Source organism: Gracilibacillus sp. YIM 98692 (assembly GCF_010993965.1).
In the GTDB taxonomy this organism is placed as follows: domain Bacteria; phylum Bacillota; class Bacilli; order Bacillales; family Amphibacillaceae; genus Gracilibacillus.
Map to the genome: position 1 here is coordinate 57,672 of NZ_WIXM01000001.1, position 230,686 is coordinate 288,357.

Genomic DNA, 230,686 nt, shown 5'->3' on the forward strand with positions numbered 1-230,686 from the left:
TGCAAGTTTTTCATCCCATGAACAACCTATTGCTAATGGCACCGGAAATATCGTTTTAAATCCGTGTACAATATCAGCCATCATTAGTAATGGTATTCCTAATCTATTGTTCTCTAGGTGAACCTTTTGTATATTTGTAACTTCCTTCGCACCTGATGCACCAAGAACAGAACCACTATTTTGAATCATTTCTTCAGTTATACCCATATCTTCCATCGGTCCCGTAATTTCACCTTGGGTTTCTGCACCTGCATAAAACAAAGTTGCTAGTTGAATTAATTGATCTTTCTTCTCATCTAAAGTCATATCATTTAGTAATTGTCTTAGATTCATTATTTTTCCCCCTCATAAAAACATAACCATAACAATAAAGCTATTTTATTCCTGATACATTGAAACCTTCTACTAAATATTTTTGGAAAATCATAAAAATAATAAGAATAGGCACTACCATAAATGCCGAACCTGCCATTTGTAATCCATAGTTCGTTGCATATTGATCTTGCAATAGTGACAACCCTACAGATAACGTGTATAATCTTTGGTCATTTGCTATAATTAATGGCCACAAGAAACTGTTCCATGATGCAATAAATGTCAGGATGACTTGTACTGATAAAATTGGCTTCGCTAATGGAATAATCAATTTAAAGAAAATATATATTTCTCCCGCACCATCTAGTCGTGCCGCCTCTATCAAATCATCCGGCACTGTAACCATAAATTGCCTGATTAAAAAGATCATAAAGGCAACTATTAAACCTGGAAGTACGATCCCAGTCATCGTATTTGTTAAACCCATCTCATTAATGATTAGGTAAGTCGGAATCATTGTTATTTGTCCTGGTAGCATCATCGTAACAAGTACTACCATAAACCAAATTTCTTTTCCTCTAAATTCAAACTTTCCAAAACCATATCCCGCCATTGTATTTAGTAACAAACCTACCATCGAGAAAAACACGATAATTAACGTATTTACTAAATATACATCAAAATTTAGATTCTGGAATAACTCCAAATAATTTTGAAAAGTTGGATTTTGAGGAAATAATGTTGGCGGTATTTGCAAAACTTCTCTTTCGGTCTTAAAGGAACTTAATATCATCCATATAAATGGTAAAGAAACCGAAATACCTCCAAAAACGAGTAAAAATGTTACGATAAACTTTTCTAATTTACTCTTAGGTTCCATTGAGAACACCTCACAATGTTTGGTCTTTTTTTCTAAATCTGAATTGAATGATAGTGGCTATAATGACAATGATAAACAGCACAAAAGATGCTGCTGCAGCGTATCCAAAATCGTTATATTCAAAACCTCTTTGATAAATATATAACGCCATAGAATTTGTTCCATTTAATGGACCACCATCTGTCATTACAAACGGTTCTTCGAAAAATTGAAGCCAGCCTATCACTGTTGTTACAGTTACAAAAAATGTTGCGAAACTCATGGATGGTAACGTTATCTTGAAGAACTTCTGCCAACGGTTTGCCCCATCAATATCAGCTGCCTCATAATAATCTCTTGGTATTGACTGTAATGCCGCTAAAAAGATCAACATACTCACACCATTACTTTTCCATACTGCTAGAATGATTAAGGAGAATTTTGCAACCAACGGATCTTCTAACCATGGCACAGACTGAATATTCACGAGTGATAATATATAATTAAACAAGCCATATTGTTGGTTATATAAAAATCCCCAAACCACTGCTATTGCTACTATATTAGTGACGGAAGGCATATAGTAAATCAACCTAAAAGTAGAAGATAACCATTTCCCTACCATTGATAATAATAAAGCAATCACTAATGAGCTAGAAACAGCCAATGGAACACCTATGATGACATAGAAAAAAGTATTGAATATGGACTCCAGAAATACTTCGTCCTGAAATAATTTAACAAAGTTTTCAAAACCTACGAAATTGACTTTTGACCAATCTGCTAAACCAATTAGAGTTAGATCGGTGAAACTAATTCCTAACGAGAGAAATATTGGTGCAAAAGAAAACACCATTAGTAATAACACTGCAGGACCAATAAAGAATAGTGGCATTAATTTGTATTTCCATTTAGTCATCTTTCATCACCCGCCTTAAGCAATATAGGGCGCATAATTTAGAATGCACCCTATTTTTAAGTTTTTAATCTGCTAGAATATCTGATACTTTTGCTCGATATTCCTCTAAAGTTGACTCTAAATCTGCTCCGCCTCTATACACTTCTTCCAGATACTTCAGCAATTCTTCACTTATTTCCGTATACTCCGTGATCATTGGTAATACCTCTGTTGATTGCAGCTGTTCACCAAACACACTAAACATAGGGTCATCTGCTAGAACTGGATCTTCCCATGCTTCTAAATTGGCTGGTAACTCATTTACTTCTTTGTACCATTCTAATTGGGTATCTGCATCAGCTAGGTAATTAATAAAATCTAAGGATTGTTCTACCTTTTCAGAATTATGGAACACCCCAAAGTGAGAGCCTCCGATCATAGAACGGTTTGTTTCTTGACCTGGCATGACACGAACATCCCATTTTCCTTCAATTTCAGGAGCACCTTCACTGATTGTTTTAATATCCCATGGCCCGCTGAAAAACATTGGTTTAGAACCTTCACTAAATGCTTGAACTAGTTCTTTACCTTCTTCTAATTGTGACAAACCTTCTTCATAAAAAGTTTTATACTTTGACATCGCTTCCAAAAATTTAGGATCTTCAAAATTACTTGCACCTTCATCTACGTTATAGTTCCAACCATGTTGCCAAGCAAGCATAAATGGATATTGTGGATCTTCTTGAGGCAGGTCAATGGCATACTGATCATCGCCTCGTTCTGCCAGCTTTCTAGAAGCATCGACCATATCATCCCATGTTTCTGGTCCTTCTGGATAACCTACATCGGCTAACAAATCTGTTCTATAAAATAAAACTCTTGTATCAACATGAAACGGTATCCCAATCGTTTCTCCTTCATATTTCGTTGTACCAATTGCACCTTCATAGAAATTGTCAGGATTGAAATTCTCATACTCACCTACATATTCTGATAAATCCTTAAACATTCCTGCACTTGCATATTCTGGTACACCTGTAGTCCCCACTTGTACTACATCCGGTCCTTCACCTGAAGCGATTGCCGTTAAAAACTTATCTCGTACTTCTCCCCAAGGAATAACTTGAACTTCTACAGATACATCATTTTCTTCTTCATACTTTTTCGCAAATTCTTCCATCGAGTTATTCATTGTCCAAACTTTAATAGTGTTTTCATCATCTCCACCTGCACAACCTACCACCAATAACATTACAGCAACAAACAAACTCATCAATAAAACTATTTTATTTCTCATTCTCTGCACCCCTTTTAGATTTAAATGTTGTGATGATTAAGAGTTTAGTAATGTTTTATCCACCCCCTTTAAAGAAGTAAAGCATTACAGTTTTTTAACAGAATCTCTAATAATTAAATCCGTATGCAATTCAAAAGTTGAATTCACTTTCTCGTTATTAAGCATTTGAAAAATAACGTGTGATGCTGACGCACCCATTTCATACTTAGGTTGTCGTATAGTTGTTAATTTTGGATATACATATTTGGCTTCCAAAATATCATCAAATCCAATAATGGAAATGTCATCAGGTATATCCATTCCTCTTTTTTTAAAAGCCTCCATGCCTCCGATAGCCATTTCATCATTAGCAAAAAAAACAGCAGTAGGGACCTGATCTTGTGCAGCTAATATATTTGCAGCACTTTCTCCACCTTCCCGTGTAAAATTACCAGATACCATCCATTTATTTTGAAGTTCTATGTTGTAAAATTGTAAAGCTTCTTGGTATCCAGCAAAACGCATTTGGTTGTCATAAGAGTCAGATGGACCATTCACAAAAGCGATGTCAGTATGACCATTTTGTATTAAGTATTCTGTTGCTTTGAATCCACCTTTCTTATTATCAACTTTTACATGTACTGTCGAATCCACTTCTATTTCTCTGTCTAACAATATAATGGGAAAATGATGATGAGCTACATCTTTTAACATCTCATCAGTGATATTGTGCGCCAATACAATACAGCCATCTACGCGATGTTCCGTCAAAAACTTTGCAGCTGTTGAATTTTCTCCACCTATAGCACTGCATGCGATTAAATCATATCCATGATCTGTTGCTACATCCTGCACACCTCTAATTAATTCAGAATAGAAAGGACCTGACAGATCACTCAATATCAGAGCCAACGTTTTAGTTGAGGCTCTTTTCAAGTCACTAGCAAACCCATTTTTTCGATAGTTAAGCTCTTTAGCTGCTTGTAATACTTTATCTTTCGTTTTCGGACTTACTTTTTTTACACCATTTAAAGCATACGAAGCTGTCGATACTGCAACATTAGCTTTCTTTGCGACATCTTTTATTGTTACCAATTTTCTCACCCCTGTATTTCATCGAAACGTTTCGATGAAATCGTTTTTAAAAATAGGTTTATTAAACCTATACTCTCCTAATAACACAATACTTATAATTGAAACGTTTCGACAAATTGATTATAATATAGAATGTATTCGTTTTCAACATATTTTTGTGAATTTTTATTTTACTTTTAAAGAAATACTGTAACAAAAGAGCTAATAGTCCTTCATAAAAAATTCCACGGGTATTTTCAAACATATAATAAAAACATCATTTCTCAGAAAGGAGCTGATTTTAAGATCCAACACTTTTTTATTTCATAAAAAAATCACTTATCTAAAGATAAGTGATTTTTTGCCCCTAGAGTTCATTCCTGTACTCATACCTCAATTTAGTAGGTTGTGCATTTTTCGTTAATTATATTGAAAAACATTATCATTCGAATGTTAAAAACTTGTCAAGTTATTATGGCAATTTATTCCCTGCGATACGATACAGATCATACCATTCTTCTCGGGTAAGTTCTACATCCGAAGCTTTCGCAATATCTGCTAAACGCTGGGTGTTCATGGTACCTAGTATTGGTTGCATGCGAGCTGGATGACGGAGAATCCATGCAATGGCAATGGCGGATTTTGACACACCATTTTTCTCCGAATATTTTGCTAACGTTTCATTTAATACAGGGAATTGATCATTATCAACAAAAACCCCATCAAAAAATCCGTGCTGGAATGGAGACCACGGTTGAATAGTCATGTCGTGAAGACGACTGTATTCTAATACGCCTCCATCACGAACAATGGCTGGATCATGCTCCATATTAACATTGAGACCGGCATCGATCATCGGTGTGAACATTAAGCTCAATTGTAACTGATTAGCAATTAAGTCTTGATCTACATATTTTTTCAATAATTCGATTTGAGTTGGATTGTGATTACTTACACCAAAATGACGAACTTTCCCACTTTGTTTTAATTCATCAAAAGCAGCTGCTACTTCTTCTGGTTCCACTAATGTATCTGGACGATGAAGCAACAACACATCTATGTAATCTGTTTTTAAACGTTTTAAACTTCCTTCAACGGAAGATAGAATATGTTCTTTAGAAAAATCAAAAAAACCATTTCTAATTCCACATTTGGTTTGAATTACCATTTTTTCCCGAATACTTGGATTCATATCAATGGCATCAGCAAAAATCTCTTCTGACTTTCCACCACCGTAGATATCCGCATGATCAAACATATCTATACCATGCTCAAGTGCGTTTTTAATTACAAGGTTTGCATCTTGTTTGGATAGTTGATCCATGCGCATGCACCCGAGAGACATTTCACTAACTTGTAAACCACTTTTTCCTAATTCTAGTTTTTTCACACACACTCTCTCCTTTCCCTCATCTATTATCTATCTTAGCATAGCAAGTTTATGTAAGCGATTATATTGCATTATCCCTCTGTTGATTCTTCTTTCTTTTTCCATAACATGATAATTTCAGATAATTGGCCTGATATGTATAGTAAAATAGCTATGATTAATCCAAGAAAACAGCCTAGAAATCCAAATATGATTGCTCCAGCTACCCCGCCGATTACTAAAAGCAATAATAGATTAGCATCCAATTTATAACCCCCTTTTTGATTAGTGACTCTACTTTTTCCGTGTCACTTTTAAATGTTTTTGCGCCACTATATATGTTATTCGAGTCACTTTTTTGTGGTTTCGAGCCACTTTTTTAAAGTTTTGCTCCACTTTATCCTAACCAGAAAAGGACCACACTTTTTCTAGTGTGATCCTCCCATCCATTTACGATTCATTTGGCATAGCTAAGTAAAGCGCACCTTTGACACCAGCTTCATCTGTTAAACCTGGTGATACAATATAGTTATCAATCTCTTTTTCTGTTAAATACGGAGAGCTGACATAACCATTTAGCATTTCTAGTACGTATTTACGAATAAGCGGGAATAGCTGCTTTTGTTTCATCACACCACCGCCCATCACAATACGTTCCGGTGATAGAATATAAATATAGCTTGTGAGCGCTTGTGCTAGATAGTAAGCTTCCATTTCCCAAACTTTATCATCATCTGCTAGCTCTTGTCCTTTTTTGCCCCATCGCTTTTCTATTGATGGCCCGGCAGCGATTCCTTCTAAACAGTCCCCATGATATGGGCATGTACCTTGATACTGATCATCTGGATGACGGCGCACTTTAATATGCCCCATTTCAGAGTGTGATAAGCCTTTTAAGGTTTGACCGTGAAAATAAGCTCCTGCCCCGATACCTGTTCCTACGGTAATATATAAACAAGTATCCACGTCTGTTGCATTTCCCCATTTTGCTTCAGACATCGCCGCAACGTTCACATCTGTATCAATTACGACTGGAACGCCTAATTTTTCTTTTAATGTGGCACCTAAGGGATAATCAACCCAGTCTGTTTTTGGTGTTTTTTGCAGCTGGCCGTATGTTGGACTGTTTTCATTCACATCGATTGGGCCAAAACCACCTAATCCGAGTCGCTCAATCCCTTTTCCTTCAAAGAATTCCAACACCTTTGGTACTGTGATATCTGGATGTTCAGTTGGAATGACTTCTTTTTCATAGATTTCTCCTTGATCATTGCCTACAGCCAGAACAAATTTGGTTCCGCCTGCTTCAATTCCTCCTAGTTTCATACGTATGACCTCCTAGCCCTTGTTATGCAAAGACCATGCCGAGATCTTTCCTTCTCCTTCTATAGAAAGCGATGTGTTTTCAGGTTCTGCAAATATTCTTGATGTAAAAACAAGTTCTCCGTCATTTGCAAATAGCTCCAAAGAAGAATGATCGATAAAGCAGCGAATTTGTTGGAGATCTTGCGATAATATACCCACTCGTTCTTCCAACCCACTGCCATCTAGACATGGTCTTGTGATTGTTATCGTTTTCTCATTTTTATCATAATCTATTGTAGCATAATCAAATAGATTCATGTGATATTTTTCACTTTTTATATCCTCTAAAATAAGTTCACTAGATTTTTCGATCTTTCCTTGCCATTTACCGGTTGTAGTCACTTGAAGAATTGATGTTTCTCTAAGTTTTTTTAGTTCTTTTACTGGCTTCTGATAGATTTGGTTATTTTCCCATAAAAGTTCTCTTGGCAATGTCAACTGATGAATCCATTGATACTTGGTTGTTGGATGATAGTCTTCTCCTTGGTCTGGAACCCCCATCCAGCCAAACAAAATTCTCCTTCCCTGTTCATCTAAAGTTGTTTGCGGTGCATAAAATTCAAAGCCGCGATCAAGTTCTACAAACTTCCCATATTGAAATTTCTCTTCTTTATTCCATTTGCCATGGATATAACCAGTTTGATGGACATTTCGGTAATCAATGCCAGAAGCAGAAAGGCCTTGCGGAGAAAATATTAAAACATCTTCGCCATTTAATGAGAAGAAATCTGGGCATTCCCACATGTAGCCATAACCGTTTGCCAACGTACCGCCAAACTCCCATTTTTTTAAATCAACTGAATGGAACCATACAACGCTGCCTTCATTTTGTAATTTTTGCGCGCCGATAACCATATACCATTTGTCATTTTCTTTCCATACTTTTGGATCACGGAAATGCGCGGTATAGCCTTCGGGTACTTCGATTTGTACACCTTCTTTAGTGAAATGGATGCCGTCTTCTGATACGGCTAGGCATTGATAAGCTTCCCGTTCTCCGTTTTCTTTTACATTTCCGGTATAAAAAAGATGCAGTTTGCCCTCGTGATCAATGGCACTTCCGGAATAGCAGCCATCTTTATCGAACCAATTACTTGGTGTTAAGGCGATTGGTTCGTCTTTCCAATCGACAAGGTTTTGGGATGTTACATGTCCCCAAAACTTAGCTCCATGTCCAGTTTTGAATGGCATCCACTGATAAAATAAATGATAGGTGCCGTTCCACTGAATCCAGCCGTTTGGATCGTTAATTAATCCGACCGGCGGCGCAATATGGTAGGCTGGTCTGTATGGATCGCTTTCGGCTAATGCTTGATGTTTTTGAATAGCTTCCTGTGCTTGTTGTCTTAATTGTTTATCTCTACTCATCTCGTCACCCTTTCGATTCAACCTGTATTACTTCAAGAGTTTTTTGATTATATTAGTAAATGGGATTCTTTCAAAAAGATATTTGCTAAAAAGTTGTTGCTACTCTCAGGTCATAAATCTTATTAGCAGTTTATATAAACTGCGACATAGCTTGAATGGAATCGATGCTTATTCCATCTTAGATAAGTGCAGCTGTGGGATAAGCACTTAAATACCGCTTCGGAAATATACTTCGCTTTCCGCGGGAGTCTACGTATATTTCCTACGCTGGTGAGTGATTAGATTATGATATATTTCATTTTCATGATTTTTCTCACTCAGAACGAATTTCAAACTAAGCTGCGGAAAAATGCGACACTCCTGGGGGAAGAGCACGAGCTGAACATCCCGCAAGCAGTGGGTTTCTGCCGAGGAAGCTGAAGCCGTGCCCCCGGAAAGGGAGCGTTTTTCCGCAGCGTTGGACTAGCACTCATCTTTGAAAGAATGAGAGATCGCCTCGCTGATGTGAATATTCACTATGCCGCATTTTAGTTCTACTGTTTAGAAAAGACCGGGGATGGCCGGTCTTTAGTTTTCTTCTTTGTATCCAAATAGATAGGTTAATGCAAAGGCGATACCTATTGCGACTAGGTTGACGATAACATAAAGAATTAATTGCTCATTCAAGTAAAGCAATGTTCCAGGAATTACGGTAATTGCCATTCCTGTCGCTGTTAAGTTAAATAAAGCTGCTAGGAATCCGGCAACAGCGCCTCCTATTAGCCCCATAATAAATGGTTTTCCATGACGTAAAGTGACACCAAAAATCGCTGGTTCGGTAATACCTAAAAACGCAGACAATGAGGATGGATAAGCTAATGCTTTCATCTTTTTCTGCTTAGATTTAACCCCTACAGCTAGTGCTGCGCCACCTTGTGCAGCGATAGATGCTGTAATGATTGGATTAAACGGATTAAAGCTTAAATTTTCCAGTAATTGAATCTCTAAGAAATTAAAAATATGATGTACACCTGTGATCACAATAATTTGATGGAAGAAACCAATAACCAGACCACTTAAACCAAACGGTAATTCCAATAATGCTTTCGTTCCTTCAAAAATCCAACTTTCTACAACATGTAAAATCGGACCTAATGCAAACAAAGATAAAGTAATCATGATTAAAAGAACTAAAAATGGTGTCACAATCAAGTCTAGTGCTTCGGGTACACGCTTTCTAAAGAATTTTTCAATTTTTGCACCAATTAAACCTGCAAAGAATGCCGGTAACACGGACCCTTGATATCCGATAACGGGAATAAATCCTAAAAAGTATAGTGGTTCTGCGTCGCCTCCTGCTACAGCCCAAGCATTTGGTAATGCTGGAGAGACAAGCATTAAACCGAGTACAAGTCCAATAATCGGAGTTCCGCCAAATACTCTAAAGGTAGACCAAGCAACTAATGCTGGTAAGAATACAAAGGCAGTGTCTGTTAACACTTGGGTAAATAATAGAAAATTATCAGAAATACTATCTGGTGTTAAGCCAAAAATAGCAAGTATTTGCTCTTGTGTTACAAGACCACGTAACCCCATAAATAAACCTGTTGCAACAAGTACTGGAATAATCGGAACGAACACATCCCCAAATGTACGAATTGCACGTTGGAGAGCAGATCCTTGTTTCGCTGCCTCTTCTTTCATTTCTGACTTAGATGTTCCAGAAACGCCTAATCCTGTTATTGCTTCATAAACACGGTTCACGGTACCTGTTCCAAAAATAATTTGGTACTGACCGGAATTATAAAAAGCACCTTTTACTTTGTCGATATTCTCTACGCTGTCAACGTCCACTTTCTCACGATCATGTACCATTACGCGTAACCTTGTGGCACAGTGAGCAATAGATTGGATGTTTTCATCGCCGCCGACTGCATCTACGACTTTTTTTGCTATTTCTTCATTACTAGCCACGATAACCCCTCCTGAATTTATTTGTGGTATCGATTCCACTTTCGGTATTTTTCTTCATTTAAGCGATTGCAACGAGTATAAATGAAAAATCAACTTAAATGCGTTTTCTGGAATCGATACCATATCAATTAAAAATATATAAACAATGTAAGATTTAATATGAGATCGATCTCACATTGTTTACGAGTGAATCATACACTATTTCGAATTAAAAGTCTATAGGTGTGTTCCATTTTTTTTCGTGCTTTTTTTCCATCTATAGCATCAAGTAAGCATTGTGCTGTTGTGGCACCAGCTTCTTCGTTTAGGAAATCGATCGTTGTTAAGCTTGGCTCGATATATTGTGATAATGTGGACGCACCTGTAGCTGCAACAGCGATATCTTTTGGTATTTGCATGTTTTGCTCTTTTATATACTGGATGGCGCCAACCGCCATATTATCTGTTACCACAAAAACAGAATCTGGTCGTTGATCTTTACTTTCTTCCATTATTTGTTTCATCTTTTCGTAACCCGATTCGATCGCAAAATCGCCAGTCTGAACCCACTCGTCTCGGTAGGAGATGGCGTGTTTCGCTAATGTTTCTTTGTAAGCTTTTTTTCTCGTGATCCCTACTGCTGGATCTGTCTCCGGTGCCCCAATAAAACCAATTTTCTTGTATCCTTTTTCTAACATAAATTCAATCATATGACTTGTAGCTTGAGCATCAGGATACACAACAGATGTGGTGACGGGAATTTCTTGTCCCAATACCACGACCGGAACTTGTGCTTGATCGATAGCTTGTATCAATTCTTGGTCCTTATTCGTTCCTAATAAAATAATACCGTCCACATTACGGGATTGAAGCAAACGTATAAATTCTATTTCTTTTGTTTTTTGTAAGGACGTGTCTGTTAATAAAATTTGATATTGATTGGCTTGTAGTACATCATTAATGCCGCTAACCACCCTGCTCGCTGTTTCTGTACTTATTTTAGGGAGAATGACACCAATCACACCGGTTTTTTTGGTGCGTAATGATTTGGCCGATTGGCTTGGCATATATCCAGTTTCTTCGATCACTTCCATGATCCGTTTGCGCGCATCTTCACTAACATATCCATTATCATTTAAACACCTGGATACCGTGGAGCGTGAAACGTTTGCGAGTCTTGCTATATCATTAATTGTCGTCATGCATTGGTTCTCCTTTAATGTAAAGCTATGTACGTATTATATCACGTTTGTTGTGCCTGTATTATCGAAAACAGTGAGCGTTTTATCCGTATAAGTTCTGTTCCTTTGGGAAGTATACACTAAAAAAGGAGAAATTCAAATGACATTAGATGCATTAGCAGTAATTGCTATATTGACCGCAAGTCTTATTATTTTCTTAAAGCACTGGCCCCTTCTTATTGCACAAGTATTATTAACGATAGGGATTTTCACTCTTGGTGGTCTTTTTCTCAACATGATATATATTGTGCAAATTATTTTCAGTTTATGGATTTTCGTTCGTTTGTGGAATGCTATCAACTATAACTACCTTCTAGAGTTAGAAAAAACAAGCCGTATCCCTCAGTCCTACACCGAAGGCAGCAGATCGGGAAGGAAGAGAAACTTTCTTTATTAGAAAACTTCCATGAGGGTTAGCTGTGTCCAATTCAACAAAGGATATGCAAATAATTGCATCTTAGTAAACTGGAATATACGAGAATACCGGGAGTATATTCCAGTTGCGAGTACAGGCAACTTAATTTTTAATTCCTCTATTATGATATCTTTGTTCCGTTTTCGACGGTTTCATCTGGTCGCAGTAATACTACATCATCTTCTCCTGGCATACCGCCCAATACAAGCACTTCTGATTTAAATCCAGCAATTCGCAATGGCGGAAAATTAACAACCGCTGTTACCTGCCTGCCAACTAGCTCTTCTGGCTGATAACGTTTCTTAATTTGTGCAGAAGATTGCTTGATTCCCAAATCACCAAAATCGATTTTCAATTTAATAGCAGGCTTCCTTGCTTCTTTAAAAGTTTCTGCTTCTATCACTGTGCCAATTCTTATATCTAGTTTAGTGAAATCTTCAAAAGTTGCCATTCCCTTGGCACCACCCTTTCAAACAGATTTTTCTTGGTCACCTTGTGTCATCCAGTTCTCTATCCACTCTATCGTTTGAGGATCTTTTATTATACCATCATGATTAGTGTCTTTTAAGACATGCGTCTCTGCTTTGTTATTTTCTCGGAACAACGGCTCAAAAGCATCAGGTATAAATTCTTGATCATGCTCCCCTACTAATACTAATGTTGGCTTTTTCATATTAGCGATTACCTGCTTATATTTTTCCGGATAACGGGAAACAAATAATCGATGGCTTAACGCTAATGTCTCTGACCCATGCCTTTTTTCTACTGGTTTATTACTTTCATATACAATCCAATGGTTCCATTTCCGAATACCAAAACCATTCAGAATAAATAAAGGAATAAGTCTTCCCAGGTTCGCTTTTCCATAACTTTTTTCGTTTTTCTTTGGAACAGTTGGCGCACTATGATGGATAAAAGGAGCAAGTAATAAATATCGATCAATTTCGGATGATGACGGGTGTTCAGATAATCGGAGCACGGTTCCTCCGCCAGCTGAATGGCCTGCTAACGTTATCGTTGGGTTCTTATGCTTCTTCTTAATATGTTGAATAAAATCTTCGAGATCGTCTTCATGCTGTCCGATGTAATCGACATCCCCTTTTCGTTTTGCATGATCCCCATACCCTCGTAAATCTGGTGTATAGACAGTTGCTAGGTTTCGTTCTGCTATTGGTTCAGCTAGTCCCTTTAAATATTTATGATCCTCTGAGATACCGTGTAACAAAATCATGACATGATTACTTGATGCAGCGGAATAAACTTGATAATGCAACTTTTCACCATCTCTTGCAAAAAAATAATCCAACTTAGAATCACTCCCCATTTTCTTTTTTCAAATTGATAGAATATATGACACTTCCGACTTTCATTCTCCTATCCTTTCTAACTATATATTCAGGCATTGGCGTTCACGTTCGACCGGTTCAAACTATACCCTCCACCTCTTTCTTACATATAATGCAATTAAAAAATCCATGAATTTACAATTTTTTATCAATCATAAAAGTTGCTACATAAGTCCCTTACCCTTATAATAAAGATCGCTGTGTCAACTTTTTCAGCCAAAATCTAATAGAAAAATATAAAAATCGCAAAATATTTTCTATTGTAAAAAATAAAAAAATAAGATAAAATACAATATATAGATAAATTGATCGTCAAAACATCAATATATTGTATCGGTAAACACTGAAGCATTCATAACGAAATTTTACATATTTCTAAGAAATTCAGCACCCTTTGTCGCAACCAACGCTCTCGCATCAGGGCGCTTTTATTATGTATATGGAGGTTTTCTCATGACAACAGAAGTACAATCAATGAAAAATTCAATCACACTAGCATTACAAGAAGCAGAGCAAAAATATGGCCTCGACACCAAAGATATCCAACAAAAAATAGAAGAAACGACTAAATCTTATAATGAAGCAACACAAGAAGCGTTGTTCTACTCATTAAATCGAATCTCCATGGATCAACCGAATTGGACGTTTGTCGCTGCACACTTTCACCTAACTCAATTATACCAAGAAGCAGCCAAAAATAGAAATTATGAGGATCAACAGCAATACGGCGACTTCTATCATCTAATCCAAACATTAACAGATAAAGGTATTTATAACCCTGTACTTCTTGAATCTTATACAAAAGAAGAGATAGAAGAATTACAACAAGCAATTGAACCTAAACAAGATGGTTTATTTAATTACATCGGCCTTTTCTTATTAGCTGATCGTTATTTAGCTCGTGATCATGACCGTAACATATTTGAACTGCCGCAAGAACGTTTTATGATCATTGCGATGACACTAATGCAAAACGAAGCAAAAGAAAAACGTTTAGAGCTTATTAAAGAAGCATACTGGGCGCTCAGCCATCTATATATGACTGTCGCTACTCCAACACTATCCAACGCTGGTAAAACCTATGGACAATTATCTTCTTGCTTTATTGATACAGTAGATGATTCACTTGATGGCATTTACCTAAACAACTGGGATATTGCTCGTCTAAGTAAAGATGGCGGCGGAATTGGTATTTACTATGGTAAAGTTCGTGCTCTAGGTTCTGACATTAAAAAATTCAAAGGCAATTCATCAGGTGTTGTGCCGTGGATTCGTTTAATTAACGATACAGCGGTTAGTGTCGATCAGTTAGGTCAACGCCAAGGTGCCGTAGCTATTTATCTAGATGTCTTCCATAAAGATATCATGAACGGTTTCTTAGATTTAAAAACAAACAATGGGGATGAACGACGCAAAGCACATGATATTTTCACAGGCGTTTCCTTACCAGATTTATTTATGGAACAATTAAAAAAGAAAGATGAAAATGGCAAAAGTATCGGAGAATGGCATACCTTCTGTCCACACCAAGTGAAGCAATTTATGGGATGGAAAGACGAAAATGGCAATCCATTAGGCTTAGAAGATTTCTATGATGAAAAAGATAAAAAGTACTTTACCGAAAAGTATTGGGAAGCTGTCAGCCACCCATTATTACCTAGAAAAACATATCGTGCAATGGACATCATGGCACGCATCATGATCGCGCAATTAGAAACAGGTACACCATATATGTTCTACCGTGACGAAGTGAACCGTCAAAATCCGAACAAACATAAACGTGGTACTGGTAAAACATCAATCTATTGCAGTAACTTATGTACAGAAATTGCACAAAACATGTCACCAACCACGATTCAAAACGAATACCAAGACGAGGACGGCAATATTGTGATTGTCCGCAAACCTGGTGATTTCGTTGTTTGTAACCTATCATCTATTAACTTGCCAAATGCGGTTCGTGAAAAAGTGTTAGATCGATTAATCAGCATCCAAGTCAGAATGCTTGATAATGTAATTGACTTAAATTCTATTACCGTAGGACAAGCGCAAGTGACAAACAAAAAATACCGAGCAGTTGGTTTAGGGACATTCGGCTGGCATCACTTGCTAGCATTAGAGAGCATACACTGGGAGTCCGATGAAGCAGTAGAATATGCTGATAAAATCTATGAAGATATCGCCTATTACACCATCAAAGCTTCCATGGAACTTGCCAAAGAAAAAGGAGCTTATTCCGAATTTGAAGACTCTGAATGGCAAACAGGTAAATATTTCGAACGTCGTGACTATGATTCTGACCGCTGGAACGCATTACGCGAAGAAGTGGCCGAAAACGGTATTCGCAACGGCTGGCTAATGGCAGTTGCACCAAACTCTTCTACCGCTAAAATTGGTGGTTCTACAGACGGCATTGACCCATTATATGCAGTCGAATTTGCTGAAGAAAAGAAAAACTTCAAATTTAAAGTAACTGCACCAGACTTAGATCACGTAACTTACAACTATTACCGTCGTGCTCGTCACGAATTGGATCAAGTTTGGAGCATTAAACAAAATGCCAAAAGACAACGTCACGTAGACCAGGCAGTAAGCTTTAACTTCTATGTCCGTCACGATATTAAAGCGAAAGAATTGTTAAATTTACACTTTGCTGCATGGGAAAATGGACTAAAAACAACTTACTATGTTCGCAGTACATCTCAAACAGAAATCGACGAATGTGAAGCATGCCATAGCTAATCGTTATGGCTTGCTTTCTCCATTTGAATTTGAAAAAGGAGGCCCCCCTGTCATGGCACAAACGGATCAACCATTATCGAAAATTAAATTATTAAACCCGACTTACCCGAACAAATCAACAGGGATTATTAACGGGGAATCTTCAGGACTATTAAACTGGAACGACATCGCTTATCCGCAAATGTACGACTTGTATCAAACATTGCTTGCAAACTTTTGGAAAGCACAAGAAATCAACATGCAAGATGACATTAAGCAATGGGACTATTTAACAGATACAGAAAAAGATGTCTTCCTTCGTATAAATACACAGCTAGCTTCACTAGACAGTTTACAAACACCAACGATGACACATGTGATGGACTATGTAACAGACTCTAGCTTCAAAGCCATCTTCGCTGTTATTTCACAGCAAGAAGCAGTGCACAATGAGTCTTATTCCTATATTTTAAGCTCACTTGTTCCATTACGTGAGCAAAATGAACGATTCGACCAAGCGAAAAACGATCCAATCGTTCAAAAACGAAATCAGCTTATTTTAGACAGCTATGACGAGTTCCGTGAAAATCCAACACCACAACGCTTATTTGAGCTAGCTATCAATTCGATCAACTTAGAAGGTATCTATTTCTATGCAGGGTTCGCCTTTTTCTATCACCTTGCACGCCAACAAAAAATGTTAAAAACAAGTACGATGATTAGCTATATCCAACGCGATGAAATGCAGCACGCATACTTCGTTTCCCAATTCGTCCGTATCTTGTTAACCGAAAATCCAGAACTAAACACAGAAGAAAACATTAAGTTCGTTTATGATACCATTGATCAAGCTGTTCAACTAGAAAAAGAATGGGCAGACTATATTTTAAAAGACATCGACGGCATTGATTTAGACGAATTCCACGGCTATGTCGAATACCTAGCCAACAAACGTTTCCGTCAAATCGGCCTTGATAACTATTACCCAGAACGCGAAAACCCAATGCAATGGATCCACGTCTTCAGTGACGAAATGATGAACGAAACAAAATCCGACTTCTTCGAACAGAAATCCAGAACCTATACGAAAGTATCATCATCTAACGGATTTGACGAACTATAAAAATGTGAGAGGAAATACGATAGCCAGTGCTTGTAACAGCTATCGTCACTGCCTCTAACCAAGGAGGATCGATCAAGCAATGAAAGCAGCCATTATTTATACGTCCGTGACAGGTAACACGTCTACCCTTGCTGACATTATCCATGAGCGAATGGAAAAGCGCGGTATAGACACAGATTTAATCCCAATTGATGAATTTCACGCTAACCAATTAAAAGAATATGACCTTATTGCTGTCGGCACGTACTCATGGGATAATGGCGACTTGCCGCTTGAAATGGAAGATCTTTATGAAGCATTTGAAATAGAAGATGTTAAGCATGTAACAACCGGTGTTTTTGGTACTGGCGATAGCTTCTACCCCTATTTTTGCGGTGCGGTAGATCTATTTCGTGATATGCTGTATGTGCATACGAACCTAGCCGTTACCTTAAAGGTGGAACTCATGCCACAAGATGACGACCTTGATCGCTGTGACAAATTCTGTGACAGACTAACAAGAGAACTCATTCCAGCATAAAAGGCAGAGGATACGAACTTACCGTATCCTCTGCCTTTTTTCGTTTTAAAAGAAAGTGGCCTGTTTATGAATTAGCATTTATTAGTTCGGGAGAGTGGAAGGCGGCGACTCCTGCGGGAAAAGCATGAGTCCGAAGACCCCGCAGGATGCACCTGCGTCTTCTAGTAAAGCTTCGTAGTAGGCTTCCTCGGTGCAAGGGAGCAAAGATGTTGTTTCAAGTAGTTCCCTGGCTGAGGCCATGCCAGGCGGCATAGAAAACACTACGAAAGCGATTTGTGCTTGAGTAGATGTTGCACTTGTGCCCTTGGGTGAAAGCGTCCGCCTAGAACGAACCCGAACGGTGAAAGAACAACAAACATGGGAGCTAACTTATGAACTCCATATATTCAGACAACTTCTCCATTTCTTTTTTCATCAATGGCAAATGGTTCGAAAGCCAACGAATTAAATAGCCATTTCCGTTCAATTTCGTAACACTCGACTGGTGGTCACTTTGTTGTGTGAGCAATTCCTCGACATCAGACTCTATTTCTTTATCTGTTAGGTCTGGTGATACGACCCATACACTGCCGATGTATTGGAACTGTTCCATCACACCCATCGTTTGCAGCTGTTGCTTGTCCGGTGAGAGTTTCAACGAATCATAGGCCAAACAATCTTCTTCCATCCATATATTCAGATGAGTATGACATTCAGAAAAAACGAAAGACTCTCCACGTTTTTCTCTGCCAGGATAAAGAATCTCTTCCCACCATAAGGTAGAAGATGGCTTCATCTGAACCGATACATTCGCATGGTATTTGGCATCTTCAAATGGAATCACTTCTTCGCGCTTCCATTGCAACGAACCATGTTCTCCAACCTCTATCTCCACATCCTGTCTGCTCGGATGATGGTTAAACGATGGATACACCTTCGTTGCAGACTGAGGGTGCAAGGTGACTTTCGCGTTATCCTCTACCTTTATACGAAATTCATTCCGATCTCCTGCAACGAGTCCTCCTGATGTTTCCACCAAATACACCGTTAAATCCTTGCTGCCATTTACGTATAAGCCCCTGCTTGCCCGTAATGGCGGCTGGTAATAGCAATCTGTCATCACCGTTTTACCGCGCCTTGCTGTAAATGTTAAATCAAGCTTTCCATAACTGTTTACCTTTTTAGAGGCTAGCATGTTCTTGATCTTCGCTTCCTTCTAATAACATATCGTGCTGAATCCATTGAATCACCTCAGAAACGCCATCGCCTTTTTTCACATTGGTAAATACGAATGGACGCTCTTTACGTGCTTCTTTTGCATCGACTTTCATTTTATCCAGGTCCACTTCTACATATGGTGCTAAATCAATTTTGTTGACTAATAGCAAGTCGGAACGGGTCACACCAGGTCCACCTTTTCTTGGAATATCGCCGCCTTCTGCCACATCAATCACATAAATATAGCCATCTACAAGTTCTGGACTAAACGTGGCAGATAAGTTATCACCGCCACTTTCTAATAAAATTAACTCAAGATCAGAGAATCTATTCTTTAATTCATCGATCGCCTCAAAGTTCATGGATGCATCTTCTCGAATCGCTGTATGAGGGCATCCACCTGTTTCCACCCCAATAATGCGATCCTCTGATAAAATACCTTGTTTAATTAAGAACTGTGCATCTTCTTTCGTGTAAATATCGTTTGTTATCACGGCTAAGCTATAGTCCTTTGCCATTTGCTTAGCAAGTTGTTGTACTAAAGAGGTTTTACCTGAACCTACAGGACCTCCAACTCCGACAATAACTGGTTTCATGTCTATGTCTCCTTCCATTTTTACGAAATAAATAATCGAGAATGTAAATGTTTGTGCTTCATCGACGAAAGCTCTAGCCCTAAGGCATGATTGGAAAGATCACTTAAATCCATCTCCATCACTTTTATCGCTGCTTTTTCCATCTCTGGAATCAATCGGTGAATCACTTCAATACCTGCCTTTTGCCCCAACGGGATCGCTCTGACAGCATTGTGAACTAATCCAACCGTTGACGAGTAAAGAAAAGTCAGGATCGTCGTATATAAATCAAAATCCATATCATACGTATATAACGTATAAGCAAGTGGAAAATGGCCGTGTACTTTTTTTTCTTTAAACAATTGCTTCCATTTTTCCAAAGACTCGGAATCCGTCACAGGTAACACCGCCTGTAAAAACTGCTTCCCTATCATCCGACTAGCTTCTCTTGTTTCTTCTGCGTTTTTACTTGCATCACAAATTTTTTCAAGCCTGATTAGAACACTAATATCACCCTGCTCGATTTTTTCAAACCCTTCCTTTACAAAGATCGCATCGGTATAAACAAGATTTTCATGAATATACATGGAACAAAACTGGAAAAGATCTTCTTTCGTGCGAATCACATCTTCTTGAATATAGGTTTCCATCCCAAACGAGTGGGTGTATGTGCCGATCGGGAAAGCAGAGTCATGAATGTGCATCAAATATAAAAATTTAGTGCTGATGGCCTCTGTACTTAAATGGTTCTTTAAATCTGCGTTCTGTTTGCTCATATTGGACACCTACTTCTTCGAAAAGTCGCTCTAACGTTTGATCATAACGAACAACGATTTCTGATTCTGAAATTAAGCAAGGTGTATGACGATTGCCTAATTCAAAAGCTGTTTTTCCCATTTGCACGATAGAATCTGGATAAGCGACATATACCTTTTCTTTTTTCGTGCGAATGACTACTTGTCGCTCCTCATCTTGATAGACCACATCGCCAACGGCTAACGGCTTTTTTTCATCTAGCGCAATCGCTACATCTGTCCCTTTATCTGTTGTTTTGCGAAGAATTCGCTTATTCAGTTCGTCCCAGTCTAATTCGACCCATTCTCTATTGGCATGATCTAGGTTCTCTGTTTCAATATTTCCGATCACTTTTTTGGTTAACATGGTTGTAAAACACTCCTATTAAAATAAGTAATAACGTTGTGCTAGTGCCACTTCTTCAAATGGTTCGCATGTAATTAATTCGCCATCCAATTTGACTTCATAGGTTTCTGGATTAATATCTATTTCTGGTGTTTGATCGTTATAAGGCAAATCTTCTTTTTTCACTTGGCGGCAGTTTTTCACGATACCGATCTTCTTTTGCAGACCTAATGTTTGATGCACTTTCGCTTGATGTGCTGCTTCTGAAATAAACGTGATCGCTGTTTGATATTTTGCTTTTCCTAATGAACCGAACATTGGTCGCATCATCACTGGCTGTGGAGTTGGAATCGATGCGTTCGGATCACCCATTTGCGCATAAGCGATCATACCGCCTTTTACAACGGTTTCTGGTTTGGTTCCAAAAAATTTTGGATCCCAGACAACTAAATCGGCAAGTTTTCCTGGTTCGATTGATCCAATTTCATGTCCCATCCCGTGCGTTAAGGCAGGGTTTATCGTATATTTCGCGACATATCGCTTAATACGTGTGTTATCATTAGATGCCGACTTATCTTCTTCTAAATAGCCTCGTTGTTTTTTCATTTTATCTGCCGTTTGCCATGTTCTGGTGACACTTTCTCCTACACGTCCCATTGCTTGCGAGTCAGATGAAATCATACTGATCACACCGACATCGTGTAAAATATCCTCTGCCGCTATTGTTTCAGGGCGAATACGAGAATCCGCAAATGCCACATCTTCTGGTACATTGTGATCTAAGTGATGGCAAACCATTAACATATCTAAGTGTTCATCAATTGTATTTACCGTATATGGGCGAGTTGGATTTGTAGATGATGGCAGTACATTAGAATAGGAGGCGACTTTCATAATATCTGGAGCATGTCCACCGCCAGCCCCTTCGGTATGATAAGTATGTATGACACGATCTTTCAGTGCATTTATCGTATCCTCTAAAAAGCCTGCTTCATTCAATGTATCAGTATGAATCGCTACTTGTACATCCATTTCGTCTGCTACCGATAAACATTGATCAATCGCTGCCGGAGTAGTACCCCAATCCTCATGAAGCTTTAAACCAATGGCACCTGCTTGAATCTGTTCACGCTGCGGATCAGGTGAAGACGCATTCCCTTTTCCTAAAAAGCCAATATTGATCGGATATTCTTCTGCTGCCTCTAACATTCGCTGAATATTCCACTCACCTGGTGTACATGTAGTCGCATTAGTACCTGTTGCAGGGCCTGTCCCGCCGCCCAGCATGGTCGTATAGCCAGCCGCTAGTGCTACTTCGATTTGCTGCGGGCTAATAAAATGAATATGTGCATCAATCGCACCTGCTGTGACGATTTTATTTTCACATGCAATCACTTCTGTCGAGGCACCGACTACCATATTTTCATCGACACCTTCCATCACATCAGGGTTTCCCCCTTTACCAATGCCGACAATCCTCCCGTCTTTCACCCCAATATCTGCTTTCACAATACCGGTATAATCGATAATCAATGCATTGGTTAAAATTAAATCAAGTACATGATCTTCGCGAGTTCTCGTACTGCTTTGTCCCATTCCGTCACGAAGAACTTTACCGCCACCAAAAACACTTTCATCTCCATAAGACGTGTAATCTTTTTCTACTTCTGCCCATAAATCGGTATCTGCTAAACGCACTTGATCTCCTACCGTTGGACCGTATAATGCTGCATATTGTGAACGAGAAAGTTTCATGGCTTAACCCCTTTCTACTGAAATTCTTTTTTCGTCAATTGTTCTTTAACTGATTTTGTGTCAGAAATACTACCGTTTGTTAAATTATTCAATCCGAACACATGCTGTTTGCCTGCTATTTCTACTAACTCTACTTCTTTTTCCTCACCTGGTTCAAAACGGACTGCTGTCCCTGCTGCTATATTCAGGCGCATGCCTAATGCTTGCTCGCGGTCGAATTGTAAATGTCTATTGACCTCTAAGAAATGATAGTGTGAACCGACTTGAATTGGTCGATCCCCCGTATTTGCTACCATAATCGTTTTGGTTTTTCGATTTTTATTTATCTCTACCTTTTCTTCTTTTAACCGATATTCTCCTGGTATCATCTGATCGCCCTCCTTTTCCTTAAACGATTGGTTGATGAACCGTTACTAACTTGGTGCCATCAGGGAAAGTTGCTTCTACTTGCACACTTTCAACCATCTCTGGCACACCTTCCATCACATCATCTGCGGTTAGCACTTGTTTTCCTTCTTGCATTAATTGCGCTACCGTTTTTCCTTCTCTTGCTCCTTCCAGTAAATAGCAGCTGATCAAAGCAGTCGCTTCCGGATAATTTAGCTTAAGCCCCTTATCCTTCCGCTTTTGCGCTAACTCACCTGCTAGAAAAAGCATCAGCTTTTCTTGTTCCACTGGTGAAATCTTCATTAAAATCCCTCCGTTTTATACACTTAAATAACGATAGACCGCCTCATCATCTACTTGGTCTATCGAATTTTCGTAAACGATAGATCCGTGATCGATCACGTATAAGTAATCCGCAACACTTTTAACAAAATCTAAATTTTGTTCAACCAAGATCATTGAGGTATGTGAGCTGTTTTTAATATCTACGATGACGTCTTGAATTTCTTGGACAATATTGGGCTGGATTCCCTCTGTCGGCTCATCCAACAGTAAAAAGGAAGGATTCGACACAAGTGCACGTGCAATGGCTAGCTGTTGCTGCTGACCGCCACTTAAATCTCCGCCATTTCGCTTAGCAAAGTCCTTTAAAATCGGAAAATATTCATATACTTTCTTATCTATCTTCGTTTCGTTCCCTGCTTCTAACCCAAGTAATAAATTTTCGTAAACCGACAGTTTTGGGAAAATTTCCCGCCCTTGCGGCACATACCCTATTCCTTTCTGTGCACGCTGCGACGGTCGAATCCTCGTAATATCTTCAGAATTATAGTATATATCCCCCTTCTGCGGTTGTAAAATACCAATAATCGTTTTTAACAGTGTTGTTTTGCCGACACCATTTCTCCCCATGACACATATCACTTGATCTTGCTTTACTTCTATATTCATGTCACGGATTACCATGCTTTCTTCGTATCCTGCTTCCACTCCTTGTATTGTTAACATATTACTCAACCTTTCTACCTAGATAAACTTCCCTAACAGTTGGATCATTCTGCACCTGATCCATGGTACCTTCATATAACAATTGTCCTTCATGCATGACCGAAACAATATCTGAATATTCTTTCACAAAGTCCATATCATGTTCAACGATTAATACCGCACGATCCTTTGCTATTTTTGTAATCAATGCTCCTGTTTTGTCTCTTTCTTTTTTCGACATTCCAGCAATCGGTTCATCTAATAACACTACTTCCGGCTCTTGCATTAGGACCATTGCAATTTCTAACCATTGTTTTTGACCGTGTGCTAGAGCACCTGCTTCTTGATCTCTTTCTTCTGTTAGTCCGATCAACTCTAGCATTTCTTCTAGTTTATTTTTTTCTTCATTTGTCCATTTCGCTTTGATCATCGAAAACAAATTTTTCTTTTGTTTCATGGCGATCTCTAAATTTTCCTCCACGGTTAAATTGGCAAAGATCGAAGGTGCCTGAAATTTTCTTGAAATCCCTTGATGAACAATTTGATTTTCGCTTAATTTAGATAACTCTTTTTGTCCCTGCAATAGAATTTCTCCATTTGTCGCTCTCGTTTTCCCGCAAATCACATCTAGTAAAGTCGTTTTTCCCGCTCCGTTAGGGCCGATAACAAAATGAACATTATTCGGTTGAACGGTAAAATCTAATTGATTAATCGCTTTAAATCCACTAAAATCAACTATAACTTTTTTCAACTTCAACACTGTCTCTGGCATCTTGTTTTTTCCTCCTATCTTTCCATTTGTCCAATAGCCCCGTTAGCCCTTTTGGTAAGAAGACAACAACAAGCACAAATAACAACCCTAAGAAATAAGTCCAGTATTCTGGATAAGACTCACTAAAACCTGTCTTCGCTGCATTGACAAAAACAGCACCAATCACCGGACCAATGATTGTTCCTCTTCCGCCTAGAGCCACCCAGAGCACCATTTCAATAGAAGGAATAATGCCAATCATCGTAGGAGAAATAATACCAACCTGTAATACGAAAAGCATCCCGGCAATACCTGCGATCGCAGCAGATAATGTATAAATAAATGTTTTATAGGAAGAAGGATTGTAACCTAAGAACCTCATTCTATTCTCACCATCTCGAATCCCTTCTAAAACACGTCCGAAACGTCCCTTTACAAGTTTTCGGCAGCTTATAAATACAACACCTAAAACAAGGACTGTTATTAAATAAATGGCTGTTTGAGTGGAAGCAGCATTGACAGAGAATCCAAACAATGTCTCAAAATTGGTTAATCCACTCGTACCGCCTGTTAAATTTTGACTACCAACAAAAAGGGTTACCACAACGAGTACAAGGGCTTGTGATAAGATCGTAAAATATACACCACTTATGCGATTACGGAAAGTAAGATACCCTAGGAAAAAAGCAACTACAGCGGGTATGATAATTCCTAGTGCTATGGCGATAATCGGATATTGGAATGGCAGCCAAATTAGTGGAAGCTCACTCATACCACTCCATGCCATAAAGTCCGGTAATCCACCGGCATTTGCTTCTAACTTTAAATACATAGCCATACAATAGGCACCTAAACCAAAGAAAATCCCGTGTCCTAAACTTAAAACACCCGTGTAGCCCCACAATAAATCCAAACCGATAGCTAAGATTGCAAATGCTAGAAATTTCCCTAGTAAATTCAATCTAAAATCGGATAAGAAAAAGGGAGCTAACAATAATAATAGAAAAATCACACTCAATATGATTTTTTGACTCCACAACTTTTGATAGATTGTATTTTGCATTTTCAACGCTCCTAATCTATTAATCTAGTGATCTCGAACGTGACGTCACAAGTCCTGATGGTCTCCATTGTAAAAACGCAATAATGAGTAAGAAAATTAATACTTTTCCAATCGTTGCATTTGTAAAAAATTCAAAAATCGTATTGAATATACCAATACCAAGTGCCCCTGCAACAGCACCGAATAGTGCACCAACTCCACCAACAACAACCACCATAAAGGCATCAATAATATAGCTGGTTCCTATTGTTGGACCTATTGCACCTAATAATGTCAATGCACACCCCGCAACTCCTGCAAAACCTGAACCAATGGCAAATGTCAGCATATCTACCTTTCTAGTCGAAACACCCAAACATTCTGCCATTTGGCGATTTTGCATAACTGCTCTTACTCTTCTACCGCTTGCTGTCCGATAAAAATAATAAAAAATACTAATCAAACATATGATAGATAATGCTAAAATAAACAATCTAGAATATGGAAGGGTTATGGATCCTACGGACAGTCCCCCGCTTAAAAATGATGGGCTTTTCACCCCCACATTCGGCGCTCCAAATATAGATCTTGCCAGCTGTTGCAAAACAAGTCCGACACCCCATGTCGCTAGCAAGCTATCAAGCGGGCGTTTGTACAAATGTCTAATCAAGGAAACTTCTAATAGCATGCCAATCCCTGCTGCTACTAGCATTGCTATCGGAATCGAAATAATAAAATATAAGTCAAAATATGCAGCAGGGGCATAATCCATAAAAATATTTTGGATAACATAAGTAATATAAGCACCTACCATGATTAATTCACCATGTGCCATATTGATAACATTCATTAGACCAAAAGTAATAGCAAGACCTAATGCTATTACTAATAGGATCGAACCAAGACTTAATCCGTTAAATAAGGTAATAATGATTTCATTCAATCCAAACAGTCCTTTCCTCATGAGGAAGGGAAGTAAGACATAGATCCTACTTCCTTTTACTTCCTTTATAATAAATACCAAGTAATGTACTCTTTTGTTACATATGATGTGAACTATATCATAAAAAAAGAAGGATTATTCTGCTAAAGAATCACTTAATTCTTTTGCCCAATCATATTCTTCTAAGTATGGATCAGGCTTGATTGCTTCGTCGGAATGCCATAATTCTGAAATCATGCCATCACTTTGGACTTCACCAATTCTAACTGTTTTATAAACGTGTTGATTATCCCCATCAATTTTTACAGTGCCATTTGGTGCATCAAACGTGATACCTTTAGCTGCTTCTTTCACAGCATCAACGTCAGTTGTCCCAGCTTCTTCTACTGCTTTTGCCCATAAGTAAACACCGAAATATCCTGCTTCAATTGGGTCTGCTGTTACAGAGTCTTCGCCGTATTCTGCTTTATAGTTTGCTACAAACTCTTCGTTCTCAGGTGTATCTGTTGTTTGATAATAGTTCCAGCTTGTTAAATGTCCTTCAATAACGTCTGCGCCAATCCCTTTAATTTCTTCCTCAGCAACACTAACTGATAAAACCGTAATATCTTCTGATGTAATACCTGCGTCATTTAATTGTTTGAAAAAGGCAACATTACTGTCCCCATTCAAAGTGTTAAAGATAACATCTGGATTTTCACTCTTAATTTTTGCAATAACTGTGTTGTAATCTGTATGTCCTAATGGTGTATATTCCTCGCCAACAAGTTCTGCTCCTTCTGCATCTAACTGAGCTCTAATTGCTGCGTTTGCTGTTCTAGGAAAGACATAATCAGAACCTAATAAGAAGAAAGAATCTCCTCTATTTTCTAATAACCAATTAACAGCTGGTACAATTTGTTGGTTCGGTGCAGCTCCTGTATAGAAAATATTCGGTGAATCTTCCATCCCTTCATATTGCACTGGATAGAATAATAAACCATTGTTTTCTTCTACTACTGGTAACATTGCTTTACGACTAGCAGATGTCCATCCACCGAAGATTGTGGCTACCTCATCTTGCTGTAACAATTTTTTAGCTTTTTCAGCGAATGTTGGCCAATCAGAAGCACCATCTTCCACAACTGGTTCCAATTGTTTTCCTAACACTCCACCATTCTCGTTAATTTCTTTAATTGCTAGTAATTCCGCTTGTTGAACGGATGTTTCACTAATCGCCATTGTTCCACTTAAAGAGTGCAGTACCCCAACTTTGATCGTATCACTCTCTTCTTCGGAGTTACTTGCATCTTCTCCGGAATCTTCTTCTGAGTTTTCTGCGTCATCGGCTGGTTCATCTGCGTTCGCTGCATTATCTGCTGCAGAACATGCCATAACGAATACAGCCATAAGTCCTAACATGATAAGAAATAATAACTGTTTCTGCTTTCTCATCTGATTTCCCCCATCTCTCTGTTTTTGATTACAGTGATAAGACTAGCAAACTTCTAAAGAGCATACTAACCTAATGTTAGATTTCTTAACACAGTTTTTTAATTTTTCTGACAGATACATTTTATGGATATTGTGAAGATTTTATAGTTTTTTATATTAGATTGGTATATGTTTCTTTGTTTCAGATATATTTTGTGAGTTTTATTTTACCTTTCTCTTGTGTTTGATAGAATTACAAAAAAACCAGAAAATGTCTTTTTCATTTTCTGGCTTACCTTCTACCTTTTTGTTAAATTCGCTTTGCTTGGGGTACTTTTTCTTACTTCCATTACTTCCTTTCGTCATAAATACATTCTCTAACTTAACCGTTCGGACTAATAATTTCAATTTGCAGTGGATAGACATAAGGTTGATCTGGCTCTTCTATAGCTTCGAATTCTGAGACTTGAATGCTTGGAATCTCCACACCTTGATATTCTGTAACAGCAATAGTTCCTGTTATTTTTAGCCATCTATCTTCTGAGAAAGAATCCGCATTATCAAATTCCGTCAAAAAGCCAATCATTCCAGCATCTGCTACACAATGTGTGATCAAAAATCTACCTAACACGAGCTGATGATCAGAAAAATCATCTTCCTTATACACAAATCCACTTAACGTAATTTCTTTCCCTTCATACAAGGAAACTTTGTCCATAATCTCTTGATATATAGTCGCGAATAACTCTTCCTCCAACATTAAATGTGATGTATTTTTTAATTGTTCTTTTAACTGGTCATACTCTGGTTTGGATATTTTATTACGGAAAACATTGGGGTCAATAGGATTATCATCTACTGCTCCTTTTTCTTCCACACCTGGCGGCTGATCATTTTCCTCTATATCTTCTGATATATCCTGTTTCTCTTGGATTTCTTGTAAACTTTGATTCTTTTCTCTTGAAGAACCATAATTCGTTAAGGATAGAGAAGCTCCTTTATTTTTTGCAATAGAGGCGTCTAAACTAGATAGTGGTAAAAACATACCTGTTGTTAACGGGAACATAATAATGATATAACTGACAATTTTTTTCATGGTCATCGGTTGATCACCGTGATCATGCTGATGAGCGTCATCTGCCATTTCTTTTCTCGGTTTAACCGGTGAAAAAACTCTCTGCATTTGAACAAGGAATAAAAATAAAAAAAGAGAGGCTCCAATTTGACTTAACGTTTCATATTTCGGATTAATTAATTTTAGTATTTCTCCACTAAAATGCAGCTTAAAAATATACAACGTAAAAAAAAGCAGGATAACGGCACGAAGCAACTGCTGCCAGTTTAATTGCATGTCAAACACTCCTTATCAAAGGCCTTGTAACAAGCTTAATAAAATGAATGTCGTAACCGACACAAGTACGACAAAAACAACTACAAACCGGATTTTAAATACACTAAGCATCATCAACGTATTTTTCAAATCTATCATTGGTCCATAAATGAGAAAACCTAGAATAGCTGTTTGAGGGAAAATATTAGAAAAAGATGCTCCAATAAATGCATCTGCTTCTGAACAGAGGGACAACAAGTATGCTAACCCCATCATGATAGCTAACGCAGCGGCATGTCCATTCCCAACACTAACAAGAAATTCTGTCGAAACATACACTTGAACAAAAGAAGCTAATAGAGCTCCAATAATAAGATATTTCCCCATATCAAAAAATTCGTCTACCGCATGTAAGGTCGTTTTGCCCAGTTTATCAAGAAAAGATTGTTTATATGTATGGGGGGCATGCAAACTGCATTGGTTTTCATTCATAATAGAATGTTTTAATTGGTTGGAACGAAATAAAAAACTAACTAACAAAGCGATCACTAAAGCGATAAGAAAACCAAGGAACATTCTTGATAGCGCAATTTGCAGGTCGTTACCAAATGCCATATAAGTAGAAAAAATCACAATGGGATTAATCAAAGGTCCTGTCAATAAAAAACCGACTCCTGCATAAATAGGAACACCTTTTGCAATTAATCGCCGTACGATCGGTACAATGCCGCATTCACACGCAGGAAAAAGCCCACCTACCACACAACTCATAAGGACAGCTAAATATTTATTTTTTGGTATCCAACGCTTTAATTGATCCTCTGTAATAAAGATTTGAATGAAACCAGCAATAAGTACTCCTATTAATACAAACGGCAGCGCCTCAATTAAAATACTTAAAAAAATCGTATTCATATGAAGAAAGGAATCGGATAACATAATATTTGGCATTAGACTATCACCAAAAGTTAAAACACTAATGACAAAACCGAATAGAAACAATATAAATAAATCAATAATAATAGACGGCAAACTCTTATTCATAACCCTACCCTTTCTATTAGTTTATTAAGTATAAAGTGATACTTCGTCAGTGGTTTTTTTAACCCACTGACGGTTAGCGAAACTTATCAAGGTGCTGGCCCCACTTATCGTTCTGTCATTATTCTAAGTTTTGAAGTAAGGGGTATTACGGATGACTGTTCACCATGATAAACATTTCCTATTAAGAACTACTAATCGTAATCATTACGATTGTGAGTCTATTTAATAAATATTGTCAATTATTTATTGCATTTTTTTTAGTTTTTGTTATTCTTCAAATTATTTGTTTATGGTAAAATATTAAATGCTGCTTTTAATAAGGGAAACATATGATGGACAAGTCTTGTTGCAGAAGAAGTAATTGTGTGTGTTCATCGGATAGGGTATTTTCTTTGAATGAAGATAATGATAGACATCCTTAAATAATATTTATGCTTCCCTTTGGCTAAAATGAATTGAAATAGTTTAACAATGAAAAATTGAGATTTTTGCTCAATACATGTTTGGAATGATGGGAGGAAAAGCTATATGAAACAAAATAATAAGTTTGCTAGAGCTACTGGCAATAGTAAAATAGATCAATTGCAGTTTCGCCTTGGTGCATTCGGGGCAGCAGTCCCTCTGTTATTTTTCGTCATCTGGGCAATCAGCACAAGTGTCTTGCAGTTATCTTCTGAAATAGGTCTCGTATTAGGAGCCATTTTTGGAATTACGCTGGGTTTATTCTTTTGTAAAAGCAAATGGGCAGATTATGCGCAAGGATTGTTTGACGGGCTAGCACAGCCTATCGGGGTTGTCGCAATGGTCGCTTGGTTTTACGCAGGAATGTTCGCCCAAGTTTTACAAGTCGGAGGATTAGTCGAAGGACTTGTATGGGTTGGTACCATTACTGGCTTTACAGGAGGACTTTTTGTTGGCCTTACTTTTATTTTAGCAGCTACTTTCTCAACAGCAGTTGGGACAGGTTATGGTACGACGGTTGCTTTTTGTACCTTAATGTACCCTGCAGGTGTTGCAACAGGAGCGGATCCGACGATATTGTTTGCAGCGATTTTAGCAGGTGCTGTATTCGGGGATAACCTAGCACCAGTTTCTGACACAACCATCGTTTCTGCGACAACTCAAAATGCAGACGTACCTGGTGTAGTTCGAAGTCGTTTTAAATATGCTGTTTCTGCAGCTATTCCAACCCTTATTTTATTTGTGGTGTTCGGCGGCGGTGGAGAAACATATGCACAGGCTAACATTGATTCGACAACCAACCCTTCTGGCTTGTTGATGCTGATCCCATTCATTGTGGTGTTAATCTTAGCCTTGTCAGGGCATCATATCATCACATCTCTTACATGGGGTACGATGGTTGCGATCCTTTGTATTGTAATTTTCCCTGTCGGTACATTTGGCGAAATTATTCGATTTAACCCAGATTCAGATGCGGTTGTAGAAGGGGCATTAATTAATGGGATCGTCGGTTATATGAACATGGCTATTTTAATCTTATTAATCGTAGCAGCAGCTCATTTACTTCGACTTGGCGGAACAATGCAAGCTATTACGAGTGCATTAGTGAAATGGATTAAAAACTCTGTTAGAAGAGCAGAGCTTTCCATGTGGGCGATTGTCGCATTACTAAATAGTGCGATCACGATTAATACAGCTGCAGAGATTGCCGCAGCACCTTTTGTTCGCGAAATTGGAGAAAAATATCAGATTCATAGTTATAGAAGAGCAAATATGCTAGATGCGATCACGTCAGCGTTAGGCTACATTTTCCCGTGGGGTGCACCAGTACTACTCGGATGGTCCACGATTAATATGATGCAGGACACGTATGAGTGGTTACCTGTCGTAGCCCCAACTTCTGTTTTCCCGTTTGTCTTCCAAGGCTGGTTCCTCGTTATAGTGATGCTAGTCGCAGCACTAACCGGATGGGGCTTGCGCTACCAAGGAAAAAACGGAGAAGAACTAACACAACCACCGAAATAATCATTAAAAAGAACGGAATCACGAGAAAACGTGGTTCCGTTTTTTTAATGTACTCGGTTCTATCATTTTATTTCAAAACAAATCCAATGTTCCGATTCGTTCGCATGCTTCGATTAAGCGTTCTTCTTCGTCGAGTAAGCCGATTCGAACATAGCCCTCTCCTGATGGGCCGAATCCATTTCCTGGCGCCACGACAACATGCACTTTTTCCAAGAGAAGATCAGCAAATTGTTCAGACGTATAACCTTCCGGTGTCGGCATCCATACAAAGAACGAGCCTTTGGATACTTTGCCCTCCCAGCCGATTTCTCGTGCCTTTTCGATAAAAGCATTTCTTCTCTTTTCATACGTGTCCACTAACTGTTTCGCTTCTTTCTGATCACTTAACAACGCTTTCTCTGCCGCTTTTTGAATAGCGCCGAAAATACTTACATAATAATGATCCTGGATTAAATTCAAACTCTCAATCACCGATTGATTCCCGACAGCAAACGCAATCCGCCAACCAGCCATATTGTACGTCTTGGATAAAGTATACATTTCAACCCCAATATCCTTCGCTCCTTCTGACTGCAAAAAGCTTTGTGGCTTCTCACCGTCAAAACCGATCGAACCATAAGCAAAATCATGCACCACACAGATGTTATGCTTTTTTGCCAACTCAATCGTTTCATCAAAGAATGCTTTGGTCGCTGTCGCAGCTGTTGGGTTATTGGGATAGTTTAAAAACATGAGCTTGGCTTGATCGAGTGCTCCCTCTTGCAAATCATGGTAGTTTGGCAAAAAGTCATGCTCCTGTTTTAGCGGCATGTATACAGGGTTGGCGTTTGTCAGTGCAATACCTGACATATAATCCGGATATCCCGGGTCTGGTACGAGTACGGCATCATTTGCATTTAACAAACATTGGCTAATTTCCACTAATCCTGTTTTGGCACCAAATAAAATCGCCACTTCTTTTTCTGGATCAATGTCTACGTCATATTCTCTTTTATAAAATGCGGCGACTGCTTCCTTTAAAAAGGGATATCCTGAAAAGGGCGGATACTTATGGAAGTTTGCCTCTTCACTTGCGGATTTTAACTCTTCCACAATAAATTCAGGTGTTGGCAAATCAGGGTTTCCTTGCCCTAAATTAATCACATCGTGCCCTTGATCTTTTAATTGTTTCGTTTTTTTAACGAGATTGGCAAAAAATTGATCAGGGAGTCTTTTCAGCGCATCTGAGAAGTCAAATGAATACAATGTCAATCACTCCTATTACAAGTCATATAGATCAGCAACACGACTAGTAAAGACCGGGATATTTTTTCTTATTTCCTCGACCTTATCTAATTGAATCGCAGCTTCAATCGTTGCTTCTTGTTCGCTTGGTCCGCTTGCTACTTCGTCTCCAGATGGACCGACAATATAAGATTCGCCAGCAAAATTCGTTCCATCACATGAACCAGAACTGTTCGCAGAAACGATGTAGCATTGGTTTTCAATCGCACGGGCATGGATTAAATGTTTCCAGTGCGTTCTTCTTGCGGTTGGCCACTGTGCCACAATATGTATCACTTCTGCTCCTTTTAATGCTAATGAGCGCATCAATTCAGGAAATCGCAAATCATAACAGATAATAATGCCCATTTTAATCCCATCTAGTTCAAAAATTTCTCCTTTTTCTTTACCACCTTGTAAAAATTCAGGCTCATTGAGCATTGGAACTAAATGCATCTTATCGTATTGATGGACCTTCTCTCCTTCTCTATTGAAAATAAAGCTGGAATTATAGATGCCGTCCGCCTTTTGGTTGGCAACAGATCCTCCAATAATGTTAACCTCATACTTTTTTGCTAAATGACGTAAAAAAGGGATGGTTTCTTTGCCGTCATGATCTGCAATGCCTTCAAGACGGTCTAAGGCGTAGCTGGTATTCCACATTTCTGGCAGCACGACCGTGTCTGGCTTATCGTGTGCTACTGTATGTTTGAACCAATTTTCAATTTTTTCACGGTTGGCTTGCGGGTCGGCTACTTCCACATCCATTTGATAGATTGCATATTTCACTCTGTTCACCTACTTCTTGATCATGATTGTTCCTTAACTATTGTATAGCATTTAGATAGATTTTGCATAGATAGAAGAATTTCCAATCGGGGCACCTGATTGAAAAGTAGTGTGGATTTTTTAAATAGATCGACAATGAATATTCCTTCCAGCTATGGGGAAAGTAGTAAAAGCAATTTTGAAGGAGGATAAGGGAAATGGATGAGAAGAAAAACCCGCAAAACAAAGAAAAAATGACCAACCAACAAGGTCACAAGGTGACAGATAACCAAAACACAAGAACGGTAGGAAATCGTGGACCAATGACGTTAGAAAACTATGATTTTCTTGAAAAAATCAGTCACTTTGACCGCGAAAAAATCCCAGAGCGAATTGTCCATGCTCGGGGTGCTGGTGCTCATGGGTATTTTGAGTCCTATGGAACGGTAGGTGATGAGCCTATCTCAAAGTACACTCGGGCTAAAGTTTTTACCGAAACAGGAAAGAAAACTCCTCTATTCGTTCGTTTTTCTACTGTCGTACATGGCAAGCACTCACCAGAAACATTACGAGATCCACGTGGTTTTGCGATCAAATTTTACACAGAGGATGGGAATTGGGATTTAGTCGGGAATAATTTAAAGATTTTCTTTATCCGTGATCCTTTAAAATTCCCAGACATGATTCATGCTTTCAGACCAGACCCAGTTACCAATGTACAAGATACTGAACGCATGTTTGACTTTGTCAGCTCTTCCCCTGAAGCGATGCATATGGTTACATTTGTTTTCTCTCCATGGGGCATCCCAGCCAATTATCGTCAAATGCAAGGTTCAGGTGTACATACTTATAAGTGGGTAAACGAAGAAGGCAAAGCTGTTCTTGTCAAATATCATTGGGAACCGGTGCAAGGAATCAAGAACCTAACGCAAGAAGAAGCCGATAAGATTCAAGGCATGAACTTTAACCACGCTACTCAAGATTTATATGAAGCCATTGAAAAAGGAGAGTATCCAGAATGGGAACTTTATGTCCAAATCATGGAAGATGGCGAACATCCTGAATTAGATTACGATCCGCTTGACCCAACGAAATTATGGTACAAAGAGTACTACCCTTGGCATCTTGTTGGTAAAATGGTATTAAATAAAAACCCAGAAAACTATCATGCAGAAGTCGAACAAGCTGCTTTTGGTACAGGGGTGTTAGTTGATGGATTAGATTTTTCTGATGATAAATTGTTGCAAGGACGTACTTACTCCTATTCAGATACACAACGATACCGTGTTGGCGCCAACTACTTGCAACTGCCGATCAACCGCCCTCACAAAGGTGTGGCGACAAATCAAGATGGCGGACAGATGGATTATCGTCAGGACTATGGCAAGGAGAAGAATCCTCATATTAATTATGAACCCTCAACATTAGATGGATTAGAAGAATCCGAAAATCCTGGTGTAGAGCATGAGCCATATGTAGAGGGGCATCTGCAGCGGGAAGCTATTTCACGAGAGAACAACTTCGGGCAAGCTGGTGAAACTTATCGTAGACTGAACGATTGGGAGCGCAATGAGCTAATCTCCAATTTAGTTTCCCATTTATCTAACTGCCATGAGATGATCCAGAAGAAAATGATTGATATGTGCTACCAATGTGACGACAATTACGGAAAACGGTTAGAAGAAGGATTAAAAATGGCAATGGATGGCCAAAAAGATCAAATGGAAAGAGCTGTTGAACAAGCAGAAGAAATGGGGCATCCTTCCGATCCGTATTAATAACCACTCTTCGAATCAGTAAATTGAAATGGTTGAGTTATGTTAGCACGACCGTTTTGAAATTACTTAAAATAGTCGCTAGAACAGCTATTATGTCGATTTTCAGCTGGGAAACCACCTAAAATGGTAGATAGAACGGCTCTATCTACCATTTTCAAAGATGAAGCCACTCTAAATTAACGAGAAAAAACGTAAAGAATTCAAAAAATGGCATGGGATTAAAAAAAGAGGCTGATCGATATATTTTCAATCAGCCCTCCTTCATTTAATTTTTGACAAATCCACGTTGATATTGTTTTGGCACTTCTATTTCTTTGTTAAGCTCACCTGCTGCTGTTAGTACCCAGTAAGGATCACGCAGCATGCCGCGTCCAACTGCGACGAGATCAGCATCTTGATTTCCGATAACCGCATTGGCAAGTTGCGCATCTTCTAAACGGCCAACTGCAATCACTGGTACATCTAATGCTTGTTTAAATGCACGAGCAAATGGCACCATATAGCCTTCATGGGATCCTGGGTTTCGAGATGGGTGAATCGGCCCTTCCCCACCAGCGCTAATATGGAACATATCGACTCCGGCTTCTTTATATACTTTCGCAAATTCTAAGCAATCTTCTACCTCATAGCCATCCTCAGCAAATTCTGTTGCCGAAATTCGCATCACCAATGGCATGTCTTCAGGCATTTCACACTTTGCCGCACAAATCACTTCTTCCCCAAACTTCGTTAATTCACGATATTCATCCGTTCGTTTGTTCGTTAAGCAGGATTGAAATTGATGGATTAAATAACCATGCGCGCCGTGTAACTCGATCATATCCACTCCGGCTTTAACAGCACGACGAACTGCTAAACGGAAATGTTCCACCATTTGTTTCACTTCTTCTGTTGTTAACGCTCTTGGAGTTTTATATTTATCACTAAAACGAATCGCTGATGGTGCGACAGGTGTATCGGCATCCTCTGCTTTACGGCCGGCATGAGCGATTTGGATTCCGATCTTAGACCCTTGTCGGTGGACCGTTTCTATAATTTTGGCGAACGCAGGTACTTGCTCATCAGACCATAAACCTAAGCAATTATTGGAGATCCTGCCATCTGGTTCGACATTGGTCATTTCCATAATGACAAGTCCTGCTCCTCCAACAGCACGGCTTACATAATGCGTATAGTGCCAATCATTCGGTGTCCCATCTTCCTCCGTGACAGAATACTGACACATTGGTGGCATCACCACTCTATTTTTTAACTCTAAATTTTTTATTTGGAATGGGCTAAATAAATGCTCCACCTGTCTTCCTCCTTATGTAGCGTTTTGCTTACGCCTAGCACATTAATGAAGACATTATAACAAGATTTGGACATTCAAGCACTTGATTGAACTTGCGAATCTCTCTATCTGCTTATTCATTCGAGTATGGTCTATTCACAAGATATATACCTGTCAGAATAATAGCTCCTCCTATCAACGTCGATGGAGAAAAACTTTCATTTAATAGAACAATGCCGCTTAACACACCAAATAAAGGGGCTAAAAAGAGAAAGGAGCTAACCTTTCCTGGATCATTTTTTTGCAGCAAATAAAACCAAATGGCAAATTGAACGATGGATGCCATAATGGCCAGCCATAGTAAAATAAAAGAAGAAAACGGAGACCACACCATCTCAATTTGTTCCAAAAATACACTCCCTATAAGAAGCACAATGCCTCCAGATAACATTTGATAAGCAGTCAGCACCCATACATCTAATGCAGCACTCCATTTTTTCATTAATAAAGTGGCAATGGCCCATGATACGGCAGAGAAGAAGCCTAATATTGTACCAATTTGCTCCACATTTAAACTGGCACCTAACGTAATATAAACTCCAATAAAACCAATCACCACACCTAACCACTGAAAACGATGATATTTTTTACCCACAAAAAGTGTGCCGAAAAGCACCACTAAGAGTGGGTTGGTAAATGTTAATATCGATGCTTCGCCAGCAGTGATAGTACGTAAACTGAGAAAAATACAGCCCATCACTCCTGCTGTTTGAAAAAGTCCAATTACGCAAATATGAAACCAATCTTTTTGGCGCTTAGGATGTGGTCTTTTCAAAAACCACACAATGGGTGCCATCATCACACCGGCAATCGTAAATCGTAAACCAACTAATAATAACGGAGAAAAATAGGAAATTCCTATTTTTCCTATCGCAAAAGAAGAGCCCATCAACCCTGTTGTAGTGATTAATAATAAAACAAATATCCACCTATTCAAAGAGTTCATCCCCTTGCTGTTTATGTAGCTGCGTTACTATATCATGTTGATCTATAATTAGTAAAGCAAGGGAACTTCATGGCATTGATGTGACACTTTGAGTTGTTTTCTCCATATATGATTTTGTGGCAAAACGATGTAAATTTCCTCACTTTTTGTTACGTTCTTGTAATCAAATACATTAAAGACTGCCATGACAAGCTTTAGCATGACTTATCCAATAATGGGGAATACTTGCAATCGATACTCGAAACGTGTTTGAATAGAAGAACAATATGGAATATGGAGGTAACGGAAAATGAAGAAGTTGTTAATGATGGTTTTAGCCATCGGTTTTGCCATGGTTTTAGCTGCATGTAATGGTGAAGAACAGACAGATGAAGAAACAACCCCTGAGTCAGGTGAAGAGCAACCTGAAGAAACAGAAGGGGAAGAAAATCCAGAGGCTAATGCCGAAGGAGATAACGCTGCAGCTGTAAGTGACGAAGAATTGGTAGAAGAAGATCAAGCAGTGGTTAGTGTAAACGGCGAAGAAATTTCAGGAGAGCAATACAATCGTATTTATCCGCAAATGAAAAAAATGATGCAACAATATGGACAAGATGTTGGTGACACTGATGCTGTCAAAGAACAAACCATTAGCGAACTTGTAACACAGCAACTAATTGTACAAGATGCTGAGTCAAAGGGATTAGAAGTAACGGAAGAAGAAATTAATGCAGAAGTAGAAAGTGTTAAAGAAGAATTTGGTGACCAATATACAACGGTTCTTGAATCCTCTGGTTTTACAGAAGAATCCTTTAAAAAGCAGCTGCAAACTGATTTATTAAGAGATAAATATATGCAATCAGAACTTGATGTCGAAGTAACAGATGAAGAAATTGAAGAATATTACAATCAAGTCAAGAAGCAGCAAGGCCAGCAAGAAGGAGAGCAAGCTCAAGAACTACCTGAACTTGAAGAAATTAGAGATACCATTGAAGAACAATTAGCGAAGCAAAAACAACAACAGCAACTAGGACCAAAAATAGAAGAATTACGCGAAAACGCTGAAATTGAACACCTTATTTAATGAAGTAGATTTAATGGCGTCACTTTAAAGTGGAATCGAGCCACTTCTTATAAGAATTGCGCCACTTTTAAGCATTTTCGAGTTACTTTTTATATTTACAAAAAAAGAGGCTGTCTCCTAGTGTAAATTGTAATCGACACTGTGAGACAGCTCTTTTTTTACCATATCATAATTTATATCGTGTTACAGTTGAAAGGAATTCGACGTAGCTACCACGATGAGGTAGATAGATAAGGGCAACTACGTCTCTAACTTCGCTAAAAGCTCGTTAATCGACGAGTTTTCTTTATCATATTTTATGAACTTGCTTTTTTAAGGTATAAGCTAATACTAAGGCCAAAATGCCGAGCAATATATTTTCATCCAAAATGCTTCGAATTAAAAGATATACCGCAATCACCACAAGTAAGCCCCACAACCATTTATGGATCAAATGAATCATCGTCCACTACTCCTCTAAATTGTAAGCAAAAGATGCTTTGCTAGGCTGATATTCACCTAAAGCTTGGAACAGTTTGGCTTGAATATTGACATAAGCGTTATACTCAATTCTTTCTAAGATGTCATATCCTTTTCGTAATGTTTTATCAACGACTAATATGCCGTGTTCACGCAGCAATGTCGCAACTGGTAAGGTATCCTGCCTGCTTTTTAAATACTCCGACACCGTTGCCGCAAGCTCTGAACTTGTTGCAGGTGCAAAAGGCAATGTTTTAATTTCCCCTAGTTTACGTGAAGCTTCGGTTAAATGAGGTAGTTCTAAACCGAGAGAGGCAAACACCATCGATTCCTTTGGATGTGCATGTAACACAGCACCAGCATCAGGACGTGCATCATATGCGGCAATATGCATATTGAACTCTCTTGTCACCTTCCCGTTCCCTTCTAATACTTCTCCATCTCGATTAATGACAATGATCTCTTCCGGCTTTAATCGGCAAAATTTTGCTTGCGACATAAGCGTAGGGGTCATAATATAATGCTCCTCATTGATTCGCACACTAATATTGCCGCCAGCCGCATTAGTGATAAAACGGTCAAACATCATCCTGGTTACTTCACATAAATCTTTTCGCTCTTCTGCATACAACATATTAATGGACCTCCTTTATATTCCACTTTTCTATCTCTACTTTCTCCATCCAATTCATCGTTTGCTCAATAGAAAAGTCAGAACTATTATCATGATTCGCTTTTGATGCGCTCATTGCTGTTGCTCTCTTTAACATATCCTCCACCTTTAACTCTTGCACCATCCCTGCTACAACGGCACCTACGAAAACATCGCCGCATCCCGTATCATTGACTTCTTGCACTTTGGGCGGGACAACTCGATAAATATGATTCTTATATCCTACTAAACTTCCTTTCTTACCTAGTGAAACAAATACATACGTAATCCCTTTATCTAGCAGACGCAAAATTTGCTTCTCATACTCTTTTACTCCCTGCAATTTCCTCCCAACGAGCTCTTCCATTTCATATTCATTGGGTTTAATCATAAATGGTTTCCATTGAATGGCTTCTTTTAACCAATCGCCTTTCACGTCTAAAACAACTTTCGCACCTTTCTTGGAAACCACTGCAACTAACTCTTGAAATTGTACTAAGGTAAATCCAATTGGAGGACTGCCAGCAAATACAACGATATCCTCGCTTGTCACACGATTATTTAGTTTCTCTAGCAACCTTTGATAAGTAGAGGGCTGCACTTCAAAACCGTTTTCTGTGATCATGAAACTCCCTTTGCCAGATGGATCGACCATCACGATCGTTTCTCTCGTTGATGATCCCTGTTGAGAAACAAAATGACATTGGACCCCTTTATCTTCCAGCATGTCAACTAACCGATGCCCATTTTCTTCGCCAACAAAACCGGTGGCTACATTTGGAATATTTAATTGAGACAGCACAACCGATACATGTGTTGCCTTACCGCCAATATCATACGTAACCTGCTTGATGCGATTATTTTTCTTTCTCGTTAGCGGCTCATACAGCTGTAATACCTTATCGATGGCTGTGTTTAAGGTAACGGTATAAATCAGAGGAATCCCCCCTTTTTTACTATGCAATCATTTCAATAATTTCACACCTTTTTGCATATAATGGAAAGGGGTTGAAAAACCATTTCTCCAACCCCTATTCAAATATTTGTTATGGAACAGATTGCAGCACCCCGTTACGCAGTCTGTTCTTCTTTTTCTTCTGCTTCAAACCTTCTATTTCTTGCAGACATCCCTTTATAATACCAAAAGAATAATCCAATCCAAATGATAGAACCAATAACTCCTAACATATTAAAATCCGTTGCATGGGCAAATAGATAGCGATAAGCTGGTAACTCTAAACTGCTCCATGACATTAACTGCCCTGCTGGAACTTCTAATGCACCAGTATCTTCCGCTAAATTTGTAATCGTCGGCGCAAAGAAGGTTGCCACATATAGGAAAATGGGAGTGGTCATAATACTGAGTAAAATCATTCGAACCAAATTTCCGCCTGTCACAATCAAGGCAGGTACAGCGATCGATAGATTAATAATGCCGGCAAAAGGTAAAATCTTGTTATCTGGTAAAATAACCGCTAAACCCAATATAATCGGCACTAACACAATCGTTGTCACCCAAATTTCATTACGCCCGGCAAGAAATGGCCAATCCAAGCCGATGTAAAATTCTCTTCCTGCATAACGTCTTTTCATATAATCAGAAACTGCATCCGATAATGGAGCTAGTGCTTGCATAAACAACTTCGCCACCATCGGGAATAACGTCAGCGCTGCAGCTGATTGGACACCAAGCATTAAAATATCCTGGAAGCCGTACTGTGCGAAAATACCGATTAAAATCCCTATCATAAAGCCCATTACATGGTTTTCAGCAAATACCCCAAGTCTTGCTTTTAACCAATCTGCATCGATATGCTTATCATTAATGCCAGGAATGAAATCCAGCAATTTATTTAAAGGCCATAATACTACATTAATGAAAGTCATCGCATGTGTCGTGGTCACACCAGGGATTTGCGTCAACCTTTCTATCTGTCTTTGATTCACATCAGCAAGCTTCAACTCAATAATCACTTGCAAGGAAGCAACAATAAAGGCAAGCGGCACATTGCCAGATACCCCAATCACTAAGACGGCTGTAAAAATCTTGCCCCAAACATTCCATAAATCTACGTTTAACGTATTCGTCTGCTTTAAAGCCAACATAATTAAATTAATCGCAATTTGAATCGGAAACATGAAAAAGGCGAGCGGCCACGCCCATGCTAGCGTAGACATCGGTGTCCAGCCACCATCAATCGCTGTTAATTCAATACCAGTATTGGTAACAAATTGCTGTGCAGCTGGACTGATCGCATTCATCATAAATCCAACCACCATGTTCATGCCGACAAATGCCAACCCTAGGGTTAACCCAGCCGAAAAAGCTTCTTTAAACTTCATCCGTACCAATAAACCAACTAATATCATAATTAATGGAACGAAAACAGGGGCACCCATTCCTAATATAAAATCAAACAAATTTTCAATCATTCCCATTAGAACACTCCCCTTTCCGAATTATTTTACTGCTTCTATCACTTTGTCTAACTCTTCTTCCATCCCCATTCCTGTTAAAAAGGCAATTCCATCAATCACCGGAACTGGATAGCTTTCCTTTGGCTTCGTTATCGCAATATAAGCAGACGCTCCATTGATGTACTGATGCAAAGACTTAATATCGACTGCCTCTACTTGAGCTGTAACACCTTTTTCATTTAAAAGCTTTTGCACCTTTGATGCCACCGTTTGTGATGTTGCAACACCAGATCCACAAGCTACAATAACTCGTTTCATGAACAAACCCCTCCTCGATTAATCTTATCCTTTAATAATTGATAAATCGCACTCTCCTGATCAAGCTGTAACAAGGCATCCATCGTCTCTTTATCTAAAAACAATTGAATCACATTTTGTAACAAACTCACTTGTTTCGTAGGCTCCGTTATACCTAACACAAACAGAAATTCCGCCTCCACTACCTTATCGTCTGACCCCATTGCCTGAAACACCAACGCTTCTCTAGGTTTAACAACCGCAATAAATGGCTCAACAACATGCTTAGGATCCGTATGCGGAATGGCCACTTGATATGGATTTGCATCAAGGCCTGTCGGATAGCGCCTCTCCCTTTCCTTAATTGATCGCGCAAAACCTTCCTTCACATATCCCTTCTCCCTTAACACATTCGAAAGCTGCTCAAAGAAATCTTCCTTGCTTTCATAGCACACATCACAAAAAATCAGATCTTCCTTCACATACTCATTGAATCCCTTCATTCACATTCCCTGCCTTCTATCACAAAATATCTATTTTTTATTGCAGGCCTTTTCGCCTCCTTTCCCATTTTGGCAAACGATTGGCTCAACTCATATGCCAACCCCCCCTATGTCTGCTGCACTAATAGCATCAATCAAATCTCTAATTTGATTTACCTCACACGTTTTTTTCCATTTTCTTACGTTTTCTTCACTTGCTAAGAAGTCATTCAGCTGAGCAAGTGCCTTTAAATGTTTTTGACGGTCTTCTGCTGCCAGCATTATGCAAATGTCTATCGGAAATCCTGGTGCTATTTCTACCGGGTGATCCAATCGTAACAAACTCATCGCTGTTTCCTTCACCCCATCCTCTGGGCTTGCATGAGGGATCGCAATGCCTGGTCCTAACAGCATATACGGTCCATGCTCCTCTAGTTGATTTAAAATCGCGGACACATACCGCTTTTCAATCACCTTTTCCCCTAATAAAGGCTCTGCCGCCACTTGCACCGCCTCCGCAAAATTACGCACAGAAGATCTTATCAACAACCGATTTTCGGTAAGCAACTCGTTTAAATCAGGAGACGTTGTATGGACTTTAGGCTGATGAGGCCTTTTCATCGTTGGGAAAAAGTATTGTTTTAAATCATGTAAGAGCTCCTGTTGATTATCGATAGTCGCATGTTTCTGAATCAGTTGTAATAATGCAGAAAAGTCGATGTGCTGATGATCAAATCCGTATAATTCTTGATTGACTCGCTCTTTTAAGCGTTGTTTTTCCATTTCGGATATATAGGGTTTGACGAGAAATTGCTTTTTGGTTGTTTGCAGGAACACAGTTGAAAAAATCACATCATAATGCTGTTCATACTGGTTAAAGTCTCTAACAGACATATTTTCGATAAAAGCGATATGTGGGAATAAATCTTTTAAGGTTTCTAGTAATAATTTGGATACAGACACACCATTTGGACAAATCACGATCGCTTTTAAGCTTTCCGACACTTGTTTCCCATGTTTTTGCAGCCAGGCTGTAATCAGAATGGTAATAAAACCTATTTCATCCTCTGACATTTTCGTATTTAAAACATGTTCTAATGGAGTCACGCTTTGCTTTACTAACCGATGAGTGGAGGCATGCTCCTTTTTGATTTCAGACAGCAAAGGGTTTTTCAAGGGGATGTTATATTTCATGCGATAGCTGGCTGGCTTCATATGTTGATAGATTTTTTCCATTAATTCTTGATAACCGGTGAAGGATAAACATGCTAATTTTTCGAATGTTGCTAGCATCTGATGAATGGCTTCTCTTAACCTGTCATCATTTGGTTTGATAGCTGATGATGAAAAGACACTAGATGATAGCAGCTGCAATGCGATAAATTGTTTCTCATTGGGATCATGAATGGCTAGATCCTCTGAAAATAGGTGTTCGATAGCTTGATATTCTTTGGTTTGGACAAGTTCTTCTCTATTGGGATGATAGAATCGAATATATTTGCCATACTCCATTCTTCTATAAAGCAACAAGAAGATGAATGGTAATTCGTCTAATTTCTCATCGGTAAAACGGGCGTTGAGCACCTCCTCAATCGTTTCACATTTCTCTCTGATATGGTGTACTTCTTCATTTGTAATATTGGTTAAAGAGAGCAATTGTTGAAATCCATTGGTAATGTTTAATAGTTTTGGGACTAATTCTATTAATAGTTTGCGTTTATCGAATTCCTCTCCTTTAAGAAAGTAGCCTTTTCGTCTTGTATAGGCTAGTTCTAAATGATAGGCATGTGTGATGTCGTCTAGTTTTTTTAAGTCTTTTATTACGGTGTTCCGGCTTACTTTGAGTTGATCGGAAATATGGAAGAGAGAAATGATTTCTTGTCTTGATAGTAATAGAATAAGAATAAAATAGGTTCGCTCCTCTGCTGACAGTACATATTCGCTGACTGTTGATTCCATCATTAATTCGGGGAATTTCTCTCGTACAGCTGGATCTAATGTAATCCCTAGCTGACGATCCATTTGCATTGTTGGATAATGATGATGGGATAACCAATCTTTTATTTTTTCTATGCTGTAGTTGACTTGGCTTCTCGATAACTGAAACTTTTTGCATAGATGATTCACCTTCACCCGCGGAAATAGCAGCAATTCTTTTAACAATAATGTGCTTCGTTCATCTAATTGCATGATGTCATCCTCCTTATCACATTCATATGAACAAATCTCTTTACTTTGAATACGTTTTCATCACAAAAAATACAAAAACCCACACACATCAAAATACCCAACATGACTTACGAAGTGGCCGGAAAGGGGTTATTGGGTTAGAGCATAACTGACGTTGAGGAAAAATACTCGTTTTCCCGCAGAAGTCTCGCATATTCTGCCTACTGATAGATAATCTGCTAAGGCACTAGGTAATATCAAAAAAACCACTTGGCTTATGTCCCAAGTGGTTTTTTATTAACTTATCTTTTCTTGTTTTGTTTTTTCTAAAGGGAGGATGAGAGTAACGGTTGTTCCTTTGTGTTCTTCGCTATCAATTTGTATTTCTGCTTCTTTTTGATAAAAGGATTCAAGCATTCTTCTCACATAATTCATCCCGATGCCGATACGGCCTTTATCTGATTTTTCCTCTCGATATAGCATTTTATGGATCTCTTCTTTTGGAAATCCAATCCCATTATCATGAACGGATATATGGATATAACCGAATACTTGATGTACGGTTACTGTAATAGCACCACTATCATCTAAACCATGATAAATCGCATTTTCTACAATGGGTTGTAGAATAAATTTTGGCACCTTCGTTTTTAAGGCCTTTTGAGGTACTTGGATTTCTAGATAAAACGAAAATTGGTACCGCATCTCTTGCAGATTACAATATTGCCTTAAAGAATCCAGCTCTTCTTCGATAGTGGAAACCTTCCCTCGGCGCAAATTATAGGCAAGCAATCGGTTTAATGAAGTCACGACATGATCGATTTCATCTTGCTGTTTGATCATCGCTAGCCAATGAACGGTATTTAATGTATTCATTAAAAAATGCGGATTGATTTGATACATTAACTTCTCAATTTCTAAATCTGCCCGATTTTTCTCTTTATCTTCTACTTCTGCAATTAACTCTTTTATTTGCTTTTTCATTCTTTGTAATTGTTCTAAAACATCGTCAAACTCCTTTATGTAAGTTTGGTCTGCTTTGGAATGAAAGTTATTAGACGAAATAGACACAATCTCATGATCAAATTGCCTTAGCGGTTTATACACCATCTTCCAAACAAGCAGTGCGATTAAGATACTTAACACACCGAAGACAATCGCTAGTAAAAAAATTTGCTTCATCCAGGTATTTTTCTCTTTGTTAAATTCCATCAATGGAATTAACGAAACAACACTCCAGCCATGATTATTCGTTTCCAAAAACCAATAATAGTTTTGTGTCACTCCATAATTGCTACCATCATCATTCTCATGAAAGGCACTGTTACGTGGAAAAAGGCTGCTTAACTCACTATAAGCAATTCGACCTTGATCGTCTAAAATCAAATAGAATGAATTATTCCCCTCTTCATTGCGCCTTTGCACTAAACTTTTTCCAAACGTATAATGAGATTCCAAATAGATATATATCGTTTCATCACTAGGCAAGTCAATTTCTCTTACCATAGAAATAACCATTTGACTATGTAACCGGCTGTTAGACATATGAGGCCCAAAAAAAGACGTACGATCATATTGATAGAGTGGCTGCATTTGGTTAACATCGACCCTTTTAGTTAATGAAACATTATGGAAAAGAGATTCTCCATTCTCATCAATGTAAGCAGTTAACCCAATGTTAGAATTTGTATAAGAGATATATTCCAACTCTTGTTGTACTTGTTCTTTTAAAGACGTTCTCTTCGCTACGTCCTCGGTTTCTAAATATTCACTTAAATTCAGTGCAATGGCTCGAGGATAATTAAATTGATGGGACACTTGCTCTAAAATATCTAATGTATGATTCATCGATAATTCAATCTGTCCAAGATGACTTCTCGCATTATCTCTCCACTTATTGTCGATCATAGAGTTCATCGATTCATGCGAAAGAAACACGGTAAAAATAAATGGAATAAAGGCCGCGATGGTAAATAGGTAAAAAATTCGCTTTCTTAAAGATAAGGACCGATAGAAGTTTAATAGCTTATTTTTCACAGGCATCCCTCTTTCGATTATCAGACACCTTTTATTGTAACCGTTTTCTAGTTATTTTGCACGGCCTTATATGACAATATCGTTAGCCCTTATAAGCTTTTTTCTAATGATAATTTAGGAGTTACCCCTTCATTAACGAGATACTTTGGATATTTTCCTAAATGAACAGCTGCTATATTCTCGGCGGACTTCCGTTTCAACTCTTCTTGTGACTCTTCTGAATACCAAGCAATATGTGGTGTGAAAAGGACATTGTCTAACTGAAGTAATGGATGTTGTGGATCAATTGGCTCTTTTGCTAAAACATCTAATGCCGCACCTGCTATTTGGTCGTTCTTTAAAGCATAGTACAAGGCATCCTCATTTATAATACCACCTCGGGAAGTATTTACAATTACGGTATCTTTCTGCATCAATTGGAACATCGAGTGATCGATTAAGTTTTCTGTCTCGTTTGTTAATGGAACATGTACTGAAAGAAAATTGGATGTTTCACACAACTCTTCTAAAGACAAAGAAGCTACACCTTGCGTTTGAAAAACTTGTTCTGGGATAAATGGATCATAGGCCGCCACGTCCATGCCAAAAACTTTTGCCTTCTCGGCTAGCTGCTGGGCAATGCGTCCGAATCCTACAAGTCCTAATCTTGTATTCTTTAAACGATAAATCGGGACTCCTTCATTAAAATCCCAAACTCCTTCTCTAATTCTATTATTCAGTTTCGTTACTTTGCGGTTAGCCGATAACATCATCGCAATGGCATGATCCGATACCTCATCCATACAGTAATCGGTTACATTACAGACAAGCACTTGATTTTCGGTTGCTGCTTCTAAATCGACCGTATTTACTCCTACACCGTAACGAGCGACTGCTTTAAGATTAGGTAAACGTTCGATTACTTTTCTAGTGATCGGTGCATATTGATTTAAGATCGCATCAGCATCTTTACATGCTTCAATCACTTCATCCTCTGTCTGACACTGTGCTTTTTCGAATGTAATATCATATTGTTCAAATACATCTAGTTCTGGCTTAAACGTCTTATACTCGTAATCACTTACTACTACTTTAAAAGTCATCTAGCATTCTCCTTACCAATATTTTTTATCTGTACGAGACTATCATGATGAAAAGCCACTAATAGATCTTCTAGCCAAGCTTTCTTCTGATCCACTAGCTTTTGTTCAGCTTTATACCATTGTACCATCATTTGAATCCCTTTTTCTAATGAAATAGTCGCTTCGTAATCGGGAAGTACTTTTCTTAACTTGGCATTATCGAAAAGTCCTGCATAGCATTTTTCATAATAGATATGATCAAATAAAGACGTGTTAACTTCATACAACCATGATGATGGAATATACACGATTTCTGGTTCTTTGTGAACCGCTTTGCCAAAGGCCTCATACAAATCCTTCCACGTACTGTGCTCTTCGTTTGTAATATGAAAGTCCTCTCCATATGCTTCTTTATTACCGACTAGGCCGACATAGGCTTTTGCTAGATCAGGAACAAAAGTAAAGTTCCAAGGGGTTGTGCCATCTCCGAATAGAACTAACGGTTTTCCTTGTTCGATTCGATGCACAATATTCACATTTTGCCGAAGTACTCCTACATTCATGCCGCCGACACCAAAAGTTAAGGATGGGCGAATGATGGTAATAGGCAATGATTCTTCCTTTATTTTTTGTTGTAAATAACGTTCCATTTCCGCCTTTTCATATGCATAACGAAAAGAAGGATCTTTGGTTAATGATAATTGCGCTTCTCTAGCAGGCAAAAATGGATAGGGCCTTTGATAAGCAGCAACAGAAGAAGTAAAAATGATTTGTTCTGCTTTTGAGGAAAAAGCCTCCAATGTTGTTCGTGCATCTTCTTCATGAAAACTAATCATATCAATGACAATCTCTACATCCACTTCATGCATTTGCTCCATAAATGTCTGCTTCTGTCCTTTATCCCCATAAATATGTTCTACTTTGTCTTGAAAGAGTGTCTCTTTCTTATTGCCTCTGCTAAAAACAATCACATGATGATTTGCTTCCGCTAGTTGTTTTACGACTTCCCTGCTGATAACACCTGTTCCGCCAATCACCAATACCTTCATAACGAAAACTCCCCTTACATTAATTATTATTCGATTACAGGTTGTGACAACCCTTCCCGCTCAGCAGAAATCTTTAACTGTACTTTTTCAAAAACATGATTGGTCATATACATGATGACAAAAGCCATCACACTGCCTAAAAAGAAAAACTTAAATTGTATAAAATCTAAAATGAGATAGGTTGTAAAGATTCCAACAAATAGACCAATGGTGTGGAAAGGGTGAGCAATACCTAAAATAAAGGATTGTTTAAGTGTTTCCTTCCAGCTTGTTTGGTATTGAATATAAACTGGTATAGCAAAGCAGACTACCATTAAGTAAAGAAACACTAGGCTAAAGCTAGAAAAATATAAAAGAAAATAGATAAACCCTTGCATTCCCTGTAATAAAACCAAACACGCATATAATAGATATCCAATAGCTAGTATGACGATCCCAAGCCCATTAGCCTTTATCCACTCTTTTTTAAAGGTTCTCCAGAATGTTTTAAAAATGGGTACATCCTCCTGATGGTGCAGCCATTTCCTTATAATCGTACACATTGCTACCGTTGCAGGAAAAAAACCGAATAAGAAAAGTCCTATGATGGTAAACAGTATCCATAATAGATTGATATAGGCAAAACGGACAAACCAAGAACATATTTTATGAAATACACCTGCTAAGCCGCCGATCTCCATTATTTTTCACCCCTTTAAGTTACTCTCGAAGAAAAGTGTGAAGGTTACAATTCCCATTGCAACCTTATTTCACAGCTCCACTTGTCACTCCGTTCACGACACGCTTTTCAAAAATCAAATATAAAATTAATAATGGCGTAATCGTTACTAATGTAAAGGCAAGCATCATCGGCCAATCTTGCATCCCTAGGCTTTCTTGTAACATAAACAATTGATAAGGGAGTGTACGCATTTCCGAAGAAGTAGTAAACGCTAACACAAATGGAAACTCATTCCACGCTTCTCTTAGTGAGAAAATACTAACCGTTAAGATAGCTGGTAAAGAAATTGGAATCACCACATACCAAATCATCTGCCATGGTTTTGCCCCATCAATTTGTGCCGCTTCCTCCAGCGCTTTTGGTATGACTTTAAAGAACCCAGCTAAAATCCAAGTACCTAAAGGAATAGCTGTTGCAACATAGGTGATAATTAACGCTGTATACGTATCTAGTAACTTTAAAGCAGAAATACCTGTAAACAACGGAACAATCAAACTAGCTCTTGGTATGATACGTGGTACTAGAATTAACATGAGTAAAATATGACGCATCCGGAATGCATATCTAGCAAAACCGTAACCTGCTAAAATACTAATAATAACCGCTAAGACCGTGGTGGTGACGGATAAGAAAATACTGTTTAAAAGAAATCTTAAAAAGCCATCATATTCAAACACTTTCATATAATTGGCAAAGTTAAAATCAGTTGGAATTAACTGCGGCGGTGTTTGATACACTTCTGCTGGTTTTTTAAAGGACGATGAAAATGCCCATAATAAAGGGAAAATGGTCCACACAGCTAGAATGGCTAATGGAATAAAGTGTAATCGATTATTTATAAATTTGGTAATTTTAGCCTTATTCATTCCACTTTGACTCATATTTATCACTCCGCTGATTTAAAGATTTTTAAATAAATAACACTTAATGTGACATTAAAGAATAAAATAACAACCATGACCGTACTGCCTAATGAATATTGGAATTCGGTGAATGCCACATTATACATATAAACGGCTAAGTATTCCGTTGCACGTAAAGGTCCTCCACCTGTTAGAGGCAAGATCACATCAAACATGTTAAAACTGGCAAAGCTTAGCCAAATTAAGGCAATCCCCATCATTGGTGAAATTAATGGTAATAAAATTTTAAAAAGCAAATTCAATTTACTGGCCCCATCAACTATCGCTGCTTCAAATAATTCCGAATCGATAGCTTGAATACCAGAAAGTAAGATTAACACTGTAAAAGGGACGATCCCCCAAACATTCGCTAATACTGTAACGAAAAGTGCCCAATTAGGATCTGCTAAAAACAACACTTGCTCCAAGCCAAATGTATCTAAGATCATATTGATAAGCCCGACATCACTTGCAAACATAAAACGAAACATGACTGCCGTCGCAACACCAGAAACTAAATAAGGAATTAAGGAAAGCCCTTTGAAAAAATCTCCGTATTTTGTCGTTCGATACAGACTAATAGCAAAAGCAAGCCCTAGTATAAGGCCAATAATAACGCTTAATGCAACAAATATAATCGATCGCATTAATGAATTTAGAAAGGCAGAGTTGGTAAAAAGATAAATGTAGTTTTGAAACCAAACAAATGGCCTGCCAATGGTATTTAAGTCATATTGAAAAAAAGAGAGCAAAATACCTGAAATCACCGCATAAGCCAGAACACCTGCTACAAAAAGAACTGCTGGAAAGATTAAAAGATAAGGAACGGATTTTTTTCGAAATGTTGAAGACTTTGTACTCGGTCCTGCTGTAACCTGTTGATTCACTGACACGGATATATACCTCCTTCTTATCCAAATGGACAATCAAAACCATATGTGGCTTTGATTGCCCACTTTTTCATTTAACCTAAATCGTCTAACTGAGCCTGATATGTTTCCGCAATACTAGCTGGATCTTCATCAGGATTGGTTATTGTATATTGCATTAGTTCTAAAAGCACGCTCATCACTTGTGGGTGAACTGTACTACTTGGGATCATTTCCGCTTCACCGAATGGTTCAGCTAGTTCTTCCTGCCATGGCTTCGCTTCAAAATATTCTTGTTCTGTCATCACTTCACTGTTAGTCGTCGGCTGATAACGGTGAGCAACTTCACGCACGGTTTCGGTATCGATAAGATACTGTAATACTTTTGTTACAGCTTCAGGATGCTCGATATCTTGACTAACCACCATTGGCCAAGAAGACGCATTTGGTCTCCACTTATCTTCGGCACCTGGACGATGTGGCTGCGTAGAAGCTACCCATTTTTCCCCATATTCAGATAGATCTTCTTTGATAACTGGGAAAATATTATCTCCAATCGTAGCCATAGCTGCGTTTTCCCCAATAAACGCTCCTCGCATTTCACCGGATGTCCAAGAAATCGATTCTGGGTGAATTAATTCTTCTTTTTTCAACGTTTGATAGAAATCAATTAAATAGTGCCCAGCTTCTGTATCCATTTGTGGAACACCATCTACATATTCTCCACCCATTGCTTGGAATTGAGATTGGAACCAGTTAGGCGCATTGTCCGCACCGGCAACAATTGCATAGGCATATTGACCGTCTTCTAATAACCCACTGTCACGTAAGGCAATACCTGATTCAATCACATCATCCCACGTTTCTGGGAAATCTAATCCAGCCTCTTCAAATAAGTCATTACGATAGACATGCCAACGAGGTCCCATATGAACACCTAACCCGTGAATGGCTCCATCATAACTGGTAACATCAAAGGCTTGCGGCATTAATTTATTATAGCTATCCGGATCATTTGCTTCCCATTCCTCATATTGCGAAGTCATATCATATAACGCATTTTGAGTATTGAGCGCTGGAATGTTTTCATGATAAGTCTGGAAGATGTCAGGTGCATTCCCTGCATTAAAATTACGAATAAAGTCAGAAACACTTTGCTCTAATGGGATAACATCTGTTTCGACGGTAATGTTTGGATTTTCCTCATGGAACGTTTCAAAATTATCTTCTGGAATAAAATCACCGCGGCCAAACCAAACCGTTAACGTAATATTTTCTCCATCATCTGAAGATGCCTGCTCATTATCCTCCCCACTGTCATTGGAATCATTATCCACAGATCCTTCATCAGTTGATGCATCTTCCTCGCCTCCATTAGATGAACAAGCTGCTAATGTAAGCATTCCAATTAGTAAAAAAACAAATAAAAACAATAAATTCTTTTTCATTTTGTTAGCACTCCCTTTTTAAAAATTATCTACCCATCCAACCGCCATCTACGGTTAACACATGGCCGTGAACATAGGATGCTGCATCTGATGCTAAGTAGATCGCGCTTCCTTTAAAGTCATCTGGGCTGCCCCATCTGCCAGCAGGGATTCGATCAAGAATTTGGACAGACCTTTCTTTATCATTAATAAGTGCCTCATTCATATCTGTTGCAATGTACCCAGGAGCGATGGCATTAACATTGACATTATGCTTAGCCCATTCATTGGATAGAGCTTTGGTTAACTGTGCCACACCACCTTTTGCCGAAGCGTATGCAGGAATATTAATCCCGCCTTGGAATGATATTAAAGAAGCAATATTGATAATTTTACCGCTTTCTTTTTTTACCATTTCTCTACCTGCTGCTTGTGCTAAGAACCATACTGCATTTAAATTAACGCTAATAACGTCATCCCAATCTTGTTCTGAAAATTCAACAGCTGGAGATCTTCTTTGAATGCCTCCATTATTCACCAAAATGTCAATCGCGCCAAATTCAGAAATAATACGAGGAATACATGCATGTAAATCTTCTCGTTTAGATAAATCACATAATATAATTTCACACTTTACACCTAAATCTTCTACCTCCTTTTTGACATCGTCTTGATTATGGCGTTGAATCAATGCGATGTCTGCACCAGATTCAGCTAATCCTAACGCAATAGATCTTCCAATCCCCCTTGTTGGTCCTGTTATGGCTGCAACTTTTCCACTTAAATCAAACGGGTTTTCTCGCAAATCTATAGCCTCCTTCCTTCTATAATAGACGTACATTTGATTGTTTTCCTTTAACGTCTACAAATTAAATTGTACATTATTTTAAGCGCTTACAAATATGAATGTAAGCGCTTATAGGTAGGTCATCTGTATTTGCGATTTTTTCCATTTTTGATCGAGAAACCATTTGTCTACCTAACCATAGTTATTTTGCATACCTGCGATACAATTTTCGATAAACACTCGGGTTTTTCCCGGTATGTTGTCGAAAAATTCGGCTAAAATATTTTTCATCTAAATAACCACATTCCTCCGCAATCATTAAAATAGATTGATTCGAGTTCTCCAACAGTAATTTTGCCCTTGCAATCCGTGCGTCCGTCAAATATTTATGAAAGGATTTTCCGACAATCTCTTTAAAACTTTTATTAAAATAACTTCTGCTCATATTTACCCGGCTGGCTAAATCATCAGCGGTAAGCCCTTCTTTTAAATGTTCATTCATTAAATCAACCGATTTTAATATACTACTGACAATCTCATCTCCATAGCTCGTCCCAATCGACAGAGCCACATTATCCTTAAAACTTTGCATCCACTCACATACATCGATCCAATGATGAAAATCGATTCTATGCTCTAGCTTTACAGCGTTGATAAAGGATTGTTGATTCCATTCGATGATTAAATCTGTAAACCAATCCTCTAGCTGAGGCTTTGTTAATTTTAATTGATGCAAATTTTCTTTTAACTGGATGTATACGTCTTCTTCATATATCCATTTAAACGAAAATAAGGACCGCTTCACAGTAAAAGTTTGTTGTGCAGATGGAGTAGTTTCTTTTTCTAAATCTGTCACCGTTTTATGTAGGATCTTGGAAAAGTCATAAAAGAATAGCCTTTCTTGATATTCGGAAAGTAAACGATAAATAAGTCCTTTAAATCGATCTTTTAACCCTTTTAAGTGGATCATATAAAAGTTGTTATGTTTCACATCATGTTGAATCTCAAGATATTTTTCCTCTAAATCCCAATAGTTTTCTTGTTCTTGAATAGCTATGTTTGTATCTAATGGTTCCATCCCTAAAGATAATTCCCGTAAATCATGATTCTCTAAGCACAACACGACTGCTTGATCATAGCTAAAATAGGCTTCGTCTTTTACTTCTTTACGATCTTGCCTTTTCTCCATCATTCTTTGATGTAATCTTTCTAATACTTGTGAAAAGTTTTGCTTTTCTAACTCCGTCTTTGTGATAAAATCAATGGCACCTAATCGCAGTGCTTCTTGTACATATTCAAATTCTTGATACAATGTCAAAAATGCGATGTCAACGGACGGATATTTTTCTTTCGCAAGTCCTAGGAATTCTAAGCCTGACATAATGGGCATATGGATATCTGATATCACAAGATCGACTGGATGATTCTCTAAAAATTCTAATGCTTTTTTGCCATTAGATGCCTCCCCAACCACTTCCATTTCAAAGTTGCTCCACGGCATAGCGGATATTAATCCTTTTCGAACCAATTGATCATCTTCAACTACTAAAACATTAAGCATTCCTCTCCCCCTTCATTATGAAACAAACTATTTGATTTGCTCTTTTTTCATTATACTGTTTTTCTCACTACAATTAAAACTACCATACAAATTTCGACATGGAACCCCCATCTTTTCTATGACGTAAAAAAGGACCGCTAAGGCGCTAGTTACCATCAACTGGTGGCTCTTTGATGATTTTCGGCTTTTTCGAAATATTGAGCAGAATAACGCCTCCTATTATTAACAGCAATCCAGATAGTTTGATGAAGGTGATTGCTTCTCCCCATATTAATATCCCTATTAAGGCAGTTAAGGCCGTTCCTGCACCAGCCCAAATAGCATAAGCAATACTTAATGGAAGAGGCTTTAACACAATAGCGAGAGATATAAAAGAAACGGCATATCCAGCTATTGCACCAATGGAAGGCAGCATATTCGTAAAACCTTCTGACATTTTCAACATGGCTGTCCCAACAACTTCTGCTACAATCGATAAAAATAAGATCAAATAATTTCTCACTTCTCTTCACCTCCTTTTCCATTAATGAGAACCTTCTACATTAAGAAGGATAACACCGCCAATGATAAGGATTAACCCAAGCGCTTTATTCGTTGTCAGTTTTTCTTTATATATGACAATACCAACTAATGCGGTAAGGGCTGTCCCAACACCTGACCAAATAGCGTAGGCTACTCCAAGAGGGATAGATTTTAAGGTTAATGATAATGCATAAAAAGCAACTATATAACCAATTCCAACTCCTAGGGACGGTATGACTTTTTTCAAGCCATTAGAAGCTTTTAACATGGAGGAAGCAAACACTTCACTGATAATAGCAATACCTAATAATACATAATGCATATGATTACTCCTTTTCAAAAGTTGTTTAACAATCTCGTTAAAATGGCGATATATAATGATGGTTGAAGTCGTGACATCTATGTTATCGTTTGCTAATTTAAAAATAAAGACGATACTTTTACCCCGACATTTAATTTTTGAAAACTTTCATAGATGCTGAGAGCACTCCTATCGGTAGTTTCTCCTCGATTTGCTGTGTTTCTCTGCTGATAGAGCGCTTCTATCAGCAGTTTCTTCCCGATTTGCTGTGCCTTTCTAATGTTAGAACGCTTCTATCGGCAGTTTCTTCCCGATTTACTGTGCCTTTCTGCTGTTAGAGCGCTTCTATCAGCAGTTTCTTCCCGATTTGCTGTGCCTTTCTAATGTTAGAACGCTTCTATCAGCAGTTTTCCACGAATTCACCTGTCCATTCTGCTATAGAATCCCCATCAATTAACCATTACAGATAAAGAAAACTTAGGCTTAGCCAAGCCTTATGGCGCAGTCGGTAGCCTAGTTGCCCTTATCTATCTTCCTTGCTCACCATTTATACCTGTTGATACGGTAAAAAACCACAGAGAAACTAATTCCCCGTGGTTTTATCTAACAACTTATTCTTATTCTACGCCTTCTGTCCATTCAGATACTTTATCTTGGTTTGCTTCTACCCAGTCTGCTGCTGCATCTTCTGGGTCAGCTCCTTCGTTCACTTCTAGCATTACGCCTTCCATATCTTCTGTAGTCCAGTTAAACTGGTCTAATACCTTATAAGCATTTGGAAGATCTTCTTCTAATCCTTCTCGAACCATTGTCCCGATGATTTCTTCGCCACCAAAAGTTTCTTCAGGATCTTCTAAATATTTAAGATCATATTCAGCGAATTTCCAGTGTGGCGTCCAACCAGTTACTACAATTGGTTCTTCCGCATCAATTGCTTCACCTAATGCTGTTGTCATGGCACCGCTAGAAGAAGTTTGCACTTCCCAACCTTCTAAACCGTAATCTTTAACAGATTGTTCTGCTGCTGCCACAACACCTGCACCAGAGTCGATACCTGTAATTTTTTGACCTAACTCATCTCCATATTCCGGAAGATCGCCAATAGAATCAATCTCCATATAAGACGGAACAACTAAACCGATTTTTGCACCTTCTAAGTTTTCACCAAGATCTAATAAGTTATCTTTGTGTTCATCATAAAGATCTCCATGAGTTCCTGGCAACCATGCCGCAACCATACCGTCAGCTTCTCCATTAGCTACTGCTTCCCACATGGCAGCATTACCTAAAGAAGTTAAGGTAACTTCATAACCTAAGTCCTCTAATACATTTCCTACAACGTGTGTAGATGCAATTTCGGAGTCCCAGTTTACATACACTAACTCAATTTCTTTGCCTGACCCTACTGTTGCTTCTTCATTGCCTTCTTCTGAGTTGCCACATGCAGCAAGTAAAAGAACCATTGAAAGAATACTTACAATGCCAAATACTTTCCACGTATTTTTTAACATCTAATCAACTCCCTTTTTCATATTTTTATTTATCTAAACTTCCCTACTGGAAAGCTGATAAGCCTATTCATTCTTATCTTTATTTAAATTTTGTGTAATTCTGTCAATAATGATTGCTAAAATAACAATACCTAAACCAGCAACGAACCCTTCTCCTTCTCGGGCACGTTCTAATGCAGTCAATACGTTATCCCCTAAACCAGGAGCACCGATCATCGAAGCAATAACAACCATGGATAGAGACAGCATCACCGTTTGGTTGACACCTGCCATAATCGTTTTCCTTGCCATTGGTAGTTCCACTTTAAATAATTTTTGTTTTCCTGTTGTACCAAATGCATCAGCCGCTTCTACTAATTCATCGGAAACTTGACGAATTCCTAAGTTAGTAAAACGTACTACCGGTGGTGTTGCGAATACAACTGATGAAAACACACCTGGAACCATTCCGATACCAAAGAACACAACAGCTGGAATTAAATAAACAAATGCTGGCATTGTCTGCATAAAGTCTAAGATCGGTGTCATGATGCTTTGTACCACTCTACTTTTCGACATCCAAATACCTACAGGCACCCCGATAATAACCGAGATTAAACTCGCAAAAAATACGAGCGTAAAAGTAAACATCAATTCTTCCCATAGACCTTGATTGGATACAAACCAAAGCCCAATAACAGAGAAAATAACTAGACCAAATCGTTTGCCTGAAATAAAGAAGGCTATAATTGCAACAAGTGCAATAATGACCCAAGCAGGCACAGTGCTTAGCCATTCAGCAGTACTTTCAATAAAATCTCCAAAATCATTTTTTATCGGGTCGAAAATAAATGAAAAAGTTGTCTGCATCCACTCCACCAGTGCATCGATCCAATCTGCTACTGGAATGCCGGCTACCATATTATGCATGATCCTCTGTCACCCCATTTCCACTTGCCAATGCAGCAATAACTGCACCTCTTACAATAACGCCTCTTAATTTGCCTTCTTCGACTACAGCAACGGGAACAGGCGTATCTTGAATGATTTCCATAATATCTTGTGTTGGTGCATCTGTTTCTACTGTTGGCATATCTGTACGTAAAATATGATGTAAATCTTTTTCCTCACGCTTTCGAACTTCTGCTACATCGTCTGCAGTCACATAGCCTTTCAATTGTTTCTTTCGATTGACAACATAAATGCTCGAAAGACCTTGTTCACGCATTCGCTCTAAGGCAACGCGAGGACCGTGTTTTTCAATATTTACCGTTTCAGGACGCTGCATAATGTGATGTGCGGTTAACACTTTGGATCGATCCACATCTTCCACGAATCTTTCTACATAATCATTGGCAGGGCTCATTAAAATTTCTTCAGGACTGCCAATTTGTACAATCGATCCGTCTTTCATCAGTGCAATGCGATCTCCAATTCTCAATGCCTCATCTAAATCGTGTGTGATAAAGACTATCGTTTTCTTCATTTTTTCCTGTAAATCTAGAAGTTCATCTTGCATATCTTTTCGAATTAAAGGGTCTAACGCAGAAAATGCCTCGTCCATTAACAATACTTCTGGATCGTTTGCTAGGGCGCGCGCAAGTCCAACACGTTGCTGCATACCACCAGAAAGCTGATTCGGATACTGATTCATAAAGCTTCCAAGTCCAACAAGCTCTAAGGCTTCCTTTGCTTTATTCGAACGAGTTTCCTTATCTACTCCTTGAATCTCCAGACCGAACTCTGTATTTTCTAAAACCGTTCGAAAAGGGAATAAAGCAAATTTTTGGAAAACCATACTCATTTTTTCACGACGAACTTTTCGCAATTCTTCTTTCCCGATCTTCGCTAGTTTTTGACCACTAACTTCCACTTCTCCTTCTGTTGGTTCAATCAACCGATTTAAAAGGCGAACTAATGTTGATTTACCACTTCCGGAGAGACCCATGATCACGAAGACCTCTCCCTCTTCTACTTCAAATGTCGCTCGGTTAACACCGACCGTACAACCTGTTTTTTCTAAAACTTCTTCTTTTGAATAGCCCTCATCTAATAAAGATGTAGCAGCTTTCGTTTTTTTGCCGAATATTTTCGATAAGTTATCTACTTGTATAACGGGCATTTGGAACCATCACCTCATCTTTTTTATCTATGACTTTATATCGATTTTTGTCGTCTGCTTAATCACTTATCCCACTTTAACGGTTTTTCATACAAATTACAACATGTAAATTCAATCAATTCAGTTTAATAATTTCGTTCAGTTCAAACTTTACAAATTTAACATGCCATTATGTTAAATTTGCTTGCTTTTACTGCCGATTTCGTTTGAATAGGATAATTTGATTTTTAATTTAAGTTGTGTAAAGTAGTACGTAACGACATCTGAAGGAGGGAGCTTTTGCCAAATGACCAATCAAACTCCAGATAACGAAATATTAGATGATATAAATAATAAAATTATTTCAGAATTTTCCAAAACATTAGAGATGTTTTCCTTAAATCAAACCGAATCCAAATTATTTGTCACCTTATACTTAACAGCAGAACCGATGACATTGGACGAAATGAAAGATGTGCTTGGAAAGAGCAAAACAGCAATGAGCTATGCAGTACGCACATTGCTTGATTATAATTTAGTCGAACGTGTTTGGCGGAAAGGTGTTCGGAAGGATCTCTATCAAGCAAAGCAAAATTTATATGAAAAGTTCATGAAGACATATGTGAACCGTTGGTTGGAAGCATTAGACCAGCAAATTAACAGCTTAGGAGAAATTCAGCAGGAACTTGGTGAACTTCAGAACGGTGAAAAGGAACTAGTTGATCATAAAATCCATGAAGCTATCACCTTTCACCGCTCATTAGAAGATGTGTTTCAAAGAATCAAAGAGAACGATTTTTAAATCAGGCTTTATGGCCTGATTTTTTTGATACAAAGACGTTTTTTTATTTAAGAGCATAAAAAGATCCAAATAGAAAAAACTATGTTTAAAAACTACATTAAACGGAGGTGAACCTTGACGAAACGTCTTGGATCACATGATTACAATTAAGCTTCTCACTGTCGCGTTATTAATTATACTAACTGCCTTTTTTGTTGCTTCAGAGTTTGCCGTTGTCAAAGTACGAAAAACGCGAATCGACGCACTTGCGGAAGAAGGCAACAAAAAGGCAAAGGCTGGGCAAAAAGTTTTATCTAATTTAGATGGCTATTTGTCTGCATGCCAGCTTGGGATTACCCTTACAGCTTTAGGGTTAGGTTGGTTAGGGGAACCAACGATTGAGCGGATTTTACTACCATTATTTCACACATGGCATATCCCTGAATCTGTTTCCCATATTCTATCGTTTTCCATTGCTTTTGCGACTATCACTTTTTTACATGTCGTGATAGGGGAACTGGCTCCCAAAACAGTGGCAATACAAAAGGCCAAACAGCTTACGTTATGGCTTTCACCACCCCTAATATTATTTTATAAAATTATGTATCCATTTATCTGGGCATTAAATGGATCTGCTCGTTATTTTGTAGGACTATTCGGAATAAAGCCCGCTTCCGAACATGAAGTAGCTCATAGTGAAGAAGAGCTTCGTACAATTTTAGCCGAAAGTTATCGCAGTGGTGAAATCAATCAAGCAGAATTAAACTATGTCAACAAAATCTTCAAGTTTGATAATCGCATTGCAAAGGAAATTATGATTCCGCGAACTGAAATGGCCACACTTTCTAGGGATGATTCAATAGATGAAGTATTAAGTAAGATTAAGAAGCAGGCATTTACTCGTTATCCGGTCGAGAATGGGGATAAAGACCATATCAAAGGAATCGTCAATGTGAAAGAATTGTATGCTTCTATTGCGGATTTAACACCAAGTGAACTTCGTGATATTCAATTAAAAGATTTCATTACACCCGTTACTAAGATTATTGAGACAACTCCAATTCATGATTTGCTTCTCAAAATGCAGGAAGACAGAAAGCATTTAATTATTCTTATTGATGAATATGGCGGGACCGCTGGATTGGTAACTATTGAGGATATTTTAGAAGAAATTGTGGGGGAAATTCGTGATGAGTTTGATCATAAAGAAAAAGTCCCCATTCAACAAAAAGGGGAAGGACACTATATTGTCGATGGCAAAGTGTTGTTAAGTGAAATCAATCATTTATTAGATATTGATCTAGATGCAACCGATATCGATACGATCGGTGGTTGGATGCATACACAGAATTTTGATTTAGATATGGATCGTAAAATCCTGCAAGACGATGTTGAATTTACTATATTAGAAACAGATGGGCAGGTCATTAAGACAGTTGAAATAGTGAAAAAAAATAAGGAGCAGTCCTAAAAGTCTGCTCCATTGTCCAATATGGCTTAACTTCTAAAATACTACTCTTTTTTAATCCAAAATGTCAGCACTCCATTTTCTTCTGTTTCTTGCATCAACTCGTGTCCTCCTGATTTGGTCCATGCGGTAAGATCACTTTTTGCCCCTTGGTCTGTCGCTTGCACTTCTAAAATGTCTCCACTTTCTAACTCCTGCATTGCTTTTTTTGTTTTCACAATCGGCATCGGACACGCTAATCCTTTTACGTCTAATACTTTTGCTGCATTCATCATCATTTCCTCCATTAAAATTAAATTTATTGAATAGCACAGCGGTTTGGACCGATTTCCATCTCACGCTGTTTGTCTTCTTCCGGGTTTTTCTTCCCCATATTTGTTTGTCTAATTTCATCAAAAGCGTTTGGCTGTGGTGGTAAATTTTCTGTTACTAAGGTTCGAAATGTTGCTTCATCTTCCACATTTAGACCATGATTGTCAACATATAGTTGACCTAATCTCTCTGCAACCGTTCCATCCTCATTTAATTCTTCGATTTTCATAAAGTGCGCTGGCAGTACAATGAAATCCTCAGAAAGCTCTTTATATCTTCTATATAAACTATCTCTTAAATCTGTAACCCAGTCCTCTGCTTTCCCAGCTAAGTCTGGTCTGCCAATCGAATCAATGAACAAAATATCACCTGTTAGTAAATATTGCTCATCGATGATAAAGGATGTAGAACCAATCGTATGTCCAGGGGTATATAATGCTTGAATATCAATAGTTGTTGCCCCAACCGTTAAAATCTTGCCATCTTCTAGAGGTTGATAAGGATAGGTGACTTCTGTCGCATCTTTTGGCGGAAGAAAGTATGTCGCATTTGTGTTCTCTGCAATGTTTCTCCCACCAGAAATATGATCTGCGTGTAAATGTGTATCTATTACATGGATAATCTTTGCATCTAGTTCATCTGCAAAATCGGTAAAAGTCTCGACCATTCTTGTTGGATCAATAACCGCTGCTTCTCCATCAGATATCACCATATAGGACAGGCATCCTTTCCCAATTCGAACAAATTGGTATAGCTCTCCACCATCGTTTAAATCCGCTACTTTTATTGGTTCCAAGTGTTCACTCCATGCCCTCATGCCGCCTTGCAGATAAGCGACATCCACTCCTTGTTCGGAGAGCATGTCCGCAACCATTACTGACGAAGGCTCTTTCGCACATACAACTACAATATCTTTATCTGTTGGAAGTTGATCTAAAATGTCATATACTCCATCGAGTAATTCAAAATAGGGTATATTTAAATGTCCAAAATGTTCTCCTTCTATATGCCAATCCTGAAAAGCATCTTGATTGCGGACATCTAATATAAATAACTCTTCTTTATTCATCATTTTTCGTGTTATTTCTTTCGCTGTCATCACTTTTACTGTCATCTCACATACCTCCCTACCCTTTTTGCATCTAGTACCATATCTATTTTGATTTCTGTCATGATCATTCCTCCTCTCAAATTACCTATAGGGGTATCTGAATCATGAAAAAAATTTACTCCACATGACCTTCCCAATCGAGCATACCACCTGTCATATTAATCGCATCATAGCCTTGATTCTCTAAGAAATAGACAGCCTTGGCACTTCTGCCGCCAGACCGGCAAACTACCACATATTCTTTCGATTTATCCAATTCATTCAACCGAAACTCTAACACCCCTAACGGTATATTTGTTGCTTTTGAAATTTTCCCTTCTTTAACCTCTTCAGCTTCTCGCACATCAAGCAGATTTAATTTTTCTCCCGCTTCCAAACGTTTTTCTACTTCTTTTGCTGTATAAGTTCTCATTTTTATCTCCTTTCCTCCTATATAAATAAGTTGATATTGCCTTCTTCTGCATCCCCAATATAAGCCGCTACACCTGCATAATCGATATCTTCTATTAATTCATCCTTCTTTAGTCCAAGCAAATCCATGGTCATCGTACAAGCAATCAGCTTCACATCTTGCTCTTGAGCCATTTCTGCCAATTGCGGAAATGGCATCGCTTGATGCTTTTTCATCACTTTCTTGATCATTTTCGGCCCCATTCCCGCAAAATTCATCTTCGAAAGGCCCATTTTATCAGCACCTCTCGGCATCATTTTCGCAAACATTTTCTCCAAGAACCCCTTTTGAACTGGCACTTGTTCTTCCTTTCTAAGTGCATTTAACCCCCAAAAGGTATGGAAAATCGTCACCTCATGATCATATGCAGCCGCTCCATTCGCAATAATATAAGCAGCCATCGCCTTGTCATAATCCCCACTAAACAAAACAATCGTCGTTTTCTTTTTATCTGACATATTTTCACCCCCTTCACACTAACAGTATACCGGTATGGGTATATAAAAATTTAAATAAAAAAGGATAATCCATCCTTTTTTATATTGTAAAAAGGTTAGAGGAATAACGGGAATATCTGCTTTTGTTTATTACCGTCAGTGCCTCCTCTTATCTGCTTTTCACCAGCATATTGACTGCTTCTTTCACAAGCTCTTCACTATTTTCCCCATTCTTCTCAGCTTCTCTGACACATTCAATCAGGTTGGTACTAACGAGCACACCAATCGTACGATCAATTGCGGTTCTGCTTGCCGAAAGCTGTGTTATAATATCTTTACAATCTTTATTTTCTTCCATCATGCGCAAAACGCCTCGAATTTGTCCCTCAATCCGTTTCAAACGATGTTTCGTTTGATCATCGTATTGCATAGCAACACCCCCTAGCATTTCGATAGTATCTATTTGAACATGTATGTTCTGGTGAATAACTGCCTCTATTTTATACCCCCACAGGTATATTGTCAACTCTTCTTATTTTTTATTTGTAAAAGAATGCTTTATTCGCCTTGGAATGTTTATAGACGTGCACCTATATAAATCTTCTTCATAGAATGTAGAAGAAAAAGGAGGGATGATAGATGTATGCTCCTATCCATAGTTCATCAAATCATTCATTTATAGATGATTTACAACATGCTATTAATGGGGAATATAGCGCAATCCAATGTTACAGCCAACTAGCAACATTTGCACGAAACGAAGAAGAACAGCAGCAAATTTTGGAGATCAGACAAGACGAAATCAAGCATTATCGGCAATTTGTGCAAATTTACATCCAAATGACCGGAATGGAGCCTTGCCCTCAGATCATAGAATCTTGTCCATCTGATTACTTAAAAGGACTGGAATTTTCTTTAAAAGATGAACAAGAAACAGTAGACTTTTACTTAGACATAGCTGATCGTTGCGAAAACCCTAATATAAAGGAAGTTTTCCAACGTGCAGCCGCAGACGAACAAAATCACGCCGTTTGGTTCCTCTACTTTTTTACCAAGCAGATGATGTGACAACTCCCACAGCTAAATCAGTGGGGTTCTAGGGTACTAAAGTAAAGAAGGTGTCCCATAAAGTTACTTATGAGACACCTTCTTTCTTAACGTATAGGAATGTATAAATTGTCAGCAAGGTAGTTATTACGGCGTAGCGGGCAATTTTAGGAATATAGATAAGCGTAACTAGGCTATCGCACTGCGCCTAAAGGCTTGGCTAAGCCCAAGTTTTCTTTATTTATTGTCCAACATGCTGCTGTAAAAATTCGGTCAATTTCTTTTCATATGGTTCTGGATTAATCGCATAGGCTTCTCCATGCCCAGCTTGATCAAATAGCAACATATCTGTTTCCGTTTCTGTATGATTTTTTAATTCCATTGCCATATCTGTTGGGACAAACGTATCTTCTTTCCCATGAAAATATAAAACTGGTACTCGTGCATTTTTCACTTGATTCAATGCGGATGCCTCTTTAAGAGAGTACCCCGCCCGCACCTTCGTTATAAGGTTCGTTGTTGGCAAAATGGGAAAAGATGGCATGTTATACATGCGATTCATTTGGTATTGAAACATGTCATAAACGCTAGTATAAGCACTATCTGCCACAATTGCTTTCACATTTTCTGGATGATCTTCTCCACTCGTCATTAAAACTGTTGCCGCTCCCATGGACAAGCCATGCAGCACAACCTCTGCATTCTCTCCAACCTTATCTATCACTTTATCAGTCCAATCTAAATAATCGAACCTGTCATGCCAGCCAAAGCCAATATACTCTCCTTCACTATCACCATGGCCGCGCATGTCTGCCATAAAGATGTGATAGCCTAATTCTTCATAATAATAGCGTGCATACAATCCCATATCCTTTGCTTTGCCTAGATAACCATGGGCAAAAATTACTGCTTTATTTGTCGGTTCTTCTGCTTCAAGAAAATACCCAGTAAGGTTTAGGTCATCATATGACTGCATTTCCCATGTTTCAAATTCTTGTTTGGACATCCAGTCACGCCAGCTTCCTTCTATAAAAACATCCATCGCTGAAGCAGAAACCGTTAAATCCTCATTCCCCTGTAAAAAATCTTTTTGTTCACGTTTTATCGCTAAATTATAAAAATAATTTCCTGCTATCATATCTGATATTAAAAGAAGACTCAAAACAATTGCAGCACCTATTTGTAATCGCTTTCTCCACTTCATATTATTGACCCCTTCTCTCTTTATCTCTTACTTCCATTATAACAGGAAGTTGGGGCTATGACGTTGGTAATTGTTGTATGTTGTCGAATAATAATGCCTAATTTAGAATACTTGCACTCCTCGTGTTAAAGTGGCGCGAAACTGCTTAAAAGTAACGCATTAAAAAATAGCAGACTCTCGCGAAGAGTCTGCTATCCTTACTATCATTATATTGGAAAGTGGCCCGTTTATGTATTATAGTGACCTGTTTTATGTAAAAAATGACCCGTTCATAAGAAATACTGGCCCATTTCTCCCAAATAGTGACCCGTTTATCGAAACTGCAACACACTTCCCTAATGAAGTTGCTTCGGATTATGTACTTCATCACTTTTTTGCTTTAATTCTTCAAATAAGTGACCAGTTTGTTGCTGACTAGATGCCTGCTGCTGTTGCGGAAAGGTGTATCCCAGCTGTGCCATTAATTTTTTAAATTCTCCTACCGTTAATGGTTCGGCATCTGGTTTTAACTCATAGCCTAACTGACCGTTTGCTTCCATTGTTGCAACTTTGACATCGGATATTTGTTTGACTCCTTTTTGACGCAAGTGCATTTCCAGTTTATCTGAGGTTAGGCGCATCTTCTTTAATGTATTGATATCAATTTCACCATTTTTAATTACTACTTTGGACTTCCCTGTAATCAACTTTTCTAATACATTAAACTTCATCGTAAGGTATTCTGTTACAATTAAAAAAGCAATAAAAACACCAGTTGCAATGACTGTGTTCCAAACGCTTTGATTCACCACTGGTTGAATAATGATGGACCCGACAGAGATAAGAACTACAGTTGTGGCAATGGTCATTTGTGAGACAGATTTTCTCCCAACAAATCTTAAAAATAAAAAGCCAATGAAGACCATTAGCATTGCTTTCCAAATGACATTGATATCCATGATAACCTCCTATGACATACGTAATGTACTTTTATTTTTGGAGATATCCTTCGTTTTATACATATAGATACAATTAATCTTACGTGGTAAGCTAATCATAATCATGTATCGAACATAAGGAGGCATTTCCATTGAATAACAAACTTATTTTAGCTTCTTCCTCACCGAGGCGGCAGGAGTTACTGAAGCAAGTGCGAATTTCATATACGCTTCGCAAGCAAGATTTTGATGAATCGCAAATCTCCACAGCTAATCCGGAAGACAAAGTGAGGCAATTAGCGATACACAAAGGACTAGGTGTCCCGATCCACGATAATGAGATAATCTTATCAGCAGATACCGTAGTGTCTTATAATCAGCAAATTTTTGAAAAGCCCCAAAACAAAGAAGAAGCTTATCAGATGATATCGGCTTTGAGCGGAGGTATTCATGAGGTTTTCACTGGAGTGATGCTTCGTTCCGAAAAACAAGAAAAGGTATTCGTGGAACGAACAAAGGTAGAGTTTTGGACTTTATCAGATGAAGAAATCCAGTGGTACCTCTTAACAGATGAACCCTATGATAAGGCTGGAGCTTATGGCATTCAAAATACTGGTGCTATGTTTGTCAAACAGATTATCGGAGATTACTATAATGTGGTTGGGCTGCCGATTTCGCGTGTGATAAGAGAGCTTAAACATTTTTCAGTTTTCCCACGAAATTAACAGGATTCCAACAAGCTCTAATAGAATTAGGTAATAGATCTATATCCCAAAGGAGTGGCACAATGACAAAACAGATCCCTGAAATCACTTTAAATGATGGAGTAAACATCCCTGTTATCGGCTTCGGTACCGCTAAGCTGAAAGGAAGTGCGGGTGTTCAAGCAATCACAAGCGCCATCAATCAAGGCTATCGACTGATCGATTCTGCTTATAACTATGAAAACGAAGGAACAGTAGGTGAAGCAGTTCGCCGCACCTCTGTACCGCGAGAGGATCTATTGATTACATCCAAACTTCCAGGACGCCATCACACATACGATGACGCTATCCAGACAGTTCAAGAATCCTTATATCGCGCCAACATCGATTACTATGATTTCTATTTGATACATTGGCCAAATCCGAAACAAGATCAATATGTAGAAGCTTGGCAAGCCCTTATCGATGCAAAAAAATGGGGCTTAATACGTTCAATAGGGGTTTGTAACTTCCTACCAGAGCATCTGGAACGATTAGAGAAGGAAACCGGTGTGAAGCCTAGCATGAATCAAATCGAATTACACCCCTTTTTTAATCAAGAAGAACAACGAGCATTTCATGAAGAACAGCAAATTGCCACAGAATCATGGAGCCCGCTGTACCGCGCCCGTGAAGTATTTCAAAATAAGACGATGAAGAAAATTGCGGATGCTCATGGCAAATCTGTTACACAGATTATCTTACGCTGGCATTATCAGCTTGGAGCGATTGCGATTCCGAAATCTTCTTCTCCGGAACGCCAGCTAGAAAACATCTCGATCTTTGACTTTGCTTTAACAGATGAAGAAATGAGCACCTTAGCAGCCCTTACACAGCCAGACGGCAGATTAAACGGCCAAGACCCTGCTGTTTATGAGGAATTTTAAAGCAGGAAAGCCCCGGGAATGTCAGCAGACATTTCGGGGCCCTTTCTTTTATCCATAAGTTTTGGTCTTTTATCCGTAAGTATTTTATTTATCCTAAGTTTCCTCTAAGATTCTTCTCTTCTAATTTGGTAGGTAATATGGGTAACAGTCGGAGAGGCCTTAACGTCAACTGGCTTCCAATTCGATTCAAATTCATCAATGCCTTCAAATAATCGAACACCATCTCCAAGAAAAACAGGAGCAATATGAAGCTGACATTCATCTAACAATTTTTCTTTAATCGCTTGTTGAATCACATCTGCTCCACCTGCAATTGCAACATCTAAGGTTCCTGCTTCAATTCGAGCCTTTTCAATGGCTGTTTGTAATCCATCTGTGACAAAGTGATAACTCGTTCCGCCTTCTTTTCGTTCACTCTCTCTAAAATAATGAGTCACAACAAAAACCGGCACATGAAATGGCGGGTGCTCTCCCCAAAATTTTTCCCCATGTTGAAACATACGATGTCCCATCACAACAGCGCCTGTTCGTTTCGCTTGTTCTTCAATAATTTTCGAATCCAGATTTCGATCTCCACCTTGTAAATGGTGCTGCTTGCGCCAGCTTTCTAGTTGATACACCCATTGATGCAGCATATCTCCACGGTCACCAAGCGGATTGTCCGGACTATCATTTACTCCAGCAACGAAACCATCCAATGAAACGGATATATGAGTCGTTACCATCCCTACCATTGATTTCTCCTCCTTTTTGAATTAGATCCTCTAACGACATGCGAACGACTCTCTGATAAAGAGAGACTTCCATCAGTGGGGGGTGCGGACGATTGTTCACCATGATAAACATGATAGTGCTAACTTTTTGTTATCGTTTTCATTTTTTTATAAAACTCTTTATATGTTTATTGTACTAAAGTTTTTGGTGAAATACTAGCTTGCATTTTTTTACAAATAGTTTACCTCAACGGGGTTCTATACTAAAATTATAGTTTTATTTAATCATGTCAACATCCCTCTTGCCAAAAGGACTTTTTGATTAGATTGTATCTCAATGGGAAACGCTATATTCTAAAAGTATGACATTCATGTTACAAATTTCTACAATATTTTTAAAAAATATAAGAAAGGGTTGAGTACAAATGGAACAAAAAGGAATTCGTGCAAAGATTCAACGTTTTGGCAGTTACTTGAGTGGAATGATTATGCCAAACATCGCCGCATTTATTGCATGGGGACTTATTACTGCTTTATTTATTCCAACAGGTTGGATTCCTAATGAAAGTTTAGCCTCGCTTGTTGATCCAATGATTATCTATTTACTGCCGCTGTTAATTGGTTTTACTGGTGGTAAAATGATCCATGACATTCGTGGTGGTGTTGTTGGTGCTACCGCTACAATGGGTGTTATTGTCGGTGCAGATATTCCAATGTTTTTAGGTGCCATGTTAATGGGTCCAATTGGTGGTTTTTTAACCAAAGTAATGGACAAGGCGTTTCAACATAGAATTCGTTCTGGATTTGAAATGCTTTATAACAACTTCTCTGCAGGTATTCTGGGTGCCTTATTGGCAGGGATTGCGTTAAAAATTATTGGCCCGATTGTGTATGGATTGAATCAAGTATTAGCAGCTGGTGTTGAAGCGATGATCAATGCAGGATTGCTGCCTTTAGCTAGTATTCTCATTGAACCAGCAAAAGTTTTATTCTTAAACAATGCGATTAACCATGGAATTTTAAGTCCAATAGGTGTGGAACAAGCTTCAGAAGCAGGAAAATCGATTCTATTTTTATTAGAGACAAATCCTGGACCAGGCTTTGGTATTCTATTAGCATTCATCGTTTTTGGAAAAGGTACAGCAAGAAGCTCAGCGTCTGGTGCATCGATTATTCATTTCTTAGGTGGTATTCATGAAATTTATTTCCCATATATTTTAATGAAACCAGCGCTATTATTAGCTGCGATTGGCGGTGGCATTAGCGGGGTGTTCACATTCAGTCTCTTTAATGCCGGTTTATCCGCTACACCCTCACCAGGAAGTATTTTTGCATTAATGGCCATGACAGCAAGAGGCGATCACTTTGCCGTATTATTAGGTGTCATAGTGGCTACGATCGTTTCTTTCATTATTGCATCGATCATTCTAAAATCAAGTAAGTCTGATAATGAAGATATTTCTGAAGCTACCGGTAAAATGGAAGCAATGAAAGGAAAGAAAAGCTCTGTCTCAGATAAATTAGCACAAGAGGATGAAAACGACGAAACAGAGGAAGCTACTAAGGTATCTGACGATGTCAACAAAGTCGTATTTGCATGTGATGCTGGTATGGGCTCTAGTGCGATGGGAGCTTCGTTACTAAAAGATAAATTCAAAAAAGCTGGTCTTGAAGATATAGAGGTAACAAATAAGGCGATTAATGACTTACAAGACGATGCAGATATTATCATTACACACAAAGATTTAACAGAACGAGCAAAAGCAAAAATCCCTAGTGCACAGCATATTTCCGTGGACAACTTCTTAAACAGTCCAAAATATGAAGAACTAGTAGAAGAATTAAAGAATAAGTAATTCAAAGAAGAAGGTTTCTCTACTTTAGTAGAGGAGCCTTTTTTATACCAGTTATTTAAAAAATGGCAACAACACTGTTGACGAAATACTAACAAGATTACATTGAATAGCAAACTCCGTCGTGTGTACAATAAAAGTGTGAAGGGGCTTATTTAAAATCATGTCAACAAGCTAACGGAATAGGGAGTGTGATACATGTATATTTCCGGTAGAGAACGTAAGTTGATCGAGTTGCTGTTATCACATAAAGAAGCCGTTACAATTCGTCAATTAGCACAAGAGCTTGACGTTAGTGAAAGAACGGTGCATCGAGATTTAAAAAATGCAGAAGAAATTTTACAACAATATGAACTGACTATTCACAAAAAATCTGGTGTTGGTATCTCGATTGTGGGAGATGAAGAAAGCAAAGATCGACTCATTTTGGCAACATTACAATTAGAACAGACAGATTACACCCCTGAAGAAAGACAAGCCATGATTTTGACTACTTTGCTGGAAGCAAAAGAACCAATCAAGCTCTATACACTAGCAAGTGAATTGCAAGTAACCATTGCAACCATTAGCAATGATTTAGACGCACTGCAGCCATTACTGGATAAATACGAATTGCATTTAATTCGAAAACGAGGGTATGGTGTGAAAGTAGAAGGGGAAGAAGCCAATAAACGTTCCGCGATCAGCTATCTTATTTCTCAACATGTCGATGAATCAGAAGTGATTACGCTATTGCGTAGAAACATTGAAAAACAGTCACAGGAACAAATCGATACCATTTCGAATCGATTACTTGGATTAGTCGATCAGGCGAAACTAACGATTATCGAGCAAACAGTTGATCGAGTAAGAAAAAAGCTGCCATATGAACTTGCAGATAGTGCATACGTCGGATTAGTCGTCCATTTAGCGTTAGCGATGGAACGATTACAAAAAGGAGAAAATATTCAATTTGACTCCAACTACCTGAATGAATTAAAAGATACGCCCGAATTTGCCATAGCAAATGATATCTTAAGAGAACTAGAAAAAGTGTTTCAAATGGATATCCCAAGCGACGAAACCGGGTATATAACGATGCACTTATTAGGTGCAAAACTTCGCTATGATCATGAATATTTACTAGAAGAGGCTTCCTTAGATATCGCCTTTAAAGCGCAGGAGTTAATCGATTTTGTCAGCAAACGATTAGATAAGCAATTATTCAATCCAGAGCACATTTTGAATGATTTAGTAGCTCATTTAAAGCCAACGGTTTACCGATTACAGCAAGGAATGAATATTAAAAATCCATTAGTAAAAGAAATAGAACAAGATTACCAAACCCTTTTTTCGATTATAGAAGAAGGCGTCGATCATGTTTTTTCTAATTTAACATTTCCTAAAGAAGAAACTGCCTATCTCGTTTTACACTTTGCATCAGCCTTATTGAAATCAGAAGATGATTTAGCTATAAAGGCATTAGTCGTATGTTCAAGCGGTATTGGTACTTCCAAAATGTTAGCAACCAAAATCAGTCAACAAATAACGGAAGTAGAATCCGTTGATAGCTACTCCTTGTTAGAATTAGACCAAATTCGTACAGAAGATTATGACCTTATTATTTCTACCGTACCCATAAAAAATATCGAGGAAGAATATGTTCTGGCTTCCCCTATTTTGACACATGCGGATATACAACACATTAAAAGCATTATTCGCAAACGAAAAATGAACCGCAGCATGGTACAAACAACCGATCAACCAATCAAAAAGGAAATCACTCTAAAAGAAAACGTGCTTCGTCGATTACATGGAATGCAACATTATTCTAATGAGATACTATCTATATTAGACCGTTTCTATCTTCAAACGGTTGAGGAAGAACCTTTATTAGAAAAGGTATTGCCATCTATCTGTGAGCCATTAAAGCAGCAAGGTGTTATCCAAGATTGGGAGGACGTAGTAGAAAAACTGTTAAAACGATCAAAGACTGGCGGACTCGGTATCCCCGATACGTCTTTAGCACTATTTCATACAAGAAGTGATACGATAACAAAAGCTTCCTTTACTATTTATCCGCTAAAAAACCCGATAGAAGTAGATGGAATGGATGGAAAACCAGTTACCATGAAAAATTTACTGCTTATGTTATCACCTAAGGATTTTAATGATGCTGGTCTAGAAGTTTTAAGTTATATCAGCGGGTTGTTAATTAAAGATGAAGAGAGCAAAAAGGTTTTTCAGTCACAAGATGAGGAAAGAATACACACGTATCTAACGTGCCAATTAAATGAGTTTATCACAGAAAAAATAGATCAATAATTTAAAGGAGTGCATCATCATGACAAAAGAAATTTTAACAAAGGACAATATTGTACTAGGGACAACAGTTAGCAACAAGGAAGAAGCTATTCGTTTTACAGGAAACATCTTAAAGGAAAACGGTTATGTCGAAGCAGCATATATCGACAAAATGCTAGAACGTGAGCAAGTGACTTCTACTTATATCGGAAATCATGTTGCTATCCCTCATGGAACAGAAGATGCGAAAAAATCAGTGGAAGCTACTGGAATTTCTGTCGTGATCGTTCCAGATGGGGTTGATTTTGATGGTAATACAGTAAACATTCTGATTGGCATTGCAGGTAAAGGTGATGAACATTTAGATATTTTATCCAAAATTGCATTAGTCTGTGCTGAAGAAGACAATATTCAAAAGCTTATTCATGCCGAAACAAAAGAAGATATTATCGACATCTTAGGAGGCGTAAACTAAATGTTAGCTGTTCATTTTGGAGCAGGAAATATCGGGAGAGGTTTTATTGGGGCATTGCTTCATGATGCAGGATACCACACTACTTTTATTGATGTGAATAAAGAAGTGATTGATGCGATTAACCAAGAAAAACAGTATCGCGTGATATTATCCGATCAAGCTCAGCAAGAACAAATGGTGGACCATATCTCGGGCATTGTTAGTACAGATAATCCAGATCAAGTAGTTGATGCTATTGCACAAGCAGATATTATCACTACAGCAGTCGGGCCAAATGTATTACCGATTATCTCCAAAAATATTGCTGATGGGTTATTAAATAGAATCGAGCAAACCGATACTCCCATTAATATCATTGCTTGTGAAAATATGATTGGCGGCAGTACGCTATTAAAAGAAAAAGTAATGGAGCAGCTACCAGAGGATAAAAAACAAACAGCAGATCAAATCGCTGGCTTTCCTGATTCAGCAGTCGATCGAATTGTGCCGAATCAATCGAATGAAGATTTATTAACGGTTTCCGTTGAACCTTATTATGAATGGGTAGTGGAACAACCGAACATAAAAGGAGAAGTTCCAGCTATTGAAGGTATCACATATGTTAAGGACTTAAAGCCTTATATTGAAAGAAAACTGTTTACTGTTAATACAGGGCATGCTGCAACAGCTTACGTTGGGAAAAAATATGGCTATCAAAATATTGAAGAAGCGATTCAGGATGAGAAAGTCCGCTCTGTTGTCGAAAATGCTTTAAAGGAAACGGGAGACGTCTTAATCAAGTTGTATGATTTTGATAAAGACGAGCATAATCAATATCGAAATAAGATATTAGAACGATTTACCAATCCTTACCTTTCGGATGAAGTAACAAGAGTTGGGCGAGGGCCATTGCGTAAACTTGGAACAACAGATCGACTAATCCGTCCGGCAAGTCTGTTTGTAGAATTATTTGATAACCCTCCAGAACATTTAGCAAAAGTGATCGCGGCGGCTTTAACGTACGAAAATGCGGAAGATCCAGAAGCGGTCGAGCTACATCAAATGACACAAGAAAAAGGTTATAAAGAAACCTTGAAACAAGTATCTGATTTACCGGAAGATCATCCTTTAATGGATACAGTTTTACAATACGTGTGAAATGGAAGGATTGTCTCCAAAGCGTAACTTGGAGACATTTCCTTTATGAATTACCTTCCCCTTCCTCTCTATCATTCCAAACAAAGACGACACCTGCTCTTGGTAAGATCCAGTCATGGATATCGATTTTGATCGTGTCATTCGGTAATCTGGTGATCGATTCTGTCTCATTTAAAAAAGGAATTGCTTCGACAGCCATTTTATCTTCTACATGCATAAACATGATTTCCACATCTTCTGTTGGCTCTGAGATCATCACAATAAATTTCTTCTGGCTTTTCAATTGCGGCATTTGAAAACGCAAATGTACTTTCGACAGTTCACCAGTTGGGATTTCTTCTGGAAAATCTAGCAGCAAATTAAAGCCTTCATGCCCTTCATTGTTGACCACTCGATATGGCAGAACTTGGCCATTAATTTCTATCGATAATTGTAGAATCTCCTTAACGAATTGCTCTAGTTCTGGCACAGACAAGCTCTTTAATAAATGATTATGCTCATCGTTTATCCATAAATTTTCCCGAAACAAAAATTCGGCTCGTTGATAAAGTCCGTCCAAGGTGCTTTCTTTGTAAGAAAAGCCGATGCGGACATCGTTGCTTTTCTTGTAATTGGTTAAGTCGCGCTCAAAGGACAGGTCTTGGCGGACGAAGTGATAGATGGCTGGATCGAATCGGAATGTTTTATCTCCTATCAGATAAGGCTTAAGGTTTTTTGCTTCTAAATAAGAGATATAGTATTTGAAGCGGTGCCTATATTGATAGGATCTCGTCAGATAGGATTTGATTAAGCTTTCATAGAGCATTCTTCCGACGGTTTTTCCTAAAATCGATTCGGTCGCTTTTTGGACGAACTTTTTCTTGGATTCTGTTGAAAAACGATCCATAATCCGTTCATCTAATAGCATCGTTTCGGTCATTCTTTCGGTGAGTTCAAGGTCTTTTTGTTTTTGGGTAAAGTGATCGTATAAAAAGTTAAAGAGAACCAGCGGGATCATGACACTTACTAAAGCGTTAATTACGTCAAAATATAATTGGTCCCATGAATAAATGCCTAACAATACATTAATCAGAATCACAATGAATAATAGTAATACGACTAATGAGAAAAATAATATACTAATATTTTTAAAAGATCGATGGAGTAATGATCTTTCTTCTTTTCGCAATGCTTTACTCTCCCCTGTCTGCTACCCCGTATATAGCGGTGTTTTTTTCTTTGTTTTGCGCCCACCATTGATTGCCATAATCAAAGTGCCACCATTCTTGATGATAATTGCTAAAGCCAACATCTGTTAATGCGTGATAAAGTAATCGCCGGTTTTCTAAAATGCGAGTTTCTTGTTTGGTGAACGGGCGTTGTTCTTTCAAAATTTCATAATAGGCAGTATTAGCTTTTTCTGTAAAGTCATCAAAAGCAGTTCCGAAGGGCAATAAGTTTTTTTGATCATCGATGATGGCAAGGTCAATGGCTCCTCCGGTGATATGCGGTGCTGGATGATCTGGATCAACCGATGGATGCGAAACAAAGTTGGTTGTTCTTCTCTCCCATGTTTGCTCGTTTTCGTTCGGAAATTCTCTCGTTATTTTTTGATAATACTGATCGTAAATCGCCTTTTGTACTGGATAAGGGCGATATCCATCCCATATGATAAATTGAAAACCTGTTGGTAAATGTATTGCTGCTTTTTCTAAAAGGTCGACTAGCGATTCTCTTACATAGCAGTGGTTTAGCGCACCTGGTATACCCTGTTTGTTGTATTGAGCCATTTCTGAGATCTTGTCGGATTGGATATGGTGGATATTGACAAGCTTTTCTCCATTATCGTGTATGGGGATGTATTTCTGTTTAAAATCGGGATGAACCTTTGTTGGAATCCTGTGCTCGTAGTATGTAGACATAGTAAACGCTCCCTTTTAATTGGAAGATGGTATATACTTTATCTTATCAAAAATAGAGAGGATTGTGTTATGATTTTAAGGCAAACAAAAGGAAGCATGCAATTGCCAAATACGGCAAAGTGATGCTTCCCTTTCAAATACGAATTTTAGTTATGTTGTTGGTTGGCTACTTGTTCATCCACTTCATCAACTTCATCCACGAAACCGAGGGCTTGATCTGTTGAATCATGAATTTCATGGATAAGCTTTGGGTTCTCTACTAACTTCATGCCATAAGAAGGAATCATTTCTTTAATTTTTGGTTCCCACTCTTTTATTTCTTGCGGGAAGCATCTTTCTAACACTTCTAACATGACAGAAACAGCTGTAGATGCCCCAGGAGAAGCGCCAAGCAATGCTGCTATCGAACCATCTGCAGCACTGACAACTTCCGTACCAAATTGAAGGGTTCCTCTCCCTCCGCCTTCCGTATCTTTAATCACTTGCACACGTTGACCCGCTACTACGATATCCCAATCCTCGCTTTTGGCATCCGGGATAAACTCACGTAACTCTTCCATGCGCTGTTCTTTTGATAACATCACTTGCTGAATGAGATATTTTGTCAATGGCATATTTTTAGCACCTGCCGATAACAGGGTCAAGAGATTATCCGGTTTCACGGAAGTTACCAAATCAAATATAGAACCAGTTTTTAAGAACTTAGGTGAGAAGCCAGCGTACGGTCCAAATAATAGCGATTTTTTATTGTCGATAAATCGCGTGTCAAGATGCGGAACAGACATTGGCGGAGCACCAACCTTCGCTTTTCCGTAAACCTTTGCATGATGCTTCGCTACAACTTCCGGATTATTGCACGCCATAAATAATCCGCTAACCGGGAATCCTCCCATATTTTTTCCTTCAGAGATACCGGATTTTTGCAGTAAATGCAGACTGCCTCCTCCAGCGCCGATAAATACAAATTTTGCAGTATGTGTTTCCACGATACCGCTATCAATATTTCTCACTTTTAGTTCCCATGAGCCGTCGCTAGTTTGTGTCATATCCTCCACACTATGCTTGTACTTTACATCAACGTTTTGACTATCTAAGTGGTCAAACAGTTTTCGAGTTAAAGCACCAAAGTTTACATCCGTTCCAGATTCGATTCTTGTTGCTGCTATTGGTTCATCCACTGTCCGATCTTGCATCATAAGTGGAATCCATTCTTTCAGTTTTTCCGGCTCATCGGAAAATTCCATCCCTTCAAACAATGGATTGTTTGACATCGCTTCAAAACGTTTTTTTAAAAACGATACATTTTGTTCTCCTTGTACAAAACTTATATGAGGCAATGGCTCGATAAAGTCTCTCGGATTACTGATCAAATTGCTGTTTACTAGATGAGACCAAAACTGCTTGGAAACCTGAAACTGTTCATTTACTTTTATCGCTTTCTTCATGTCTATCGACCCATCTGGTTTTTCAGATGTGTAGTTAAGCTCACACAGTGCTGCATGTCCTGTACCCGCATTATTCCATTCGTTAGAGCTTTCTTCTCCTGACTTTTCAAGCTTCTCAAAAACTGTAATTTCCCAGTCCGGTGCTAATTCTTTCAACAGTGATCCCAAAGTCGCACTCATGATGCCAGCACCGATTAAGATAACGTCTGTTTTATTATGTCTGCTGCTCATTTTTACCTTCCTTATACGATAAGATTTACAGAAAGGATGCAGGCGTTCTTGCTTAGACGTCATTGCAAGCAAGGACGCGATTTCGTCACACATCTTTTCTGGAACAATGATAATCTGATCATAGTGTACCACTATAATCAATAGATTAAAATATTTATGTACTATTATATAATAGTTATGAGCTATTTAAAAGTTGGCAACTCTCCGCCCTCTACTCCAACTTCGATAATACTCTATTGACTATACTAAAGGCTCCCTTTAATTCCTGTTTATCTTCATCGCTTAAAGTCTCAAATCTTTTTTGTACTACTTCATATAAAATCTGTTTTTTCTTCTTAGAAAACACCATTCCCTCTTCTGTCATTTGAATATAAGATACACGTCGATCTTGTTCGTCTTTGACCCGAGAAATAAGTTGTTTTTCTAATAACTTGTGAACCAATGGACTTAGATTCGATTTATTTATTCCTAACTTTTTGGATATATCCGACATTTTGATTGGACCCTCATGCTCGACGATGTGCAAAATATGAAAATGAGAAGGATGAAGATCCTCATTCTGCAGAAACGGAATATTGCCGAAGACTTTTTTAGGTAAAAGCGGCAACACCGTTAGCACCTGCTCAACTAGTTCATTTGTAAGTAAATCCTTTTCTTTCATGCAAGTCTCTCCTTAAATGCAAGTGTTGATTTTTTATAGTTATCATAACACAACTTTTTCCGAGTGGTCTTATATGTATTCTATCATTTCCGTTAAAAGTTTGAAAAAGACCTACCCTTTTTAGGGGGCACTTTTTCTCGTTTACCGGTCAGTCTTGCGCGTTTGTCCGTCACTTTCACTGCTTTATCGGTCAGTTGCTCTTGTCAGACATAGAAATACGGCACCACTCATATGAATGAAAATAGTGCAGTCGATAAACTGAACAAAAGGGGATGAAAATATGTACGGTGAATCAAGGAATTGCTCCAACCCTCACTGCTTCAATCCATATTGTCAATGTGGAGAAAATTGCAGGTGTGGCCCCTACTATCAATGTGGAGAGCATGTAGGGCAGATGCCTGCTTTTAAACAGCCAGGTATATATCCTCAGCATCAAATCATTTGCTACAATCCACCAGTTGAAGAGGTACCTTATGCGGAATATCCAAAAATTCGAACCACAGTAGTTATGGGGCCCAATTCGTATGTGTTCGGAGATGTGTATGTCGATGATGATGTAATGATTGGTTGGAATAACCTGATTCGAGCAGACTCTTCTTCTCCTTATTACATTGGTAAGAAAACGAATGTGCAGGACTTTGTCTTAATTCACTGTCATCCTGGTGAACAAATTGAAGTGGATGGGAAAAACTACGGCGTTTATATTAGTGATGAGGTCAGTATTCTTCACCACGCACAGCCACATGGGCCATTATTTGTTGGAAGAAACACCTTTATTGGAGAGAATGTTTCCATTTATGGGGCAAAAATTGGGAAGGATTGTGTGATTATGCACGGTGCCACTGTTGCAGATTATGTCACGATTCAAGACGGACGTTTTATTGCACCAGGGCAATCTGTTTGGAAGCAACAACAAGCAGATCAATTACCAGCCGTGCCATCAAAATTCAAAAATCTAAATCAAGAAATTGTAGATCATTATTACAGATTAGGAAAGTCCTATCAGCGAAATACGCAGTTATTCATTTAGTGTGTCGGGAGAAATGGCTTCCTTTATTCTCCCTTCCTCTTCTTTTTAAAAATCAATCTCTAACATTTGTTTCCATTCATTCAGCATATGCCTATGCATCTCCACTGTCTTCAAGGTAGAATCCTTTTTACCGATCTTACTGGATTGAAAAAGAATCGTACCATAAGCTAAAATAGTAAGGGCAAATGCCACTTTTTGCGTTTCTACTGCCTCTCCTTCTAAAGAAAAACTAAGGCTTATCTCCATGTATGAATGGCGAAAGCCTTAGCTTTTCTTATATTATCATCCTAAAAACTGATAGTCTAAAAAACAAATGAATAAGCTTGTTGTGCTTGCGATTCACGAATGTACTGTTTTGAGCTAATCTCCTCTTCCTTTAATCCTTCTATCATGGATAATACCTTATCAATTTTTTCTTCGACAATTTTCGCGCACTCTCCCGATGAGCTCCTATCTTCCACCTTTTGAATAAAATCAAGAGCAAAATCCTTATCCTTAAAACGTATCGTCTCTTCATTAGAGCATGCACTTAACCCAAAAATTTTGTTCTTCTATAATTCATTCATGTATAAAATTGCATCAGCTTTAACAATTAACTGCAACGGATGTGCATTGAAAAAGAGTGAAGAATTCAAATATTAAGTACCACAAACCTTCGGGGGAGTGGTACTTAGTATTTGACCTCACTCTTATCCCACGTCTAAAGACAGGTTACACCCTGCGTGGGGTTTCCCGTTCGGAAAGTCTGTAATATATCTCAAAACACCCTCCTATAACATACAGCATTTTGTCTTTTTCTTATATCCATATTTTAACAGAATCAATTTATGATACTTTAAACAGTGCGAACTTGCTTCTTGGCTATGGATGCTTGTAATTTCTTTTATTTCCCAGGAAATATGTCAGGCTTTATCCTTTTTTCGACACCAAGTCTGTTTGTTCTACAAACTGATGTATTACCTTTTAACTGGAATATTTAGTATGCAGTTATACCTTAGTGTTTTGCAAAAGGAACTCCAACCAACAGCTGTTCTAAAAATTCCATAGTTCCTTTCCCCATTTCACCGTAAATTTGATGACAAACCAAGAACCGATGACGAAAACAATAAAGCCGACAAAATCTAGTAATATAGCAATATAATAATTAGGCTGATAATAATGTAAAATAGTCCAGCCTAAAGAACAAAATCATAAAACTAACTAGGTAAGCTATAAATAATGTTATATATCTTTCCATTTTCAAATCCTTTCGTTCTCTTGATCTTAGAGGTAGCCATAAAGCGAATAATATTACACAATAGTAGTTTTTAAATTTCCAATACTGGTAATACTTGCTAAAACTAATACCATTAGTTATAATGAAACTAACGGCATTAGTTTGCAGAGGAGGTTGTTCGATTGGACTATATCCATCCAGTGAAATTTTTCAGAAGATTTTTCCCGGTTAACTGTTATTTAGTAGAGGAAAGAAATGAATTAACACTTATTGATGCTGCATTACCTTTTAGCACCAACAAAATTATGAGCACAGCTGAAAAAATTGGTAAACCTATTACACGGATTGTATTGACTCATGCCCATGCTGACCATGTTGGTGCGCTCGACCATTTAAAACATTTACTGCCTAATGCTAGCGTCTATATATCCAAACGTGATGCAAAACTTTTAAAAGGAGATCGCTCTTTATATCCAAATGAAAAAAAGACTCCCATTCGTGGTGGGATTCCTAAAAACATTCAAACAAAACCAGCCCACTTTCTTAAGGAAAATGACCAAATAGGATCCTTAATTGCTATCTCTACACCAGGACATACTCCCGGATCAATGTCATTTCTAGATTCTAGAACAAATGCGATCATAGCAGGAGATTCTTTTCAAACAAGAGGAGGAATCGCAGTCTCAGGACAATTAAAATGGACATTTCCTTTTCCAGCACTTGCTACTTGGAACAAGGATATGGCAATCGAGAGCGCTAAAAAAATAGAATCATACCAACCGACATTACTTGCTGTTGGACATGGAGAAGACTTAAAGAATCCAACTCAACATATTCGTAAAGCAATTGAAGAGGCGACTAAAAAGTAAAAATTGGAGGGGGTTTATCATGTCACCCAGATCAGGGCTTAATCAGCAAACTGTTATCAAAGCAGCGATAGAAATCGCAAATCAAGAAAATCTTCAAGCTGTCACTATAGCTAGCTTAGCTAAAAAATTAAATGTTCGTTCACCATCGCTTTATAACCATATCGATAGTTTAAATTCTGTCTTTCATCACATGGCTATTTACGGACTTGAGGAATTATATGACACAATGATTAGTAGTACACAAGATCAATTAGGAGATGAGGCTATTCATTCGCTTTCAAAAGCTTATATTTACTTTGTACGTCAACACCCTGGTTTATATGAAGCAACATTTATTGCACTAAAGCAAGGTGATTCTAACATAAAATATGCAGCAGATAAAATTGTTCGGTTTGTGTTAAAGAAATTGGAGAGTTATAACTTTACCTATCAGGAAGGAATACATATTGTCAGAGGTCTACGAAGCATCTTACATGGTTTTGCAACCATTGAACAAAAAGAAGGTTTTGGGATCGATATCCCTACCGATGAAAGCTTGACATATATATTGGATACTTTTTTGTTAGGGCTGAAAAAAGGATAAATAAGGAGTCGATGAAAATTTTCACGTCATTCATCCTATCAATGCGGTTCTTATTAGAAATCATCACCATAGCATCATTCAGTTATTATGGTTTTAAATTAGATGCTTCTCTTTTTATAAAAGGATTAGCAGGTATTGGTATCCCTTTACTAATCATGATTATATGGGGATTTTTTGGATCACCAGCTGCTCCGTTTCTTTTAAAAGGAAAAGCACATGTATTATTAGAAATAGTCATTTATAGCTTTGCTGCACTTGTACTGATCCGAACTGGTCATCCTATTCTTGGAACATCGCTTTGGGTGATTGCCATCATAAATCGAATCATGCTTAGCTTAACTTAATAGACAGTTAATAATGGTTGTGATTCATTCCGTTTCTTGTCTTGTAGTTACAATCAGCGATGAAAATAATAAGGAACCAATCTAAGTCTGATTGACTCCTTATCATAGACAACATTTTTGTTATTTCTATTTTAAGCTGCTTTTCCTTTAAACAGCATATGACCAAGAGAATATAGCTTACTGCCATTTAAAATCATATGAATAGCTATAACTAATAAAACAAGATCATAAACGTATCCATTTAGGAATCCATCTGGCAATTTCACAGTGAATATCGCCCCTAGCATAATGATGCCAAATAATACAGAAACGATACGAGTTCCAATCCCTAAAATAATGGCAATACCTCCAACAAGTTCAATAAACGCCACAACATAAGCAAGGAATCCTGGAATTCCGATGCTATCAAACCAACCAACTGTATTTTCAATTCCTCCTTGAAATTTAGCAGCCCCATTTGCTAAAAAGACAAGCCCTAATATAATACGAAGTAGTAGATTTCCCAATTCCTGATTCTTGAACATAAAATGTCCCCTCCTATAATAAGTATTTGTTGAAAATATTACGAATTCGAGATATTTACTTTAAACTATTTTATCTTGAATTCGAGGTAATTATAAACAGTTTTAGCTTAACATGTCAACAGTATTTTTTTTTAACAAAAATTATATTTCTATTTCTTTTAAAACCTTAGCTGGATTCCCTCCCACTACTACATTATCTGGTACATCTTTTGTTACGACGGCACCTGATGCAATCACAGCATTATCGCCTATCAATACTCCAGGATTAATAATCGCACTTCCTCCAATCCAGACATTATTTCCAATAGTAATCGGTTTTCCGTATTCTTTTCCTGTATTTCGTTCCGTTGGATGCAGTGGATGTGTGGCGGTATAGATCTGCACACCAGGTCCTAAAATGCAATAGTCGCCAAACCTTACTTCACATACATCTAAAATGGTACAATCGAAATTTGCAAAAAAGTTTTCCCCTACATATGTATTGCATCCATAATCAAACCGAATATTGGGCTCCATATAGATACTCTCTCCTGTTGAGCCAAGTAGCTCCTTTAGTAACTCCGTCCTCTTTTCTTATTCCGTTTCCAACGTTTGATTATATATTCTAACCTTCCGCCTTGCTTCTTCTCTGTCCTTCAACAACTTCGGATCATCAGGGTTGTACATTTCTCCAGCTAACATTCGTTGTTTTTCTGTTTTCATGACCAAATCTCCCCTTCTTGCGTTATGATTCTATCATTATAAGGCATTGCTATTATTTATTAAAAAAACAATACCCGCCTATTTTATATAAGACATTCACCCAATCAACACTAGGTGGAATACACTGGTAATAAGTGTTGTGGAGGTGATGTCCATATGAATTTATATAAAGACAGTCACAGCAATAGGCATAAACTGATTGATTGGGAGAGAACTGCACTAGAGCAATTCGAAACAAAAATGACAGATAAAAAGAAGCCATTTCCTTGTATACCTGCAACAATTGGGTTTTCCACCAATCAATTGAGATATGGCTTTGTTGGCGACCCGAGAAAGCATTCGTCAGTAATAGAAACTGCTGAGTTATTGCGAGATTTCACAAATGTTTCCAAGAAAATCGGAACATATACTTCACTGATTGTTTTTTACAAACTACCACAGGACATAAAGGATACTTTTGTGGTGGAAGACTATGAACAGTTATTTTGGCAGCATCTTAGTGAATTAACTGCTATGGATCACATAGATTGGCCAGAACATATTCCAAAAGATCCTCATCATCCTATTTGGGAATTTTGCTTTCATGGGGAAAGATACTTTATGTTTTGCGGTACACCTGCACATACCAAACGTATTAGCAGACATTTTCCTACAATGATGCTCGCCATTACTCCTAGATGGGTATTACAAGAATTCAATAAGCCAAAGAATCGTGCTAAAAAAATAAAAGATCATATAAGGAAGCGATTAAGGAAGTATGATGCTGCCGATATACATTCCGATTTAAATAGTTATGGTGCAAAGGACAATTATGAGTGGAAGCAATATTTTCTCCGCGATAATCATACCACTTTATCGAAGTGCCCTTATCATCGATTTCTTCGGTTGTTTAAGTAGTGATCGATTAGGAAACCTATATGGAAATACAGTGACTGCGACATAGGCATATGATAATATAAAATTAAATATATCCTGATTGGATGCCCATTCCGGACGATAAAGGAAAATATACCTATGCCGATTATCTTACATGGGATGAAGAAGAAAGGCTTGAGTTAAGATCGGGAAATATTTAATATGTCTCCTGCACCTTCGCGTAAGTATCAACAGATTCTAAGGGAGATAACCACATCATTTTCTGTTTTTCTACGAAATAAAGAATGTGAATTGTATTTTGCCCCTTTCGATGTACGACTACTAGTGGACAATAAGCAAGACAATCAAATAGATAATGTGGTTCAACCAGATTTAACTATAGTATATGACCAAAATAAACTTGACGACAAAGGTTGTAATGGAACGCCAGACATGATCATTGAAATCTTATCCCCATCGTTTGCCTATTTTTTTGAACGTACTACATCTAAGTCCCATCGATTGTTTAAGTTCGTGATGGGGCTGATTCTATAAATGACTCCCACAAATACCAACTTAAAAATAGTGGCAGGCATGAACTAATTGTATTAACAATGTAAAAGACTCCACTTAGGTGAATAATTTTGAAAAAATATCGAAGTGAATCGATTATTCATAATACGCCCATTTTCTCTTACCTTTTTGTGCAAAGCATTTATTTAATACTCGACGAATACGCCAATTTGACTCTACTATTTTACACCATTCACGGATTCTCGTTGTTGTCATTTTTTGATCGGGAAATAATAGCTGATGTTCTTGTATATTTCGTATAATCGCTTTTTCTAGCGGTTCTTTATAATCGCATTTTTGGCAAATACAGGATTGTTTTTCTACAAAAGTGGTAAGTGTATGACATTGGTGACAAGGAATGCCTTTTTTTATTTGTTTGAAATCATAACTTGGTAACAGCTGGTAAGGTGACTCCGAAATGTGGAGGGATTGCAATGTTTCGGTAAGGTCTTTGTGAGCAGCGCCTATCGGGGTTTGTCCAGTAAAATTCTGAAAGAAACGATTTAGTTGAGTTGGTAAAAGAAACTCTTTTTTTCTTGGTGCGTAAAAAAGGGTGAATTCAGGATTAGTAAAAATAACGGTTGATTGAATCGAATTTTGAAATCCATACTGTTGTAACAATTGCCTAAGCAAGGATTCTGTTCTTATGAGTTGTATGACAGGATTACTAATTTCCGTTTGAGGCACTCTAAAGAATCGATCACTGTCGAAATAAAATTCGCCATGATAATTTTTTACTTCAAACAAATGAAGAGTACCATCGATCACTAAAAGAAAGTCTACTTGAAAAGTTTGATTATTGGATGATAACAAAAGATCATGCAGAGCAAGGTAGTCGCCTGATAAACTGTTGATCAACTCATAAATTCTTTTTTCACCTTCAAATCCTTTTTTTAACTGAAAATATTGACGCATTTCTTTTTGGGTTAGTGCATTGCGTTTATGGAGTAATTCGTAGAGGGTTAACACTCGAGGCTTTTGTAGAGGTTTTACAAACATTCCATACAACCTTTCTATATTTTTCCTTAATTTTACACTTATTATGTCTAGTTTGTCTACTACTTTATTTTTTGATTTTATTAGGACGTTTCTATCTGCAGTTTTTATCTTTTTTTCCTTTCATACTGCTTTTAGAGCATTCTTATCTGTAGTTTTATGCTTTTTTTCCTTTCATACTGCTTTTAGAGCATTCTTATCTGTAGTTTTATGCTTTTTTTCCTTCCAATAATGCTTATAGAGCACTCCTATCTGCAGTTTTATGCTTTTTTCCTTCCCATAATGCTTTTAAAACGATTCTATCTGTAGTTTTAAGCTTATTTTTCTCCCATAATACTATTAGAACGTTCCTATCCGCAGTTTTGAGCAATATACAGTCCTAAGGCGCTTATAAAATTTTTCATCAAAAAAGCTCCGTTAGTAAATAACGGAGCACCGATGGTCGTAATAGTATGAGATGACAAGAGTATATTAGCTCCCAAATCCTGCAACCCGAAGCTTTCTTATCTAACTATTACACAATATCTTTCCTATTCATTTCTCGATACTGACTAGGGGTTACTCCTTCAAACTTCTTAAAAATTCGATTAAAATAACTATGCTTATACCCAATACCCTCTGCGATATCCTTAATTTTCGTGTCTGTTTCGATCAGCAGCTCCTTCGCTTTCCCTACTCGAATACTTGTTAGATAGTCAATAAAATTCCATCCCGTAAATTCTTTAAATACCTTGCTTAAAATGGAAGGATTTAGATTCACTTCATCTGCACAATAATCAAGGGAAATTTCCTCCATATACCTGGTATCTAACATATCTGTCACCTTTTGCACAATTAAGCGCAACCGTTGATCCTGTTTATAAGAGAGCTCTTCAATAATAGGCAATAGTACCTTATGTTCAAACCAATCCGTGATTTCTTCTGGATCTTTCAATTTATATAACTCTTCATACAACTTCGCGCCGTCTCTCACGAAGTCTTCAATTAAATTGGATTGTAATACAATGTGAAAAATACTGCCTAAAAGCTTTAAAGCCCCTTGCTTCATGACTGCTTCACTAACATTTTGTTCGGCATGACTGGAAAAGAATTCATGTAATAACTTGTTTGCTTCATCTGTATTGCGGAGTCTGATCGCATGGGTGATTTCTTTTTCTAGATCAAAAGGATATTCAAAATGACAATGATGGTTGATCAGGTGATCCATTTTCTTCATCTCGATTATTTGATTGTTTTCCTGTAAATTTCGGAAGCTAAGGGAACTTTTCGTTTCTTCAAAGATACTGTGAATAGCTTTTAACGAATCAGTAGTTCGACTGATACCGACGGACACATTCATTTGACAAATGCGGTTAATATATGCAATAAATTCTTCACTAAATGCGATGATTTTTTCATCCATTTCTTCGGTAGGCTGGTCCATTGGAAAGGCAAATAAAATTCCTAATGAGAGGTCATGAAAATTGACCACATCTGCTTCCAATTCAAATGACTGGACTAACTCTTCCGCTATATTAACAGCAAGAAACGTGACAAGTCCTTCATCTCCTTCTGAGAATCTTCCTTTCAATTTAGCAAAGCCAAACAATTGAATAAAAGTGACCATATATTTCTTTTCTTGTGGATGGGAGCCAAATTGCTGTATTCGTTCTTTTAGGTCGTCTTCTCTATACGAATATAAATATCCTTGCAACAATTGTAAGATATACCCTTCTCGTAAATAGGGCATTTGCTGCTTTAAACGATTTTCTAATTCCTTACTTTCCGTAGATAAATGTTGAAGTCTTGTCTCAATTAATTCAAATTCATTGCTGGTAGGAGTCTCCTGATTCCCATATATCTTTTGTGTCAATTTTTCAATCGGCGCATAAAGCTTCTTGGAGGCAAACAAAGAGAGTAAAATTGCAAAGATAAAAACAAATAAGCTTAAATAAATCGACATTTTAGAGATAAATACAACGGGTGCGGTGATGTTTGTCATTGGAGCGATCGATACATAATACCATTGTTCCCCGAGTCTTGAGAAATGGTCATAGGTGACGGTATATTTTATGTTGTCCCAATGGAACACAAAAGGTTCTGTACTATTTGGACGTTTCTCAACTTCCTCCATAATGGCTTTTTGAAGCGGTTTAGGTTGTGTTTGATTTTCTTCGCTGAACAGCCACTTATCATTTCCACTTAATAAAAAAACCGATCCATCTTCATATGGTGAGTTCAGAATATTAGCAAGTTGTTCTGGATGAATAAACACAATCAGAGAACCGAATGGATCAAACAAATGGTTATCGAGATTATGTACTAACACTAATGGAGCATATAAATTTTGATAGCCTGATTCAATACTAGTATGGGAATGATTCCAAAAAAGCTTTTGTTTATTCGATAAAAACTGGCTATATTTCTGTATCTGCTCTTTATCCTCCAATAAAGTGTATCCATTCTTGGTATAAACCATCGGATCTGGTCGATTTAGGAATAATTCTACTCGTCCAATTAGTGGGTTGTACCCTTCCATTGCGATAAGTGTTTTAAAAATGTCTCTAATATTCCGGTAATCTTGCACCACATTCAAGTCACTGTAATCCTTCGTATTCGCATCTGATGCCCAGTTTGCCATAAAAAGTTCTAACTCCGAGAATTGCCCCTTAATCGATTCAATCGTATTATACATATGGTTTTGATGAACAGCTTGTAATTCTTCTTCCATCTGTGATTTACTGACATAAAATAATAAGAAACTAAAAATAATTCCTGGAAAACTAGCAAGCAATAAAAAAACAACTAGATTTTTTCGATAATTGCCGTTCATATCCAGAATACGCAATATTCTCTTTTTCCACATCCCCTTCAAACCCACCACCTCTGTTCATATGTAAGCGCTTAACAAATATATTATCATATTTAAAGCTGCTTTAAAAGATAACTTTGGCCATTTTACATACATGCCTTCCCTAGCAAAAAAAAGAACACCCTCCACATAGAGGGTGCTTCATAGACATATTAAATTATCTATTCTGATAGGATTCATTAATTTCTTCTGTTAATGTTTGCATATCTGGGTCATTTTTCAAGTCCTCAACAAAATCATCCCATGCCGTGATTGGCTCACTGCCAAGAATAATTTTCGTTTTTAAGTCTTGCGCATCTTTTCTAAGCTCTGGTAAATAAGTGACGCCAATGTCGGAGTGAAGACCAACGGCAACGTTACCGACACTTGTCTTTTCTCGCTCATCTTGAATGTTTGCATACATTTCTTGTACTTCTTCAGGGAAGGTTGGTTTTACTGTACTTGCATATGGATCGGATACATACACAATTTGGTTATGATCTGCAATTCCATCCGCTAGTATTTTTTCTGTGTCTATTACAATTTCCCCATCTTCAACAGTATGATGCACTCCTTCAATCCCATGTTTATGCAACATAAACACATCTTCTTCCATCCATCGATCAATCATTCCTAAAATTTTCTTCATCTTTTCTTCCGGAACAGATTTTGGAATGACATTTGCTCCAGCAAAACCAGGACCTTTTGGATTAAAGCCATTAACATTCGTCAAAGGTAATAAGTTCTTAAACTCAAATTCTGGATTAATTTGCACTAGTGAATCATATACATCTTGCAGCGCACCGGATTTGTTTACGTTAACCCCTGCTTCTCCAGCTTTAAACATATCTCGTGCTTGACTTACTTGTAATGAAGCAAAATCTGCTGCGATCAATCCATCTTCATAAGCTTTGGCTAAATATTCAATCATATCACGTGTTCCTGGAAGAAAAGCTCGATGAACTAGCTCTCCATCTTGTAATCCCCATTCACCATTCACTCCATTAAACACGCCTTCAAAAGCTCCGAAACCACCCATATTTTCATCGTTAATATAGCCGACAAAACCAACTGTGTCATCTTCGCCATTTCCATCTGGATCATCATGGGTAAACGCTCTCATTACTTCGTATAATTCCTCAGTGGTAGTTGGTTCTTCTAATCCTACATTGTCTAACCAATCTTTACGAACAATAAAGAAACTATCTCCTTCTGATGGTCTAGGACGTGGAATGGCAAACTGTTTTCCATCCATTGTTGTTAGATCCCATGCGATGTCCGCTATGTGCTCTTTTAAGTTTGGATAATCATCAATATATGGCCCGACATCCCAAAATGCTCCCTGCTCAGCTGCTTGGCGGAATACTGGACTGAATGGATCTGGCACTAACATTAAGTCAGGTAAATCACCTGAGGCTAATACAACATTAAAACGGTCTGGATAATTATTAGCAGAAACCCATTCAATGTCTAATTCTGTATTGGTTGCTTCCTCAATTCTTTGTTCTACTTCATTGTCATCACTTGGTGGTGTTGGACTAAAGAAATGACTCATTATTCGTACATCTGTTACTTCTTCATCTTCTGTAGACGTAGATTCTGACTCATTATTTTCTGTCTCTGTATTCTCTGTAGAATCCGAATCATCATTGGATGCCGTTTCCTCCTCATCACCGCCACAAGCTGCTAACATCAACACTAATAGTAACCCCATCAAACATAATAACGTTTTTTTCATTGCCATCCTCCCTTTAATATAAAACATAAAATTAAATAATGAAGATAAATGCAAAGGTGATTGAAAAACTTACTCCTTGATCGATCCAATCATCACCCCCTTAGCAAAGTGCTTTTGTAAGAATGGATATACCATGATGATTGGTACAATCGCGATAACTACTGCCGCCATTTTTAATGTCTCACTCGGTGGCGGCTTAATCAGTGGATCTACTTCTCCTAAACTACTGCCAGATGAATCTATTAACATATTTTGCAGCAATACTTGAATCGGCCATTTACTTGCATCATTTAAATATAATAATGCATTAAAGTATTGGTTCCAATATTGCACCGCAAAAAATAGACCAAATGCAGCGATAGAAGGTAAAGATAGAGGCAAAATAATTTTGATCCATGCCATTATATCATTACAGCCATCAATGGTAGCTGCTTCTACTAAAGTATCTGGAATACTATCATAGAACCCTTTCATTAAAATCACAAACCAACCATTTGATAAGGAGACCAAAATAACTGACCATAAACTATTAATTAATCCTAATTCTTTTACTAATAAATAGTTTGGAATAATACCAGGATTAAATAATATCGTAAATAACACTAGCAGCAAAATGACTCTTCTACCTTTAAACTTTCTGCGTGATAAGGCATATGCGAAGGATGAAGTAATAATCAGACTGCAAATCGTACCAACTACAGCTAGAAAAGTACTAACCCCAATCGCTTGAATAAAGGTAGGCGCTGATAATAAATACTTGTAAGATGCTAAGGACCAATTTTCAGGCCATAAGACAAATGTTTTCTGCAAATACTCTGCAGGAGCTGTAAAGGAAACAACAAAAACATAATAAATCGGAAACATGGTCACAAGTGCTATTAACCCAAGCACAATTACGTTGGTAATATTAAATACCTTATCTCCTAAACTAAGCTTCACTTCTCCTCACTCCTTTCTTAATAGATTCCTTCTTCTCCAAATTTCTTGGCCATTCTATTGGCCATCACCACTAATACAAGTCCTACAAATGATTTAAATAACCCAACAGCGGTACTATAACTAAATTGTCCCTGCTGGATACCCACTCGATACACATAGGTATCAAATACTTCGGCAACCTCTGAAACAGCCCCGTTATACATGAGGAATACCTGTTCAAAACCTACTTCCATGACATCTCCTAATCGTAAAATCAATAGAATGATAATCACATTTCGAATCGCAGGCAATGTCACATGCCAGATTTGTCTAAAACGATTGGCACCATCTATCTTGGCAGCTTCATATAATTCTGTGTTCACACCAGCTATCGCGGCCAAGAAGATGATTGTTCCCCAACCAGCCTCTTTCCAGACCGACTGACCGGTTAATAAGAACCAGAAAATATCCGGATTTGTTAAGAAATCAAAGGCTTCAAACCCCATTGATTGAATAAAATGGTTGATAATACCACTTGACTTACCCAATAACATAAAGGTTAAGCTTGCGATAATCACCCATGATAAAAAGTGCGGCAAGTAAACGAGTGACTGCACGGTTCGTTTATAAAATTGATTTCTTAGCTCATTGAGTAAAATCGATAAAATAATAGGTAATGGAAAGAAGAACAATAAATTTAAGAAACTAATCGCTAACGTATTCCGTAAAAGCATCAAAAAATCAGAACCAGTAAACAATCTAGTAAAATGCTTTAAGCCAACCCATGGACTCTCGGTAAAACCAACAAAAGGAGAAAAATCTTTAAAAGCAATCGTAATTCCATACATTGGCACATATTTAAAGATAAAGAAATAAATAATCCCAGGTAATGCCAATAAATAAAGATATCGATCCCTCTTGATTTCCTTAAAAAATTTTATTAATTTACCAGGTTTTCTTTTTTGTTTTGTGTATACGCTTACATCTGTGCCATCTTGTTTTATTTCATTATCAATCATTTGAACAATCACACCCTTTCCTTTTCATTATCCATTACACATTTGGATTGCTGCTCCTCCTTTTTCGTCTTTGGTATATCCAACGTTATAAAAAGAAGGGGTTTCTGACAATAAAACTTTTTTGAATTCCGCGAAATCGATGTTTGCACTTTTTTTAAAAAATAGGATTTTCTTTAGTTACCTCCATCAAAACCCCTTTATAACAGCATTTTGAATCTTTCACTGTTTGTCTTGGATCTTCGAATAATACCGATAAAAAGCAGCAAACGATACAAAAGCAATTAACGCGCCCATAAAAAATGGAATTAGAAAAGCAAAAACATGGAAGCTAAGATAAAGAATTAATCCGCTAATCACTCCAATTTCTAATGTCAGTAACGGACTTCCTAATGTTATCAACATCGCATTTTTAAACGCAGGCCATAACTTTGTCTTGGCATGAACGATGATCGAAAAGAAATGCAAGGTGATCACAGCTAACAGAAAAGCAGCCAAGATAAAAAAGGCTTGAAATAGATCGCTCTGACTTGTATGGATATAAAAATAGTAATCCACCGCTAAAAGAATACTGATCAAGCTAATCGCTATCCCGCCACATACACTCAATTTATATTCTTCCTTATAGTATCTCCAGAAAGAAGCAATTAAGGCGATATCATCTCCCATCACCCACTTTCTGATAACCGCAAAAAGCGCGGTTGTAGCAGGAAAAAAGATAAACGGTGCAAGAATACCCACGATCATTCCCGTCACTACAAGATCCTGAATCGTTTCGACTAACAACAGATTGTATATAAAAAAGAGAAAAGGAATATTAAAGACAAACCAAAGCAAATTAACAGCAGAAAACCTAGTAATCCAAACCGAAATTTTATAAAAACCGCCAAATATTCCGTTAAGCTCCATGTAATCACCCCTTCATGTCAAAAAGTTAGATTAACGAACCCGCTAACGCTTGATCTCTGCTTTTGTAACCTTTCGTTGGCCGCTCTCTTTTAGTTCAGCAGGTGTAATCGTTGGTGTTTCCTTTTCCACCTCGCTAATTTTACGAATCAGGCGCTCTCTCAGTTGATTCGCTACCTCTTGATGAGACTTAAACCCAATTAAATTAGTTAACTCATAAGGGTCTGATTCTAGGTCGTAGAGAAATTCTTCTATATAATGATCCGATTTAGAATCATAAATTCTGTCTTTCGTCGGGTCAGAGACACTATATTTCCATTTTTTCGTCCGAAGCGCTCTTCCTACTTGAGATTCACTGATTTGGATAAACACTTCATCAGGCCAATCTGCTGGCTCAGACTTCATTAACGAAAGAACCGAATTTCCTGGCATATCATCTGGGACTTCTAAACCTGCCGCATCTAATAAAGTTGGAGGAAAATCAATTAAACTCACAAGCTCTTTCTTTCTTCCTCCTTGCTTGAAACCTGGTCCTGTAATAGCTGCAGGGATTCGTATTGAACTTTCATGGCAGGACCTTTTATATTCCCCATTCCTTGTTTTAAAATGACAGCCGTGATCTGAAGTAAAAAGTACAATCGTATTCTCCGATAACTGCAGACTTTTTAAGGCATCCAACACTCTTCCTAATGCCTCATCCAATCTCTTTACCATGCCATAATAACCACCTAAATGCTGATGGCTCGTTCCGCCCAATGCCGCTAAATCCGGTGGTGTGAACTGTGAAGTAAATTGTTCTTGATAGCCAACAGGGGCCGGATAATCATCTGACCGGTTTTGATGATGAGGTTCTAAAAAAGATAAGAATAGGAAAAAAGGGTTGTCCTTCTCACGATCTATGAAACGTATCGCCGCATCGGTTAAAGCATCCACCCGATATCCAGGCAGTTCAACAGGCTGCCCTTCCTTATCATAAACTGTTGTTTGATAAGGCTCTGAAGTATGCTCCAGCCCATTTGCCGCTAACCAATAATCATATCCGCCTTGCCGTTCTTTGCTGACAGGTTCCTCTGCAGCTAAATGCCACTTGCCAATATAGCCGGTTTGATACCCTCCCTCCTTAAAGTGATCCGCTAATGTTTTAAAGTCAGGATTTAACGGAACACCATTACGATAATTTCCTGTTTCCGTTGCATATCGGCCCGTTTGCATTGAAGCACGGGCCGGAGCACAAACAGGCTGACAGGTAAACGTATGATAGAGATGGGTTCCTTCTTGTGCCATTCGATCAAAATTTGGTGTTAAGGCTAACGGATTGCCATGGACACCAGTCGTATCCCATCTTTGTTGGTCGGTAAAAAACACAATCACATTTGGTTGGTCCTTTCGGTTCATTTAAAGATCTCCCCTTAATACGGATACTTGTTTTGCCGGTACTCGAACATCTTTTAATGAATGGGTTTCTTCGTCAAAATATTTTCCTTCTAATAAACCAGCCAGTGTATTGGTAATGAGCACTTGTACAACATTTTCGTGTTCCTGAAGCATAGGTGTCTGTCCCTTCCACCTATAAGGCGACCAAGCTTTTACTCCAAGCGACTGCCCATTAATGAACACTTCTGCACACTCATGAAAATCTTCCAGTTCTTGCAACTGAAGCAAAAACTCCTCTGTATCAGGCAAGCTGGATAAATTTATTTTTCGTTTAAACGATATCGATCCTGCATAATATGGAAGTCCTGGATAAGGTCCCGCTAAAGTATCTGCATGCTTAGGGGAAACGGTCACAATCGGATCCCGTTCATGATCAAATACGACACCGAAATCTCCCATGAGATATATGGAATCGACCACGCCATCCCAATCATGATACACCTTTCCTTTGATTTGTAACGTATTTTTGCCTGCCTTGATGTTAGAACAAACATCTGCCACTACGTTGTTATGGTCATAGACAAAGGCTTGTTTCCATGTATCTGGATGGATTCGTTGCCCGTTTAATAAAAGATCAAACTCTCCTGTTATCGCATGACGATCCATCACAAGGGAGCTATTAGCCGGTAACTTTTCTACATAAAAGCTGGTTTGATAATTGACATCAATAGGATAAGCTAAATTCGCTTTCATTGGTGTCCCAAACGTTTGCGTAAAGGAAACTGGCAGCGACTGTTCCTTGGCAAGGTCCTCACACTGATCCACAAATGTTTTCGCCTGCACCTTTACACTCTCTTGATTTGGATCTAGTTGCAGATCAAAGGTATTAAAGCGCAGCATGTTTTCTTGTAATGGCTTCATTTCCCACTGTTCTTGATCATCAATTACAAGTTGAAATGACTGCTCTTTCAGAGTGCTTGGCTTTGTTCCGCTTTTCGCTTTTTCTACTTGAATGACATGAGATTGATATGGCGCAAAGTGTAAGTCGATCTCCCAACCCTCTTCTTTCTGTGTTGCAGATAACGTTTCAGACTTGCCTGTTTCCAAATCTAAGGCCGTAAGCTCTAGTCCTTTATTTGCGTTTTCAAAAGTAAGCGATGCTTGATGTTGTTCACCTTCTTGATTACTAATAAAAATAATGTCAGTTCCTTCGTCAAGTGTGCGACGCTGCATCAAAAAGCATTTCGCATCGTTTTCTGTCTCTAGTGTGATGTCTTCTTTGATATGTTGATCGATGACGTTAAATAATGCTTCCGTTCTTTCCGTCACTGGTTGATTGGCTGTCGCTGGAATAAAATAGACATTGGCATGTTTGCTGGATGCTTTTGCTGACATCTCGCCTTCTCGAGCATCTTCCCAAAATGCCTTCACAGATCGATCCGTTTGAAATGTTTGTTGGATATCCGTTAATAAGAAAGCATCATCCTCCAGATCTTGATAAGGGATGAGCCCGTTCGCGATCACTACTCCCCCGTCATTGATAAACTGTTGGATTACCTTCCAAGCGTCTGCTTCGATATTCGACATAGGAGGTAAAACAAGGACCTCATAGATCATCTTGCCAATCTCGATTTTGCCATCCTGAACAGTGGCATTTTGTAACAGCTCTGGATCCAAATGGTCGTAATCTTTATGATGTAACGTTAGCTGTTTACAAATATCTGCCCAATGCTGCTTCAAAATCTCTAACCTTTGTTCTTCCTTTTCATCTGTTCCGGTATAAGCAAACTTCGTATACGGATTCCCCATATGTGCCCAAAGACTGGTGGTTGGATCCAGTACCGCGATGCGCCGAACCGGTGTCCCTTCACTCATCAAATAACTGATACGTGATGTGTAATCCCCTAGCTTTCGATAATGTTTCCAATAAGGGTTTTGCAAAAATTGAGACGGCGGTGCATCATGTTTCACCATCGCATCCAACGTATAGAAAAAGGCGTGAAAGTTGAAAAAGTTAATCCCAAATGCGGCCATTCGATCAATCATCCATTTCGCATCCTGTAACGTCATCGACCAGCCGACACTATGAAAACACTCAATTAACGCCCGATCTCTGCCAAGCTGATAACTTAACCCACTAATCATTTTCGGATTGGCTCGGAAACTGTGAAAATAACGATCCAAAATCCACTCTAAACTACGCCCCAGCTTTTCATGTGCACTATCCCCGCCAGGAACATGGCTGTAAACCTGGGCTGACATTCGAGCGGACGGCACTTCTGCTACATACTCTAATCCATTCTTTTCACACCAATCATGGACTTGTTTATGATAAGACTTTCGTGTTAAAAGATGAACTGCTTGGTAATAGTGATAGCGAACTTGAGCTGATAAACGATCATCTTGATGAATGAGCAAATGAAGATATTCGCGAATGTCATAGCCATATGTTTCTTGAATATAGGAAACAATTCGCGGTGACCATGGAAATCTGCCCAGTAAATGAATCTCATCGGTGAACATCCCTTTTACCGTCTTGCCGAAATGATGTCCTATTTTTTTAGCATATTTCTCATGAGTGGACTCAATAAAAGTAGCCATCGCTTCTTCATGACAAGGATCCACGAAAGTCCCATAATATTTAAAATCCTCGATCTCTTGTTCCAAAAAGCAATGAATTTCCCACTTTCCTTCTGGTGCCATCCATTGCAATACCCTTTTCGGTTGATAGGTAAAAAAACGTTTTTGATTATAGGCCGTAAGCCCAGTCTTTTGATAAACTGGTTCTACTTGAATACTTCCAATAGCATCTCTTACGTCAATGGCTTCTTCCCATAACAGCTGGTTAGTATCTGATGTGACCGGAACTGCCATCGCGGAGAGGACGCGTGACCACGGCATTTCCAAGCACACATTTTGGCCGCCCTCTGTCTTTTCCACTTGGTGAACTAAGGAAAATTGTTTCGCATCAGTATGTTCTAAGGTTACTTCGCCTCCTGCCATTCCGCTTGGGTATGGGTATTCGTCGTATAGCCAGACATGCATTCCGAATTTTTCTGCTGTTTCGATGGCATGATTGACTTTTTCAAACCATTGATCAGATAAATAAGGCACGGTCATACCTTGGCGGGCACATAAAAAGAATCCGGTAACCTTTTTGTTGGCCATTTCTGCGATTTGATGTTCTATTTCGATTTTATCCATTTCTCCATTCCAAAACCAAAATGGATGAATGCCATATTGAGCATCTGGATTTTGGAATTTTTTTATCTCCAACATGAAACCACCTCTTCGTCATTAACTTGTACTTCTACCTTAAGTGGAGGAGGACTTTCCAGCAATCAGACATTTTTGTTTTGGGGTAGTATTTTTTTGCATTTCTTCTACTTTCTTGACGATGCAGCTTGTCAGCGGGACATGACAAGCTTGAAGCACTTACATGCTGATCGTTTGAACTTGATTAAGTATTTGCTTCCTTTACGGGCGGAGGATCTTTCTACAAAACAACAAACCGTTCTATGAAAAAAGAACGGTTTGTTCAAATGAAAGATTAACTTTGATAATGGTTTAGTCTACTCAATCCCAGCCATAATGTTTTTTGCAGGAACAGTGATCATGATGATAGGATTCATGTGTACCATCCCAGCCATGATGTTTTTGGCAAGAACAGTGATCATGATGATGGGGGTCATGTGTACCATCCCAGCCATGATGTTTTTGGCAAGAACAGTGATCATGATGATGGGGGTCATGTGTACCATCCCAGCCATGATGGGTGAACAGCTTACCGCAATTACAATGTTCCTGATGGTGATGATGGCATTTATCACATTTTGTAAAGCAAGAAATATGGATGCAGCATGGAAAACAATGACAACGGTGTTGGTGATGATGATCGTGTTTACAGGTACATGGTTTATGTCGTTTATGTCGTTTATGTGGTTTATGTGACTTAAATTTGTGGCATTCACAGTGAACTATTAAATCCAGAAGATGGTTATCCGTAAATGATTTGCTGCACTTTTTGCACTTCTTATATTCAGACATTATCATTCACCACCTTTCCCAATTAAGATAGTATAGCTTATGCTATTTTGGTACAATGGAAAGGTACACGCATCCTGAACGGCTTGGAAATATGCTGATATAACCTGGAAAAAGCGCATCGAAAACTTAGAGATAAAAAATCCAATGCTTCTACTATGTAAAGCATTGGATTTCATCACAATCATATTTACTGTAAAATAGCATGCATCTTTTAGATAACGGCCTTTTTTAAAAAAGAGCAACACCTGAATCACCGGCATTACTCTTATTGAAGCTATCATTCTATCCATTATGGTGATACGTTATCTTGCTGGGCGTTGATGTTCACGAGTGCTCTTTTTAGTTCGTGCTGACATTCCTCTACTCGAAGTTGAGCATCAAATAATGGCTCGGTTGAAGTGCCGCTTCCATTAATCGCCTTCCCACGAGCATCTTGAATCTGTTCTTGCACCTCCCTTAACCGTTGTTGCACTTCTTGAATTTCTTGAGAATCAGCTGAATTTCTTGCTTGCCGAGCTGCTTCTTCTAATTCTTGAGAAATGGCGGATAATTGTTCGATTTCGTTACCATTTTGAATCGGCATGAAGATATTCCTCCCTAAGTTTTTTATCATACCTATCTTTTACTGAAATCCTCTAAGCTACTCATGACTCATAAAGAAAGAGATCAATGAGTGTTTTATGAATGATTTGATTTAGGCATTCTTATTTCCAGAACCCCATTCTGATAAGAAGTTTCGACATTTCTCTGAGACACGGGACTAGGTAGAGATAACGACTGCTGAAAACTACTTGCATAGCTGGAGGTTTGATGCATATTATCTTCCTTCAACTCGTTCGTTTTGTGAATAGATCCGCTAATAGTCAACATATTATTTTGAATATCAATCTGAACGTCTTCCTTTGACTCCAAACCAGGTAAATTACAAATAGCAAGTATTTCATTTTCTGTTTCGTTTATATCGATGCTCATTTGGCCGAAGTCAGACGTGGATGTTGCTACAGAACGATTAACTATTCCCTGCTGATTAGACCGATTATTTGGTACGAACGCCACAATTTTACCTCCTTCGCCTTTTTTTATATTTTGGCTTATCTACATCGCAATATACTTTCTGATAAGGAAATAAAGCTCTTCCATATTTGGTATAATAGAAATTATGGAAGGAGGCTTTTCATGGACAAGCAAGACCTTATCCAACTCATCAATGAACTATCCAGCGGGCTGTTTTCAGTAAATGTAGAAATGATCGACAATCAACTTGCTAGCTTGCAATCCTATTATAAAGATCAATTGCCGCCATTTTTATCAGCTAATCAACAAGATCATATGTCCAAAAAACTGGAAATGCTGCCTAAACAACGCGAAATTGTATATTATAAAGATTCCTTGTTTATGCACTATATGGCATTTCCTTTTGATGAGAATCAATTAGTAGTTCTTGGCCCGTACATTGTGCAAGAAATGACAGAAGATTTGTCGGAGCAAATTTTACAGGAAAACGATTTACCTATATCTTACGCTGCCGCTTTTTATACGTACTATATGGAGACACTTCCTATTTGTCCGAATACCAATATACTATTTTTTACTAAAACCATGGTTAAGCATTTGCTAAAAGCGGAAACAGACCCTTTAGTACATTATCATCACTTGGAGAATATGGATGAAAAATTCACAGAGGATAATGAACAAAAGGATTACGCCGCTTCTATCATGCCTTTACTAGAGAAAAGATATGAGTTATCTAACCAACTTTTTTTAGAAGTTAGTTTTGGCAATACCGCAAAAGCAACGCAACTTTATTTTACTCTAAAAGAACACCTGAAAGTAATTAAGCGTATTCAGAATCCATTGCGTAACCAGAAAAACTTATCATTTGTTCATAATACACATTTAAGAATTGCTGCCGAAAAAGCTAGTGTTCATCCAATTTATTTGGATTCGATTTCAAATCACTATGCGATTCAGATTGAATCATCCACCAGTGTATCCGAACTTGATCAATTAGGGGTGGAGATGATTGAAAAGTACTGTCAACTAGTCAAAAAGTATAGTTTAAAATATTTTTCACCTACTATTAGAAAAACGATCAATTATATTCATGTCCATTTAAGCGATGAACTAACGCTTGATGAATTGGCTCAGTACTCCAATGTCAGCACATCCTATTTATCACGGGTATTTAATAAAGAAGTTGGAGAGTCTATCCCTAATTATATTAATCGCATACGTGCCGATAAAGCTGCAGAAATGCTGCAATTCAGTAAACTTACTGTACAAGAAATCGGGGAATATGTAGGATTCTACGATTTGAACTATTTTACCAAAGTGTTTAAAAAATATTATCAAATGCCGCCCATACAATATCAAAAAGAGCATTCTTATCTTTAATGTGAATTTATACAAAAGAAAGAGAAGGGTTTGCTTAAAAGCAAACCCTTCTCTTTTATCTAATAAGTTATTCCATACCCGAATTGATAAGCATTTCCTGTTGTGTCGCGATAGGCGTATTTACTGTCTTTTGCATGACCTGGAATATCCCCAGGGCTTTTATCTAGTACTTCTTGATTTGCCGGGAGCGTAAACGGTAACTTTCCTGTTGGCTGGAATCTGCCACGCAGCACATCGATTAACGGCTCATATTTGATGCCAAATGTACTGATGACGGCTGCAGCTTGTGGCTCAATCTCCCCAATTAACCATGGATTCGTCATATTAATTCCTAAAATCGTCGGTACTTTCTTTTCGATTTCTTTGATTCGCTTTACATCTATCCCTGTTTCTAACCCTAATGTCACGGATAACGGCTCATCAGGGCGATCTGGAACAGGAGTTGGAACCGCATGTATGAACGCGTGTGTCGCTTCCTCAAGGTTATCGGTTAAAACAATAGAGGAGTCGTAATTTTTGATCGTTTTTTTCAATTTAGTTGTTTCTTGCTCGGCACCATCCTTTTGAAATACCTCTACATAAAGTTTGGTATCTTGAAGCTTATCGTCCTTTAATGGTAAAAGCAAATCATCATTTCGCATTAACACAACCGATTTACGATGCGCTTCATCTGCTTTTTCTTGTGAAACGGGACTTTTCGCGATTTCTTGCGCCCGTTCCTTCTCCACATAAGGATTTTCAAACAATCCTAGTTCCATCATTTCGGTAAGCAAATAAGTGACAGATTGATCCAGTTTTTCTTCACTTACTAATCCTTCTTGTACTGCTTTAATCAGTGTTGATGGATCAGCTTCATCGGAAAACATATTCACACCTGTGTCCAAGGCCTTGGCATATCTTTCTTCCGCAGATAAATGTTCCACGCCCCAAGGCATCATATTAATAATACCTGTATCCGAATTGATATATCCTTTAAATCCTAGTTCTTTTCGCAAAATATCATGTACGATCGCTTTATTATAAGCAAATCCAATCTCTTCAAATAATGCTCCGTCTCGGAGCTGAGAAACACTGTGCTCGTTGCTCGGATAAGAATAATAAGGCATCATGGAAGTCGTTCCTGCTTCAATCGCCGCTTTAAATGGCGGAATGTGATATTGATACAAACTTCCTGGAGTTGGGTATGGATTAAAACTTCCCCACGGATAATGCGGATCATGCCCCTTATGTCTGGCACCCCCGCCTGGAAAGTGTTTGGTTGTCATTGAAACACTATGCTGCCCCAATTTTTTTCCTTGAAACCCTTCAACCATTGCTTTAATCATTTTTGCAGCTAAGTGTGGATCTTCACCAAATGTCCCATTATAGCGCATCCATAATGGATCTGTTGCAATATCAGCCATATAGCCATACATTTTATGAAGACCAGCAGCTCGCCACTCTTTTGCAGCGATTTCGGCATACTCTTTCACCAATTCCTCATCGTCTGTTGCAGCTAACCCAAGTTCACCAGGCCAAATCGAAAATTGACCTGATGCTTCCATTAATCCATGATATAAATACCCAATATGATTTCGCGGATTAGATACCATCACAGCTGGAATTCCTAACCTTGAATTTTCCGCTACTTCCTGAATTTTATTAGTCCATTCTGCCAAATCAGCTGCTTTAGGATTATCTCGAACAATGAAATATCTTAGATTTAAATCTAGAATCCCTTTCGTGGTTCCCGCATTATAAAGCAAAGGGCTTGGCAGTTCATAATTATCATCACCTGGTTTAGAGAAAGGATGTGTTTTCAACACCACGTCTGTTTCATTCAACAAGCCGCTTTCATCCGTTTCTGTTGCTTCTCTATCACCAGGTATCTTGCTGGACCCGGGCATATATTGAGAAGATATCGTCATTAAACCTGCCTTTTCTTCTAGTGTCATTTTAGATAACAAATCTTGTACTCTTTCTTTAATGGGAAGTTCCCAATTTTCATATGGGTCTAATACACCGTTTCCATTTAAATCCCTGAATTGTTTCCCATTTACGGTAATAATATCTTTCACTCGAGTGTCAACGTTTTGTTTCATTTTTGTCTGCATTTTTTGTCCCCCTCTTAAAGTAATGATTGAATTCTTGGTCTGCATATGGCACAAACTCTTTTTGTATATAGCTCTATCTTTTTTTCAACTATAAAGCTTGATGTTTTTCATCAGATTCTGTTTCTTTCATATCGGCAATCGCTTTTTGAATTTCCTCCATTTTTTGACGATCTAGGTTGTAAAATTTCATGGAAATGAGTGATATCGTCCACCCTACAATCGGAACACCAAACATTAAGATTAAGGTTGCAATTAATAATGGTGTCGTTAAGGCCTCTCCTACTTGCGGAAATTCATCTTTATAACCAATCATACCGGCCATTAGCCCGACAAGTGCTGGTGCTAAGGAAGACATGATCTTATCAATAAAGGAAAATATTGTTCCAATCATACCTGGTACATATCTACCTGTTTTGTATGTTTCATAGTCGGCAACATCGGCAATCATTGGCATTACAAGCGGTGTAGTTAATTTCTCAATCCCTTGCAATACACAATAAGCCACTAAGAAAATAACTGTCGTTAATCCAATATTATCTAATGTCACGGTACTTGGATCTATCACTAAGAAAAAGATAAATAGAAATACGGCGGAAACAATGCCAATCCAAGTTGCTTTGATTAAGGCATTTTTTAAATCTGTTTTCCTTGCTAAATGCACACCTAGAACTGTAATCAGTACCGCTGGTATAATGGTAATCGCTGACATTGTTCCGCTTAGTGCATAATCTCCAATCACAATGCCAAAGAACATGACAAAGACGGCTGGCTGTCGTAAAACCATCACGGTAATCTTATCTGTTGACGCGGCAAGCACCAACATCTGCAACGGCCTGTTTCCTTTCAACACCGGCCAATAATCGCGAAATTTTGTTTTGACTGTATTTTTTGCTAAGCCGAAAAATTCTTTGCGGTCTTTTTGCCAAATAGCCACAACAGCTAAAATAGTGAATAGACCGGACAGCAGCATACCGTACATATTTAATTCGATAAACAGCGGCATCGTAAAATCGCCATGCTTTTCCATCAAATAATTCGCCACAAAAATCTGACCACCGGTAAATACCCCGATATTGTAAATAGCATCATATATCGTAAACAAAGGACGCTGCTTTGGATGATTCGTTAAAACCGTTTGCGCTGCTTTTGTACAAGCGGTTTGCAGCGTATAGCCAATAATATAAACCCCATACATAAGAGCAAAGAATAAAAATTGCATAGACTCCGGTAATAAATGCGTCACACTGTAAATAAGCAGCACCGAACTTGCCAATATCAAATTTCCCACAATCATCAGTGGTCTAAATTTTCCAAACTTTCCTTCCGTTTTATCTATGAAAAAACCAATAATAGGGTCTGTGATCGCATCAAAAACCCGACTTCCTCCAATAATCGCACTTGCTACTACGACTGCTAAACCAGCAATTCCTGTAACATAATAAGAGACAAAACCAATAATGAATAAATATAAGTTGGTTGCTGTGTTATTTAATGCAAAAAAGCCAATTTGCCACCATTTTGCTGTGTTATACTGTGTTTCTTGCTTTACTGATATGCTTGACATAAACCTTCCCCTCTCAATTCAGACTTAATTTTGAGTCTGTTCTTACAGATGATTTAAAACGCTTCCATTAACTTAATAAAAAAATATTTAAGCGGGAAGATCCGGATCTTTGATAGCGTTTTCTAATAAGAATCCCTTAGCTATCTGCCTATATTATAACAAGGTGATAGATTTGGTATTAGAAATTTTTTGTTTGAATAAGTAATATGTTGTTCTATTTTGAAAAAGAGTTAATAGAAACAAAAAAATGTCATCTGATTGTAAGCTGTACTCACAATCAGATGACGTAGGAAATACCGTTAATTCCTCCTTCTAAAATTTTATATTTTCTTTAACAGAAAATATAGAATTTTCCGCCCTTCTCCATTAGAATAAAGACTATTACGTCGAATTTAATAAAAGGATGACTTGATACATATGGGAATACTTCTTCTTTTACTAAGCACATTAATGTGGAGTTTTGTAAGCATTTTAGTGAAAGCGGCTTCTTTTTCTTTAGATAGTTATACGATTACGTTTTTAAGATTTGCTCTAGGTGTGATTTTCCTCATTTTATTTGTTTGGATAAGTAAAAGGAAAATAAATATTTCGTGGAAATCGAAATGGATATGGTTCGGGGCGCTTGGGAAAATGATAAACTACCTTTTTGAGAACTATGGCGTTTCCGTTGGATATGCCTATGAACAAATTTTAATTACGCCTTTCTTGACCATTTTCATGTTACTTTTTTCCATCTTTTTATTTAAGGAAAAAGGCACGGTCCTTTCCTGGATTGCTGTAGCACTGTGTATCTCTGGTGTTTTTGTGATCAGTTGGAATGGACTTCCATTAAGTGAATTCTTAGAGTTTGATCTATTCTTAATGTGTATTTTTGCTTTTTCTGCTTTTGGAGCTAGCTTTCACTTTGTAAGTCAGAAGATATTAATTGATAAAATGAGTGCGATTGACTTGAATTTATCGATCTTCTTATGGTGCAGCATTATTACAACTCTGCCAGTTCCCTTTCAATTTGAACAGACGGGAGAGTTTAGCGGGATTTCCATTTTGGCAATCGCTATATTAGGTCTTATTACAGGAATCAGCTTTATTATTTATGCCAAAGCATTACAGCGTGTATCCTTTTTACTTGCAGCAATCCTTGGCAATACAAGTGTTTTATTCACCCTATTTTGGTCATGGTTATTCTATGACGAACCCATTACCTTATATGTGATGAGCGGTTCTCTATTATTTTTAATCGGCATTAGCTTATTAAGTTTACCGGGGGCTAAGATAGCAGATAAAAGCAGCAATGAGACGACCGATGAAAAAGACCTCTGTCACGAGTCAGACAAATAAAAAATAGAGGTTCCTCTTTATCAGAACGCACCCAAAACCCATATTTTTTTGAACTAATCTACTTCTAATAGTAAAGAAGCGACTGCTTTGTTCAGCAATCGCCTCTTTACTTTAGGTATTTTTCACAACCGTACGCGATACATATTGTTTTCAAATGATAATTTTATGAATTCAAGAAATGTGCAATCAATCCTAACACAAATAAAATTGGAAAAATAACTGCAACTAAATAAAAAGCTGCTTTTTTAAGTTTAGAGTTATATTCTCCCTTTTGAATTTGTTGCTTCCTTAGCTTTGCACGAAAAAAACTTCTACCTTCTTTAGTGAAAATAATATAAATTAATACAAGTACAATGGAAACCTCCACAACAAAAACTGCTAGAGCAAATATAAGTCCTTCAATTTGTCCTAACCACTTCACTCTATATACACAACCTTACCTTTTTATTAATTGTAAGCATAGATTATTCAACCTCTATGTTCATGATTAAAGCAGCGATATTCTCTTTAATTTCATCCATATCCTGAATTGGATAAATGATGTATTTTTCTCTTGACCCATCATTTATATAAAATTCGATAACCCCGCTGTTATTTACGAAACCTGTATGAAAGTTGCTCTTTCTTTTGATTTTGACACTTTCGATGGTTTCAGGTAGATAAGAAAAATTCGCTTTATCAACAGATAAAAATTTCCCATCCATAATATCAATTTTTTCATCATACCACTTCTCCGTTTTATAACGAAGTTTAACAAATTTATAAGCCCACCTCTCTAGAACTATACTTAAAGCAACACCCAAAAGTCCTCTGAAATTAAAATGTACCTCAACTGATTCTTCGTCCATTAATTGCCCAGCAATTTTTGCTCCACGAAAATCAGTCTCTGTAATAAAGATTTTATAATATGTGTCAAAATGGAACTTTCTTGGTTTTATAGCATAAAAAAACGGGTAGTCCGACATCTTTACCCCCCTTATCTCCATGTTCATATTAACAAAAATCATCCACCATTTATTCAAGTAAAATGTGCCATACTTTCGTTTTTAGCATAATTAAAGTCTTTTTCCTACTTGGAACAAAGCTACTCTTAAAAAAAGAGCTGATTATTAGCTAGTTAAAATCCGCTCTTGGGTAAGTTTTGAGCAAGATGATAAGGAATAACTTTTAATATTTTCAACCATATTTTAATAAATATAATATGTAAATAAAAAAGGACAATCAGTCTCAAATAAGACTAACTATCCTATACATCATAACCTTTATTTAAATGTAAGGTTGATATTAGGCTATATTTAAACAGCCGTTATTTTCTACCCTAATCGATATCATCAATAGCTTTGCCGTCTTCATTAATCTGCTGACTGCTTCCAGTGTAGCACCAGCCTTTCGATTCTAAGAAGTCAATAAATTCATCCATAAACTCATTATGTCCGACTTCTCCGCCATTTTCTAATGGTAATACGAAACCGTCCAGCTTCACACCTTTTTCCTCACTGTTATCTTTAAACCTTCGATAATTGATGAACATTTGTTTCTTCATCACTGCACCCCCTGTAGAGTTCGTTCATTTATCCGTCAGTTTTCGGCTTTTACCCGTCAGTTGGCGAGTTTTATCCGTCAGTTTTGGGCATTTGACCGTCACTATTTTCATTTATCCGTCAGTTAACAGCATTTATCCGTCAGCAGCCCATTTAACTCAGGCTATAAACTCTCTTTCACCACTTTACTCAGCTTTCGCACGCCTTCGATCATATCTTCTTCACTCGCATAACTAAATGACAACCGGAGCCATTCGATACTTTCCTGATTCTCCAAGAAAAAATATTTTCCTGGAACATAAGAAACACCTGCATCAAGCGCCTGATCTAACATCAATGACGTATCCACACCAGACACCTTGATCCAAATAAAATAGCCACCTTCCGGCACATACCAAGAAACACCATCCGGCATCTGCTCTTTCAATGCAGATAATAATACATTTCTTCTTGCTTGATACGTATTCCGTAACATCTCCAGACGCTTTCCTAAATCATTTTTTTCCAAAAAAGTGGCCATAATCGCTTGAGTAAAAGGATGATCTAAATCTTTTTTAAACCAATATAAAGCTTGTATGGTTTCCCTTGTTGTCGCAACCCAGCCAATGCGAAGCCCTGGTGCCACCACCTTTGATAAAGAGCCGACATACAGTACACGCTCTGCACGATCCAACGCCTTTAAAGGCACAGCCTGTTCGTCAAAATATAATTCCCCATACGCATCATCTTCTAAAATAAGAAAATCGTATGTTTCTGCAAGCTCGATCACATGCTTCCGACGCGCTTCTGTCATCGTCGTCCCGGTCGGATTCTGAAACGTCGGGATCGTGTATAAAAGCTTCGGCAGCGACAATCCCTCCTGTTGTCGATCCTCTAGCATTTTTTCTAACACGTCCGTCTGCATGCCATATTCATCTACAGGTACATTTAAAAATTGACTCGTATAGTTTTGGAACACTTCTAATGCTTCCATATAAGTAGGCGATTCGATCGCAATAATCGTTTGTTCATCGATAAAAACACGCGCAATAAAATCAATCGCCTGGCACGCTCCAGCTGTCACTAGCAGTTCTTTATCCGAAACAGGCATGCCGCGTTCGGCCATCCGATCCTGCAGCATGCTCTTCAGCTGATCCATTTTGGGTGTGCCGAGATAATGCAACGGTAAGTCTTGCTCATCGTCCAGTAAATCCACTACCGCATTTTTTATCCCTTCCACCGGGACGAGGTTCGGCGCTGGAAACCCGGAACTGAGACGAATACAGTCGTCCGGCATCGCAGGCATCCATTCCCCCGGCGGATCATTTTTTAATGCATCTGTAATATTTTTAGAAAAATAGGATTCCATCTTCACTCGTATCATTCACCTTTCATCAAACCTTGAAACAAAATAGAAGCATTGGTCTATTACCAATGCTTCCCCTTATTTTAAATCATCATGCTCTATTTTCACAATTTAAAAGAAGAAAAGATGTGCGATTAACGCCGCAACCGGCAATGTCACAATCGTTCTTTGTAAAAAGATAATAAATAATTCTAAGAACGAAATCGGAATTTTTGATTTGATTAACAAAATACCAATCTCTGACATGTAAATAAGCTGAGATAAAGACATGACACCAATCACAAAACGTGTCAACTCTGACTCAATTCCACTACCAATCACAGCTGGTAAAAACATGTCCGCAAAACCAACAATCATCGCTGGCGCTGCCGCCTGTGCTTCCGGAATTTGCAATAATTGCAAGAACGGAATAAACGGATATGCTAAATAATCAAAGATAGGTGTCATTTCTGCAATCACAAGCGCGAGCGTCCCTAACGCCATTACTAATGGAATCAAGGCAAACCAAATATCTATGACATTCAGAACACCACTTTTTACAATACCGCGGAAGCTCTTCACCTGAGCTGCTTTTTCTACCGCTTTTTCGACACCCCACTTAAAGCTGGATACTCCTTCTGGTACTTCTTCGTTAATCTGTTTTCCAGCACGCTCATAGTACTGATTTTTTTTCAAGGAAAGCGGCGGAATTCTTGGACAGACAATCGCAGCGACCACACCGGCTACAATAACAGTGAAATAAAATTGCACAAACATATGGTCAATACTTAAAAATCTCGCAATAACTAAACTAAACGCAATCGATGCAATCGAAAAATTCGTCGCCACAACCGCTGCCTCACGCTTCGTATAATAACCAGACTCATACTGCTGTGTCGTTAATAGCACCCCAACAGTACCACTGCCCATCCATGATGCCAATGCATCAATCGATGAACGGCCTGGCAAGCGGAACAATGGAAACATAATCTTACGCACAATCGTCCCGATAAAATCCATCAAGCCAAACTGTAATAACAGCGGCATAAATAAACAAGCAAAGAAAAACCAAACCATTAAAACAGGAATTAAATCATAAAAAACAACCGCTCCTGTAAACTCAGACCAAATAAACTCAGGGCCTATTTCAAAAAACGTAAAGACCGCAAACACCGCTCCTATTAATCTTAAAACGATCCAAAGAGGCGGAATATTAAACAAACTATCTAAAAAAGGACTCTTCTCTGCAATAGATAGACTCGTAAACTTAACCGCTAGACTTCCAATCACAGACAATATTAAAATAATCGTCACAATCAACGGAATAGAATCAGCAAGCAGCGCCTGCAAGCCATCCGCTAAAATCCCTAAACCAATAGTCACTTTTCCATTTATCGAAATAGGGACTAAGAATAACAAAACCCCTATTAATGAAGGAAGCCAAAACTTAGCATATTGCGCTCCCGTAAACTTTTTATCTTGATCAAACTTCATGTTGTTCTCCCCAATTTCTCTAAGATGATAAATCTATTTTTCACAGCAAATAATAATATATCATCTCACTGTATAAATATGCAATAGTCTTTTTAAAAAATGTATGATTTTGTCGAAAAAAGTGCATGTTTCTTGCGAGTTAAAGATGGAGAATCATGAGTCCAACACATCATGCCGTTAGAGCGCCTTACTTCGAATCGCATATGAATAAAATCCCCCACAGCAAATACTGTGGGGATAAATAAGCGATCTATCTACCGTTTTGAGCTCCAGCTTCCTAAGCGATTGAATATAGCATGAAAGAAATTGTATACCTCATTAAAGCGCAGGTAATTCAGGGTTCTCTGCAAAATGCTTCAGCATCACAATTGGATCAGTCTGTGATTCATTGGTAATCGTAACCCCTTTTTTAGCCTTTGGCTCTGTTACAAAAAATTCATCATTGGTTAACTCATGATATCGAATCATCGATGGTGTTTCGATACTCCATTTATCCATCTTTCCATGGCCTTGCAGCATATATAGTCCATAGGCCGCTTGGTCATGTATGGTTACGGTTTGGCCAGGCTTGACGGTTAAACGTTTCGCACTGACAAGCTTGCTTTTATAACAAATCCATTCTTCTATATAACCTTTTTCTTCCATTTGATTAACAGGATCAACAGATTTAGGTTCCATAAAACGGTTCTCATAGAAATCAGGATCTATATTCTTTTCCCAATCCATTATACTCATTAAATAATCATAATCGCCAACGTACTCCTCTGGTGTGTCCTTCCATAACAGTTCTTTAGGTACAACATGCTCTCCATGTAGAACCGATTGGAACATGGCAAAAACATCAGATGCTACTTGTGGTTCATACGTACACAAGCTTCCTGGTGCATGTAATACTCCTGGTGGCACATCCCATCCTGTATCTAGCGACAGTTTATAGGCACGGGATAATTCGGTAATTTTATTATCCCCTTGTGTGAAATTTTTTAGGCATTCTTTTACTTGATCCTTATCTACCCCTTTATCAATCCCAAAAAAGGTGTAAGGGAATTCCCCTCCATGGTTATTCAACTGGGAAGGATAAAAATACATTTCAGGCTTTCCTTTTTGATTCACTCGAGCAGCAGCCTCATCATCATGATGGATATGATGCGGTAAAGGACCGAGGTTATCAAAAAGCTTCGAATAAATCGGCCACCCTCTATGTTTTTGCCAAAGCTCTTCCCCTATAGCTTCTTCTTGTAATGTATCAATCGCTTCTTTTAGCAATACTTTTTCCTCGCCATCTTCTGATACAATGTAGCTCATTCCCTCATCTTCTGGTGTACCCGGTCCATTTTTTGCAACCGTTGTGGAGGAGAACCAGCGTTCATTAATGCCTCCTCTTTCAAGTCCTAAAATATATAGGTCATCTGGATGTAACTTCATTCTTTTTCCCGGACGGCAAAATAAACGAGGAACCCATGCAGGTGCCAATCGAAAAATACCATTACCTTCCTTTAATAAATCTCTTGCCTTACTCATTTCCCCCACTCCTTTTAGTTACTGTGTATTCCACGTTAACTTGTACGTCATCCATGTCAACCAACATTACACTTATTCTGTAAAACGTTTTACTACTCTCTATAAAAAAAGATTTTTAGCATCTATTTCAAAATTCGGTAACAGGAATCTTAGATAGTCTAAAAATCTTCGTTATGTTACTATACTGATTATGTAAAACGTTTTTCTAATCGAACCATAAATAGGCAGTAGAAGAACTACCACCCCTCTAATTCCCAAAAGTCCTCTGCTTGAGCATATGTTGATCTCCTAATTCTCAATTGCGTCGGTAAGACAATATCTTCCTTTTCCACCTTTTGAACCTTGATTTGCTCATGAAGTTTTCTTACTGCTTCCCACCCCATTTGGTACTGTGGTACATCAATGGTTGTTAATGAGGGAGAAACAATAGAACTAACAAAAATATTATCAAATCCAATTACGGCCATATCCTCTGGAATTCTATAACCCTCTTCTAGTAAAGCTTTCATCGCACCAATTGCCATTTGATCATTAGCAGCAAAAATGGCTGTCATCCCTTCGTCCTTAGCAAGTAGTGATTTGGTCACACGATAACCGCTCAATGGTCTGAAATCACCTGTACTCACTAATTCTTCGGTAAATAATCCTTTTTCCTCTAAAGCTACTTTAAAGCCTTGTAATCGTTGAGGAGTTGTTGGATATGTCATAGGTCCTGCAATATGAGCAATCCTTTCATGCCCCTGATCCATTAAATGCTTTGTAGCTTTGTACGCACTTTTCTTGTTATCAATAGAAACAGAACTTATATAATGACTATCCACCTGCTTTTCAAGTGCTACTATTGGTACAAGCTTTCTATTATTATTTATAATAGACTCCAGTAATACTTTCGTTTTAGGATCAGAATTAATATCATGACAAAAATCGATGATAATGCCATCCACTAAACTATTTTGTAGCTCTTGAATATATTTGTTCTCTTTATCCAGTTCTTCATCAGTGTCATAATAAATTAAATTAAAGTTATTGGACCTTGCATTATCCTGTATTCCCTTTAATACTTGCGGAAAGAAGATACGACTTATGTTAGGTAAAACAACACCTAAAGTATTTGTTTTAGTACTCTTTAAACCACTTGCCATTGGGTTAACAGAATAATTTAATCTTTCGATAGCAGCTTCTACACGTATTTGTAATGCTTTACTTACAGGTTTTTTCCCTGTTAATACGTTAGAAACAGTAGATATTGAAACTCCTGCTTCTCTTGCTACATCTTCCATCTTCATAAGACTAACCCCTATCAAAACTGCTGTAAAACGTTTTACAGTTTCATCATAGCATATTAATTAAGCGTTTTCAATATTTTAAAAATTATATGTAAACCATCACTCTAAGGAGAAAAGAATGGTTGAAAGTATTCAATCAACCATTTCCTTCTCGTGCTATCTTAGATAACCTCGTGCGATTGCTTCTATCTAACGTTTTGGCTCCGTGTCACTATTATTTCGACTTGATTCTGCTTAAATAAATACTACCTTTACAGCGCTCCAACAGCACTAATTAACCAAACCTCATGCTTCTCATTAAATTGAAGCATTAGTTTAAAAACATAACTATTTTCTGTTACTACCATCACTGTCTTTTCGTCCATTCTTTCAACTATTTCGATTTTCTCGTTAAGCTTTTTCTGAACAAATTGCTCCACAGTGAAATGTTTATCGTTATATTTTGGTTCTTGAGCGATTTCTTCTACTTCATTCTCATCATACTCGATTCCAATATAATCATGAATCTTCTCTACTCTAGCTAATAATTCTCCCTTATTGCTAAGTAATTCACTATCCACCTTTTGTAAAGCACCTTTTGGATAAATACTTTCTTCTTCTGCTGCTTCGTTATTTTCTGAATCTACAGATGGGTATGTTTCTAATTTCTCTCCAATTATAACCTCAAATAATAAAGATGAGTGTTCTTTGGTTAGTTGAGCATAACCATCAGGTTCCCGGACAATTTCTAACTTTTCCTGATTAGGGCTAATCCAAAGTTGATAGATTTCTTCTTTCTTTGTATTATTAAATTGAAAATCAGCAGGTCTTGCCATATCTACTACTGCCTTTTCCCAGTTTATTTGGTCCAAAATATCTGTTACCTTGTTCACATCTGAAGCATGCACGATTTCTTGCATATTTTCATAGGTATTGGAATCATCAACACGTTTCTGCACTAATATTGTTTGTTCAAGCTTTCCATTAGGGCCATTGTCTCCACTTGTTTCTTCTTTCAAATCATTAGAGCAACCTACTAGAACTAGCATAAGCGCAAATATAAATGTTAGTAAAGACTTTTTATCTATCATTAAATTCACCCTTCCATTTCTCGTTATGGCTTAGTCATGAAAAACTCATTTATTGCTTTTTCACAAATTGTATAAACCAAAATAATGCTATCCAAGGTAATATATAACGAGTGATCCATTCAAATAGATGAATCATTATGTCAAAACCATCATAGTTTAAAAAATTGAGAACAATGAATATGACAACCAATCCAATAGTGCCGTATAAGGAATACTTCATAAAAAACACTCCTTTTTATTACAATCATTGTACTTACCCTGATTGTTCACTATTTTATTCCTTTATTTCGGATACTTCACCACTGAACCAATGTATATAACCGCAGCGTTTACATATTAGAGTATGAACCGATTCATTTAGCCAATCTAAGCCCATAAAAGTCAAACCTCTTGTATTTAATTGAGCTTGACCTAACCCAAATTTCGCATGCTTACAATGAATGCATGTAACCTGAATATCATTCGATTTATACTCCCTGCCATTTTTGTCTAACATTTTGTCTAATGCCATTTCTTCAGCATCTTTTTCCCCTTGCTTTCTTAAACGATCTAACTCTTCTCTGCTATAATAGATTTTAAGCCACTCCCTTACCGTTTTCCAATTCATTCATTAGTATCATTACGATAATCACTTATGAAAAGTTTCAAAAAATTTTGCAACAATTCGTGATAATAAGTCTCATATATTCGTAGCTTTTCCTGAGATTTGATCTAATACTATCATTACAACGCTTTTATTCGTAGTTTCTTATGTATTTTGATTTATCACTGTCATTAGAACGCTTCTATTCGTAATTTCTCCTGAATTTTGGGTCTATACTGCCGTTACAGCGCTCCTATTCGTAATTTCTCCTGAATTTTGGGTCTATACTGCCGTTAGAACGCTCCCATTCGTAGTTTCTCCTGAATTTTGAGTCCATACTGCCGTTAAAACGCTCCTATTCGTAGTTTCTCCTGAATTTTGGGTCTATACTGCCGTTAGAACGCTCCTCAAAGAAATCAAAAGAATAAATGCGTTCCTTCTTAATAGAAGAAACGCATCTTCATCCAAATTAAATCGTCCATTGATCATGAACAATCGCTACCAACTTCCATTCATTCGAATCCATTTTTTCAAAAACAAGGTTGAGACTAGCCCAATCCATCCCTCCGGACTCCTCTGGCGGAATATGAAATTCCACTACATCTGCATCAGGAAAAACTTCATCGATATTATTTACCATGTTTCCTCGCTGCTTCCTTTCATTGATGAGAACTTCATCTGCTTCTTCCAGATAATTTTTATCATAGATAAACTCTTCATAGTATTCACTTGGAGTAAATTCAATGACTTTGCCGCTTCCGTCATATATTCCCCAAGTATACACCTTGTTATTTTCAAAAAAGGATGCAACTTCCTCTTGTTCAAACACAACCGCGTCTTCAGTTACATGGACATACGGAGAAAACAGAACACCTTTTTCAGGATGAACATAGTTAGCTAAATTCTGAAAATCTTGTCTAGCAATAGCATCTAATACATTTTCTGCAGTACTCGTCAGTTGAGTATCCTTTTTATCTGTTTGCTCACTTACTTCCTCGTATTCGATCTCATCCACTATCCATTTCTCATCTAGGTATTTCGCATGGTAAGTGAAAATGCCATGACCTACTAATTCATTGTTTCTTTCCTGTATAATCTTCACGTGTTTGTCTGATACCGTTTCAACCGTAAATGCTTTTTCTGTATCTAACCATGTCGGACCGTCCTTCGGTATGACATAAAGACCATCTTCCTTTTCTTCAAAGTAAGTGTCCGTCATCCACTCTGCTAGATCTGCGGACATGACTGTTTGAAAATGTTGAGTAACTTCTTCTTTCGATTGAAATGACTCTATTTTATGATCTTCCGCCGATTCCTTAAATAAAGATACGACTGTTTCTTTATAGCTTTCCATTAATGCAAGCGCGTCACTTTCTGTCATTTCAGGTATTTGATTGCCCGTTGGTGTGCTTTCCTCCTCATTCTCGTTCGTTCCGGATTGTTCATTTTCTTTTGGCTCTACATTTTCACCACAAGCCGAAACTAAGAAAAGAAAAACAAGACTTAATAAGGCTAATTTCTTCATTAGAAATCCCCCTTTCTTTTATAACATTAGACGTTCCAAACATTTCTACGTTACACCCAATGAAACCATCCTGGAAAATCTTTTTTTATAGGCTCCTATTATTTATCAAATTTTTGAACAGATAAAATGTCTGCACTTTTCGCATCTATCGTTATTTCGATTCTATGTGGAGAGGAACCAAGTTTTGATACATAACGGATATGCCATTTTCCATCTTCAAATTGAACTTGTTTTTCTTCCTGATACACCCCGTTTTTCATGCTTTTATATTCCTCTTTATTTGTTTTGTGCCAGCCGTCATACCATTTTACAAAATATTCATTACTTTCTATTTTGGCAATGGATTCACCCGAATGATTTTGCATCCACTTTTGTACTTCTTTATGCTGGATGGCAAGCTGCTCGGCTTTTTCGATAGAAATCATGTCATATTCAGTACCTTCTATTGTAATCTGTGTATGGACTTCCATTGCTTCTTCCCAACTACGCTCCTTTGGGCGAAACTGAATGACTACATCATAAGCTCCTGAAGAAGCAGGGATGAAAGAAGTTTGAACACGTTCTTTCGTTAAAAATATTCCTTCTTCTGACACGGTTTCCTTTGGCATTAAGCTTTCTGTATGGATATCATCTGTGCATTCTTTCGGTTGATCGGATAACTTTTGTTTGATATGACGGCCTGTTTCCTTAGAAATGATCTGAATGTTGAAATGCGAAATACAAGTGGAACTCCCCGCATAGTACTCCATCGTTTCCTCCCCGATGTTTTGCACTTGTGCTTTTACGATGATTTCATCTTTTAAATGAAAAGCTTTCTTGTTAACTTGAATTTGAAATTGGAGATCTGCTTTCGTTTCTTCGTAAATCAGTGTATTTGATTTATTTTCAGTAGTTGTGTCTGAAGTTTTTGTCCCACAGCTAAATAGTAAAATAATTAATAGGAAAATGAAGGGGTGAAATTTCATTATGGCAATCTCCTTTTACTTTTTATACATTAGTCGCTATTTCTATCTAAAAGTTTCACAGCGAAATCAAGCAATTATGTATAAGAAAGAAAAAAAGCTCGGCTTATGATCCGAGCTTTTCTAGTGATACAAAGACTTTATTTCATTAAGGTCTCCTATGAGTTCCATGACTTCTTCCTGGCTTAGATGAAATGGCAGTTGATCATATAACGTAATAATCTGTCCATCATCTTGATGCTTATGTTTATCTAAATACTCATACAAACTGTCGATCTGGCTTTTTTTGAGTGTGGATTCCGTATAAAAGTGTTTCACTCTTTGTAAAGAAAACTCATTATTTGGCTGATCAAAATGCCCAGAAATAATCTTACCTGAAAGTTCCATATGTCCAACCCCGCTTTGATCCATATTTTTAAAAAAGTGCTTATTCACTAACTGTGCTATTAGACACTATGTATGCTTAAAGTATGTACAACATCCAATCAATTGATGCATAGAGAGAACTGATTAGGAGTTATGAAACATAATATTCTAAACTCCTTAAATGAATAAGACCTTCACATAATAATTTATTGGTATGTAAAGAATAACAAAGAAATTTTTTGGTATGATATGAAAAGCAACTTGCTAAGATAAGTTCTAAAATACAAATAAACTGTTCCTAAATTAGTTAGAGATATTCTGGGAATAAATGCAAGAGACCAAATTGCTAGATAAAATAATAATAAGTATAACTAAATTAGAAAATTTTAAATCGTTACGATTAAAAATGAATAGAACTGGCATGAAAAGGATGATAACTTTGGAAACAGAACGTGATATAAAACTTACATCAGCAGAATTATCAGGACTTTGGACAACCTATATGAATGATAGTATGGCAATACCAGTTATTGATTATTATTTAAAGCACACAACAGATGTGGAAATCAAAGGTGTTTTAGAATCTGCAAAAAGTGTATCAAAGGAGCATCTTATAGAAATCACGTCAATTTTTAATAACGAAAAATGCCCTATACCTCATGGTTTTAGTGAAGATGATGTCAATTTATCAGCACCACAATTATTTTCAGAAAGTTTCCATCTTGTATATATGTATTATATGGGGAAATCAGGTATGGAAGCATATTCAATGGCTTTATCTTTTGCTGCTCGTCACGACATACTAGAACTGTTTAAGAAATATTGGATGCAATCAGAAAAAATTATGAAACATTCACTAGAAATTTTGTTATCTAGAGGGCTTTTTACAAGACCTCCATATATGCCAATGCCTCAAGAAGTCGAATATGTAAAAAAGAAAAACTATTTAAATGGCTGGTTTGGTGGGAAACGACCACTTAATGCAGTTGAAGCTACCCATGTTTTTGGTAATATGAAAACTAATGAAATGGGTAAGACATTAATCACTGGTTTTGCCCAAGTAGCAAAATCATCACAAGTTCGTGAATTTTTTTTACGAGGGAAGAAAATATCAACAAAACATACTGGAATTTTTAGTTCTCTTCTTCAAGAAAGTGATTTGCCAGCTACGATGACGGCTGATGCCACAGTTTTACCTTCAAAGGAATCGCCATTTTCAGATAAATTAATGATGTATCATATTAATTCGATGATTTCAATTGGGATAGGAAAATATGGTCTAGCGATGTCCGTTAGTATGAGGCATGACTTAGCACTACAATATGGGAGGTTACTTGCTGAGATTGGTACTTATGCAGAAGATGGTGCAGATATTATGATTGAAAACAGTTGGATGGAGCAACCACCACAAATTCCAAACTATGATGATGTAAATTCTAAATAAACTAAGGATACTAAAAAAGAGTTCAAGTCATTATTCAAAATAAGGTGAGTTCCTTACGGTTTTAATCTTATTACAAAATCCCATTTCTTTTACTTAAATAATATTCCAATCTCTTTCTTGAAGATAAGTACCTGTTAATACAAGATAAACTCCTTCTCGTAGCTTTTTTATATTTAAAAGTATAGAAAAAAGCAAGGGTTCTATCCATGTATTGATTAGCTGTCAAAAGATGCGGACTTAAAATCATGGAAAATATAGAAAAGGAAAAATCCATTTTATAAACACATATAAAATAGGAATAAGTATGATGCTTGCTAAAGAATAAAACTTATTATCACTTTGACTGCACATCCTCTTTCTTTAGAATTCCTTTAAAAGATAGATGTGAGCAATGGAAGTACAAAATGCAGCATCAAATCTGCTGTCATGTGTGAGATTATGGCGTATTCAAGGCCTTTTTTCCAATATAAAAAGCCAAATCCAAGCCCGGCAAATCCATTTCCTAATACAATAAAGGTAACAACCCAAAACGTTAGTCCACCGTATATAGATTGAGCTAAAGGTAAATGCCCCAACGCAAAAGCAAATGCGGCAATGATAATCGATATATAGTAAATCCAAGCTGGTATTGAATCACTAGTTCGTGCAAAAATGCTGCTTAAAATCCATACTACCAGAGTCATGAGCCCAAACCTCATAATGAGTTCTTCCGATATACCACCTTGAAATACGGTAGTAATGCCTACCCACCAAGTCATATCTGTGTTTTGATTGATTTCAATGAATTGAGGTATTTTTTGTGAAAATACGGTTGATATCATGATTGAAATAACAATGGTCGAACCTATCCCCCACAGTATGGAAAACCATACATATCGTTTATCCCACTTAGTTTTTTTCGTCTTATCAAATAAGGATTGGATCCAATCCCATTTTAGTCCAACCTTCGATGCTAATAACACCCCAATAAGAGAGAAAACAATGGCCATGACAATGATATTAATACCATTCCCTAAAACATATTGAGCAGGGGTTATTGGTACCCCCATTTGATTTATGTTTTCGATGACAGGCTTTGACATTTGTAACATATAAGGAATAGAAATGAGATACGATATGATAGCGACTAATGTAAAATAGACAACATATTTCAGTTTTCTTTTCATGAAAACTTCTCCTTTCTCTTTATAGACATTTTATATTCTCTTATCTTTCATCATAATGTAAATATTTTCTTTTTTAAACAAAAAAACGTTCCTCTATTACTTAGAGAAACGCTACTTTTTGAAAGTATAGGTTAAGTATCATAGAGCATGAAGAAAACTTTCTTTCATCCTTGTGTTTTATTGGAACGGTCACCTTTTTTACGAGAAGCTTGATGTGTTTTTCTCATTCTAATCAGATACATTGATTGTCCCAATGAAAAAAGGATGAGTACTCCAATAACGACCAATGACTCTAAAAAGGTTCCATTTGCCATAATACTGATCACAATGCCAATTGCTATCGCAAAAGCAATACTAGGAATGATTAAGACGCTTTTGTGTTCAGCATAATCCATATTTTTAATATATTTGAACGCAAATAACGTGATAACGCCAAATATGATAATACAAGATAAAACAAAAATAATAGCATCCATTCTCAACGTAAAATCCTCCAACGATAATGATTAGTACTGATATATAATTTTCGCACTTTCCATAAACTAATATACCCATCAGTACCATAACATAAGATTTTTAATCCAAAAACTTCTCACTTAAGATGCTTGATAAATTTTCCTCTTATTTTTTCAAGTATGTTACAAACAATAAAAAATAAAGAATAGATAAGGAAGTGATATGAGTGGCTGAGAATAATAATTCTGAAGAGATTCATCAAATTCTAGACAGAGCAAAAGACGAAGAGAAGAATATGAAGAAAGCAAGAAGAGTAGTAGAAGATGCAAAGGGTGAAATGAATCCAGAGCGAAAGCAAGAAGATAAAGCGGAAGATAAGATCTAGAAATAAAAAGGTAAGAAGGTATGAAGCTTTCTTACCTTTTAACTGCTCAAAGCATCTAAGAAAGCAAAAGGCCCCACATGGGACCTACTAACAACATTCGCTTCTACCTAATAGTACTAAGCCTTCTCCTTCAGCTGCTTCTTGTTTATCCAATATCTTTAACAGTAGGGAATATTTATGCAATTTTCAACGCCATAGGTTTTTAAAAATCCCCTTTATCCGCTTCTCCTGCGTTCGCTTTAGACTGTTCTCGATTTTCGGCCATCTCCTCAACGGACTTCACTTTTAATCTAGCAGCACCTTGATAGTCTTTGGTAGGAATACGTTCCTCTGTTTGCAGCCTTACTTCTGCACTTGCAATGGCTTCTTGATATTGCGTTAGCCATTGTTTTTGCGCAACTAACATTTCATCTACCATTTGCCAAATTTCTTTTGGATTGCATACAGCACCAACTAATGGATCCATCATCATCGCTTGTCTTAGCAAATAATCATCGCCATGTACCGCTGCTTCTACTGCTAATCGTTGAACCGAAATACTGACATTACAAACTGCCGCAGGTCCCATCGGTAAATCTCCAACATATGGCATGTTGATCCCATTCCGATCGACATAACCAGGTGCTTCAATAATCGCGTCATCCGGCAGATTGGTGATAATGCCGTTATTTACTCGGTTAAAATGTCCTCGATAAATTTTTCCCGTTTCCAGACCTTCCAGAATATAAGAGCCATGTTCTTGACCTCTATTCTCTTCTTTATACTCAAACGCTGGCTCCTTTAACCAATTAGGAAAATCAGTTTCAAACCAATTTCTTCCTTCTGTACAAACTCTTAAGTAACCACCTGTTTCCCCATTGATCCATCTGCTGAGGTCAATCCATTCATGAATCTCTTCAGGCCGTTTACGATACCATGGCACATATTCACTTAAATGCCCATTTGATTCCGTACTGAAATACCCGAAGCGCCTCAACATATCGATACGCACTTTTTCTTCGTCTTTATAGGTTGGATGCTCTTCAAATGCTTCCAATAAATCTCCAGTTCGATCAACACCATTTGTCTTCGCTTCTACATACCAAGTTTGGTGGTTGATCCCTGCACAAATAATATCGACTTCTTCCTTTTCTTTGCCTAATACATTAGCAATTTGCTTATGACCATTTTGCACCCCATGGCATAGTCCTACTGTATTGACACGACCATATTTCTGACATGCCCAAGTCATCATCGCCATTGGATTGGCATAATTCAGCAGAAGCACATCTGGATCCGCTTCCTCGCGAATATCTTTACAAATTTCTAACATTTCCGCAATTCCGCGCTGTCCATACATAATCCCGCCAGCACTTAATGTATCACCAACACATTGATCCACACCGTATTTCAACGGAATTTCAATATCATGCTTAAAAGCCTCCAATCCGCCAATACGAACAACATTAAAGACATATTTGGCATCGACTAAAGCTGCCCTTCGATCAGTGGTTGCATGTATTGTAATATCTAAGCCATTTTCTTTGATATCCCGCTGACATAGCTGTGTGACCATGTCTAAATTTTTTTGGCTAATGTCCGTAAACGCTACTTCAATATCTTGAAATGCTGGAACCGATAAGATATCTCTTAACAATCCCCTCGTAAAACCAATACTCCCTGCACCGATAAAAGCAATTTTAAACGTAATGGCTATTCCCTCCTTGATTCTTCGTAACCTAAATATACCACCCCACACGTGTTATCGCTTTCAAAATTCTAATCCACATTGAAAATCATGTATAAAATCCTAACCTCTCACATCCTGAAAATGTTGGCGGTATTGCGAAGGAGTCAATCCCGAAATTCTTTTAAATACATTGCTAAAATATTGACTCGTATTCATGCCAACATAATTAGATATTTCCGTAACAGGGATTTCCGTTTTCGCTAATAACATTTTCGCTTTTTCCATTCTCACCTTCGTGATATATGCTTGAATCGTTATCTTCATTGATTGCTTAAATATTCGATGTAAATAACTCGGATGAAGATGGACAATCGCTGCTAATTCCTCTACTTTCAATTCATAGTCATAGTTCTCATGAATATAAGTCAGTACCTGATTAATATAATACTCATTTTCGTCCGACGACTGATTCATTTGATCTTCTCTATTTTTAGCAACTAACGTCAATAGTTGAATAAACAAATTATCAATCATCAGCTCATTCCCTGGCACTCTATGGTCCAACTCTAAGACAAGCGACCGCAAATGATAATAAACATGGTCTACATCTCGTAATACAAAATAGGTTTCCTTTGCTGAAAACATCTCCTCTAGCCGCTTATCATACTTCATTAAAGTTTGCATATTAGTAAAATGATTCGTGTCTTCCTTCCACACAAATTCAATATTTAACATTCGACTAGGAGAATCCTTATCTACTATTAATCGATGCGGCACCTGGCTATGTATAAAAATATATTGACCTTTGCGCAATTCCACCATTTTATCCTCCATTTCAATCTTACATTTTCCTCTAATCACATACATAATTTCTAACGCAAGATGTTGATGTAAAAGCATATCATGAGACTTCCACTCTTTATAATAATACTTGACTGGCTCAGGAAAAGTCTTAGACTCCATTAGAACAACACCCCCTACTTATATAATATGAAAAATCAGGTGAATAAACTAGTTATGAGGACCGTTCTTTTTTTATTTTTATCTAGAGATAAGAAAAGGTGCTTTTCGAGCCACTATTTAGCTTTTTCTCGCCACTTCCAATTCTGGCAGTATATAATATGCTCCTTTGTCCGTGCCTGCTCGCTCAAATCCTTCTCGGGAATGACGTTAAATTACGTCGCAGTTTTATGGATGTTAGGAACAAATTTTATGCTTTCTTATCTAATTATAAAAAACCGTTTCCTTTCTCTTAAAAGGAAACGGCTTTACTCCAAAATCGACATACTCTTTTATTCGTATATTCTATTATGAACATTTGACTTCCAAGAACGGTAGTCATGGACAGCAATTCCTCCAAAACCTGGATGACCTGCAAAATGATTTTCCAGTTGATTCAATTCCTGCTTCATTACGCTAGGAGGAGTATCATAAAAAGTAGTATGACTACCTTCATTTGTTTTGATAACATTCACACCAATAACAACCGATTTGTTATGGTTAGCGGCTTGTTCAATAAGAGGAGATGAAATAGATTTAATCCCATTCTTACCCTCTGCAAAATCTCGATAAGCCATAATCGTGATGGAATCTAGCTTTGAGATCATCCATTCACCAACATTCCTATCTTCCCCTGGTATTTGAACTTTGTAAATCCAAAACGGGAAATCTCCACTTATGTTCAGTTCTACATCAGATTTAACCTGTTTCGTAAGATGGTTCATATTATCCAGCCACTGGTTAATAACATCCTCCTGATCACTCTTCCACTTTGGTAATAGATAGGGCTCAATATCGACATGAATCCCCTGGAACCTCTCCTCTTCTGAAACCTGACGATTATAATTCTTGACAATGGAAACAAATTCATCTAAACTATCCTGATTTTTCGTTAAGGCCCAGTATGGATCACCGCCAAGTGCATACACTTTAATTTCTTCCTCAGCAGCTTTTTCGATAAATGATTGAACCTTTTCTTTTTCAAATTCCTCTAAGCTGACATGTAAATAAACTAAATTTACGCCTTGTTTTTTGGCAAATGAAATAAGATCCTCATCACTTTCATTCAATTCCTCAAGATCCCAGATCCATGTCACTTTCTCATAACTTTTCTGGTTGAAATAAACTCCTATTGATAGCAGGATGATCAACACAGTGATGATGGCTAAGCATCCTTTCATCGTAAAAAATAAAGAAAAGACACTCTTCTCAAACAAAGACCCTTCTTTTTTGAAAGGTCTTTGTTTCTTATCGTTATTTAACATAAGACATGACACTTTTGTCATCCGTTTTAGAGGAATCTTGCTGTTTTTGAATATTGATTGAAGTATAATTCCAAAGCCTTATATCAGGTCCGACAATGCAATTATCTCCTATTTTCGTGTTCCCTTTTAATTCAGTACGAGGTTCAATCACCGTGTTCTTGCCTATTTTAACCTCCGCTTCGATATAAGTAGAAGAAGGTTCCATAACGGTAACACCATTGCTCGTATGGTACTCGATAATCCGCTTTTGCAAAATGTCCTTTGCGTGTGCTAGTTGCTCTGGATTATTAATCCCTAATCCTTCTTCAATGTCATATACGCTCGTAGCAGATATTTTTTCACCTTGATGCTTTAAGATCTCAATGACGTCAGGTAAATAATATTCCTGTTGCTGGTTGTTAGTAGATACTTGTTCGAGCGCCCTAAATAACAACTTATTATCAAAACAAAAGATACCAGAGTTCACTTCACGTACTTCTCGCTCTTTTTCAGACGCATCTTTATGCTCTACGATCCGTAATACTTGTCCCTTCTCATCTCGAATGATGCGGCCATATCCCGAAGGATCTTCCGGAAGCATCGTTAAAATGGTAGCAGCTGCGTTCGTCGTTCTGTGATGTTCCAGACATTTTCTTAAGGTTTTTTCTGTGATTAATGGAGTATCTCCCGTAATAATCAGCGTTGATCCTTGTTGATCGGCAAGTTGTTCATGGCACATTTTTACTGCATGTGCAGTACCTAGCTGCTCCTCTTGGTATGCATATTCTAAAGATGGTCCTAAGTGTTGTTTGATCATTTCTGATTGATGACCTATAACGGTAATGATTCGATCCATCGAAATACGCTGCAATTGATCAATCACGTGCTGTACCATCGGTTTACCACAAACATCGTGAAGAACCTTTGGTAAATCTGATTTCATTCTTGTACCTTTTCCAGCGGCTAATACAACAGCAAATGTTTGATTCATTTTTTTGTCCCCCATTCTTCATCATCGATAGATGGATGATGGAGGAAGGTCTTCATTCACCCGTCTCCACCATCATTTGTTCATCGAGTTCTAGGTTTGTTCCTCACTCTAACATCAATGATTCTATTCATCTAAAGTCTTTTTTCTAAGTGAAATAGTCTATTCAACGGTGACACTTTTGGCAAGGTTTCGCGGCTTATCCACATCGTTTCCAAGAGCTAGGGATGTATAATAAGAGATTAATTGTAACGGGATAACCGTCAACAATGGAGTCAAGATAGACAAGGAATTAGGAATGTAGCAGCATTCATCTACATATTCCCATATATCCATTTTTCCTTCACCAGCAACCCCGAGTACTTGAGCACCACGTGCTTTTACTTCTTTAATATTTCCTAACATCTTCTCACTGACTTCATCCTGAGTAATAAGGGCTATGATTGGAGTTCCTTCTTCAATTAAAGCAAGGGTTCCGTGCTTCAGCTCTCCAGCTGCATAAGCTTCCGAATGAATATAGGAAATTTCTTTCAGCTTTAAAGACCCTTCCAGAGAAACTGGATAATCCAAACCTCTTCCAATAAAGAATACACTATTAGCATCCTTGATGGATTCACTATACCAACGAATGCTGTTCGAATGGGTTAGAATTTCTTCAATCTTATTTGGAATCTCAGCAATAGATTGAAGCAACTGTTCGTGATAGTCATTGGAAATAGTTTGTTTTCTATCAGCAAGGTAAATACCTAACAAATAAAAGGTCAGAACTTGTGTGGTATAAGCTTTCGTAGAAGCAACTGCAATTTCTGGTCCTGCCATTGTCAAGATTACTTCATCTGCTTCACGGGCAATCGAGCTTCCGACCACATTTGTAATAGCAAGAACATGGGCCCCTAGATGTTTACTTTGACGTAGTGCTGCCAAAGTATCAGCAGTTTCTCCTGATTGACTAACGACAATGACTAGTGTCTTCTCATTAACAATTGGGCGACGATAACGAAACTCAGAAGCTACCTCTACATCTACCGGAATTCGAGTTAATTCCTCAATAACATGCTTCCCGATTAAACCAGCGTGGTAAGCTGTTCCACAAGCTACGATGGTGATTTTATCCCATTGTTTCACTTGTTGATCGGACCACTGTAATTCGTCAAATTCTACCGATACCTTATCCTTATTGAATCTTCCTGCCATCGTTTTTTGTAATGCTGTTGGCTGTTCATGAATTTCTTTCAACATAAAATGATCATAACCATTTTTCTCCGCTTGCTCCATATCCCAGTCTGGACGGAATAGATCACGGTTTAATTCTATTCCTGTCTCGGTTTCCAGAAGTGTCACATCTTCTTTTGTTAAAATAGCCATTTCTCCATCTTCTAAAATGTAAATGTCACGTGTATGTTCAAGAACAGCTGGAATATCTGAGCTTATCAATGCTTCTCCTTCTCCTGCTCCGATAATGAGAGGACTTGCTTCTCTTACCGCATAAAGGCGGTCTGGTTCATGCTCAGAAACAACTCCCAATGCGTAAGCCCCATCCAATCGTTTCACGACCCGTTGGATGGTGGAAACCATATCTCCGTTATAAAAAAAGGAGAATAAGTGGGAAATAACCTCTGAGTCGGTTTCAGATTGAAACGTATATCCCTCTTCTATAAGCTCTCGTTTAATCTCTAAATAATTTTCGATAATGCCATTATGAACAATCGCAAATTCTTTGTTCGCATCTGTATGAGGATGAGAGTTTTCGTTGGAAGGTTCCCCGTGAGTAGCCCAACGTGTATGACCGATTCCTATACTGCCTAAAAGTGGTGTCTGATCTAGTTTTTGTTGTAATTCTTCTAGTCTTCCTTTGGACTTCTGGACTTGAACGGACTCACCGTTAAATACTGCGATTCCTACTGAATCATACCCGCGATACTCTAATTTTCTTAGTCCTGTCGTTAATACCTGTTGTGTGTCTTTTTCTCCGATATAACCAATGATTCCGCACATATTATTTCCTCTCCCTTACAATTATAGTTTTATTTACCCTATCATCATTAGTATCATGTTCCGCTGAAGTGATTCGACGTTGTTTACACGATAAAGTTGATAGATAAGCGCAACTACGCTCTGACTTCGCCATAGGCTCGTCAATCGCCGAGTTTTATTTACCCTATCATCATTAGTATCGTGTTCCGCTGAAGTGATTCGACGTTGTTTACACGATAAAGTTGATAGATAAGCGCAACTACGGCTCTGACTTCGCCATAGGCTCGTCAATCGCCGAGTTTTCTTTACCCTATCATCATTAGTATCGTGTTCCGCTGAAGTGATTCGACGTTGTTTACACGATAAAGTTGATAGATAAGCGCAACTACGGCTCTGACTTCGCCATAGGCTCGTCAATCGCCGAGTTTTCTTTACAATGCAATGGATTCTTGGTGTTTTTTATTTACTTTTGATGTTGTACCCAGCTTGTGAATGTGTGGTTGATGGTAATCCTTAAAGGCATTTCGTGTATCGACAATTGGAATATCTAGATTAGCAAGCTCATCATAATCGAAATCACTATGATTCGTCACTAACACCATGCAATCATACTGCTTCAACTCTTCTGCGCTGTATGAGATAGAATCTACGATAAAGCCATCATCATCAATGAAGCTATGAGCATGTGGATCATAATAGTCCACGTTCGCCCCGTGTTCTTTATACAATTCATACAGATATAACCCTGGAGATTCACGCAAATCGCTAATATTAGGTTTATATGCCATGCCTAAAATAAGTATCTTAGAGCTATTGATAGATTTACCGTAGATATTCAATACTTGGGATGTTTTGCCAACGACAACATCAGGCATATTATTATTAATTGATTGAGCTAAATCGATGAATTTACTATAGAAACGAAAACCTTTTGCTTTCCATGATAGATACATAGGGTCAAGTGGAATGCAGTGGCCGCCGATTCCTGGGCCAGGTTGGAACTTCATAAAACCAAAAGGCTTCGTTGCTGCCGCATCAATCACCTCCCACACATCTATGTCCATTCGCTCACACATTAAAGCCATTTCGTTCACGAATGCGATATTGATACTACGGAACGTGTTTTCTAACAGCTTGGACATCTCAGCCACTTTCGGGGAGGATACTGGTACAACATTTTCGATATAATTGCTATAAAGCAGCTTACCAACTTTATTGCAGTTTTCTGTTATTCCGCCCATTACTTTAGGTACATTATTCGTATGGAATGACTCATTACCTGGGTCTACTCTCTCTGGTGAGTAGCAAAGGAAAATATCATTTCCAGGTTCATAACCCATTCGATGGAATTCTTTTAGGATTAACTCATCGGTTGTTCCTGGATAAGTGGTACTTTCTAAGGTAACAAGCATTCCTTTCTTCATATACGGTTTAATACTTTCTATTACACTGGTAATGTATGAAGTATCTGGATCCTGATTTTCACTAAGTGGAGTTGGAACGCAAATGCTTATAGCATCTAGTTCCTTCACCATTTCATACTCATTAGTTGGAAAGAAACGGTTGGTATCTAAGCATTCTTGCAAATCTTGATCTGAAATATCATTAATGTAAGACTTCCCATTCGCTAAGGAGTGAATTTTTTCTTCATTTAAATCTATTCCACATACGGTAAATCCTGCTTTCACCATCTCAACAGCAAGTGGGAGCCCGACATATCCCATACCTATTACCCCAATGCTAGCTTTCTTCATCTCAATCTTTTGACTTAACTGTTCATAAAAACCCATATTGATATCCCTCTCTTTTCATAGAATTTAAATTGGATTATCCCATTACTTTAACGAGTCGTTTGATACGTGCTTCGAGTTCAATGAGTGAAAATGACTTCGTAATGTATTCTGCTACCCCAAATTCAAACGTTCGCTTAATATCTTGTTCCATCTGCTTATTGGTTAACACGATTATTTCGGAGTGACGATTCGATTGTTCGTCAATCTTTTTTAGTTCATTAATAAATTGGTATCCAGCTATAGCTGACAGATTAATTTCCGTAATGACGAGATCCGGCAGAAGTTTCTTATATTGATCTAGACCATCCTTTCCGTTTTTTGCAGTATGGACAATATATTCTTTACTCTCCAAGTAATTTTTCAATAGCTGGCGGACGCTAACATCTGGATCGACAATAAGGATGGAGCGAGTTTCTGCTGTCTTTTTGGTTATATTTTCAAACACTTTAATTTCTTTGGCGTCGCTATTGCTTTCTGTCATTTCCTTCATCATATTCATAAGCATTTGTTCAGCATCATTACTGTTTTCAGGAAAGCTGCCCACTAATAGGAATCCTGTCAATCGATTGTGTTGTTCTAAGAATTCTTTTACATACAATGCGTAAAAGTGAGTATAAGCTAGATTACAATCATCTAATAATAGACCTAGAATACCCAATTGTGCATCATAGTTGATTTGAAAAGCAGTATCTGGCTCTTCTTTTTCTAAATAGGCTTTTAACTTACTTAATTTTGATTGATCGAGGTCTGCATGTGCTACAATCACGCCACATGTTAACTGACTTGCTTGATAATAATGAAGAAAGTGATGAAAAGATTTTAAAATATTAGAATCTATTGGTGCTTTACTCATTTTCTAACTCCTCCTTGAAATATGGTTTTAAGCAGATTGTTTATTTTCATTACTGTCATTCCAACTAGTCCTTGTCATGGTTCCCCAAGTATTGTTCTTGCGCATAAAATCAATGTGACCAAGGAACCTCCACAAAATACCAAGCTGTCGGTAACCAAAGAACATTAGAACGGTGTATAAAACCATTTTGAAATAGTCTCTAATTCTTGGATATCGTTGGAATGCCATTTCTTCGATTAATAAAGACCCTATCCCAAGCAATGTTCCGTACAATACATTAATAAGCATAAATGTTGCTATTATTTCCCATCCTGACATATCTAACAAGCTATAACCTACCAGTGCTAGAAAACCAGTTATTCTAAAATAAGGACTTAATGTTTCAAAAATAATATTATATGGGATGGTCAGCCAACCCATGATTTTGTATCTGGGACGCATGAACATATACATCCCTTCTTCCAGCATGTTTTTTAAATTCCCTCTGCCCCATCGCTTCCGTTGACTACCGAGGATCTTGAAAGTATCAGGTGCTTGCGTCCAACAGACAGCATCCGGACAAAAGTCCACTTTATAAGGAAGTTTGTTATCTAACATATAACGATGTAGTTTGATAATAATATTCATATCCTCGCCCGGATAACCTCCGCGGTATCCTCCAACCTTAATAATATATTCTTTCTTAAATACACCGAATGCACCAGATACAATAATCAATCCATTAATGTCACTCCAGCCTATTCTCCCCCCAAGGAATGCCTTTATATATTCAACAGTTTGCATCATTGGCAACAGTTTCTTGGGCAGGTTCACTTTCTTAACCATCCCGTCAGAAATCTCACAGCCATTTGCAATTCGAACATTACCACCAATGGCTACGTATTCCTCAGGATTTTCCATGTATTTCCTAGCAATTCGAATAAGTGCATCACTCTCTAACAGAGAATCGGCATCAATGGAAGAAACAAGCGGATAATGGGATAAGTTAATTCCGGCATTTAAAGCATCCGCTTTCCCTCCATTTTCTTTATCTACTAAATACAGATTAGGAAATTCCGGATTGTAGTAAATCCCCTTCACTTTTGCTGTGGGTATGGTATCTTTTATAAAAGTAGGCTTGTAATATTTCAGTTGAAATTCGTCAATTAAAACCCCCACCGTATCGTCGCTGGAACCATCATTGACCACAATGACTTCGTGAGTTGGATAATGTAAAGCTAACAAAGAACGAACATTTTCTTTAACCGTCAATTCCTCGTTAAAAGCTGGAACAAGTATGGAAATGGGTGGTACATGTTTAGAGCCTGATAAAGGTTCATACTTGGAATAAAAGGTTTCCTTTATAATTCCAGTGATTCTCTTGAAAGAGAACATAATAATCCCAAAATAAATCGTGTTAATGGTAATAACGTAATACATAGCAAAAATTCCGTAAGCTAGTAATATCTCTCTCAAGTTTTTCTCCTCCTTTCTATGTAGCTTTGATTAAATAATCATGGCTTTTTCCAAAATACTTTTGATAGATATATACTTTTTGGTTATATTCCGTGATATCAGCTAAGTTTGAAAAACGATGAATGGATTGTTTTAATTCTTCTTCCATAAACTCGTTAGCTACTTCTCTTCCACGATCCCCATCGTTACCAGAAGCTAATTCACAGAGAATTTCAAAACCTCTAGTCCCTAGCTGCATAAGGCTTTTAGCACTAGATCGGGAAACCATCCAATTAAGATCCTGCACCCCCTCTCTTAAGTATTCAGCGTATTGTTTTAGTTCTGAATTGCCGATCCACTCAGCAAAAAGCTGACGAACCTCCCAATCAGGAAACTGCAAATAGGCTTGAACATCTCTCTTGGTAAGAGCCATTGAGGATGTAAGAAGTTTAGCAGTAAGAATTCTTATTTCCTTATCCTTCGAATGTAAAAAGGAATGAATATCTTCTGATAAATGGTAATCAACCTGATCTTGCAAACCGATTAGCCCAACTTTCACAAGTTCCAATTGGCTTTCATACAGAAAATCAACATACACGGACCTTAAATCTAAATACGATTCTTTTGATATATCTGCAATTAAGTGACTGTTTTGTTTTCCATTCTCCACAAGGTATTGAATGAGACTTTTTATTTCATTTACATCTTTAGATGTTTGTGCAATGGACCGTGCAATGATATAAATAGAAGCTTCAAACTTTTTTTGATGCAACATGGACAATAATTCAGATGTGGATTCACTATCTCTTAATATGCCTAAGTGATAAGCTGCATCTATACGAATAATCGACCATGGACTTTTCAAGCGTTTTCTGTTGTATGAAATTAATCCAATGTCTTCACACAATGTAAGAAGTTTCTGTCGGTGAATTCCCTCCAGACGATCAACCCATTGCAACAAAGTTTTTTGTAATACCTTTTTTTCAAAAATCCGCAGTGGTTTAGCAGGTGGCCTCAAACGGTCTGCATTATCTAATTGAAGCTGCAAGTAATCAAAATAGCTTCGAAATTCGGACAAACACTTTTTTTCTTTTTTCTCTAACCTTTTTTTATTCACTTTCATACTTAACGTAAGTGTTGCTAGGATGATCATAAGAACGAGTAAAATACCTATCACCCAGTAAGCAGCTTGCAAATTTATAAACAAAGTTTATCCCCCTTCCTTAATCAACACTCTTGAAAGCATCTTGCATCATGTAATAACTTTGTTTTAGCTGTTCATCATATTCGACCTCCTGCCAGTTATCCCAGGTATAAAGGGGAAAATCAGTGACAGAAATAGGTTCAGATTCATTTTCTAGTCCTTCGACAGTCTGTGAACGATGATCAACGATCCATGGGATGAAGCGAATTCCTTCTATTTCCTCTCTTGGCATTTCTGTATCTCCCCTTTCTTTAGTGCCGTAACTCACTACCTGTTTGGAGCTAGGATCTGCAAACCCTAGTAATGACCAAGGAATTCTCATTTCTATTATTTCCCCTTGAACTGCCCAATCAGCTTGGGAATCTGTAGAGGAGGAAGCTCGTTCCATCTGGCCTGCAGGCACTTCTTCAAATGGTAATTCTACAGTCGAATCAGGAAACTCAAGTTTCCGGCTAACTGCTAATTTCCATGGGTGCATGGATTCAGTCTTATCACTTTTTGGTGCATTGACATACATACGTTGATGAAAATCATAGCTTGGAGCAATTAGCACTTCACTTTCATTTTCCTTACCCAATCGAACGACCATCTCTAATCCTTCATCGAGTGTTTTATCTTGTAAGAAGTCCGGGTTTTTGATACCTCCTGAAAGTGTATGGATGCCTAGATAGAACGTATTTTCACCTGGATCAAAGTCTTTAGGTATGCGGCCAGCTACATAGATAAAACCTTCATCATTCGTTACCTTAAAATCAGCAAGCGAAGGCGATAATTTTTGGATTTCCTCTTCTTCTAACTTGTTCCAATCTTCCAAACTCCCATCTATCGTTAAATCATTATGTTTGTGGGGATACATACCCAACAGACCATAGGACATTTCCGGAGATAAATTGTTATACCAGAAAGGACGCCGGCTTGGATCTTCAAGTGCCATCGTATTCCATGTTCTCTTAAACCATTCATCCTGCCATGTGAAAACGACAGCTCCTGCATAATTTTCTTGGTAAATATGTTGAAGCATATCAGCATTATGTTTCCCTTGCTCTGATTCCGTGTGTCCCCCTTGGTTTCGATCGAGTGGTCCGATATGTGCATTTCCTCGGGATGATGGGACCCCAAATTCTGTGATCATAATTGGCATTTCTTTGTGATAATTTTTAAGTTCACGGAGATACCCTTTATATGTATCTATCTGCCCCTTATCATTTTTTACATCATCATACTTGTCGGTATATCTTAAAAAATCCGGATAGTATGGATAAGCATGAAAAGAAGCAAAATATCCCGCCTCTCCTTTCGTCCTTTGAATATTAGTAGCGTCTACACTGACGATATCCTCCATTTGTAAAGGTTCATCTGGATGTTCCAGAGGGTCTGTTGTCACCCAATTCGTAAAGGTAATCGGATGCTGCCAGCCTTGTTCTTCTTCCTTTTTAGCTAAATGATTCATTAACTCTGCCAACCAGCTTTCAAATGGCGAAGCTTCTCTTGTCGTCTTAAAAACATTCCCTTGGAAAAGGGGATCATCGAGGTGAACTTTATTTGTATTCACTACCATTTCCGGATCCCATTCTGTCCCAATATGCCAAGCAACTAAGTATGAGCTTGCATCTGCTGTGTATTCACCGCTTGCTTTTCCAGGTTCAGCAGGAAGTGTTATCTCCCCGCTAACTGCTCCTATTGCATGGGATATTTCTTCTTTAAATTGTTTTGTCACTTCAGGTGACCAAGCATCATTCTTCTCACTTAGCAAGTTGACTGGTGACCATATCCCCTGCATAAAATAGAGAGGATCATCGATATTCTTTTGGTTGTATTCCACTAAGGCCTGATAGAAGACAGGATTATGAATCGTATATATACGAATCGTATTGGCTCCCATTTCTTGAATCATGTTAAACCAACGAAGATAATCCTCTTTCTTAATTGGCTGCTGACCCGGGAAATATCCAGGTAAAGTAGCTCCTATATTGACACCTTTCACCAAAAAGGGAGACCAGCTTTCATTTTTGTAAATTTCTAATTGATCTTCTTTCGTTCTGAATTTAATTTTTGTTCCATCCGCTAATTCTTTACTTTCTGCTTCGTTTGTTGTGTTTAATAATGCATATCCCCCCAAAATGGCCATAAAAAGTAAGATAAGCAGCCCTTTACCCTTCCATTTCATCTTTTCATCTCTCCTCCTCTCATTTTTTCTTTGAGGAAAAACATTTTCTTTCTTGAAATTTTTTGTCGAAACAGTTACTTTAAAAATATGATTTGTCCTCCACGTCATTTACGTTAACATGGGGGATTCCAATGTTCATCGAAAACTATATTTCGGAAGAACGAATATTTATCTTCGGTACCACAGTATTTTTTCGTCACGAATAGACATCTAATCCGAAGTTTCGTTATCGTAATCCAATAGAAAAAGCGGTATTATGCGCTTTTTAAAGTGTTTTCGTGTTGACTTTGCGGTCTCCCGCAAAATCCCTAGGTAGACACAACTAGGGATACTTACTTTTTTACTTAAGCAGATAGAGATATCATCGAAATCTATCCATATTTAAATCTTGGGAGGTCTATAAATGAATCAAAAATTATTGTTGTTCATGCTGACATTTACCGTCTTCACATTTCTAACAGGGTTCTCTACTTCTAGTGAATTTAAGAGAGCTATGTGGGTTGAACACTTAGATATTAGCGAAAGTAGTGAAGCACTGTTAAAGAAAACAAAAGAAAATGAGTACAACGTCTTGTATGTAAAAACGGATCCAGATAAAAGTTTAGAAAGCTATTCTGATTTCATCCGAAAAGCTAATGAATTAGGAATTGAAATTCATGCTTTGGGAGGTGACCCATCCTGGGCACTTGACGAGAACCAACAACAAATTCTCGGCTTTGTTGAGGGGGTACAAGATTACAACGAAAGTGTTGCTGAAGAGGAACAATTCACTGGAATTCATTTAAAAATACAGCCACAGTATCTCCCTGAGTGGTATGAAGATCAATCATCCGTAGTGAAACAATGGAAAAGTAATCTGACTGCTGCACTAGATGCTTTACCTGAAAATACTGCGCTGGAAACAAGTAGTTCCATGCCTTTTTGGTTAGACGAAGTGCATACACCTGGTGAACCAGATATGCCATTTCATTCATGGTTGATTCGACAATTTGATCATACAACTATTCTTGCTTACCGTGATACTTTGGAAGGTCCCAATGGTATGGTGAACCTAACAAAAAATGAGTTCGAAGCTGCCGATCAATACAATAAACAAATTGTCATTGGCGTATCATTAGCGGATACAGGGCAAGACCATACCACTTTTTTCGAAGAAGGCATTGCAGATATGAACATGCATCTGAAACTGGTAGATAAGCACCTAGGTGAGTATGATTCCTATATAGGAACAGCAGTCGATGACTTTTCCAGTTGGGAGGCACAAGAAGAACAGCCTCCAACAGAGCAGGCAAAGGAAAAAAAATATCGAGGCACATACATTTGGGAAGCTGACACCCTTATCAATGAAAAAGAAAAAATCATTCAGTTTGCGAAAGAAAAAAATATTAACCTATTATATACACGCTTAGATCTTACACAGCCTTTCAGTGCTTATACTGATTTTGTAGAAGAGGCCAATCAAGCAGGTATTGAAATCCATGCGATGGGAGGACATCCATCTTGGGCCCTTAAGGAAGAAGAAGCAAGGATGCTCAAACTAGTGGATTATGTTAAAGAGTATAACAATACAGTCGATGAGAACCAGCAGTTTACAGGAATTCACCTTGATGTGGAGCCATATGTAACACCTTCCTGGGCTGAAAATGAACAGGAAGTATTATCTCAATGGATGAATAATATTGAATTATTCGTGAAAGAAACCAAACGAGAATCTAATTTAGAAGCAAGCATGGACTTAGCGATGTGGTTTGATGATACGAATACTCCTGGTCATCCTGACACCCCATTTTATCAATGGGTCATCAACCAAATGGACCATACTTCCATAATGGCGTTTCGTGATTTCGCCAAAGGCTCAGGCGGTATCATTGATATGGCTCAAAATGAAATCGATTATGCGGAAAGCATCGATAAAAATATGATCATCTCTGTAGAAATAAAAGAAAACAAGCATAATCCATATATTTCTTTTCATGAAGAAGGGGCAGCTAAGATGGAAGAACAGTTAGACATTGTGGATGAAGAGCTAAGTTCTAATACCGCATATAACGGTTATACCGTTCATGCCTACCGTTATTGGAAAAATCATTAGGGCTGTTTTCGAAAAGATTTTTTTATAAAAGATGTAAAGTGCTAGCATCCCCGCAATTTAAATAATTTAGGGGAAAAAGGAGAGGGAACATGATGGAAAAAATAATCAAAGCTTTAAAATATGCATCTACTGGATTAGTTTTTACTGGTGCACTTTATATTTCACCTCAAATTGCACAAGCAGATGGATTTTCGGATGTCGATACAAGTGATTGGGCATATGAACACATTATGAAAATGGAACAATTAAACATTATTAATGGATATCCCGACGGTACTTTTAGAGGGAATAACTCTATTCGTCGTGAGCATGTAGCAGTGATGATGGATCGTGCTTTAGACTTGCCGATTCATCAATCTTACATACCGTTTGAGGATGTATCAGACTCCAATGATTACCTTAATGCGATTAAGGCCGTTCAACAAGCTGGTATTTTTACCGGTGACAGAGGAAATTTTATGCCGAAAGCAAATTTGACAAGAGCACAAATGGCGAAGGTTATTGTAGAAGCTTTTAATCTGCCGATCAAGAAGGGGCACGCTTTTTCTGATGTAGCCGATTCTAATTGGGCAAAAGATTATATTTCTACGATTGCTTACTATGATATTTCTACAGGAAGCAAGGGCAATTATATGCCTGATAATGACGTTACACGCCGACAGTTTGCTACTCTCATCGATAGAGTTTTCAATTTGCAGTTACAAGAAGAACAGCCTCCAACAGAGCAGGCAAAGGAAAAAAAATATCGAGGCACATACATTTGGGAAGCTGAAACACTTATCAATGAAAAAGAAAAAATCATTCAGTTTGCGAAAGAAGAAAATATTAACCTATTATATACACGCTTAGATCTTACACAGCCTTTCAGTGCTTATTCTGATTTTGTGGCAGAGGCCAATCAAGCTGGTATTGAAATCCATGCGATGGGAGGACATCCATCTTGGGCCCTTAAGGAAGAAGAAGCAAGGATGCTCAAACTAGTGGATTATGTTAAAGAGTATAACAATACAGTCGATAAGAACCAGCAGTTTACGGGGATTCATCTTGATGTGGAGCCATATGTAACACCTTCCTGGGCTGAAAATGAACAGGAAGTATTATCTCAATGGATGAATAATATTGAATTATTCGTGAAAGAAACCAAACGAGAATCTAATTTAGAAGCAAGCATGGACTTAGCGATGTGGTTTGATGATACGAAGACTCCTGGGCATCCTGACACCCCATTTTATCAATGGGTCATCAACCAAATGGACCATACGTCTATAATGGCTTTTCGTGATCAAGCGAAAGGCTCAGGCGGTATCATTGATATGGCTCAAAATGAAATCGATTATGCAGAAAGCACCGATAAAAATATGATCATCTCCGTAGAAATAAAAGAAAGTAAAAATAATCCACATATTTCCTTCCACGAAGAAGGTGCAGCAGTGATGGAAGAACAATTAGACATTGTAGATGAAGAGCTTAGTTCTAATGCCGCATACAACGGTTATATAGTTCATGCCTATCGTTATTGGAAAAATCATTAGAAATTTTTCCCTCACTCGTCTCACGCATAGTGCTTAATCGACGCTGCGGAAAACTTCCCGCTTTCACCCAAGGGCAAAAGTGAGACATCATTCCAGCGAAGGCAATACACGAAGACTCCTGTGGGAAAGCGAAGACGTTGAGCCCCCACAGGGAGCGATAATCGCGAGCGAGGAGGCTCAACGCGAGCCCACGGAAAGCGTAGTCTATTGCCGGAACGACTATAGACCACCATATAAAATGTTCCATAGGTAGTCATTTATAGCAACTGTTTAGAAAAAAAACAACAAAGCATACGAAAAAAGCAGCCGAGGGGAGATAGTTTTCTCCTCTGGCTGCTTTTGTTATTTTATTTCTTCTGTAATGATACCTAGTTGTTTTGATTTCAATACAGCTTCTGCTCTTGTTTTTACTCGAAGCTTTTTAAAAATTTCTGTCAAATGGTATTCAATCGTTCGAGGGCTCTTAAAAAAGGTCTGTGCAATTTCTTTATTACTCTTCCCTTTCGCTACTTCCATTAGAATTTCTTGTTCTTTTGAATTGATCGATACTTCACTTGCTTCTTCCAAATCTTTTTTTTCCGATTCATGAACACGCACTTCCGTTTTACGTAATTGCTCAAACAAAGAAACCGGAATAATGGCTTTTCCTTCTACTCCATACCGAATAGCTTGAATGAGTTCTTCTCTTGAAGCTGTTTTACTAATAAAACCGCTCACCCCAGCTTCCACTAATGTATTAAAATAAGGACCAACTTCATGGCCTGTATAAATTAAGATAGGTGCCGTCTTCCCCATGGAACGAACCTGCTTGGTTAACTCAATCCCATTCATTCCATCCATACGTAAATCAAACAGCATAATGGTAAAGTCCTCATCTTTTAATATATCAATCGCTTTGCCTGGACTATCAGCAATCGTTACTTGCATATCTTCCTCTTTCTCAATGATTAATTTAGAACCCTCTCCTATCACTGGATGATCATCCACTAACATAATTGAAATCAATACTATTCCTCCCACTACATAACTTCAGAATAATTTTTTATTTCTAAATCTGTTTGAAGTAAAATGGCCACTTCTACGCCTGCATTTTCTGAAGAAAATACCTCCATACTGCCTTGAATACTATTGACGCGTTGCCTAATACCTACAAGTCCCATGTTTTGACCCGAACTGTATGGTGTTTTCGGCGGAAAACCTACCCCGTTATCTTTATAAGATAAAAATACAGCATGACCTTCACTTTTTACCTCTATAACAATGTGGCTTGCTTCGGAATGCTTGGAGGCATTATTTAGTAATTCTTGAACCACACGGTAAATCACCAGAGCTTGATCATCTCCAAGATTCGCCTTAAATTCTTGTGAAATAAATTCTATATCAAAACTTTCGCGAGAACGATATTGCTGAATTAAATAGGATAATGCTTCTACAATTCCTGTTTCCTTTAAAAAAGGTGGCCTTAATAACGTGCATGTTTCACGAATTTGCTCCACAACTCCTAGTAAACCTTTTTGCAATTCTATTAATGGTTCTCTTATGGATTTAGACAACTGATCGTTTTCCAATAAATCCTCCACTTTTCTATACCATACCAATTGTTCTTGTAAGGCAGAATCATGCAAGTCAGAAGATAACCTTGTCCGTTCTTTTTCCGAAAGTCTAAATAATAATCGCAACATCCAGGAAGGCATGGCCTGATCATTATCCAACGATTGTTTCATATCTTCTGTTACACCTTCAATCAATTGGAAGTTTTCATACACAATACTCGCATAATGAACAAGCATCTTTAGCCAACTCTGTTCGTCTTGGTTAAATGGTGTATAATTCGCCTTTTGCTGGACCCATAGAACATGAATAGAATCATGCTGTTCACTAATGATATAGCACAATCCACCTTCAATAGAGAATTGAGAACCAATCGATAACATAGAGTCATAATATTTGATATACATCTCGATTAATTCTTTTGGATATACTTCATCTCCAGCAGATAAGCTTGTACTTTCTTGCTCTTTGTTAAAACTTACAAGAGAGACATTTCTGATCGGAAGTACCTCTCTTACCTCTTTTATTAACCTTTTATCTAATTCCTCTCTCTTTACTATTTTAGCTATATCATAAGAGAAATGATCGAGATTAAATTGTTTCTGAAATAATCGATGCCGAACATTTAATTTCTCTTCTAAATAAAAAATGATAATAAGTGATCCATAGGTTAATATGGTAAGCCTAGCCCATTCTAAATAGGATAAATTGGTAAAGAACAACACTAACCCAATAATGATACCTGTGAGTATTAGTGAGATCAAAGCATAGTACCTCAGACGGCTATTAATAAAATCAATGTCAAAAACTTGATTCATAATAACTAAGTAAAGAAAGAACACTGGTAGAAAAATAAGACATGCAGCCGATAAAGAAGCAGGAATCAATTCAACACCAAATATGATATTAGGTAATGCAGTTAAAAAGATAAACGGGAAAAAGGATACCACAATACCAAAAATTGCATTTTGTAAAATAGGTCTTTGAACCGTTTTTCGGAACTTCATATAATGATAAATAAGGACAACAAAGCTCAGTAAAAATTCCAGAGAAAATAAGAGTAATTGTGCATTTCTAATAGAAGCATACAAATTACCAATATAAACAAAGATCGATAACATACCGAGTAAAACCACGAATACATTTACCGCATAAATCATAACCAAATACTTCTTTTTCATGAATTGGATCTGGTAATTAAAAAAATATCGATAATGAAAATGAATAAAAAAGGAAGGGACCATCATCATCGATAAACTATTAATAATACGCGCAAACGAATCTGTCCGAGCTGAAGCCCCTGCGCTCAAATAACCGAGTCCAACAGCAACAAAAAAGGCCACTAAAATGAAAACCACTTTATCCTCTCGTTTTTTCCAATAAATATAAACGGAGAACCCAATAAGCACTAAAAATACGAGCATTGGCAATAACGTATGATATAAAAGGGTATTATAATTCCGTGGTGCTTGCACCTCGTATTCCAGTTGATAACCATTACGCAGCACTGTCATTTGATCAAGGTGGCCAACCACTCCGTACTGCTTAATAAAATGAAAGGAATCAGGGGTTTTTCCATTAATTTCTGTAATGATATCGCCAGTCTGAATCTTTCTTTGGGCTGCCCAGCCTATCGAGTCTACCTTTGTGATTTCCCATTGCCCATAATTGTTTTCTTTTACATCAAGTCCTACATACGTTTCAGTCATGGTGACATAAGCCATATATAAACCGATTAGCATGATAATGGCTAAAAAAAAACAAACCACTTCTTCATGTAAATCCCCTTTCATGTTGAAATAAAAAAACCAGAGAAGCTCTGGCTTTTAATTGAATGTATGATATTTTACTGCCAGTAACAATTCTTTACATTAACACGCTGATCATTATTATCTTTAGTTAATACATCCATTACTGCTGCTTTTTCCATTTCGGAAACACCTGCTAATTCAAGCTTGCCCTCTTTTAATTTTTCGATAAGGTCGGGATTTTTTACTAATTTTTCAACTATATTCTGTAACATATGTTTTCCTCCTCATTTTTTCATAATTTTATATTTTTTCTATATATTCCCGCATGTCATGCTTCCATTCTTGTCTAACTTGCAGGTCTAACATTCTATCTAATGCTTTTCTTTGGTAAAAACGCTTTAGTACTTTGACATATGACACAACTGGAGAGTGATGAATCCATCGAAATAAGACCTCTTCTCTTTTGACCATAAACGCTTTGTCTACCTTTCCAGCATAATAATCTCGGATCCAATCCGCTTCTTGATCCCTCTCCTTCGTAAGTAACAGGATAGGAAGTGTCCATTGCTTATGCAGTAAATCATTCTTGACATCCAATCGGAGCAATCCGTCGATATCATTTGCTAATTGTGCTGCCATTCCGAAGCTTTCCGAGTAATCCTTAATAATTTCCTTTTGTGTGGAACGTTGGAGTATTGCTCCAATAAGCGTTGCACAAACCATTAGGGACCCTGACTTTTCTTTCATCATGCATAAAAATTCTTTTTCGGTAGCACAGGAACTCTGAAGATCTTGGTGTTGCCCTTTTACTGCTCGCAAAACCTGTTCATCTACATACTGAAGTGCTTCCAACTTTAAGTCGTCGTCAAAACGAGATTGTCTGAGTACAAGCTTACTTAACATTAAAAAACCCGTTGATATATTCATGGAAGTAGAAAAAGAATTCATAGACCAAGGTTTTTCCTTGTCATCTTGATCCTGTAAATCATCCAGTATATCCAAGGCCAACATTAAAAACTCTACTGCTGCTGAAGCATGAACAATGCCTTTGCATTTTTCCTCATCGTCCATATGATAATGGAACTGAGTTAACGAGGAGAAAGAAAATCCTTCTTGCCTCTTATATAATATGTAGGAAATAGCATGCTCTTGGAGGTCATTATCATCCAAATGTGTATTCACCACCTTAAGCATTAATTCTATTATTTCATCACATGGATAATCTGGAATGGGAATGAGGCGTCACCTCTCTCTTTCTATTAAATTCAGAATTAGCTTATCATAGTCTATTATCCAAAAAAAGGTTCTTTAGTAGTGTGTAAATAATCATAAAAAGTCCAATCTGCGCTTGCTTCATTTGTCCTTTTTACTAGATGAAATTGCTCTTATGCCTGCTTATATTAACCAGGCGTAATATAATTGTAACAATGAATGGAAGGAGGAACATATAAAGGGAAAGAGTGATTATGAAGTAAAATAGAGATCAGAACATGCATGAAATAACATTTTCACTCTCTTACATAATTTACCACTATTTTATTCGTTTTACAATTAGATATCAATTATTTTAAATTCTATTTACTCTTATTGATAATAAAGAGAGTTTTTATCCTCGATTAGAATGAATGAATAGATTGTGTAAAATTTTCTATATAATTTCCAATTTATGTATATAAATGAGTATTTTATCATGTTTTTAGATAACATTACAGAAGTGTTAATTTTTTGTTAAATCATTAGAACAACATAGTTTCCGCTGTCGTTGTAAGAACCTTTCTATCTACTGAAAAAGGTGTGCCTCTCCCTCTCATCGAAAATCCTCAACAAAATAACCAAACCTTTGTTTTTAATAAAGCCATTTGGTGCATCATAATATAATATAAAGGAATCGATTTCGTACCAATCACAAAGGGGGGATCTGCCATCTTTCATCTCATCCCGAAACGTTCGCCCGACTTAAAAGCAATCAAAAAAGAATTGAAAAAGAAAGCCGGCCAATCCAGCCAAAGTCCATACGAAGCTTCGCTATCCAAAGAAGAGCGGCAAATCGTACATGACATAAAGCAGGAAATCAAACAGAAAAATCTCAATAACGTGGTGCGGACTAATGCCTACATCGCATTCTATAACAAATACCCAGAAATCGAATGGGCATTTCTCGCCCATATGGTGTCCAGAAATGCAGGATGGAATATGACCGATTTAAAAGGAAGCTACTTATCAAAGCTGCTAACAGAGCAAAATCAAGAAGACTTTTTCCTCTTCTTAGAACGAGGTAATTGGCTGATTTTTCAAGATGCGTATCCGCAGCTAAGATTATATGAAGAAAGCAGGAAGAAAAAGCAAAATCTATTCCACCTCCTCCCTTTATTTGGGGTATCTTCCTTTATGGAGGTGATGTGGAATCATTTTTATGATAACCGCAACCATTATTTAATCTCGACCGCCCTGATCATCAATGAACAAACCTATATCGAAAAAAGAATGGTGCAGCATACCCAATATCAACTAGAAGTATTAAAGTCCTTAGAATTCCAACTTCAAGACTTACTAGGTCTTAATCAAATCCTTTTTCCTGTACCAAAAGAGGAAAAAGTCAAGGTTGTTGGGCAATCAGTGCATCACTTCGCTTCTTTACACGACCGAATTTTGTTAGGCAAACGATTATATCAATTGCTCTTTGACAAAGACTATTATGATCACATTTATCAGTGGGCCGTGAGACAACCACATACCGGCTCCAGACAAGATTTTTGGCCGGATATCTTTCACTCAGTCAACGAAGCAGCACCACACACTGTACCCGAGGTGGAAAAATGCCAATTGAAAGAAAACTCCCCTCGCATATACAGTCCTTTTTTAGAAGATGTGTGGGATAATACCCAACAAAAGCCAGCTGAACAAGGCGATTGGTATACCAATTCAAAAGTTGTCCGTTATTTAAAAAAGAACGAATTAAAATTAAACGCCGATATGCAAAAAGAATACTGCAACACCTTAGAAAAACTGCACTTCGCTGTTGTCGCAAAAGGAGTCTTTTCTTAAACTTTTATAAAAAAAACGAAAGAGAAAGGCCTAAAACAGTGCACCTAAAGGCCATCCATTAGAGCCTCTCCCCAAAACTAGACTTTCCTTGCCATCTTCTGCACCGGATCCCATGCCCCATTGTATGGCGGGGCATATGCAAGATCGAGGTCGGTGAGTTGCTGCATCGTCATGCGATTATAAAGCGCAGTAGCTAACACATCGATTCGCTTATCCACACTCTGCTTGCCAATCACTTGTCCTCCAAGCAGTTGGTTATTTTTTTTATGGTATACGAGCTTGATATGCAGCTTTTCACTGCCAGGATAATAACCGGCATGATCCCTTGCAGTCGTTTCCTCCACCGCATAAGGTAGCTTTAATCGTTTCGCTTCCTTTTCTGTCAAACCTGTACGCCCCAAGGTGAGATCAAAAAATTTAATGATCGAAGTACCGACAATGCCTTTAAATGTTAACGGATTTCCAGCCATGTTCGCACCTGCAATTCTGCCTTGTTTGTTAGACGTTGTGCCAAGCGGGATATGATCCTCTAACTGTTTCACGATGTGATAATGGGTAGAACAATCACCCGCAGCATAAATATTAGGAAGGGATGTTTTCATATAGGCATTTACATGGATCGCACCTTGCGGATTCATATGGATGCCCGTCCCCTCTAAAAACTTGGTACTTGGCCGCACGCCAACACTTAAAAGCACCAAATCGGTTGGATAGGTTCCTTTATCTGTCGTGACAGCTTGAACTCGCTTATCGCCTGAAAAACTTTCGACTTCTTCTCCTATTAGAACATTAATGCCATGATCTTTCGCTTCTTTCTCAATCAACTCTGCCATATCTGCATCAAATATCTTGGCAAGCTGATCTCCCCGTTGAATCAATGTCACTTTTTTACCAAGGGATTGAAAAACTTCTGCCATCTCCAACCCTACATATCCTGCCCCAACGACTGTCACATGCCGAACATCATCGGTAACATCTTGCTTAATGCTTTCCGTATCCGGCATGGTTTTCAATGTATGAATCCCGTCCAACTCGACTCCTTTCCAGTCAGGCACAATCGGATCAGCCCCAGTGGCGATCAGTAATCGGTCATACGTTATATGAAAGGGTTCTTTAGTTTCTGTATCCATGCCTCTCACCTGTTGCCTCTCCACATCCACATGCTTTACTGTGGTATGTATTCTTGCATCAATGCCATATTTTTCTCTAAACGTTTCCACGGTTCGAGCAATCACATGCTCAGTAGATGGCACCACCCCATTAATCACATAAGGTAAACCACATTGCCCATAAGAATAATCTTCTCCACGTTCTAGCACCGTAATATCCGCTGACTCATCGGTGCGGGTAATCTCCATCGCAGCACTCATCCCAGCTGCAACACCGCCGATAATCACATACTTCATCCGACATCCCTCCTTGCTCTTATTTTACCCTATATTAGAAACTTCTAACGGTAGCTTTACCTTTGATTTTGATTCGATCCTATAGTTAGAATTATTTTATAAGCAGTTTTTATGGAAATTCCGTTCCATACTGCGGTTAGGCGTCTTCTATTAGCAGTTTTATCCGAGATTTTATTCCATACTGCGATTAGGCGTCTTCTATTAGCAGTTTTATCCGAGATTTCATTCCATACTGCAGTTAGACTCCTTCTATTAGCAGTTTTATCCGGGATTTTCATTCCATACTGCGATTAAACACCTTCTATTAGCAGTTTTATCCGAGATTTCATTCCATACTGCAGTTAGACGCCTTCTATTAGCAGTTTTATCCGAGATTTCATTCCATACTGCAGTTAGACTCCTTCTGTTAGCAGTTTTATCCGAGATTTCATTCCATACTGCAGTTAGACTCCTTCTATTAGCAGTTTTACCCGAGATTTCATTCCATAATGCAGTTAGACTCCTTCTATTAGCAGTTTTATCCGGGATTTTCATTCCATACTGCGATTAAACACCTTCTATTAGCAGTTTTATCCGAGATTTCATTCCATACTGCAGTTAGACGCCTTCTATTAGCAGTTTTATCCGAGATTTCATTCCATACTGCAGTTAGACTCCTTCTATTAGCAGTTTTATCCGGGATTTTCATTCCATGCTGCAGTTAGGCGCCTTCTATTAGCAGTTTTATCCGAGATTTCATTCCATACTGCGGTTTAACGCCTTCTATTAGCAGTTTTACCCGAGATTTCATTCCATACTGCAGTTAGGCGCCTTCTATTAGCAGTTTTATCCGAGATTTTATTCCATACTGCGATTAGGCGTCTCCTATTAGCAGTTTTATCCGAGATTTCATTCCATACTGCGGTTTAACGCCTTCTATTAGCAGTTTTACCCGAGATTTCATTCCATACTGCAGTTAGGCGCCTTCTATTAGCAGTTTTATCCGAGATTTCATTCCATACTGCAGTTAGGCGCCTTCTATTAGCAGTTTTATCCGAGATTTCATTCCATACTGCAGTTAGACATCTTCTATTCGTAGATTTATCTGAAATTCCATTTCATATTATTATGAGTCTCTGCCTTCACTGCATGCAGAACAAAAAAGCATACCATCCTCATGCACGCCGTCTAAAAATCCATCTTTGCAATAAACTGCTGCCCCGCACTCCGAGCATTCTCCAACGAATTCTTTCATACATTCGCCTCCTTACAAAATGTCATCGAAAAACCTATTCCCATTTGTTGATCACCCGAAAAGTGTCTGATGTTTCTTCCATGAGATAAAGATGACAGCGCGATTCTGGCATCGGAAACGGCTGATGCAAGATTAACATCCATTGTCCCTCAAAAGTCTGAAACAACATACCATGCCCGCTGTCGCCTTTCACAAGAGGTTGAAGCTGTTCCCATGGTCCACCTAACTTATCAGAAGTAGAACGAGCAATCGATTGAACATATTTTCCCCGCTCGTAGCTTGACCACAGCATAATGAGCCTTCCGCTATTGGTACGATAAAGCTGACAACCATCCGATACATAGATCGTCCCATCATATCCATCAGGCTTTTCCCCTGTCACCCATGAAGCCTCTGAAGCACTAAACAAATGAACCGACTCACCATCTACGTCCGATAAATTATCCGTTAGCGGAACGGCTTCGATTGTACCATCCACTGTTTGAATCCATTCGTGACAAAAAACCATCCATGGCTTTTCAACCTCATCGATATACAGAGTACCATCTAGCGTCATGCGTTCCGCAGAAACCACCGGACCATCTTTCTTGATAAGCTGATAAGGGCCTGCTGGATGATCACTAACCGCAATACAAGTACCGCGCCAATGCTTTGGTAAGGGGATATCATTGATATCATCGAGCTTCTTATCTTGATGATGTAAAGTAACAAACAAAAAATATTTACCGTTATACAGGTGAACTTCTGGCGCCCAAGCACCGTGCTGCGGATGAGCCCAAGCTCCATCAGGAATGGTAAACACAACATATGGGCCCTCCCATTCGATTAAATCATTGCTTTTATATGTTATCACCCCATAACGTTCCATACCGTGAATGTTCGGAGCACCACTTGTAAACAAATAATAAACTTTTTCTTCTGGATGAGAATAGATAAAAGGATCATGCGCTGGAATATCTTTCAAACGATGACCCTTCTTAGGATTCGCCACATCCGAAGCATCATTAAAAATAGACATAAAATACCTCCTATAAAGTGAGACTTCCATCAGTGGGGGTGTCCTTTATCCCCACTGATGGTTAGCGAAACTTATCAGGGTGCTAACGGCCGTCTTCCCCCCACTTCTACTTCTTTTATTTTTCTAAAGTCTTGAAGTGGGTGCTTACGGACGATTGTTCACCGTGAAAATAGTGTTTTTTTGACATTATCCGCCCATTATTTCCCGGGACATAATTATTTCACAAAAAATCTAGGATGAAGGAAACGATAGATTTGATGACACATGCTAGAGTAAATGAAAATATCTATCACATAATACAAGTTACGGATCATGATATCGCTTTCTTAAAGAGAGTATATCCGTCTTTTATTCACTGTGTCAATTTACCTGATTAACTTATTACTCATTAAAATATGGATCGAATAATAAGTCATCCCATTCCCAAAATAGAAATATAAGAAGCCATGCAAATGTTATAAAAGAAGATTGAAAACACATGCCAGTTTATGGTACTGTATTTATGTAACCGGTTACTATTTTGTTTTACCTTCACAAATCCTTATGTCATCAAAGTAAAACACAGGCGAAATACCGTAAGATCCAAATCATAGTGAAAAGGAGAAATTCGGTAATGAATAAGAAGTTATTATGGTTATTAGCAATATCGCTTGGTTTTTTATTGATTGGCTCGATTAGCTATGCAAAAGTTAATAATTTAGCAACACCGAATAAAGAAAATGCCCAAGAGATTAATATCAATGTGGACAAAAAGCAGCAAGAAATTGATGGATTTGGCGCCTCTGGTGCTTGGTCGTTAGATCCTATTGGTGCGGAATGGTCAGAAGAAAACAAGGACAAATTGGCTGATTTACTGTTCTCACAAGACAAGGGAATTGGTTTGTCGATGTGGCGCTTTAACATTGGTGCCGGTAGTGAAGAAACCGATAAAGAGATTGTGACAGACCGCTTTAGAAGAGCTGAAAGTTTTAAATCAGGGGCAGATGAGCCCTATGATTGGTCCAAACAATCCGGTCAGCAATGGTTTCTCCAAGCAGCAAAAGAACGGGGTGTGGAAGAATTTATTGCATTTGTAAACAGTCCTCCTGTCTGGATGACAAAGAATGGACATGGACAGCCTGACCCGAATGTTGGCAGCACCAATCTAAAAGAAGAAAATGTAGATGATTTTGCTGTCTTTTTAGCTGATGTACTAGAACATTTTGAAGAAGAACAATTACCATTCCACTACATTAGTCCGATCAATGAACCAACATGGGATTGGAATTATGCTGGGCAAGAAGGAAACCGCTACAATATAGAAGATATAAAAAAGGTGATCACAGCACTACATCAAGAGATAGAAAACCGTGGACTTGAAACCGAAATTGATGCACCGGAAGCTGTAGAATATACATCACTGCTTGATGATGATATATATGCCTCGTTTACCGGAAGTGATAGCCAATATAGCAGCGGGAATGCTGGTGGAGCTTATCCTGGGAAATACCGTGAATATATAAAAGAACTTTTAGGAGATTCGGACATAAAAGAAATGGTCAGTAACAAAATTAGCGCTCACGCCTATTGGTCTGACCTTTTTACTGGAGAAGACCGTCTTATTCCTTTAAGAGAATCTGTAAGAGAGAATATGGATCGATATGATCCCAATGCAAAAATTTGGATGTCAGAATACTGTGTGTTGGGAGATCATGGTCATGGCCGAGACTTATCTATGGAAACAGCACTGGATGTTGCTCGATTGATCCACTTTGACATGGTAGAAACCCAAGCTTCTGCCTGGCAATGGTGGTTGGCTGTATCACCGTATGATTACAAAGACGGGCTAATCTATACAGATTACTCAGAGCAAGGTGATGAAGAAACGGTGATAGAATCTAAGTTACTATGGGCTTTAGGAAATTACAGCCGTTTTGTTAGACCGGGAGCATATAGAGTAGAGTTAGAAGGAGCAAATGATAAAGACGGCCTTATGGGGTCTGCCTATTATCAAGAAGAAGATGACCAACTCTCTGTAGTCCTAGTCAATGACAGTGATGAAACAAAACCCGTTCACATTAATACAGATAATTTACCTGGGAATAAAGGAGCTATCCAATTCCAACCATACGTAACTTCTGAAGAATACGATTTAGAATCTAAAAACTTATTCCCTGCTCATAAAGTCTTTCAAGTACCACCTAAATCCGTTGTCACCTTAGTCGCACAATAAAAGAAAAACGGAAAATAGAAGTAATACGGAAAACCGGCCTTTCTAAAAAGGTCGGTTTTTTTCCAAACAATAATTAATTGGTTTGTGAATTTTCAGGTAAAACTTGTTGGATTGCCTCACTCACCAGTGTCGCCGGACGGCCGAGAATTTTTTCAAAATCCTGACTTTCTATGTCTAATGTACCTTCTCGAATTCCTTTTTGAACCTGAACGACAAAAGGAACGATAGACTCTGGTAAACCAGCATCCTTCATCACTCTAGCATAAGTATCATCATCCACATGCTGCACTGGAATTTCCTTTCTAATCACTTTGCCAAGCACCGCTACAAATTCATCCTGACTCAAAGGTTTACCAGACAATTCATAAACCGTGTTCTCATGCCCATCTTCCGCTAAAACGGTTGCCGCTGCTTCCGCATAATCTTGCTGAAGCGCCCAGCCAACCTTTCCATTTCCTGCAGAAGTAACCCATGGCGCACCTGCTAAAACGCCTTGAATACTCGGAATTTCATTTTCTAAATACCAATTGTTTCGCAAAAAGGAATACGGAATCCCCGTTTTTAAGATAGCTGCTTCTGCTGCCTGATGCGGCGGAGCAAGAAAGTTTTCGCTCTCCTTTGCATTAGCAATGCTCGTATACGCCAAGAATTTTACCCCTGCACGCTCTGCCGCTTCTACCGCATTCGTATGCTGTTTCACACGAACTCCATTCTCACCATCCGTCGAAATAATAAGCAATCGATCCACTCCAGCAAAAGCATCATCCAAACTTTTTGGATCATCAAAATTCCCTTGTCGTACCTCTACCCCACGAGTACGCAACCCCTCAGCCTTCTCCGGATCACGAACACTAACAGCCAACTGATCGGCTGGTACCTTATTCAAAAGAACCTCCACAATTTTGAAACCTAACTTCCCCGTCGCACCAGTCACTAATATTTTCATCTGCACAACCTCCATTGTATATATATCTTAATTGTAACAACAATGGTTACATTATAATTCTAGATACAACGAGAAACATTGTCAATTCTTTAAACTCGTAAAAATGAAGGTGTCCTTCTAAACATAAGTAGTTCACTTAGCGTAGAGAAAAGAAAAAATCACAAAACAAATAGCATATTATTGCACTTAAATTGACACACAAAAAAGCTTGGTTAAAAATAAAAACTCTATTCTAAAAGCAAGCCTTGAATACGTTCTAGATTACCCGTCTTCTTTATCGAACCTCCTCCAATGACTAACGCTGCATTTCTTACCCTCTAATTCTTTTAACTTATCAAGTGAATTTTCTCCAAAATAAATCTCGCGTGGAATAGTAAAACGATTCATCATTTTGCCCCCTCCAGTTTTGATTGGTTTACATTAAGAAGTATAAAGTAGTATAGTTTAATAGAAGAACTTACTTGAAAGTGGTATAGTATCAAAAAAGGAACTAAAGGCGGGGTGATACCAATCGTACGTGATTTTAACCAGACGTTTAATTGTGAAAAAGAGCTAACGCTTACTGTAATTGGTGGTAAGTGGAAAATGATCATTTTGTGGTATTTAGGAAAAGAAGGAACAAAAAGATTTAGCGAATTGAAAGCACTCCTTCCAAATATCACACAAAAAATGCTAACAAATCAGTTAAGAGAATTAGAAGCCGATCAAATTATTCATCGCGAAGTGTATCCTGTCGTCCCTCCGAAGGTAGAATATTCACTTACAGAACATGGGGAAACCTTGATACCTATTCTTGAATCGATGTACGAATGGGGAAAGAACTATATAAATACTGTCGTTCATGAAAAAGCCTCCGTCGAAAAGTAAAAGTTGTATTGGGATCACTTAGAAGCTTTAGGATTCATTTCAATGTAAACCCCTTGTCAAATCAAGATTTTTTATAAAATAACCTCGTATTAAATATAAAAAAGCCTAATTTCTCGGTGTGTAGGTGAGAAATTAGGCTTTAGTTTAAAACCCCATTTATTGAAGAGTAGCACTTATAATTTGATATTATTATTCTTTGTCTTTAATCAGCTTGTCTATAACTACATGTATACAAAGAATATGTCATTTTAAATGCTAGAACAAAGCGGAATTATATCCAAACATTGATATATCAACGAAAAACAGCATACCAATAACTATACGACTTGGTATGCTATTTCACTTGTTTTCCACCAAAAGTGAACTGCTTATAACAAACAGGATACTTTTTAAAAAAATAATTGTACTTCCTATCCCCAGCCCATTCGCCAAATAAAAAAGCATGAGGAAAAAGCTTATGCTCTGCTACAGTAATCCTACCGTTAGAAGACCTTTCTTAATACCATCGTTTTCAACTGAGTTGGTGGTATATCTCGCCACTTTTTTCACTTCTTCTCTCGCATTGCCCATAGCCACACTATTTTGGACAGTAGAGAGCATCTCGATATCATTAAGACCATCTCCAAACGCATATCGGTGTTCTTCCGGAATACCTAGCTCTTGAGCGATCTTCTCAATACCTATCGCTTTGGAACCGCCTTTTGGAAGAATATCAACAGATAGAGGGTGCCACCTTACAAAATCAAAGTCCTCGAAATCCTGCTTATATTGTATTTCCTCTCCTTCTGTACAAAATAGCAGAGACTGATACAATTCACGTCCTTTGTAATAATCAGGATCATGAGTTGGGAATTGCTTAATCTTTAATGAAGCAATACTTTCCGTAATATGAGCATGTTCTGGAACATTCGCTTTCATATCTTCATGGTCCATAAAAACAACGGGATGATCTTGATGAACAGCCGTTTCCGTTAATTTTTCAAGGGATCCCATGTTCAATGGATTGGTAAATATCACCTCTCCATTTAGCACCACATACTGCCCGTTGTAGCTGACAAATGTGTCAATTTCTAATTCCTTTCGCAAATCTTCAAACATAAAAGGCGCTCGACCTGTGGCAATCGCCACGATATGTCCTTGTGCCTTTAGTTTAAAAACCGCTTCTTTCGTGGTAGGCGGTAACTTTTTGTCATGATTTAATAAAGTGCCGTCAATATCGAAGAAAATAACGCTCTGGTTTGTCAATTTAATTCCTACTTTCTATATATAATCGCCATTGCTCGCTATGATTGTACTTCATGAAACGCGTTCCATGTCAAACCAAAAGCATTTCTTTTCCCTTCAACATTTTATCCTTGATCTGAAACGCGTTCCATACATTATGCTAATTGTTGGAAGGTGTCATGGCACATTCTGATCATAATGGGCGTAACGCATAAGCGGCGTAACCATTATTTTTCAAAAGACTGTCCCATTTGTTTGATTCAGCAAACATAGGGGCAGTCTTTTTGGATTTTTAATTTCATATACAGATATGTTCTGCTATATATACCGAACGATCCCATACATAATGGGTAACAAAAGAATCCATAGGACCGTATTTAAAAGCCAACTTGAATTTGCTAAATCCACATCCAGTTTATAAAGTTGCGGCGGGATCAACGACATGAATGCAGGAGGCATAACAGCCATAATAAGAATAACGTTAATGACAATACCATTATTTAGATCATCTAATCCAAATAAGAAACCAATTGTAACAACAATAAGCGGAACCACTATAAATTTAATCGTTGATATAACAAATGATTCTTTCACATATCCTTTAACTGCTCTAAATTTCATATTATATCCCGTTGAAACCACTAGTATAAACGTTAATAAAGGAACTAAGACTTCGTTCAACGTTGAATAAAACTCTGGTCTTGACAATTTAAATACATTTAATATAATTCCTATTACAATTGCTGAGAAAGAGGCTACAATCAAGGGGTCCGTTATTAACCTCAATATAATCTCACTCCACTTTTTAACTGTATCTTTACTTTCACCTAAAAATTTTGCAATTGGAAAAAAGGTTGAATAATAAAGAAATTGTTCGAACAACATAAACATCGCAACATATGCTAAACTCTCCTCACCTAAAAATACAAAACATATAAACACACCAAAGCTGCCCCAATTCGAAAAAGCACCAGACGTAAACATTGATCCTATTTTTGGGCGAGTTAGCTTTAAAACTTTTGATGCTAGAAATGAAAACAAACCTCCTAAGACTAAAGTGAGAACTCCTAGGAGTGGTAATAAAATCAATTTTATATGATTTAAATCTACTAACCAGACAGCCCCTATAACAATAACCGGACTGAAAATAATGATTGCCAATTTTGCAGACCATTGCAAAATTCGTGCTAAAGGAACAGACTCTACAATAATGTTTTTCCTTTCTAAAGCTTTTAACTGCTTTCCAAGAGCTAATCCAACAATGATAAGTGTGATAGTAAATAAAAAATCCGTGTAAATACAAAATCCTCCCACTCTACTCATAACTACTTTTATCAAATTGCCTATTCTCATTTCATCTTTAAAATAATTCAATATTTAGCATTTTGTCTAGATATACCCATTTTAATTAACGTAAGAATAGCATTCTACTATAATTATTACCAATTTTATCATGTATTTTTAAACTAATATTACAAATCATCATTTTACACATTTTCTCCATAATTTCTATTTACAATTAGTAATATAAATAGATTAGTTTTAGGAGAGTAAAAATGATAAAATTCATATTATTTATTTCAACTTTCATTACTGTTAATACGATTTTTATTTCAAATGCTTTCGGTGAAACTAATCCTTCTCCACCAACAGTTGTAAGTGAATCTGCCATATTATTAGAAGCAAATTCAGGACAAGTTCTCTATGAGAAAAACACTAACTCACAAATGTATCCTGCAAGTTTAACAAAAATAGCTACAGCGATCTACGCGATTGAAACAGGAAATCTCAATAATACAGTTAGTATTAGTAGTAATGCCAGCGCTCGAAATGTAGAAGGTACAACAGTGTTTTTGGAAGAGGGGGAGGAAATACCTTTACACAAACTGGTTCAAGGACTATTAATTAACTCAGGTAATGATGCAGGGATAGCAATTGCAGAGCATTTGAGTGGAAGTGTAGAAAAGTTTTCTGAAGAAATAAATGCTTATCTTAAAAGCGTTATTGGTGTAAAAAATACTAACTTTACAAATCCTCACGGTCTCTATGATCCAAAGCATACTACTACTGCAGAAGATTTAGCAAAGATAACACAGTATGCTGTCAAGAACAAAACTTTCAAACAAATATACGGGACAAAAAAATTAAATTGGGATGGAAAATCATGGGATACTACACTAATCACCCATCACAAATTATTAAAAGGAGAAATTCCCTATGAAGGAATAACTGGTGGAAAAACTGGGTTTGTAAATAAAGCAGGTTATACGCTAGCAACAACAGCAGAAAGAGATAAATTAAGTTTAATAGTTATTACTCTAAAAAGCGATAGGAAAAATGAAGCATATGATGACACTATTAAGTTATTAGACTATGGCTTTAATCATTATCAAACCTCTTATATGAAAGAAGGCAAAACATTTACGATTGGCGGTAAAAAATTCATTACTCCTGAAAAATTAGCTTATACACATCCTTTAGAATCGCAATTAGAAAAACAAGTCAATTTAGATGGGAAATTGAATGTTGTGAATAAAGAAGGAACCATTATCAACTCTTATCAATTAAAGAACGTTCCTAAGAAAAATAACATAAATAAAGAAGTAGCAGAGATTAAAAATATTCGTAATAATAATAAAGATGTGGATACAAAAACAAATTTTGAAATGGATTATATTTTGTTAGCTCAAATCTATTTATTTGAAGCCTTATCATTAACTGCTTTTGGATTGATATATAGGAAAATGAGGAAATTCTACCCTTAATTAAATCATCTTTAATGTAAGATGAACAAAACTGCGATAAAGTAAAAATTTTAATCCTTAAAATGAGCTCTGAATACTACCAGTGGTGGAAAGAGAGTATCCCCCTTCCACCACTGAAAACTATACCCGGAGAATTGGTTTGAAAACTTGTATTAAACTTTTAGACAATATTGTTTGACTCCTTTGAGGCCTCTCGCACGCTGTTCCCATAGCAACATCTTGCCTTCACTCCAATCAAAATAATCCCATTCCATGTGTTTTTCTTTTTCGATGTAAATCCTTATCTATACGGAAAAAATTCTCAAAAAAAATTTTTTTAAATGTAGTACTTTTATAGATTTCTATCGTCTATAAAGAGAGACTTCCATTTCTAAGCTTGAATTGGAGTCTTTGATTGTTCACCGTGATAAATGAGAGAAACATAAGAGAGGGGGGAGAGCATATTCAAGAGGATCAACTTATACGAAGAGTTAAAGCAGGAAATAATCAGGCATTACGAATATTAATCGAACGATACAAACATCATGTTTTTAAAGTGACCTACAGTGTCATTCACGATCAAAAAGAAGCAGAAGATTTAGCGCAAGAAACATTTATTAAAATGATGGACGCTCTCCCATCCTATCAATTTCAAGGGTTTAAAACATGGATAAGCCGTATTGCCTTACATAAAGCAATAGACTTTAAACGTAAAAAACAACGTCAAAAAGAGGATTTAACCTCTTTTAATCAAGATTATCAGATTACCCAATGTGATAATGTCGAGACGGAAGTCATGAAAAAAGAAAAGATAGAAAAAGTCAGAAATGCTATTCATCGCATGCCAAAAAAATTTCATGATGTTATCAAATGCTATTACCTTGAAGAATTATCGTATAAACAGATAGCTAAAAAATTAAAAGTGGAAGAATCCACGGTGAAAATGCGTTTATTCCGCGCAAGAAAATGGATGAAAACCAATTGGAAGGAGGATGATTTTTGATGGAACATCTAAGCAAAGATATATTGAAGCTCTATATGAACCATGAGTTAGATGTAGAAGAACAAGAAAGAACAGAGTCACATCTTTATGATTGCGATGATTGCTTAAATGTCTACCTTGCATTAATAGAATCTCAAACGCTAAAGCATTCCGTTTCAGATGATTTCACAGATCAGACCGTTTCCAAAATATATTCACAAACAAAATCTCATCAAAAATCAAAGAAACCTTATTCATCCAAAAATAGAAAGCTTATCACTCATTATTTTCTTGCAGCAGGTTTAACCATTGTGCTGATGTTAACTGGCATATTTCAAACTGTTTTAGATGTGACAAATGATTATCAAGTAGAAACAAGCACTTCCATTACCGATCAGCTAATGCAAAAGACAAATACTTTATTAGATTACATGAAAGGGGATCATAAACAATGAATAAGTCACCAATATTAGCACTTTTCTTAGCCTTTTTTCCTGGATTTGGACATTTGTACTTAGGTCTGAAAATTCGAGGAGTTCTCTATCCATTTTTCTTTCTAGGTGCACTCGGATTGGCATTTGTTACAGGTGTATATGTATATGATGATTTTGTGTTTATTTTCTTCTTTTTGGCAGCCGCGTTTATTTGGATTGTGAATATGCTGGATATCGTTATCACGTTAATTAATCGATCGCATATTAAAGTTTCCAACCCGCATCATGACAGCCACATAGAAACTAAACCGCTGCAAAATGAACGTTTCTCTACGATTTTATTATCTTTCATTCCAGGAGTCGGACATTTTTACATGGGATTAACCCATCGAGGCTTAACCTTTTTAGCTGGTTTTTTCGGGATTATCACAATGATATTCTTCGTTAGTGTCATCACAAGCAGTGTCTTTTTAATATTTCTGTTAGCCTTGCCTATTATTTGGGTATACAGCTTATTTGATGCTATTCAATTGTTAAACAAAAAACAAGCAGGTGAATTATTAGAGGATAAAACGATTATGGATGATCTTGAAAAGTTTCGTGAAGATGGCAAGAAAAGCAAAATGTTAGCTACCGCCTTGTCGATCTTTCCTGGTGCTGGACATATGTATTTAAGCTTACAAAAAAGAGGACTCCAATTAATGGCAGCCTTTTTGTTGTCCATATATATCTTAGATGTGTTACACCTGTCCCTTTTCTTCTTTCTTATTCCAATTATTTGGTTCTTTAGTTTTTTTGATGCCTTACAACTCACTAATCGAATGGATGATGAAGAGGTAGAAGATGTCCCGGTGATAAAACACTTAGCCAATCACCAAAAGTGGCTTGGAATAGGCTTGTTATTGTTAGGCCTCTTTTACTTATTTGATTCTGTGTTATTTCCTGTTTTAGCAGATAATATAAGAGCTGCATTGGATATTAATTTATGGCATTACTATAATAGATATTTTCAAGTCTCTATCGTTTCTCTATTGCTAATCGGCGGAGGCCTTAAACTAATCAGCGGCTCTAAAAAAATAAAACAGGAGAATTTGGAATGAGACAATAGTGCGCAGGATTCTGTCTCAATGACGGGGGATTTCTGGGATATCGTAACTTCAAGCATTCTCTAACATTGGGACATATGAATACATCTAAAAGAAAAAGAATATATGGATGGATATTTGTTTTTAGGAGGAAAGACCTCGCCTATTCGCTTGGCATTTAATAGGGAGGTCTACTTTCTACTACTGGCATGAACCCATTATATTCTTTTGCAGGTCATTCTGAGCTTCTAATTATTTAACAGGGTTACTAAATATTCTTATCAATGGAAGATTATAATACCAAGGCTTGGGAAACAATATCATCATATTTCTGCATGGGGAAATGACCCACATGATGATCCGGAAACTCCCAAAAAATTACAAGTGGGATCAGAACCTCACCATCATTATCACGTACCAGGCGATTGACAACACCGGAAAGAGAATTGGAGTGTGTGGACTCTCGAAGATGCCTTTTCCTTTGTTGCCCATTACATACGGAGTGAGGAAGAATATCAACCTTAATCAATAGGAGTAGTGAATGGAAATCCATAGACAATAAAATAATGAATGGTAATTTATATTCTAAGGATGCTGAAAAACTCCTTAAACTCTTTGCTCACTTTAACTACAAATTCAAATGTAATTAATACCATCCTCCCATATAAAGTTTTTACATACAACAATATGTCCGTACCCTGGAAACATTAAAGAAAAACAAACAATCAATAATGGATTTTTATAATGTAAATAGTTTGATGTAAAAGAATTGGTGCTCTCTAACCATTACTCAACTGTTTTATCTTCTGATCGATTCGTTCGATTTCTGCATAGGCATCTTTCCACCAATTGCGACTCCAAATCCTTTCTATTTCCCAACCTTTTTGCTCTAAGAAACGTTGACGATACACATCTCGTTCCCTTGCTGCTGGTGCACTGTGATACATCGCACCATCACATTCAATCCCTAACACATATTTGCTCGGATCATTGGGATCGACGACTGCTAGATCAATTCGATAGCCGGACATCCCGACTTGTGTATCCACCTGGTATCCAATCTCTCTTAACTTATCATAAACCTCTTCCTCGAATACCGAATCAAAGGTCAAGCTCCCCTCTTGTCTTGTTGTATTTACCTCACCACTCAAGTCTGTGACGGTCGCTTCGATTCTTTCCTTGTTCAAGTTCGAAACAGCTTGTGCATATTCCATATAGGCCTTTAACAATTTAGGACCGATATTTTTCGAATTCGTCACATTCAATTCATTTGGTTCAATACTTGAAACAAGGTGAATCTCTTCCTTTGCACGAGTCACCGCAACATTCAAGCGGTTCTCGCCGCCCTCATGCCCAAGTGTACCAAAGCGATTATATACTTTCCCTTCCTCATTCTTTGCATAGGCTATCGAAAAAATAATGATGTCACGCTCGTCCCCTTGCACATTTTCAATATTTTTCACAAAAATACGCTCATCCAAGTCACGACTCATGACCTGATCATAGACGACACCAAATTCTGAATCCTCTTCACTTGTATGATCAATCGCATCTTCAATAGCCGTTTGCTGCTTCGCATTAAACGTCATAATCCCAATCGATTTGGAAGAATCCTCGATTAGTTTTTGTTTTAATAATTGAACGACATCTTCTGCTTCTACTGTGTTTCGTTGATTAACCCAGCGCCCGTTGGATTTATGCCATTGAATCGCAGCAGGATCCTGCAAGTGATTCACATTCGGTGCAATTTGCATTTGCCCATGATAAAAGGCATGGTTGGAAAAGTTAATCAGCTCTTCTGATTTCGAGCGATAATGCCATTCTAATAGTCTGCTTGGCAAAACACGCTTGGCAAGATTAAGCAAGCTTTGTGACTCCTCATATTCTTCCTGTTCCTCATCGATATCCGATTCCACTGCTCCTTTAAACAAGGAAGATGGCGGCAATTGCTGCTCATCCCCAGCAACGACAATCTTGTTCCCTCTGTAAATGGCCGGCATACCATTTTCCACTGTACATTGAGATGCTTCATCAAAAATGACTAAATCAAACATCTTTTCTTCTAATGGAAAAATCGCAGAAGCAATTTCAGGAGATATCAGCCATACCGGCATTACGTCAAGCAACCCATTCAAAGCAAACTCATTAACTAAGCGACGTACCGGCCAAATTTGCCGTTTCTTTCCTGTTTGATAGATAATATCTTTCACAGCCTTTGGATTGGTTTCTTTTACTTCGTGAATCATCTGCCTCATCTGATTTTGCAGCAATTCAATCGCTAACTGTTGTTTTTTCTTCAAGAACTCTTCTAGTTCTTCCGTCAATACTTGAAAATTACCTGTTCCAATTGTGGCGATTTCGGGATATTTCCTCTCAATTTCATCAATCCAATGAATATAAGCCGATTGCCTCGCCACTTCTTCCCATTCCTTCGCTAAGTTACCGGAATCAGATAAGTTCCGCTCAATCAAACGATCAATCATCATTTGAACCATTTCCGCACTATCATCATACAATCGATCCATTTCTCTTAATTCATCAAAAAACTCTTTGATGTAATCTTGCTTCTTTTGTAACGTTGACAGCGGGATATCTCCTTTGGAAACAAGATGCTTCATCTCTTTCAGAGAATCATTCGTAAAATAAGCATCCATTTTGTCCAAGTGTTGGAATAATCCTTCCGTAGCTTTCGATAAATCATATAGGATAGTGAGACTTTCTTGTAACTTTGGCCATTCTTTAGATGATAGACCTTTAAATTTTTCCCCATCTAATAATTCTTCCATAATCGTTTTCCCTGTAAAAGATGTCCACAGCCATAAACGTAATTTCTTTAACGTTTTCTTATCATCTGTATTCAAATCATCATAGATTTTGGACAGCTTTCCATCAATTTGACGGCTATAGGATGGTGTAATGTCTTCATCATCAAAATGTGCTAAATAATCTATGCTTTTTTCCGCTTCTTCAATCGCTTGGCCAAGCTGTTCAATCATTTGAATTCGGTCCTTCAATTCCATTTCACTAAAGGATTTTCGATCATAAACTGGGGTGTCCTCTCCGCCAAACGTATCGTAATACCTCCCATAGGTGCTCACTTTTCTTAAAGTATCCTCTAAATTATTTTTATCTAGTTCATTTAAAATATCATCTAAACCAATCATCCGATCTTGTTCTTTTGCTGGCTTACTGTAACCATATAAATCATAGGCTCTAAATCCATGGTTTTGCACTTCAAACAAGGCTTGCGCAATCTGATCTAATTTATTTTCCGCTTTGATAATTTGTTCAGACAACATGTCAAATTCCTGTGCTAAATCCTTATAGGAATGGTTTTGATTCAGCTGCACATTTAGCTTTTGATATAAAGAATTGCGATCATTTTTTTCATCGTGCAGTAAAGCAACATTCGAAGATAATCCTAAACTATCCAAGCGTTGATAAACCACATCAAGTGCAGCACGTTTCTGCGTCACAAGCATCACACGTTCATCATTTGCCATCGCATTGGAGATCATATTGACAATGACCTGCGATTTTCCTGTGCCAGGCGGCCCATGTACGACCATCCCTTTCTCAGAGGCGAGGGAATCGATAATTCGTTCCTGCGACGCATCCGTATCTAATACAAAAAATTTACGTTTTTCCTGTTCCAGCTTTTCCTGATAGGATTGATCCTTATGCGCAGGAAGATTATCAACAGATTGGCTGCCTGCTTGTACTTCGACATCTAAAAATTCAGAAACTACTCCTAAATCCTCTTCCCCTTGTTCCAGTAACTCGATAAATTCTTCATAATCTCGCAGAATAGCTGAATCCCCTTGAGGAAAATGACCAATCACTGCTTGATGATTTAATTGAAAGCTCCCTTTTGAAAAGGTTGGGATTTCGGATTTGGTATATGGCTCAACAGGTTCTAACTCCTCTGCCTCATTTACCGAAACGGAAATCGCATTATCTGTTAGCCACTTTGCCCAGCTTTCAAGATCAGCTGTATCCGCTTGGCTTTCCGCTTCATCAAATAAAGCATCCGGAACATATAAATTGCTTAACTTTTGCATTGCTAAAAACAATGTTCGATTCAATTGCGGTGCTTGATCAATTAAAGGCTCCACCTGCCACTCAATCCCATTCTTCTTGTTACGATGTAATCGAATTGGGTACAAAAAAAGCGGTGCACGTACATAAGTCCCGTCCGTCATCGCCCCTTCTAAAAAGGGATAACCTAAATATAAATCATAAAGACCTGTTTCTTCTTCGATCGATTTTATATTTCGATATAGCGTTGTTAGTTTTCTAGAAAGAGTGAATGATGCATCTAGATCCGCTTTTTCTTTCACTATACTTTTCGTTTTTTTATCGATAAAATCATCAAGGACTTGATCCGGATCTTTGTCTATTTTAAGTAATTCATTTAAATCAAACGTCCATTTATTATAGAGCTTTAACAATCGAATCGATCGATTGCTCCGGCTAATATTATTTAAACGATCTCGTAAGACCGTTAATTTTTCTATCATTTATATCACCTAATTTTAAAAATAAGTTTCGTTGCTATTATACAACAAAACTTATGATGGATAAAAAGTATGGGGTTCTATCAATAAGACGAATATCAATAAGAGCAAAATCCCTCATGCCGGATAAGACATGAGGGATTTGTTTGAACTATTTCTAATCTAATGTCACAGTACTAGACACTTCTACTTCCTGAACAGCTTGAGCGGCTAAGCGGTCGGCCTCTCGATTTTTCTTACGGCTGACATACTCGTAGGAGGGCACGATTCCTAATTGATCGATTTTATCTTCAATCCGATCGATCCATTTTGATAAAGATTCTTCCAGGCACGGCCATTCATCATTCAATTGATTGATCACCACTTTCGAATCCCCTTTTATCCAAACATCTAAGTGATCAATCCCTAATTGCTCTGCTGCTTCCAGTGCCAAGTGAAGAGCGGCATATTCCGATTCATTGTTATTATCTAACCCATCGATTAGTGCATTTTTTCGCAATCGAAAAGAAGAGCCATTTTGGTCATAATAGATGACACAACCAAGGCCGGATTGGTTCGTTTCTAAATCAAAACTGCCGTCAAAATATATCACCACGTTATGAGGTTCTGTCTCTAGTTCTTTCAAATATTGCGTTAACTCTTTCTTTGTCCAGCTCGTTTCATATCGATCGATAAACGTGATATGTTTGGCTCTGTTTGTCCGTTCCAAATCCTCTGCAATATTTAACGCTTTTTCTATATCCATTTCCTCGGTATTGAAAAACGCCTCATGCCCACCAGGAGTGCGATACGTTATGTCCATCTTTATCTGCACAATTCAGTCCACCTTTTGGCTTTTTCATTATTGTAACCGATTGTGGAGGTAAGATGCATGGTGAAGTTATGGACATTCTGATACTAGAATAAAAAGTGGATACCCCATTAACATCCAAAAAATCTGACTTTTTGCAACAATAATGGAACGAATGTCCGCTTCATAAATGTGCTCACTTATGTCAAAAAATACCTCATAAGCTCTTCCGCACTATGAACTTCTTTATCTGGGTAAAACGCACTGTCCTGATCCATCTCTCTTGTCCGGTGATTTATCCAAATGGCCTGCCATCCCGCTTGTTTGGCACCAATGACATCTTTTTCAAAAGAATCCCCTACATAAACGGTTTGCGCTGGATCGCATGCCAGCTTTTTTTCTATCAGATCAAAAATTTCCCTTTTAGGTTTGGCATAGCCGTAGCTTCCAGAAATAAAAATATTCTCTTCTGGGATCCACTTGTTTAGCTGTAATTGTTTGATTTTCATCGACTGATGATGTTCTTCCCCGTTTGTCAGAATCGCAAGCTGCTTGCCCTCACGTTGAAGTGCATCTAACAATTCTATCACCTCAGGAAATAGCGTGATTTTTCCCTGTTCTTCCTTATACACTTCATGAAAGGCAGCTGCTTTCTTTTCATCCATCGGAATATCATAATCTTGGCATGCTCTAATTATTCGTCCGGTTTGCCATTCAAATGCCGTGATCTCCCCTGCCTCGCTCTGATCAAACAATATCTCACTATATTTTCTGCTCGAGCGATAAATTTGATCGATTTCATCATAGGTAAACGTTCCATCTATCATTTTTCGAAATGTGTGATGAAAAGACATTGCCTGATCATACAACGTATCATCCACATCTAAAATAATCGTATTCAATCATTTCTCCTCCTTATCTACAGTTGCAAGTCTATTATAACAAATGAAGAATGGAATGGTTTTAAGTAATCCTTCGAAAGGACAGATGGCTCTGTTTCTTTAAATTGATATTTTCCACAACATAAAAAAGGCTGCCTATTTTATCTGAATAGACAACCCTTTCAGCTCGTTAAATAAGATCATACATGGATACAACACGAATATTTTCCATGTTTTCTTTTTGAAAGGCTTCTTTTTCTGTGCTTGTCCGCTTATAAAAAGGGATTATTTTTTTCATACCTGGTATTAAATGAAAATTATTTTCTGTAAAATACCCTTCTATATCTGTTTCCAGCCAAACATGACTAGCAAACTTTTGTGATTCGACAACTATACCTTGCTCACTATACTCTAAATGGATTTCGGGATTCTCAAAAGTTAGATGCTTTGGCTTGTCCAATAAATGCACGATATTATCTATTAATCTACCTTGTTCTTCTATTTCTGCATACAACACTATATCTTCGTCATGTCGATAAGCAATCAGATCTTCAAGCACCTGCTCCTTCACTTTGGTAGAAGTGTTTGCTTTCATGGTGATTTCCTTTGTTTCTGTATATAACGCCTCACCTGAAAAAGTATAGATGGAAATATGCAGGTTAACTGATTTTGACTGCAGCTGGTCTGAAACCGTATAAAAGTGAACACCCTTTTCCGTTTGATCCACTATTAATACATTTGGTTTAAACCTGTCTTTTATCACATACTGCAACGCTTTCCACCTGCCGAAATAATCCATACTCGACCAAGAAGCTACTGGCCAACAGTCATTCAATTGCCAATATAAAGTGCCCATACAATAGGGCATATTTAATCGATGTGCTTCCACTGCGGATTTAATCGCATCTGCCTGCAAAATATGACTTATACGCAGAAAAGATGAGAAGTCTTTCGGCGGATGATAATACATTTCCATATAATTTTTGATCAAGCGATTTCCAGCCCCATTTTTTTGATGATGGAGCATGATATCAGACTCTAACGCTAAGCCTTCCTCTTCAGCATAAGTTAAAACCGTCTTTTTCTCAGGGAAGGATTGAAAGCCATACTCACTCATAAAACGGCCAACTTTATCTTTATATGCTTCTACTGGTTTTTGCCCATGCCATACATCCCAATAATGAACGTCTCCTCTTTGTACCGTATCAAATGTGGCATGCTGCTCCTTCGTATAAGATAATTCCTGCATGGGTGAACTTGGCCAGTAATCTACATTAGCATCATATTTTTCTAACACGGAAGGCAAAATATGATGGAAAATGTCATCATATGCTTTCCAAATCTCTTGGCGCTGCGTATTGTTGTATCGCTGTTTCCATCCCCAGCCACCTTGCTCCTCATACTCTGACCATGCTGCATCCATTTCATTATTTCCACACCATAGCGCTATACATGCATAGTTCCTTAGTCGCTTCACATTATCTATGGCTTCTTTTTTAACACTTTCTATAAACGCTTCATCGCCAGGGTACATACTGCATGCGAACATAAAATCTTGCCACACTAGGATGCCGTATTCGTCACATAGTTTATAAAATTCGTCATACTCGTAAATACCGCCACCCCAAACACGAAGCATATTCATATTCGAATGCGCTGCGGTGGCAATCTCATGACGATATCGTTCTCGGGTAATGCTTGTTTGAAAGCTATCATTTGGGATATGGTTTGCTCCTTTCGCAAATACCGGTACCCCATTTAGTTCAAAATAGAAACTTTGCCCATACTTGTCGGAATCTCTCACTAAACGAATCGAACGTAAACCAGTTCTAACATAATGAGAAGCACGAACATCATCATTAAGTATCAAATCTATTTGAAAATGATACAAATACGGCTCCCCTAAGCCGTTACTCCACCATAACTTTGGGTTATCAATCGTTATCGGGATATGAAGATGTTGTACTCCCTTTTTCAATCGGAAATTTTGCTCTTTTCCCATAGAATGTTGATCTGAAATGTTAAAAATCACTTCTGTTTCATTTGTCGCTTCCACTTCTATTTCAGCCACAAGATCGGCTCTATTTTCCGAAACAAATGGCTGTTTTATGTGGACATCAAGTACTCTTGCCTCTGACCAAGCTTCTAAATAAACCTCTTTCCAAATACCACTCGTAACAAAGCGTGGTCCCCAATCCCATCCATAATGGTAAGGAGCTTTTCGAGCAAATACGCTTAATTTCTTTTCCCCTACTCCACCGTCCTCTGAATGGTCGTTATCTGCCGGCAGATTATAACCTAACTGATCAGGCTTGTGCAGATCATGTTGAATAGGAGAATGGAAATATACGGTTAATTGATTATCTCCCTGCTGTAAGTGTGACTTTACATCTGCTTTCCATATTCGAAACATATTATCTGCTTCTAATATTTTATTTCCATTTACATATACATCTGCATAGGTATCTAACCCTTCAAAACTAAGTTCCACCTTTTCATGTTCCAACACATCATCTCTTACCAAAAAAGTCGTTTGATATTCCCAATCTGTTTTATCTATCCATTGCATATCCAACTCGTTTTTCCCATAAAACGGATCTTCTATTGCTCCATTGTTAAGTAAATCTGTATGGACACAACCTGGTACGGTTGCCCGTTTCCAATCATTCGCTGTCGCTTCTTTAAAAAACCAATCTTTTAATGTCTGTTTGATCGGATTCCTCACTTCCAGTCCCTCATTTCATCAAATTAATCAAAATGCACCTCAGCCTTTTCTGTACTTGATTGATATACACCTGTTAATATTTTCATCATTTCGACCCCATCTTCCACCGGACAAATCGTGGTCTCCTCTCCTTTGACACATGAAATGAAATGATCCACCTCATGTTGGAACCCTTTTTCAAAATCAAAGGTTAAATCATCAATTTGCGGCGTGCTATTTAACATAATGTTATTTTTCTCTGTGAAAATTTCTAGCTGTGGCTCGATTTCCGCTCCACCTTTATCACCGTGTAAACTAACACGCATTTTTTCTTTCTTCGCATGTAGTGAAAAGCTCACATCAACCATTAAGGAAGCACCATTTTCAAAACGAATAATAGCATTTGCCAAATCTTCTACATTATTTTTTTCTGCATCATAATCAGCCGCTTTATAAAAAGACTTATATTCTATATTGGAGCGATTTCCTAACTTATGATACGTATTCCCACTAACAGACTTTACTTTGGGCTTGCCCATTAAATACCAGCATAAATCAATCACATGTACACCGATGTCGATTAAAGGACCGCCGCCAGAACGTTCCATATCTGCAAACCATCCACCTGGATTACCTAGGACACGAATACAAGAAGACTTCGCATAATAAATATCTCCAAGCTCTCCATTATCAATAAATCTCTTTAAAACCTGTGTATTTGTCCCAAATCTCCTTACATAACCTATTTGTAAAAACTGATCCGGATTATTTTCCACAGCCTCTTGAATCGCTAATGCTTCCTCTACCGTTTTACAGAGTGGCTTTTCAATCAATACATTTTTACCAGCATTCAATGCCGCAATAGCAATTTCGGCATGGGAATTGTTCCATGTACAAATACTCACTGCATCAATTTCATCATTATCTAACAAATCTTTATAGTTCGTATAATAGTGCGAAACCCCATACTCTTCTGCTTTTTGTTGCGCTCTTTCTTCATTAAAATCACTTACTGCATAAATTTCCGCATCATTATGTTGAAGATACCCTTGAATGTGCATTTCCGAAATGGAACCTAAACCGATAATACCTACCTTTACTTTCCCCATCATTTATTTCCTCCTTTTTATAATTGATCCCAAAGATTTTGAACATTATTTAACGATATCTCACTTGCCTTCTTACATTCTTCCATTCCTTCAAATTCAATTGATAGATATCCATCATAGCCGCTCTCTTTAATGACTTTTAACACTGTCTGTAAATCGATATCTCCATGTCCCGTAATAGCTCCGCGTAAATAATGACCACCTGCAGATTGAAACCATCCTTCGCCAGGATGATAAGAGGCTCCATTCCGAATATAGAAATCCTTCACATGAATCATCGAAGCATGATCTATGCACTTTTTGATCGCTACAATTGGATCCTCATCTACACATAAGAAGTTTCCGGTATCTAATGTATGTTTAAAATTAGGCCGATTCACTTTGGAAACCAAGAGATTAATCCGATCACTGGCTTGAATATAAAAGCCATGGTTTTCAATGCTTGTTACGATATCGTATTGTTTCGCATAATCAGCAATTTCCTGACATCCCTGAATAAGTCTTGGTAAATCTTCTTCAAACTGTTCAATACTCGCTTCTTCTGGGGGTTTAAAGGAAACATCATGCCGCATTCTTTTCACACCAAGTTGATAAGCAATATCTACTTCTTGTTTTACTCGTTCCATTTCCTTGGCAAAATCCTTTTCATCACTAGCTAAAAAATCTGCACCAATGGCATAATTGGAAATCTCAATATTTACTTCTTTAGCCTTTGCCACAATATCTTTAACCAATTGTTGATTATTCGTTAAAGTGTAGCCAATTGGAACAATCTCTATATGTGCTCCACCGTGATCTGCCGTCCATTGGATCACGTCTAATATCGACATTTCTCCTGAATGAATGGCATTGGCCAAACTGTAAGAGCTCATACCTAATTTCATTTCGATAACCTCCACTCACATTATGATGATAACGATGTCGGTGATTTTTTCTCATTTGATAAATAAGCAGCTTTTACTACTTCAAGCGTTTTCAATCCATCGTAACCTGATATAAAAGGAGAACGATTTTCTTGCACACACTGAATAAAATCTTGTATTAATCCCTCGTCCATATCATCTGACCAAACCTTATGTTCTAATCGATTGTCATGATCGTTATAGAACAAGGAATGCTGTTTAAACGCATCTACTTCCAATACGCCTTTTTCACCGAAAAATTCCAAAGTCACATCTCCCCAAGTTGGGAAAGTCTTTGGCCGTGACCAGCTCGGATCGATGGTAACCACCATACCAGATTCAAACTCTAGCAAGACATGTCCACAGTCTTCTACATCAATGTCATAAAATCTAGTATCAAATTCTGCATATACACTTGTCACTTCTTCATCGAACATCCACCTCAACACATCCACAAGATGGACAATATGATCTGTAGCACAGCCTCCACCGGATAATTCTCGATTGATAAACCATCCACCTGGCATTTGACCATGGTTTGTCGTATTCACTGCTAATACTTCCCCTATTTCTCCTTTGCTCATGAGTTCTTTGACTTCTTGAATGGCAGGGGCAAACCTTACCGGAAATGCTACTTGTAACAATACTTCATTTTGTTCACAAGCTTTTATCATATCAATGGCATCCTCTACTTCGGTTGCGATTGGCTTTTCACATAAAATATGTTTCTTGTAACTGGCTGATTTGATCACATGTTCTTTATGACATGCATTTTCCGAACAGACAATGACCGCATCTATATCTGATGCTAAAAAATCATCTAAGTCGTGGAAGTAGTTCGTATCATACTCTTCAGCCATTTCTAAACCTCTCTTTTCTTCCTCATCCCAAATACTAACCAATGCAGCGCTTTTGCTTTTTTGCAGTGCATGAGCATAACTAACCGCATGCATATGGGCAAAACTAATAATTCCGATCTTCAACAAGGTTGTCATCTCCTTTCGTAACAGGCATCTGTTGTTGTAGTGACTTCTCAATAGCATCTGCAAAATACAGCACATGCTCCATTTCTATGGAACGGTCCAATGTCTCTTGTTTGTTGAATAGTTTTTGATAAAGGGATTCTAATTGTCGTGTGGCCAATGATTTACCTGTTGGATTTATACTGACTCTACCTTCCTCTGCTAGATTCATCGTGATCGGAATGGTCTCGCCACTTTTATTGGATAGCATCCCTTTTGCACCTGCAAATTCCAGGTTTAATTCTTCCTTTCCAAACCCTTGTGCCATTTCTAAATGAGTAAAACTACCATCGACATGTCTAATATGAATGATTTTATATTCTAGGTTTTTGGTGTCCGTCTTCTTATCTATTTGTTTGGCATAAATCGTCTGGAAATCACCAAATGTTCGATAGATCCAATCTAATAGGTTCATCCCTTGTTCTAGCATTCTATCTTTATGATCAGATTTTAATGAAATACGATTCACACCACTTTTCCCCAATTGCTGATTGGCAATAATGGCATGAGCCTGTGAGAATTCGGGCGAAGCCATCAAAGGGGTCGTAATAAATACCTGCATCTGTTGTTCTTTTATAAAGGCTAGTACATCTTTTATTTTATGGATAATTGGTGCAATAGGTGATGCCACCACAATCGGTATACTTCCTCTTAACTTTTTTAGGATGATAGGTTTTAATTCTGTTGAAACACAAATATCGATTAGATCCACATGGTCTTCTAAAGCGAAGGGATTTGGCAGCAGATCTATCTTCTTTTCATCCATGACAATCGTACGTTCGACGATGACATCCTCTTTTGTTTCCCAAAAGGAGAGATGTTCTTGTGTTTCTGCTTCATTGCCAATTACAATGACCTTCATTCGTATTCTTCACTCCTTATCTGTTATCAGTTGATGCGTGCAGATTTCATATGGCTTTAATTTGGTTTGATAATAATCAGTACTTACTGAAGGAGAGTCTGTTGGTTTCTCAAGCAAGTTTGTTTCTTGGATTCTACTTTTTTCAGGTAAAGTGATAGCGGTAGATACTTCATTTCCCTCTGATTCATATAATCGAACTATAATACCTTTTTCATCTTCTGATTGTTTAATCGTATCAAGTATGGCACTGTCGCTATCTACTTGAATAAAAGATTGCGAACTTTGTAAGCTGCCATCATGCTGCTTAGTAAAATAGACAGCATCCGTTGTATTCACTTCCAACCCTTTTTTAACCGTTTGTCCTGTTCTCCAATCCCCTTGATGCGGGTATAAGGAATACATAAATGAATGAGTATGCCTGTCTGCATTCTGATCAGGCCATTTTGGAGATCTTAGGAGAGACAACCTCATCTTTTTCCCTTTGATATCATATCCGTATTTACTATCATTTAATAGACTTACGCCATAATTGCCTTCCGATAGATCTGCCCATCTTTGACCACATACTTCATATTGAGCTTGTTCCCAGCTCGTATTATGATGGGTTGGACGTTCAATAGAACCAAATGGTATTTCATAAGTTGCTTTGGCGGAATAAATATTAACAGGAAATGCGACTTTTAATAGTTTATTCGTTTCCTGCCAATCTACTTCTGTAACGAAATCGATCACCTTAGAATGATGATAAAAAATGATTCGCTGTGTCACATACGATTGGTTCAACTTCCATTCAAATTGTAATTCATCGGTTAATTCCCCTGTATAGTTAACCTTGGCATCAACCCATTCCATATTATTTAATTTTTGAGAGTCAAAATTCGGATCAATATCCCATGCATCCCAATCAGTAGGCAGATCATCAAATAACTCTAATTCATTAGCTATTTTACCTTCCTGTATAATTTCCTTATCCGCTTGTTTATCATAAAGTCTTCTCATAAAACCTTGTTCAGAAAACTCTACGATATAATGGGCTGTTTCCCATTTCCCATTAAACGAAGTAGTGAGTGCAAATGTCTGTTCATTAGCCTCTTTTAACCAAACTGTTTTATAACCAAATGATGGCACATTTTCAATCAATATATGCATATCGATTGTGTCTTTCTCTACTTCCACATACTCAACGGGATATGCTGTTCCCTTTTCATCTACCACTTCTTTGCCAAGTAACTCTTGATTGCCTGTCAATGTAACGAAACGGCTCCTATCCCATCCTAAACTATTAAAAACAATAATTGGTTCTCCCGGGCCTGCAGTATTCACTCGCTGTACGATATGTTCAATGGCACTTTTTTGTAATGATTCTCCGTTCGTTATCACCTCTTCATATTGTTGATCTGAAAGCTTGTAGACAGGCTCAATCGAGGTGCCTGGTACGATATCATGAAACTGATTGAACATGATGAGTTTCCATAGTTCTTTTATTTTTTGAGCAGGATAGATTGCACCAGTTATAAGATGTGCGAAAGTATTCCATATCTCTACATTTCGTAATAGGGCTTCTGCTTGACGATTATATTTTTTCGTTTTGGCATGGGTCGTATAAGTACCGCGGTGGAGTTCTAAATACAAATCCCCATACCATTTGGGCAGCTTAGGATCCTTCTGAGTCACCCGGTCAAAGAAATCATGCACTTTACTAAATTTCACATTTGGTAAACCCGGTAAAGAATCCGACCGTTTAATCGTTTCCACCATTTCTCTCGTTACTCCGCCACCACCATCACCGAAGCCATATACAAGCATTCTTTCGTCATATTCTTTCTTTTGTATATAATCTTGCCAAGTGTCTTTCACATCTTTCGGATTCGTTTGTTGTCCAAGAATGGTGTGTAAATAAGATAGGATGCTCGTACCATCAATGCCTTCCCAATAAAATAAATCATAAGGAAAACGATTGGTATCATTCCAATTCAATTTCGTCGTCATAAAATAGTCTGTATCAGCCTTTTTCAAAATCTGTGGTAATGAAGCACAGTATCCGAATGTATCTGGCAACCACTCTACCCTAGGCTCCTGATTAAACTCTTTCTGGAAATATTGCTTCCCATATAACAACTGCCTTACTAAAGACTCACCTGAAGGGATATTTAAATCTGGTTCCACCCACATACCGCCAATAATCTCAAATCGGCCTGCATCTATATGGCGTTTGACTCGTTCAAACACCTTAGGGTGATAATCTTTAAGATACTCAAATAATTGCGGCTGGCTCTGTGCATACTCAAAATCTTCGTATTCATCTAATAAGGTACAAGCTGTAGAAAATGTCCTTGATGCTTTCCGTATCGTTTCTTTTAAAGGCCATAACCAAGCAAGATCGATATGGGATTGACCTATAGCACGTATCGTTCCTTCGCGATAACCTGCAAGATCATGTAATACAGATTTTAATGTCGCTTCATGTTTCTCCGCCTTAGATGGATTGTGGAAATCTTCCTCGGTTCCAAGCTTCCATTCGTTTGCGATATCTTCTAATGATTGATATAAAATATGATACCGAGTATCTTCAGAATCAAGTAACTCTAATGTTTTACAAGCTGTTTCCACCGTATATAAGAAGCTTTGTATTGCTCTATTGACTAATAGAAGCTTACTATTAGTTAAATAAATAGGTGGCGGTGATGTTTCCGCACTCGCTACTTGGTTAAAGCCGCGCAATGAATCCTCTGGTATACCAACAGGATTAAATAATTCTATATGGATCTCTAAGGTTTTTTGATTACGCAAATGTTTTGGCAAAAAACAAAATGCTCGGTTACGGTCAAACCCTTGAATAGGTTCTCCATTGATACTGAATAATCCTTCATAATGTGACGATATGCCGCCTGGTCCTGAAGCCTGGAAAAATAAACCGACATCTTCATTGTGCCATTGAGCAGGAATTTCCATCTTATTTGATAAAATGGCGGTAATGCCTGAATCAATCAAATGATCACCAATATGAACCGTTTGGTGCTGACTTTCGGTCTGTAATGGCTGATATTGGTTCGGATCATGATAAATAAACGTTTTCATTTTCCAATTATCGATTGGCTGACTAGCAAGATATTGATTATTTCTTAGCATTCTAATTAGTCGATGTATTCTCTGCATTCCTATCCCTCTCTATTCTCCATCAATCACTAGTTTTTTTGTTTCTAATTGATTGGAAGATTCTCCAACCATCAGTAAAACATTACCTGGTTCTACTACCTGTTCCATTTGAACATTCCAAACCGATAACTCTTCGAATCCTAATTCCAAATTCACCTGTTTCGATTGACCAGCTTCCAGCCATATTTTTTTAAATGCTTTTAATTCTTTGATCCGTCGAGTGACAGATGCCTCCATGTCTTGAATATATAGTTGGACAACCGCATACCCATCATACGATCCTTTATTTAAAATATTCACAGAAATCTTAACTCTCTCTCCCTTTTCCAATGATTTAAGATTAATGGATTCAATCTCCTCCGTTGAAAAAGAGCACTCAAAAGAAGTGTAGGATAAACCATAACCAAAACGGTATATCGCATGACCTACTTCATCATAGTAATCTTGCTTTGCTCCACTATTTTTATAATTGTAATAAACAGGAAGTTGATCAGCAGAATATGGGATGGAAATGGGCAGCTTCCCACTAGGATTCACATCCCCGAAAATTACTTCAGCAATCGCTTGTCCCCCAAGTTGACCCGGGTACCACCCAATTAATATCGCATCAAGATAAGATTCAATATTCTTCAAACTGTATGGTCTCCCTTGAATCAGTACCCCTATCATCGGGATGTTGAAAGATGCTAACTCTTGTACTAACCTTTCTTGGACTCCGCCAAGCTTCAAGTTTGCCACATCTATATTTTCACCACAATCCATTTCAGCTTGGGCATCATGTTCCACTGCACCGTTATTCTGAAATTCCATCCCAAACTCTCTAGCACTAGATCCTCCTAAAGCTAGAATGATCACATCTGCCTTTTCGGCTAACGTTTTTGCCTGCTTAAAATCTGAAGTATCTTTTGACCGAATACCGCAGCCCTTCGTGTAAAAAATTTCTGTATCTTTTTCGACGATGGATGCAATACCATCTTTTATGGTTACAACGGCTTCTCTTCTTTGAGGGGGCGTATAGTCACCTAACATGTTATAAACATTGTCCGCACTCGGTCCGATAATGGCTATTCTTTTCTGTTTCTTACTTAAAGGCAATAGATGATGATTGTTTTTGATGAGAGTTATCGATTGCCTTGCCATTTCTAGATTAACCTGCTTACTTTCCAGTCGCTTATATTGAGGTTTATTCGCCCTACCAGCCGGCTTTCCAGACATGATTCCTAACCGGAATTTTAGATATAATACGCGTTTTACTGCTAAATCGACCAATGACTCGTCCACTTTCCCGTTTGTAACCGCTGCTTCTATTTTTGTATAAATATCATCCCATAAGCTTAAATCGACTCCTGCATTCAAGGCATATGCAGCAGCTAATTCTTCATCACCTGTAAGTAAAAGCAAACGATCTAAGGCAGTTCCATCAGCCATCACGATCCCTTTAAAATTCCATTCTTCTCGTAAAATATCCGTAAGTAATTTTCTATTTACATGACATGGGATGCCATCTATTTCATTGTACGCTGCCATACATGCCAATGCTCCAGCTTCAATCCCCGCCTTCATTGGCGGTAAATAAATTTCTCTTAGTTCCCGCTCTCCTATTAAAGCTGGCCCTGCATTATGGCCGCCAACAGCCGCTCCTTGTGCCGCAAAGTGTTTTAATACTGGTAAAACATGAGGAGAATCGTTAACACTTCCTTGCATGCCATGGACAACCGCTTTAGTCATTTGAGAAGCTAAATAAGGGTCTTCACTGAAACACTCTTCTGTTCTTCCCCAGCGCGGATCTCTAGCTATATCTAATGTTGAGACTAACCCTAGATGGACTCCTTTATCCATTAATTCAGAAGCTACATGAGAAGATGCTGATTGTTGTAAATCTGGATTCCAAGTTGCCCCTGCCCCTATATGAGTAGGAAAAACAGTGCTATCCAATGCTTGATGCCCATGCGGACATTCTTCTGACAATAAAGCAGGAATTCCTAGTCTGGTATGTTCTTTTAAATATTGCTTGATCATATTCGTAACTTGAAAGCAATCTTCTAAAGGTATTCCATTTTCAAAATTTATTCCAGACCATGGATCGGCGCGAAATAATCCATATAATGCACCAATCCCTCCAAATTGATCGACATGATTCTTAAAAGTGTCGGTTAACTCATATCCATCATCCGTTTTTTTGTATACTTGCCACCCATATAACTTTTGATTCAGTTGACCTACTTTTTCTTTTAAAGTCATGCTTTTGATTAAATCATTGATTTGTTTTTCCATTTGGCTATCACACGTTTTATACATAATACATCCTCCAAAACAATCATTACATTGATGAAAACCGAAAAACTTGAGCAATAGGTGTATCCTTTTCTGACGCAGCAGGAATGTCTAAAGTTATTCCATTTTGGTCTTGAAAGAAATGTAAACCATCACTTACACCGATTAAATCAATCCGATGAACGGTTTCATGGTACGGGATAACAATTTTTTCTTTTTGAAATGAGTTATCCCCTTCTTTCAATAAACGGAAGCAATATACTACATCATCTTTTTTCGTAAAAGCATAATTTTGTTGATAATAAGGGGATGTGATTCTCGTTCCATATATGCCTTCCCCGTAAATGTCTAACCACTTTCCTAATTCCTCCATTTGTTCAATCGCTTTTCTTGGCAGCCTGCCATCCGGTTGCGGCGGAACATTCAGTGCTAAATTCCCCCCTTTTGCTACAATTTCAATGAGGGTGTGAATAATTTCTCTCAATGATTTATAGTCATCTTCATACTTATACGAAAATGATGTACCAATCGTGATACAACTTTCCCATGGTACCTCCATGGCATGATCGGGAATCGTTTGTTCAGGCGTCACGTAATTCTCGTATAACCCTCCTACTGTTCGATCTGCAGTCAATAGCCAAGGCTGCTTTTGACGAGCTTTTTCAACGACTTCTCCTAAGCGAATATCTTGGTTGCGCTTACCAACCCAACCAGCATCTAACCACAAGATATCGATGCGGCCGTATTTCGTCATTAATTCCATAATCTGATTATGGGTAAATGAAATAAATTTCTCCCACACCCATGGATATTGATCAGGATCATATGAAGGACCTCTCCACATCTTCCTTTTTCTTTCCATCCCAGGTGCCCAATAATATGGGTTATGCCAATCTGCCTTTGAAAAGTAAGCAGCTATTGCTATCCCCTTTTCTCTGAAAGCATCAAACACATTTTTACAAATATCTGCATACTTATGTGTATGAAAAGGACAAGTTTTTGCCGTAATACGATAATCTGTTTCCTGCGTATCCCACATAGAAAAACCGTCATGATGCTTCGTAGTAAAAATCAAATATTTAAAGCCTGCTCTACTAGCAAGTTCCGCCCATTTGTCAGGCTGAAAACGGATCGGATTAAAGGTTCGATTCAAATCAAAATATTGTCTTTTAAATTCTTCCATGTCTTCTTCCCAATCAATATCATCACGTGACCACTCCCCATCTTCATCACTTAAAGCCCATGATTCTACGAGCCCTAACTGTGAGTATGGTCCCCAGTGCATCATTAAAGCTAACTTTTGATCTTTAAACCATTCCAATCTTTCTAATAATAGAGGATCATCTGGTTGCACCCAATTCTCTTCTGAACTGTAATTATGGACACCTTTTTCCAATTCATTACTTTCTCCCATATTGCATAACTCCTCTGTTTATCTTTTTTTAACTTTCAATTTAAAAACCGTTTTTTTCTGGCCAACTACCTTCTTGTTATCATTTACAATAAGTTGAGAAGTTAGTGAATCTAGCTTTTGTATCGTTTGTTCATTACCGTAATTGATTTGCCTTAGGATCTCAGCAACAATGAGTGGCCAAACCTCTTCTGAACCATTCAATACCTTTAAGGAAAAGGCGATTCCTTCTTTTTTTAAGACAAAGCAATAGACACCCTGTGCGCCGCCTTTGGCAAAAATATTTGGATCTTGTAATAGTATCGAACATATTGCTGAAGTGCCCGATATCATTTCTGCGTGTTCATTCATTAATTGACTAATCGTGAATAGAGTTTCTTGTAATTTTTGATCTTCAAAACTACTCGTAAAAATAAAATTCAAATATAACTGTGCTATTAAGGATAGTGGAAAGGCATATACTGGTGTGCCACATCCATCCACTGCAATATTTTTTGAGTTACTTATTGGTTGATCAGCCAAAATAGAGATGAACTTACGAATTTCTTCCTGAACTGGATGATTCAGATTATCATAATGACGTATATCTGCTTTTAAAACTTTTGCCAGGGCTATCATACCTAAATGCTTACCAGAACAGTTATGATAGATTTGCCTTTTAGGCTTGTTTTGCCTCATTAGTTCATCACGAGCATCAGGATTCAGTGGATATGTTGGCGAACATAGTAAATCATCTTCTGTAACACCTATTTTTCTCATTAATTGTATTAGTTGTTCGACATGGAAGTCTTCTCCACGATGTGAAGCCATCAATAACGCTGTTTCTTTTTTAGTTAATTGGAAGGCTTCTGGTACTCTGTGATATATGGCTGGAATAGCTTGAAATGGTTTTAATGCGGACCTTAATAATGTTAGGTGTTTCCTATTTCCAACTTGAAAAGTTTTTTGGTGATCTTTAGTAACGCCATATATATGTCCGATATGAATGTTTTCTAATATAGAATTTCTTGATTCTTCTACCAATACTTTAAAATTCATCACGTTTCTCTCCTATGACTTTATGTGATGATGATGGATATGCATCCAATCGTATAATGGACTCTCCTTCACAGCGTAACCGACTTGGCTTAACAAAAATTCGCTAAACATCGAGTTAGCCCATGAGAACCAAGGTCTTGTAAATTGTTTCGGATCATCCACATGAAATCCTTCGTGCATCAAGTTTGTATTTGCATCTGTTTTTTTAAATAATTGGGTGATTGTTTCCTTTTCACTACCATCTAGAGAAGTTAAGCCTTGAATAGCCAGTGCAATATGCCAAATATATTGATCTGGTGTATGTGGACTGCCAACTCCACTAGCAACTTTTCCGTTAAAATAATACGGGTTGTCTTCACTTAAAATAAACTTCCTCGTATTTTGATAGATTTCATCATCAAATGAACAGTAACCTAAGTAAGGGATAGATAATAAGCTAGGTACATTGGCGTCGTCCATTAAATGGTAATGACCTAACCCATCTGTTTCATACGCATATATAGAACCATACTTCGGATGATTTACTATTCCATATTGTTGGATTCCTTGATCGATTTCATTTGCTAATTCTTTTGCATGATTTTCTAATTCTTCATTTTTCCATACCGACGTAGCTATCTCAGATAATTGATGCAGAGATACGACAGCAAACATATTCGATGGGATTAAATAGCCATATTTGCAGGCATCATCACTTGGACGAAAACCGCTCCAAGTCATTCCTGTATACCCAACAGGTGCACCATATCCTTCATGAGATAAGGTATCCTGAGGCGGGCAATGATCTCGGATAAAATGATAATTTGATGCTTCCGTATGACGTTGTTCTTTTTTCCATACATCTAATATTTTCTTCATCGCATCCAAAAAAGATTGATTAAAATGATCCGTGTTACCTGTTGCCTTCCAATACAAGTAAGCAAGCTGGATCGGATAACATAGTGAATCAACCTCATATTTTCTCTCCCAAATCCAATCCGTCATCTCGGTCTGATCATCATGGTATCGCTTTCCATTAGGGGACTCGTTAAAGGCATTCGCATATGGATCGTGATTAATAAAAAATAGTTGTTTTGCAATGACACCTTTAATCATATTCGCTATTTCAGCATCTTGATCTGCTAACATTAAATAAGGACGTACCTGCGCTGCCGAATCCCGTAACCACATTGCTGGAATATCTCCTGTTATAACAAAAGTGGTTCCGTCTAATTGCGGACGAATGGTTGTTTGGTAGGTGTTGATAAAACATTGCTCAAACATCTCTTGCAGTTTAGGATCGTCTTGATAAAAGTTCTTCACTTTTTTAATGAATGTATCGATACTTGGTGGTAGCTTTTTGGTCATTTCATTCTCCCTTCTTTCTCCTCGCTTTACATCCGAGTGTCATGATTTCATAAGGTGCAGGTGGTAATTCAATCCGTTGATTAGAAGCTAGTGGACTTAGCTTCTCCTCTAACACATTACTTTGATAATAGTCTTCAAAATATTCGCTATCTATTACCTGTACTTTTCCTTTGCCATCTGACATATTAAAAAATCGCATAAAGATATCATTTGAAGCTGCAGAAACTTTTAACGAAGTCAATGCCACTTCCTGTGACACATCTAACGCCACATATTGATGATTAGCATGCATTATTCCTTCTTGCACTGGTAGCTGAATAACAGACCATGGGATTCGATATTGGTATGCTTGCTGATACACTTCGGTCGGTTGATCGTGATCAACGTGTGGGAAAATTTTAAAAGAAGCATGTTGATCTCCTTGGCATTGTGCTTCCGGTGTAGGAAAGTACCCCCAATCCCCTAATTCTCCCACCGATCTAACTAATGTAATAGCAATAGTGTTTTTCCCATCCCTTAATACTTCATATTCATTCAACCCTTTATTCGCAATCGTTAATCCTTTTTCGTTATCGTGCAAACTTACAAAGGCTTGTTGATGTTGGGAGTGATCTGGATTTGTCCACTCTTCTGATGGCTGGTTCGCTCTTTTCGCTACTTCAAATATGGAATCTGCATAATGCCACTCACTCTTAATATTGGTAGGGAAAAGTACTCGTAAACGATGGTCTTTCGCTATATTACGATAGGATACTTGAACATCTACACCTTTACTGTTTCTAGCTAAACTCACAAGTGTTTTGATTTTAAATAATACAGTTTTTTTACTACGCTTCGCCTTTCTCCCTGTAAACCAAACGAGTTCTTGTTGTTCTTTCTTTAGCAGTTCTTCTGCACTCTCTGGAATTTCGAATTCATGAATGATTTCATAGGTTGCCCGAAATGGATTGTCTTCTATTAGTGTAATAGTTGCTTGAACTTCTTCTGATGTAATAGGGAAATCTTCATTTGCTTGTTTGTACATATACTCATTGCCAATATCACCAGAATCCTCATAAACTAATACTTGTTGGAATTCCTGTTTAGTAGTTTTATTAAAGATATTTAATGATCCGTTCTCATTAATTTGAATACGTATATATTCATTTTCAAGACTATTACTGAATGCAGCTACTCTTTTCTTTTCTTGCCTTTCTTCTTCACCAATAACGAGTGCAAATGTTTGATGACTCAATCCTGCAACCTCTTTTGCCTCGAATGACAATTTAACTCTTTTCGCTAAATAGGGTTTCCTGAATCGATTCTCTGGTAAATCATAATCAAAAACTACACCTAAATCTTCTAAATCATAGTCAATCGTATTTCCCTGTGTATCTATTAAAAGACGATTATCTAAGGCAATACGCTCTAATTGCTTTCGATTCACGCCATTTGCAAAATATTCTCGCTTCACATCTAATTCAACCGTCACAACCCCAGTTCGCTTATTGGCGGTTGTATTAAAAAGGGTAAAAGGGATCGGTTCTTTTCCAAATGGCTCAAATAATGTGGTATCTATTTTATTCGCCAACTTTTCTAACACAGATTGCTTCAGGCTTTCTGCTATATGCTTACTTTTTTCAAATCGAGTGACCATTTCTCGATGCACTTCATCCACACTGCAGCCACAGATACTATCATGGGGGTGATTTTTCATTAACGTTTTCCATGCGTATTCCAATACTTCATGATCATACTTTTCCCCCAGCATATATGCAAAAGTAGCTAAGGGCTCTACTTCACTTTCTAATAATGTTTGCACTTCTTGATTCATTTGCTTTAAATAAACCCTTGATGAGGCTGTATTGACTAATGTCCCCCATCCATCCGTATGTTGGCTGCGCAATTCTCCATCGACCGTTTTCAATTTACTGTTTTCTAATTGTTCATCTAGCTGCTTAACATAATCATTAAAATTAGAATGAACAAACTCGATCTCAGGATATAATTCTTTTGCTAGTTCGATTGCTTTTGATAAATCTTTCTGTACTGGTTGATGATCACAGCCATTTAACATCAATAAATGATTGGAAGAAGCATACTTTTCCATTGCTTCTATATGGCCATCCCAGTACTTTTTCGCTGCTTCTCGTTCAGACGGGATTTCATTTCCATTACAATACCAATTTGCAAATAAAATACCGACAACTTCCGAACCATCTGGTGATCTCCAAGTCATTTCAGAATATGGCGATTCATACATATCCGCTTCACTGACTAGATTATTAAATCCAGTCGGCTTTACACCACGTCCAAATGCCGCATGCTTGATTCCAGCTTGTTTTAATATTTGTGGAGCTTGACCTATATTTCCGAATGAATCAGGAAAATATCCAATTCTAGATACATGCCCCCACTTTTGAGCGTCCTTCATTCCGTATTGCAAATTTCTTATATTCGCCTCACTGCTCGTTAAAAATTCATCTTGCAATATATACCAAGGTCCTACATAGATCCTTCCTTTATCTACTAGCCTCTTTATTTTTTCTTTCTTTTCGGGACGCACTTCTAAATAATCATCCAAAATTATTGTCTGGCCATCTAAATGGAAACTTTTATAATTCGGATCAGTATCTAATGTATCGATTAAATGATCCATAAATTCTACTAGTAGAAAGTGATGTTTCTCATAAGGCAAATACCATTCACGATCCCAGTGAGTGTGTGAAATAATATGAACTTGCTTTTTATTTTCTGATATATTCACGACAATTCCTCCACTCTAATCATCAAAATCTATTAAGAATGTTTTTATTTCATATGGTTGAATATGACATGTTATTTCATTCAAAGCATGCTTTTGCCCTATAGGTCTTTCCATTAAATCGCACTCTTGCCAAGAAGTGATTTTTAGATCACTATGTAAAGTGATTTCCCCACGTTGGCCATGAAACTCATGAAGACGAACAAGGATCGCATCTTTCTCTTCCGCTTTTTTAATCGCATCGATTTCAATATTGGAAGAAGAACTATATAAGAATGATTGTTCTGCTAATTGTTTTTGCCCTTCTACAATCCTTAATGGATGGTTGATATTGAAGGCATACTCCTGAACTTTCCCTTCTCTCCAGTCCTTTTGGTGTGGTAGTAAAGAGTACGTAAATTGATGTTGTCCTTTATCTGCTTCAGGATCAGGATATGTAGCAGATTTTAACAAGGATAACCTCATTACATTATCTTTAATGTCATAACCATATTTACTATCATTTATTAAACTGACCCCATAGTTTGCCTCCGACAAATCAGACCACCTATGACCTACACTTTCAAATCTTGCGTAATCCCAACTCGTATTCCAGTGAGTTGGTCGTTTCACATTTCCGTATTGAATATCATAGGTTGCTTCAGTTGAGCGGATATTAACAGGGAATGCTACCTTTAGTAAACGTTGTCTTTCCTGCCAATCTACTGAAGTATGAAAGTCGATTCTTGGATGATCTGCGTATAGAATCATATCTTGTTTGATTATCGATTCCCCATATTTCCATTCGAAATGTACCTTTGTATACAAATCTCCTGTATCTGTTTGTTCGACTTTTAATAGGTTATCAACATGTTCCATCTTTTCTTGATAAAAAATATCAATATCCCATGCATCAAACATTAATGGTTTATCTTCAAATATTTGCAAATCATTTCCGACTTCGCCTTTCTGTAATACTTCTCTATCTTCTCTCCGGTCCCATATGCTGATTAATTGCCCTTTATCATTCCATTGAATCTTATAAAATGGCGATTCAACACTATGTGATAGTTTCGTAAATTTCTCTCTTTTACCCATTACGGATGGTTTTGATTCGAAATAAATCGTTTTATAGCCTAATGCTGGAATATTCTTCACTTCAATATGACAACCATCATGGTCATACTGCGTTCGCAACTCTTTACCTTGGCCATCCATCCAGATTCCTTCTGTCACATGAGGAACAAGAACCTTATCATCTCTTTCCCATGAAGAGGTATTGAAGACAGTCCATGCATGATCCGATGATGTGCTTACATGTGCATTCATTGCATGATCTAATGTCTCATTTACAATCCCTTCTGCTTCTTTATATTCTTCCCTAGCATCTTCATATACTTCTTTAATCGATGATCCAGGTATAATATCATGGAATTGATTTCTTAATATCACTTTCCATCCATCTGTTAATGATTGATTTGGGTAGAAATCAAAACCTTCTTTTATACTTGCCCAGCTATTCAGCCATTCACTTTCTCGATACAATAACTCGAGCTTTCTATTCATCTGTTTCATAAATGCTTGGGATGTATAGGTACCTCTGTGAAATTCTAGATATAACTCGCCATCCCATGTATGAACATATTCATCCGTTTTTTCGATAGTTTTCTGCAATTTTTTAAAGTATTGACTTGCTGTAGTTGGCTTAACATGTGGCAGCCCTGGAATTTTATCCATTCGACGACGCATCTCTAGCATTTCTCGATTAACACCGCCACCTCCATCACCATAACCATAAGCTAACAGTAGGTCTTGGTTCACATTTTTATCTTTATAAGCTTCCCATGATTCCAATAAGATTTGTGGCTGCATAAAGCCATTGTATGTATAATAAGTAGATGCAGGCCAAGGTTCTGTTGTGGTGATAAAATGTGTGAGTATTTCGCTTCCATCAATACCTCTCCACATGAACGTATCATGAGGCATTCTATTAAATTGATTCCAACTAATTTTCGTAGTCATAAATGATGTAAATCCAGATTTTTTTAAAATCTGCGGTAATGCCCAGCTATAGCCAAATACATCTGGAAGCCATAGCACTTCATTTTCTTTACCAAATTCCTCTCTAAAAAACATTGTCCCTAAAAGCAATTGGCGAACTAATGATTCCCCTGAAGGAATGTTACAATCAGCTTCCACCCACATACCGCCTTCTACTTCCCATTTCCCTGCTCTAACTTTCTTCTTGATTTCTTCATAAATAGAAGGATAGTCTTCTTTAATATATTCATATAATTGAGGTTGACTTTGTAAAAATAGATATTCAGGGTATTGTTCCATTAATCGTAGGACAGTACTGAAAGATCTAGCAGATTTTTCACGAGTATGTTTTAAGCGCCATAGCCACGCCACATCAATATGGGTATGTCCAATACAATGGAAAAGCACATCACTATATTTATCCGAAGCTTGAAGGCTTTCAGACAGATAATGATTTGCTTCATAAATCGATTGATAAAAACTTTCCGAACCAGGATTTAACCAATTAATGTAGTTCATTGATTTATTTAACATTTGTGTTAGTTTAGATTTTTCTGGTTGTGTGTCATGAAGATGTTTAATCGTTTCAAGAATCACTTTTGCGTCAAAATAAAAATGATCCACAAGTTCATCCAAACAGGCTAAGCTTGCATGTTCAAATCGATAAAACTGATCTCTTGGCTGCCCTCCACCTTCAAGTCCAGACCATAAACGAAAATCTAACCGGATCGTATCCCCTGTTACTTCACTAGAAAAGAATACCTCTTTATGATTGGAATCGACACCTTGATATGGTTGCCGATCTACAAATAATAGGGATTCGAATCCAGAGTTATTTCCAGCTCCTGTATTACCAAAGTCAAATATACCAACCACTTTTTCTTTATCCCAATGTTCAGGCACTTTGATATCTTTAGAAAGCCAAATATACAAATCTCTGCCTTGCCATGTATCACCTATGTACATCGTTTTTTGATCACTGTATTCTATTGGAGGATATACCCCAACTTGACCTTCTTGATCTTCTTGATAAGACCATTCGTTAAGGGGAATGATTTCTCTATATCGATACTTTTCTAATTCGGTAATTCTGGCATTTAACTTATCTGTTGTTAAAAACATTTACGATCACCTCTAAATAACTCAATATGTAAGAATGGCTCGCTCTTTTCACCTAATGTACGGATGTAAAAAACGAGCCATTTCATTAATTATCCATTACAACTAGCTATCTGCCCATCGGTCATATGCAACTTGGTGAATTTGAATATATTTCTTAATATTCATGTTCTCAATGGTTTGAATATATTCATCCCAATTCGAGAGCGGTTCCACTCCAGTAATAAACTTAGCTTCCATTTGTTCAACATAGGATTCTAAATCTACTTCAATTGTATTGATTGTATCTTGCTCTTCATCTGTTAAATAGACTAAAGGAAATGCTGTTTCTGCATATGGATCTACTTTTTCTTGGGTTTCTTCTTCAATAAATAAATCAAAATCTGATCTTGGTGCATCCTCAACTAAGTCAACTAGCATAGGTGCAGTAATGCCATATGCTGGTGTTAAGGTTCCACGATAGTCTTCAGAACTATCATACTCTTCCGGAACTTCCAAGAACTCTCTTTGTCCATCTTCTCCTTCTTCCCATAAGTAACCTTCAGGACCTTGATCAAAGTAATCTCTACCTTCCTGTGAATACAAATAATCGATCCATCTCATAGAGGCTTCAGGATGTTCATTATTATGAGTGATGGCAAAAGCACCTCTACTTATTCCTGGGTTACCTGGTAACACTATTTCCGGAGATACATCACTCGTTAATGGGTGAAACATTGGATTATTCATTGCTTCATCCTCAGTCTCACCCGTTGTAAAGAAAGAGAACCAATCTGGAAATAGTCCTAAACGATTTTCTTGTCCTTTTGCTTTCTTTTGCTCATCAGCCTGTGAGAATGTTTCAGGGTCGAGCAATTCTTCCTCATATAATTTATTCATATATGTTAAGTATTCTTTATAATTATCCGTCATGGGAGCATAACGAACATCACCATTTACTTCCTCAATTCCCCATTCTTTCATACCAAATGCTGCCAAAAGCCATCTTCTTGTACTATTCATTTGAACATCGATTAATGGTATTTCATCCGCTTTACCATTGCCATTTGGATCTTCTGTTTTAAAACGAACTAATAAATCATATAACTCCTCTGTTGTTTTAGGTACCTCTTCTACCCCTAATGCATCTAACCAAGTTCCGTTATACCACATTGGACCAGCAGGCCATGCCGCAGTAGGATGTTGGTTTATAGCAGGAAGCGCATATATATGCCCATCTGTAGTGGTAATGGACTTTTTAATTTCAGGGTTTTCTTCCATTAGTGCTTTAAAATTAGGTGCATACTCATCAATTAAATCTTCAAGGGGTAATAAAATGCCTTGTTGTCCATAATCCACTTCCATACCTGGTGTTAAATTGGCAGTTCCAGCTCCAAAAATAATATCAGCAATGTCACCGCTAGCAAATGCTAAGTTCAATTTTGTTTGAAAATCACTTAATGGAGGTGTATCATATTCAAATTGGATATTTGTCTTTTCTGAGTATTCTGTCAGAGTCGGCATATCTTCCCATTCTGCCAATCCCGTCCCAGGTGCCATAAGTGACAATGTAATTTCTTCATCTACGATTGGATAACCTTCTTTATTAACTTCTACATCTGAAGATGATGTTTCATTACTTTCCTCCTCTGTATCTTCACCTGATGATTCACTGTCATTACATGCCACAAGTAACGCAAAACATATGAAGCTAATTAATAAATACCACCATTTTTCACTCATTATTTAACCCCTCTCTTTGTAATATTGTTCTCACTTTAATAATAGATTGACATACTAGATTGTTTCTATCACCCCCTTCAAATAAACTTAAATACACTATCTCTTAGCCTTTTAGTGAACCAATCATAACACCTTTAACAAAATACTTTTGTAAAAATGGATACACAATGATAACCGGTAATGATGAAACAATCATAACACCATATTTAATAATAGCTGCTAGTTGTTGGTTGCTATGAATGAGTTGCGCTGTCTCTCCAGTCATATTGGTGCTGTTAGAAGACATATCTTGTAAGACAAGTATCTCTCTTAAAACTAACTGTAATGGAAATAAATCTCGATCGGATATATAGATTAAGGCATTGAAATAACTATTCCAATGGCCTACACCATAGAATAGTGCCATTACAGCAATAATCGGTGCGGACAGAGGCAAGATAATTTTAAAAAATAATTTAAAGTTAGAAGCTCCATCAATTGTTGCCGCTTCTTCCAATCCTTTAGGAATCGTAGATTGGAAAAACACCCTAGCGATAATAATATTCCAGACTGCCGCAGCATTAGGTAAAACCATAGCCCAAATTGTATCAATTAATCCTAAATCTCTTACAACTAGATAAGTAGGGATTAAACCGCCAGTAAAAAACATCGTCAACACAAACATAGCGGTAAAAAAGCCTCTTCCATGAAAGTCTTTTCTTGATAAGGCATAGGCTGCTGGGATCGTCACTAACAAATTGATAAATGTACCTAACCCAGTATATACAACAGTCATTAAGTAGCCCTTCCATATGGAATCATTTCCGAAAATTAATCGATATCCTTCAAAAGTAATATCTTTAGGAAGAAGCCACATTTCCCCAGAATTTACATAAGTAGGATTGCTTATGGAAGCACTAATAATATAAATGAGTGGGTAAAGCACGACTAACAGTGCAATTGTTAGACAAAAGTATACAACAAACTTAAATACCTTATCCGTTTTTGTTTCATACAAAGTGGAATCCATTTTTTTAGATAACCTCCCTTACCACAAGCTTGTTTCACTTGTTTTTCTAGCAAGCTGATTAACAGCTATTAATAACATCGCATTGATAACAGCATTAAATAATCCAACTGCTGCTGCAAAACTATATTGTGCTTCTAGTAGACCTGCTTGGTAAACAAATGTAGCAATGACATTTGATGACTCTAAGTTTAATGGATTTTGTAATAGTAGAATCTTCTCAAAGCCAAGTGCCATAATATTACCTAAATTCATAATTAATAAAATAACCATAGTTGGCACTAATGTGGGAATGTTAATATATAAAATTCTTTGAAATCTTGTTGCTCCATCAACGATTGCTGCTTCATGCTGTTGAGGATCTACACCGGATAGTGCAGCAAGATAAATAATCGTTCCCCAACCTGTACTTTGCCAAACGCCAGAAAGAACATAAACGGTCTTAAACCATTTTGGATCTGTCATAAAGCTAATAGGCTCAAATCCTAGGAATTGAATCAAGTGATTGATAATACCTGTTGTAGGAGATAAAAAGGCAATAATCATACCTGAGATTACTACAACTGATATAAAATGAGGTGCATATGTAACGGTTTGTACAGTCCTTTTATATAACCCATCTTTTGCTTCATTTAATAATAAAGCCAAAATAATGGGTAACGGAAAGCCAACAATTAATTCATAAATGCTAATTCCTAATGTATTTTTTAATAGATCCCAAAAATAATAGGAATTAAAAAATCTTTCAAAATGCTTAAAACCTACCCATTCACTTCCTAAAAAACCCATAGAAGGAATGTAATCTTTAAAGGCAATTTGAATTCCATACATTGGTACATAATGAAATATAATAAAGTACAACAATGCTGGTAAAATAAAGATATACAATTGCCAGTTTTGAAGAATTTTCTTATTTTTTTTCTTCTTTAATCTAATGGGAGAATCATTTTCTTTTTGTTTACTTGTTACAGTTGATTCAAAACTCATGTTAGTTTTACCTCCTTTTCTTTGAGCAGTTTTTGTAACTGTTCTTACCATAACCTCAAAAAGAAAGCGTTATCAATATGTGATTTCTATTTCCTCTTGTCACTTTTGTTCAATTGATACACCAAAGGCTGAGTTTTCAAGGTTTTAAAGTACAAGGAATATGTAAAACTCTATTGATATGTCATTCTTGATAATCGCGTTTTGACAACGGATATTAACTATTTTTTTATGTTTTAGACATAAAAAAAATAGACTCCTCATTGTTCTAATGATGAAGTCTATTAGTTATAATCCTTCTAAAATTATCCCCTAACAGTCTGTGAATAAAACTGGCGATATTTCCCTGGAGTCATACCCATTTCATTTTTGAACTTTCGAGTAAAATTTGCCACATCTTTATAGCCAACATCTAATACAACAGCTTTTATTGGCTTTTCTGTTTCTATTAGTTGCCGCTTTACTTCTGTCATTCGTAAATATTGTACATATTGTTTGAAAGTATAACCTGTCTGTTCTTTGATAAACCGACTAACATATGAAGCAGATAATTTAAAAGTAATGGCTATTTGCTCTAATGATAAATCATAAAGGTAGCAATTCTTATGAAGATAATCAATGATATCATGCTTTAGTTGATCATTATGACTCTTTTTATTCTTATTCACTTCTTTGCATGAGTAAATAACTAGCTCATTCAATTCCTCATACAACTGCCCTATTGTTTGAAATTCAAATACTTGTTCTAATTTTTGTTTTGGAGGATTTACACCAATTTCAATGATTGTTTTGATAACGGTATTCATAATATCAAAGCAAATAGCTTTTAAAAAAGAAAGGGATAGTTCGCTAGATTGTAAATAATTAAATATGGATGTTAAAGTTTCTTTGGCAACTTGACTATCCCCTTGCTTAATACTTTGTGTTATTTTAAGTAAATCATCTTTAGGATAACCAACATCTGATCCTTTATCTTCTTCTATATCTTCGAAATGAATACAACTACCTTGATTGTAAAAATACCTATGCTCTAATGCTGCTAAAGCCTCGATATATGATCTGTTAATCATAGTAGTCTTGTCATAAAGCGTACCAATTCCTATTATAGGTTTCATAACAAGTATATTTTTCATATCTTGTTTTAATTGTTTGACAAATGCATTACGTTTGTTTTGAGCTGCTGAAAGATCCCCATTGATTTTAACAACTAAAGCAATTGCGTCCATATATAATAAATCAATACCATAAGCTGTTACATCTTGTAACGTTACATCATTAAAAAGTTCATAAATGGTTTCTCGTTCTGTTATTTTTTCTTTGGATAACGGATGCTTCTCTAATGAAATGATCATCGAGCAATAATAATTACCTTGAAGATTAAGGTGTAATGTTTCATTGTAATTATTAATCTCTTTCTCACTACTAAAATCGCCTTTTAGTATTTTAGTTAAAAACTGATCTTTTGCAAACGATTGATGTTTGAATACTGTTTCACTTAGCATTTCATGGTCTTCAAAAACAGATGTGACCGTTCTCTTTATCGTATCTAACTCGTTAATACCTTTTAAATCTAAATTTCTATTGTGACTTACAGAGTCAAATAAGGATCTAATTGGTTGATACTGTCTTCTTGCAAGAAAGATGGCTAAAATACTACCTATGACAAACAGACTAATACATAATAATATAATTAGCATTCTAGTATTGGATAAGGGTTCAAGAAATTGTTCTGTTTCCATCATAATGATAAATTGCCATCCAGTTATAGATGATTCTACAATAGCAAGTGAGTACTCTTCTCCATTTAATTCTACTGTATTTATTTCTCCAAAATTATTATTATCAATATCTATAGAAGAGACATCAATATTTTTATCTTCTACAGTTGAAGCAAGTATCTGGTTATCATTAGAAATTATGTATGCATTACCCTTAAATTCATTCATTGTGTTAGCTATTAATTCATTAATGGTACGTTCTTTGATCAAGTATACAACTGATCCGTAGCTGTTATTATTATCTAATGTCAGTGGAAAAAAATATGTAATAAAATCCTGATTTGCTTCTCCGGTATTAGATAATTGTTTAATACCAGTATTAAATGGAATATTAGTATGCAAGTTATCTATTAACTGTTTATTATTCCAGTTATGAAAATGATATTTATCAATTAAAGAGGAAGCTGAATAGGATCCATCTGAAGAGTAAATTCGATTATTTCCATGGTAATAAATAAAAATTTCTTCAATAATGGAACTATTCGCTTTATACTTCCTTAACTCAGCGATAGCTTCTGAACCGTAATACTCATGGCTAACCATATATGGCGTTAACCTAGGATCATATGCTATTCGATTCGCGATGGTTTCTAATTCACTTACCCTTTCATTTGTGATTGTTGCCACTTGCTCTAATTTACTTATGTTAGATTGCTCTATCTCTTCCTTTAAATTGGAAACAGAATTCAAGTAAATGATAGAGCTCATGATAATAAAAGGGACCAAAAATACAAGTAAATAGGAAGCAATATATTTTACTAACAGCTTAGATCTAATCATAATAGTACAGCCCCTCCAAAAAACACAACAAGTAAATGGTAATTTACGATAAAGTAGTGCTTTTCATTTGTAATTGTTCTCTCTTTTGCTCCACTAACATACAAGCACGATAGGAAAACCAAACAATTGGGTAGAAGGTTAAAGAAACTCCCATAAATGCTGTGAAAACTGGAAAGAAATTAAACAAATAGTACAACGGTAATAATGATAATACCATTGCTATAGATTCGAGCGGCCTTGCTAATCCAATCAGTAATGATTGTTTAAAGTATTGCAGAAACTTCAGTTCGTAGCGAACAAAGATGGTATAAAAGTGAAATAGGCTGATGAAAAACAATACGATTAACACCATAAGAAAACTATGAAAATAAAACGATTGTATAAATTGTTTAGAAATAAAATAATCCGCATAAAGAAATAATCCTATAGTTGTCCATATTAGGCCAAAAGCATTTGCTTTAAAAAATATGGATTTATAAAAGTTCCAATATTGCTTTAAAATAGGTATATCAAATCCTTCAGAAAACCATTTATGTATGATGTATACCATTGCTATGGTAGCTGGAATCATTCCCAAAATACCTAACCCTAACAAAGTAAAGGCAACCCACAAAATTTGAAGATACATCAATTTAGCTAGCCAATTTCCAAAGTTATAAAAAAGTCTTAAAAAACCATTTAGATAAGGCACATTTTTCCCCCCATAAAATTATATCTATATAATTTTATAATACAACAAAAAAACCACAAAAGAAAGCCCTTACATAATTGTGTTTCTATTCCAACACTTGTCTTTGTAAGAAAGTAAAACAAACATTCACGCACATCACTTAATAATATTCAATACCGTAACAGAGCATTTCACGTAATATGATAATGAGTTCATTCTCTCCCCTTTTCATATACAAAAATCTCAGTTAACAATAGAAGTTACAGTAAATCTTCCAGCATATTTTTGTGAACCACGCCCAGAGGTGGTGTCTTCGTGTTCGCCATTATTTCTAATAGAAATACTCTTGCTAGTTGAAAAAAGAACTTTAAAGTTAATGCTATTAATCTCCTAACTATCAATATGATATATACCAAATGAAACTACCATATTATTTTCAAATTCAAACCAAAGATTGGCTTTATAATCTCCATAACTCCATCTATCGTTACTACTATTTTCACTATATGGTTCTCCATATTTAGCTCTTACTTGTTCTTTTGTAGAAGAAATGGTAATGCCCCGATTTGTTTCAAGTACTGGTTCATTTACGGTTATATTTCGCCCCGTTATCACTTCTACACCTTTATATTTTGCTTCAGTTTCTTCTATTCCAGTTACCTCATTTTCATAAGTCTTTTTAGTTAATGGTTGGCCTAAAACCGTATTGATCTCACTTAAAGGGCTGTTTGAATGGATTACTTGTTGATTTATCGGGCGGAATCCCTCACTGATTACCGATGTATTCCCTATTTTAATCCATCTGGTTTCTTCCGCTTGACCTTCTTGTTTTACCGATTTTCCAAATCCTGTGTTGACAAAACTTAGAGGTACATAAATGTTATCTAAGTATTTTATTGGTTGTTCCTTGTCTTCAAACTTCTTTAACACACCATCCACAACAAAGTTACCCTCAAAATCACTTGGTACTTCACTTTTTAGACTGTTATTTTCATCGGTTAGTTCTTCCAGGACTTTCTTGAGTTCTTGGTTTTCTTTTTTAAGATCATCCATTTGAACCATTTGCTCTTCATAATTTTGATTGTCACTTGCACGGTTTTGTGCTTGATAAATGACCAATATGAATAAAATAATAATTATTCCCCATAAAATGACCTTTTGTCTAATATCCAATCCCCCTCATAACTTCTTCTATTCTTCTGCCCATTGTAAATATATATTCTCCTCAAAACTATATTAACATATTATTCCAAAAGCCGTTCTAGTTTTTGGATAAAAAAAGACGATCCATCTAGGTCGCCTTAAAAATAATATTCATTTACTCAGCTTCAATACTTACTTTATAAAATGAAAATCCTTAATAATCACTTCATGATTTTGTCGTGGAGATTCACCACGAAATAACCACAGGTTCATCTGAGTTGTTTCATTGCCTGGCTGGGGTACGAAATCACCTTCAAAAGTCCACTCGTGAAAAGGTTTTTTTGTTGAATCATGTCCATGCCACGTTTTAAAGTGAAGAAAACCCGGTTGCCAGGTATATTCATACATCATATAAGAGCCGGTCTGTGTAGTATTAAATCTCGATTTATAGCCCCCATTAGGGTTAGATGGACGAATCACATACTGACTATTCTGATTATCGGGATCGCCCCACTTTCCAATTTCAATATCAATTTCACGGTAATCTGCATCGATAGCAAACTGATCATATGTGTATAGTCCGAGTATTAGTTGTTCATCCATTCGAGAAGGAAATCCCTCTACTTTCCAGCGGTACGTGCCATAACCTAGTGAATCGGTTAATTTCACCTGAGCACATTCCCAACAGGCATATAGTGGATTCCATCTCACGGCAAGATGTAGTTTTCCGCTATCATCTAACCAAACATTCTCTTTACTCCAATAGTTCGGACCTGGCCCTTTTGCTAAATACCCCTCATCCCTTACACTCCATTCTCTATTTGCAAATAATATAGCCACATTTTACCTCCTCAAAAAATACTTTGCACACATACACTGTATTCTCAAAGTATAATTTAGGTTTCCAAACCGAATTGAACAATTAGCATTAGCAAATTTAAAAAAGTAATTATTTTCATCTATTTTTCTAGTTAAAATCGATTCAAACTAAGGTAAACTTTCTACCGAACAAAACAACTATTGAGATATTAACCACTCAGCTATTGTTTTGTGTGCCTGCTCATCATAAATAGGTCCAAAATGGGATAATCCATCTACTAGTACAACATCTGTTTGGTCATGTACGTTAAACACAACATCATATTTTTCTGCTTGGAATGATTCGTCTTCACTTCCAGCTAGGACGAGCACATCACCATTCATCGAAGCAATATCTTGGTTATAATCATCTCGAGGATGCATGGATATTTGTAAACGATAACTGTACGTTAAAGTCTCTGTACCATCACGGTATTCATTCGGCATATTAAAGGATATAACATTTGTATCATTCATGTGAGTGATGCCAACTTGGTTTAACATTGATAACCCAATCATACGAGGCACACTAACATTTGCCCATCCATTTTCATCGCTATTATTCGTAGGTGCCTTATGGTGAACATATGGAGCTATTAATAAATAATCATCAACAGTTTCATGAGAATATTCGCCTCCAGCTATTCGTATAACAGTCCCCCCTCCACTTGAATGGCCGCCTAACACAATGGATTGATTCGGGTGTCGTTCATTCACTAGCTCAATTAAATCATTGATATCTTGTTCAATTTGACCGATATAATCAATGTCCCCACGATTGTCTGCACGATTCCCATGTCCTCTTACATTTGGGGTATAAACAGAAGCAATGTTTTCATTTGATAAATAATTAGCCAGAGGCTCTAAATAGTCACTATGATACCCTGAACCATGTAACAAAATAAGGACTTGATTCGCACTAGATTCATAATAACGGTAAGTTAACTGTGTGCCGTCCCTAGCTTCGTATTCATTTAATTTTGGTAATGCTATTTCATCCGTTTTTAAATGTTCAAATTGTAAGTTTTTCTTTTCACCAGAAGGTTGCTTTACGTCGTTTAAAAATATTAATCCATATGCTATACATAAATAAATGACAACAGAAGAAATCCCAAAGATGACTAGAATTTTAAAGATTTTCTTCAATTTAAAAGCTCCTTTCAGTGTGTCAAAACAAACTAAAAGCTATTTCATTGACTACACATCTCCATGTTATCATAACTTACTGTCCATATTTTTTATTGATTAAATTTTTCCAAAATCACAAAATATATTGTATTATTTTCAACTCTGCACCGCAAAAAAAATAACTCAGATCGTATTGACTGAGCGCTAATAAAAATATATGCTTTTTTTACTTTCACCTTGCTTATTTTTGGTTTTTATAAACGTACCTTTCAAAGTGAAAAAAGGGTGCTAATTGACGTAAAGTTTAACACAATCAACTTTCTCACCAATAATCCTAGTAAAGGGTAAAACAGTATAGATAAATGGATTAATAAACCCGTCTAAAAATATAAATCAGAACAGAATGCAGAATCATAATTCCCGTTATTAAATACCACATAGCCATACGCCAGCCTTCCCCATCTAATGGCATTACAAAGTCCTCGAAAAGTCTAACAACCACCCATCCAATGATAAACATCGGAAAAATAATCCTATAAGACCTGTTAAGAATTTTTTGTCCCCGTTCATCCTTCCCTTCATCTCCAAATTGAAATTTAGACCAAAAGGTAATGGCAACAATTAAAACACCAAGAAAAATATAGAAAAACATTTACAATTCCTCCTTTAATTGATATTGAAAGACTTCTTGCAATTCCACCTCAAATAAAAGTGCAAGTTCATATGCCAATTTGAGTGAGGGGTTATATTTATTTTTTTCCAAAGAGGCAATCGTCTGTCTACTAACACCCACTTTCTCTGCGACATCTTTTTGTGAATAACCTTTTTTAGCTCTTAGTACAGGTAATTGATTTTTGATTTCACCATGTTCATTCATTCTTCAACCTCCCAACGATAAGTTTATTGTAATATACTTTTTACAAATTGTAAACTATTTATATAAAAAAGTAAAATATTTTTAACTAAATGTTATAAATACTTACCACTTTAAATTTAAGATGAAGAGTCCACAAAAACGATAAAACATTTAAAAGTAGATGGGATAACTAAAATGCAGAAATGGGAAGCTATTTTACCACTAAATGATTGAATAAGAAGACGATTTGAACTATCATTGGTTATTGAAAATTCCAGTCTAAAAAGCTGGTGCAGCTGAATAAACGAAATATATATATCGTCACAACAGTTATCGTAGTATACAACAAGACACCAGAGGTCAAGCTAGACCTTCGAAAAGGAATGGGTATTTATCATTACTCAAGATGAGACGGTCTCCTCGAAAAATATCGAGCGATTGGAGGCGATTAATCAAGGATGGGAAGTACTTGTTCACAAGCTTAATACAGAAGAAAATAACGTCGATCCGTTTAAAAATGAGTTTGATAGTGACGTTTGGAGAAGGATTTGGATTGAAGCACTGACTGCCTTTGACCAAATCGAACTATTGCCGCTAACTGAGGAATCTGAGTGAGGAATGAGAGGGCAAAAGACCCGTTGAGACATGGGAGGGAAAGCCTTCCGGGGCGACGAAGAGAATGCTTGCAGTATTCCTTATTAACATAAAAACCCCTCGAATGTTCGTTATTTAAACAATTTTTTCTAATTCTCTATTTATCCGATTGTGGAAGATAATTTTTTTATGATGAAACTACCTTTTCGATCTCCGCATTCATGCTGTTTATAATATCCATTACCCTATCAAGCTCATCCTCTGATACATAGCCGATATTTTCTTTATAAAATAAATCAGACATTTCTTGTGAGTGCCCTTCCATCACTTCTGCAATATCCTTAACCATTTCTTCTTTAGTAATCGTTCCTTTTTCAATGTCTTCGATTATATTTTCTATTTTCCATATTCCTTCTTCATAAATGAGTAATTGCTTATCCTGTTGGACTAAAGTATTCATCCTATGTCCCATTTGATTTAAAGTAAAAGCATCCTTAGCTAAAGAATCTTCAAATAATTCCCTTTCCATATCATTGAAATTTTCATCGTACATTTTCAAAGTTTCTGAAGTGAAAAGCAATTTCTCACTTAAGGTGGTCAAATTATCTGTCAGTAAATCATTCTTCAAATATTCATTACGAGCAACTTCATTTTGTAAGTCTATAATTTTCCAGAAAGAAAGAACACAGATTAACAATATAAGTGCGACTACAAATAACACCTTCTTATTCATTATCTCACCTCATGTGATTATCTCTAAGATCACCCGATATATTTTGCCAAAGACTATATTATCACCACTCCAGACACGACAAATTGTTTAGTTGTTTTAAAATCGATTTATATTAACGAGAAATAATACTGCTTCTCTGTCAATGATACCTTCTTCATTAATATATCTTTTATATAATCCATTTACGGTAATTCACTCATCTTTATCGTCTGTTTTCTTCTTCGCTATAAAAAATGCTAATATCACCAGGGGAATAGCGATGAAAATAGGAATATTAATATGACTTTGCGTTATAACTGCTAGCAAAAACAAGACAACCATCCCGATGATAATATATAAACAACCTCTCCCAAATGTCTCCACAATGACCACCCCTTTTTTTAAATGAGCAAAGTATCCTCTGTTTTTCACTTAATAAAAAAGTCCCTGTATATTTAGACGAAATACCCCCTCTTTGAAGTTTCATAAAAAATAGTTTTTTCCATTTTATGACGATCATCTTTTTTACGGGAAGCTTGATCAGTTCATTTAGTTTTTTAAACTTCTATCTCCACAGTGTCAATCTCTTTTCCCAAAGTGCCTTGTAAATTAGCCGAGAATCTTTGTTTTTTAAAAAAGAAAAAGACAATCAATTTAATGATTGCCTTCTTGCACCCGTTAATTCTATTGCTACCTACTTATGCTCTCTAACTTTAATTTAAAACATTTTAATAGACTGGTCTCATCCAACATGATTGTTACTCTTATCTGTTTTTCGTGTTGTAATAATAGCTAAGCAAACAGCACTTAGTCCTCCTACAAGCTTTCCTACTATCATCGCCAAAACAATTTCTTTATTAACTCCTGCAACAAATCCTAAGTGTGCTCCGAACACAAAAGCACCACTGACAGCAAAGGCTACGTTAATGACTTTTCCTCTATCATCCATGTCTTTAAGAATAGAGAACATTGGAATGTTATGAGCTAAAGATGCCATTAATCCTGCTGTAGACGTTTCATTTATATTTAATAAAACCCCTATTCTCCTTAAAGGTTTCTTAAAGATGAATGATATAAAGGCAACCAATGGAAATGCTCCTGCAAGAAAAACAGCAATCATTGCAACAATTTCCATCCCCTCCATTAGTGGTGTCATGTTAGGAATAACCGTAAGCCCTGTAAATGTTTCAACAGATATTGCTGCTAGACCAATAATAGCAATAATTTCTATGCCCTTAGCAAATATAGAAAATCCAGAGATCATCTTCTCTGTATATCTCCATAGTCCAATCGAAATAAATATAGACAATAGGATAGTTGGAATAAGGTTTTTAATAATAACTAATATAGGTATATGTGCAACAATTCCACCAACCAAACAGCCTAACGGCACCGTTATTATACCTAACAAAATCCCTTTAGCAAAGAATGGTTGATCCTCTTTCTCTATCATTCCTAATCCAACAGGAATCGTAAGGACTAGGGTTGGTCCCATCATTGTCCCTAAAAACACCCATGCAAATAATTCAGCATCTGGATTTTGAGACATTTCTGTTGCTAATGCATAACCTCCCGTATCGAGAGCTAATATCGTATTTGCGAATGATGCAGGGTCTGCTCCTACTAATCCATAAATAGGCGTAATAAGAGGAGTTAGAATTAAAGCAAGAACTGGAGCTAAAGATATAATTCCAACTATTGCAAGCGCGATGGATCCCATTGTCATAAACCCATCTGTAAAATGCTTCCCTAACCCCCATTTATTTCCCATACATTTATCAATTGCTCCTAAACAAAAAAAGCTTATAACTATAAAAACGATAATGTCATTAATACCCATTTCTTCTACTCCAATGCTAGATGTTTTAATAGTTACTATTCTATCTTTTTAGAAACTATATGTCATGTATGCTTTCCAAGCTTCAACTATAAGTGAAACCAGAAAAATATGCCACCTCTGGTTAATTTTTATTAAAAGTCAAGAAAAAATAAGATTCTGTGTCATAGTTAAATTCTCACTAAAAAAGACGACCAATTTAATGATCGCCTTGCATAACTCTTGCCTCCGTTACATCAATTAGACTTATCTTCCATTTGTTAATTTTCCATCCTCAGTTACTCGATTCATTTTTAAAATTAACCATTTAAAGAAAACACCTATGAAAATATAAATGGGTAAAGAATAAATATGCTTCCAATTATGCATTTCATAAATCCTTACCCAGACAGCCATAGGTTCTAAGATAAAAGAAAAAACTATCGATGTGGTTGTTATTGCAATGAAAAAACTCCTCCATGTAAAGAAGTGTTGGTAAACCAACATATATATAAATGGAATATGTATGATATCTATTGCAACTATCGGAGGAACTAGAGGTGTTAGCATATTTGGATATCCCCACAACACAAAGGAAACCCCCATTATATCTAATAAAATAACAGTAGTTGTGACAAACAATCCATACAATACAATCTCAAGCATTTTAGATTTATCCAAAACATACCACCATAGAATTGCTAAAAAAAATGCCGTAATCATTAACATCCACCAGGAAAATGTAAATAAGTTTTCATTAAGCCAATATTCAAGGTTTGTATTTCTTAATTCAAGACGTAATTTCACAATTTCATCCCATGTAGAATTTCCGGTCATAAAAATCATCTCCTAAGGGATATTTTGCGCTATAAAAGATTTCTTATTAAAACTATTCTGACATGTTTGCTAAAGGTCTTTATATTCATTTATTTTTAATATAATCTTCCAATCATTTATCGATTATTTGAAAAGAAAAAGACGATCTATACGATCGCCTAATAAAACCTATCTAGATAGGTAAGGTTTTGAAGTTATAGACTCATTTCCTCCTGTTTACATCGTACGAGCCACTTTCACCGCATACAACGTAAATGTTAAAACTGTGGTAAATTATCTAAGTTATTGCTCGGATCACCATCAGCATCACTACGCAAATGCTTATCGCCATCCCGCCCTTTAAAAGTATTGACATGTTCGATCTCATTATTATCTGCCATTTGTTGCGCTTGTTTATAATCGACGACTTGTCCAGATGATAATTTCATTTTTACAATATCCCCATCTTCATTTTTTCGAACAGCTACAATTTGATCTGCCATTTTATCGCCTCCTTTATTTTCTATTATGCCTATTTTTTTAAAAATATATAACGGTACGACACTATGTACAGCGGTGTGCAACAGATTATTTAGAATTGAACAAATTGATTTGCAGCAACTAAATTTTCAGTATTTAAAAAGAAAAAAAGACGACCCATTTAACGATCGCCTTATTAACGTTTGCATCTCATTATCACAACAGAAATCTTTCATGTTATAGACCTACAATACCTATAAATTCCCCATTATAAAATATCAACTTTTTATTATTTAGTGTCGAATAAATACCATGAATTAGTAAAAAATAAAATCATCTATATATTGGAGGGTATTTTTATGCAAGAAGAACATAACCCAAGATTAACATCATCAGAGATTTCTGTTATATGGAGTTCCTGTCTGAACAACAGCTTTTCTATATGCGTTATGAAGTATTTTTTAGCTAATGTTGATGATTCAGACATAAAATCAACCTTAGAATACGCATTGGATATATCACAGAAAAACTTAGAAATGAGTAAGGAAATACTTAAAAAAGCTAACGAAACCATTCCTGTTGGATTTACAGAGGAAGACGTAAGCCCAAATGCTCCACGCCTATATTCGGATGCCTTTTACTTATATTATCTTAAAAACATGTCAAAAGTTGGTTTATCTGTTAATGGTGTGGCATTAACGACTGCTGCACAATCAGGTGTACGTAATTTTTTGAGTCAAGCGATACTGACATCGACCGAACTCTATAATAAGACCTCAGACATTTTATTGGCTAAGGGATTATTTATTCGACCACCCTATGTCTCAACGCCTGATACGGTTGATTTTGTTAAAAAAAAGAAATACTTAGGTGGCGTTATGAATTTCAATAACAGACCATTGAATGTTGTTGAAATCACTCATACTAGTGCAAATATTGAAACAAATTTAATTGGTAATGCCCTTTTACGAGGTTTTGCCCAAGTAGCGAAATCGAGAAAAGTTAGCGATTATTGCACTAGAGGTGCAGAAATTGCAAAAAAACATGTGAAAGTGTTTCAGGATATTTTAATGAATGATGACATACCAGTTCCATCAGCTTGGGACCTTGAAGTAACTGATGCGACTGTATCTCCTTTTTCCGATAAATTAATCATGTTTCATACAACTTTGTTAATTTCATCAAGCATATCCAACTATGCAACAGCTTCTGCAGCAAGTTTAAGAAAAGATATGGCTGTATCTTATGTTCGCTTAACAACAGAGAGTGCAGAATATGCAGAAGATGGGACAGAAATTATGATTAAAAACGAATGGCTGGAGCAGCCGCCTCAAGCTCCCGATCATAAGGATTTAGCAACGGATTGAAGTTGTATGTAAAGGAATTGCATAATCAGTGTGGATGCTGTAATCGAAGAATTACTGCAGCCCATCTTCTTACTAAGATTTGGACATCTTTATATTTGAAAGGTGTCCCTTTATTTAGATCAATATTTTTACCAGTTGCCAGGCTTATTGACTGGACTTTTGATTTTGAAAATAATAAATGACTTGTCATGAAACTCCACTAAATTATGTAAAAATACTCATTATTTTTTTCATATACTTAATCCCCTTTTGTATTTTTTCATTCTTACCAGCAATTCTACATCTTACTTTAATGAACGAAGAACCTAGCGTCAGAACAACTTCTTTTTCGTTCTATCACCTATTTGTTGGAAAATAATATAATTCATTTGAAAGCTCTTCTCTTAATCCAAATAAAGCAAAGATAATCCACATACTAAAATTAAAAACCCCAAATCACTATCTTAAACGAAGATTCATTCTGAATATATAGTGAAACTACCAATACGCTCTTCATGTAGTTCTCCGTTAATTATCAACAATAAATTTATATAATTCCAAATTATGTTTAAAAAAAGGGATTTTAAGCAAGGATAAAGAATATATATAATTAAAACCTGTAAGGAGGTGGAAGTGTTGACTTTACTCTACTACAAAGCAATGGAGGCGTTTAAAAAAGATGCTGATCGTCAAAAACCTAGTACTAAAAAGTCGAATATTAAAAAATCCAAATAATTTTTTTCGTTAGCTATTTACTGCAAAATGATATATAACTTCCCAATTTAAACTTTCAGTCATTTACTTTGTCATCCCTTAAGAGGATGATTTTTTTTAACCTATCGCCACTAAATCCCCTTACAGGTTGTTCGAAGTGGGAGATTCCTGTGTAAACCACCAGTTTATGATTAGGCTATTCCCGCAGTTCCTACGGATAATCCCTTATGAGAGATTTCATAAAATAAGATTTTTTCTCTTACTTTCTATCAGCTGAATGAAATTCCAGTTATTTTCTCTTAAAATAAATCGTCGTACAACTACCAAAATATTTGGAATTTTATGTTAATATGGTGTGAAGAGTAACGTTTTGAAATAGAAAAAATGGAGGCTTTTTTTATGCAGTGGAACTGGCAGCAATCAAAAAGTTTACAACCTCTAAACAGAAGCAAACTACGAATATACTTAGGCACTAAATATTACCGGCTCAAGAGAATAATCGAATGGTATACAGATGATAAAAAATATGCTTCAACATTTGATGACAGCCTGTATCCTTTTCCAATCAAACAACACCGAACATTACTGCGAAGGCAACTGAAAGATGTAGATATGTGGTATCAAGAAAACAAAATCGTTAATTTAAAAATCGCTATAAAGAACCTCAATGGAATCATTATTAGGCCAGGTGAAACCTTTTCTTATTGGAAGCTTATCGGACCGACTACAAAACGCAAGGGGTACACCAAAGGGATGGTGCTTCATTATGGCACTTTTCAACCAGGAATTGGCGGAGGATTATGCCAACTTTCCAACCTCATCTACTGGATTACATTACATACACCTCTAACCGTGACAGAACGACACCGTCACAGCTATGATGTCTTTCCTGATTCGATGCGGACACAGCCTTTTGGCAGTGGTGCTACTTGCGTGTATAATTATTTAGATTTACAAATTTTGAACAACACCAAGAATACATTCCAGCTTTGTTTAAATGTGACTGAGAACCATTTGGTTGGAGAATGGAAAACATTGACACCTGAAACCATGACTTATGAAGTCTATGAAAAAGAACATAAAATAACTCACGAGCATTGGGGCAGCTATGTACGACATAACACGATTTACCGTAAAGTTTTTAATGGTCAAAAGGAAATGATTGATGATGAATATATTACGGAAAACCACGCTCTTATGATGTATAATCCACTTTTAGAGTATGAAGATGAAGCGGATATGTATTGAAGATCGTTAAATGACCGTCCTGTTTCATGCTTTAATAAATTATCATAGATGCTGTATGAACACAATAGAACAGCTAAAAAAGAGGTGTCTACTAAAATTGAGTTTTACTCACGTACTTAAAATGAATGCCAACCCCTGTACAAATGAAAGACTTTTTACGACCACTTCATATCCTGGAAAACTTGTTTTTGATCGTAAAATTCATTTACCGACCAAACGAGCCATTCCTCAATCGTCCATTTGGTCCTAATCTCTAAATAAGGAACGTAATTGTTGTTCAATCAATGTCAGAAATTGTTTTCCTTGTACTGACCATTTCTTCATTTGTCTCAACAATTAGTTCATACTTATTTCTCACTTGCTCTTTTAAATACATGATTATTCATCCTTGTACATTACCTTATTATATGTAATCGAAAACAAATAAATAAAAAATGGTACATAAAACAGAAAGAATTAAAGCTAATTTAGGTTTTAGAAAATGAAGACGAAGCATAGGGAGCATCACCATATAAAAAATAAACGACCACCACAAGTTCCAATTATTATAATGAGTTAAAGCATGAAAATAAACCATAATTCCTTCTAATACAGTTAAAATAATAATCCATTTCAACATATAGTAAATCTGTTTCATGAGCTTTTGGTTTTGATAATTCGATAAAAACACAAAAGTCAATAATGGATTAATAATAAATATATGTAGGGCATGAGCGATACTTTTATGAAGAAAATGTTTTTCAAAATCCCATAGGTGAAAGTGCTCATGTGATATGTATTCATATAAACAAGTGAAAAGTGCCATATATAGCAATGTTGGATAGTATCTCCCCCAATTTCCCCAATCCCCCCAGCGAAATGAAACGATGATAAGTCCAATTGATAAAACAAGATGCATAAATATATCCCTTCTTATGGATCAAAATGTAGACTTTATCTAGTATGTTCCATTTTAAGTATTTTTATTGTAAAATTTGTAAAATTGAATTCAAAAAACGACTGCTCTCTTTTGGAGCAATCGTTACCCATTAATGAAATCATTTTACTGTCTTTGTCAGAATTACTTCATCCACTAACCACTTGATAAAAACCGCCTTTATAATATATATAGGTAAAGAATATATATAGCGCCAATTTTCTAATTCATAGATTCCCAGCCAAACCGTTAATGGTTCAAAAATAAATGTAAAGATTATCGCCATAACAGTATTAGCGGCAATAAACGTTTTCCATTTAGGAAAATACTGATATAAGGACATATGAGCAACAACTAGTATTCCTTGGTCAATGGCAATTAATCTTGGCATAATGTTTAACAATTGATATGGATAGGACCAAAGATGTTGTTCTACCCCAAAATCATCCAACATTACAACAAGTATCGTTAATAATGCTCCAAATAACAGTATTTGGTGTAACCTGCTTTTATCTACAAACCTCCACCAAATGATCCAAGGAATAAAAAGCACACATAAAAGCAACCACCATTGAAAAGTAAACAAATTATGTGATAACCAATATTCTAACTTCATATCATTCAATTGTTGGTGGGCATTGCGTACCTGCTCGAAAGTGGGATATTTTTCAGTCATATTATCTATTCCTTTTTACGATTATATTATATCATCTACTTCATATCACTTATGTTCACATCAAAGATATTGAGTAACGATAGGATAATGATACTAGACAAGAGCCAAGCTAACAGAGGCCGTTTGTGATGAATCGGTAAAATAATAAAAATAACACCTGTAAATAAAGCAGACCACCACAAATTCCATCCATTATGGTATGTAATAAACCCTAGCTGATTATTAAAATACTCAATACTAAAATATATTCCTACCCATAATAAAAACCACAAAGAACGTTTTTTCCATCCATTTGGGTACTTGCCTAAATATATTAAGACGGTAGCACAGTAAGACACCAACATAGCTAAAATGGTAATGGTGGTATGGTTGGGTAAGATTAAATCATGAAATAACCACATTGATTCTTTATAGAGTAGAAAGTTATATAAAAAATCTCCAGTTATAAAAAATAGAATGGTCGGATAATACTGTCTCCAGTGCCTCCAATCACCCCACTTCAATCCTGCTAAAAAATATAAAATATTGATAAAAACATACATAAAACCAATCCTTCAAAGGTTATTGATATTTTATCTTCCCCAAAAAATTCACTTTAAATTCTTAAGAAGTTGAATTATCATTGAAAATCCTCATATTGTGGTGTTCATTAGTACATCAAAAAAAAGAGACTTAATTATAAGCCCCATTCTAGTGTTTCTTTTAAATTAAACATAATTTTAAATGTTTATTTCTTCCCCATCAAATTTAGTTAATGAAAACCCATTAAAGTCTTCATTGTAGGTTCCCTTATATTCTTTAAGAATTTCAATTGATACTTTCTCCCCTAGTTTTAATCCCTCCATTCCATCAGAACGCCAATGTACCCCCGCTGTATCACGGCCAAAGGCAATATTGGCAGCTAGTTTGTCTAACTCCCCTCCCACCTTTAAAAGGGCTCCTTCGTAAGGTTGTAATGAAGTGCCATCAGAGCTAGCATCTACAAGGTTAGGAATGACATACGACTCATCAAAGAACGCTTTTAACATTGTAACTGCAGCCTCTGCCACACATGAGTGTCCTGCAGGATAGTGGGGTAATGCTTTAGAAAAGCTTCCAATTTTATTTTCATATATGTCTTCATCACCGTTACAAGGATGGTTTACAGAATATGAAAATCTGTGCTGATTTAACACACTTCTTTCTCGAATTTTCATGTTCTTTATCCTACGCACTTGTGAAGATAAAGGCCCCACTTCACAAGAACGCTTTTCTTTTTTTAACTTGCGTTGAATTGGTTTTAACCTTCTCTTTCTTACCATTACATCCCCCCTCCTTTTACTGATATGTTGTTTGTTAAAGGTATGTTATAGGCACAAAATATATTCAATTCTATCGCATCATAGGAATAATTTTCGTTCTTTTTTAAAAAAGTATTTGATACGACGGTTCCATTTGATTCTTAGTATAGGGCTTACCTTCTCGTGTTTTAGAGCTAACAGTCCAAAAGTGCCTTCACTTACTCTGACAGTTATCCGTAAAATACAAAGATTACCATGAAAACACTATACTTAGAAGCTGAGCATTACATTCGTTGTTTCTATTTAGATTTAGTATAGTAGTGTCATAGTTATTTTTTGTAAGCGTTATTAAAAAGCGTAAGGTACGGTGTAACATGCAACAAGAAAAATACTAATAACTGAAAACGCTTTTACAGAGATGGGTAATGTTAAAAGCAGCAGTATGAATCGAGTTTTACAATCGTGAGAGGAGAAATATTGCATGGAATATCAAACCATAGGCAGGACTGGTATTAAAGTTTCTAATCTTTGTTTTGGCACGATGTCATTTGGAGGAATTGCTGATGAAGAAACATCATTCGCTATGTTCAATCGGTGTCGAGAGATGGGCATTAACTTTTTTGATTGTGCCAATGTTTACAACAATGGCTTAGCGGAAGAGATTCTAGGAAAATGTATCGCGGACTGTCGGGATGATATCATCTTAACAACAAAGGTTTACGGAGCAATGAATAATGGCATCAATAATAAAGGATTATCACGCAGGCACATGATGATGGCAGTAGAAGATAGTTTAAGAAGGTTAAAAACAGACCGGATTGAATTTTATTTTCTCCATGCCTTTGATCCTGACACACCAATAGAAGAAACTTTACGAGCACTTGATGACCTTCAAAAACAAGGGAAAATTCTCTATCCTGCAGTTAGTAACTGGGCCGCTTGGCAGATTGCGAAAGCTCTAGGGATTTCTGCAAAAGAAAGTTTAGCCCGTTTTGAATGCATTCAACCGATGTACAACCTAGTCAAACGCCAAGCTGAGGTTGAAATTTTACCATTGGCTCAATCAGAGAATGTAGGCGTCATTTCCTATAGTCCGCTTGGCGGTGGATTGCTAACAGGAAAATATAATGCAAAACAAAAACCTAGTAATGGTAGATTAGTAGAACAAGATGGTTATCGTCGCCGCTACGGTGATCAGAGCAATTTTGATATTTCTGAACGCTTCATGCAATATGCAGAAGAACAAGGAGTCCATCCTGCAACACTAGCAGTAGCATGGGCAAAATCTCACCCTGGTGTGACTGCACCAATTATCGGTGCCAGGAACCTTGAGCAGCTGAAGCCGTCTCTTGCAGCATTGGAAATGGACATGACGGAAGAGCAGCGTAATGAAATTTCTAAGCTGTCAATTACACCACCTCCAGCTACAGACCGTTCAGAAGAAATAACCAAACCATAGAAGGAGTGTTTTATATATGTTAAAAAGAAAAATTGGCCGAATCGATTATGAAGGTTCTGCCGTAATGTTTGGTGCCGCGAGTTTAGGAAATGTGACACAGGAAGAAGCAGATAAGTCGATCACCTACGCATTAGATCATGGAATCAATCATTTTGATACAGCAGCAGATTACGGTGATGCCGAAATACGTTTAGGTCCGATTATTAGTAAGGTTCGCAACGATATTTTTCTAGCAACCAAAACAGGACAGCGCACAAAAGAACAAGCAAAGGCTGAAATTTACCGTTCCTTAGAGCGAATGAAAGTCGATTCTGTTGATTTAATCCAATTACATGCAGTCGGTACAATCGAGGAGCTCGATAAATGTACAGCAAAAGGCGGCGCTTTAGAAGCTGCGATAGAGGCAAAAGAGGAAGGGATTGTCGGCGAAATTGGCATAACCGGTCATGGACATCAAGCGCCTGTTACGCATTTAGAGGCATTGAAGCGATTCCCGTTTGCGACTGTATTACTGCCGTTAAATTATTATATGTATTCATTGCCAGAATATAGAGAAGCTTTCGATGCCTTAATGGAAGAAGCGAATAAACAGAATGCAGCGGTAAGGGCGATTAAAGCAATCGCCAAAAAGCCATGGCAAGAAGAGCAAGAGCGGCGTTATGCTACTTGGTATGAGCCATTCGATCAACAAGAAATGATCGATGCATGTGTCCACTTTATCCTTTCCTTCCCAGGATTAGCTGGTTTTGCAAGCGCTGGGGATGTCCATTTGTTCCCTAAAATTGTCGATGCTGTGGAGAGATATGGTTCCATGAATGATGAAGAAGCGGAGCGTATTTTAACCAACATTCCGGAATATACGACGATCTTTGGTGCACCAACGTCCATTGATTAATAATTTTAAGTAGGTTATCTCATTATGGGATAACCTTTTTTTATAGCATTTTTTCTAAATTAACAAATATGGGCCAAAGTATGGAAAAATAGCCCAATATATTTGTCTAATTGTACATTCGAGCAAATTATGTATATACCATGCATTTTAAAATTCAACATGAAGCAGATCATGAAAGATCTGCTTCATGGAATAGGTGATTAATAACCACCGTATCCGCCACCAACGTATGACGTTCCGACGATGATAAGAAGGATAAACAACACAACAATCAACGCAAATCCTGCACCATGACCATATCCTCCACTCATAACTTTAGCACCCCCTTTTTTTCGAGGCTACTAAAGTGTATGCAAAATAACAGGAAGTGGGTAGACATATAAAACAGATAAACAGCCTTTTTTGCTAATGACTCATCAATACGTAGAGGATAATACTTTAAGTTATGTAAAGAATGTACTTTTGAAACGGCAAGAGTTTATTTCATACACCATACGAATTGACTGACTTTAAGTCGATTCTCTTTCCTTTCCAACGATTTTCCAAAACTATGTTCAAGCTCTGTTATGGTCTTAAATCTATTCTCAATTGATGATAAAGAAACACATAATATTGGCACCAAAGTAAATAATACTTAGAAAATATATTTTGGAGTGTGGACTTACTTGATAGAAAATACAGCTGTTCGGCGTCAAAGAGCGTATATTTCTGAATTCGGAACAACACTGCTTCATTTAAAAAATCCTTGGATTGTTGCCTTCTGGTCTTTTGCATTTCCTGGTTGTGGCACTCTTATGCAAGGCAGAGTGGCGAAAGGACTGATTCTCATTTGCTGGGAGTTGATTATAAATACAAATTCCAGGATTAACCTTTCTATCATGTATAGCTTACTAGGACAATTTGATATGGCCATACAAGTCATTAACACTCGATGGTTTCTTTTGTATGTTGCGTTATATGTTTATGCGCTCTGGGATAGTTATCGCGGGGCAGTGGATTTAAATAAACAATACATTCTAGCTGACCGAGAAGATGTTTTAATAAACCCTTTTACCATTAAAACGCTCGACACCAATTATTTAGACAAGAGAAGCCCTTGGTTGGCTACTGTACTTTCTGTTCTATCACCTGGATTGGGTCATTTATATGTTCATAAGGTCATGACAGGGCTATTTTTCATTGCATGGACAATCTTAGTGATTTATATATCAAAGACATTACCAGCCGTACATTATACGTTTACTGGAAATTTCGGACTAGCAACATCCATTGTGAACATGCAGTGGCTCATGTACCTTCCATCCATTTATGGCTTTGTGATTCACGATTCCTACATAACTAGTGTCGAATATAACAAACTAACTAAAAAAGCACAGTCGAGATATTTGCGTGCCAATTATCAACGTCTCGACTTCCAAAAGCCAATGAGAGGTGTACGGTTATGAAGCAAAATGCTTTTTCACGATATTCAAGGGCTTATCTGTCTGAATTCACCACGAATCAACTCCATTTAAGAAACCCTTACCTTGTTGCATTGTGGTCTTTCCTCGCTCCAGGATTAGGGAATCTATTGCAAGATCGAAAAATCAAAGGATTAATTCTTATTTTATGGGGGGTACTTGTCAATAATTGCGCAAAAATCAATCTCGCAATGTGGCACTCCTTCACAGGTAATTTCCATTTAGCTAAGCACGTCATTGATACGAGGTGGCTGCTTCTTTATATTGCAGTATATGTATATTCGGCATGGGAGGCTTATCGAGGAACGGTGGACATGAATAAACGATATATTCTAGCTGACCGAGAAGACGCACCTATTAAACCGTTTATTATTAAAACATGGGATCTGAACTATCTAGATAAGCGTAATCCATGGGCAGCCGCAGCATGGTCCTCTTTCATGCCAGGACTCGGTAAATTGTACTTGCATAAAATCATTATAGGTTTGTTTTTTGTTGCTTGGACGATTGTTATCATGTATTTTTCACATGGCTTGCAGGCCATACACTTAACATTCATTGGCGATTTTATTCATGCGAAAGAGATTATAAATATGCAATGGTTTCTTTATGTTCCTGCAATTTACGGATTTCAGATTTATAGTTGTTATGTTTCTGCGGTGGAATACAATAATTTATTTGAAAAAGAACAGTCCAAATGGTTAAGAGACAATTATCAAAAAAATGGATTTAAAATGCCGATATGATGAAACAAAGAGAAAGGATGAGGATATATGTACATCATTGCATCCTTTGAACAATCCACTTCTTTGGAGTTAGCAATCTCAGCTTTAGAACAGGAAGAAATAACCAAAAGTCAAATCCTTGCGATACCACTTGATAAGAGAACAGAAAAAAGAAAATTATTTGATACCATTCACCGAGCTGATGGATTCAGCTTGTTTGATGTAGCAGCAGTGCTTGGTACATGTGGTATGCTTTTAGGAGCCATTTACGGAATGGTGTTAGAATGGGGACCCATTTTGTGGGGACTTATCGGACTCATAGCCGGGCTTTTGTTAGGTTATTTGCTGAAAATGTTGTTTGTGAAAAAACAAAACAAAAAGGCAATAAAACAAAGCAGCGAAACAGAAGTGTTTCTTATGATACATTGTACCGATGATCAAAGAGAGATGGTGGAAGGTATTCTTTGGGACAATATGGCGTTAGGCGTCGCTAAACTAAAAGATGAAGGGGTACAGCCAAAAAATTAAGATCGGGGTAACATTATATTGATAAAAGAAGCTTTACCTTGTACAAAGGAGGTTTGGGTAATTGCTATTCGTAACGATTGTAACCATACTTTTAGTTATTATTGCTTGGTTTATGCCCAAACGTTTAACTAGAACAGAGATCTATATTATTTTTTTTACTGTCTCCTATATAGAAATCATATCTGACGCTATTTTTGGAAACATTATGGATTTGTATTATTTTGGTGGCGGCGAAGAAATTAGCCTTGAAGTATTATTAATAAAGGTTATAATGGCACCGATGTACGGAATTATCTTTTTAAATTATATGCCTGAAAGAAGAAGTCATTTTATCATTTACTGGCTTGTTTGGGTAGCCTTTTCTACCTTTTACGAATGGTTAACAATTGTTTTTGGATACTTAACCTATAAAAATTGGACCCTTTGGTACTCCGCTTTATTTTACCTGGCAGCAATCCCCTTTTTTAGATGGCATTTTTACTTTATTAGAAAGGGATTGTGTTGGAAGGAGAAATAGACTATTTATGGATAGGTCCTAAGTGGACATACGTTCCTTTATTTGTGGGAAAAGAGGCGTTTTCAGATTGCTAACGGACATTGGTTCCTTTATTAAGTAAAAAGGTATTTGTTTTCCCAAGGTTTTGAGCATATAACGTACCTGATGTCCGCAACCCGCTTCAAAACAGCTTTTTTTTCGAAATAAAGCACTCAGTGTTCGTAATGATAAGGGAAAGGAGGGATGATGAGAATCATGAAGCCACCTAAAGATTATAAAGAGGACTTAAATAGTGTTATTGAGTTAATGAATAATACTCAAGATTTAAAGTTAGATATTTGGCGAGAACATGTTGTTTTTACTGGGCATTGGTGGATTGGTGTCACTTTAACGATTGTACCATGGCTTCTATGGATTTTTTTTCGAAATAAAGAAAGCTCTAACCGCTTATTATTTGTTGGTTTTTTTCTAATGATATTCTCTACATTTCTAGATTTTATCGGAACAAAATCAGGTTTATGGTTTTATTATTACGATGTGATTCCTTTCATTCCTGCGTTCGTCCCATGGGATATTACCCTTATTCCTGTATCTGTTATGTTATTAATTGAGTGGAAACCACAGGTAAACCCATTTACCAAAGGATTATTATTTAGTGGAATAACAGCTTTTGCCGTGGAACCCCTTTTTGTTTGGATAGGACTATATCAACCAGTGCATTGGCAACACTATTATTCGTTTCCAATTTTCTTTCTGTTGTATTTGATTAGTCACTTTTTGAGTAAGCGTAAAAACTTTAAACAGGTATCTAATTAGTACGACAGTAAAGTTATGAGGGTATTTGTAAATTTTTGCAAGGACTGTATCCTTAAAATCTAAAACGCAAGAACCAAAAATGGATACTTTCGCCACATTTATTTTCTTGTCCATCCCTTTTCACCTCATAAACAGTAGCATTATTCATATACATACTATCAGTATCAGTGTCGATTATTTTTCTATACTAATCGGGCATTACAGGCCATTTCGCTTTAGACTCTCTAAAGCTTTCGAGGGATGACTTTAATGCCCGTTGATGCGGATAAATATTTTTGTAAAAGGATGAGAACATAATGAGAAGTTATGTGGCAGCGAACGGAGATACACTCCGTACAATAGCGAACAAGTCCGGTATCGAATTAGAAAGACTCCTCTCTATCAATCCGCACATCCCCAGTACTGATGTAGATATTGGCAAGAAAAAAGTAAATATCCCCTCTCCTCCTCAAAGAGTGCCTAGAAGAAAGCATACCCTTCTTCCTCCTTGCCCCCATCAAGTACCTGAAGAATTCCAAGATTATTTTATCCCTCTAACTCCATTAGATGAAATGGCACAAACGGATTATGATGTGATCGTCGTTGGTACCGGAGCTGGGGGCGGTGCGGCAACCTGGAGGTTATGTGAACAACTATGGAACACCGACAAGAAGATTGGTGTCGTGGAAGCAGGACCGATCCTACTACAAACCCATGCCAGCAACCTTCCAACGTTAACTGGAAGGTGGGATAACTATTTTTTTAACCCTAAAATATCGAGACCTATTGGCCAGTTTCTTCCCGACTTACCTGGTGCAAGAGATGTGATTGCTCTTGGAGGACGAACCTTGTTTTGGGGACGTACCAGTCCCCGCATGTTTGCTGATGAATGGGACAATTATCCAATAGATAAAAAAGAATTAGAACTTTATTATAATATCGCTGAGCAGATGATGACTGTTTCAAAGCCGACGGATCCTCTTTCCTATACTTACTTAACACGTCTTTGGGAGAATGGTTTTCCTGAAGCATCAATTAATCCACGCGCACTGAATCTAGAACCGGTCAAGTATGGACCTGTTGTAAATTTCAGTTCCATATCATTTTTGGCTTCAGCATTAATTCAGAGACCGTTTGACTTAGCAGTTAATGCCAGAGCTGTAAAAATTTTTACTGAGCAAGGAAAAGCCACCGGAATTAAAGTGATGACACCTGAAATGAAATCTTATACATTAAAAGCAAAAAACATCATCCTTTCTGCGAGCGCTTTTGAAACTCCGCGTCTTTTACTATCTTCAGGAATTAAAGGAGAGGCAATTGGACATTATTTAACTATTCATTCTTATTTAAAATCAAGTTATCAAGTATCGCGACCACTAAACGATGCTCAGAGTCATTCAGGAATGGTTGACCTGTTCATTCCACAAACAGAAAACCGTCCATACCAATTACAGATTGAGATATTAGAGGGAGATAAAACTCAGAATAAATTAGCAGAGCCTGTAGTGGAGTCACATAATTTTGGAAAGGTAGAACCCCGATATGAAAACATGCTTTTTCTAAATCCTTACAGAAGGGATAAGTACGGTGTTCCAGAATTCCAGGTTCATTTTGCCTATAGCGCCAAAGATAAATCTATCATTTCTGAATTGAACTATAGTATAAATAAAGCTGCTAATTCCATAGGAGCAACCAGTCCACCTAAAACTTGCTTAAGCGCTCCTGGTAGTGCTTATCACACTATGGGGACGTGTCGCATGGGGGATGACCCATCCACTTCAGCAACGAACCGCTATGGTCAAGTCCACCATGTGTCTGGACTCTATGTTGCTGACAACAGCATTTTGCCAAACACAGGAGCTGCCAACCCGACATTAACTACAGTAGCCCTAGCGATTCGTACGGCGGATTATATTACCCGGAAATTGGATTAATTACCGTTAAGAAAAAGGAGAAGCAAGAGTAGATGAAATAATACAGATACTCTTTATTCCGTCAACATCACTTTATTAAGGGGTTGCTACTATATAGTTCGCAAAGCTAAAGAAATCCTCATTTTTATTTGTTTCTACACTTATTCTTGCAAAGAAGAAAAGACCGCCACGATTGGCGATCTTCTTGTTAAATCTTGCACTCATTACACAAAGGATGTATATTCCAAAATCGGTAAAGCTATATTAATGAGGTGATTTATATGCAAATAATCAAAGACTTTCTCCCTATCTCCTTTTTCCTTTTAGGCGGACTTGTTTTCCTTTTCTTAGTCATAACCAAATATACAGAAGAGGCACATCAAAAAGAAATAAAAAAGAACAAGTGGATGAAAAAGGATTATTATCATTATGAAAATGCTATATTTTACCGAATTATGAGTAACTCATATTGGATTGCGAAAACTCTTCTTATAATCGCTTCACTAATTCCGATTGCCATAGGAATATTACTGCTTTGGTCAATGTTTTAATCTATACTAATTATTTCGTAATCGATAACTTTAAACCTCTTTCACCTTAAGGGTTATAAACCAGGTAGGTATATTGATTAAAGGCAAAATTCTGATGTACTTTTTATCCTTTTTAGTCCTGATTAAACCACAGTGGATCTTTATTATCAACGTCACCATTATAATTGATTAGAATCTCATCACCTGCTTTTATATCTGTGTAAGCATAGAAGTCAAATGTGTGATTTCTAAAATTAATCTCATAATCTGCATTAGGTTCATAAGAATGGTTAAATAACATTCCATAACCAAGAAGGATAGCAGAATGATTTATCCCATACTCGAAAGCGTAATCATCGAGTATAGTTTGCTCAATGTATTGATGCTGGTCATTTGGATAAGAAATGACAGGTGCTTCGTGTAAAAGCTCTCCTTTTTTGATATCACTTGTTGCAAATACCCCTCTATTGAATTCTCCATCACTAAGTGAAGATGTTTTTATCTCAATCATGTTTCACCTACTCACTTTTAAAATAATCTTTCTAACTGTAACATACATTTTAACATTGTGCTCTTTTTATTTAGAAAAGAGACTCCTCCAACAAGTTTCGGCAATCATCTTGTTCAATTTTCTGCCATGTTAGTTTAATCAAGATTCCAACTTTTAATTCTTTGTTTCGTAATCATTTCATCTGAAAACTATAACTTCCAATTAATTACCTAAAATTCACTAAAAAGAATGATATACCATTAGTCTAACTCTATTATAAACTATTTCTTAGTTATCTAATGTTATCCTGTTTCTCACCTTAGGTGCTATAATATAAGAAATCTAATCTATTGTACGTTCATTAAAGTTTTGAAGCAAATGACTAATTTCTTTTTCGGTATCAACGATTTCCTGATCTATAAGTTCTAAAGTTTTCTCAAAATTCGCATTTACATCACTAATTTTTGTCTCTATCGATTCCCACAATTCTTTGTAAGTCTTATATGTGTAATCAACGCCTGAAAAACGATATACTACTGCATTAATACCTAATGTTAGATCTTTTAAAAAATCATTGTGCTCTTTTTCGATATTTGTAATTAGGTCAGGAAAATAAGGTTTGAATTTGTAACATTCTGAATAAGTCTTAATAAATTCGTCTCTTTGCTTATCTAAAGCTTCTAATAATTTCTCGTTCTTCATATCTTCATACTTAACATCTTCAGTCCAGTGGCTCTCTATATAATTACTATAGTCCATAAATACAGATGTCCATGTACCGTGAAGACTAAAAAAAGTCATTCTTGTCCTCGTTAAAATATCCAGAATTTCCTCTGCTTTTCTAAGTCTAATTTCTAATAACACTCTACTTCTGTCTTTTTTATCTTGAAGGTCTAACTGTTCTGTAATTTGAGCTCTAGCAATTAAATAGGCAGCAAAAGCACCAACCATACCACCAAGCATACTCAATAGCCCACTAATAATGGTTGCTTTATTCGGATCGTCTACGCCTATATATTGAATCGTTAATGCCCATATGGAGACCGCAAAACAAAAAGATAGGATTAGTGCTATTCCCGTTAATATTCTTTCTTTGATATCCTCCACCCCCTGGTAATTTTACCAAAGAAGGGAAAGTCTTCGCTATTTATTATACCTTTGCCAATAGCAGCAAAAGTTATAACTTGGACAATTGCCTAAACAACTTCTCTACCGTTCCAACCCCGACCCGTTCGTATTTAGCTAATATTAGAAGTTCTTTTGGTAAATGACCAACCGTATTGATTCCATCAGCTTGCATTTGATTCAAAAAACTTGGGAATCCTTTGAAATATGCTTCTGTTAATGGGATAGAAGCAAGTCGTTCCGTCATAATTAAATACTCTTCCTTAAAAAATAAAAATAATTCCCCCGGATGGGCTTGGACAATTTTCCTTCTTGCCCGCTCTTCTTCCACAAAATCTACTAAATCTAAAAATAGGTATCTCTCATTATCCTCTTTATACCTTTTGACAAGTTTGGACATTCCCTCTATTTTCTCGGGCAGCTCACTCATAATGCGAGCTTGCTGCACACCGCCTAAAGCAATCATGAACCGTTCTGCTCGACTAAATCGCTGCGGTAGCAAAAATGCATCACGCAAAAAGTAAGGAATATCAATAGATTGACCTGCATAATAAATGGTTCGGATTACCGTTTCACCTGGCAATACGAGCGGTTCCTCTTCTTTTTCATCAGAAACTTCCTCTTCCACTGCTGTGACAGCAACAAATCTCTCTACTAAACGGTCCTCCAATTGCTTAAAACGTAAATCTAATTCTTTCCTTTCATATGTATGACTTGTTTCATTTGCCGGATCTTGGTATGACGGAACTTGTATCGTAGGTGATCCATATGCTTCGACAAACCATTTGATAATAATATAGAGGGCTTCCCATACAATTAATGCTTCGGAATAACGAAATGCTCTGGTTTGATGTGCAGCTTCATTGCCAAGCTTTCTCACCGTATGCAGCGCCTCTAATTGTTCTTCTGTAGCAAGCCCATCTTCCTTAAGCAATGTGAGTCGATCTATTAATCCATCACCTCCTGAATCTGAAATATTCTCTAGGTGAAGAACTCGACTCACCACCCCTTCCACAAAAACACGTGCATGGGTGAGCATTGTTCTTGGACTTGTAAACACACTATGTTCTAATTCTCTAGCAATCGAAGCTAGTTCTTTTGATACATCATTCAAAAATGCATAAAAATATTGATCTTTCACTAAATTCATGTAGTGCAACCTTTCTTTCTTGGTGTAATAGATTCATTATATCATGTTGCGTATTATTACCGTACGCCTTCCTTATAGAATAAACAATACATCTACATTAACATATTATTCCAAAAATAACTTTTATAATAAAAAAGTGCCAATCACCAGTCGATTAATCTAGTTTAAATTCCCCTATTACTGATATAATAATAGATAGAAAGTCAAACCATAACAATAGAAGGTGGTGTGTGATAGTGGCTGTAACTTATACAGAGAGACTTCCATCAGTGGGGAGTTCTTTATCCCCACTGATAGTTAGCGAAACTTATCAGGGTGCTAGCGTCCGTTACCCCCACTTCTACTTCCCTACTTATTCTTATTCTTGAAGTGTGGGTTTACGGACGATTGTTCACCGTGGTACAAATTTTCGCGGAGATTTGTACTATTTGCATAGTCGGCTGACTAAAAAGGGCAATACTACCTATCACTTTTCTAAAAAAAGTACTGGGGCGGATATGGAGCAAATTCCAGAGGGGTATGAAATTTACGAGAACCCAAATGGAAAAGTTTATTTGCGTAAGATCCTTAAAAAATCGATCAAGGACGAAGAAATAAAAGTTATTGAAAAGGCAATGAGAAAATGTTGTCCGATTCAGAATTTTAAACTAGATATCAAAAAGGAATTCGTTTATATTTATACCGTTTCCACATCAATCAACGAACTAGATCTCCTTTCACCATTAATAGGGAATTCAGAAAAATATAAAGACTATGAAACCGTGATGCGCCTTCAATTAATGGATGAACAGAGCCGAATATTTGAGATTGAAAGATTTTGTTTTTTAAGTGGTATTGAGGACTGGATTTACTTAGATGACTCTGATAATTTACAGGAACTTGTTGAAGAATATGTTCGTCATATTGGACAGGAATCGTTATATGAACTGTTCTACTAGATGATGCCTGCCGCTACCAAAAGGGAATCATCAAAATGTAATAGAAAGGATTTTAACTTATGATCATTCAATGCACGAAAAAATTGTTAGATCAATTAAAAAAGAAGCCGGAAATGGTTGAGGAAGAGGATCCTCTTATTTCTTGGCATGCGAACTTTTTAACTTTGAATCGAAGGAAAACCGTTGTACTCGTGAACGATAAGAATCGATACACGATTGTTTTGCATGGACTTAAGGCTAAGGATTTTAAAAACATGGATAAAATCATCTTACAATCGATCCGGAATACTTTCGAACATGAATGTATAAGAAACGATGTCATAAAGCAGTTCATCCATTCTAGCAATACTATTGCTTATACAAAAACAAAAAACAAGAAATTAGTTGCACGAATGAACAAAGCCTGCGAAACATTGTATTTCTTTGGGAGAATGCTGGATCCTAATACCATTTATCAACCTGACTTGAGCCTTGAGATCAGTCGAGACTTAGTCGGTGATGGAAAGAACGACTATTTCCATCCAAACGAAGAGATGTACAAAGACTTGGAGAAATTCACTGCATTCACTGGTACCTCCATTTTGCAAACAAAAGCGATAGAGATGATGATCACTTTACGCCTGGAGAATTTCAAAGTGTACAGGAAATTAATCGTTCCGATGCATTTCACTTTCCATCAATTACATAAGGCGATTCAGACTGCATTTGGTTGGCAGAATTCCCACCTTCATGAATTTTATATTTTTGATAGCAAAAAATCTAATCAGCCCTTTCTTCCTAATCATCCAGCATATGACGGAGAAAGATATAAACCCATTATAAATCTCGTGTGTAATGAGGAGGCATTTAGCTACGGGGATGATGCTATACCGATGAAAATGGATGACACAATCAAGCTGTCTGAATACATGCCAGCTAAAGCAACATATATTTATGATTTTGGTGACGACTGGATACATGATATAGAAGTAGAGCGGGTGATGGAGGATTACGATAGGAACACCCCTATCTGCTTGGAAGGTGAAGGAAACACCCCGCCAGAGGATGTAGGTGGAGAAATTGGATATGAGAATTTCCTTGAAATTATGGCTGATGAAAATCATCCGGATCATAAGCACATGCGCAGTTGGAGCAGTGGACAATTGCATCAAAATTTCGATATAGAGATGGTTAATAGAATGTTGAAATATATGTGAATGAATCAAGGGGAACGAGGAGTAGTTTAGTGCATGATTATTCGATCTAGGGGTATGTATAAAGTATGCAAATGAGATGCATGGAGCATCTTATTTGTCAAACTTCTTTTTTAATTCTATCTTCCCTGTTTCCGTGTTTCCATTAAAACCTTATTGTGTTTTATTTAAACGACGCTGAAAGTAATTAAAGATTGGAAATGGGATGATAATCCAACCAAGACTTTTTCGCTCTTCCTAATACTCTTTCTCTTTCAGATTCAATCATTGCATTATAATTTGCCCTTAATTCTTCTTATTCCGCTAACGTTATAAAAGAAACTACCCTTCCACCAATGGTCATCATTAATGTAGCGAATAACATCAAATAAATATACACCCTTAATCATTGAATCTTTTCCCCCCTCTATTCGATTCACTTTTGCCCCCTATAATAAAGACAATTAGTACTAAAAAAAATCGGGATGAATGATAGCACAATTTCCCCCCCCTCCTCATTTACTATAGTCGTAATAACCCTACTATTGATTACAAATATACGTACTTAGGTTCGGAATGAGCGAATTTATCAACTCCTTAAATTCCCTTTGGTCAATGAATAATCCCTGCCCTTTCAGGGGCAATGTTTGGCTATGCTAAAGCCAATAATAAACGTGCCGTGATCGACGTATTTTAGAGGGTGCAGTTTCACTCTACACTCCCCCCCCCATTTTTCTACTTTACAGTATATCTCGTATTGTTTAAATAGCGTCCAATTAGTAAACACTTATCATATGATTGTTTATTCAGCTTGGAGTGGAATGGAAAAATGAGAATTCACAGATGGTACAAAAAAAAGAAAAAAAATGATAATCAACAAAAAGACAACATTAATCCCGAAGTAGATGATTCATTAGAAAGTCTTATTAAACAAATGAAGGTATCTAATGACTTTATCTACTTTAAAAATGATCAATCCCCTCAACCAATACATTTGTATTATTTCATGTCATTGGTTGATTCTGAAATTATCCACAGGGATATTTTACCATACTTAAATCGTGAATCATTGACATCATTACAGAAGCTTAAACAGGAACTTCCGATAGAAAATATTGAGATTACAAGTGATGTAAATAAAATTGAGCAGAAAGTGCTTAGAGGATCAATCATTATTCAATTGGATAAAAGTAGTACAGAAGTTGCATTAATACGTGCAGAATTAAATAAAGCGCGAGAAGTTTCCCTTCCTGAAGTAGAGTTTAGTGTTGTTGGTCCAAAGGAGTCGTTTGTAGAATCCCTTGATACGAATTTAAACCTTATTCGTAAAAGACTCCCCATACCTGAACTGCAAATAGCTGAATATTCTGTTGGGAAATTATCAAAAACAAGAGTGGCGGTTGTTTCTATTGAAGGAATCACCAATGAAGAAAATGTAAATACAGTAAAGCAACGGATTCAAGCAATAGAATTTGATACGATTAATGACAGTTCTTATATTGTGCAATTAATTACGGACAATAAAAATTCTCCTTTTCCACAATTAATTGATACAGAAAGGCCAGATAGAATTGCGTCTGTATTAGCGGAAGGAAAGGTTGCCATATTAGTAGATGGTGCACCTCACGGAATATTGGGTCCAACGACTTTTATAGAATTTTTCTCAGCATTTGAGGATTATTTTTTAAATTGGATCACAGCTTCCTTCTTCCGATTAATTCGATTATTTGCTGTTATATTCTCCATATTAATTACACCCATATACGTTGCCGTTCTGACGTATCATTATGAATTAATTCCAAAGGACTTAGTTAGTATTTTAGTCATATCAAGACGAGAGATTCCTCTTCCACCAATATTAGAGGCCATATTTTTGGAGATAGCTATTGAATTATTACGTGAGGCCGGAGCCCGACTCCCTACAAAGGTTGGTCAGACAATCGGTATCGTGGGAGGTATTGTTATTGGAACAGCATCTGTAGAAGCTGGTCTTACTAGTAATGTGCTGTTAATTATCGTTGCACTTGCTGCTTTAGCATCATTTACTACACCTGTATACAAAATGGGTAATACTATTCGTCTCATTCGTTTCCCGTTTTTAATTTTCGCTCATTTTTGGGGGTTATTAGGTGTTGCTATATGCTTTTGTTTTACTATTACCCATTTATTAAAATTAACGTCGCTCGGCAGGCCTTTTTTAGAGCCAATATTTCCTCCAAGAATTTCAGATTTAAAGGACGCCGTCATACGCTTGCCCTTTAATTTTCAGGCCAAGCGACCTATTCAGTTACAAACAGAAGATACCATGAGATTTAAACAAAATAAAGCAAAAGATAAAAGAGAAATCGATGAATAGGAGATTCTTATGAAAGCGATGCAAAGAAAAGTAAATGAAAGGTACATGATAACCGCTTCTCTTGTCTTTTTCTTAATTCACTCTATGCAAATCGGTATTGGAATTTTAAGTTATCAACAAGACATTGTAAAATCTGCTGGAAATGACTCATGGATAGCCGTGATTTTTGCAGGACTGATCGTTCATATCATTATATGGATGATGTACAAAATTTTAAAAAATGGAAAAGGAGACCTTATCACAATCCATTATGATTTGTTTGGAAAGTGGCTAGGCGGAATCTTTAGTTTAATATGGATTATCTACTATTGGGCAATTGGGCTTGTTGTCATTCGATCTTATTTAGAAGTTGTACAAGTTTGGATGTTCCCAGATATCAGTATATGGCAATTTAGCCTGATATTTCTTTCTTTAGTCTATTATTTACTTATTGGTGGTTTTCGCGTTGTAACTGGAATATGTTTTTTAGGCGTTGTCATACCTGCTTATTTATTACTAACACTTATCTTTCCAATAGAGTTCACAGAATTCAGAAATTTATTGCCAATTTGGAATCACTCTTTGAAAGACATCTCATTGGCAACAAAAGATATGACACTAAGTTATTTAGGTTTGAGCACGCTGTTAATGTTCTATCCTTATTTAAAAAATCCGGAAAGGTCACAGAAATGGGCTCATGGAGGAAATTTACTTACAATGCTGCTGTATGCAGGATTAATGATATTATCTATAGCATATTTTGGACAAGGATATCTAAGCAGAATTATTTGGCCTACATTAACGATGTGGAAAATCGTAGAATTGCCATTTGTCGAGCGGTTTGAGTATGTCGGTATTTCATCATGGGCCCTTATTATTTTACCAAACATCTGCTTATCATTTTGGGCAGCTTCTAGAGGAGTACGACAGCTATTAAGATTTAGTCAAAGAAAAGCATTAATTGGCATGCTACTTATGACATGGATTATTATTTATTTTTTGCAGGAACGTCAACAGATAGAAATGTTAAGTTCTTATGTTTCTATGACAGGTTTTTATCTAATTGTTATATACTTACCCTTGCTATTTGTATTTTCATATCTTCGCTTACTTAGGAGATGAATAAATGAAGCGCATTTTATTATTGATTGTAATTTGTTTATTAGGTGTATTATCAGCATGTGTTCAAAAACAAATTTTGGATGATGTTCAGTTAGTTACTGCTATTGGATATGAATTAACAAATGAAAATGAGCTTAAAGCTACAGCAGTCACGCCAATATACAAGCCTGATAAAACAATAATTAGTGACATATTCACAGAAACAGGCCCTTTAAGTAAAGAAATACGGAAACAATTAAATATGCAATCATCAAGGCCGTTTGTAAGTGGAAAAATAGAAATTGGATTATATAGCAAGGATCTTGCACAAAAAGGGATGCTAGATTTACTTGATACCTTTTATAGAGATCCTGCCGTTGGTTCAAGAGCTTATCTAGCAATTGTTGATGGTAACATGCAATCTTTATTAGAAAAGCAATATGGGCAGCAAGATAATGGCATATATTTATCACATATGTTTGAACAAAATATTGATACCGGTTCTCTCCCAAGAACAAATTTGAATCAATTCTTATCTGCTTATTATTCGCAAGGGATAGATCCTTTTATACCCATAGTAAAACAAGAAAATGGGCAAGTGAAACTTGATGGTCACGCTCTGTTTCGTGGAGATAAAATGGTTGGAGAACTCTCTGCAAAAAACATGTTTATCTTTAAAGTATTAATGGATAAATATACAAAGCAAGACTCTACAGCAGTTAAGTTGACGGAAACTAACCAAAGAGAAGGGGAGTATGTTTCTGTATTAAAAATAAGGGCTAAACGAGTTTATAAAATAGAGAATACTACTGAAGTTCCTAAAATCACAATAAATGTAAAAATAGAGGGTAATGTAGAGGAATACTCTGAAGGGCAACAGATTGATAAAAAAATAATCAAAACAGCACAAAAAAGTATGCAATCTCAAGTAAAAAAACAAGCTGATGATATGATAAGTATGTTCCAAGAGTTAAGAATTGACCCTATTGGAATAGGGGGACAAGTCAGGAGTCGGCAAAGAAATTGGGATGAAAATCATTGGCTGGATGTTTATCCCAATGCTGACATAAACGTAGATGTACAAGTGAGTCTAACTGAAACCGGTATAGTGGAATAAGTTATCAAAACCAATTTACACCCTGCTTAGCTTGATTAATCAGTTAAATATAATATTAGACAAAACTCGGATTCAGCTTATTCTGTAAAAGTAGGAGTTGAGCCATAATGTACTTAATTGTAAGGAAAGTAAAAGGGAAAGCAGAAATCCTAAAAGACTCTAACAGCACTTCTAATAAAATCTTCCATAATTTTTCCAGCGCAAATACCTTCGAGAAAAAACTAAACTTTCATACCCATTCACATAAAAGATGGTGGGTAAAGGAAAAGCCGTTTCCTTTTTTTGAAGAAAACGGCTTTTTGTGTTTGAAATGATTTATTTAATAATCGAAATGCTTCGGGCCTTCTAACAAAATACAAAATTAACTTGATCTGTTACTCAACTCTAATTTGTTCAACGTGTTCTACCTATGATTTAATTTGCGGTCCTGCTTTTTTTATTTCTGGCTCTACATTAGAAAAGCGTTCGAAATTGGAAATAAACCTTTCTGCTAACTCTTGTGCTTTTTTGTCATAAGCATTTTTGTTTTCCCATGTATGACGAGGGTTTAATATTTCTGTCGGAACCCCTGCTATCGTTTCTGGAATAAACAAACCGAAATGAGAATCTTGATTGTAGTTCACTTTCTCCAAATCACCATTAATTGCTGCTCGAACCATGGTACGAGTGTATGC

206 protein-coding genes and 1 pseudogene (2 of these 207 only partly in view) are annotated in these 230,686 nt (G+C 37.1%); 53 read left to right on the plus strand and 154 right to left on the minus strand.

Translation table 11 applies throughout. The features are described 5' to 3' along the window. The 11 genes from bglX to GHD00_RS00260 form a co-directional block, all read right to left on the minus strand. On the minus strand, positions 1-333 hold the start of the coding sequence (gene bglX, locus GHD00_RS00210) for a beta-glucosidase BglX (protein WP_163536086.1). 1,824 nt of this gene lie to the left of the window's left edge; 333 of the gene's 2,157 nt are visible here — the first part of the coding sequence; the start codon lies at positions 331-333; its stop codon lies beyond the left edge, outside the window. Between the two features lie 40 nt (positions 334-373). Continuing rightward, the gene (locus GHD00_RS00215; protein WP_163536087.1) at positions 374-1,195 is read right to left on the minus strand and encodes a carbohydrate ABC transporter permease; all 822 of its coding nucleotides are present in this window, start codon (positions 1,193-1,195) and stop codon (positions 374-376) included. 10 nt (positions 1,196-1,205) lie between these two features. Further along, positions 1,206-2,093 (minus strand): carbohydrate ABC transporter permease, encoded by an 888-nt coding sequence (locus GHD00_RS00220; protein ID WP_163536088.1) that lies wholly within the window; start codon positions 2,091-2,093, stop codon positions 1,206-1,208. Between the two features lie 64 nt (positions 2,094-2,157). Further along, positions 2,158-3,369: a sugar ABC transporter substrate-binding protein gene (locus tag GHD00_RS00225; RefSeq protein ID WP_163536089.1), complete on the minus strand. Its 1,212-nt coding sequence runs from the start codon at positions 3,367-3,369 to the stop codon at positions 2,158-2,160. 84 nt (positions 3,370-3,453) lie between these two features. Then, a complete protein-coding gene (locus GHD00_RS00230; RefSeq protein WP_163536090.1) occupies positions 3,454-4,443 on the minus strand; it encodes a LacI family DNA-binding transcriptional regulator in 990 nt (329 codons plus the stop codon). A gap of 451 nt (positions 4,444-4,894) precedes the next feature. Next, the gene (locus GHD00_RS00235) at positions 4,895-5,767 is read right to left on the minus strand and encodes an aldo/keto reductase (RefSeq protein WP_481810369.1); all 873 of its coding nucleotides are present in this window, start codon (positions 5,765-5,767) and stop codon (positions 4,895-4,897) included. A gap of 116 nt (positions 5,768-5,883) precedes the next feature. After that, positions 5,884-6,057 (minus strand): hypothetical protein, encoded by a 174-nt coding sequence (locus tag GHD00_RS00240; RefSeq protein WP_163536092.1) that lies wholly within the window; start codon positions 6,055-6,057, stop codon positions 5,884-5,886. A 184-nt stretch (positions 6,058-6,241) separates the two neighbouring features. Beyond that, positions 6,242-7,117, minus strand: coding sequence for an ROK family protein (locus tag GHD00_RS00245; RefSeq protein ID WP_163536093.1), 876 nt, complete (start codon positions 7,115-7,117; stop codon positions 6,242-6,244). Positions 7,118-7,129: 12 nt separating this feature from the next. Beyond that, positions 7,130-8,524 (minus strand): glycoside hydrolase family 32 protein, encoded by a 1,395-nt coding sequence (locus GHD00_RS00250; RefSeq protein ID WP_163536094.1) that lies wholly within the window; start codon positions 8,522-8,524, stop codon positions 7,130-7,132. A gap of 567 nt (positions 8,525-9,091) precedes the next feature. Next, positions 9,092-10,477 carry a sucrose-specific PTS transporter subunit IIBC gene (locus GHD00_RS00255; RefSeq protein WP_163536095.1) on the minus strand — a complete coding sequence of 462 codons (1,386 nt, stop codon included), beginning with the start codon at positions 10,475-10,477 and terminating at the stop codon, positions 9,092-9,094. A 191-nt stretch (positions 10,478-10,668) separates the two neighbouring features. Further along, positions 10,669-11,658, minus strand: a complete 990-nt coding sequence (locus GHD00_RS00260) for a LacI family DNA-binding transcriptional regulator (RefSeq protein WP_163536096.1) — start codon at positions 11,656-11,658, stop codon at positions 10,669-10,671. Between the two features lie 139 nt (positions 11,659-11,797). Here GHD00_RS00260 and GHD00_RS00265 point away from each other — a divergent pair, with 139 nt between their 5' ends. Further along, positions 11,798-12,094, plus strand: a complete 297-nt coding sequence (locus GHD00_RS00265) for a hypothetical protein (RefSeq protein WP_163536097.1) — start codon at positions 11,798-11,800, stop codon at positions 12,092-12,094. A 139-nt stretch (positions 12,095-12,233) separates the two neighbouring features. Here GHD00_RS00265 and csaA read toward each other — a convergent pair whose 3' ends face one another. Together csaA and GHD00_RS00275 are read right to left on the minus strand one after the other, a co-directional pair. Beyond that, a complete protein-coding gene (csaA, locus tag GHD00_RS00270) occupies positions 12,234-12,563 on the minus strand; it encodes a chaperone CsaA (RefSeq protein WP_163536098.1) in 330 nt (109 codons plus the stop codon). 18 nt (positions 12,564-12,581) lie between these two features. Beyond that, positions 12,582-13,418 carry an alpha/beta hydrolase gene (locus tag GHD00_RS00275; RefSeq protein WP_163536099.1) on the minus strand — a complete coding sequence of 279 codons (837 nt, stop codon included), beginning with the start codon at positions 13,416-13,418 and terminating at the stop codon, positions 12,582-12,584. A gap of 493 nt (positions 13,419-13,911) precedes the next feature. On the opposite strand from GHD00_RS00275, the gene GHD00_RS00280 reads away from it, so the two are divergent. The 3 genes from GHD00_RS00280 (at position 13,912) to GHD00_RS00290 (ending at position 17,822) form a co-directional block, all read left to right on the plus strand. Further along, on the plus strand, positions 13,912-16,200 hold the full coding sequence (locus GHD00_RS00280) for a ribonucleoside-diphosphate reductase subunit alpha (protein ID WP_163536100.1): 2,289 nt from the start codon (positions 13,912-13,914) through the stop codon (positions 16,198-16,200). Positions 16,201-16,252: 52 nt separating this feature from the next. Further along, on the plus strand, positions 16,253-17,302 hold the full coding sequence (locus tag GHD00_RS00285; protein ID WP_163536101.1) for a ribonucleotide-diphosphate reductase subunit beta: 1,050 nt from the start codon (positions 16,253-16,255) through the stop codon (positions 17,300-17,302). A gap of 79 nt (positions 17,303-17,381) precedes the next feature. Then, positions 17,382-17,822 (plus strand): flavodoxin domain-containing protein, encoded by a 441-nt coding sequence (locus GHD00_RS00290; protein ID WP_163536102.1) that lies wholly within the window; start codon positions 17,382-17,384, stop codon positions 17,820-17,822. A gap of 364 nt (positions 17,823-18,186) precedes the next feature. Here GHD00_RS00290 and GHD00_RS00295 read toward each other — a convergent pair whose 3' ends face one another. The 14 genes from GHD00_RS00295 to GHD00_RS00360 all read right to left on the minus strand — a co-directional run bounded on the left by GHD00_RS00295 (position 18,187) and on the right by GHD00_RS00360 (position 30,386). Then, complete coding sequence (locus GHD00_RS00295; RefSeq protein WP_163536103.1) at positions 18,187-18,996, minus strand: urease accessory protein UreD; 810 nt, start codon at positions 18,994-18,996, stop codon at positions 18,187-18,189. After that, positions 18,983-19,615: an urease accessory protein UreG gene (gene ureG, locus GHD00_RS00300; RefSeq protein ID WP_163536104.1), complete on the minus strand. Its 633-nt coding sequence runs from the start codon at positions 19,613-19,615 to the stop codon at positions 18,983-18,985. The genes GHD00_RS00295 and ureG overlap by 14 nt, the downstream gene beginning before the upstream one ends. A 20-nt stretch (positions 19,616-19,635) precedes the next feature. After that, positions 19,636-20,370: an urease accessory protein UreF gene (locus tag GHD00_RS00305; RefSeq protein ID WP_205600682.1), complete on the minus strand. Its 735-nt coding sequence runs from the start codon at positions 20,368-20,370 to the stop codon at positions 19,636-19,638. Then, complete coding sequence (locus GHD00_RS00310; protein ID WP_163536105.1) at positions 20,312-20,755, minus strand: urease accessory protein UreE; 444 nt, start codon at positions 20,753-20,755, stop codon at positions 20,312-20,314. Before GHD00_RS00310 ends, GHD00_RS00305 begins: the two co-directional genes overlap by 59 nt. A gap of 18 nt (positions 20,756-20,773) precedes the next feature. Continuing rightward, positions 20,774-22,489, minus strand: coding sequence for an urease subunit alpha (gene ureC / locus GHD00_RS00315; RefSeq protein WP_163536106.1), 1,716 nt, complete (start codon positions 22,487-22,489; stop codon positions 20,774-20,776). Positions 22,490-22,503: 14 nt separating this feature from the next. Further along, entirely contained in the window at positions 22,504-22,857 is a 354-nt protein-coding gene (locus GHD00_RS00320) for an urease subunit beta (RefSeq protein ID WP_163536107.1), read from the minus strand. Between the two features lie 19 nt (positions 22,858-22,876). Next, a complete protein-coding gene (gene ureA, locus GHD00_RS00325; RefSeq protein WP_163536108.1) occupies positions 22,877-23,179 on the minus strand; it encodes an urease subunit gamma in 303 nt (100 codons plus the stop codon). A 15-nt stretch (positions 23,180-23,194) separates the two neighbouring features. After that, complete coding sequence (gene urtE / locus GHD00_RS00330) at positions 23,195-23,884, minus strand: urea ABC transporter ATP-binding subunit UrtE (RefSeq protein WP_163536109.1); 690 nt, start codon at positions 23,882-23,884, stop codon at positions 23,195-23,197. Between the two features lies 1 nt (position 23,885). Beyond that, a complete protein-coding gene (gene urtD / locus GHD00_RS00335) occupies positions 23,886-24,635 on the minus strand; it encodes an urea ABC transporter ATP-binding protein UrtD (protein ID WP_163536110.1) in 750 nt (249 codons plus the stop codon). Then, the gene (urtC, locus tag GHD00_RS00340) at positions 24,595-25,677 is read right to left on the minus strand and encodes an urea ABC transporter permease subunit UrtC (RefSeq protein WP_163536111.1); all 1,083 of its coding nucleotides are present in this window, start codon (positions 25,675-25,677) and stop codon (positions 24,595-24,597) included. Before urtC ends, urtD begins: the two co-directional genes overlap by 41 nt. 19 nt (positions 25,678-25,696) lie before the next feature. Further along, positions 25,697-26,599: an urea ABC transporter permease subunit UrtB gene (gene urtB, locus GHD00_RS00345; protein ID WP_163536112.1), complete on the minus strand. Its 903-nt coding sequence runs from the start codon at positions 26,597-26,599 to the stop codon at positions 25,697-25,699. A gap of 135 nt (positions 26,600-26,734) precedes the next feature. Continuing rightward, on the minus strand, positions 26,735-28,033 hold the full coding sequence (gene urtA / locus GHD00_RS00350) for an urea ABC transporter substrate-binding protein (protein ID WP_163536113.1): 1,299 nt from the start codon (positions 28,031-28,033) through the stop codon (positions 26,735-26,737). Positions 28,034-28,394: 361 nt separating this feature from the next. Next, a complete protein-coding gene (locus GHD00_RS00355; protein ID WP_163536114.1) occupies positions 28,395-29,363 on the minus strand; it encodes a TIGR03943 family putative permease subunit in 969 nt (322 codons plus the stop codon). Positions 29,364-29,378: 15 nt separating this feature from the next. Continuing rightward, positions 29,379-30,386: a permease gene (locus GHD00_RS00360; RefSeq protein WP_163536115.1), complete on the minus strand. Its 1,008-nt coding sequence runs from the start codon at positions 30,384-30,386 to the stop codon at positions 29,379-29,381. A 528-nt stretch (positions 30,387-30,914) separates the two neighbouring features. Here GHD00_RS00360 and GHD00_RS00365 point away from each other — a divergent pair. Further along, positions 30,915-32,372, plus strand: a complete 1,458-nt coding sequence (locus tag GHD00_RS00365; protein ID WP_163536116.1) for a Na+/H+ antiporter NhaC family protein — start codon at positions 30,915-30,917, stop codon at positions 32,370-32,372. Positions 32,373-32,444: 72 nt separating this feature from the next. On the opposite strand, the gene GHD00_RS00370 is transcribed toward GHD00_RS00365, so the two are convergent. Beyond that, complete coding sequence (locus tag GHD00_RS00370) at positions 32,445-33,617, minus strand: pyridoxal phosphate-dependent aminotransferase (protein WP_163536117.1); 1,173 nt, start codon at positions 33,615-33,617, stop codon at positions 32,445-32,447. A gap of 15 nt (positions 33,618-33,632) precedes the next feature. Next, the gene (locus GHD00_RS00375) at positions 33,633-34,424 is read right to left on the minus strand and encodes a carbon-nitrogen family hydrolase (RefSeq protein WP_163536118.1); all 792 of its coding nucleotides are present in this window, start codon (positions 34,422-34,424) and stop codon (positions 33,633-33,635) included. Positions 34,425-34,621: 197 nt separating this feature from the next. Here GHD00_RS00375 and GHD00_RS00380 point away from each other — a divergent pair, with 197 nt between their 5' ends. Then, positions 34,622-36,181 carry a catalase gene (locus GHD00_RS00380; RefSeq protein ID WP_163536119.1) on the plus strand — a complete coding sequence of 520 codons (1,560 nt, stop codon included), beginning with the start codon at positions 34,622-34,624 and terminating at the stop codon, positions 36,179-36,181. Between the two features lie 265 nt (positions 36,182-36,446). Here the strand turns inward: GHD00_RS00380 and GHD00_RS00385 are convergent, their stop codons facing one another. Then, positions 36,447-37,475 (minus strand): NADH:flavin oxidoreductase/NADH oxidase, encoded by a 1,029-nt coding sequence (locus GHD00_RS00385; protein ID WP_163536120.1) that lies wholly within the window; start codon positions 37,473-37,475, stop codon positions 36,447-36,449. A 112-nt stretch (positions 37,476-37,587) separates the two neighbouring features. Further along, positions 37,588-38,451, minus strand: coding sequence for a DMT family transporter (locus tag GHD00_RS00390; RefSeq protein ID WP_163536121.1), 864 nt, complete (start codon positions 38,449-38,451; stop codon positions 37,588-37,590). A gap of 298 nt (positions 38,452-38,749) precedes the next feature. Between GHD00_RS00390 and GHD00_RS00395 the strand changes: the two genes are divergently transcribed. Then, the gene (locus GHD00_RS00395) at positions 38,750-39,523 is read left to right on the plus strand and encodes a SurA N-terminal domain-containing protein (RefSeq protein ID WP_163536122.1); all 774 of its coding nucleotides are present in this window, start codon (positions 38,750-38,752) and stop codon (positions 39,521-39,523) included. Positions 39,524-39,812: 289 nt separating this feature from the next. Here GHD00_RS00395 and GHD00_RS00400 read toward each other — a convergent pair whose 3' ends face one another. From GHD00_RS00400 to GHD00_RS00500, 21 genes are all read right to left on the minus strand, one after another. Then, positions 39,813-39,965 carry a hypothetical protein gene (locus tag GHD00_RS00400; RefSeq protein WP_163536123.1) on the minus strand — a complete coding sequence of 51 codons (153 nt, stop codon included), beginning with the start codon at positions 39,963-39,965 and terminating at the stop codon, positions 39,813-39,815. 6 nt (positions 39,966-39,971) lie between these two features. Continuing rightward, positions 39,972-40,616: a class II aldolase/adducin family protein gene (locus GHD00_RS00405; protein ID WP_163536124.1), complete on the minus strand. Its 645-nt coding sequence runs from the start codon at positions 40,614-40,616 to the stop codon at positions 39,972-39,974. Position 40,617: 1 nt separating this feature from the next. Beyond that, positions 40,618-41,598, minus strand: coding sequence for a 1-phosphofructokinase family hexose kinase (locus GHD00_RS00410; RefSeq protein ID WP_163536125.1), 981 nt, complete (start codon positions 41,596-41,598; stop codon positions 40,618-40,620). A 107-nt stretch (positions 41,599-41,705) separates the two neighbouring features. Continuing rightward, a complete protein-coding gene (locus tag GHD00_RS00415; protein ID WP_163536126.1) occupies positions 41,706-43,073 on the minus strand; it encodes a PTS galactitol transporter subunit IIC in 1,368 nt (455 codons plus the stop codon). 21 nt (positions 43,074-43,094) lie between these two features. Next, the gene (locus GHD00_RS00420) at positions 43,095-43,370 is read right to left on the minus strand and encodes a PTS sugar transporter subunit IIB (protein WP_163536127.1); all 276 of its coding nucleotides are present in this window, start codon (positions 43,368-43,370) and stop codon (positions 43,095-43,097) included. Beyond that, positions 43,367-43,852, minus strand: coding sequence for a PTS sugar transporter subunit IIA (locus GHD00_RS00425; protein WP_163536128.1), 486 nt, complete (start codon positions 43,850-43,852; stop codon positions 43,367-43,369). Before GHD00_RS00425 ends, GHD00_RS00420 begins: the two co-directional genes overlap by 4 nt. Positions 43,853-43,942: 90 nt before the next feature. Next, positions 43,943-46,021, minus strand: coding sequence for a BglG family transcription antiterminator (locus GHD00_RS00430; RefSeq protein ID WP_163536129.1), 2,079 nt, complete (start codon positions 46,019-46,021; stop codon positions 43,943-43,945). Positions 46,022-46,297: 276 nt separating this feature from the next. Next, a complete protein-coding gene (locus GHD00_RS00435; RefSeq protein WP_163536130.1) occupies positions 46,298-48,037 on the minus strand; it encodes a sensor histidine kinase in 1,740 nt (579 codons plus the stop codon). An 89-nt stretch (positions 48,038-48,126) separates the two neighbouring features. Further along, entirely contained in the window at positions 48,127-49,119 is a 993-nt protein-coding gene (locus tag GHD00_RS00440; protein WP_163536131.1) for a C-terminal binding protein, read from the minus strand. Then, entirely contained in the window at positions 49,116-50,147 is a 1,032-nt protein-coding gene (locus GHD00_RS00445) for an NAD-dependent epimerase/dehydratase family protein (RefSeq protein WP_163536132.1), read from the minus strand. The genes GHD00_RS00440 and GHD00_RS00445 overlap by 4 nt, the downstream gene beginning before the upstream one ends. Positions 50,148-50,173: 26 nt before the next feature. Continuing rightward, on the minus strand, positions 50,174-50,827 hold the full coding sequence (locus tag GHD00_RS00450; RefSeq protein WP_163536133.1) for a YesL family protein: 654 nt from the start codon (positions 50,825-50,827) through the stop codon (positions 50,174-50,176). Positions 50,828-50,891: 64 nt separating this feature from the next. Continuing rightward, a complete protein-coding gene (locus GHD00_RS00455) occupies positions 50,892-51,749 on the minus strand; it encodes a carbohydrate ABC transporter permease (protein WP_163536134.1) in 858 nt (285 codons plus the stop codon). A gap of 5 nt (positions 51,750-51,754) precedes the next feature. Next, on the minus strand, positions 51,755-52,663 hold the full coding sequence (locus tag GHD00_RS00460; protein ID WP_163536135.1) for a carbohydrate ABC transporter permease: 909 nt from the start codon (positions 52,661-52,663) through the stop codon (positions 51,755-51,757). Between the two features lie 71 nt (positions 52,664-52,734). Then, positions 52,735-54,087 carry an ABC transporter substrate-binding protein gene (locus tag GHD00_RS00465; RefSeq protein WP_163536136.1) on the minus strand — a complete coding sequence of 451 codons (1,353 nt, stop codon included), beginning with the start codon at positions 54,085-54,087 and terminating at the stop codon, positions 52,735-52,737. 25 nt (positions 54,088-54,112) lie between these two features. Beyond that, complete coding sequence (locus GHD00_RS00470) at positions 54,113-54,871, minus strand: SDR family oxidoreductase (protein ID WP_240468544.1); 759 nt, start codon at positions 54,869-54,871, stop codon at positions 54,113-54,115. A 184-nt stretch (positions 54,872-55,055) separates the two neighbouring features. Next, positions 55,056-56,414 (minus strand): response regulator transcription factor, encoded by a 1,359-nt coding sequence (locus tag GHD00_RS00475; protein WP_163536138.1) that lies wholly within the window; start codon positions 56,412-56,414, stop codon positions 55,056-55,058. Between the two features lie 145 nt (positions 56,415-56,559). Further along, positions 56,560-56,916, minus strand: a complete 357-nt coding sequence (locus GHD00_RS00480; RefSeq protein WP_163536139.1) for a DMT family transporter — start codon at positions 56,914-56,916, stop codon at positions 56,560-56,562. Between the two features lie 21 nt (positions 56,917-56,937). Continuing rightward, on the minus strand, positions 56,938-57,258 hold the full coding sequence (locus GHD00_RS00485; RefSeq protein ID WP_163536140.1) for a DMT family transporter: 321 nt from the start codon (positions 57,256-57,258) through the stop codon (positions 56,938-56,940). A 596-nt stretch (positions 57,259-57,854) separates the two neighbouring features. After that, positions 57,855-58,748: a glycine betaine ABC transporter substrate-binding protein gene (locus tag GHD00_RS00490; protein ID WP_163536141.1), complete on the minus strand. Its 894-nt coding sequence runs from the start codon at positions 58,746-58,748 to the stop codon at positions 57,855-57,857. Between the two features lie 63 nt (positions 58,749-58,811). Beyond that, positions 58,812-59,657: an ABC transporter permease gene (locus GHD00_RS00495; protein ID WP_163536142.1), complete on the minus strand. Its 846-nt coding sequence runs from the start codon at positions 59,655-59,657 to the stop codon at positions 58,812-58,814. After that, the gene (locus tag GHD00_RS00500; RefSeq protein WP_163536143.1) at positions 59,650-60,849 is read right to left on the minus strand and encodes a quaternary amine ABC transporter ATP-binding protein; all 1,200 of its coding nucleotides are present in this window, start codon (positions 60,847-60,849) and stop codon (positions 59,650-59,652) included. Before GHD00_RS00500 ends, GHD00_RS00495 begins: the two co-directional genes overlap by 8 nt. Before the next feature lie 286 nt (positions 60,850-61,135). Between GHD00_RS00500 and GHD00_RS00505 the strand changes: the two genes are divergently transcribed. Both GHD00_RS00505 and GHD00_RS00510 read left to right on the plus strand, forming a co-directional pair. Further along, positions 61,136-61,630 (plus strand): GbsR/MarR family transcriptional regulator, encoded by a 495-nt coding sequence (locus GHD00_RS00505; RefSeq protein ID WP_240468545.1) that lies wholly within the window; start codon positions 61,136-61,138, stop codon positions 61,628-61,630. A gap of 136 nt (positions 61,631-61,766) precedes the next feature. Next, positions 61,767-63,080 carry a hemolysin family protein gene (locus GHD00_RS00510; RefSeq protein ID WP_163536442.1) on the plus strand — a complete coding sequence of 438 codons (1,314 nt, stop codon included), beginning with the start codon at positions 61,767-61,769 and terminating at the stop codon, positions 63,078-63,080. A 41-nt stretch (positions 63,081-63,121) separates the two neighbouring features. On the opposite strand, the gene GHD00_RS00515 is transcribed toward GHD00_RS00510, so the two are convergent. The 5 genes from GHD00_RS00515 to GHD00_RS00535 all read right to left on the minus strand — a co-directional run bounded on the left by GHD00_RS00515 (position 63,122) and on the right by GHD00_RS00535 (position 65,818). Then, the gene (locus tag GHD00_RS00515) at positions 63,122-63,349 is read right to left on the minus strand and encodes a sulfurtransferase TusA family protein (protein ID WP_163536144.1); all 228 of its coding nucleotides are present in this window, start codon (positions 63,347-63,349) and stop codon (positions 63,122-63,124) included. A gap of 26 nt (positions 63,350-63,375) precedes the next feature. Beyond that, a complete protein-coding gene (locus tag GHD00_RS00520) occupies positions 63,376-64,503 on the minus strand; it encodes an MBL fold metallo-hydrolase (protein WP_163536145.1) in 1,128 nt (375 codons plus the stop codon). A gap of 112 nt (positions 64,504-64,615) precedes the next feature. Then, positions 64,616-64,912 (minus strand): rhodanese-like domain-containing protein, encoded by a 297-nt coding sequence (locus tag GHD00_RS00525; RefSeq protein WP_163536146.1) that lies wholly within the window; start codon positions 64,910-64,912, stop codon positions 64,616-64,618. 17 nt (positions 64,913-64,929) lie between these two features. Next, a complete protein-coding gene (locus GHD00_RS00530) occupies positions 64,930-65,409 on the minus strand; it encodes a DsrE/DsrF/DrsH-like family protein (RefSeq protein ID WP_163536147.1) in 480 nt (159 codons plus the stop codon). A 148-nt stretch (positions 65,410-65,557) separates the two neighbouring features. Continuing rightward, positions 65,558-65,818: a metal-sensitive transcriptional regulator gene (locus GHD00_RS00535; protein WP_163536148.1), complete on the minus strand. Its 261-nt coding sequence runs from the start codon at positions 65,816-65,818 to the stop codon at positions 65,558-65,560. Between the two features lie 209 nt (positions 65,819-66,027). Between GHD00_RS00535 and GHD00_RS00540 the strand changes: the two genes are divergently transcribed. Further along, complete coding sequence (locus tag GHD00_RS00540; protein WP_163536149.1) at positions 66,028-66,456, plus strand: ferritin-like domain-containing protein; 429 nt, start codon at positions 66,028-66,030, stop codon at positions 66,454-66,456. Between the two features lie 220 nt (positions 66,457-66,676). Here the strand turns inward: GHD00_RS00540 and GHD00_RS00545 are convergent, their stop codons facing one another. Further along, entirely contained in the window at positions 66,677-67,639 is a 963-nt protein-coding gene (locus GHD00_RS00545) for an alpha/beta hydrolase (protein ID WP_163536150.1), read from the minus strand. Between the two features lie 335 nt (positions 67,640-67,974). Continuing rightward, positions 67,975-68,577 carry a DUF421 domain-containing protein gene (locus GHD00_RS00550; RefSeq protein WP_240468546.1) on the minus strand — a complete coding sequence of 201 codons (603 nt, stop codon included), beginning with the start codon at positions 68,575-68,577 and terminating at the stop codon, positions 67,975-67,977. Positions 68,578-68,708: 131 nt separating this feature from the next. Here GHD00_RS00550 and GHD00_RS00555 point away from each other — a divergent pair, with 131 nt between their 5' ends. Together GHD00_RS00555 and GHD00_RS00560 are read left to right on the plus strand one after the other, a co-directional pair. Beyond that, positions 68,709-69,281, plus strand: a complete 573-nt coding sequence (locus GHD00_RS00555) for a Maf family protein (protein ID WP_163536151.1) — start codon at positions 68,709-68,711, stop codon at positions 69,279-69,281. A 62-nt stretch (positions 69,282-69,343) separates the two neighbouring features. Next, positions 69,344-70,186: an aldo/keto reductase gene (locus tag GHD00_RS00560; protein ID WP_163536152.1), complete on the plus strand. Its 843-nt coding sequence runs from the start codon at positions 69,344-69,346 to the stop codon at positions 70,184-70,186. A gap of 104 nt (positions 70,187-70,290) precedes the next feature. Here GHD00_RS00560 and GHD00_RS00565 read toward each other — a convergent pair whose 3' ends face one another. Further along, entirely contained in the window at positions 70,291-70,920 is a 630-nt protein-coding gene (locus GHD00_RS00565; RefSeq protein ID WP_205600683.1) for a dihydrofolate reductase family protein, read from the minus strand. Positions 70,921-71,324: 404 nt separating this feature from the next. Between GHD00_RS00565 and GHD00_RS00570 the strand changes: the two genes are divergently transcribed. From GHD00_RS00570 to GHD00_RS00585, 4 genes are all read left to right on the plus strand, one after another. Then, positions 71,325-72,755: a PTS mannitol transporter subunit IIBC gene (locus GHD00_RS00570; RefSeq protein ID WP_163536153.1), complete on the plus strand. Its 1,431-nt coding sequence runs from the start codon at positions 71,325-71,327 to the stop codon at positions 72,753-72,755. 195 nt (positions 72,756-72,950) lie between these two features. Next, positions 72,951-75,056, plus strand: coding sequence for a BglG family transcription antiterminator (locus GHD00_RS00575; RefSeq protein ID WP_163536154.1), 2,106 nt, complete (start codon positions 72,951-72,953; stop codon positions 75,054-75,056). Positions 75,057-75,075: 19 nt separating this feature from the next. Then, positions 75,076-75,510 (plus strand): PTS mannitol transporter subunit IIA, encoded by a 435-nt coding sequence (locus GHD00_RS00580; protein ID WP_163536155.1) that lies wholly within the window; start codon positions 75,076-75,078, stop codon positions 75,508-75,510. After that, the gene (locus GHD00_RS00585) at positions 75,511-76,647 is read left to right on the plus strand and encodes a mannitol-1-phosphate 5-dehydrogenase (protein WP_163536156.1); all 1,137 of its coding nucleotides are present in this window, start codon (positions 75,511-75,513) and stop codon (positions 76,645-76,647) included. A gap of 43 nt (positions 76,648-76,690) precedes the next feature. Here the strand turns inward: GHD00_RS00585 and GHD00_RS00590 are convergent, their stop codons facing one another. The 4 genes from GHD00_RS00590 to GHD00_RS00605 form a co-directional block, all read right to left on the minus strand. After that, positions 76,691-77,815, minus strand: a complete 1,125-nt coding sequence (locus tag GHD00_RS00590; protein ID WP_163536157.1) for a hypothetical protein — start codon at positions 77,813-77,815, stop codon at positions 76,691-76,693. Between the two features lie 4 nt (positions 77,816-77,819). After that, positions 77,820-78,548: a M15 family metallopeptidase gene (locus tag GHD00_RS00595; protein ID WP_163536158.1), complete on the minus strand. Its 729-nt coding sequence runs from the start codon at positions 78,546-78,548 to the stop codon at positions 77,820-77,822. A 146-nt stretch (positions 78,549-78,694) separates the two neighbouring features. After that, positions 78,695-80,317 (minus strand): malate:quinone oxidoreductase, encoded by a 1,623-nt coding sequence (locus GHD00_RS00600; protein ID WP_346427591.1) that lies wholly within the window; start codon positions 80,315-80,317, stop codon positions 78,695-78,697. A gap of 118 nt (positions 80,318-80,435) precedes the next feature. Then, positions 80,436-80,885, minus strand: coding sequence for a MarR family winged helix-turn-helix transcriptional regulator (locus GHD00_RS00605; RefSeq protein WP_163536159.1), 450 nt, complete (start codon positions 80,883-80,885; stop codon positions 80,436-80,438). A gap of 280 nt (positions 80,886-81,165) precedes the next feature. Between GHD00_RS00605 and GHD00_RS00610 the strand changes: the two genes are divergently transcribed. Then, positions 81,166-81,915 (plus strand): LbetaH domain-containing protein, encoded by a 750-nt coding sequence (locus tag GHD00_RS00610; RefSeq protein ID WP_163536160.1) that lies wholly within the window; start codon positions 81,166-81,168, stop codon positions 81,913-81,915. A gap of 45 nt (positions 81,916-81,960) precedes the next feature. On the opposite strand, the gene GHD00_RS00615 is transcribed toward GHD00_RS00610, so the two are convergent. Beyond that, the gene (locus GHD00_RS00615; protein WP_163536161.1) at positions 81,961-82,161 is read right to left on the minus strand and encodes a hypothetical protein; all 201 of its coding nucleotides are present in this window, start codon (positions 82,159-82,161) and stop codon (positions 81,961-81,963) included. 1,152 nt (positions 82,162-83,313) lie between these two features. On the opposite strand from GHD00_RS00615, the gene GHD00_RS00620 reads away from it, so the two are divergent. The 3 genes from GHD00_RS00620 to GHD00_RS00630 are packed head-to-tail and all read left to right on the plus strand — an operon-like array spanning position 83,314 to position 84,927. Further along, on the plus strand, positions 83,314-84,000 hold the full coding sequence (locus GHD00_RS00620; RefSeq protein WP_163536162.1) for an MBL fold metallo-hydrolase: 687 nt from the start codon (positions 83,314-83,316) through the stop codon (positions 83,998-84,000). Between the two features lie 19 nt (positions 84,001-84,019). Continuing rightward, positions 84,020-84,583, plus strand: a complete 564-nt coding sequence (locus GHD00_RS00625; protein WP_163536163.1) for a TetR/AcrR family transcriptional regulator — start codon at positions 84,020-84,022, stop codon at positions 84,581-84,583. Positions 84,584-84,594: 11 nt separating this feature from the next. After that, entirely contained in the window at positions 84,595-84,927 is a 333-nt protein-coding gene (locus GHD00_RS00630; RefSeq protein ID WP_163536164.1) for a YrdB family protein, read from the plus strand. 131 nt (positions 84,928-85,058) lie between these two features. On the opposite strand, the gene GHD00_RS00635 is transcribed toward GHD00_RS00630, so the two are convergent. Together GHD00_RS00635 and GHD00_RS00640 are read right to left on the minus strand one after the other, a co-directional pair. Beyond that, positions 85,059-85,451, minus strand: coding sequence for a DoxX family protein (locus GHD00_RS00635; RefSeq protein WP_163536165.1), 393 nt, complete (start codon positions 85,449-85,451; stop codon positions 85,059-85,061). Positions 85,452-85,592: 141 nt separating this feature from the next. Then, a pseudogene (locus GHD00_RS00640) lies at positions 85,593-86,153 on the minus strand (sugar O-acetyltransferase). Positions 86,154-86,309: 156 nt separating this feature from the next. Between GHD00_RS00640 and GHD00_RS00645 the strand changes: the two are divergent. Together GHD00_RS00645 and GHD00_RS00650 are read left to right on the plus strand one after the other, a co-directional pair. Continuing rightward, positions 86,310-87,050, plus strand: coding sequence for a YqcI/YcgG family protein (locus GHD00_RS00645; RefSeq protein WP_163536166.1), 741 nt, complete (start codon positions 86,310-86,312; stop codon positions 87,048-87,050). A 180-nt stretch (positions 87,051-87,230) separates the two neighbouring features. Beyond that, positions 87,231-87,563, plus strand: coding sequence for a Uma2 family endonuclease (locus tag GHD00_RS00650; protein ID WP_240468548.1), 333 nt, complete (start codon positions 87,231-87,233; stop codon positions 87,561-87,563). Positions 87,564-87,677: 114 nt separating this feature from the next. Here the strand turns inward: GHD00_RS00650 and GHD00_RS00655 are convergent, their stop codons facing one another. The 8 genes from GHD00_RS00655 to GHD00_RS00690 form a co-directional block, all read right to left on the minus strand. After that, a complete protein-coding gene (locus GHD00_RS00655) occupies positions 87,678-88,580 on the minus strand; it encodes a nuclease-related domain-containing protein (RefSeq protein ID WP_163536167.1) in 903 nt (300 codons plus the stop codon). Between the two features lie 511 nt (positions 88,581-89,091). Then, a complete protein-coding gene (locus tag GHD00_RS00660; protein ID WP_205600684.1) occupies positions 89,092-91,422 on the minus strand; it encodes a helix-turn-helix domain-containing protein in 2,331 nt (776 codons plus the stop codon). Between the two features lie 163 nt (positions 91,423-91,585). Beyond that, on the minus strand, positions 91,586-93,145 hold the full coding sequence (locus tag GHD00_RS00665; protein WP_163536169.1) for an extracellular solute-binding protein: 1,560 nt from the start codon (positions 93,143-93,145) through the stop codon (positions 91,586-91,588). A 69-nt stretch (positions 93,146-93,214) separates the two neighbouring features. Beyond that, complete coding sequence (locus tag GHD00_RS00670) at positions 93,215-94,084, minus strand: carbohydrate ABC transporter permease (RefSeq protein ID WP_163536170.1); 870 nt, start codon at positions 94,082-94,084, stop codon at positions 93,215-93,217. Between the two features lie 17 nt (positions 94,085-94,101). After that, positions 94,102-95,082 carry an ABC transporter permease gene (locus tag GHD00_RS00675; RefSeq protein WP_163536171.1) on the minus strand — a complete coding sequence of 327 codons (981 nt, stop codon included), beginning with the start codon at positions 95,080-95,082 and terminating at the stop codon, positions 94,102-94,104. A 219-nt stretch (positions 95,083-95,301) separates the two neighbouring features. After that, positions 95,302-95,988 carry a YesL family protein gene (locus GHD00_RS00680; RefSeq protein WP_163536172.1) on the minus strand — a complete coding sequence of 229 codons (687 nt, stop codon included), beginning with the start codon at positions 95,986-95,988 and terminating at the stop codon, positions 95,302-95,304. A 42-nt stretch (positions 95,989-96,030) separates the two neighbouring features. Then, entirely contained in the window at positions 96,031-97,380 is a 1,350-nt protein-coding gene (locus GHD00_RS00685; RefSeq protein WP_163536173.1) for a sulfatase family protein, read from the minus strand. Next, a complete protein-coding gene (locus tag GHD00_RS00690; RefSeq protein ID WP_163536174.1) occupies positions 97,381-100,638 on the minus strand; it encodes a glycosyl hydrolase in 3,258 nt (1,085 codons plus the stop codon). It lies immediately after the preceding gene. A 336-nt stretch (positions 100,639-100,974) separates the two neighbouring features. Here GHD00_RS00690 and GHD00_RS00695 point away from each other — a divergent pair, with 336 nt between their 5' ends. Next, on the plus strand, positions 100,975-101,310 hold the full coding sequence (locus tag GHD00_RS00695) for a hypothetical protein (RefSeq protein WP_163536175.1): 336 nt from the start codon (positions 100,975-100,977) through the stop codon (positions 101,308-101,310). A gap of 385 nt (positions 101,311-101,695) precedes the next feature. Here the strand turns inward: GHD00_RS00695 and GHD00_RS00700 are convergent, their stop codons facing one another. After that, positions 101,696-101,989, minus strand: coding sequence for a hypothetical protein (locus GHD00_RS00700; protein WP_163536176.1), 294 nt, complete (start codon positions 101,987-101,989; stop codon positions 101,696-101,698). A 95-nt stretch (positions 101,990-102,084) separates the two neighbouring features. Next, a complete protein-coding gene (locus GHD00_RS00705) occupies positions 102,085-102,462 on the minus strand; it encodes an Hsp20/alpha crystallin family protein (protein WP_240468549.1) in 378 nt (125 codons plus the stop codon). Positions 102,463-102,582: 120 nt separating this feature from the next. On the opposite strand from GHD00_RS00705, the gene GHD00_RS00710 reads away from it, so the two are divergent. Then, positions 102,583-103,800 carry an AraC family transcriptional regulator gene (locus GHD00_RS00710; protein WP_163536177.1) on the plus strand — a complete coding sequence of 406 codons (1,218 nt, stop codon included), beginning with the start codon at positions 102,583-102,585 and terminating at the stop codon, positions 103,798-103,800. 59 nt (positions 103,801-103,859) lie between these two features. Here GHD00_RS00710 and GHD00_RS00715 read toward each other — a convergent pair whose 3' ends face one another. Together GHD00_RS00715 and GHD00_RS00720 are read right to left on the minus strand one after the other, a co-directional pair. Beyond that, complete coding sequence (locus GHD00_RS00715; protein ID WP_163536178.1) at positions 103,860-105,893, minus strand: glycoside hydrolase family 3 protein; 2,034 nt, start codon at positions 105,891-105,893, stop codon at positions 103,860-103,862. A gap of 88 nt (positions 105,894-105,981) precedes the next feature. Continuing rightward, positions 105,982-107,457, minus strand: coding sequence for an MFS transporter (locus GHD00_RS00720; protein WP_163536179.1), 1,476 nt, complete (start codon positions 107,455-107,457; stop codon positions 105,982-105,984). Positions 107,458-107,874: 417 nt separating this feature from the next. Here GHD00_RS00720 and GHD00_RS00725 point away from each other — a divergent pair, with 417 nt between their 5' ends. After that, the gene (locus tag GHD00_RS00725) at positions 107,875-108,795 is read left to right on the plus strand and encodes a DMT family transporter (protein WP_163536180.1); all 921 of its coding nucleotides are present in this window, start codon (positions 107,875-107,877) and stop codon (positions 108,793-108,795) included. 163 nt (positions 108,796-108,958) lie between these two features. Here the strand turns inward: GHD00_RS00725 and GHD00_RS00730 are convergent, their stop codons facing one another. From GHD00_RS00730 to GHD00_RS00790, 13 genes are all read right to left on the minus strand, one after another. After that, on the minus strand, positions 108,959-109,216 hold the full coding sequence (locus GHD00_RS00730) for a hypothetical protein (protein WP_163536181.1): 258 nt from the start codon (positions 109,214-109,216) through the stop codon (positions 108,959-108,961). 43 nt (positions 109,217-109,259) lie between these two features. Next, positions 109,260-109,760 carry a hypothetical protein gene (locus GHD00_RS00735; protein ID WP_163536182.1) on the minus strand — a complete coding sequence of 167 codons (501 nt, stop codon included), beginning with the start codon at positions 109,758-109,760 and terminating at the stop codon, positions 109,260-109,262. 353 nt (positions 109,761-110,113) lie between these two features. Continuing rightward, positions 110,114-110,338: a hypothetical protein gene (locus GHD00_RS00740; protein ID WP_240468550.1), complete on the minus strand. Its 225-nt coding sequence runs from the start codon at positions 110,336-110,338 to the stop codon at positions 110,114-110,116. 161 nt (positions 110,339-110,499) lie between these two features. Next, positions 110,500-111,690, minus strand: coding sequence for an aminotransferase-like domain-containing protein (locus tag GHD00_RS00745; RefSeq protein ID WP_163536183.1), 1,191 nt, complete (start codon positions 111,688-111,690; stop codon positions 110,500-110,502). 102 nt (positions 111,691-111,792) lie between these two features. Continuing rightward, positions 111,793-113,154 carry a YjiH family protein gene (locus tag GHD00_RS00750; RefSeq protein WP_163536184.1) on the minus strand — a complete coding sequence of 454 codons (1,362 nt, stop codon included), beginning with the start codon at positions 113,152-113,154 and terminating at the stop codon, positions 111,793-111,795. Between the two features lie 318 nt (positions 113,155-113,472). Next, on the minus strand, positions 113,473-114,675 hold the full coding sequence (locus GHD00_RS00755; protein ID WP_163536185.1) for a cupin domain-containing protein: 1,203 nt from the start codon (positions 114,673-114,675) through the stop codon (positions 113,473-113,475). A 236-nt stretch (positions 114,676-114,911) separates the two neighbouring features. After that, positions 114,912-115,961, minus strand: coding sequence for a LacI family DNA-binding transcriptional regulator (locus GHD00_RS00760; protein ID WP_163536186.1), 1,050 nt, complete (start codon positions 115,959-115,961; stop codon positions 114,912-114,914). A gap of 251 nt (positions 115,962-116,212) precedes the next feature. Continuing rightward, complete coding sequence (locus GHD00_RS00765) at positions 116,213-117,031, minus strand: hypothetical protein (RefSeq protein ID WP_163536187.1); 819 nt, start codon at positions 117,029-117,031, stop codon at positions 116,213-116,215. Between the two features lie 49 nt (positions 117,032-117,080). After that, on the minus strand, positions 117,081-117,251 hold the full coding sequence (locus tag GHD00_RS00770) for a hypothetical protein (protein ID WP_163536188.1): 171 nt from the start codon (positions 117,249-117,251) through the stop codon (positions 117,081-117,083). Positions 117,252-117,305: 54 nt separating this feature from the next. After that, complete coding sequence (locus tag GHD00_RS00775; RefSeq protein WP_205600685.1) at positions 117,306-117,638, minus strand: zinc ribbon domain-containing protein; 333 nt, start codon at positions 117,636-117,638, stop codon at positions 117,306-117,308. A 445-nt stretch (positions 117,639-118,083) separates the two neighbouring features. Then, the gene (locus GHD00_RS00780; protein ID WP_163536189.1) at positions 118,084-119,139 is read right to left on the minus strand and encodes a hypothetical protein; all 1,056 of its coding nucleotides are present in this window, start codon (positions 119,137-119,139) and stop codon (positions 118,084-118,086) included. 98 nt (positions 119,140-119,237) lie between these two features. After that, a complete protein-coding gene (locus GHD00_RS00785) occupies positions 119,238-120,104 on the minus strand; it encodes a hypothetical protein (RefSeq protein ID WP_163536190.1) in 867 nt (288 codons plus the stop codon). Positions 120,105-120,224: 120 nt separating this feature from the next. Next, positions 120,225-120,488 (minus strand): hypothetical protein, encoded by a 264-nt coding sequence (locus tag GHD00_RS00790; RefSeq protein ID WP_163536191.1) that lies wholly within the window; start codon positions 120,486-120,488, stop codon positions 120,225-120,227. 418 nt (positions 120,489-120,906) lie between these two features. Between GHD00_RS00790 and GHD00_RS00795 the strand changes: the two genes are divergently transcribed. Beyond that, positions 120,907-121,911 carry a DUF3231 family protein gene (locus GHD00_RS00795; RefSeq protein WP_163536192.1) on the plus strand — a complete coding sequence of 335 codons (1,005 nt, stop codon included), beginning with the start codon at positions 120,907-120,909 and terminating at the stop codon, positions 121,909-121,911. 371 nt (positions 121,912-122,282) lie between these two features. On the opposite strand, the gene GHD00_RS00800 is transcribed toward GHD00_RS00795, so the two are convergent. After that, complete coding sequence (locus GHD00_RS00800) at positions 122,283-123,077, minus strand: CPBP family glutamic-type intramembrane protease (protein WP_163536193.1); 795 nt, start codon at positions 123,075-123,077, stop codon at positions 122,283-122,285. Positions 123,078-123,241: 164 nt separating this feature from the next. Then, positions 123,242-123,559 carry a hypothetical protein gene (locus GHD00_RS00805; protein WP_163536194.1) on the minus strand — a complete coding sequence of 106 codons (318 nt, stop codon included), beginning with the start codon at positions 123,557-123,559 and terminating at the stop codon, positions 123,242-123,244. Positions 123,560-123,759: 200 nt separating this feature from the next. Here GHD00_RS00805 and GHD00_RS00810 point away from each other — a divergent pair, with 200 nt between their 5' ends. After that, on the plus strand, positions 123,760-123,918 hold the full coding sequence (locus GHD00_RS00810) for a hypothetical protein (RefSeq protein ID WP_163536195.1): 159 nt from the start codon (positions 123,760-123,762) through the stop codon (positions 123,916-123,918). 202 nt (positions 123,919-124,120) lie between these two features. On the opposite strand, the gene melA is transcribed toward GHD00_RS00810, so the two are convergent. From melA to GHD00_RS00860, 10 genes are all read right to left on the minus strand, one after another. Continuing rightward, entirely contained in the window at positions 124,121-125,608 is a 1,488-nt protein-coding gene (gene melA / locus GHD00_RS00815) for an alpha-glucosidase/alpha-galactosidase (protein ID WP_163536449.1), read from the minus strand. 99 nt (positions 125,609-125,707) lie between these two features. Then, positions 125,708-126,550: an AraC family transcriptional regulator gene (locus GHD00_RS00820; protein ID WP_163536196.1), complete on the minus strand. Its 843-nt coding sequence runs from the start codon at positions 126,548-126,550 to the stop codon at positions 125,708-125,710. Positions 126,551-126,879: 329 nt separating this feature from the next. Then, positions 126,880-127,863, minus strand: coding sequence for a glycoside hydrolase family protein (locus GHD00_RS00825; protein WP_205600686.1), 984 nt, complete (start codon positions 127,861-127,863; stop codon positions 126,880-126,882). Continuing rightward, entirely contained in the window at positions 127,841-128,821 is a 981-nt protein-coding gene (locus GHD00_RS00830) for a sugar phosphate nucleotidyltransferase (RefSeq protein WP_163536198.1), read from the minus strand. The genes GHD00_RS00825 and GHD00_RS00830 overlap by 23 nt, the downstream gene beginning before the upstream one ends. Positions 128,822-128,980: 159 nt before the next feature. Further along, positions 128,981-130,813: a glutamine--fructose-6-phosphate transaminase (isomerizing) gene (gene glmS / locus GHD00_RS00835; protein WP_163536199.1), complete on the minus strand. Its 1,833-nt coding sequence runs from the start codon at positions 130,811-130,813 to the stop codon at positions 128,981-128,983. Between the two features lie 410 nt (positions 130,814-131,223). Continuing rightward, positions 131,224-132,582, minus strand: a complete 1,359-nt coding sequence (locus GHD00_RS00840; RefSeq protein ID WP_163536200.1) for a nucleotide sugar dehydrogenase — start codon at positions 132,580-132,582, stop codon at positions 131,224-131,226. Between the two features lie 37 nt (positions 132,583-132,619). Further along, the gene (locus GHD00_RS00845) at positions 132,620-133,438 is read right to left on the minus strand and encodes a response regulator transcription factor (protein WP_163536201.1); all 819 of its coding nucleotides are present in this window, start codon (positions 133,436-133,438) and stop codon (positions 132,620-132,622) included. Between the two features lie 27 nt (positions 133,439-133,465). Further along, on the minus strand, positions 133,466-134,893 hold the full coding sequence (locus GHD00_RS00850) for a glycosyltransferase family 2 protein (RefSeq protein WP_205600687.1): 1,428 nt from the start codon (positions 134,891-134,893) through the stop codon (positions 133,466-133,468). 16 nt (positions 134,894-134,909) lie between these two features. Further along, on the minus strand, positions 134,910-136,079 hold the full coding sequence (locus GHD00_RS00855) for a HEAT repeat domain-containing protein (protein ID WP_163536202.1): 1,170 nt from the start codon (positions 136,077-136,079) through the stop codon (positions 134,910-134,912). 16 nt (positions 136,080-136,095) lie between these two features. Next, positions 136,096-138,243, minus strand: a complete 2,148-nt coding sequence (locus GHD00_RS00860; protein ID WP_163536203.1) for a hypothetical protein — start codon at positions 138,241-138,243, stop codon at positions 136,096-136,098. Between the two features lie 403 nt (positions 138,244-138,646). Between GHD00_RS00860 and GHD00_RS00865 the strand changes: the two genes are divergently transcribed. Beyond that, entirely contained in the window at positions 138,647-140,335 is a 1,689-nt protein-coding gene (locus GHD00_RS00865) for a hypothetical protein (protein ID WP_163536204.1), read from the plus strand. Positions 140,336-140,427: 92 nt separating this feature from the next. Next, a complete protein-coding gene (locus GHD00_RS00870; RefSeq protein WP_205600688.1) occupies positions 140,428-141,867 on the plus strand; it encodes an S-layer homology domain-containing protein in 1,440 nt (479 codons plus the stop codon). Between the two features lie 342 nt (positions 141,868-142,209). Here the strand turns inward: GHD00_RS00870 and GHD00_RS00875 are convergent, their stop codons facing one another. Genes GHD00_RS00875 through GHD00_RS00890 form a run of 4 tightly spaced genes read right to left on the minus strand, consistent with a single transcriptional unit; the run spans position 142,210 to position 146,339 of the window. Further along, positions 142,210-142,872: a response regulator transcription factor gene (locus tag GHD00_RS00875; protein ID WP_163536206.1), complete on the minus strand. Its 663-nt coding sequence runs from the start codon at positions 142,870-142,872 to the stop codon at positions 142,210-142,212. A 14-nt stretch (positions 142,873-142,886) separates the two neighbouring features. Beyond that, positions 142,887-145,211: an ATP-binding protein gene (locus tag GHD00_RS00880; RefSeq protein WP_163536207.1), complete on the minus strand. Its 2,325-nt coding sequence runs from the start codon at positions 145,209-145,211 to the stop codon at positions 142,887-142,889. Between the two features lie 53 nt (positions 145,212-145,264). Beyond that, on the minus strand, positions 145,265-145,441 hold the full coding sequence (gene comX, locus GHD00_RS00885; protein ID WP_163536208.1) for a competence pheromone ComX: 177 nt from the start codon (positions 145,439-145,441) through the stop codon (positions 145,265-145,267). 28 nt (positions 145,442-145,469) lie between these two features. Next, a complete protein-coding gene (locus GHD00_RS00890) occupies positions 145,470-146,339 on the minus strand; it encodes a class 1 isoprenoid biosynthesis enzyme (protein ID WP_163536209.1) in 870 nt (289 codons plus the stop codon). Between the two features lie 807 nt (positions 146,340-147,146). Between GHD00_RS00890 and GHD00_RS00895 the strand changes: the two genes are divergently transcribed. Continuing rightward, complete coding sequence (locus GHD00_RS00895; protein WP_240468551.1) at positions 147,147-148,214, plus strand: DUF2515 domain-containing protein; 1,068 nt, start codon at positions 147,147-147,149, stop codon at positions 148,212-148,214. Positions 148,215-148,291: 77 nt separating this feature from the next. Here the strand turns inward: GHD00_RS00895 and GHD00_RS00900 are convergent, their stop codons facing one another. The 3 genes from GHD00_RS00900 to GHD00_RS00905 form a co-directional block, all read right to left on the minus strand. After that, positions 148,292-149,620: a CoA-disulfide reductase gene (locus GHD00_RS00900; protein ID WP_163536210.1), complete on the minus strand. Its 1,329-nt coding sequence runs from the start codon at positions 149,618-149,620 to the stop codon at positions 148,292-148,294. Between the two features lie 1,105 nt (positions 149,621-150,725). After that, positions 150,726-150,854 carry a hypothetical protein gene (locus tag GHD00_RS21195; RefSeq protein ID WP_276208241.1) on the minus strand — a complete coding sequence of 43 codons (129 nt, stop codon included), beginning with the start codon at positions 150,852-150,854 and terminating at the stop codon, positions 150,726-150,728. Between the two features lie 34 nt (positions 150,855-150,888). After that, entirely contained in the window at positions 150,889-151,872 is a 984-nt protein-coding gene (locus GHD00_RS00905; RefSeq protein WP_163536211.1) for a glycoside hydrolase family 43 protein, read from the minus strand. A 613-nt stretch (positions 151,873-152,485) separates the two neighbouring features. Between GHD00_RS00905 and GHD00_RS00910 the strand changes: the two genes are divergently transcribed. Beyond that, complete coding sequence (locus GHD00_RS00910) at positions 152,486-154,084, plus strand: glycoside hydrolase family 30 protein (protein ID WP_163536212.1); 1,599 nt, start codon at positions 152,486-152,488, stop codon at positions 154,082-154,084. Positions 154,085-154,157: 73 nt separating this feature from the next. On the opposite strand, the gene GHD00_RS00915 is transcribed toward GHD00_RS00910, so the two are convergent. Together GHD00_RS00915 and GHD00_RS21200 are read right to left on the minus strand one after the other, a co-directional pair. Further along, the gene (locus GHD00_RS00915) at positions 154,158-155,030 is read right to left on the minus strand and encodes an SDR family oxidoreductase (protein ID WP_163536213.1); all 873 of its coding nucleotides are present in this window, start codon (positions 155,028-155,030) and stop codon (positions 154,158-154,160) included. A 261-nt stretch (positions 155,031-155,291) separates the two neighbouring features. Next, positions 155,292-155,420 (minus strand): hypothetical protein, encoded by a 129-nt coding sequence (locus tag GHD00_RS21200; RefSeq protein ID WP_276208242.1) that lies wholly within the window; start codon positions 155,418-155,420, stop codon positions 155,292-155,294. A gap of 120 nt (positions 155,421-155,540) precedes the next feature. Here GHD00_RS21200 and hxlR point away from each other — a divergent pair, with 120 nt between their 5' ends. Further along, positions 155,541-155,897: a transcriptional activator HxlR gene (gene hxlR / locus GHD00_RS00925; RefSeq protein WP_163536452.1), complete on the plus strand. Its 357-nt coding sequence runs from the start codon at positions 155,541-155,543 to the stop codon at positions 155,895-155,897. A 465-nt stretch (positions 155,898-156,362) separates the two neighbouring features. Here hxlR and GHD00_RS00930 read toward each other — a convergent pair whose 3' ends face one another. Beyond that, entirely contained in the window at positions 156,363-157,142 is a 780-nt protein-coding gene (locus GHD00_RS00930; protein WP_163536214.1) for a Cof-type HAD-IIB family hydrolase, read from the minus strand. A 297-nt stretch (positions 157,143-157,439) separates the two neighbouring features. Further along, positions 157,440-158,459: an AEC family transporter gene (locus tag GHD00_RS00935; RefSeq protein WP_163536215.1), complete on the minus strand. Its 1,020-nt coding sequence runs from the start codon at positions 158,457-158,459 to the stop codon at positions 157,440-157,442. 218 nt (positions 158,460-158,677) lie between these two features. Between GHD00_RS00935 and GHD00_RS00940 the strand changes: the two genes are divergently transcribed. The 4 genes from GHD00_RS00940 to GHD00_RS00955 all read left to right on the plus strand — a co-directional run bounded on the left by GHD00_RS00940 (position 158,678) and on the right by GHD00_RS00955 (position 162,381). Then, positions 158,678-159,886 carry a D-alanyl-D-alanine carboxypeptidase family protein gene (locus GHD00_RS00940; RefSeq protein WP_163536216.1) on the plus strand — a complete coding sequence of 403 codons (1,209 nt, stop codon included), beginning with the start codon at positions 158,678-158,680 and terminating at the stop codon, positions 159,884-159,886. A gap of 403 nt (positions 159,887-160,289) precedes the next feature. Next, positions 160,290-160,868 (plus strand): RNA polymerase sigma factor, encoded by a 579-nt coding sequence (locus tag GHD00_RS00945; RefSeq protein ID WP_240468571.1) that lies wholly within the window; start codon positions 160,290-160,292, stop codon positions 160,866-160,868. Beyond that, positions 160,868-161,302 carry a zf-HC2 domain-containing protein gene (locus tag GHD00_RS00950; RefSeq protein ID WP_163536218.1) on the plus strand — a complete coding sequence of 145 codons (435 nt, stop codon included), beginning with the start codon at positions 160,868-160,870 and terminating at the stop codon, positions 161,300-161,302. Before GHD00_RS00945 ends, GHD00_RS00950 begins: the two co-directional genes overlap by 1 nt. Continuing rightward, complete coding sequence (locus GHD00_RS00955) at positions 161,299-162,381, plus strand: hypothetical protein (protein WP_163536219.1); 1,083 nt, start codon at positions 161,299-161,301, stop codon at positions 162,379-162,381. The genes GHD00_RS00950 and GHD00_RS00955 overlap by 4 nt, the downstream gene beginning before the upstream one ends. A 764-nt stretch (positions 162,382-163,145) precedes the next feature. Here GHD00_RS00955 and GHD00_RS00960 read toward each other — a convergent pair. The 25 genes from GHD00_RS00960 to GHD00_RS01080 form a co-directional block, all read right to left on the minus strand. Continuing rightward, the gene (locus GHD00_RS00960) at positions 163,146-166,886 is read right to left on the minus strand and encodes an AAA domain-containing protein (RefSeq protein WP_163536220.1); all 3,741 of its coding nucleotides are present in this window, start codon (positions 166,884-166,886) and stop codon (positions 163,146-163,148) included. Positions 166,887-167,040: 154 nt separating this feature from the next. Further along, complete coding sequence (locus GHD00_RS00965) at positions 167,041-167,697, minus strand: reverse transcriptase-like protein (protein WP_163536221.1); 657 nt, start codon at positions 167,695-167,697, stop codon at positions 167,041-167,043. 176 nt (positions 167,698-167,873) lie between these two features. Continuing rightward, positions 167,874-168,575, minus strand: a complete 702-nt coding sequence (locus GHD00_RS00970; protein ID WP_163536222.1) for an HAD family hydrolase — start codon at positions 168,573-168,575, stop codon at positions 167,874-167,876. 169 nt (positions 168,576-168,744) lie between these two features. Beyond that, the gene (locus GHD00_RS00975) at positions 168,745-171,279 is read right to left on the minus strand and encodes a beta-mannosidase (RefSeq protein WP_240468552.1); all 2,535 of its coding nucleotides are present in this window, start codon (positions 171,277-171,279) and stop codon (positions 168,745-168,747) included. A gap of 23 nt (positions 171,280-171,302) precedes the next feature. Then, positions 171,303-172,367: a Gfo/Idh/MocA family protein gene (locus tag GHD00_RS00980; RefSeq protein WP_163536454.1), complete on the minus strand. Its 1,065-nt coding sequence runs from the start codon at positions 172,365-172,367 to the stop codon at positions 171,303-171,305. A gap of 17 nt (positions 172,368-172,384) precedes the next feature. Beyond that, positions 172,385-173,251 (minus strand): sugar phosphate isomerase/epimerase family protein, encoded by an 867-nt coding sequence (locus GHD00_RS00985; protein WP_163536223.1) that lies wholly within the window; start codon positions 173,249-173,251, stop codon positions 172,385-172,387. Between the two features lie 20 nt (positions 173,252-173,271). Continuing rightward, complete coding sequence (locus GHD00_RS00990; RefSeq protein ID WP_163536455.1) at positions 173,272-174,252, minus strand: Gfo/Idh/MocA family protein; 981 nt, start codon at positions 174,250-174,252, stop codon at positions 173,272-173,274. Then, the gene (locus GHD00_RS00995) at positions 174,233-175,153 is read right to left on the minus strand and encodes a hypothetical protein (protein ID WP_163536224.1); all 921 of its coding nucleotides are present in this window, start codon (positions 175,151-175,153) and stop codon (positions 174,233-174,235) included. Before GHD00_RS00995 ends, GHD00_RS00990 begins: the two co-directional genes overlap by 20 nt. Positions 175,154-175,162: 9 nt before the next feature. After that, positions 175,163-178,309 carry an alpha-mannosidase gene (locus tag GHD00_RS01000; RefSeq protein WP_163536225.1) on the minus strand — a complete coding sequence of 1,049 codons (3,147 nt, stop codon included), beginning with the start codon at positions 178,307-178,309 and terminating at the stop codon, positions 175,163-175,165. Positions 178,310-178,321: 12 nt separating this feature from the next. Next, positions 178,322-180,607 carry a glycoside hydrolase family 3 N-terminal domain-containing protein gene (locus tag GHD00_RS01005; RefSeq protein WP_163536226.1) on the minus strand — a complete coding sequence of 762 codons (2,286 nt, stop codon included), beginning with the start codon at positions 180,605-180,607 and terminating at the stop codon, positions 178,322-178,324. A 22-nt stretch (positions 180,608-180,629) separates the two neighbouring features. After that, on the minus strand, positions 180,630-181,997 hold the full coding sequence (locus GHD00_RS01010; protein ID WP_163536227.1) for an alpha-L-fucosidase: 1,368 nt from the start codon (positions 181,995-181,997) through the stop codon (positions 180,630-180,632). 18 nt (positions 181,998-182,015) lie between these two features. Next, on the minus strand, positions 182,016-183,032 hold the full coding sequence (locus GHD00_RS01015; RefSeq protein WP_163536228.1) for an asparaginase: 1,017 nt from the start codon (positions 183,030-183,032) through the stop codon (positions 182,016-182,018). A gap of 12 nt (positions 183,033-183,044) precedes the next feature. After that, complete coding sequence (locus GHD00_RS01020) at positions 183,045-184,379, minus strand: glycoside hydrolase family 125 protein (protein WP_163536229.1); 1,335 nt, start codon at positions 184,377-184,379, stop codon at positions 183,045-183,047. A 1-nt stretch (position 184,380) separates the two neighbouring features. Continuing rightward, a complete protein-coding gene (locus GHD00_RS01025; protein ID WP_240468553.1) occupies positions 184,381-187,125 on the minus strand; it encodes an alpha-mannosidase in 2,745 nt (914 codons plus the stop codon). A 15-nt stretch (positions 187,126-187,140) separates the two neighbouring features. Beyond that, on the minus strand, positions 187,141-190,263 hold the full coding sequence (locus tag GHD00_RS01030; RefSeq protein WP_163536230.1) for an alpha-mannosidase: 3,123 nt from the start codon (positions 190,261-190,263) through the stop codon (positions 187,141-187,143). Positions 190,264-190,365: 102 nt separating this feature from the next. Then, complete coding sequence (locus tag GHD00_RS01035; RefSeq protein ID WP_163536231.1) at positions 190,366-191,982, minus strand: extracellular solute-binding protein; 1,617 nt, start codon at positions 191,980-191,982, stop codon at positions 190,366-190,368. Positions 191,983-192,085: 103 nt separating this feature from the next. Continuing rightward, complete coding sequence (locus GHD00_RS01040) at positions 192,086-192,991, minus strand: carbohydrate ABC transporter permease (RefSeq protein ID WP_163536232.1); 906 nt, start codon at positions 192,989-192,991, stop codon at positions 192,086-192,088. An 18-nt stretch (positions 192,992-193,009) separates the two neighbouring features. Beyond that, positions 193,010-193,975, minus strand: coding sequence for an ABC transporter permease (locus GHD00_RS01045; protein ID WP_163536233.1), 966 nt, complete (start codon positions 193,973-193,975; stop codon positions 193,010-193,012). Between the two features lie 302 nt (positions 193,976-194,277). Continuing rightward, entirely contained in the window at positions 194,278-196,530 is a 2,253-nt protein-coding gene (locus tag GHD00_RS01050) for a helix-turn-helix domain-containing protein (RefSeq protein WP_163536234.1), read from the minus strand. 43 nt (positions 196,531-196,573) lie between these two features. Next, on the minus strand, positions 196,574-197,221 hold the full coding sequence (locus tag GHD00_RS01055; protein ID WP_163536235.1) for a YesL family protein: 648 nt from the start codon (positions 197,219-197,221) through the stop codon (positions 196,574-196,576). A 369-nt stretch (positions 197,222-197,590) separates the two neighbouring features. Continuing rightward, positions 197,591-198,373 carry a hypothetical protein gene (locus GHD00_RS01060; protein ID WP_163536236.1) on the minus strand — a complete coding sequence of 261 codons (783 nt, stop codon included), beginning with the start codon at positions 198,371-198,373 and terminating at the stop codon, positions 197,591-197,593. A 162-nt stretch (positions 198,374-198,535) separates the two neighbouring features. Next, positions 198,536-199,183, minus strand: coding sequence for a LamG domain-containing protein (locus tag GHD00_RS01065; protein ID WP_163536237.1), 648 nt, complete (start codon positions 199,181-199,183; stop codon positions 198,536-198,538). A 177-nt stretch (positions 199,184-199,360) separates the two neighbouring features. Further along, entirely contained in the window at positions 199,361-200,347 is a 987-nt protein-coding gene (locus tag GHD00_RS01070) for an alpha/beta hydrolase (protein ID WP_163536238.1), read from the minus strand. A 349-nt stretch (positions 200,348-200,696) separates the two neighbouring features. Further along, positions 200,697-200,981 (minus strand): hypothetical protein, encoded by a 285-nt coding sequence (locus tag GHD00_RS01075; protein WP_163536239.1) that lies wholly within the window; start codon positions 200,979-200,981, stop codon positions 200,697-200,699. After that, positions 200,982-201,206: a helix-turn-helix transcriptional regulator gene (locus GHD00_RS01080; protein ID WP_163536240.1), complete on the minus strand. Its 225-nt coding sequence runs from the start codon at positions 201,204-201,206 to the stop codon at positions 200,982-200,984. It abuts the gene before it with no gap. Positions 201,207-201,623: 417 nt separating this feature from the next. On the opposite strand from GHD00_RS01080, the gene GHD00_RS01085 reads away from it, so the two are divergent. Next, entirely contained in the window at positions 201,624-201,800 is a 177-nt protein-coding gene (locus GHD00_RS01085) for a hypothetical protein (protein ID WP_163536241.1), read from the plus strand. A 166-nt stretch (positions 201,801-201,966) separates the two neighbouring features. Here GHD00_RS01085 and GHD00_RS01090 read toward each other — a convergent pair whose 3' ends face one another. The 5 genes from GHD00_RS01090 to GHD00_RS01110 form a co-directional block, all read right to left on the minus strand. Beyond that, entirely contained in the window at positions 201,967-202,512 is a 546-nt protein-coding gene (locus GHD00_RS01090) for a hypothetical protein (RefSeq protein WP_163536242.1), read from the minus strand. Between the two features lie 192 nt (positions 202,513-202,704). Further along, positions 202,705-202,875 (minus strand): hypothetical protein, encoded by a 171-nt coding sequence (locus GHD00_RS01095; RefSeq protein ID WP_163536243.1) that lies wholly within the window; start codon positions 202,873-202,875, stop codon positions 202,705-202,707. Positions 202,876-203,233: 358 nt separating this feature from the next. Next, entirely contained in the window at positions 203,234-204,331 is a 1,098-nt protein-coding gene (gene eutH / locus GHD00_RS01100) for an ethanolamine utilization protein EutH (protein ID WP_163536244.1), read from the minus strand. A gap of 243 nt (positions 204,332-204,574) precedes the next feature. After that, positions 204,575-205,144, minus strand: a complete 570-nt coding sequence (locus tag GHD00_RS01105; protein ID WP_240468554.1) for a CBO0543 family protein — start codon at positions 205,142-205,144, stop codon at positions 204,575-204,577. Between the two features lie 257 nt (positions 205,145-205,401). Next, positions 205,402-205,626, minus strand: a complete 225-nt coding sequence (locus tag GHD00_RS01110) for a DUF3892 domain-containing protein (protein WP_163536246.1) — start codon at positions 205,624-205,626, stop codon at positions 205,402-205,404. Between the two features lie 336 nt (positions 205,627-205,962). On the opposite strand from GHD00_RS01110, the gene GHD00_RS01115 reads away from it, so the two are divergent. Further along, on the plus strand, positions 205,963-206,970 hold the full coding sequence (locus tag GHD00_RS01115; protein WP_163536247.1) for a DUF3231 family protein: 1,008 nt from the start codon (positions 205,963-205,965) through the stop codon (positions 206,968-206,970). Positions 206,971-208,062: 1,092 nt separating this feature from the next. Then, the gene (locus tag GHD00_RS01120; RefSeq protein ID WP_163536248.1) at positions 208,063-208,911 is read left to right on the plus strand and encodes a VanW family protein; all 849 of its coding nucleotides are present in this window, start codon (positions 208,063-208,065) and stop codon (positions 208,909-208,911) included. A gap of 403 nt (positions 208,912-209,314) precedes the next feature. Here GHD00_RS01120 and GHD00_RS01125 read toward each other — a convergent pair whose 3' ends face one another. The 4 genes from GHD00_RS01125 to GHD00_RS20880 all read right to left on the minus strand — a co-directional run bounded on the left by GHD00_RS01125 (position 209,315) and on the right by GHD00_RS20880 (position 211,804). Next, positions 209,315-209,809, minus strand: coding sequence for a CBO0543 family protein (locus GHD00_RS01125; RefSeq protein ID WP_163536249.1), 495 nt, complete (start codon positions 209,807-209,809; stop codon positions 209,315-209,317). Positions 209,810-209,948: 139 nt separating this feature from the next. Continuing rightward, the gene (locus GHD00_RS01130; RefSeq protein ID WP_163536250.1) at positions 209,949-210,503 is read right to left on the minus strand and encodes a CBO0543 family protein; all 555 of its coding nucleotides are present in this window, start codon (positions 210,501-210,503) and stop codon (positions 209,949-209,951) included. Between the two features lie 35 nt (positions 210,504-210,538). After that, positions 210,539-211,045, minus strand: coding sequence for a CBO0543 family protein (locus GHD00_RS01135; protein WP_163536251.1), 507 nt, complete (start codon positions 211,043-211,045; stop codon positions 210,539-210,541). Between the two features lie 177 nt (positions 211,046-211,222). Continuing rightward, a complete protein-coding gene (locus tag GHD00_RS20880; RefSeq protein WP_205600689.1) occupies positions 211,223-211,804 on the minus strand; it encodes a phosphatase PAP2 family protein in 582 nt (193 codons plus the stop codon). Positions 211,805-212,264: 460 nt separating this feature from the next. On the opposite strand from GHD00_RS20880, the gene GHD00_RS01145 reads away from it, so the two are divergent. Next, positions 212,265-213,242 carry an aldo/keto reductase gene (locus GHD00_RS01145; RefSeq protein WP_163536252.1) on the plus strand — a complete coding sequence of 326 codons (978 nt, stop codon included), beginning with the start codon at positions 212,265-212,267 and terminating at the stop codon, positions 213,240-213,242. 16 nt (positions 213,243-213,258) lie between these two features. After that, positions 213,259-214,137, plus strand: a complete 879-nt coding sequence (locus GHD00_RS01150) for an aldo/keto reductase (RefSeq protein WP_163536253.1) — start codon at positions 213,259-213,261, stop codon at positions 214,135-214,137. 200 nt (positions 214,138-214,337) lie between these two features. Here the strand turns inward: GHD00_RS01150 and GHD00_RS01155 are convergent, their stop codons facing one another. Beyond that, positions 214,338-214,448, minus strand: a complete 111-nt coding sequence (locus GHD00_RS01155) for a YjcZ family sporulation protein (RefSeq protein WP_163536254.1) — start codon at positions 214,446-214,448, stop codon at positions 214,338-214,340. A gap of 354 nt (positions 214,449-214,802) precedes the next feature. Here GHD00_RS01155 and GHD00_RS01160 point away from each other — a divergent pair, with 354 nt between their 5' ends. From GHD00_RS01160 to GHD00_RS01190, 7 genes are all read left to right on the plus strand, one after another. Next, positions 214,803-215,582 (plus strand): hypothetical protein, encoded by a 780-nt coding sequence (locus GHD00_RS01160; RefSeq protein WP_163536255.1) that lies wholly within the window; start codon positions 214,803-214,805, stop codon positions 215,580-215,582. Continuing rightward, positions 215,579-216,343: a hypothetical protein gene (locus GHD00_RS01165; protein ID WP_163536256.1), complete on the plus strand. Its 765-nt coding sequence runs from the start codon at positions 215,579-215,581 to the stop codon at positions 216,341-216,343. The genes GHD00_RS01160 and GHD00_RS01165 overlap by 4 nt, the downstream gene beginning before the upstream one ends. A gap of 27 nt (positions 216,344-216,370) precedes the next feature. Next, positions 216,371-216,850, plus strand: a complete 480-nt coding sequence (locus GHD00_RS01170; protein ID WP_163536257.1) for a hypothetical protein — start codon at positions 216,371-216,373, stop codon at positions 216,848-216,850. 61 nt (positions 216,851-216,911) lie between these two features. Beyond that, complete coding sequence (locus GHD00_RS01175) at positions 216,912-217,367, plus strand: CBO0543 family protein (RefSeq protein ID WP_163536258.1); 456 nt, start codon at positions 216,912-216,914, stop codon at positions 217,365-217,367. A 234-nt stretch (positions 217,368-217,601) separates the two neighbouring features. Continuing rightward, a complete protein-coding gene (locus GHD00_RS01180; RefSeq protein ID WP_163536259.1) occupies positions 217,602-218,162 on the plus strand; it encodes a CBO0543 family protein in 561 nt (186 codons plus the stop codon). 296 nt (positions 218,163-218,458) lie between these two features. Continuing rightward, a complete protein-coding gene (locus tag GHD00_RS01185; RefSeq protein ID WP_163536260.1) occupies positions 218,459-220,075 on the plus strand; it encodes a GMC oxidoreductase in 1,617 nt (538 codons plus the stop codon). Positions 220,076-220,335: 260 nt separating this feature from the next. Continuing rightward, positions 220,336-220,605: a hypothetical protein gene (locus GHD00_RS01190; protein WP_163536261.1), complete on the plus strand. Its 270-nt coding sequence runs from the start codon at positions 220,336-220,338 to the stop codon at positions 220,603-220,605. 112 nt (positions 220,606-220,717) lie between these two features. Here the strand turns inward: GHD00_RS01190 and GHD00_RS01195 are convergent, their stop codons facing one another. The 3 genes from GHD00_RS01195 to GHD00_RS01205 all read right to left on the minus strand — a co-directional run bounded on the left by GHD00_RS01195 (position 220,718) and on the right by GHD00_RS01205 (position 223,349). After that, the gene (locus GHD00_RS01195; protein WP_163536262.1) at positions 220,718-221,095 is read right to left on the minus strand and encodes an SET domain-containing protein; all 378 of its coding nucleotides are present in this window, start codon (positions 221,093-221,095) and stop codon (positions 220,718-220,720) included. A gap of 321 nt (positions 221,096-221,416) precedes the next feature. Continuing rightward, positions 221,417-222,181, minus strand: a complete 765-nt coding sequence (locus tag GHD00_RS01200) for a hypothetical protein (protein WP_163536263.1) — start codon at positions 222,179-222,181, stop codon at positions 221,417-221,419. Between the two features lie 70 nt (positions 222,182-222,251). Next, positions 222,252-223,349, minus strand: a complete 1,098-nt coding sequence (locus tag GHD00_RS01205) for a DUF4145 domain-containing protein (RefSeq protein WP_163536264.1) — start codon at positions 223,347-223,349, stop codon at positions 222,252-222,254. A 428-nt stretch (positions 223,350-223,777) separates the two neighbouring features. Here GHD00_RS01205 and GHD00_RS01210 point away from each other — a divergent pair, with 428 nt between their 5' ends. The 5 genes from GHD00_RS01210 (at position 223,778) to GHD00_RS01230 (ending at position 230,012) form a co-directional block, all read left to right on the plus strand. Continuing rightward, positions 223,778-224,287, plus strand: a complete 510-nt coding sequence (locus GHD00_RS01210; protein WP_205600690.1) for a hypothetical protein — start codon at positions 223,778-223,780, stop codon at positions 224,285-224,287. Between the two features lie 59 nt (positions 224,288-224,346). Next, the gene (locus tag GHD00_RS01215; protein ID WP_163536265.1) at positions 224,347-225,483 is read left to right on the plus strand and encodes a plasmid pRiA4b ORF-3 family protein; all 1,137 of its coding nucleotides are present in this window, start codon (positions 224,347-224,349) and stop codon (positions 225,481-225,483) included. 805 nt (positions 225,484-226,288) lie between these two features. Then, positions 226,289-227,815 (plus strand): spore germination protein, encoded by a 1,527-nt coding sequence (locus GHD00_RS01220; RefSeq protein WP_163536266.1) that lies wholly within the window; start codon positions 226,289-226,291, stop codon positions 227,813-227,815. 9 nt (positions 227,816-227,824) lie between these two features. After that, positions 227,825-228,916: a GerAB/ArcD/ProY family transporter gene (locus GHD00_RS01225; protein ID WP_240468555.1), complete on the plus strand. Its 1,092-nt coding sequence runs from the start codon at positions 227,825-227,827 to the stop codon at positions 228,914-228,916. Between the two features lie 4 nt (positions 228,917-228,920). Next, a complete protein-coding gene (locus GHD00_RS01230; protein WP_163536267.1) occupies positions 228,921-230,012 on the plus strand; it encodes a Ger(x)C family spore germination protein in 1,092 nt (363 codons plus the stop codon). Positions 230,013-230,419: 407 nt separating this feature from the next. Here the strand turns inward: GHD00_RS01230 and pckA are convergent, their stop codons facing one another. Then, a protein-coding gene (gene pckA, locus GHD00_RS01235; RefSeq protein ID WP_163536268.1) for a phosphoenolpyruvate carboxykinase (ATP) crosses the window boundary here: on the minus strand, positions 230,420-230,686 show its 3' end. It continues 1,320 nt past the right edge of the window; only the last 267 of its 1,587 coding nucleotides appear in the window; its start codon lies beyond the right edge, outside the window — the gene reads right to left on this strand; its stop codon occupies positions 230,420-230,422.

What these genes read in the sequence shown, in the direction of transcription:
- GHD00_RS00680 (WP_163536172.1), bottom strand. Translation starts at nt 95,988, where the DNA reads ATGGAGCTTAACGGAATATTTGGCGGTTTTTATAAAATTTCGGTTTGG.
- GHD00_RS00720 (WP_163536179.1), bottom strand. Translation starts at nt 107,457, where the DNA reads ATGTCAAGCATATCAGTAAAGCAAGAAACACAGTATAACACAGCAAAA.
- GHD00_RS00430 (WP_163536129.1), bottom strand. Translation starts at nt 46,021, where the DNA reads ATGCAATTAGATGAACGAAGCACATTATTGTTAAAAGAATTGCTGCTA.
- comX (WP_163536208.1), bottom strand. Translation starts at nt 145,441, where the DNA reads ATGTTACAGAATATAGTTGAAAAATTAGTAAAAAATCCCGACCTTATC.
- GHD00_RS00790 (WP_163536191.1), bottom strand. Translation starts at nt 120,488, where the DNA reads ATGGAACTTTCAGGTAAGATTATTTCTGGGCATTTTGATCAGCCAAAT.
- GHD00_RS00580 (WP_163536155.1), top strand. Translation starts at nt 75,076, where the DNA reads ATGACAAAAGAAATTTTAACAAAGGACAATATTGTACTAGGGACAACA.
- GHD00_RS00865 (WP_163536204.1), top strand. Translation starts at nt 138,647, where the DNA reads ATGAATCAAAAATTATTGTTGTTCATGCTGACATTTACCGTCTTCACA.
- urtA (WP_163536113.1), bottom strand. Translation starts at nt 28,033, where the DNA reads ATGAGAAAGCAGAAACAGTTATTATTTCTTATCATGTTAGGACTTATG.
- GHD00_RS00475 (WP_163536138.1), bottom strand. Translation starts at nt 56,414, where the DNA reads ATGCTTAATGTTTTAGTAGTTGAAGATGATCAATTGGTTCGAAAAGGA.
- GHD00_RS01000 (WP_163536225.1), bottom strand. Translation starts at nt 178,309, where the DNA reads ATGCAGAGAATACATCGACTAATTAGAATGCTAAGAAATAATCAATAT.
- GHD00_RS00690 (WP_163536174.1), bottom strand. Translation starts at nt 100,638, where the DNA reads ATGTTGGAGATAAAAAAATTCCAAAATCCAGATGCTCAATATGGCATT.
- GHD00_RS01120 (WP_163536248.1), top strand. Translation starts at nt 208,063, where the DNA reads ATGCAGTGGAACTGGCAGCAATCAAAAAGTTTACAACCTCTAAACAGA.
- GHD00_RS00465 (WP_163536136.1), bottom strand. Translation starts at nt 54,087, where the DNA reads ATGAAAAAGAATTTATTGTTTTTATTTGTTTTTTTACTAATTGGAATG.
- GHD00_RS01015 (WP_163536228.1), bottom strand. Translation starts at nt 183,032, where the DNA reads ATGAATTTTAAAGTATTGGTAGAAGAATCAAGAAATTCTATATTAGAA.
- GHD00_RS00615 (WP_163536161.1), bottom strand. Translation starts at nt 82,161, where the DNA reads ATGGAGATAAGCCTTAGTTTTTCTTTAGAAGGAGAGGCAGTAGAAACG.
- GHD00_RS00575 (WP_163536154.1), top strand. Translation starts at nt 72,951, where the DNA reads ATGTATATTTCCGGTAGAGAACGTAAGTTGATCGAGTTGCTGTTATCA.
- GHD00_RS00285 (WP_163536101.1), top strand. Translation starts at nt 16,253, where the DNA reads ATGGCACAAACGGATCAACCATTATCGAAAATTAAATTATTAAACCCG.
- GHD00_RS00645 (WP_163536166.1), top strand. Translation starts at nt 86,310, where the DNA reads ATGAATTTATATAAAGACAGTCACAGCAATAGGCATAAACTGATTGAT.
- GHD00_RS00910 (WP_163536212.1), top strand. Translation starts at nt 152,486, where the DNA reads ATGAATAAGAAGTTATTATGGTTATTAGCAATATCGCTTGGTTTTTTA.
- GHD00_RS01130 (WP_163536250.1), bottom strand. Translation starts at nt 210,503, where the DNA reads ATGACTGAAAAATATCCCACTTTCGAGCAGGTACGCAATGCCCACCAA.
- GHD00_RS00655 (WP_163536167.1), bottom strand. Translation starts at nt 88,580, where the DNA reads ATGTTTGTAAAACCTCTACAAAAGCCTCGAGTGTTAACCCTCTACGAA.
- GHD00_RS01080 (WP_163536240.1), bottom strand. Translation starts at nt 201,206, where the DNA reads ATGAATGAACATGGTGAAATCAAAAATCAATTACCTGTACTAAGAGCT.
- GHD00_RS00650 (WP_240468548.1), top strand. Translation starts at nt 87,231, where the DNA reads ATGTCTCCTGCACCTTCGCGTAAGTATCAACAGATTCTAAGGGAGATA.
- GHD00_RS00570 (WP_163536153.1), top strand. Translation starts at nt 71,325, where the DNA reads ATGGAACAAAAAGGAATTCGTGCAAAGATTCAACGTTTTGGCAGTTAC.
- GHD00_RS00320 (WP_163536107.1), bottom strand. Translation starts at nt 22,857, where the DNA reads ATGATACCAGGAGAATATCGGTTAAAAGAAGAAAAGGTAGAGATAAAT.
- GHD00_RS00785 (WP_163536190.1), bottom strand. Translation starts at nt 120,104, where the DNA reads ATGAAATTTCACCCCTTCATTTTCCTATTAATTATTTTACTATTTAGC.
- GHD00_RS00295 (WP_163536103.1), bottom strand. Translation starts at nt 18,996, where the DNA reads ATGCTAGCCTCTAAAAAGGTAAACAGTTATGGAAAGCTTGATTTAACA.
- GHD00_RS00535 (WP_163536148.1), bottom strand. Translation starts at nt 65,818, where the DNA reads ATGCAATACGATGATCAAACGAAACATCGTTTGAAACGGATTGAGGGA.
- GHD00_RS00485 (WP_163536140.1), bottom strand. Translation starts at nt 57,258, where the DNA reads ATGCATTATGTATTATTAGGTATTGCTATTATCAGTGAAGTGTTTGCT.
- GHD00_RS00380 (WP_163536119.1), top strand. Translation starts at nt 34,622, where the DNA reads ATGGATGAGAAGAAAAACCCGCAAAACAAAGAAAAAATGACCAACCAA.
- GHD00_RS01010 (WP_163536227.1), bottom strand. Translation starts at nt 181,997, where the DNA reads ATGGGAGAAAGTAATGAATTGGAAAAAGGTGTCCATAATTACAGTTCA.
- GHD00_RS00215 (WP_163536087.1), bottom strand. Translation starts at nt 1,195, where the DNA reads ATGGAACCTAAGAGTAAATTAGAAAAGTTTATCGTAACATTTTTACTC.
- GHD00_RS00305 (WP_205600682.1), bottom strand. Translation starts at nt 20,370, where the DNA reads ATGAGCAAACAGAACGCAGATTTAAAGAACCATTTAAGTACAGAGGCC.
- GHD00_RS00600 (WP_346427591.1), bottom strand. Translation starts at nt 80,317, where the DNA reads ATGTGTGACGAAATCGCGTCCTTGCTTGCAATGACGTCTAAGCAAGAA.
- GHD00_RS00950 (WP_163536218.1), top strand. Translation starts at nt 160,868, where the DNA reads ATGGAACATCTAAGCAAAGATATATTGAAGCTCTATATGAACCATGAG.
- GHD00_RS00420 (WP_163536127.1), bottom strand. Translation starts at nt 43,370, where the DNA reads ATGAAACGAGTTATTGTAGCTTGTGGATCTGGTGTTGCAACATCACAA.
- GHD00_RS00820 (WP_163536196.1), bottom strand. Translation starts at nt 126,550, where the DNA reads ATGGAGTCTAAGACTTTTCCTGAGCCAGTCAAGTATTATTATAAAGAG.
- GHD00_RS00765 (WP_163536187.1), bottom strand. Translation starts at nt 117,031, where the DNA reads ATGATAGATAAAAAGTCTTTACTAACATTTATATTTGCGCTTATGCTA.
- GHD00_RS00395 (WP_163536122.1), top strand. Translation starts at nt 38,750, where the DNA reads ATGAAGAAGTTGTTAATGATGGTTTTAGCCATCGGTTTTGCCATGGTT.
- GHD00_RS00445 (WP_163536132.1), bottom strand. Translation starts at nt 50,147, where the DNA reads ATGAAGGTATTGGTGATTGGCGGAACAGGTGTTATCAGCAGGGAAGTC.
- GHD00_RS00775 (WP_205600685.1), bottom strand. Translation starts at nt 117,638, where the DNA reads ATGAATTGGAAAACGGTAAGGGAGTGGCTTAAAATCTATTATAGCAGA.
- GHD00_RS00980 (WP_163536454.1), bottom strand. Translation starts at nt 172,367, where the DNA reads ATGGGGAAAGTAAAGGTAGGTATTATCGGTTTAGGTTCCATTTCGGAA.
- GHD00_RS00290 (WP_163536102.1), top strand. Translation starts at nt 17,382, where the DNA reads ATGAAAGCAGCCATTATTTATACGTCCGTGACAGGTAACACGTCTACC.
- GHD00_RS01045 (WP_163536233.1), bottom strand. Translation starts at nt 193,975, where the DNA reads ATGAGTTTTGAATCAACTGTAACAAGTAAACAAAAAGAAAATGATTCT.
- GHD00_RS00995 (WP_163536224.1), bottom strand. Translation starts at nt 175,153, where the DNA reads ATGAAGGTCATTGTAATTGGCAATGAAGCAGAAACACAAGAACATCTC.
- GHD00_RS00585 (WP_163536156.1), top strand. Translation starts at nt 75,511, where the DNA reads ATGTTAGCTGTTCATTTTGGAGCAGGAAATATCGGGAGAGGTTTTATT.
- GHD00_RS01155 (WP_163536254.1), bottom strand. Translation starts at nt 214,448, where the DNA reads ATGAGTGGAGGATATGGTCATGGTGCAGGATTTGCGTTGATTGTTGTG.
- GHD00_RS00955 (WP_163536219.1), top strand. Translation starts at nt 161,299, where the DNA reads ATGAATAAGTCACCAATATTAGCACTTTTCTTAGCCTTTTTTCCTGGA.
- GHD00_RS00245 (WP_163536093.1), bottom strand. Translation starts at nt 7,117, where the DNA reads ATGAAACTAGGAGGAATTGAAGCAGGCGGAACCAAATTTGTTCTGGCT.
- GHD00_RS01135 (WP_163536251.1), bottom strand. Translation starts at nt 211,045, where the DNA reads ATGTATGTTTTTATCAATATTTTATATTTTTTAGCAGGATTGAAGTGG.
- GHD00_RS01170 (WP_163536257.1), top strand. Translation starts at nt 216,371, where the DNA reads ATGTACATCATTGCATCCTTTGAACAATCCACTTCTTTGGAGTTAGCA.
- ureG (WP_163536104.1), bottom strand. Translation starts at nt 19,615, where the DNA reads ATGAAACCAGTTATTGTCGGAGTTGGAGGTCCTGTAGGTTCAGGTAAA.
- GHD00_RS01190 (WP_163536261.1), top strand. Translation starts at nt 220,336, where the DNA reads ATGCAAATAATCAAAGACTTTCTCCCTATCTCCTTTTTCCTTTTAGGC.
- GHD00_RS20880 (WP_205600689.1), bottom strand. Translation starts at nt 211,804, where the DNA reads ATGGTAAGAAAGAGAAGGTTAAAACCAATTCAACGCAAGTTAAAAAAA.
- GHD00_RS00630 (WP_163536164.1), top strand. Translation starts at nt 84,595, where the DNA reads ATGAAAATTTTCACGTCATTCATCCTATCAATGCGGTTCTTATTAGAA.
- GHD00_RS01185 (WP_163536260.1), top strand. Translation starts at nt 218,459, where the DNA reads ATGAGAAGTTATGTGGCAGCGAACGGAGATACACTCCGTACAATAGCG.
- GHD00_RS01040 (WP_163536232.1), bottom strand. Translation starts at nt 192,991, where the DNA reads ATGGATTCCACTTTGTATGAAACAAAAACGGATAAGGTATTTAAGTTT.
- GHD00_RS00225 (WP_163536089.1), bottom strand. Translation starts at nt 3,369, where the DNA reads ATGAGAAATAAAATAGTTTTATTGATGAGTTTGTTTGTTGCTGTAATG.
- GHD00_RS00960 (WP_163536220.1), bottom strand. Translation starts at nt 166,886, where the DNA reads ATGATAGAAAAATTAACGGTCTTACGAGATCGTTTAAATAATATTAGC.
- GHD00_RS00510 (WP_163536442.1), top strand. Translation starts at nt 61,767, where the DNA reads ATGATTACAATTAAGCTTCTCACTGTCGCGTTATTAATTATACTAACT.
- eutH (WP_163536244.1), bottom strand. Translation starts at nt 204,331, where the DNA reads ATGGGTATTAATGACATTATCGTTTTTATAGTTATAAGCTTTTTTTGT.
- csaA (WP_163536098.1), bottom strand. Translation starts at nt 12,563, where the DNA reads ATGGCAACTTTTGAAGATTTCACTAAACTAGATATAAGAATTGGCACA.
- GHD00_RS00780 (WP_163536189.1), bottom strand. Translation starts at nt 119,139, where the DNA reads ATGAAGAAATTAGCCTTATTAAGTCTTGTTTTTCTTTTCTTAGTTTCG.
- GHD00_RS00520 (WP_163536145.1), bottom strand. Translation starts at nt 64,503, where the DNA reads ATGACAGTAAAAGTGATGACAGCGAAAGAAATAACACGAAAAATGATG.
- GHD00_RS00405 (WP_163536124.1), bottom strand. Translation starts at nt 40,616, where the DNA reads ATGTTGTATGCAGAAGAGCGAAAAGATTTATGTGAAGTAACCAGGATG.
- GHD00_RS01145 (WP_163536252.1), top strand. Translation starts at nt 212,265, where the DNA reads ATGGAATATCAAACCATAGGCAGGACTGGTATTAAAGTTTCTAATCTT.
- GHD00_RS00250 (WP_163536094.1), bottom strand. Translation starts at nt 8,524, where the DNA reads ATGAGTAGAGATAAACAATTAAGACAACAAGCACAGGAAGCTATTCAA.
- GHD00_RS01110 (WP_163536246.1), bottom strand. Translation starts at nt 205,626, where the DNA reads ATGGCAGATCAAATTGTAGCTGTTCGAAAAAATGAAGATGGGGATATT.
- GHD00_RS01205 (WP_163536264.1), bottom strand. Translation starts at nt 223,349, where the DNA reads ATGAATTTAGTGAAAGATCAATATTTTTATGCATTTTTGAATGATGTA.
- GHD00_RS01105 (WP_240468554.1), bottom strand. Translation starts at nt 205,144, where the DNA reads ATGACCGGAAATTCTACATGGGATGAAATTGTGAAATTACGTCTTGAA.
- GHD00_RS00740 (WP_240468550.1), bottom strand. Translation starts at nt 110,338, where the DNA reads ATGAAGAAACAAATGTTCATCAATTATCGAAGGTTTAAAGATAACAGT.
- glmS (WP_163536199.1), bottom strand. Translation starts at nt 130,813, where the DNA reads ATGTGCGGAATCATTGGTTATATCGGAGAAAAAGACACACAACAGGTA.
- GHD00_RS01125 (WP_163536249.1), bottom strand. Translation starts at nt 209,809, where the DNA reads ATGCATCTTGTTTTATCAATTGGACTTATCATCGTTTCATTTCGCTGG.
- GHD00_RS00905 (WP_163536211.1), bottom strand. Translation starts at nt 151,872, where the DNA reads ATGTCTATTTTTAATGATGCTTCGGATGTGGCGAATCCTAAGAAGGGT.
- GHD00_RS00515 (WP_163536144.1), bottom strand. Translation starts at nt 63,349, where the DNA reads ATGAATGCAGCAAAAGTATTAGACGTAAAAGGATTAGCGTGTCCGATG.
- GHD00_RS01035 (WP_163536231.1), bottom strand. Translation starts at nt 191,982, where the DNA reads ATGAGTGAAAAATGGTGGTATTTATTAATTAGCTTCATATGTTTTGCG.
- GHD00_RS00750 (WP_163536184.1), bottom strand. Translation starts at nt 113,154, where the DNA reads ATGAAGTTTGATCAAGATAAAAAGTTTACGGGAGCGCAATATGCTAAG.
- GHD00_RS00845 (WP_163536201.1), bottom strand. Translation starts at nt 133,438, where the DNA reads ATGAGTAAAGCACCAATAGATTCTAATATTTTAAAATCTTTTCATCAC.
- GHD00_RS00605 (WP_163536159.1), bottom strand. Translation starts at nt 80,885, where the DNA reads ATGAAAGAAAAGGATTTACTTACAAATGAACTAGTTGAGCAGGTGCTA.
- GHD00_RS00715 (WP_163536178.1), bottom strand. Translation starts at nt 105,893, where the DNA reads ATGCAGACAAAAATGAAACAAAACGTTGACACTCGAGTGAAAGATATT.
- GHD00_RS00660 (WP_205600684.1), bottom strand. Translation starts at nt 91,422, where the DNA reads ATGTGGAAAAAGAGAATATTGCGTATTCTGGATATGAACGGCAATTAT.
- GHD00_RS00400 (WP_163536123.1), bottom strand. Translation starts at nt 39,965, where the DNA reads ATGATTCATTTGATCCATAAATGGTTGTGGGGCTTACTTGTGGTGATT.
- GHD00_RS00625 (WP_163536163.1), top strand. Translation starts at nt 84,020, where the DNA reads ATGTCACCCAGATCAGGGCTTAATCAGCAAACTGTTATCAAAGCAGCG.
- GHD00_RS00940 (WP_163536216.1), top strand. Translation starts at nt 158,678, where the DNA reads ATGATAAAATTCATATTATTTATTTCAACTTTCATTACTGTTAATACG.
- GHD00_RS00495 (WP_163536142.1), bottom strand. Translation starts at nt 59,657, where the DNA reads ATGCATAATATGGTAGCCGGCATTCCAGTAGCAGATTGGATCGATGCA.
- GHD00_RS01215 (WP_163536265.1), top strand. Translation starts at nt 224,347, where the DNA reads ATGATCATTCAATGCACGAAAAAATTGTTAGATCAATTAAAAAAGAAG.
- GHD00_RS00755 (WP_163536185.1), bottom strand. Translation starts at nt 114,675, where the DNA reads ATGAGTAAGGCAAGAGATTTATTAAAGGAAGGTAATGGTATTTTTCGA.
- urtD (WP_163536110.1), bottom strand. Translation starts at nt 24,635, where the DNA reads ATGCCAGAGACAGTGTTGAAGTTGAAAAAAGTTATAGTTGATTTTAGT.
- GHD00_RS00985 (WP_163536223.1), bottom strand. Translation starts at nt 173,251, where the DNA reads ATGAAATTAGGTATGAGCTCTTACAGTTTGGCCAATGCCATTCATTCA.
- GHD00_RS00870 (WP_205600688.1), top strand. Translation starts at nt 140,428, where the DNA reads ATGGAAAAAATAATCAAAGCTTTAAAATATGCATCTACTGGATTAGTT.
- GHD00_RS00550 (WP_240468546.1), bottom strand. Translation starts at nt 68,577, where the DNA reads ATGGATATCAATGTCATTTGGAAAGCAATGCTAATGGTCTTCATTGGC.
- GHD00_RS00710 (WP_163536177.1), top strand. Translation starts at nt 102,583, where the DNA reads ATGGACAAGCAAGACCTTATCCAACTCATCAATGAACTATCCAGCGGG.
- GHD00_RS00280 (WP_163536100.1), top strand. Translation starts at nt 13,912, where the DNA reads ATGACAACAGAAGTACAATCAATGAAAAATTCAATCACACTAGCATTA.
- GHD00_RS01230 (WP_163536267.1), top strand. Translation starts at nt 228,921, where the DNA reads ATGAAGCGCATTTTATTATTGATTGTAATTTGTTTATTAGGTGTATTA.
- GHD00_RS00525 (WP_163536146.1), bottom strand. Translation starts at nt 64,912, where the DNA reads ATGAGAACTTATACAGCAAAAGAAGTAGAAAAACGTTTGGAAGCGGGA.
- GHD00_RS00220 (WP_163536088.1), bottom strand. Translation starts at nt 2,093, where the DNA reads ATGACTAAATGGAAATACAAATTAATGCCACTATTCTTTATTGGTCCT.
- GHD00_RS00610 (WP_163536160.1), top strand. Translation starts at nt 81,166, where the DNA reads ATGTACGGTGAATCAAGGAATTGCTCCAACCCTCACTGCTTCAATCCA.
- urtC (WP_163536111.1), bottom strand. Translation starts at nt 25,677, where the DNA reads ATGCAAAATACAATCTATCAAAAGTTGTGGAGTCAAAAAATCATATTG.
- GHD00_RS00260 (WP_163536096.1), bottom strand. Translation starts at nt 11,658, where the DNA reads ATGACGACAATTAATGATATAGCAAGACTCGCAAACGTTTCACGCTCC.
- GHD00_RS00595 (WP_163536158.1), bottom strand. Translation starts at nt 78,548, where the DNA reads ATGTCTACATACTACGAGCACAGGATTCCAACAAAGGTTCATCCCGAT.
- GHD00_RS00425 (WP_163536128.1), bottom strand. Translation starts at nt 43,852, where the DNA reads ATGAAGGGATTCAATGAGTATGTGAAGGAAGATCTGATTTTTTGTGAT.
- GHD00_RS01220 (WP_163536266.1), top strand. Translation starts at nt 226,289, where the DNA reads ATGAGAATTCACAGATGGTACAAAAAAAAGAAAAAAAATGATAATCAA.
- GHD00_RS00725 (WP_163536180.1), top strand. Translation starts at nt 107,875, where the DNA reads ATGGGAATACTTCTTCTTTTACTAAGCACATTAATGTGGAGTTTTGTA.
- GHD00_RS00355 (WP_163536114.1), bottom strand. Translation starts at nt 29,363, where the DNA reads ATGCAATTAAACTGGCAGCAGTTGCTTCGTGCCGTTATCCTGCTTTTT.
- GHD00_RS00235 (WP_481810369.1), bottom strand. Translation starts at nt 5,767, where the DNA reads ATGTCTCTCGGGTGCATGCGCATGGATCAACTATCCAAACAAGATGCA.
- GHD00_RS00635 (WP_163536165.1), bottom strand. Translation starts at nt 85,451, where the DNA reads ATGTTCAAGAATCAGGAATTGGGAAATCTACTACTTCGTATTATATTA.
- GHD00_RS01180 (WP_163536259.1), top strand. Translation starts at nt 217,602, where the DNA reads ATGAAGCCACCTAAAGATTATAAAGAGGACTTAAATAGTGTTATTGAG.
- GHD00_RS00450 (WP_163536133.1), bottom strand. Translation starts at nt 50,827, where the DNA reads ATGGAGATCGGCGGCTTAGCAGGTGTATTTCATAAAATATGTTCTTGG.
- GHD00_RS01030 (WP_163536230.1), bottom strand. Translation starts at nt 190,263, where the DNA reads ATGTTTTTAACAACAGATAAGTTAAATGCCAGAATTACCGAATTAGAA.
- GHD00_RS00565 (WP_205600683.1), bottom strand. Translation starts at nt 70,920, where the DNA reads ATGGTAGGGATGGTAACGACTCATATATCCGTTTCATTGGATGGTTTC.
- GHD00_RS00685 (WP_163536173.1), bottom strand. Translation starts at nt 97,380, where the DNA reads ATGAACCGAAAGGACCAACCAAATGTGATTGTGTTTTTTACCGACCAA.
- GHD00_RS00800 (WP_163536193.1), bottom strand. Translation starts at nt 123,077, where the DNA reads ATGAAAAGAAAACTGAAATATGTTGTCTATTTTACATTAGTCGCTATC.
- GHD00_RS01195 (WP_163536262.1), bottom strand. Translation starts at nt 221,095, where the DNA reads ATGATTGAGATAAAAACATCTTCACTTAGTGATGGAGAATTCAATAGA.
- GHD00_RS00880 (WP_163536207.1), bottom strand. Translation starts at nt 145,211, where the DNA reads ATGAAAGGGGATTTACATGAAGAAGTGGTTTGTTTTTTTTTAGCCATT.
- GHD00_RS00915 (WP_163536213.1), bottom strand. Translation starts at nt 155,030, where the DNA reads ATGAAAATATTAGTGACTGGTGCGACGGGGAAGTTAGGTTTCAAAATT.
- GHD00_RS01150 (WP_163536253.1), top strand. Translation starts at nt 213,259, where the DNA reads ATGTTAAAAAGAAAAATTGGCCGAATCGATTATGAAGGTTCTGCCGTA.
- GHD00_RS01225 (WP_240468555.1), top strand. Translation starts at nt 227,825, where the DNA reads ATGAAAGCGATGCAAAGAAAAGTAAATGAAAGGTACATGATAACCGCT.
- GHD00_RS00505 (WP_240468545.1), top strand. Translation starts at nt 61,136, where the DNA reads ATGACCAATCAAACTCCAGATAACGAAATATTAGATGATATAAATAAT.
- GHD00_RS00365 (WP_163536116.1), top strand. Translation starts at nt 30,915, where the DNA reads ATGAAACAAAATAATAAGTTTGCTAGAGCTACTGGCAATAGTAAAATA.
- GHD00_RS00735 (WP_163536182.1), bottom strand. Translation starts at nt 109,760, where the DNA reads ATGTCGGACTACCCGTTTTTTTATGCTATAAAACCAAGAAAGTTCCAT.
- GHD00_RS00760 (WP_163536186.1), bottom strand. Translation starts at nt 115,961, where the DNA reads ATGAAGATGGAAGATGTAGCAAGAGAAGCAGGAGTTTCAATATCTACT.
- GHD00_RS01005 (WP_163536226.1), bottom strand. Translation starts at nt 180,607, where the DNA reads ATGTATAAAACGTGTGATAGCCAAATGGAAAAACAAATCAATGATTTA.
- GHD00_RS00770 (WP_163536188.1), bottom strand. Translation starts at nt 117,251, where the DNA reads ATGAAGTATTCCTTATACGGCACTATTGGATTGGTTGTCATATTCATT.
- ureA (WP_163536108.1), bottom strand. Translation starts at nt 23,179, where the DNA reads ATGAAGATTTCACCAGTGGAACAAGAAAAGCTGATGCTTTTTCTAGCA.
- ureC (WP_163536106.1), bottom strand. Translation starts at nt 22,489, where the DNA reads ATGAAACTTTCTCGTTCACAATATGCAGCATTATACGGTCCAACGGTA.
- GHD00_RS01075 (WP_163536239.1), bottom strand. Translation starts at nt 200,981, where the DNA reads ATGTTTTTCTATATTTTTCTTGGTGTTTTAATTGTTGCCATTACCTTT.
- GHD00_RS00675 (WP_163536171.1), bottom strand. Translation starts at nt 95,082, where the DNA reads ATGATTGATAATGAAATAAAACAAGATGGCACAGATGTAAGCGTATAC.
- GHD00_RS00900 (WP_163536210.1), bottom strand. Translation starts at nt 149,620, where the DNA reads ATGAAGTATGTGATTATCGGCGGTGTTGCAGCTGGGATGAGTGCTGCG.
- urtE (WP_163536109.1), bottom strand. Translation starts at nt 23,884, where the DNA reads ATGTTAACAATACAAGGAGTGGAAGCAGGATACGAAGAAAGCATGGTA.
- GHD00_RS00665 (WP_163536169.1), bottom strand. Translation starts at nt 93,145, where the DNA reads ATGAAAAAAACGTTATTATGTTTGATGGGGTTACTATTAGTGTTGATG.
- GHD00_RS00840 (WP_163536200.1), bottom strand. Translation starts at nt 132,582, where the DNA reads ATGGGTTTTTATGAACAGTTAAGTCAAAAGATTGAGATGAAGAAAGCT.
- GHD00_RS00500 (WP_163536143.1), bottom strand. Translation starts at nt 60,849, where the DNA reads ATGCCCGTTATACAAGTAGATAACTTATCGAAAATATTCGGCAAAAAA.
- GHD00_RS00310 (WP_163536105.1), bottom strand. Translation starts at nt 20,755, where the DNA reads ATGTTAACCAAAAAAGTGATCGGAAATATTGAAACAGAGAACCTAGAT.
- GHD00_RS00695 (WP_163536175.1), top strand. Translation starts at nt 100,975, where the DNA reads ATGATGATAGGATTCATGTGTACCATCCCAGCCATGATGTTTTTGGCA.
- GHD00_RS00560 (WP_163536152.1), top strand. Translation starts at nt 69,344, where the DNA reads ATGACAAAACAGATCCCTGAAATCACTTTAAATGATGGAGTAAACATC.
- GHD00_RS21200 (WP_276208242.1), bottom strand. Translation starts at nt 155,420, where the DNA reads ATGATGAATCGTTTTACTATTCCACGCGAGATTTATTTTGGAGAAAAT.
- GHD00_RS01165 (WP_163536256.1), top strand. Translation starts at nt 215,579, where the DNA reads ATGAAGCAAAATGCTTTTTCACGATATTCAAGGGCTTATCTGTCTGAA.
- GHD00_RS01020 (WP_163536229.1), bottom strand. Translation starts at nt 184,379, where the DNA reads ATGACCAAAAAGCTACCACCAAGTATCGATACATTCATTAAAAAAGTG.
- GHD00_RS01090 (WP_163536242.1), bottom strand. Translation starts at nt 202,512, where the DNA reads ATGAATAAGAAGGTGTTATTTGTAGTCGCACTTATATTGTTAATCTGT.
- GHD00_RS00700 (WP_163536176.1), bottom strand. Translation starts at nt 101,989, where the DNA reads ATGCCGATTCAAAATGGTAACGAAATCGAACAATTATCCGCCATTTCT.
- GHD00_RS21195 (WP_276208241.1), bottom strand. Translation starts at nt 150,854, where the DNA reads ATGAAAGAATTCGTTGGAGAATGCTCGGAGTGCGGGGCAGCAGTTTAT.
- GHD00_RS00415 (WP_163536126.1), bottom strand. Translation starts at nt 43,073, where the DNA reads ATGGGAATGATTGAAAATTTGTTTGATTTTATATTAGGAATGGGTGCC.
- GHD00_RS00545 (WP_163536150.1), bottom strand. Translation starts at nt 67,639, where the DNA reads ATGAAGTGGAGAAAGCGATTACAAATAGGTGCTGCAATTGTTTTGAGT.
- GHD00_RS01115 (WP_163536247.1), top strand. Translation starts at nt 205,963, where the DNA reads ATGCAAGAAGAACATAACCCAAGATTAACATCATCAGAGATTTCTGTT.
- GHD00_RS00455 (WP_163536134.1), bottom strand. Translation starts at nt 51,749, where the DNA reads ATGAGTCAAAGTGGAATGAATAAGGCTAAAATTACCAAATTTATAAAT.
- GHD00_RS00440 (WP_163536131.1), bottom strand. Translation starts at nt 49,119, where the DNA reads ATGACTTTTAAAGTAGTAGTAAGTGATTACGAGTATAAGACGTTTAAG.
- GHD00_RS00530 (WP_163536147.1), bottom strand. Translation starts at nt 65,409, where the DNA reads ATGTCAGATAAAAAGAAAACGACGATTGTTTTGTTTAGTGGGGATTAT.
- GHD00_RS01050 (WP_163536234.1), bottom strand. Translation starts at nt 196,530, where the DNA reads ATGATTAGATCTAAGCTGTTAGTAAAATATATTGCTTCCTATTTACTT.
- GHD00_RS00360 (WP_163536115.1), bottom strand. Translation starts at nt 30,386, where the DNA reads ATGAATAAGAGTTTGCCGTCTATTATTATTGATTTATTTATATTGTTT.
- GHD00_RS00265 (WP_163536097.1), top strand. Translation starts at nt 11,798, where the DNA reads ATGACATTAGATGCATTAGCAGTAATTGCTATATTGACCGCAAGTCTT.
- GHD00_RS00860 (WP_163536203.1), bottom strand. Translation starts at nt 138,243, where the DNA reads ATGAAATGGAAGGGTAAAGGGCTGCTTATCTTACTTTTTATGGCCATT.
- GHD00_RS00830 (WP_163536198.1), bottom strand. Translation starts at nt 128,821, where the DNA reads ATGAATCAAACATTTGCTGTTGTATTAGCCGCTGGAAAAGGTACAAGA.
- GHD00_RS00490 (WP_163536141.1), bottom strand. Translation starts at nt 58,748, where the DNA reads ATGTTAAAAAATACGTGGAAAGTATTTGGCATTGTAAGTATTCTTTCA.
- GHD00_RS00540 (WP_163536149.1), top strand. Translation starts at nt 66,028, where the DNA reads ATGTATGCTCCTATCCATAGTTCATCAAATCATTCATTTATAGATGAT.